The 230,686-nt window shown below is 66.1% G+C and carries 202 protein-coding genes, 1 tRNA gene and 4 pseudogenes (1 of these 207 cut by a window edge); 123 read left to right on the top strand and 84 right to left on the bottom strand.

Going from position 1 to position 230,686, the window contains the following annotated elements; translation table 11 throughout:
• The first annotated feature begins 60 nt into the window (after positions 1-60).
• The 7 genes from ispG to VHC04_RS06090 all read left to right on the top strand — a co-directional run bounded on the left by ispG (position 61) and on the right by VHC04_RS06090 (position 8,511).
• Complete coding sequence (gene ispG, locus VHC04_RS06060; RefSeq protein WP_325679071.1) at positions 61-1,203, top strand: flavodoxin-dependent (E)-4-hydroxy-3-methylbut-2-enyl-diphosphate synthase; 1,143 nt, start codon at positions 61-63, stop codon at positions 1,201-1,203.
• A gap of 697 nt (positions 1,204-1,900) precedes the next feature.
• Positions 1,901-3,208, top strand: coding sequence for an MFS transporter (locus tag VHC04_RS06065; RefSeq protein WP_325679073.1), 1,308 nt, complete (start codon positions 1,901-1,903; stop codon positions 3,206-3,208).
• A 157-nt stretch (positions 3,209-3,365) separates the two neighbouring features.
• Positions 3,366-4,532 carry a M20 aminoacylase family protein gene (locus tag VHC04_RS06070; RefSeq protein WP_325679075.1) on the top strand — a complete coding sequence of 389 codons (1,167 nt, stop codon included), beginning with the start codon at positions 3,366-3,368 and terminating at the stop codon, positions 4,530-4,532.
• Positions 4,533-4,684: 152 nt separating this feature from the next.
• On the top strand, positions 4,685-5,920 hold the full coding sequence (gene hisS, locus VHC04_RS06075; RefSeq protein ID WP_325679077.1) for a histidine--tRNA ligase: 1,236 nt from the start codon (positions 4,685-4,687) through the stop codon (positions 5,918-5,920).
• Positions 5,917-6,972, top strand: a complete 1,056-nt coding sequence (gene prfA, locus VHC04_RS06080) for a peptide chain release factor 1 (RefSeq protein ID WP_325679079.1) — start codon at positions 5,917-5,919, stop codon at positions 6,970-6,972. The genes hisS and prfA overlap by 4 nt, the downstream gene beginning before the upstream one ends.
• On the top strand, positions 6,969-7,826 hold the full coding sequence (prmC, locus tag VHC04_RS06085) for a peptide chain release factor N(5)-glutamine methyltransferase (protein WP_325679081.1): 858 nt from the start codon (positions 6,969-6,971) through the stop codon (positions 7,824-7,826). Before prfA ends, prmC begins: the two co-directional genes overlap by 4 nt.
• Positions 7,827-8,055: 229 nt before the next feature.
• Entirely contained in the window at positions 8,056-8,511 is a 456-nt protein-coding gene (locus tag VHC04_RS06090) for a DUF4167 domain-containing protein (protein WP_325679626.1), read from the top strand.
• Positions 8,512-8,679: 168 nt separating this feature from the next.
• Here the strand turns inward: VHC04_RS06090 and VHC04_RS06095 are convergent, their stop codons facing one another.
• Positions 8,680-9,498 (bottom strand): class I SAM-dependent methyltransferase, encoded by an 819-nt coding sequence (locus VHC04_RS06095; protein ID WP_325679083.1) that lies wholly within the window; start codon positions 9,496-9,498, stop codon positions 8,680-8,682.
• A 188-nt stretch (positions 9,499-9,686) separates the two neighbouring features.
• Between VHC04_RS06095 and VHC04_RS06100 the strand changes: the two genes are divergently transcribed.
• Positions 9,687-10,385 carry a winged helix-turn-helix transcriptional regulator gene (locus tag VHC04_RS06100; protein ID WP_325679085.1) on the top strand — a complete coding sequence of 233 codons (699 nt, stop codon included), beginning with the start codon at positions 9,687-9,689 and terminating at the stop codon, positions 10,383-10,385.
• Positions 10,386-10,581: 196 nt separating this feature from the next.
• Here VHC04_RS06100 and VHC04_RS06105 read toward each other — a convergent pair whose 3' ends face one another.
• The 5 genes from VHC04_RS06105 to VHC04_RS06125 all read right to left on the bottom strand — a co-directional run bounded on the left by VHC04_RS06105 (position 10,582) and on the right by VHC04_RS06125 (position 16,596).
• A complete protein-coding gene (locus VHC04_RS06105; RefSeq protein WP_325679087.1) occupies positions 10,582-11,646 on the bottom strand; it encodes an ABC transporter ATP-binding protein in 1,065 nt (354 codons plus the stop codon).
• A gap of 257 nt (positions 11,647-11,903) precedes the next feature.
• Complete coding sequence (locus VHC04_RS06110) at positions 11,904-12,815, bottom strand: carbohydrate ABC transporter permease (RefSeq protein ID WP_325679089.1); 912 nt, start codon at positions 12,813-12,815, stop codon at positions 11,904-11,906.
• Positions 12,808-13,770, bottom strand: coding sequence for a carbohydrate ABC transporter permease (locus VHC04_RS06115; protein ID WP_325679091.1), 963 nt, complete (start codon positions 13,768-13,770; stop codon positions 12,808-12,810). Before VHC04_RS06115 ends, VHC04_RS06110 begins: the two co-directional genes overlap by 8 nt.
• An 18-nt stretch (positions 13,771-13,788) precedes the next feature.
• Positions 13,789-15,195, bottom strand: coding sequence for an ABC transporter substrate-binding protein (locus tag VHC04_RS06120; protein WP_325679093.1), 1,407 nt, complete (start codon positions 15,193-15,195; stop codon positions 13,789-13,791).
• A gap of 57 nt (positions 15,196-15,252) precedes the next feature.
• Positions 15,253-16,596 (bottom strand): ABC transporter substrate-binding protein, encoded by a 1,344-nt coding sequence (locus tag VHC04_RS06125; RefSeq protein WP_325679096.1) that lies wholly within the window; start codon positions 16,594-16,596, stop codon positions 15,253-15,255.
• Between the two features lie 688 nt (positions 16,597-17,284).
• Here VHC04_RS06125 and VHC04_RS06130 point away from each other — a divergent pair.
• Positions 17,285-17,563, top strand: coding sequence for an AraC family ligand binding domain-containing protein (locus VHC04_RS06130; RefSeq protein WP_325679097.1), 279 nt, complete (start codon positions 17,285-17,287; stop codon positions 17,561-17,563).
• A gap of 97 nt (positions 17,564-17,660) precedes the next feature.
• On the opposite strand, the gene VHC04_RS06135 is transcribed toward VHC04_RS06130, so the two are convergent.
• From VHC04_RS06135 to VHC04_RS06200, 14 genes are all read right to left on the bottom strand, one after another.
• Complete coding sequence (locus VHC04_RS06135; protein WP_325679099.1) at positions 17,661-18,380, bottom strand: ABC transporter ATP-binding protein; 720 nt, start codon at positions 18,378-18,380, stop codon at positions 17,661-17,663.
• Complete coding sequence (locus VHC04_RS06140; RefSeq protein WP_325679101.1) at positions 18,377-19,135, bottom strand: ABC transporter ATP-binding protein; 759 nt, start codon at positions 19,133-19,135, stop codon at positions 18,377-18,379. Before VHC04_RS06140 ends, VHC04_RS06135 begins: the two co-directional genes overlap by 4 nt.
• Positions 19,136-19,176: 41 nt before the next feature.
• Positions 19,177-20,178: a branched-chain amino acid ABC transporter permease gene (locus tag VHC04_RS06145; RefSeq protein ID WP_325679103.1), complete on the bottom strand. Its 1,002-nt coding sequence runs from the start codon at positions 20,176-20,178 to the stop codon at positions 19,177-19,179.
• Positions 20,175-21,032: a branched-chain amino acid ABC transporter permease gene (locus tag VHC04_RS06150; RefSeq protein ID WP_325679105.1), complete on the bottom strand. Its 858-nt coding sequence runs from the start codon at positions 21,030-21,032 to the stop codon at positions 20,175-20,177. The genes VHC04_RS06145 and VHC04_RS06150 overlap by 4 nt, the downstream gene beginning before the upstream one ends.
• A 115-nt stretch (positions 21,033-21,147) precedes the next feature.
• On the bottom strand, positions 21,148-22,362 hold the full coding sequence (locus tag VHC04_RS06155) for an ABC transporter substrate-binding protein (RefSeq protein WP_325679107.1): 1,215 nt from the start codon (positions 22,360-22,362) through the stop codon (positions 21,148-21,150).
• 126 nt (positions 22,363-22,488) lie between these two features.
• Entirely contained in the window at positions 22,489-23,694 is a 1,206-nt protein-coding gene (locus VHC04_RS06160) for an ABC transporter substrate-binding protein (RefSeq protein WP_325679109.1), read from the bottom strand.
• 172 nt (positions 23,695-23,866) lie between these two features.
• Positions 23,867-24,628, bottom strand: a complete 762-nt coding sequence (locus tag VHC04_RS06165) for a TIGR04290 family methyltransferase (protein ID WP_325679110.1) — start codon at positions 24,626-24,628, stop codon at positions 23,867-23,869.
• Between the two features lie 126 nt (positions 24,629-24,754).
• Entirely contained in the window at positions 24,755-25,861 is a 1,107-nt protein-coding gene (locus VHC04_RS06170; RefSeq protein ID WP_325679112.1) for a CgeB family protein, read from the bottom strand.
• Positions 25,862-25,863: 2 nt separating this feature from the next.
• Positions 25,864-26,958: a CgeB family protein gene (locus VHC04_RS06175; protein WP_325679114.1), complete on the bottom strand. Its 1,095-nt coding sequence runs from the start codon at positions 26,956-26,958 to the stop codon at positions 25,864-25,866.
• Positions 26,955-28,079, bottom strand: a complete 1,125-nt coding sequence (locus VHC04_RS06180; RefSeq protein WP_325679116.1) for a CgeB family protein — start codon at positions 28,077-28,079, stop codon at positions 26,955-26,957. The genes VHC04_RS06175 and VHC04_RS06180 overlap by 4 nt, the downstream gene beginning before the upstream one ends.
• A 2-nt stretch (positions 28,080-28,081) precedes the next feature.
• Complete coding sequence (locus VHC04_RS06185) at positions 28,082-29,164, bottom strand: glycosyltransferase family 4 protein (RefSeq protein WP_325679117.1); 1,083 nt, start codon at positions 29,162-29,164, stop codon at positions 28,082-28,084.
• A gap of 11 nt (positions 29,165-29,175) precedes the next feature.
• Positions 29,176-30,468, bottom strand: coding sequence for a TIGR04295 family B12-binding domain-containing radical SAM protein (locus VHC04_RS06190; protein WP_325679119.1), 1,293 nt, complete (start codon positions 30,466-30,468; stop codon positions 29,176-29,178).
• A complete protein-coding gene (locus VHC04_RS06195) occupies positions 30,465-32,492 on the bottom strand; it encodes an NAD-dependent epimerase/dehydratase family protein (RefSeq protein ID WP_325679121.1) in 2,028 nt (675 codons plus the stop codon). The genes VHC04_RS06190 and VHC04_RS06195 overlap by 4 nt, the downstream gene beginning before the upstream one ends.
• Entirely contained in the window at positions 32,489-33,592 is a 1,104-nt protein-coding gene (locus VHC04_RS06200) for an NAD-dependent epimerase/dehydratase family protein (RefSeq protein WP_325679123.1), read from the bottom strand. Before VHC04_RS06200 ends, VHC04_RS06195 begins: the two co-directional genes overlap by 4 nt.
• 325 nt (positions 33,593-33,917) lie before the next feature.
• On the opposite strand from VHC04_RS06200, the gene VHC04_RS06205 reads away from it, so the two are divergent.
• The 4 genes and pseudogenes from VHC04_RS06205 (at position 33,918) to VHC04_RS06220 (ending at position 37,730) form a co-directional block, all read left to right on the top strand.
• A complete protein-coding gene (locus VHC04_RS06205) occupies positions 33,918-35,087 on the top strand; it encodes a zinc-dependent alcohol dehydrogenase (protein WP_325679125.1) in 1,170 nt (389 codons plus the stop codon).
• A 23-nt stretch (positions 35,088-35,110) separates the two neighbouring features.
• Positions 35,111-35,889, top strand: a pseudogene (locus VHC04_RS06210) (SDR family NAD(P)-dependent oxidoreductase).
• 32 nt (positions 35,890-35,921) lie between these two features.
• A complete protein-coding gene (locus tag VHC04_RS06215; protein ID WP_325679127.1) occupies positions 35,922-36,776 on the top strand; it encodes an SDR family oxidoreductase in 855 nt (284 codons plus the stop codon).
• Positions 36,777-36,797: 21 nt separating this feature from the next.
• A complete protein-coding gene (locus tag VHC04_RS06220) occupies positions 36,798-37,730 on the top strand; it encodes a c-type cytochrome (protein ID WP_325679129.1) in 933 nt (310 codons plus the stop codon).
• A 6-nt stretch (positions 37,731-37,736) separates the two neighbouring features.
• Here VHC04_RS06220 and VHC04_RS06225 read toward each other — a convergent pair whose 3' ends face one another.
• The 8 genes from VHC04_RS06225 to VHC04_RS06260 are packed head-to-tail and all read right to left on the bottom strand — an operon-like array spanning position 37,737 to position 45,027.
• Positions 37,737-38,162: a c-type cytochrome gene (locus VHC04_RS06225; RefSeq protein ID WP_325679131.1), complete on the bottom strand. Its 426-nt coding sequence runs from the start codon at positions 38,160-38,162 to the stop codon at positions 37,737-37,739.
• Positions 38,155-39,054 (bottom strand): cytochrome c oxidase assembly protein, encoded by a 900-nt coding sequence (locus VHC04_RS06230; protein ID WP_325679133.1) that lies wholly within the window; start codon positions 39,052-39,054, stop codon positions 38,155-38,157. The genes VHC04_RS06225 and VHC04_RS06230 overlap by 8 nt, the downstream gene beginning before the upstream one ends.
• 5 nt (positions 39,055-39,059) lie before the next feature.
• Entirely contained in the window at positions 39,060-39,383 is a 324-nt protein-coding gene (locus VHC04_RS06235; RefSeq protein ID WP_325679135.1) for a hypothetical protein, read from the bottom strand.
• A complete protein-coding gene (locus VHC04_RS06240; RefSeq protein ID WP_325679137.1) occupies positions 39,380-39,988 on the bottom strand; it encodes a cytochrome C oxidase subunit III in 609 nt (202 codons plus the stop codon). Before VHC04_RS06240 ends, VHC04_RS06235 begins: the two co-directional genes overlap by 4 nt.
• On the bottom strand, positions 39,985-41,895 hold the full coding sequence (ctaD, locus tag VHC04_RS06245; RefSeq protein ID WP_325679139.1) for a cytochrome c oxidase subunit I: 1,911 nt from the start codon (positions 41,893-41,895) through the stop codon (positions 39,985-39,987). Before ctaD ends, VHC04_RS06240 begins: the two co-directional genes overlap by 4 nt.
• On the bottom strand, positions 41,892-42,896 hold the full coding sequence (gene coxB / locus VHC04_RS06250; RefSeq protein WP_325679142.1) for a cytochrome c oxidase subunit II: 1,005 nt from the start codon (positions 42,894-42,896) through the stop codon (positions 41,892-41,894). Before coxB ends, ctaD begins: the two co-directional genes overlap by 4 nt.
• A complete protein-coding gene (locus VHC04_RS06255) occupies positions 42,893-43,444 on the bottom strand; it encodes a c-type cytochrome (RefSeq protein ID WP_325679144.1) in 552 nt (183 codons plus the stop codon). The genes coxB and VHC04_RS06255 overlap by 4 nt, the downstream gene beginning before the upstream one ends.
• The gene (locus VHC04_RS06260) at positions 43,441-45,027 is read right to left on the bottom strand and encodes a PQQ-binding-like beta-propeller repeat protein (RefSeq protein ID WP_325679146.1); all 1,587 of its coding nucleotides are present in this window, start codon (positions 45,025-45,027) and stop codon (positions 43,441-43,443) included. Before VHC04_RS06260 ends, VHC04_RS06255 begins: the two co-directional genes overlap by 4 nt.
• An 804-nt stretch (positions 45,028-45,831) precedes the next feature.
• On the opposite strand from VHC04_RS06260, the gene VHC04_RS06265 reads away from it, so the two are divergent.
• A complete protein-coding gene (locus VHC04_RS06265; protein ID WP_325679148.1) occupies positions 45,832-47,799 on the top strand; it encodes an APC family permease in 1,968 nt (655 codons plus the stop codon).
• A gap of 111 nt (positions 47,800-47,910) precedes the next feature.
• A complete protein-coding gene (locus VHC04_RS06270; protein ID WP_325679150.1) occupies positions 47,911-49,464 on the top strand; it encodes an FAD-dependent oxidoreductase in 1,554 nt (517 codons plus the stop codon).
• 506 nt (positions 49,465-49,970) lie between these two features.
• Here the strand turns inward: VHC04_RS06270 and VHC04_RS06275 are convergent.
• From VHC04_RS06275 to VHC04_RS06290, 4 genes are read right to left on the bottom strand one after another with little or no spacing between them, the layout of a single operon-like run.
• Positions 49,971-50,180 carry a KGG domain-containing protein gene (locus VHC04_RS06275; RefSeq protein ID WP_325679152.1) on the bottom strand — a complete coding sequence of 70 codons (210 nt, stop codon included), beginning with the start codon at positions 50,178-50,180 and terminating at the stop codon, positions 49,971-49,973.
• A gap of 58 nt (positions 50,181-50,238) precedes the next feature.
• Entirely contained in the window at positions 50,239-52,524 is a 2,286-nt protein-coding gene (locus VHC04_RS06280; RefSeq protein ID WP_325679154.1) for a xanthine dehydrogenase family protein molybdopterin-binding subunit, read from the bottom strand.
• The gene (locus tag VHC04_RS06285; RefSeq protein WP_325679156.1) at positions 52,524-53,624 is read right to left on the bottom strand and encodes an FAD binding domain-containing protein; all 1,101 of its coding nucleotides are present in this window, start codon (positions 53,622-53,624) and stop codon (positions 52,524-52,526) included. Before VHC04_RS06285 ends, VHC04_RS06280 begins: the two co-directional genes overlap by 1 nt.
• Positions 53,540-54,019 carry a (2Fe-2S)-binding protein gene (locus VHC04_RS06290; RefSeq protein ID WP_325679158.1) on the bottom strand — a complete coding sequence of 160 codons (480 nt, stop codon included), beginning with the start codon at positions 54,017-54,019 and terminating at the stop codon, positions 53,540-53,542. Before VHC04_RS06290 ends, VHC04_RS06285 begins: the two co-directional genes overlap by 85 nt.
• 289 nt (positions 54,020-54,308) lie before the next feature.
• On the opposite strand from VHC04_RS06290, the gene VHC04_RS06295 reads away from it, so the two are divergent.
• The 8 genes from VHC04_RS06295 to VHC04_RS06330 all read left to right on the top strand — a co-directional run bounded on the left by VHC04_RS06295 (position 54,309) and on the right by VHC04_RS06330 (position 62,350).
• The gene (locus tag VHC04_RS06295) at positions 54,309-54,515 is read left to right on the top strand and encodes a hypothetical protein (RefSeq protein ID WP_325679160.1); all 207 of its coding nucleotides are present in this window, start codon (positions 54,309-54,311) and stop codon (positions 54,513-54,515) included.
• A gap of 98 nt (positions 54,516-54,613) precedes the next feature.
• The gene (fdh, locus tag VHC04_RS06300; protein WP_325679162.1) at positions 54,614-57,811 is read left to right on the top strand and encodes a formate dehydrogenase; all 3,198 of its coding nucleotides are present in this window, start codon (positions 54,614-54,616) and stop codon (positions 57,809-57,811) included.
• On the top strand, positions 57,804-58,127 hold the full coding sequence (locus VHC04_RS06305; RefSeq protein WP_325679164.1) for a hypothetical protein: 324 nt from the start codon (positions 57,804-57,806) through the stop codon (positions 58,125-58,127). Before fdh ends, VHC04_RS06305 begins: the two co-directional genes overlap by 8 nt.
• A gap of 17 nt (positions 58,128-58,144) precedes the next feature.
• Positions 58,145-58,363 carry a hypothetical protein gene (locus VHC04_RS06310; protein ID WP_325679166.1) on the top strand — a complete coding sequence of 73 codons (219 nt, stop codon included), beginning with the start codon at positions 58,145-58,147 and terminating at the stop codon, positions 58,361-58,363.
• Positions 58,360-59,259, top strand: a complete 900-nt coding sequence (locus VHC04_RS06315; protein WP_325679168.1) for a 4Fe-4S dicluster domain-containing protein — start codon at positions 58,360-58,362, stop codon at positions 59,257-59,259. The genes VHC04_RS06310 and VHC04_RS06315 overlap by 4 nt, the downstream gene beginning before the upstream one ends.
• Before the next feature lie 12 nt (positions 59,260-59,271).
• Complete coding sequence (gene nrfD, locus VHC04_RS06320; RefSeq protein ID WP_325679170.1) at positions 59,272-60,246, top strand: NrfD/PsrC family molybdoenzyme membrane anchor subunit; 975 nt, start codon at positions 59,272-59,274, stop codon at positions 60,244-60,246.
• Between the two features lie 277 nt (positions 60,247-60,523).
• Positions 60,524-61,762 carry an ABC transporter substrate-binding protein gene (locus VHC04_RS06325; RefSeq protein WP_325679172.1) on the top strand — a complete coding sequence of 413 codons (1,239 nt, stop codon included), beginning with the start codon at positions 60,524-60,526 and terminating at the stop codon, positions 61,760-61,762.
• A 141-nt stretch (positions 61,763-61,903) separates the two neighbouring features.
• Complete coding sequence (locus tag VHC04_RS06330; protein WP_325679174.1) at positions 61,904-62,350, top strand: MFS transporter; 447 nt, start codon at positions 61,904-61,906, stop codon at positions 62,348-62,350.
• A gap of 120 nt (positions 62,351-62,470) precedes the next feature.
• Here VHC04_RS06330 and VHC04_RS06335 read toward each other — a convergent pair whose 3' ends face one another.
• Positions 62,471-64,279, bottom strand: coding sequence for a chloride channel protein (locus tag VHC04_RS06335; RefSeq protein ID WP_325679177.1), 1,809 nt, complete (start codon positions 64,277-64,279; stop codon positions 62,471-62,473).
• Positions 64,280-64,461: 182 nt separating this feature from the next.
• Here VHC04_RS06335 and VHC04_RS06340 point away from each other — a divergent pair, with 182 nt between their 5' ends.
• From VHC04_RS06340 to VHC04_RS06350, 3 genes are all read left to right on the top strand, one after another.
• Positions 64,462-64,587, top strand: coding sequence for a hypothetical protein (locus VHC04_RS06340; protein WP_325679179.1), 126 nt, complete (start codon positions 64,462-64,464; stop codon positions 64,585-64,587).
• Between the two features lie 366 nt (positions 64,588-64,953).
• Positions 64,954-65,217, top strand: a complete 264-nt coding sequence (locus VHC04_RS06345) for a hypothetical protein (protein WP_325679181.1) — start codon at positions 64,954-64,956, stop codon at positions 65,215-65,217.
• A gap of 452 nt (positions 65,218-65,669) precedes the next feature.
• Positions 65,670-65,900, top strand: coding sequence for a hypothetical protein (locus VHC04_RS06350; RefSeq protein ID WP_325679183.1), 231 nt, complete (start codon positions 65,670-65,672; stop codon positions 65,898-65,900).
• A 266-nt stretch (positions 65,901-66,166) separates the two neighbouring features.
• Here the strand turns inward: VHC04_RS06350 and VHC04_RS06355 are convergent, their stop codons facing one another.
• Together VHC04_RS06355 and VHC04_RS06360 are read right to left on the bottom strand one after the other, a co-directional pair.
• Complete coding sequence (locus VHC04_RS06355; RefSeq protein ID WP_325679185.1) at positions 66,167-66,943, bottom strand: ABC transporter ATP-binding protein; 777 nt, start codon at positions 66,941-66,943, stop codon at positions 66,167-66,169.
• 10 nt (positions 66,944-66,953) lie between these two features.
• Positions 66,954-67,829, bottom strand: a complete 876-nt coding sequence (locus VHC04_RS06360; protein WP_325679187.1) for an ABC transporter permease — start codon at positions 67,827-67,829, stop codon at positions 66,954-66,956.
• A gap of 251 nt (positions 67,830-68,080) precedes the next feature.
• On the opposite strand from VHC04_RS06360, the gene VHC04_RS06365 reads away from it, so the two are divergent.
• The gene (locus tag VHC04_RS06365; RefSeq protein WP_325679189.1) at positions 68,081-69,235 is read left to right on the top strand and encodes a lytic transglycosylase domain-containing protein; all 1,155 of its coding nucleotides are present in this window, start codon (positions 68,081-68,083) and stop codon (positions 69,233-69,235) included.
• 164 nt (positions 69,236-69,399) lie between these two features.
• Here the strand turns inward: VHC04_RS06365 and VHC04_RS06370 are convergent, their stop codons facing one another.
• Positions 69,400-69,963 carry a carboxymuconolactone decarboxylase family protein gene (locus VHC04_RS06370; RefSeq protein ID WP_325679191.1) on the bottom strand — a complete coding sequence of 188 codons (564 nt, stop codon included), beginning with the start codon at positions 69,961-69,963 and terminating at the stop codon, positions 69,400-69,402.
• Positions 69,964-70,947: 984 nt separating this feature from the next.
• Between VHC04_RS06370 and VHC04_RS06375 the strand changes: the two genes are divergently transcribed.
• On the top strand, positions 70,948-72,261 hold the full coding sequence (locus tag VHC04_RS06375; RefSeq protein WP_325679193.1) for an MFS transporter: 1,314 nt from the start codon (positions 70,948-70,950) through the stop codon (positions 72,259-72,261).
• A gap of 137 nt (positions 72,262-72,398) precedes the next feature.
• Here VHC04_RS06375 and VHC04_RS06380 read toward each other — a convergent pair whose 3' ends face one another.
• From VHC04_RS06380 to VHC04_RS06395, 4 genes are all read right to left on the bottom strand, one after another.
• Entirely contained in the window at positions 72,399-74,192 is a 1,794-nt protein-coding gene (locus VHC04_RS06380; RefSeq protein WP_325679195.1) for a flavin-containing monooxygenase, read from the bottom strand.
• A gap of 96 nt (positions 74,193-74,288) precedes the next feature.
• Positions 74,289-75,143 (bottom strand): carbohydrate ABC transporter permease, encoded by an 855-nt coding sequence (locus VHC04_RS06385; protein WP_325679198.1) that lies wholly within the window; start codon positions 75,141-75,143, stop codon positions 74,289-74,291.
• Between the two features lie 14 nt (positions 75,144-75,157).
• Positions 75,158-76,093 carry a carbohydrate ABC transporter permease gene (locus tag VHC04_RS06390; protein WP_325679200.1) on the bottom strand — a complete coding sequence of 312 codons (936 nt, stop codon included), beginning with the start codon at positions 76,091-76,093 and terminating at the stop codon, positions 75,158-75,160.
• A gap of 13 nt (positions 76,094-76,106) precedes the next feature.
• On the bottom strand, positions 76,107-77,513 hold the full coding sequence (locus tag VHC04_RS06395) for an ABC transporter substrate-binding protein (RefSeq protein ID WP_325679202.1): 1,407 nt from the start codon (positions 77,511-77,513) through the stop codon (positions 76,107-76,109).
• 172 nt (positions 77,514-77,685) lie between these two features.
• Here VHC04_RS06395 and VHC04_RS06400 point away from each other — a divergent pair, with 172 nt between their 5' ends.
• Positions 77,686-78,291: a hypothetical protein gene (locus tag VHC04_RS06400; protein WP_325679206.1), complete on the top strand. Its 606-nt coding sequence runs from the start codon at positions 77,686-77,688 to the stop codon at positions 78,289-78,291.
• Positions 78,292-78,314: 23 nt separating this feature from the next.
• Here the strand turns inward: VHC04_RS06400 and VHC04_RS06405 are convergent, their stop codons facing one another.
• The 4 genes and pseudogenes from VHC04_RS06405 to VHC04_RS06420 form a co-directional block, all read right to left on the bottom strand.
• Entirely contained in the window at positions 78,315-79,163 is an 849-nt protein-coding gene (locus VHC04_RS06405; protein WP_325679208.1) for a dienelactone hydrolase family protein, read from the bottom strand.
• A 19-nt stretch (positions 79,164-79,182) separates the two neighbouring features.
• A complete protein-coding gene (locus VHC04_RS06410; RefSeq protein ID WP_325679210.1) occupies positions 79,183-80,193 on the bottom strand; it encodes an NADPH:quinone oxidoreductase family protein in 1,011 nt (336 codons plus the stop codon).
• 283 nt (positions 80,194-80,476) lie between these two features.
• A pseudogene (locus tag VHC04_RS06415) lies at positions 80,477-80,674 on the bottom strand (transcriptional regulator); the annotation flags it as partial.
• A gap of 650 nt (positions 80,675-81,324) precedes the next feature.
• Positions 81,325-81,401: transfer RNA gene (locus tag VHC04_RS06420), tRNA-Ile, on the bottom strand.
• A gap of 139 nt (positions 81,402-81,540) precedes the next feature.
• Here VHC04_RS06420 and zwf point away from each other — a divergent pair.
• A complete protein-coding gene (gene zwf, locus VHC04_RS06425) occupies positions 81,541-83,016 on the top strand; it encodes a glucose-6-phosphate dehydrogenase (protein WP_325679212.1) in 1,476 nt (491 codons plus the stop codon).
• 46 nt (positions 83,017-83,062) lie between these two features.
• Here zwf and VHC04_RS06430 read toward each other — a convergent pair whose 3' ends face one another.
• Positions 83,063-83,944 (bottom strand): TauD/TfdA dioxygenase family protein, encoded by an 882-nt coding sequence (locus VHC04_RS06430; RefSeq protein WP_325679214.1) that lies wholly within the window; start codon positions 83,942-83,944, stop codon positions 83,063-83,065.
• Positions 83,945-84,172: 228 nt separating this feature from the next.
• On the opposite strand from VHC04_RS06430, the gene VHC04_RS06435 reads away from it, so the two are divergent.
• From VHC04_RS06435 to VHC04_RS06455, 5 genes are all read left to right on the top strand, one after another.
• Positions 84,173-84,595, top strand: a complete 423-nt coding sequence (locus VHC04_RS06435; protein ID WP_325679216.1) for a cupin domain-containing protein — start codon at positions 84,173-84,175, stop codon at positions 84,593-84,595.
• A gap of 261 nt (positions 84,596-84,856) precedes the next feature.
• A complete protein-coding gene (locus VHC04_RS06440) occupies positions 84,857-87,658 on the top strand; it encodes a phosphoenolpyruvate carboxylase (RefSeq protein WP_325679218.1) in 2,802 nt (933 codons plus the stop codon).
• Positions 87,659-87,860: 202 nt separating this feature from the next.
• Positions 87,861-89,324 (top strand): carboxylesterase/lipase family protein, encoded by a 1,464-nt coding sequence (locus VHC04_RS06445; protein ID WP_325679220.1) that lies wholly within the window; start codon positions 87,861-87,863, stop codon positions 89,322-89,324.
• Positions 89,325-89,478: 154 nt separating this feature from the next.
• Positions 89,479-90,480, top strand: coding sequence for a phosphotriesterase family protein (locus VHC04_RS06450; RefSeq protein WP_325679222.1), 1,002 nt, complete (start codon positions 89,479-89,481; stop codon positions 90,478-90,480).
• 7 nt (positions 90,481-90,487) lie between these two features.
• Positions 90,488-92,089, top strand: a complete 1,602-nt coding sequence (locus tag VHC04_RS06455) for a GMC family oxidoreductase (RefSeq protein WP_325679224.1) — start codon at positions 90,488-90,490, stop codon at positions 92,087-92,089.
• 216 nt (positions 92,090-92,305) lie between these two features.
• Here the strand turns inward: VHC04_RS06455 and VHC04_RS06460 are convergent, their stop codons facing one another.
• From VHC04_RS06460 to VHC04_RS06470, 3 genes are all read right to left on the bottom strand, one after another.
• Entirely contained in the window at positions 92,306-93,655 is a 1,350-nt protein-coding gene (locus tag VHC04_RS06460; protein ID WP_325679226.1) for a tetratricopeptide repeat protein, read from the bottom strand.
• A gap of 193 nt (positions 93,656-93,848) precedes the next feature.
• The gene (locus VHC04_RS06465) at positions 93,849-94,133 is read right to left on the bottom strand and encodes a septal ring lytic transglycosylase RlpA family protein (protein WP_325679228.1); all 285 of its coding nucleotides are present in this window, start codon (positions 94,131-94,133) and stop codon (positions 93,849-93,851) included.
• 155 nt (positions 94,134-94,288) lie between these two features.
• Positions 94,289-94,495 (bottom strand): hypothetical protein, encoded by a 207-nt coding sequence (locus VHC04_RS06470; protein WP_325679230.1) that lies wholly within the window; start codon positions 94,493-94,495, stop codon positions 94,289-94,291.
• A 78-nt stretch (positions 94,496-94,573) separates the two neighbouring features.
• Between VHC04_RS06470 and VHC04_RS06475 the strand changes: the two genes are divergently transcribed.
• The gene (locus VHC04_RS06475; RefSeq protein WP_325679628.1) at positions 94,574-95,293 is read left to right on the top strand and encodes a sulfite exporter TauE/SafE family protein; all 720 of its coding nucleotides are present in this window, start codon (positions 94,574-94,576) and stop codon (positions 95,291-95,293) included.
• A 140-nt stretch (positions 95,294-95,433) separates the two neighbouring features.
• Here VHC04_RS06475 and VHC04_RS06480 read toward each other — a convergent pair whose 3' ends face one another.
• Positions 95,434-96,771, bottom strand: a complete 1,338-nt coding sequence (locus VHC04_RS06480) for an ABC transporter substrate-binding protein (RefSeq protein ID WP_325679232.1) — start codon at positions 96,769-96,771, stop codon at positions 95,434-95,436.
• Between the two features lie 171 nt (positions 96,772-96,942).
• On the opposite strand from VHC04_RS06480, the gene arfB reads away from it, so the two are divergent.
• The 10 genes from arfB (at position 96,943) to VHC04_RS06530 (ending at position 109,693) form a co-directional block, all read left to right on the top strand.
• A complete protein-coding gene (gene arfB / locus VHC04_RS06485; protein WP_325679234.1) occupies positions 96,943-97,356 on the top strand; it encodes an alternative ribosome rescue aminoacyl-tRNA hydrolase ArfB in 414 nt (137 codons plus the stop codon).
• Between the two features lie 182 nt (positions 97,357-97,538).
• A complete protein-coding gene (locus VHC04_RS06490) occupies positions 97,539-98,012 on the top strand; it encodes a YbaK/EbsC family protein (protein ID WP_325679236.1) in 474 nt (157 codons plus the stop codon).
• Between the two features lie 312 nt (positions 98,013-98,324).
• Positions 98,325-98,741 carry a class I SAM-dependent methyltransferase gene (locus tag VHC04_RS06495; protein WP_325679238.1) on the top strand — a complete coding sequence of 139 codons (417 nt, stop codon included), beginning with the start codon at positions 98,325-98,327 and terminating at the stop codon, positions 98,739-98,741.
• Positions 98,741-98,908, top strand: coding sequence for a hypothetical protein (locus tag VHC04_RS06500; protein ID WP_325679240.1), 168 nt, complete (start codon positions 98,741-98,743; stop codon positions 98,906-98,908). The genes VHC04_RS06495 and VHC04_RS06500 overlap by 1 nt, the downstream gene beginning before the upstream one ends.
• 42 nt (positions 98,909-98,950) lie before the next feature.
• Positions 98,951-100,201, top strand: coding sequence for a hypothetical protein (locus tag VHC04_RS06505; RefSeq protein WP_325679242.1), 1,251 nt, complete (start codon positions 98,951-98,953; stop codon positions 100,199-100,201).
• Positions 100,202-100,739: 538 nt separating this feature from the next.
• The gene (locus tag VHC04_RS06510) at positions 100,740-103,958 is read left to right on the top strand and encodes an efflux RND transporter permease subunit (RefSeq protein ID WP_325679244.1); all 3,219 of its coding nucleotides are present in this window, start codon (positions 100,740-100,742) and stop codon (positions 103,956-103,958) included.
• Positions 103,933-105,051, top strand: coding sequence for an efflux RND transporter periplasmic adaptor subunit (locus tag VHC04_RS06515; RefSeq protein ID WP_325679246.1), 1,119 nt, complete (start codon positions 103,933-103,935; stop codon positions 105,049-105,051). The genes VHC04_RS06510 and VHC04_RS06515 overlap by 26 nt, the downstream gene beginning before the upstream one ends.
• A gap of 28 nt (positions 105,052-105,079) precedes the next feature.
• The gene (locus VHC04_RS06520) at positions 105,080-105,388 is read left to right on the top strand and encodes a hypothetical protein (RefSeq protein ID WP_325679248.1); all 309 of its coding nucleotides are present in this window, start codon (positions 105,080-105,082) and stop codon (positions 105,386-105,388) included.
• A 242-nt stretch (positions 105,389-105,630) separates the two neighbouring features.
• Positions 105,631-108,147 carry a magnesium-translocating P-type ATPase gene (mgtA, locus tag VHC04_RS06525; protein ID WP_325679250.1) on the top strand — a complete coding sequence of 839 codons (2,517 nt, stop codon included), beginning with the start codon at positions 105,631-105,633 and terminating at the stop codon, positions 108,145-108,147.
• 991 nt (positions 108,148-109,138) lie between these two features.
• Entirely contained in the window at positions 109,139-109,693 is a 555-nt protein-coding gene (locus VHC04_RS06530; protein ID WP_325679252.1) for a hypothetical protein, read from the top strand.
• Between the two features lie 392 nt (positions 109,694-110,085).
• Here the strand turns inward: VHC04_RS06530 and rlmN are convergent.
• The 4 genes and pseudogenes from rlmN to VHC04_RS06550 all read right to left on the bottom strand — a co-directional run.
• Positions 110,086-111,231, bottom strand: a pseudogene (rlmN, locus tag VHC04_RS06535) (23S rRNA (adenine(2503)-C(2))-methyltransferase RlmN); the annotation flags it as partial.
• Positions 111,232-111,308: 77 nt separating this feature from the next.
• Entirely contained in the window at positions 111,309-111,845 is a 537-nt protein-coding gene (locus VHC04_RS06540) for an invasion associated locus B family protein (protein ID WP_325679254.1), read from the bottom strand.
• 186 nt (positions 111,846-112,031) lie between these two features.
• Entirely contained in the window at positions 112,032-112,688 is a 657-nt protein-coding gene (locus VHC04_RS06545; RefSeq protein WP_325679256.1) for an RNA methyltransferase, read from the bottom strand.
• Positions 112,689-112,806: 118 nt separating this feature from the next.
• A complete protein-coding gene (locus VHC04_RS06550; RefSeq protein ID WP_325679258.1) occupies positions 112,807-112,953 on the bottom strand; it encodes a hypothetical protein in 147 nt (48 codons plus the stop codon).
• Positions 112,954-113,154: 201 nt separating this feature from the next.
• Here VHC04_RS06550 and thrS point away from each other — a divergent pair, with 201 nt between their 5' ends.
• From thrS to VHC04_RS06565, 3 genes are all read left to right on the top strand, one after another.
• On the top strand, positions 113,155-115,083 hold the full coding sequence (gene thrS / locus VHC04_RS06555; RefSeq protein WP_325679260.1) for a threonine--tRNA ligase: 1,929 nt from the start codon (positions 113,155-113,157) through the stop codon (positions 115,081-115,083).
• A gap of 406 nt (positions 115,084-115,489) precedes the next feature.
• Complete coding sequence (infC, locus tag VHC04_RS06560) at positions 115,490-116,011, top strand: translation initiation factor IF-3 (RefSeq protein ID WP_325679262.1); 522 nt, start codon at positions 115,490-115,492, stop codon at positions 116,009-116,011.
• A gap of 68 nt (positions 116,012-116,079) precedes the next feature.
• Positions 116,080-117,150, top strand: coding sequence for a malate/lactate/ureidoglycolate dehydrogenase (locus tag VHC04_RS06565; protein ID WP_325679264.1), 1,071 nt, complete (start codon positions 116,080-116,082; stop codon positions 117,148-117,150).
• A gap of 172 nt (positions 117,151-117,322) precedes the next feature.
• Here the strand turns inward: VHC04_RS06565 and VHC04_RS06570 are convergent, their stop codons facing one another.
• A complete protein-coding gene (locus tag VHC04_RS06570) occupies positions 117,323-118,447 on the bottom strand; it encodes a hypothetical protein (protein ID WP_325679266.1) in 1,125 nt (374 codons plus the stop codon).
• A gap of 249 nt (positions 118,448-118,696) precedes the next feature.
• Positions 118,697-120,121, bottom strand: a complete 1,425-nt coding sequence (locus tag VHC04_RS06575; RefSeq protein ID WP_325679268.1) for an MBOAT family O-acyltransferase — start codon at positions 120,119-120,121, stop codon at positions 118,697-118,699.
• A 411-nt stretch (positions 120,122-120,532) separates the two neighbouring features.
• On the opposite strand from VHC04_RS06575, the gene VHC04_RS06580 reads away from it, so the two are divergent.
• On the top strand, positions 120,533-121,216 hold the full coding sequence (locus tag VHC04_RS06580) for a hypothetical protein (protein ID WP_325679270.1): 684 nt from the start codon (positions 120,533-120,535) through the stop codon (positions 121,214-121,216).
• A gap of 588 nt (positions 121,217-121,804) precedes the next feature.
• On the opposite strand, the gene VHC04_RS06585 is transcribed toward VHC04_RS06580, so the two are convergent.
• Positions 121,805-122,416, bottom strand: a complete 612-nt coding sequence (locus VHC04_RS06585; protein WP_325679272.1) for a YqgE/AlgH family protein — start codon at positions 122,414-122,416, stop codon at positions 121,805-121,807.
• A 146-nt stretch (positions 122,417-122,562) separates the two neighbouring features.
• Between VHC04_RS06585 and VHC04_RS06590 the strand changes: the two genes are divergently transcribed.
• Together VHC04_RS06590 and VHC04_RS06595 are read left to right on the top strand one after the other, a co-directional pair.
• Positions 122,563-122,961, top strand: coding sequence for a Zn-ribbon domain-containing OB-fold protein (locus tag VHC04_RS06590; RefSeq protein WP_325679274.1), 399 nt, complete (start codon positions 122,563-122,565; stop codon positions 122,959-122,961).
• Positions 122,958-124,127, top strand: a complete 1,170-nt coding sequence (locus VHC04_RS06595; protein ID WP_325679275.1) for an acetyl-CoA acetyltransferase — start codon at positions 122,958-122,960, stop codon at positions 124,125-124,127. The genes VHC04_RS06590 and VHC04_RS06595 overlap by 4 nt, the downstream gene beginning before the upstream one ends.
• Positions 124,128-124,129: 2 nt before the next feature.
• On the opposite strand, the gene VHC04_RS06600 is transcribed toward VHC04_RS06595, so the two are convergent.
• The gene (locus VHC04_RS06600) at positions 124,130-125,602 is read right to left on the bottom strand and encodes an MFS transporter (RefSeq protein WP_325679277.1); all 1,473 of its coding nucleotides are present in this window, start codon (positions 125,600-125,602) and stop codon (positions 124,130-124,132) included.
• 112 nt (positions 125,603-125,714) lie between these two features.
• On the opposite strand from VHC04_RS06600, the gene VHC04_RS06605 reads away from it, so the two are divergent.
• A complete protein-coding gene (locus VHC04_RS06605) occupies positions 125,715-126,533 on the top strand; it encodes a helix-turn-helix domain-containing protein (protein WP_325679279.1) in 819 nt (272 codons plus the stop codon).
• Positions 126,534-126,539: 6 nt separating this feature from the next.
• Here the strand turns inward: VHC04_RS06605 and VHC04_RS06610 are convergent, their stop codons facing one another.
• Positions 126,540-127,592, bottom strand: coding sequence for a hypothetical protein (locus VHC04_RS06610; protein WP_325679281.1), 1,053 nt, complete (start codon positions 127,590-127,592; stop codon positions 126,540-126,542).
• Positions 127,593-127,705: 113 nt separating this feature from the next.
• The gene (locus tag VHC04_RS06615) at positions 127,706-128,596 is read right to left on the bottom strand and encodes a LysR substrate-binding domain-containing protein (RefSeq protein WP_325679283.1); all 891 of its coding nucleotides are present in this window, start codon (positions 128,594-128,596) and stop codon (positions 127,706-127,708) included.
• A gap of 150 nt (positions 128,597-128,746) precedes the next feature.
• Between VHC04_RS06615 and VHC04_RS06620 the strand changes: the two genes are divergently transcribed.
• The 3 genes from VHC04_RS06620 (at position 128,747) to VHC04_RS06630 (ending at position 132,087) form a co-directional block, all read left to right on the top strand.
• On the top strand, positions 128,747-129,493 hold the full coding sequence (locus VHC04_RS06620; RefSeq protein WP_325679284.1) for an SDR family NAD(P)-dependent oxidoreductase: 747 nt from the start codon (positions 128,747-128,749) through the stop codon (positions 129,491-129,493).
• 109 nt (positions 129,494-129,602) lie between these two features.
• Positions 129,603-130,760 carry an MFS transporter gene (locus tag VHC04_RS06625; protein ID WP_325679286.1) on the top strand — a complete coding sequence of 386 codons (1,158 nt, stop codon included), beginning with the start codon at positions 129,603-129,605 and terminating at the stop codon, positions 130,758-130,760.
• Positions 130,761-131,070: 310 nt separating this feature from the next.
• Positions 131,071-132,087 (top strand): phytanoyl-CoA dioxygenase family protein, encoded by a 1,017-nt coding sequence (locus VHC04_RS06630; RefSeq protein ID WP_325679288.1) that lies wholly within the window; start codon positions 131,071-131,073, stop codon positions 132,085-132,087.
• A gap of 195 nt (positions 132,088-132,282) precedes the next feature.
• Here the strand turns inward: VHC04_RS06630 and VHC04_RS06635 are convergent, their stop codons facing one another.
• The 4 genes from VHC04_RS06635 to VHC04_RS06650 all read right to left on the bottom strand — a co-directional run bounded on the left by VHC04_RS06635 (position 132,283) and on the right by VHC04_RS06650 (position 135,444).
• A complete protein-coding gene (locus VHC04_RS06635) occupies positions 132,283-132,864 on the bottom strand; it encodes a nucleoside 2-deoxyribosyltransferase (protein ID WP_325679290.1) in 582 nt (193 codons plus the stop codon).
• Between the two features lie 93 nt (positions 132,865-132,957).
• Entirely contained in the window at positions 132,958-133,656 is a 699-nt protein-coding gene (gene msrA, locus VHC04_RS06640) for a peptide-methionine (S)-S-oxide reductase MsrA (protein WP_325679292.1), read from the bottom strand.
• Positions 133,657-133,748: 92 nt separating this feature from the next.
• The gene (locus tag VHC04_RS06645; RefSeq protein ID WP_325679294.1) at positions 133,749-134,285 is read right to left on the bottom strand and encodes a UGSC family (seleno)protein; all 537 of its coding nucleotides are present in this window, start codon (positions 134,283-134,285) and stop codon (positions 133,749-133,751) included.
• A 10-nt stretch (positions 134,286-134,295) separates the two neighbouring features.
• Complete coding sequence (locus VHC04_RS06650) at positions 134,296-135,444, bottom strand: hypothetical protein (protein ID WP_325679296.1); 1,149 nt, start codon at positions 135,442-135,444, stop codon at positions 134,296-134,298.
• A gap of 217 nt (positions 135,445-135,661) precedes the next feature.
• Here VHC04_RS06650 and VHC04_RS06655 point away from each other — a divergent pair, with 217 nt between their 5' ends.
• The 4 genes from VHC04_RS06655 to VHC04_RS06670 all read left to right on the top strand — a co-directional run bounded on the left by VHC04_RS06655 (position 135,662) and on the right by VHC04_RS06670 (position 141,079).
• Positions 135,662-137,077, top strand: coding sequence for an MFS transporter (locus VHC04_RS06655; RefSeq protein ID WP_325679298.1), 1,416 nt, complete (start codon positions 135,662-135,664; stop codon positions 137,075-137,077).
• Between the two features lie 172 nt (positions 137,078-137,249).
• Positions 137,250-139,043 (top strand): IlvD/Edd family dehydratase, encoded by a 1,794-nt coding sequence (locus tag VHC04_RS06660; protein ID WP_325679300.1) that lies wholly within the window; start codon positions 137,250-137,252, stop codon positions 139,041-139,043.
• 178 nt (positions 139,044-139,221) lie between these two features.
• Positions 139,222-140,214 (top strand): Tim44 domain-containing protein, encoded by a 993-nt coding sequence (locus VHC04_RS06665; RefSeq protein WP_325679302.1) that lies wholly within the window; start codon positions 139,222-139,224, stop codon positions 140,212-140,214.
• 148 nt (positions 140,215-140,362) lie between these two features.
• Positions 140,363-141,079 carry a biotin--[acetyl-CoA-carboxylase] ligase gene (locus VHC04_RS06670; RefSeq protein WP_325679304.1) on the top strand — a complete coding sequence of 239 codons (717 nt, stop codon included), beginning with the start codon at positions 140,363-140,365 and terminating at the stop codon, positions 141,077-141,079.
• Between the two features lie 108 nt (positions 141,080-141,187).
• On the opposite strand, the gene VHC04_RS06675 is transcribed toward VHC04_RS06670, so the two are convergent.
• From VHC04_RS06675 to VHC04_RS06685, 3 genes are read right to left on the bottom strand one after another with little or no spacing between them, the layout of a single operon-like run.
• A complete protein-coding gene (locus VHC04_RS06675; protein WP_325679306.1) occupies positions 141,188-141,523 on the bottom strand; it encodes an EthD family reductase in 336 nt (111 codons plus the stop codon).
• A gap of 33 nt (positions 141,524-141,556) precedes the next feature.
• Positions 141,557-143,644 (bottom strand): alpha/beta hydrolase domain-containing protein, encoded by a 2,088-nt coding sequence (locus VHC04_RS06680; protein WP_325679308.1) that lies wholly within the window; start codon positions 143,642-143,644, stop codon positions 141,557-141,559.
• Entirely contained in the window at positions 143,641-144,615 is a 975-nt protein-coding gene (locus tag VHC04_RS06685; protein WP_325679310.1) for a D-2-hydroxyacid dehydrogenase family protein, read from the bottom strand. Before VHC04_RS06685 ends, VHC04_RS06680 begins: the two co-directional genes overlap by 4 nt.
• 140 nt (positions 144,616-144,755) lie before the next feature.
• Here VHC04_RS06685 and VHC04_RS06690 point away from each other — a divergent pair, with 140 nt between their 5' ends.
• Positions 144,756-146,039: an MFS transporter gene (locus VHC04_RS06690; RefSeq protein WP_325679312.1), complete on the top strand. Its 1,284-nt coding sequence runs from the start codon at positions 144,756-144,758 to the stop codon at positions 146,037-146,039.
• Between the two features lie 6 nt (positions 146,040-146,045).
• On the opposite strand, the gene VHC04_RS06695 is transcribed toward VHC04_RS06690, so the two are convergent.
• Positions 146,046-147,104 carry a helix-turn-helix transcriptional regulator gene (locus VHC04_RS06695; RefSeq protein WP_325679314.1) on the bottom strand — a complete coding sequence of 353 codons (1,059 nt, stop codon included), beginning with the start codon at positions 147,102-147,104 and terminating at the stop codon, positions 146,046-146,048.
• 5 nt (positions 147,105-147,109) lie between these two features.
• On the opposite strand from VHC04_RS06695, the gene VHC04_RS06700 reads away from it, so the two are divergent.
• Positions 147,110-147,952, top strand: coding sequence for a hypothetical protein (locus tag VHC04_RS06700; protein WP_325679316.1), 843 nt, complete (start codon positions 147,110-147,112; stop codon positions 147,950-147,952).
• An 82-nt stretch (positions 147,953-148,034) separates the two neighbouring features.
• On the opposite strand, the gene VHC04_RS06705 is transcribed toward VHC04_RS06700, so the two are convergent.
• Positions 148,035-148,838 (bottom strand): metallophosphoesterase, encoded by an 804-nt coding sequence (locus VHC04_RS06705; protein WP_325679318.1) that lies wholly within the window; start codon positions 148,836-148,838, stop codon positions 148,035-148,037.
• Between the two features lie 108 nt (positions 148,839-148,946).
• On the opposite strand from VHC04_RS06705, the gene VHC04_RS06710 reads away from it, so the two are divergent.
• The 3 genes from VHC04_RS06710 to VHC04_RS06720 all read left to right on the top strand — a co-directional run bounded on the left by VHC04_RS06710 (position 148,947) and on the right by VHC04_RS06720 (position 151,393).
• The gene (locus VHC04_RS06710; RefSeq protein ID WP_325679320.1) at positions 148,947-149,429 is read left to right on the top strand and encodes an FAS1-like dehydratase domain-containing protein; all 483 of its coding nucleotides are present in this window, start codon (positions 148,947-148,949) and stop codon (positions 149,427-149,429) included.
• A 14-nt stretch (positions 149,430-149,443) separates the two neighbouring features.
• Entirely contained in the window at positions 149,444-149,866 is a 423-nt protein-coding gene (locus VHC04_RS06715; RefSeq protein ID WP_325679322.1) for a MaoC/PaaZ C-terminal domain-containing protein, read from the top strand.
• A gap of 267 nt (positions 149,867-150,133) precedes the next feature.
• Positions 150,134-151,393, top strand: a complete 1,260-nt coding sequence (locus VHC04_RS06720; RefSeq protein ID WP_325679324.1) for an NAD(P)/FAD-dependent oxidoreductase — start codon at positions 150,134-150,136, stop codon at positions 151,391-151,393.
• Positions 151,394-151,444: 51 nt separating this feature from the next.
• On the opposite strand, the gene VHC04_RS06725 is transcribed toward VHC04_RS06720, so the two are convergent.
• A complete protein-coding gene (locus tag VHC04_RS06725) occupies positions 151,445-151,801 on the bottom strand; it encodes a hypothetical protein (protein ID WP_325679637.1) in 357 nt (118 codons plus the stop codon).
• 58 nt (positions 151,802-151,859) lie between these two features.
• Positions 151,860-152,210: pseudogene (locus tag VHC04_RS06730) on the bottom strand (pyridoxamine 5'-phosphate oxidase family protein); the annotation flags it as partial.
• 57 nt (positions 152,211-152,267) lie between these two features.
• Between VHC04_RS06730 and VHC04_RS06735 the strand changes: the two are divergent.
• Entirely contained in the window at positions 152,268-153,155 is an 888-nt protein-coding gene (locus VHC04_RS06735; RefSeq protein WP_325679326.1) for a LysR substrate-binding domain-containing protein, read from the top strand.
• On the opposite strand, the gene VHC04_RS06740 is transcribed toward VHC04_RS06735, so the two are convergent.
• The 5 genes from VHC04_RS06740 to VHC04_RS06760 all read right to left on the bottom strand — a co-directional run bounded on the left by VHC04_RS06740 (position 153,134) and on the right by VHC04_RS06760 (position 157,382).
• The gene (locus VHC04_RS06740) at positions 153,134-153,580 is read right to left on the bottom strand and encodes a DNA methyltransferase (protein ID WP_325679328.1); all 447 of its coding nucleotides are present in this window, start codon (positions 153,578-153,580) and stop codon (positions 153,134-153,136) included. The two genes, VHC04_RS06735 and VHC04_RS06740, sit on opposite strands and share 22 nt — an antisense overlap.
• Positions 153,581-153,872: 292 nt before the next feature.
• Positions 153,873-154,541: an MBL fold metallo-hydrolase gene (locus VHC04_RS06745; protein WP_325679329.1), complete on the bottom strand. Its 669-nt coding sequence runs from the start codon at positions 154,539-154,541 to the stop codon at positions 153,873-153,875.
• Between the two features lie 51 nt (positions 154,542-154,592).
• Positions 154,593-155,567, bottom strand: a complete 975-nt coding sequence (locus VHC04_RS06750) for a S1C family serine protease (RefSeq protein ID WP_325679331.1) — start codon at positions 155,565-155,567, stop codon at positions 154,593-154,595.
• 115 nt (positions 155,568-155,682) lie between these two features.
• Complete coding sequence (locus tag VHC04_RS06755; protein WP_325679333.1) at positions 155,683-156,282, bottom strand: hypothetical protein; 600 nt, start codon at positions 156,280-156,282, stop codon at positions 155,683-155,685.
• 23 nt (positions 156,283-156,305) lie between these two features.
• Positions 156,306-157,382: an NADH:flavin oxidoreductase/NADH oxidase gene (locus tag VHC04_RS06760; protein WP_325679335.1), complete on the bottom strand. Its 1,077-nt coding sequence runs from the start codon at positions 157,380-157,382 to the stop codon at positions 156,306-156,308.
• Between the two features lie 266 nt (positions 157,383-157,648).
• Between VHC04_RS06760 and pdxY the strand changes: the two genes are divergently transcribed.
• Entirely contained in the window at positions 157,649-158,512 is an 864-nt protein-coding gene (gene pdxY / locus VHC04_RS06765) for a pyridoxal kinase PdxY (protein WP_413789065.1), read from the top strand.
• On the opposite strand, the gene VHC04_RS06770 is transcribed toward pdxY, so the two are convergent.
• Positions 158,477-160,438 (bottom strand): EAL domain-containing protein, encoded by a 1,962-nt coding sequence (locus tag VHC04_RS06770; RefSeq protein WP_325679337.1) that lies wholly within the window; start codon positions 160,436-160,438, stop codon positions 158,477-158,479. The genes pdxY and VHC04_RS06770 overlap by 36 nt on opposite strands.
• A gap of 395 nt (positions 160,439-160,833) precedes the next feature.
• On the opposite strand from VHC04_RS06770, the gene VHC04_RS06775 reads away from it, so the two are divergent.
• From VHC04_RS06775 to rho, 6 genes are all read left to right on the top strand, one after another.
• The gene (locus VHC04_RS06775) at positions 160,834-161,391 is read left to right on the top strand and encodes a GcrA family cell cycle regulator (RefSeq protein WP_325679339.1); all 558 of its coding nucleotides are present in this window, start codon (positions 160,834-160,836) and stop codon (positions 161,389-161,391) included.
• Between the two features lie 386 nt (positions 161,392-161,777).
• Positions 161,778-162,482 carry a protein-L-isoaspartate O-methyltransferase family protein gene (locus tag VHC04_RS06780; protein ID WP_325679341.1) on the top strand — a complete coding sequence of 235 codons (705 nt, stop codon included), beginning with the start codon at positions 161,778-161,780 and terminating at the stop codon, positions 162,480-162,482.
• Between the two features lie 290 nt (positions 162,483-162,772).
• Positions 162,773-164,263, top strand: coding sequence for a TolC family outer membrane protein (locus VHC04_RS06785; protein ID WP_325679343.1), 1,491 nt, complete (start codon positions 162,773-162,775; stop codon positions 164,261-164,263).
• A gap of 19 nt (positions 164,264-164,282) precedes the next feature.
• The gene (locus tag VHC04_RS06790; RefSeq protein ID WP_325679345.1) at positions 164,283-164,861 is read left to right on the top strand and encodes a DUF2497 domain-containing protein; all 579 of its coding nucleotides are present in this window, start codon (positions 164,283-164,285) and stop codon (positions 164,859-164,861) included.
• Positions 164,862-164,931: 70 nt separating this feature from the next.
• Positions 164,932-167,631, top strand: a complete 2,700-nt coding sequence (locus VHC04_RS06795; RefSeq protein WP_325679347.1) for a valine--tRNA ligase — start codon at positions 164,932-164,934, stop codon at positions 167,629-167,631.
• Between the two features lie 310 nt (positions 167,632-167,941).
• Positions 167,942-169,216: a transcription termination factor Rho gene (rho, locus tag VHC04_RS06800; protein WP_325679349.1), complete on the top strand. Its 1,275-nt coding sequence runs from the start codon at positions 167,942-167,944 to the stop codon at positions 169,214-169,216.
• A gap of 57 nt (positions 169,217-169,273) precedes the next feature.
• Here rho and VHC04_RS06805 read toward each other — a convergent pair whose 3' ends face one another.
• The gene (locus VHC04_RS06805) at positions 169,274-170,893 is read right to left on the bottom strand and encodes an acyl-CoA synthetase (RefSeq protein WP_325679351.1); all 1,620 of its coding nucleotides are present in this window, start codon (positions 170,891-170,893) and stop codon (positions 169,274-169,276) included.
• 134 nt (positions 170,894-171,027) lie between these two features.
• On the opposite strand from VHC04_RS06805, the gene VHC04_RS06810 reads away from it, so the two are divergent.
• The 4 genes from VHC04_RS06810 (at position 171,028) to VHC04_RS06825 (ending at position 174,135) form a co-directional block, all read left to right on the top strand.
• Positions 171,028-171,795 (top strand): enoyl-CoA hydratase/isomerase family protein, encoded by a 768-nt coding sequence (locus tag VHC04_RS06810; RefSeq protein ID WP_325679353.1) that lies wholly within the window; start codon positions 171,028-171,030, stop codon positions 171,793-171,795.
• A gap of 271 nt (positions 171,796-172,066) precedes the next feature.
• Positions 172,067-173,434 carry a glutathione-disulfide reductase gene (gene gorA, locus VHC04_RS06815; protein WP_325679355.1) on the top strand — a complete coding sequence of 456 codons (1,368 nt, stop codon included), beginning with the start codon at positions 172,067-172,069 and terminating at the stop codon, positions 173,432-173,434.
• A gap of 10 nt (positions 173,435-173,444) precedes the next feature.
• A complete protein-coding gene (locus VHC04_RS06820; protein ID WP_325679357.1) occupies positions 173,445-173,912 on the top strand; it encodes an ATP-binding protein in 468 nt (155 codons plus the stop codon).
• Between the two features lie 55 nt (positions 173,913-173,967).
• Positions 173,968-174,135: a hypothetical protein gene (locus VHC04_RS06825; protein ID WP_325679359.1), complete on the top strand. Its 168-nt coding sequence runs from the start codon at positions 173,968-173,970 to the stop codon at positions 174,133-174,135.
• Positions 174,136-174,142: 7 nt separating this feature from the next.
• On the opposite strand, the gene VHC04_RS06830 is transcribed toward VHC04_RS06825, so the two are convergent.
• Entirely contained in the window at positions 174,143-176,959 is a 2,817-nt protein-coding gene (locus VHC04_RS06830) for a patatin-like phospholipase family protein (RefSeq protein WP_325679361.1), read from the bottom strand.
• 184 nt (positions 176,960-177,143) lie between these two features.
• Between VHC04_RS06830 and VHC04_RS06835 the strand changes: the two genes are divergently transcribed.
• From VHC04_RS06835 to VHC04_RS06865, 7 genes are all read left to right on the top strand, one after another.
• Positions 177,144-178,715 carry an ABC transporter substrate-binding protein gene (locus tag VHC04_RS06835; protein ID WP_325679363.1) on the top strand — a complete coding sequence of 524 codons (1,572 nt, stop codon included), beginning with the start codon at positions 177,144-177,146 and terminating at the stop codon, positions 178,713-178,715.
• A gap of 301 nt (positions 178,716-179,016) precedes the next feature.
• Positions 179,017-181,221 (top strand): TonB-dependent receptor, encoded by a 2,205-nt coding sequence (locus VHC04_RS06840; protein WP_325679365.1) that lies wholly within the window; start codon positions 179,017-179,019, stop codon positions 181,219-181,221.
• Positions 181,222-181,227: 6 nt separating this feature from the next.
• Positions 181,228-181,908, top strand: a complete 681-nt coding sequence (locus tag VHC04_RS06845) for a Fe2+-dependent dioxygenase (protein WP_325679367.1) — start codon at positions 181,228-181,230, stop codon at positions 181,906-181,908.
• A 3-nt stretch (positions 181,909-181,911) separates the two neighbouring features.
• The gene (locus VHC04_RS06850) at positions 181,912-183,006 is read left to right on the top strand and encodes a PepSY-associated TM helix domain-containing protein (protein WP_325679369.1); all 1,095 of its coding nucleotides are present in this window, start codon (positions 181,912-181,914) and stop codon (positions 183,004-183,006) included.
• 212 nt (positions 183,007-183,218) lie between these two features.
• Positions 183,219-183,968: a tonB-system energizer ExbB gene (exbB, locus tag VHC04_RS06855; RefSeq protein WP_325679371.1), complete on the top strand. Its 750-nt coding sequence runs from the start codon at positions 183,219-183,221 to the stop codon at positions 183,966-183,968.
• A 4-nt stretch (positions 183,969-183,972) separates the two neighbouring features.
• Positions 183,973-184,395: a TonB system transport protein ExbD gene (exbD, locus tag VHC04_RS06860; protein ID WP_325679373.1), complete on the top strand. Its 423-nt coding sequence runs from the start codon at positions 183,973-183,975 to the stop codon at positions 184,393-184,395.
• Positions 184,392-185,339, top strand: coding sequence for an energy transducer TonB (locus tag VHC04_RS06865; protein WP_325679375.1), 948 nt, complete (start codon positions 184,392-184,394; stop codon positions 185,337-185,339). The genes exbD and VHC04_RS06865 overlap by 4 nt, the downstream gene beginning before the upstream one ends.
• Before the next feature lie 288 nt (positions 185,340-185,627).
• Here VHC04_RS06865 and VHC04_RS06870 read toward each other — a convergent pair whose 3' ends face one another.
• Complete coding sequence (locus tag VHC04_RS06870) at positions 185,628-187,724, bottom strand: hybrid sensor histidine kinase/response regulator (RefSeq protein WP_325679378.1); 2,097 nt, start codon at positions 187,722-187,724, stop codon at positions 185,628-185,630.
• A gap of 248 nt (positions 187,725-187,972) precedes the next feature.
• On the opposite strand from VHC04_RS06870, the gene VHC04_RS06875 reads away from it, so the two are divergent.
• The 6 genes from VHC04_RS06875 to purQ all read left to right on the top strand — a co-directional run bounded on the left by VHC04_RS06875 (position 187,973) and on the right by purQ (position 191,739).
• Positions 187,973-188,695, top strand: coding sequence for an NRDE family protein (locus tag VHC04_RS06875; RefSeq protein WP_325679380.1), 723 nt, complete (start codon positions 187,973-187,975; stop codon positions 188,693-188,695).
• 392 nt (positions 188,696-189,087) lie between these two features.
• The gene (gene purC / locus VHC04_RS06880) at positions 189,088-189,852 is read left to right on the top strand and encodes a phosphoribosylaminoimidazolesuccinocarboxamide synthase (RefSeq protein WP_325679382.1); all 765 of its coding nucleotides are present in this window, start codon (positions 189,088-189,090) and stop codon (positions 189,850-189,852) included.
• On the top strand, positions 189,849-190,091 hold the full coding sequence (gene purS / locus VHC04_RS06885) for a phosphoribosylformylglycinamidine synthase subunit PurS (protein ID WP_325679384.1): 243 nt from the start codon (positions 189,849-189,851) through the stop codon (positions 190,089-190,091). Before purC ends, purS begins: the two co-directional genes overlap by 4 nt.
• A gap of 59 nt (positions 190,092-190,150) precedes the next feature.
• A complete protein-coding gene (locus VHC04_RS06890; protein ID WP_325679386.1) occupies positions 190,151-190,585 on the top strand; it encodes a hypothetical protein in 435 nt (144 codons plus the stop codon).
• On the top strand, positions 190,582-191,016 hold the full coding sequence (locus VHC04_RS06895) for a cytochrome c (RefSeq protein WP_325679388.1): 435 nt from the start codon (positions 190,582-190,584) through the stop codon (positions 191,014-191,016). Before VHC04_RS06890 ends, VHC04_RS06895 begins: the two co-directional genes overlap by 4 nt.
• Before the next feature lie 39 nt (positions 191,017-191,055).
• A complete protein-coding gene (purQ, locus tag VHC04_RS06900; protein WP_325679390.1) occupies positions 191,056-191,739 on the top strand; it encodes a phosphoribosylformylglycinamidine synthase subunit PurQ in 684 nt (227 codons plus the stop codon).
• 262 nt (positions 191,740-192,001) lie between these two features.
• On the opposite strand, the gene VHC04_RS06905 is transcribed toward purQ, so the two are convergent.
• Positions 192,002-193,390: an MFS transporter gene (locus VHC04_RS06905; protein ID WP_325679392.1), complete on the bottom strand. Its 1,389-nt coding sequence runs from the start codon at positions 193,388-193,390 to the stop codon at positions 192,002-192,004.
• Positions 193,391-193,711: 321 nt separating this feature from the next.
• Here VHC04_RS06905 and purL point away from each other — a divergent pair, with 321 nt between their 5' ends.
• The 4 genes from purL (at position 193,712) to VHC04_RS06925 (ending at position 197,704) form a co-directional block, all read left to right on the top strand.
• Entirely contained in the window at positions 193,712-195,901 is a 2,190-nt protein-coding gene (gene purL, locus VHC04_RS06910) for a phosphoribosylformylglycinamidine synthase subunit PurL (RefSeq protein ID WP_325679395.1), read from the top strand.
• A 30-nt stretch (positions 195,902-195,931) separates the two neighbouring features.
• A complete protein-coding gene (locus VHC04_RS06915) occupies positions 195,932-196,165 on the top strand; it encodes a BolA family protein (protein WP_325679397.1) in 234 nt (77 codons plus the stop codon).
• 23 nt (positions 196,166-196,188) lie between these two features.
• On the top strand, positions 196,189-196,518 hold the full coding sequence (gene grxD / locus VHC04_RS06920; RefSeq protein WP_325679399.1) for a Grx4 family monothiol glutaredoxin: 330 nt from the start codon (positions 196,189-196,191) through the stop codon (positions 196,516-196,518).
• 223 nt (positions 196,519-196,741) lie between these two features.
• Positions 196,742-197,704, top strand: a complete 963-nt coding sequence (locus VHC04_RS06925; protein WP_325679401.1) for a glycosyltransferase family 2 protein — start codon at positions 196,742-196,744, stop codon at positions 197,702-197,704.
• Here the strand turns inward: VHC04_RS06925 and VHC04_RS06930 are convergent.
• Positions 197,644-198,351: a class I SAM-dependent methyltransferase gene (locus VHC04_RS06930; protein ID WP_325679403.1), complete on the bottom strand. Its 708-nt coding sequence runs from the start codon at positions 198,349-198,351 to the stop codon at positions 197,644-197,646. The two genes, VHC04_RS06925 and VHC04_RS06930, sit on opposite strands and share 61 nt — an antisense overlap.
• Before the next feature lie 61 nt (positions 198,352-198,412).
• Between VHC04_RS06930 and gloB the strand changes: the two genes are divergently transcribed.
• The 14 genes from gloB to VHC04_RS07000 all read left to right on the top strand — a co-directional run bounded on the left by gloB (position 198,413) and on the right by VHC04_RS07000 (position 213,055).
• On the top strand, positions 198,413-199,138 hold the full coding sequence (gloB, locus tag VHC04_RS06935; RefSeq protein WP_325679405.1) for a hydroxyacylglutathione hydrolase: 726 nt from the start codon (positions 198,413-198,415) through the stop codon (positions 199,136-199,138).
• A 113-nt stretch (positions 199,139-199,251) separates the two neighbouring features.
• Entirely contained in the window at positions 199,252-199,848 is a 597-nt protein-coding gene (locus tag VHC04_RS06940; RefSeq protein ID WP_325679407.1) for a glutathione S-transferase N-terminal domain-containing protein, read from the top strand.
• Between the two features lie 459 nt (positions 199,849-200,307).
• On the top strand, positions 200,308-201,042 hold the full coding sequence (gene rph / locus VHC04_RS06945; protein ID WP_325679409.1) for a ribonuclease PH: 735 nt from the start codon (positions 200,308-200,310) through the stop codon (positions 201,040-201,042).
• Positions 201,042-201,641, top strand: a complete 600-nt coding sequence (rdgB, locus tag VHC04_RS06950; RefSeq protein ID WP_325679411.1) for an RdgB/HAM1 family non-canonical purine NTP pyrophosphatase — start codon at positions 201,042-201,044, stop codon at positions 201,639-201,641. Before rph ends, rdgB begins: the two co-directional genes overlap by 1 nt.
• A 190-nt stretch (positions 201,642-201,831) precedes the next feature.
• On the top strand, positions 201,832-202,356 hold the full coding sequence (locus VHC04_RS06955) for a phosphonopyruvate decarboxylase (RefSeq protein ID WP_325679413.1): 525 nt from the start codon (positions 201,832-201,834) through the stop codon (positions 202,354-202,356).
• A gap of 11 nt (positions 202,357-202,367) precedes the next feature.
• Positions 202,368-202,982 carry a thiamine pyrophosphate-dependent enzyme gene (locus tag VHC04_RS06960; protein ID WP_325679415.1) on the top strand — a complete coding sequence of 205 codons (615 nt, stop codon included), beginning with the start codon at positions 202,368-202,370 and terminating at the stop codon, positions 202,980-202,982.
• A complete protein-coding gene (locus VHC04_RS06965) occupies positions 202,975-203,856 on the top strand; it encodes a uracil-DNA glycosylase (protein ID WP_325679417.1) in 882 nt (293 codons plus the stop codon). Before VHC04_RS06960 ends, VHC04_RS06965 begins: the two co-directional genes overlap by 8 nt.
• 407 nt (positions 203,857-204,263) lie before the next feature.
• Positions 204,264-205,820 carry a lytic transglycosylase domain-containing protein gene (locus VHC04_RS06970; protein ID WP_325679419.1) on the top strand — a complete coding sequence of 519 codons (1,557 nt, stop codon included), beginning with the start codon at positions 204,264-204,266 and terminating at the stop codon, positions 205,818-205,820.
• A gap of 60 nt (positions 205,821-205,880) precedes the next feature.
• The gene (gene moaB, locus VHC04_RS06975; RefSeq protein ID WP_325679421.1) at positions 205,881-206,429 is read left to right on the top strand and encodes a molybdenum cofactor biosynthesis protein B; all 549 of its coding nucleotides are present in this window, start codon (positions 205,881-205,883) and stop codon (positions 206,427-206,429) included.
• A 343-nt stretch (positions 206,430-206,772) separates the two neighbouring features.
• Complete coding sequence (locus tag VHC04_RS06980) at positions 206,773-207,249, top strand: formate dehydrogenase subunit gamma (protein WP_325679423.1); 477 nt, start codon at positions 206,773-206,775, stop codon at positions 207,247-207,249.
• Positions 207,246-208,754 (top strand): formate dehydrogenase beta subunit, encoded by a 1,509-nt coding sequence (locus VHC04_RS06985; protein WP_325679425.1) that lies wholly within the window; start codon positions 207,246-207,248, stop codon positions 208,752-208,754. The genes VHC04_RS06980 and VHC04_RS06985 overlap by 4 nt, the downstream gene beginning before the upstream one ends.
• Before the next feature lie 10 nt (positions 208,755-208,764).
• A complete protein-coding gene (gene fdhF / locus VHC04_RS06990; RefSeq protein ID WP_325679427.1) occupies positions 208,765-211,620 on the top strand; it encodes a formate dehydrogenase subunit alpha in 2,856 nt (951 codons plus the stop codon).
• Positions 211,621-211,785: 165 nt separating this feature from the next.
• Positions 211,786-212,841, top strand: coding sequence for a formate dehydrogenase accessory sulfurtransferase FdhD (fdhD, locus tag VHC04_RS06995; protein WP_325679429.1), 1,056 nt, complete (start codon positions 211,786-211,788; stop codon positions 212,839-212,841).
• On the top strand, positions 212,834-213,055 hold the full coding sequence (locus tag VHC04_RS07000) for a formate dehydrogenase subunit delta (RefSeq protein WP_325679431.1): 222 nt from the start codon (positions 212,834-212,836) through the stop codon (positions 213,053-213,055). Before fdhD ends, VHC04_RS07000 begins: the two co-directional genes overlap by 8 nt.
• A gap of 26 nt (positions 213,056-213,081) precedes the next feature.
• On the opposite strand, the gene tsaA is transcribed toward VHC04_RS07000, so the two are convergent.
• The gene (gene tsaA / locus VHC04_RS07005) at positions 213,082-213,618 is read right to left on the bottom strand and encodes a tRNA (N6-threonylcarbamoyladenosine(37)-N6)-methyltransferase TrmO (RefSeq protein WP_325679433.1); all 537 of its coding nucleotides are present in this window, start codon (positions 213,616-213,618) and stop codon (positions 213,082-213,084) included.
• Positions 213,615-214,343: a class II aldolase/adducin family protein gene (locus tag VHC04_RS07010; protein ID WP_325679435.1), complete on the bottom strand. Its 729-nt coding sequence runs from the start codon at positions 214,341-214,343 to the stop codon at positions 213,615-213,617. The genes tsaA and VHC04_RS07010 overlap by 4 nt, the downstream gene beginning before the upstream one ends.
• 568 nt (positions 214,344-214,911) lie before the next feature.
• Here VHC04_RS07010 and VHC04_RS07015 point away from each other — a divergent pair.
• The 13 genes from VHC04_RS07015 to VHC04_RS07075 all read left to right on the top strand — a co-directional run bounded on the left by VHC04_RS07015 (position 214,912) and on the right by VHC04_RS07075 (position 226,656).
• On the top strand, positions 214,912-215,769 hold the full coding sequence (locus VHC04_RS07015) for a sulfite oxidase heme-binding subunit YedZ (RefSeq protein ID WP_325679436.1): 858 nt from the start codon (positions 214,912-214,914) through the stop codon (positions 215,767-215,769).
• A gap of 134 nt (positions 215,770-215,903) precedes the next feature.
• Positions 215,904-216,338 carry an acyl-CoA thioesterase gene (locus VHC04_RS07020; RefSeq protein WP_325679438.1) on the top strand — a complete coding sequence of 145 codons (435 nt, stop codon included), beginning with the start codon at positions 215,904-215,906 and terminating at the stop codon, positions 216,336-216,338.
• 27 nt (positions 216,339-216,365) lie between these two features.
• Positions 216,366-217,025 (top strand): DedA family protein, encoded by a 660-nt coding sequence (locus VHC04_RS07025; protein ID WP_325679440.1) that lies wholly within the window; start codon positions 216,366-216,368, stop codon positions 217,023-217,025.
• A gap of 193 nt (positions 217,026-217,218) precedes the next feature.
• Positions 217,219-217,902: a 3-oxoacid CoA-transferase subunit A gene (locus VHC04_RS07030; RefSeq protein WP_325679442.1), complete on the top strand. Its 684-nt coding sequence runs from the start codon at positions 217,219-217,221 to the stop codon at positions 217,900-217,902.
• Between the two features lie 16 nt (positions 217,903-217,918).
• Complete coding sequence (locus VHC04_RS07035; protein WP_325679444.1) at positions 217,919-218,578, top strand: 3-oxoacid CoA-transferase subunit B; 660 nt, start codon at positions 217,919-217,921, stop codon at positions 218,576-218,578.
• Positions 218,579-218,822: 244 nt separating this feature from the next.
• Positions 218,823-218,957, top strand: coding sequence for a 50S ribosomal protein L34 (gene rpmH / locus VHC04_RS07040; protein ID WP_325679446.1), 135 nt, complete (start codon positions 218,823-218,825; stop codon positions 218,955-218,957).
• A 30-nt stretch (positions 218,958-218,987) separates the two neighbouring features.
• Complete coding sequence (gene rnpA, locus VHC04_RS07045; RefSeq protein WP_408903781.1) at positions 218,988-219,431, top strand: ribonuclease P protein component; 444 nt, start codon at positions 218,988-218,990, stop codon at positions 219,429-219,431.
• Positions 219,428-219,730, top strand: coding sequence for a membrane protein insertion efficiency factor YidD (yidD, locus tag VHC04_RS07050; RefSeq protein WP_325679450.1), 303 nt, complete (start codon positions 219,428-219,430; stop codon positions 219,728-219,730). The genes rnpA and yidD overlap by 4 nt, the downstream gene beginning before the upstream one ends.
• Complete coding sequence (gene yidC / locus VHC04_RS07055) at positions 219,730-221,478, top strand: membrane protein insertase YidC (protein WP_325679452.1); 1,749 nt, start codon at positions 219,730-219,732, stop codon at positions 221,476-221,478. The genes yidD and yidC overlap by 1 nt, the downstream gene beginning before the upstream one ends.
• Positions 221,479-221,494: 16 nt before the next feature.
• The gene (gene yihA, locus VHC04_RS07060) at positions 221,495-222,199 is read left to right on the top strand and encodes a ribosome biogenesis GTP-binding protein YihA/YsxC (RefSeq protein WP_325679454.1); all 705 of its coding nucleotides are present in this window, start codon (positions 221,495-221,497) and stop codon (positions 222,197-222,199) included.
• On the top strand, positions 222,165-224,354 hold the full coding sequence (locus tag VHC04_RS07065) for a hypothetical protein (protein WP_325679456.1): 2,190 nt from the start codon (positions 222,165-222,167) through the stop codon (positions 224,352-224,354). The genes yihA and VHC04_RS07065 overlap by 35 nt, the downstream gene beginning before the upstream one ends.
• Before the next feature lie 150 nt (positions 224,355-224,504).
• On the top strand, positions 224,505-225,956 hold the full coding sequence (gene hpaB / locus VHC04_RS07070; RefSeq protein WP_325679458.1) for a 4-hydroxyphenylacetate 3-monooxygenase, oxygenase component: 1,452 nt from the start codon (positions 224,505-224,507) through the stop codon (positions 225,954-225,956).
• A gap of 295 nt (positions 225,957-226,251) precedes the next feature.
• Complete coding sequence (locus VHC04_RS07075; RefSeq protein WP_325679460.1) at positions 226,252-226,656, top strand: response regulator; 405 nt, start codon at positions 226,252-226,254, stop codon at positions 226,654-226,656.
• A 150-nt stretch (positions 226,657-226,806) separates the two neighbouring features.
• On the opposite strand, the gene VHC04_RS07080 is transcribed toward VHC04_RS07075, so the two are convergent.
• Positions 226,807-227,460: an HAD-IA family hydrolase gene (locus VHC04_RS07080; RefSeq protein WP_325679462.1), complete on the bottom strand. Its 654-nt coding sequence runs from the start codon at positions 227,458-227,460 to the stop codon at positions 226,807-226,809.
• Positions 227,461-227,588: 128 nt separating this feature from the next.
• Here VHC04_RS07080 and glmU point away from each other — a divergent pair, with 128 nt between their 5' ends.
• Together glmU and glmS are read left to right on the top strand one after the other, a co-directional pair.
• The gene (glmU, locus tag VHC04_RS07085) at positions 227,589-228,905 is read left to right on the top strand and encodes a bifunctional UDP-N-acetylglucosamine diphosphorylase/glucosamine-1-phosphate N-acetyltransferase GlmU (protein WP_325679464.1); all 1,317 of its coding nucleotides are present in this window, start codon (positions 227,589-227,591) and stop codon (positions 228,903-228,905) included.
• Between the two features lies 1 nt (position 228,906).
• Positions 228,907-230,686 carry the 5' portion of a glutamine--fructose-6-phosphate transaminase (isomerizing) gene (glmS, locus tag VHC04_RS07090; protein ID WP_325679466.1) on the top strand. 44 nt of this gene lie beyond the right edge of the window, so the window shows 1,780 of its 1,824 coding nt (coding positions 1-1,780); its start codon is at positions 228,907-228,909; its stop codon lies beyond the right edge, outside the window.

Raw genomic sequence — 230,686 nt, forward strand, 5'->3', positions numbered from 1 at the left:
CTAAAATTCTCGCTGCGGGGCTTGGGCGATCCGGCGCAATAGCCTACCTTCGGAGACGTCATGACCGCTCAAGACCACACCCATGTGCGCCCGTGGCGACACATCGAGCGCCGCAAGTGCCGCAAGATCCGCGTCGGCGACGTGGAGGTGGGCGGCGACGCGCCGATCACCGTCCAGTCGATGACCAACACCCTGACCGCCGACGCCAACGCGACGATCAATCAGATTCGTCAGCTGGAAGAGGCCGGCGCGGACATCGTGCGGGTGTCCTGCCCCGACGAGGAGTCGACGGCGGCGATGCCCGCCATCGTCAAGGCGGCCAAGGTCCCGATCGTGGCCGACATCCACTTCTACTACAAACGCGGCATCGAGGCGGCCAAGGCGGGCGCGGCCTGCCTGCGCATCAACCCCGGCAACATCGGCTCGCCGGCTCGGGTGCGCGAGGTGATCAACGCGGCCCGCGACCACGGCTGTTCCATGCGCATCGGCGTCAACGCCGGCTCGCTGGAGAAGCACCTGCTGGAGAAATACGGCGAGCCGAACCCGGAAGCGCTGGTCGAAAGCGCGCTGTACCATGCCGACATCCTGCAGCAGCACGATTTCCACGACTTCAAGATCAGCGTAAAGGCATCGGACGTCTTCCTGGCGGTGGCAGCCTATCAGCAACTCGCCGAGGCGTGCGATCACCCCCTGCATATCGGGATCACCGAAGCGGGCGGGCGGCGCATGGGCACGGTGAAATCGTCGATCGGGCTGGGCAGCCTGCTATGGGCCGGCATCGGCGACACATTGCGGGTATCCTTGTCCGATGAGCCCGAGGAAGAGGTTCGCGTCGGCTGGGATATCCTGAAGTCCCTGGGACTGCGGCATCGCGGGGTGAAGATCATCTCCTGCCCGTCCTGCGCGCGTCAGGGCTACAACGTCATCAAAACGGTGGAGACGCTGGAACAGCGGCTGAGCCATATCGAGACACCGATTACCCTTTCGATCATCGGCTGTGTGGTGAACGGCCCGGGCGAGGCACTGATGACCGATATCGGCGTCACCGGCGGCGGCAACGGACGGCACATGGTGTACGCGGCTGGCAAGACCGATCACACCATCGACGGCGACAAGATGATCGATCACATCGTGGGACTGGTCGAAAAGAAGGCCGAGGCGATCCGCGCCGAAAAAGCAGCGGAGAAGCTGGCGGCGGAGTGACCGCCGGCGGGACCGTTGCGCCGCTCGATTTGCTCGCCAAGGTCGACGTTCGGTTTCCGCGCCGTCGTGCGGCACCCGCACACGCTGATCGAACCCGGTCTGCTGCTGCCACTCTGAGCGGAGATTGTCACACTCGGTTCGGGGGCCGGCGTCCAGCAGCCCGAAGGGTCGACCGGACGGCGGCGATGGACCGGGTGTCGCAAGCGGACACGCATTCTTCCTTCCGCGCTGCGTCGAAATGCGCATGCCCCTTCTGTCATTGGTCTGAAAGCTTCATCGTACCCCAGCATGAGACGATCGACTGACGCCATCGGCAGAAGGCGGTTGTCCCTAGTGTTCAGAGTGTCTGGTCCGTTGCGGCGCTGAGCCTGGGAGTTTTCGAGTGCGGTTGATCCCTCGGCGCCGCATTGGCCATCAGGCCGCCGCGATGTGGCATGAATACGCGTCCCACCTGCCGGACGGGCTGTCCAGGGGAGCTGTCCATGTGACTCGTGGCGCGGGAACCGCACTCCAGTTGTGGAATACGTCAGGGTGCAAGCCGACCGTTGCATAAACAGACGATTGCGGTTACCGCTCAACTTCTCACGATGAAGTTGCAGGCGAGAGCAAGGCCAGTAGAGCCCGGACGCGCCCTCCGGCGTTGCGGGCCGGCTGGGTCTTGATGGGCCACTGCTGCGCCATCACCGTGGAGACCTTGATGTCCGTCACTGGCACCACCGGCCCTTCCGGTGCCGCATCCCTCAGAGCGCACAGCCACGTTCGGCTGATCGCAGCCTGCACTATTGGCAATGCGCTGGAATTCTACGATTTCGTTGTCTTCAGCTTCTTCGCGCGCACCATTGGCGCATTGTTCTTCCCCGCCCAGGATCCCACGGCGCAACTGCTGCTGGCCTTCGCGACATACGGTGTCGGTTTCTTCCTGCGCCCGCTGGGTGGGCTCGTGCTGGGAGCCTACGCCGACCGCAAGGGCCGCAAGACTGCCACACTGCTGACGCTGGCGCTGATGGCGCTGGGCACCTGCATGATCGGACTCGCCCCTGCCCATGCCACATCGGGGCTGACCGGTGCATCCATTGTTCTGCTGGGCCGCCTGCTGCAAGGTTTCTCCGCGGGTGGTGAAGTCGGCGCTTCAACCACCCTGCTGGCGGAGCACGCGCCTTCCCATCGGCGCGGCTTCTTCGGCTCCTGGCAACTGGCCAGCCAGGGTCTGGGCGTGACTGCCGCCGCCGTCGTGGCATTCGCGATTACCACGATGCTGCCACCCGCCGACGTCACCGCATGGGGTTGGCGTCTCGCCTTCCTGCTGGGCGCGCTGATCGTGCCGGTGGGGCTGTGGCTGCGCGTGGCGCTGGAGGAGAGCCACGCCAACGAAGCAGATATGCGCACACGCTCGGTATCCTCGTTGCGCATCGCGGTGAAGCAGTTTCCGGGCCGCATTCTGGCCGGTGTCGGGCTGGTGGTCGGCGGCACGGCTGCGAACGCGATCATTGTGCTCTACATGGCCACCTATGCGGTGACACAGCTCCATCTGCCGCCCCAGGCCGGGCTGCTGGCAGGGATCGCCGGCGGACTTGCCAATGTGATCGTCGCCCCGCTCGGCGGCGCCCTGTCGGACAGGGTCGGCCGCAAGCCTGTCATTCTCATATCCTATCTGCTCCTTGTGGTGGCAATCCATCCCGCCTTCCTGGCTCTGAACGCCAGCCCCTCGGTGAACACCCTGCTGTGGATCATTGGCGGGCTGTCGGCCTTGAATACACTCGGCGCGGCGACGGTGATCCTGACCCTGCCCGAAATATTCCCTGTCGAGGCACGAGCCACCGGCATGTCGTTGGTCTACGCTCTGGGTGTGGCGATTTTCGGCGGCTTTGGGCAATTCATCGTCACCTGGCTGATCCAGACCACCGGTAACCCGCTGGCCGCCGCCTGGTACGTGATGGCCTGTGCCGCCGCGACCGTCATTGCCTTGGCCGCCATACCCGAGATGCGCGGGCACAAATTGGTATGATTCCTCTCAGCTTGGTCCGATTCCTGCCATCGCGCCAAAACACACATGGCTGTGTTTGGCATACCGGCTTCTGGCAACAATCGGTTGCAGACCAGTTTTGGGTCCGGTCGCCTTTATCATGCTCTAATGCGGCGAAATCGACAGGAGACCCTGCTTCATGGACCTGATCCCGCAGATCCGCGACGAACAGGCGGCGCTGGCCGCTATCCGCCAGGACATCCACGCCCATCCGGAAATCGGGTTCCAAGAAACCCGCACCGCGGCCCTGGTCGCGGATTGCCTGCGCCGCTGGGGCGTGGATCAGGTGGAGACCGGCATCGGCAAGACCGGCGTCGTCGGCGTGATCGAGGGGCGTGGTCCCGGCCGCACCGTCGGCCTGCGCGCCGACATGGACGCGCTGCCGATGGAGGAGGATACAGGGCTGCCCTTTACCTCTCGCAATCCGGGTGCGTTCCATGGCTGCGGCCATGACGGGCACACCACGATGCTGCTCGGCGCGGCGCAATACCTGGCGGCCAGCCGCTCCTTCCCTGGTCGCGTGATCCTGATTTTCCAGCCGGCGGAGGAACGGTTGACCGGTGCCGATGCGATGATCGCCGACGGGCTGTTCGACCGGTTTCCCTGCGACGAGGTTTACGGGCTTCACAACTGGCCGGGCAAGCCGGCCGGCTGGATCGGCTGCACGCCGGGCGTATCGATGGCCGCATCAAACAGTTTCGATATCGCCATCACCGGCCGCGGCTCCCACGGCGCAATGCCGAACCAGTCGGTCGATCCGGTGATCGTGGCCGTCAGCCTGGCTCAGGCGCTGCAAACGGTGGTCAGCCGCAACGTGCCGCCGCGGCAGATGGCGGTGCTGTCGGTCACCAGTGTCCACGCCGGATCCGCCTATAACGTGGTGCCGGAAGCCGCCTCCCTCTGCGGCACGATCCGTAGTTATGACAAGGCGGTGCACACGCTGATTATCCGCCGGATACAGGAGATCACCGCGGGTATCGCCGCCACCTTCGGCGCCACCGCCACCGTCACGATCAATCCCGGCTGTACCCCGCTGGCCAATGATCCGGCGCTGGCGGACATCGCCTGCCGTATCGCATCAGAATTGGTGGGCGCCGAGAATGTCGACCCGGCGGCGGAGCCGGTCAGCGGCAGCGAGGATTTCGCCGCCATGCTGGAGAAGGTGCCGGGCGCTTATCTGTGGGTTGGCGCGGGCGACGGTAAGAACCTGCACAACCCCGGCTACCGGTTCAATGACGACATCCTGCCGATCGGTGCCAGCCTGCTGGCGCGGATCGCAGAGCGGCGGCTGGCGGGGAACCAGTAGCCAGTGCGGACCATGATTCGTGAGGGCAACAGCCGGTAAGGGGCCGGGAGACATCCCCTCGGCACGCGTCTCTGATTTGCCGTGCCCCGTAGCCTCTGCCGAAACGTGCCCCTATATAAGCCGCCTTATCCAAGGATCCGTCGAGGACCGTTTTGACCGACCTCCAGCCCGCCCGCGGCACCCACGACCTGATCGGCGAGGAACAGCGCCGCTTTGCCCATGTCGCCGACACCGCCCGCCGCATCGCCGCCACCTATGGCTTCGACGAATGGCAGACGCCGATTTTTGAGGATACGCGCGTCTTCTCCCGCACGCTGGGCGAAACCTCCGACGTCGTGACGAAAGAGATGTACAGCTTCACCGACCGGGGCGGCGATTCCGTCACGCTCCGCCCGGAGGGAACGGCGGGCGTTTGCCGAGCACTGGTGACGAACGGGCTGACTCAGTCGTTGCCGCAGAAGGTATTCTATGCCGGCCCGATGTTCCGGTACGAGCGGCCACAGAAAGGCCGGTACCGCCAGTTCCACCAGATCGGCGTGGAACTGATCGGTCCTGGCGAACCGTTGGCGGATGCCGAAGTGATCGCTTGCGGCTGGGATATCCTGCAGGCGCTGGATGTGGCGGACGACGTCGTGCTGGAGCTGAACACGCTGGGCGACAGGGACAGCCGCCTGGCATATCGCGACGCGCTGGTCGCCTATCTCACCGACCATAGGGGATCGTTGTCGCAGGACAGCCTGCATCGGCTGGACCGCAACCCGATGCGTATATTGGACAGCAAGGATGAGAGCGACCGCATCATCGTTGCCAACGCGCCGACCATCGACCGCTACCTGACCGACGCCGCACGCGCCTTCTTCGACGGGTTGCAGACGCATCTGGCGCATTTCAACGTGCCGTTCATCCGCAACCCTCGTATCGTCCGCGGCCTGGATTATTACGGCCACACGGCCTTCGAGTTCGTTACCCAGGCCCTCGGCGCCCAGGGTACGGTGATGGCGGGCGGTCGCTATGACGGGTTGGTCGCGGAAATGGGCGGTCCGCAAACCCCCGCCGTCGGCTGGGCTTCGGGAATCGAGCGCCTTTCGATGCTGCTTGACCAGCCGCCCCCTGCCCCGACCGCGATCGCATTGGTGCCAATCGGAGAGCAGGCCGAGGCGGCCGCCATCCCCATCCTGCAGGCCCTCCGTGCGGCGGGGCTTCGGGCGGAGATGGCGTATCGAGGCAATCTCAAGCGACGGATGGAACGTGCCAACAAGGCCGGCGCCCGCGCCGCGGTCATCCTGGGCGCCGACGACCTGACGGCCGGTGTGGCACAGGTGAAGGACTTGGCATCCGGCACGCAGGAAGCCGTGCCGCTCGATCAGATCGTTGCTTTATTATCATGAAACTGGACGAGAAGCTGGATCGGATCGCCGCCCGCGCGGATGAACTGAGGGCAATGCTGTCCGAGGGCCTCTCCGGCGAGGCTTTCGTCAAGGCGTCGCGCGAGCTGGCCGATATCGAACCCATCGTCGCCCGCGTCGACGACTTGCGTGCGGCGGAACGCGCGCGAGAAGACGCGGAGTCCCTGCTCGCCGATCCAGAGATGAAGGATCTGGCGGAGCAGGAGCTATACGGCCTGAAAGACCGCATCCCGGCGCTGGAACACGAAATCCGTCTGGCGCTGCTGCCCAAGGATGAGGCCGATGAACGCTCCGCCATTCTGGAAATCCGTCCGGCCGCCGGCGGCGATGAGGCTGGTCTGTTCGCCGCCGAGCTGTTCGCCATGTATCAGAAATATGCGGAGAGTAAGGGCTGGAAGTTCGAGGTCCTGGACTACAGCGACACCGGCCTGGGCGGCATCAAGGAGGCCAGCGCCGAAATCACCGGCCGCAACGTCTTCGCCCGGCTGAAATACGAATCCGGCGTGCATCGCGTGCAGCGCGTGCCGGCAACGGAAAGCCAGGGACGCATCCATACCTCCACCGTCACCGTGGCTGTGCTGCCGGAGGCCGAGGAGGTCGATGTCCACATCGACGACGCGGATCTGCGCATCGACATCTACCGTGCCTCCGGCGCCGGCGGGCAGCACGTCAACAAGACCGACAGCGCGGTACGCCTGACCCATATCCCCACGGGCATCGTCGTGGCGATGCAGGAGGAGCGGAGCCAGCACAAGAACCGCGCCAAGGCCATGAAAGTGCTGCGCGCCAGGCTGTATGAGCAGCAGCGCGCCTCGCTCCACGCGGCCCGGTCGGCCGATCGCAAGGCGCAGGTGGGTACCGGCGATCGCAGTGAGCGCATCCGTACCTATAACTTCCCGCAAGGCCGTGTGTCGGATCACCGCATCAACCTGACGTTGTACAAGATCGACCGCGTCATGCAGGGCGAACTGGACGAGTTCATCGACGCCCTGACCGCAGAGGACCAGGCTGCCCGGCTGGCCGCCGAGGAGTGATCGCCGGCACGACACCCATCACCATCAGCCAGGCGGTACGAGAGGGAGCGGAGCGGCTGGCGACGGTCGCTGACAATCCACGCCTCGACTCCCGCCTGCTCCTGGCTCATGCGCTGGGATGCGATCGCAGCGACCTGATCCGCGACCCGCAGCGCCTGATCGATCCCACCGTGTTTCGGCATCTGCTGGCGCGCCGGGAGCGAGCCGAACCGATCGCCCATATTGTCGGCCGGCGTGAGTTCTGGAGCCTGTCCTTCGAGGTCTCGCCGGCTACGCTGGTCCCCCGTCCGGACACCGAAACCCTGGTCGAGGACGCGCTGGCCGCCTTTGCCCGGCGTCCAGCGCCGACGCGGATTCTGGACCTGGGAACCGGCACCGGTTGTCTGCTGCTGGCCCTGCTGCATGAGTTTCCCGATGCGTGGGGTGTCGGCGTGGACCTGGAACCGAGGGCCTCCGCGCTGGCGCAGCGCAATTCCGCCCGGCTGGGGCTGGCCGCGCGGGCCGCGTTCATCACCGGGGATTGGACTGCGCCGCTGGCCGGGCGGTTCGACCTCATCGTGTCCAACCCGCCTTATATTCCCACCCCCGACATGGCGGCGCTGATGCCCGATGTCGTCCAGTACGAACCGCGCCGCGCCCTGGCGGCCGGCCCAGACGGTGGAGATGCCTATCGGCGGGTCATCCCGGCGCTACGCGAGTCGCTTGCACCGAATGGCGTTGCGATCCTTGAACTCGGTGCCGGCCAAGCCAACATGGTCGCGGAGATCGCACGGCCTGATGGCTTTTGCATCACTTTCCGCCAAGATTTGGCGGGAATTCCGCGTGTGATCAGGCTTTCCGCGGCTCTGGACTAAAAAACTGTTTGGCAGCAAGGGGCCCGGAGGCTAATTTGCCCTGGATGGTAAGGACGCCGCGATGCGGTTGTTCCTGGGTGTAATGGCGTATCGCTGACATGGCCGTTACCAACCATCGTCAAACGCCGATGATCGGTGGCCGACCTCGCGGATAGCGCACGGGATCACCATACTCGCGCCCGCTCGCCCCCCTGGTCCGCCCGCAATGGGAAAGCGCGACGGCATAAGCATGAACATGAAACGTATGCGTGGCCGCAACCACCGTTCCGGTGGTGGCGGAGGTGGCGGCGGCGGAATGCGCCACGCGAGCGGCGGTGTTCCGCTAAACCGCAACCACGTCTTCGACAGCAATGGCCCGGATGTCCGGATCCGCGGCACCGCCCAACAATTGTTCGAGAAATATCTGCAACTTGGCCGTGATGCGACCAGTTCCGGCGACCGCGTGCAGGCTGAAGGGTTCTTTCAGCATGCGGAGCACTATTTCCGCATCCTGAATGCTATGAACCAAGCCGCCCAGCAACAACAGCAGCAGCAGGGTCGGCGCCATTACCAGGGCGAAGCCGCTGCCAATGGCGAGGAAAGCGCCCCGCCGGCCGATGCGAATGATATCGAACATCCCGCCGGCTTTGGCGAGCAGCCAGAGGCTCGGGAAATCCCGATCGCCGCAGCGCCGCCCGAGGGCTGAGTTCGATCAGTCGGCTTTGGGTGGGCTCCCGGCCTCGACGCGGCGCCGGGAGGAGGCGGACGTTGGCCTGGACGTAACGCGGAACGTGGCACCCTAGAAAACGTGGCACCCTAGAAAGCGACGGTCAGCGCATAGCCCGCTTATTTGGCCAACGTCGGAATACGTTCGTCAAGCCGACGGCCTGATGATGACGGCTTCAAGATAGGCAGCAGGGACGATCAGCGTGCCACTGCCGTTGTTGTGCTGTTGCAGCAGGCGCAGGATGTCGACTTCGAGTGCCGCCGCGCTTTTGCCATCGAGTGCCGCGAAGGCCCGATTGACCGGTCCATAGAAGCTCCTGAAGGTTTGGAGCCAATGCCCTGGTGTTTCGTAGCGGAAGGTGAAGCTCTGCTCGGAAGCCTGAATCTCATATCCAGCGAACAGTTCCAGCAGACGTCCCATCGTACCCCAGAGCGTCGGCGGCTTGATGCCGGCCGGACGCGGCACATACCTGCTGACGATCTTCAGCAGTTCGCCGATAAACCCGTCGGGCGTCCAGTTGGCCAGACCAATGCGGCCGCCCTTGCGCACCACGCGAGTGAGTTCTGAGGCCGCCTTCTCCTGGTCAGGGGCGAACATGACGCCGAAGGTGGAGAGCGCCGTGTCGAAGCTGCCATCGGCAAAGGGAAGCGCTTCGACATCGGCTTCTTGGAACGCGACCGAAAAACCCTCGGCCTCAGCCCGTTTCTTGCCGTGCTCGAGCAGCGCACCGACGTAATCGGTCGATGTGACACGCGCGAAGCGCCGAGCGGCGGCCAACGTCGCGTTGCCGTTGCCAGCGGCGACATCGAGTACCCGGCTTCCGGCACGCATATCCACCGCCTCGCACAAGCGTTCGCCGACGATCTGCAGCGTCGTACCGATGATCGCGTAGTCGCCGGACGACCAGACGGTCTTCTGGCGCTGCTTGATCGCCGTGTAATCGGGGGCAGTGGATACAACCGACATCGAGAACCTCCATTTGCTTGCCGCAGCGCGGTTTATTGTTGGCCAGGAGGTTTTCACGACGGCGTTGCCGGATTCCAGTTCACCATCTGAATCCGCCCGATACAGAAACTGAACTGGCGAAGGTCCAAGGAAGAGGCGTAACCAGCCTTGCCATGGCCATCCGAAACCACTGCCGGAGAAGGCCCACCATGTCAGACAGCGGTTACAATCAGTTCTGCCCCATCGCCATGGCTGCGGAGATCGTCTGTTCCCGCTGGACGCTGCTCGTCCTGCGCGAACTCCTCATGGGATCGACTCGCTTCAACGAGCTGCGGCGTGGCCTGCCAGGCATGTCTCCGGCCTTGCTTTCCAGGCGTCTGAAGGATCTGGAGGCGGCCGGGATCGTCACGCGGACCGCCACGGTGCGCGGATTCTCTGTGCATGAATACCGCTTGACCGAGGCCGGAGGCGAACTGCGCCCGATCATTGAAGCGGTTGGCGTGTGGGGCCAACGATGGGTCACAACCGAGGCAACGTTAAGCAACCTCGACGCCAATCTGCTGATGTGGGACATCAAGCGGAACATCGATACCGACCCTATGCCGCGCCGGCGCAACACCATCCAGTTCATTTTTGACGAGCAGCCTGTATCGGAACGCAACTATTGGCTCATCGTCGAACCGGACGCGGAAGTGGATTTGTGCACCGTCGATCCTGGTTTCGACGTCGATCTCTACGTATCGACCAGTTTGCGGACGATGACCGAAATCTGGCTGGGCTATTGCACGATCGGTCGGGCGACCGAGGAAGGCCGGCTTGTCCTGACGGGCAGCGGCGCGCTCGCCAATGATCTGCGCGCCTGGCTGAAGCTCAGCGCGTTCGCGAATATCGGGAAGAGAGTGGCTTAGTTTCAGATCGTCCGTCAGCCGGGCCGTACGCCATCAAAAGCTACATCATTCCGCCGAAGCACGGGTTGTGGAATACATCTTCGGCTGGCTTGGCCGCGAAAGGCAGTTGCACAGGTCTTCGAGACGCTGTTCCAGAGTGCGTAGCATGGCTCTTGCTTCGCAAGCTTCAGCCCGATGCTTGATTGCGAGACAGGTTCTATACGGCTTCCATCCGCTGGCCCGTCCGAGCATCGAACAGATGCACCATCGCCGGATCGGGCGTGATGTGGATCATCTCCCCCGGCTTGGCGGCCACCCGCTCGCGGAACGCGGCGATGATCGGGGCGCCGGCGAAGTCCGCCATCACTTGCGTTTCCGACCCCGTCGGCTCGATTACGTTGACTCTGGCCGGGGTACCGCCACCGTTACTCAAACAGAAATGCTCCGGACGAATGCCGTAGATGATCGGGCTGCCGTCGACCACTCCCCGAGTAGACGGCAGCGGCAGCGCTGTCCCCTCCTCCGACCTGAACGCCCCACCATCTACCTTACCCTTCAAAAAATTCATCGCAGGGGAGCCGATAAACCCGGCAACAAATAAATTTGCCGGATAATCGTACAATTCCAACGGAGTGCCGATCTGCTCCACGTTGCCGGCGTTCATCACGACGATCTTGTCAGCCATGGTCATCGCCTCGATCTGGTCGTGCGTGACATACACTGTCGTCGTGGTCAGCCGCTGGTGCAGTTCCTTGATCTCCGCTCGCATGGCGACGCGCAGCTTCGCGTCGAGATTGGACAGAGGTTCATCGAATAGGAACACCTGTGGGTCGCGCACGATTGCCCGTCCCATCGCCACACGCTGCCGCTGCCCACCTGACAATTGCCTCGGATATCGATTCAGATACGGCGCCAGGCTCAAGATCTCCGCCGCTCGGTTTACTTTCTGGTCGATCACCGCCTTCGGTGCGTTCGCCAGGCTCAGCGCGAACGCCATGTTGTCGCGTACCGTCATGTGCGGGTACAGAGCGTAGTTCTGGAACACCATTGCGATGTCCCGTTCCTTCGGCGCGACGTTGTTGACCACTCGCCCGCCGATGGCGATCTCGCCGCCAGTGATATTCTCCAGCCCGGCGATCATCCGCAGCAGTGTCGATTTCCCACAGCCGGACGGGCCGACCAGGATGACGAATTCCCCATCCTCGATCTCGACACTGACGCCGTGCAGCACTTCGTTGGATCCGTAGCGCTTACGGACATCGCGGATGGACACATTGGCCATGCTTGTCTTTCCTCCAAGTAGCGACCGCGCATTCGACGGCGGTTCTCCTGTCCGCTTCCTGGCATGCGCCGCGCCGGCGCGCAAAATCCCCAGGTGACGGACGATGCTCCTGCTGGGCCCAGTGAGTTTGGCCGCAGCCTGGAAATCAAGTCCGTCCGCATTTCAAGATCAGCCCTCACCCTCCCATCCCGAGACGACACAAGGCCACGGCGGGCAACGTGGGAATCTCGGGTTCAGGGTGTCAATCTGCATCGCGGCTACTCCTTCACCGCTCCAGTCATCGAGGACACGTAGTACTCCACGAAGAATGAGTAGATGATTGCCACCGGGACCGAACCCAGCAGCGATCCTGCCATCAAAGACCCCCATTGATAGACGTCACCGGTGACCAGTTCGGTCAGGATTGCCACCGGAACCGTCTTCCTTTCGGTGCTCTGGATGAACGCCAGCGCGTAGATGAACTCGTTCCACGACAGGGTGAATGCGAAAATACCGGCCGAGATCAATCCTGGTACCGCCAGCGGCAGCGTGATTCGCCGCAGGATCTGCAGGCGGGAAGCACCATCGATCAGTGCACATTCCTCCAGCTCATACGGGATCGATTTGAAGTAGCCGATCAGCAGCCACGTGCAAAACGGGATCAGGAACGTCGGATAGGTCAGCACCAGCGCCAACGGGCTATCGAACAGGCCGAACTGGAAGATCAGCGTGGCCAACGGAATGAACAGGATGGTCGGCGGCACCAGATAGGCCAGATAGATCGCCAGGCCGATATGCTGAGCGTGCTGGAACCGTAGCCGCTCGATCGCATAAGCCGCGAGCACGCTGGCACCCACCGAAATGAAGGTCGCTGCCGTGGCGACCCCCATCGTAATCATCAGCCAGCGGGGATATTCTGTATCGAACAGCAGTTTCCTGATGTTCGCCAGTGTCGGCGAGTGCACCCAGAATGGGTTGAACTGCTTGTAGTTGTACATCTCGTAGTCGGGTTTAATCGACGTAATCGCCATCCAGTAGAACGGGAACAACAAGACGATGATGAAGATGGCGAGCGGGATGTACACCGTGATGACGCGCCGCGCCCGCGAATCCCAGCTCAGCAGTTCCGGTGCGTCTTTCAGGGACGCCGCGACTTGAACCTCCTGGTTGGCCGCCAGCGCCTCAGTCATTGTCGCTTCCTTGTTGCCATTTGCGGCGCCCGACGCCGAAGAAACAAACCAGCGTCGCCACTAGCAGGAACGGGATCATGGACACCGCGATCGCCGCCCCCTCGCCCAGTTGCGACCCGGGGATGGCCCGCTGGAACGCCAGCGTCGCCATCAGGTGGGTGGAGTTGAACGGGCCGCCACGGGTAATCGCATAGACCAGCTGGAAGTCGGAAAAGGTGAACAGCACCGACAGTGTCAGTGCCACCGACAGGATCGGCATCAGCAGCGGCACGGTGATGCGGCGGAATTTTTGCCAGCTGCTGGCGCCATCCAGCAGCGCCGCTTCATACAGCGACGGCGAGATGGTTTGCAGCCCGGCCAGCAGCGTGATTGCCACGAATGGAATACCGCGCCAGATATTGGCGACAATCAGCGACCACCGGGCGGACCAGGGCGAACCGAGGAAGTCGATGTAATGGCTCCGCCAGTGCAGCACGTCCACCAAAACGAACGACACGATGGAGAATTGCGGATCGTAGATCCACCACCAGGCGATCGCGGACAGCACTGTCGGCACGATCCACGGCAGCAGCACGATGGCGCGTATGAATGCCTTGAAGGGGATATGGTGGTTCAGCAGCAGCGCCAGCCACAATCCCAGCAGGAATTTCCCGACTGTCGCCACCGCCGTGTAGAAGATCGTATACCACACGGCGCCCCAGAACACCGGGTCGCTGAACAGTGAGGTGAAGTTGTCCAGCCCGATATACTCGCCAGGCTGGCCGATGGTGGTGTCGGTCAGCGACAGCCACAGGCCCAGTCCCAGCGGGTAGGTCAGGAAGATCAGCAGCAATCCCGCCGTGGGCAGCATGCAGAGCGCAACCAGGAACGGCTTCCAGTCGAACAATCGGCTGATACGGGAATGGCGTCGTCGCGGCTTCCATTCCAAGATCAGTTCGCCGGTCGTCGCGTCCATGGTCGCGTCTTCCTTTTGCTATCCCTTGAGGTAACGAGCCGCCTGCCTCGCCGCGGTCTTGACCGCCGCTTCCGGCGTGGCGTTGCCAGTCGCGACCGAGGCGAACATATCCACCAGCGTATAATTGGCCGCGACGGCGGATGACGCCGCCGATATGGGCCCCTTGTAGCTGTCGTAGTACGGCGTATCCATACTGTCGATATACGGCTTCAGCTTCGGGTCCGCGTCCCAGAATGCCATCTTGCCGTAGGCTTTCAGCGAGTTGGACCAGTATCCCAGACAGCCCGCCAACCACGGCGCGTATTGCGGTGCCTCCATCATGAAGCGCAGGTATTCCTTGCAGGCATTGGGATATTTCGTGTGCCTGAAGGCCATCGCGTTGACCACCAGCGACGACGACGGCGATTTCTTGGCCATGCCAAGCGGCGGCACCTGATGGTTGGTGTCCGCCGCGATCGCCTGCAATTTCGGATCGGACGAGTTCTTTGCGACGTAGTAGATCGAGACTCCGTTGAACGTCAGGCTGATGTCACCTGCCGCGAACGCCTTGTTGTTGCTCGGGTCACCCCAGGACAAGGTACCCTCGATCATCTGCGGATACAGCTCTCTGGCATAGTTCAATGCGGCGATTGTCTCTTTCGAATCCAATGAGACCTTCCCTTTTTCGTCGGTCAGCGACGCGCCGAACGACCACAGCAGCCAATTGGCGAAACCATTGCCGTCGCCTACCGCGTGACCCAGCGCGAAGCCGATCGGGTGGTTGTTCTTCTTCAATTTCGTCGCCATTTCCAGGAAACCGGCATGGTCGTTTGGAATGCTGTCGTAGCCGGCTTCTTTCAGCCAGGACACGCGATAAACGGACGCGCCGCCGCTGCCGCCCATCGGAATCGCTAACCAGTCCTGGGTGCCCCAGCGGCAGGAATAGATCTGCGCAAGCTGGTGCCAGCCGCCGTATTTCGCCCCGAGGTATTCGGCGAGGTCATTCATCTGGATCAGTTTGTTGGCATAGATCTGCGGCGCGGAACCGAAACCGATGATGATATCCGGACCGGCACCGGTATTTGCGGCCACCGCCGTCTGGGGCTGCACATCCTCCCACCCGACGAAATCGACGCGAACGGGAATGCCCGTCTGATCACTGAACTTTTTCGTGTTTGCCCTGAACAGCACCTCATCGGGATCGACGAACTTCGCAGGGCGCAGCACACGCAGTGTCGCGCCGGATTCCGCCTTGAAGTCCGGGGACTTCACGTCCGCCGTGGGCACATCCAGATCGGCCGCATGGGCGCCAATCAGCGGCAAGGTGGCCGCGCCGATCAGCGCGGCGGTGCCGGACAAGAGCGTGTCGCGGCGAGTCAAGCCAGCCATTCGATTTCCTTCCCTAAGACCGGACGGAACCTCATCGTGCCGCCGGCTCGCGTCCATGCGTAATGCCGGGGACCGGCGGCAACAAGCGCTGCCCCCTGATCCCGGCACGACGCTTCAACTCTTGTAGTAACGCTGCGCCTGTTGCGCCCCTCGCTTGGCCGCCGCTTCCGGCGTGGCATTGCCGGTGACGACCGAGGCAAACATGTCCACCACGGTATAGTTCGCCGTCACCGCCGAGGACGCCGGCGTCACAGGCCCCTTGTACCCGTCGTAATATGGCGTATCCATGCCGGAGGCATACGGCGCCAGCTTCGGGTCCTCTGTCCAGAATTTCATCTTGGAGTAGGCCTTCAGCGAGTTGGACCAATAGCCGATGCAGTTGGACAGCCAGGGGCCGTATTGATCAGCCTCCATCATGAACCGCAGGTAGTCCTTGGCGGCGTTTGGATACTTGGTATGCTTGAACACCATCGCATTCATCGGCGTCGCCGACATCGGCGAACGGGACGCGACGCCTTTCGGCAGCAATTGATGCTGAGTATCCACCGCCATTTGCTGCAGCTTCGGATCAGGCGAGGTCTTCAGGAAATAATAGATCGACACGCCGTTGAACGTCATGCCGATATCGCCCGCGGCATAGGCTTTGTTATTACCGGAATCGTTCCACGACAAATTACCGGATACCTGCACCTTCTGCAGCTCGGTGGCGTATCTCAGTGCTGCCACCGTCTCCTTGGAATCGAGCGCGATCTTGCCGTTTTCATCCACCAGCATCGCGTTATGCGACCAGAGCAGCCAACTGGCAAAGCCGTTCGCGTCGCCCAGCGCATGACCGAGTGACATACCGAACGGGTGGCCGGCCGCATGCAGCTTCTGGCACAACGCCAAAAATCCCTGATGGTCGTCCGGGATCTTGTCGTAACCCGCTTGCTTCACCCAGGACTGGCGATACACGACCGGCCCGGCACCGCCGCCGATCGGGATCGAGATCCAGTCTTTGGTTTTCCACTTGGTGCCATACAACACAGACAATTCCTGCCAGCCGCCGTATTTCGCCCCCAGATAGTCGGCGAGGTCTGTCATATCGGCGATCTTCGACGCATAGATCTGCGGGTCGGAGCTGAAGCCGACCACGATGTCCGGCCCGGCGCCGGTATTGGCGACAACGGCGGTCTGTGGCCGAATATCCTCCCAGCTGATGAAATCGACGCGCACCGGTATTCCTGTTGCGTCGGTGTACTTCTTGGTGTTCTCCCGCCAATACACCTCATCCGGGTCGATGAACTTCGCCGGCCGTAGTACCCGTAGCTCCGCGCCTTTTTCCAGCTTGTACTCCAGTGGCTTCACATTGGCGGTGGGCACATCGGTCACGGCAGCTCGGGCACGCAAGGTGGGAATGGTCGCCGCCGCGATCGACGCGGAGGCGAGCGTGAGAGATTCACGCCGGGTGATGGTCATGCTATTTGGCTCCCTACCCGGTCTTTGGCTTTCGGAGCCCTTGGCGACCGGAGACCTGCGGCCCCTTGCGGGCGATTATTCCGCGCCGGCGGCGGAAAGGTAAAGGGCAGAAGACTGGACCGCGGGATTCCAGGTTGTCGATTCTCTGCGACGAATGATCCCCGGCAAATTCATGCGCTTCCGGCGCGGAACCCTGCTTGTCCACAATATCGAAATGCGCGACATCGGGGCTGCGGATCGCATTCCCTCTAGCGCGGAGCGGCTTTGCCTTTCCAGGGGCAACCACGAGTAGAAGGCCATCCGCCGTGGCAATATCCCAACCTTTCGCACTTGCTCAGCCAGACTTGCGGGTCAGCAAGCTGAGCTGGATGATTGCGCCAGGCCATGACTTCACCGCACCCATACGGTAAAAGCGGCATCTATCTGGTATTCCAGCTGCGTTTTTAATGGCTCGACCGCGGTCGCGAGCTTTTACTCGTCTGCTTAATGCCGTCCTCGCCATTGCGGCCATGTCCATATGAAGCCGATGCTGGAAAGTGTCTTGCCGGGCACGCCCGCATCCAACCAGACCCCGACCAGCGGCGACGCCGCTTTTCACATCAGGCCGGGCACAATTATGCCCGCCGCAGCGGCCTTTTGACAGCTCGGCGGGTCATATAGACTATTCAGACAAGCTTGGAAGCTCGTCATGACTTGGGAAACCATTGCACCACCGCCAGGACTGGCCCCGCCCAGGCCGATCACGGTGCGCGCGCAATCCATCCCCCCACGCCACTACTTCCCAGAGCACGCCCACGATTGGAACCAAGTCGTCTACGCCATTTCAGGTGTGCTGACAGTCGCCGTCGAAGGACGTTCATTCGTCATCTCCCCCGAACAGGCCGTATGGCTGCCGACCGGCATACAGCACCGGGTGGGCACGCTGCCCGGCGCGGAGTTCTGCATGCGCGCACGCCGGTGCCCATAGCGTCGTTATCCGAATTAACCGTAATCGGTCCGTTCAAGTCGGTCTCACCGTTCATTTATAGCCATGCAGCTACTTGCGATACGAATGATGACGGCGATTACACGGCTCCACTACCGAGATAGGCGCTGTGCAAGATGTCGCTGCCGGCCAGTTCCTTTGCCAACCCCTCATGTACGATGCGCCCCGTTGCCATCAGGTAGCAGCGGTCGGCATGAGCCAGCGCCTTCTCCACCAGTTGTTCCACCAGCAGGATGGCGACGCCGTCGCGCGACAGCGCTCGAGCGACATCCAGGATGCGGTCGATTACCAACGGCGCCAGGCCGCCCGACGGTTCATCCAGGATCAGTAGTTTGGGTTCCGCAATGATTCCCTGCGCCACCGCCAGGATCTGTTGTTGTCCGCCCGACAGGCGGGAGGCTGGCTGGTGCCGTCGCTCCGCCATTTCCGGAAACAGGTCATAGATCGCCGGCAGCTTCGATCGGTCGCCGCGTTTCGATTTGGCGTAAGTGCCGATCAGCAGGTTGTCCTCCACTGTCAGCGGATGGAAGACGCGATGACCCTCCAGAACCTGCACCAGCCCGGCCCTGACGATGTCGCGCGGCGTGGCGCCGGTGATGTCCTGGCCCGCGAACCGCACCGCACCGGATTGCTTCGGGATCAGGCCGGATATGGCATGCAGAATCGTACTCTTGCCGGCGCCGTTGCGGCCCAGCAAGGTGACGAACTCTCCCTCGCCCACGGTCAGGCTGGTGCCGTGCACGACCTCGGCTTTGCCATAGGCGACATGCAGGTCCGCGATCTCCAGCAGCGTATTCATGCGCCCAGATAGACCCTGATGACGTCCGGATCGTTGCGAACCTGTCGCGGCGAGCCATGGGCGATCACGCGGCCCAGATTTAGCGCGGTCACGCGGTCGCAGACGCGGAACACGAAATCGGTATGGTGCTCCACCAGCAGCACGCCAATGCCGGCGTCGCGCATGACGCCGATGATACCGCCCAGGTGCTCGATCTCCGCCACCGTCAGGCCGCCGGCCGGCTCATCCAGCAGCACGAATTTCGGCCGCGCGGTCAGCGCCCGCGCGATCTCCAGAAAGCGCTGCGCCGTGTGTTCCAGCAGCGCCGCACGCAGGTCCATCACCTCGCCCAGGCCGACGCCGTGCAGCATGGCGGCGGCGCGCCCGCGCAGCGCCGCCTCCTCCCGCCGCGGGCGCGGCGCGGCCAGGGCAGTCTCCAGGAAGCTGGCGCGCACATCCGGCCAGCCACCCAGCATGGCATTGTCCAGCACCGGCAGCGCCGCCACCAGCTTGGGTGTCTGGAAAGTACGCGCCAGTCCGGCCCGAGCGCGGGCGCGCACCGGCAGATTGGTCATGTCGGTATCACCCAGGCGGATGCGGCCGGCGTCGATCGTATAGTAGCCGGAGATCAGGTTCAGCATCGTGGTCTTTCCCGATCCGTTTGGCCCGATCAGCCCGTGTACCTCGCCAGGGCGCAGTTCCAGGGACACGGCATCGACCGCTACCAGTCCGCCAAAGCGCTTCATGACCCCAGCGGCTTCCAGCGTCTCGTCCACTCGCGATCGGTTCAATAGACCCCCATTCGCGTGAGCGCCGTTCACGCGCGCGGCCCGATCGCGGAACGAAGCCGGTCCAGGTCGGGCTCGATCCGCGTGGCCTGTCGCGGTGCCGGCCGGAGTTTCTCCGCCAGCCGGTCGATCAGTTCACCGAAGCCGCCGGGGATCACCAGCACCACGACCAGCAGGATGAACCCATAGAAAAAGCTACCATATTTTGCCAGCGGACCAACCAGCTCGGGGATCGCGGCCAGCACGGCGGCGCCGATGAACGGTCCGATGATGACGCCGCGGCCGCCGATGACGATGGCGACGAAAAAGTAGATACCCAGGTTGACGATGAAGGCATCGGGCGTGATGTAGCTCTGCGACGTGGCGTACAACCCACCGGCGACCCCGGCGGTGAAGCCGCTGAAGACGAAGACCAGCAGCTTGGTCAGGTAGATCGGCACCGCAACCGACGAAGCCGCAACAGTGCTGTCACGCAGCGCCACCATCGCTCGGCCCCACATGAAGCGCGCGAGGTTCCAGGTCATCCAGGTGACAAAGGCGGCGATGCCCAGCACCAGCCAATAGAAGCCCCAGGGCGTGTCGAATGGCGCCGGGAAGCTGGGCGCGGCCATGCCGACGCTGCCATTGGTCAGCCATTGCTCCGCCAGCGCCAGTTCGCTGACGATCAGGCCGAACGCCAGCGTGGCCATGGCGAAGTAGAAACCCGGCAGGCGCAGCGACGGCAAGCCGAGCAGCAGGCCGATCACAGCACAGATGGCGCCGCCGGCCAGCAGCGCCAGGAACGGGTTCCAACCCTGCGGCCCGGCCAGCAGGCAGAAGGCGTAGGCGCCGATCGCCAGCAGCCCGACATGGCCGACGGAAAGCTGGCCGGTGAAGCCCACCAGCAGGTTCAGCGTGGCGATCAGCACCCAGTAGACGCCGATGATGGTGGCGACGTGCAGGTAGTAGATGTTGCCGGTGATATAGGGCAGCAGCGCGGCGAACACGGCGAACACCGCAACGATGGCGGGTCGGAGATAGGATTGGCTCATACCTGCCGCACCTGCGTCGCACCGAACAGGCCCTGTGGCCGGACCACCAGCAGCAGGATCAGCAGGCCGATGGCGATGGTCTTTTGATACTGCGCACCAAAGTAATAGGTGGTCAGCGCGGTCAGCGTGCCCAGGATTGCTCCGCCCACCAGCGCGCCAATGGAGCTGCCGATGCCGCCCACCGCCAGCGCGATGAATCCCGACAGGCCCAGCGCGGTGCCCAGCGCGAAATCGGCGAAGGTGAGCTGCCCGGCGGCGAAACCGGACAGCGCGCCGAGGACGCCGGCCAGGACGAAGCTTTCCGCGCGCATGCGGTCGGTGGAGACGCCGCGTGCCCTTGCCGCGAACGTGTCCTCGGACATGGCGATGAACAGCTTGCCAGTCATGGAATGGCGGTAGAATTGTTGCAGCCCCACCGCCATGGCGACCGACAGCAGCAGCGGCAGCCAGAATTTCTGGTCCATCACACCGGCGAACTCCTGCGGGAGTACGCGCGGGAATGGTGTGGGATCGGTGCCCCAGACCAGCGACATCGCCTCCTGCACCATCGTCGCCAGCGCCAGCGTGCTGAGGACCCATAAATGCTCGTCCGACACGGCGACGATGCGGCGCACAGCGATCAGCTCGCTGAGCCAGCCGAAGACGGCGCCGGCCAGCAGGCAGGCAATCAGCCCCACCCAGACCGGCCAGTGCAGATCCAGCACGACCCAGGCGGCGCAGATGCCGCCAACCATCGCGAACTGCCCGGTGCCGAAGCTCAGCACTTTCGAGGTCGAATACATGACGTTGTAGACCAGCGCCGTCATGCCATACAGGCCGCCCAGCGCCAGCCCGCTGATGATCACCAGCAGCACGGGGCCGCCCTCCGCTGAACCGGTCTCATGCCGGCCGCCGCGTTTGAGTCATCACCAGCGCCCTCATCATGGGGGGAAGGAACGGCCGAACGGTCAGCATCAACGCTGCTTGGTCTCAGACGATCTTTACCGGCGGGTAGCCGCCATTCGGAAGTTGCGCATTGGCATTGACCAGGACGATGCCCTCATCCTGGAAGCCGGTGTGATCCTTCGCCGTATAGATGAACGGCCCGTACGGCGCGTTGATCATCGGGATCGATTCCAGCGCCGCTGCCACCTTGAACGAATCGGTGTCGCCGGCCTTGCGCACGCCCTCGGCATAGATCGTCACGGCGGCGTTGCCTTGCAGGAAGGCCGGCAAGCCGGCGGCCATATAGGGACCAATCGAGTCTTTGTGCTTGTCCATGAAGGACTGCACGTTTTCGGGCAGCCGGCCCTGGGCGTCGACGACCTCATGCCGGTAGCCGACGCCATAGACATTGTCCCAATAGGCCCGCTTACCCAGCAGCTTCGCGACCTGTTCCTGCAGGATGGTGGGATGGCCAACGATCGGCACGTTCCAGTTCTGCTCGCCACGGGCGTTCACCAGGCGAGCGACGAAGCCGGTGGCATTCGACCATTCGGTAACGACGTCCGCGCCGGCGTCCTTGGCCTTCAACAGCTCATCCGTCACGTCCGGCTTGTTGGGATCGACGGTGGCCGTATAGACCGGCTTCATGCCGCGCGCCGTCAGGAACTCCGTCACCTTGTCGCGCGACAGCACGCCATAGCCGGTGTTGTCGTTGATGATGGCGATACGGTTCTTCTTCAGGTCCTCGACCATGAACTTCACCGCCACCTTGATCCACTGGCCGTTGGCGTTCAGATTGCGGAATCCCAACGGGTATTTCACCGGGTTGATCAGTTCCTCGACCGATCCACCGATCAGGTGCAGCTTCTTCGCACCGGACACGATCCCCAACGTGGGCAGCGCCTCGCCAGAGTTGATCGGGCCGCACAATACATCGATGTTTTCGTTGTAAACGAGTTCCTTGGCGTAGCTGACCGCCTTCGACGGGTCGGCGGCACTGTCGCGCATGACGATCTCCACCGGGCGGCCCAACAGGCCACCCTTCTCATTGATATCCTGCACCGTCATGCGAAAACCCCAGTCCTGCGCCTGGGCGTTGGAGGCGAACATGCCGGTAACGGCAGCAATCCAGCCCATGCGGATGGGTTTGTTCTGCGCGATGGCCGGCATCGCGAGGCCGGAGACAAGGCCGGCGGTTGCCGCGCCCAGCATCGCCTGCCGGCGTCCGATTCCGGTAGGGCGGATCTTGATCCCTGACATGCGTTTCCTCCAAGACGTTTTTTCCGGCATCTGCTGCCGCGTGTTGTCAGCGATGGTGCCGCGAAGCGCCGTTCCCGGCAATCCCCCTGACGGCGCCTTGCCGCGCAAGCCGGTACCCGGACAGGCTTACAAAGGAATCGCTTTCAGGCTGCCATCCGGCTGGCGCGAATTGGCGATGCAGATCGCCATGCCGTCATCGCCGAAGCCGTTATGATCGGTGGGGGTGTATGAGAATCTCCCGTACGGCGTCTCGATCACCGGGATCGATTCCAGCGCCGCCTTGGTGGCGAACGCCTCGGTGGTGCCGGCCTTCTTCCATCCGGTGACCGGAATCAGCGCGGCGGTCGCCCCCTGCATGATCGCGAAGACGGCCGTCTTGACATAGGGCGCGGCGCCCTCTCGATGCTTGTCCAGGAAGGCTTGCGTTGCAGGAGGCAGCTTGCCGTTGGCATCGGTAACGCTGTTGGCGTAGCCCGCCGCGAAAGCGTTCTCCCAATAAGCCGGCTTGCTCAGCAGCGCGCCAACCTGGTCCTGGTACATGCTGGGATTGCCGACGATCGGCACGTCCCAACCCTGTTCGCCGCGCGCGTTCAGTACCCGCGCCATGAACCCGGTGGCGTTCGTCCAGGTCTGGATGACATCGGCGCCCGACGCGCGTGCCTTGAGGATTTCATCCGTCACGTCGACCTTATTCGGATCGACGGTGACGGTGAAGGCTGGTTTCAACCCTTGCGCGGCCAGCATCTTGACTAGCCCCTGCATGGCCAGCACACCGTAGCCGGTGTTGTCGTCGATGATGGCAATCTTCTTACGGTTCAGCTTCTCCAGGCAGAACCGCGTCGCCACCTTGATATATTGCGTATTGGTGTTCAGGTTGCGAAACGCCAGCGGGTATTTCACCGGGTCGATCAGCTCATCGATGACGCCACCCACCATCTGGATCGTCTTGGCGCCAGAAACCACGCCCAGGGTTGGCAGGACCTCTCCGCTGTTGATCGGACCGCAGACCACGTCGACCTTTTCATTATAAACCAGCTCCTTGGCGAAACTGACGGCTTTCGACGGATCACCGGCCGAGTCGCGCATCACGATCTCCAGCTTGCGGCCGTTGACCCCGCCGGCGTCGTTCAAGTCCTGCACCATGGTGCGGAAACCCCAGTCCTGCGCCTGGGCGTTGCTGGCGAAGACGCCGGTGACGGCGGCGATCCAGCCCATGCGGATCGGCCTGTCCTGCGCGATGGCTGGCATGGCCAGCGAGGCGGCAACGCCCGCCGTGCCCGCGATGAACGGTCGGCGGCCGAGATGGGCGCCACGGGATGCGACCTTGTGCATGCATATCCCTCCCAACGAGCGTCGTTACGCCGGCTCGCATATTATGCGCCATCATTCTTGCAGTGATGCCGCCAGCCGGGCAATAGCCAGCCCGGCTGGCGGCATCACTGCACAACCGTTGCGGACCCACTCATGTCTTAGTGCACAATTCGTTCGGCGCCGATGCAGCCGATCAGGCGGCGCGGCGGCAGATATAGATATCCTCGTCCGGCTTCTGCTCTATGTTAAATCCCGCGCTCCGCAACATCGCGGCGACGCATGCGGCATTTGGAATCCACCAATTGGTCGGATCATCCGCAAAACTGTGCTCGATGAACTGCATTCGGGGCGCGGCTGCCTGACGGAACAGCGTGGTTTCATGAAACGGGTAATTTTTGGCGGCTTCGAATGGCCCGCTTTCACCACGCTGCAGGCACTGGCAGACGAGAATGTCACGGACCGCATGTTCGGATATCAGGTCGAGCGCGAGAAGCGGATGGCGCAGGTGGTACAGCACACCCATGAACAGGACCAGGTCAAAACTCTCACCGAGCTGACCCACATCGTAGACTGACATTTCGCGCAGTTCGACCTGCAACCCCGTTATCTCCGCGGCCAACGCGGCCTGACGCAGGTAACGTGGATCGGAATCGATGCCCAGCACGCGCTCGGCACCACGCCGCTTCATTTCCAGGCTGTAAAAGCCTGCGTTGCAGCCGATATCCAACACGGTCCGGCCACTGAAGTCGGCCGGCAGTGCGCCGGCGAGCCGCTGCCATTTGAATGCGGGATAGTCCCCGAGAAAGTGGTCCGGCGCCGTCTCCACACCACCTAGCCACATGTTATGAAACCAAGGATCCAGTGCGCGAATCCGCGCCTCAAGGCTTGAAGAGCCGTCCGCCATTGTGTTCACCTCCTTCCCTGCCCACATCACGGTCAGGACGAGATTCAGCATTCAACCATCCGCGAGATGCGCTGGCATGCACAGTAACCGCAGGAAACTGAGTGCCAGCGGTAAATGGTAGCATCCAGAACCCGCAGCAGGCCGTACGCCGTCTGGACTCAGCATCAACCGGTGTCCTCACCGGACGGAAGAAACCGGCATGAGGGGTACGGAAGCACTTGCCAACGCGTCCAACAACCGTAGCAACACCCGCGCACGTGCCTGGCCTGTATGCGCCTTCAGCACGATTGACCGTGCCTCCGCGGCCATGCGCCGCCGTGCCGTATCGGAAACATGTCGCAAGATGTGCGTCACAGCATCGCTGTCCTCGGCGATAAGGATCGCCGTGGGTGCTGGCAGAAGATCGGTCAAGCCGGGCCAGTCATCGCTGATGATGGGCGTGGCGCAGGCGGCCGCCTCGAACAGGCGGACACTTGGAGACCATCCCGCCGCGATCATGTCCGCGCGGGTTATGTTCAAGGTGAAGCGTTGCGCAGCATAAAAGGCCGGGTGCTCGGCCGGCGCGACATGGGCGATCCGCGTCACGTTCGCCGGCCAGGCGATGTCATCAGGATATTGCGGCCCGGCAACCACGAATCGGCATTGCGGCAAACGCCGGGCCGGTTCCAGCAGCAGCCGCTCCAATGCCGGCTGGCGGTCAGCGCTAAAGGTGCCGAGATAGCCAAGATCCCATCGCGGCGGAACCGCCACGGGCTGGTAGCGCTCGGCATCGACCGCGCAATGGAACGCGACGGGTCGGCGGGCCTCATAACGATCAGACAGCAGCCCCAGCATCGGTCCTCCGGTGAAGGACAGGTAAAAATCGAAGGCGCGGATCTGTCGGGCTGCCAGGTAGTCGCAATCTTTTCGTGCCAAGGCGGCAACGGTCACCGGGGTATCGATGTCGTAGAAGCCGCAGGGACCGCGTACGAGGGCCAGGATGTCGTCAATGACCGCGATGCCTTCAGGCAGGTAGGAGCCACATAGTACCGCCCTGGCCTCGGCGATGCGGCTGCCATAGCGGCTATATAATTCGGCACGCGAACCATAGAGGCCGAGCTCACAAAAATCCGGCACCGGGAGGTCCCGATTAGCAGCATACCAAGGCTGGTCTCGTTCTAGGAACAGCACTTTCTGGCCCAGTTCCGCTAGGCCACGGATGAGTGCGCGCCAAGTCGTCGCGTGCCCATTGCCCCAGGACGAGCTGAGCGACAGGCCCAGCACGACGATATCGTCGCAACGCATTGTCATGCCGCACACACCGCCCGTCGCCGCGCCATGGCCTGCAGCAGCAACGCATGAAGCTGCGCCGCACGCCGCTTATAGCTGTGCTCCGCGCGCAGACGCCGCAGCGCGGCGGCTCCGATCGCGGCCGCGCGTTCCGGTGTCAGCTCGCCCAGAAGCTCGGCCAGATCGGCCGCGCCGTGTACCACGAGAACCTCCTCGCCCGGCTTCAGGAACAGCTCGATGCCTTCCCAGGCATCGGTGATGAGACAAGCGCCCGCGCCCGCCGCCTCGAACACCCGGGTGGCTGGGCTGAAGCCGGTACGCGCCATGCTGTCGCGGCTGATATTCAGGACCGCGCGGGCACTCACATTCAGCGCGTTGTGTGCCGCCGTCGGCACGTGGCCCAGCTTTACCACGTTGGGCGGAACCGGCTTGTCGTTCCAGCCCGCGCCGCCAAGCAGGAAGCGCTGCGTTGGCAGCAACCGCGCCGCCATCAGGAACAACGCGTCTACGCGGGCCTCGCGATCCGGCAGCCGGTTGCCGAGGAAAGTCAGATCAGCGCGGTAACGCGGATCCAATGGCACCGGATGGTGGGTCATGGGATCCAGCGCGTTATAGATTGGTACGCACCGCGCAGCACCTTGGGTCCGATAAGCCGCCGCCACTGGTTCGGCGCCGCCATAGGTCAAAACCAGATCCAGATGCGGCAGGGCGGCGCGAAGCGGATGAGATTCGTCCTGGACCAGGGTGGCCAGCGTGGCCGGGGCATCGACATCCCAGAAGATGCGCAGCGCGTCGGATCGCGCATGGCCCAGAATACCGGTCAACAATACGTCATCGAAAACACCAACGCCGCTGGCTTTGATGACGACGTCCGCCCTGGCTGCCTGTGACAAGACCTGGCGCACCCCATCCTCCGTGGCCTCATAGACCACCACCGCGCACCAATCCGGTGGCGCGATATCGCGATGGCGCTGGCGATCGAAGGCATCGGGTTCATAGAAAACGGTCGCATGTCCATACGCCGCCAGCTCGCGCAACAGGCCTCGATAATAGGTGGCGGCTCCGTTCCAATAAGAGGACAGCAGACTCGATCCGTAGAAGGCGATGTTCATGCCGTTGCCTCCATCGCATCGCGCGACCCTGGCACCGGCCGGTCAAGCCGGTCCAGGATCGCGAGCAATTCGTCGACCCGATGGGCGCAGCTGTGCCGCGATCGAATACGCGTGAGTCCGTTGCGGCGCAGCGCCCGGGCGAGATCGTCATCCGCGCGCAACGCCGCCAGATGACGGGTCATCTCCGCGCCGTCACGAGCGAACAGAAAATCCTCGCCGGGGATGAAGAGTCCCTCCGCATCGTTCCATGGCGCGCTGATCAAGGGGATTCCACAAGCCAGCGCTTCGAAAATGCGGATGGTCGGAATGCCGGGCAGGGCGTGCACATAAGGCCGGCGCGGTATATGGACTGTCATACGAAACTGGGCGAATGCCTCCGGCACATCTGCGTTGGCAATCCAACCGGCGTAACGCAAGCGGGTCTCATTCAGCTGATCCAGCGCTGTCACCGGGTAGCGCACCCCATGCACACGTCCGACAAGGCCAAGACTCCGAGCCGGAGCAATAAGAAATGTATCCAGCTCCTCCGCGCGCTCGCCATCGCCCCAGTTGCCGATCCAGATCAACCCGTCAGGCGCGACATCCTGCCTCCGTGGCCAGAAGACGCGAGTATCGGCCGCCTCATGCCACGTAAAGACACGTCGGCCCCACCCCTGGTGTTCATAGCGTTGCCGCAACGTATCACCGAAAGCCAACACCCCGTCATAGTCTTCGAGCGGTAATGTGGCGAGTGTTTCGCTGGCAGAGACGGCACGGTGGTGCGTGTCATGGAACAGCAAGGTGAAATGCCCCCGGCGTCGCAGCACACCCAGCCACGCCACCAGCTCCGGCGCGGTCCATTCATGCACGATTACCAGGTCTGCGCCGTCCAACGCCCTCTCGTGGTCGAATGCCGTCCCATAGGTCTGAATGCGCAGGTCCGGGAACCGCGCGGCAAAGCGCTCGATCGCCGCATCGCCTTGCGCGGCGCGCAGATTGGTACGGCTCCAGCCGTCCGCCGGCTCCAGCGCCAATGTCGTATGGCCTCGGGCCTGCAACTCGGTCAGCACGCCGCGCAGGAAATGCGCGTTGCCGTGGTTCCAGTCCGAGACGAGGGAATGCGTGTAGAGAACGACGTGCATGATCAGGCCGGCTCCGCGGCTGCGCCCAGGCATGCCGCCTCATAGGCCGCCAGCAGTCCTTTGATCTGACGCGCCGGCGTAAAGTGCCGCGCGCGGCGGTAAGCCCTGTCGGCCCACATCGCCAGCCGCGTCGGGTCCGTGGCGAGGCTGTTGCAGGTTGCCGCCCAGTTCATTGCATCGCCAGGATCAACGAATAAAGCGGCCTCGCCCCAGAGCTCGCGAAAACCGGGAATATCGGCCAAGACCAACGCAGCCCCGCGCAGCGCCGCTTCCAGCACCGCGAGACCGAACGGCTCATAGCGTGAGGGCGCGGCGAAAATGGCGGCCTGGTCCATGAGCGCCAGCAGTTCGATCCGCGGTAGCGCACCTAGCGTGTGGACATGGTCGAGGCCGACGCGACTGCCATCGGGGCCAGCGAGTGGCCCGGCGAGCAGCACTGGCCAGGCCATGTCTGGTGCCGCCGCATCGAGCACGGCCGCGTTCTTCGCTTCATCCCACCACCGGCCCGCGGCCAGGACCACAGGCATCCGGGGCCCAGCCCGAGGCGACGCCGGCTGGGTGGCATTGGGCACTACGCGCAGCCCCGCGACTGATCCATATACCGCGCACAGTGCCGCGCCGTGACTCGCGCTGGGCACCATGATCGCATCCGCGCGCCGCAAACCCTGCTGATTGCGCTGCCAATGCCACTGCCAGTCCAAAGGCAGGGGTGTGCCGTACATAGCCCGCCACCAACTGGGCAGGCAGGAATGACTGGTGACGACCACGGGCCATCCGAGCGGGACGCACGCGGCCTGCGAGGGCAGATTGAGGTGCAGCAGTTCGGCCTGCCAGTCACGTGCCAGTGACAGCAGTGCGGCATCGGCCTCGTGCAACGCATCCTCGCCATCCGCCAGCCAGTCGAGCGGTAGATGGGTCCAGGCAAGATCGATGGCTGCCAGGTTTTCGCAGGCGGCACGCTGGACGGCATCGGGTGGAGGGCCGAACCCGACCAACAGGCAACTTCCTCCCCGTTGACTGAGCGCCGCGGCGACATCCAGCGCGTAATGCCAGATGCCACCCACCGCATCGAGCGTGAGCAGCACGCGCCGTGGCGCTAGACCTCGGCCTGACATGCCGCCTCCAGTTGCGCGAGAGGCAGCGGCCGATCCGTCTGGATATCGCTGAAAGCATCAAAGGCAGCGAGGTAGTGCGCATGCGCGCGTTCCCACGCCAGGTCGTCCGGCTCACCCCAGCGCGCACGATAACTGGGTGAGCTGGGATAGGGGTAAAGCGGCACCGGCTCGTTCGACCAGACACCCGCCTCGTTCATTTGCTCCCGCCATCGCGCGACCATCCGCGGATCGTCCTGTTCCATGCCGATCAGGTTGGCCTGCACAAAGGGCACGTGGCGTCGTGCCTCCACCAACAAGGCGGCGAGCTGATCGGTGCTCAGCCGGCAGTTTTTTGCGAGCTCGTCACGACCGGCCTCGGTCAGGCTCTCCACCCCGGCCTCGATCGAGACACAGCCCGCGGCCCCCAGCAATCGCAACAGGTCCGGCTTCCAAAGATCGATGCGTGTCTGAATACCGAACTGCAGCCGGCGGGCCTCCAGGGCCTTGAGCAACGGCACCTGTGGCAGGAAGATCTCGTCAATGAAGTACAGATAGGTCACGCCTTGCGCCGCCAGCGTGTCGATCTCCTGAAGCAATGTATCGAGGTCGCGCCGGCGATAGCGGTCGCGAAAGTCGATCTTGGCGCAAAAGCTGCACGCGAAAGGGCAGCCGCGGGATGCCTCGACCTCGGCGCCCGGACCATGCTGAGGTGAATCAAAGCGATGATGATGGTGATGGTGTGCCTGGATCCAGCCATCCGGCCAATGCAGCGCCGGCAAATCGGTGAAGCGTCCGGCGGCGGGACCGCCGGTGATGCAAATGTCGTTACCGCGGCGCAGTCCAAGGGACGTCACGTTTCGCCAATCGGTCCCGGCAAGGGCGACCAGGACTTCCTCACATTCGCCGCGCACCACCGCGTCCACGCGCAGCTTGCGCAGGGTTGCGGCGGGGGTGACGGAACCATGAGGCCCGATGGCTACGGTGCGTCCCCCCCGCCCGTCCAGGGTGCGCAGAAAATCGGAGGGGACGCGCAGTTCCGGCGGCGCGCAGCGCCAGAACAGATAGCTGGGGGCGGTTGTGACCACGGTGATATCCGGGGTGAAGCCTGCCACTTCCTCACAGAGCGCTGCCATGCCCTGGCCGGTTAGATGCGCGTCGCACAACAAGGTCTCGTGCCCGGCCTGCCGTAGCAGCGCCTGCGCGTAGCCGAGCTCCAGCGGTAGATGCGGTTCGCGGCATCCGAAATAGATGCTGCCTTCGAAATTCCAGGGCGGATTGATCAGCGCCAGCCTCATGCCCGCAACCTCCTCTCGTTTCGCGCCGGTACGCCGACGGGCAAGCCAAGATCCGCGCTGAGCCAGGCCGCCAGGTCCGTCATGCCTTCGCGCCACCCGATGGTGGCGCGCCAATCGCTTGCCGCGCGCAGCCGAGCCGTGTTCGCAACAAACCAGGGCTGGTCGCCCATGCGCCAAGGCGCTTCCTCGATCACGACCTCGCGACCCAGCATCGCCGCGATGCGCGCCAGCACCATGCGCAGGCTGACTGCGTTCGCCGGGCCACCGCCGAGGTTGAATGCCTGGCCGGCGAGTGTGTCGATCTGATCCAGCACAGCGCGATAGGCTGCGACGGCGTCGTGAACATGGAGAATGTCGCGCACCTGCCGCCCATCTCCGTAGATGGTTATTGACTGGCCGCGCAGGGCACGGATGAGGAAATGCGCGACCCAGCCTTGATCCTCGGTGCCGAACTGGCGCGGTCCGTAGATGCAGCTCATGCGCAGGACGGCGGTGCGCAGGCCAAAACTATGAGCATAATCCAGAACGTATTGCTCGGCCGCACCTTTGGAGCAGCCATAGGGGGTGCAGAAATCGAGCGGCGCGGTCTCATCGATGCCGTTCTCCTGCAACCAGGTCGATTCCGGCACGTGGCAACCCGCTTGCGCTATCGTTCGCACCGCTCGCAACGTGCCGTAGACCTTGTTCGTGCTGGCATACAGCATTGGCACGGCCGGTGCGCGCCGCCGGATCGCCTCCAGCACCGTCAAGGTACCCTGAGTATTCACCGCGAAATCCTCCCGCGGATCCTCAAGGCTGGACGTCACCGCGACCTGGGCGGCGAAGTGGAACACGCCGCTGGCGTCAGCGACGAGTTCATCCATCGCCTCGGCATCGCGCACATCGCCGTTCGCGACATGCAGCCGCCCACCATGCGCGCCACGCAGCCAGGCCAGGTTCCGCTCCACCCCGGCGCGGCTGAGATTGTCGAGGATGATCACCTCTTCCCCCGCGTGCAGCAGCCGGTCAGCGAGGTTGGCGCCAATGAAACCGGCCCCGCCGAGGATTAGCGACGGGGCGCTTTTGCGCTTCACGGCGGGGGCGGCCAGCGGGCTGGGACCAATGAGCTTCGACACGCCGTTGCCGCGCAGGAGCCGTCGCAGCAATTTCGGCCGGCCCACCGCGTCCGTTACCCCAAGGTGATAATGCCGCGGATCGAAATAGCGTCCCTCCTGCACCGCCACACTGCGTGGGATGTCCTGCCAGCAGTACCAGTAAAGGCGCTGGGCCGGCGCCGTGAGAGCCTCGCGAAAGCGCTCGACCTGCTCTGCCTCATCATGTCGCCAGGTAGAATAGCCTGCTTCCGTAACCCAAACCTCTGCCTCCGGCTGGTGGCGGTCCAGTACGGCGCGCAGTTCTGCCAGATGATGGTCATATCCCATCCAGCTACCAGCCTCGCTATCCCAGGTACCTGGAAAACCATGAAAGCCCACGGCCGAGACCGTGCTCAGCACGCCGTTGCGACCCATCAACTCCAGCCAGTGCGGATCGAACGGCGAGAGACCGCCAAGTACAGCCTTCCACCCCCGTCTTTCCACCCAATACGTGGCGTTACCGATCATTTCGCTGAACAGTCGCCAGTCGGGATCGGCGCGCCAGTCCCAATCGAGCAGGTTATTGGGTTCGTTCCACAGTTCGACATATTGGAAGTGCCGCCCATAACGGGTGAGCACGTGGTCCACGAAATCGGCGTAATCCTTGAGACGTCGGGGAGCACCGGAGGACCGGCCTGTCCGCGAAAGCGAAGGCGGTGTGTAGTGGATGCAGGGCAGCAGATCGAACCGTTCACCCAAAATCGGAAGCAACCAGTCGTACCACGCCTCGCCGCCAGGGGCGTGATACTCTGCCCAGGAAAGATGCGTGCGCAGGTAGACGGCGCCAGCTTCGCTCATGCCATCCATCGCCGCCTGCACGCGAAGCTGTTCGCCGGGCCGAAACCACTCGACGAAGCCGAAATCCGTGCGAGGGTGTGCCGGCGCCGTCATGCCACCAGTCCTCGCAATTCCAGTTGCCGTCGTGCGTCCTCGCCGCGATCTTCCGCCTCGGAGGCGACGATCCAGTCGACCAGCTCATCCAGCGAATCCTCAAGCAGGAAGCGCGGCGCAAACCCGAGATGGGAGCGGGCACGGGCGATGTCGGCGAAGCAATGGCGGATATCCCCGGCGCGGGCCTTGCCCAGTATTTCCGGCTGTCTGTCCGGCATGCCCATGGCGCGGGCGAGCATCGTGGCGACATCGGCGATGGCGTAGGCATGGCCGCTGCCGATATTGATCACTTCCTCTCCGAGAGAGGCGCTTTCCATGGTTAGACGAAAGGCGCGGGCAACATCACGGACATGCACGAAATCGCGCTTCTGACGGCCGTCCTCGAAGACCAGTGGGCGGGCGCCGTTGAGCAGCCGCGCACCGAAATTCGCCAACACACCCGTATAAGGGTTACCCAGCGCCTGACCGGGACCGAAGACGTTGAACAGACGCAGGGTCGCGACTTGCATCCCATAAGCGCGTCCGACGATCAGGCAGCCGCGCTCCTGATTGTATTTCGTTAGCGCATAGATCGAAGCCAGATCAACAGGCTTTCGTTCGTCGACCGGAACCGGCGTGAGCTCTTCGTCATCCGGCCCCAGCGGCTCCCACCCGTTGTCACCCCGGATCGTCTTCCGCCTCGGCTGAACCAATGCTCCTTTGGAGTCGCGGTAAGCGCCTTCACCATAGACGCTCATGGAGGACGCGACGATGAGACGTTCAACCGGCTTCCGCGCCAGTTGCTCCAAAAGCACCGCGGTGCCGAGGTCGTTGACCTCGGTATAGCGCGCGATCTCATACATGCTCTGACCGACGCCGACCTCCGCTGCTAGATGAAACACTCCGTCGGCGCCTTCCAAGGCACGCGCGACGGCCCGCGGGTCGCGTATATCGCCGCGCACGAAGCCCACATCGTTGGGAAGAGGGACTCCATTGGTCCCGTGGACTTGCGGCAGCATGCTGTCGAGGACGCGCACGCGATGACCCTGGTCTAGCAGTTCTCGCACGAGATGCCGGCCGATGAACCCGGCGCCGCCGGTCACAAGATAAGTGCGCGCCATCGGGGCCTCTCATCGTTTGGGACAAGCAACCCAACGCGCGTCAATAAGGAGGGTTCCCATTGATGAAGACAAAGATTTAGAAGATGAAGAGGAAGAAGATGCCGGCGGGTTCCGGTCAGGCGAATCTCCGCATGCCGGGCCGACCGCGGTGGTCGATGCCCCTCTATCGGCTCCGCCTGGAGGCAGCGGCGGTAAAACCGTGCCCCCGCCAATCCCTCAATAGCACGATCCCTCAATAGAATGTGCGCGTCGTGGTTTCTAGTCCGGAAGGAACATGAGTTGGCTCGCCGCGTTCTGGTCGAGGAAATCCGCGGGAGCCACAAACGTGAAAGCACTCACCTGGCACGGTAAGAACGATATACGATGTGACCAGGTTGCGGATCCGAGCATCAAGCATCCTCGCGACGCGATCATCAAAGTCACGGCTTGTGCCATTTGTGGCAGTGACCTGCACATCTATGACGGTCTGATACCGAGCATGGAACGCGGTGACATACTCGGTCACGAGACAATGGGCGAAGTGGTCGAGGTAGGGTCGGAGAACAAGAAGTTGAAAAAGGGCGACCGCGTCGTTGTTCCCTTCACCATCAGTTGTGGCGAATGCTTCTTCTGTCAGCGTGGCTTTTTTTCCGGCTGCGAACGCTCCAATCCGAATGCCGAAAAGGCGATGAAGCTGTGGGCTCATTCTCCCGCCGGGCTGTTCGGATACTCACATCTGCTCGGCGGCTATCCAGGCGGCCAGGCGGAATACCTGCGTGTTCCGTTTGCCGATATCGGACCCATCAAGGTGCCGGACGGGCTCACCGACGAGCAGGTGCTGTTCCTCTCCGACATCTTTCCGACCGGCTACATGGGCGCGGAGTTCTGCAATATAAAAGGCGGTGAGACCATCGCTGTATTCGGCTGCGGTCCGGTGGCGCAATTCTCCATCCGAAGCGCCTTCCTTCTCGGCGCTGAACGCGTCATCGCGATCGATACCGTATCCGAACGCCTCCGGATGGCCCAGGAAGCGGGTGCCATCACGATCGACTTCATGAAAGAGGATGTCTATGAGCGCATCCAGGAGCTGACACACGGACGCGGGGCCGACGCTTGCATCGACGCGGTGGGAACCGAACCTCATACGTCAGCCAGCTTTGATTCCATGATCGACCGCGCGAAGGTCGCGGTGTTCGCGGGAACCGATCGGCCGCACGTGCTGCGGCAGGCGATCAACAACACGCGGAATTTCGGCGTCGTCTCGATCATCGGCGTCTATGGCGGCTTCCTCGACAAGATCCCGATGGGCAGTGCGATCAATCGCGGGCTGACCTTCCGGATGGCGCAGACACCGGTGCAGCATTACTTGCCAAAGCTGCTGAAACTGATCGAGGATGGCAGGATCGATCCGTCCTTCGTCATCACGCACAAAGTCGCGTTGAGCGACGGTCCCGATATGTACAAGGCATTCCGCGACAAGCAGGATGGCTGCATCAAGGTGATGATGCGGCCGTAACGGCATCGAAGGAGACCACGATAATGACCGATTGTGCCCGCCCCCTGGCGGTGATAACCGGCGCGTCGACCGGGATCGGCTATGAGCTTGCGCGGGAATCTCTCGAACATGGCCACGATATCATCATAGCCGCCGATGAGCCGGACATCGAGGCCGCGGCTGAGCGCTTGCGACCGCATGGTGGGTCGGTGGAGCCCGTGATGGCCGATCTCTCCGGCGAGGCTGGCGTCGACAAGCTATGCAGCATGCTGCGGGGTCGCCCGGTCGCCGCGCTGCTCGCCAATGCTGGTCGCGGTCTCGGCCGGGGATTTCTCGACCAGGAGCCCTCCGACTGGAAGCGGGCGTGGAGACGAACATCACCGGCACGCTCCTGCTGATCCAGAAGATCGGCCGTGACATGCGCGCGCAGGGTAGCGGACGCATCCTCATCACCGGCTCGATCGCGGGCTTTCTTCCGGGCACATACCAGGCCGTCTACAACGGCACCAAGGCGTTTCTCGACAACTTTTCGTTCGCGCTGCGCCACGAGCTTTCCGGCAGCGGCGTCACCGTAACCTGCCTCATGCCCGGCGCGACCGAGACGGCGTTCTTCGAGCGCGCGGACATGATGGATACGAAGGTGGGACAACAGAAGAAGGACGATCCGGCGATGGTCGCGCATCAGGGTTTCGCCGCGATGATGAACGGCGAGGGTGACGTCGTGACCGGCTGGCAAAACAAACTGCAAGCAGCCATCGCGCATGTCACACCGTCGGACATGCTGGCCGAAGCGCACCGCCGCATGGCGGAGCCGAGCAGATAGCGCCGGCATCGAGATCGGAAAGGAAGCAAGCCGTGAGCGAGAAAAAGCAAACCATGCCGGCGCAGCAGCAGCCGCAACCCGGCCACACGGCGGCCATGATGCCGGCTCCCGATCACGGTGAAACAAGTTACAAGGGCTCCGGCCGCCTTGCCGGCCGCCGCGCGATCATCACCGGCGCGGATTCCGGCATCGGCCGCGCCGTCGCCATTGCTTTCGCCCGCGAGGGCGCGGATGTACTGATCGCCTACCTCAATGAACACGATGACGCGAAGGAGACCGCGCGTTGGGTCGAGGAAGCGGGTCGCCGCGCGATCCTCGTATCGGGCGACATCAAAAGCGAGGTCCACTGCCACGACATCATAGAGCGGGCGGTGCGCGAACTTGGCGGCCTCGACATCCTTGTAAACAACGCCGCGCATCAGGCGAGCTTCGAATCAATCGAGGATATCAGCGCGGAGGAGTGGGATCTCACGTTCCGCACCAACATTTACGCCATGTTTTATTTGTGCAAGGCGGCGGTACCGCACATGCGGCCCGGCGCCGCCATTATCAATACCAGTTCGATCAACGCGACCTCACCTTCGCCGCATCTGCTTGCCTACGCGACAACCAAAGGGGCGATCGCCAACTTCACGGCCGGGCTGGGGCAGCTACTTGCGAAAAAAGGCATCCGGGTCAATGCGGTCGCGCCAGGGCCAATCTGGACGCCGCTCATCCCGTCGACGATGCCACCGGAAGCCGTCAAGACATTCGGCCGAAACACGCCGATGGGCCGTCCTGGGCAACCCGCCGAACTAGCCGGCGCTTATGTACTGCTCGCCTCCAACGAAGCGAGCTACATGACCTCGGCACTGATCCCGGTCACCGGCGGGCGACCCATGCTCTGAAGCCGGCCGGGGCTGGGCGACGTGCGCCGGGTGACCATCATTCTCGGAGCAGCGGCGGCCGTGCTCGCCGCGACGGCAGGCGCCGGAGCGTGGATATTGACGATGCCGCGTCCGGCTTTCGCCGGGAACGCACCGAAGCTGGCCGGGCCGGGTGATCCGGTGCGCGGCAAACTGGTATTCGACGCCGGACAATGCGCCTCCTGCCACGCTTCGCCCGGCCAGCCGGACCGGCTTCGCCTCGGCGGCGGCATGGCGCTCGAGTCACCGTTTGGTGTGTTCCACCCGCCAAACATTTCTCCAGACCCGCGCGACGGGATCGGCAACTGGCGTACCGTCGACCTCGCCAATGCGCTGATGAGTGGCGTCAGGCCAGACGGCAGTCACCTGTATCCCGCGCTACCCTATACCAGCTACGCCCATATGCGGCCGGAGGACGTGCGCGACCTGATGGCCTATCTGCGCACGCTGCCTCCCGTTGCCGGGAAGCCGCCGCCGCACGACCTGCCCTTCCCGCTCACCATCCGCCGCTTTGTTGGACTTTGGAAACTGTTCTACCTCGACCGGAGCCTCGTCAAGGACGAGCCTGGTCGGAATAGTGCGTGGAACCGCGGCCACTACCTTGTCACCGCCCTCGCCCACTGCGCGGAGTGCCATTCCGCGCGCAACATGCTCGGCGCGATCAATGAGAGCAGCCGCTTCGCCGGCGGTCAGGAGCAAGGTGGCGTGGGCTATGCGCCAAACATCACGCAGGCGGGCCTGCGCGGGTGGTCGGCGGACGACCTGCTTCAGGTGCTGACCGATGGCCATACACCCGGCCTGCGCCGCGTCGGTTCATCGATGGCGGATGTCGTCACGAACATGGCGGCCCTGCCAGAGCAGGATCGCATCGCCATTGCCGCCTATGTACTTTCTTTGCCGCCGCGCCGCTCGTCCGACGCCGCCAGCGGGTGGTGAAGGTCCTCACCGGGCATACAGCCACGCCGCCACATCGCGCGCTTCGTCTGCGGAAATGCCGGTCACCGGCATCGCGGAACGCGGGCGGAAGCGCTGCGGATCGACAAGGAAAGCGACCAAATTGGGCGCCGTGTTTGGCAGGCTACCAGCGATATATACGCGCTGGCGGAGTGTGCGCAGGACCGGTCCCACCTGGCCATCCGCGCCAGCCATGCCCGGGATCGTGTGGCAGCCGCCGCAGCCATAGCGGTTGAGCAGCGCCGGCGCTCGGGCGGGATCACCGCCGGTCAACGCCCGCGCCACGGCCATCCCCTCCTGGGCGGAGAGCCACGCGCGCGTCGCCAACAGCCCGATGGTCCCGGCGGCAAGAAGCGCGAGCGCACCCAGCAAGATCGCCGGCGACGGCGCCAGACGGGCGGTCGGCTCAACCAAGTGGCACCGCGCCGACGGCCCGCGCCCTTTCGCCGGAACGGCGGATCCATAGCGTCGCGAAGGCGAGAGCCGCGCCCGCATAGACGGTTCCGGCAGGCACCCACATCACCAGCCCGGCGAGTTGCTGATCCTCCAGCGGTGTCAGGCCGCAAATCGCCGCCCCGGCCGTCTGGCGCAGATAGAGCGGATGCGGCGCGAGCGCGATGAGCGCGCCCAACATGGTCATGTGTGCCATCGTGGCAAACAGGTGCAGCACCGCCGCACCGGGTACGGTCCGCCGGACCATCGCCCACCAGAACAGCAGGGCCGTCACGAGGAAGCTCAGATGCTGTAGCCGGTGCAGCGTGACGTCGGCGACGGCGGCATCGAACAGCGAAGGCACATGCCAGACCCAGATAGCCACGCCGTGCGCAACGGTCGCCGCCATCGGAGCGGTCAAAGCACGCCATGTCCGCCGTGACATCGGCCGGCAACAAGCGCGCGCAACGCCATGGCGCAGAGCCTGCGGCAGCGCCCAGAGGAACGCACCAAGCGGCCGCGCCAGCACGAGCAGTGGCGCGGCCGCCGCCATCACCAGCTCGTGCTCCACCATGTGTGCCGTGAAGAGGTGCTCGCCGAGTTCGTGCAGCGGCGAGATCAGCGCGGCCGCCAGGATCATCCAGCCAGCCACGTAGAGACCGCACTGCCGCGGCGAGATGCCGCGTCCCCACCCCGCCCGTCCCCATAGCGTCTTTACACCCAGCGCGTACAGCCCGGCGGAGAGCACGAGCGGCACGATGACCCAGGGGTCGAGCGTCCATCTCAGGTCCCGTTCGGCACCCGCGGCCACGCCATGCGCCAGCGCCGCCGAGGGCCCGCCGAATGGAAGCAGCAGGGTCGCGAGAAGGGCCATGCGCCTCATTGTTCACATCCGATCAGGACGAGACCGGCGAGACCCTGCAATATCATCGTGAAGGTGAAGATCAGGCCGACCAGCGTTCCGAGCCACGCCACGAAGGCGCCCGGCGCCACAAGGACGACCTCGCGCCACGAAACATAAGCCGCCGCAAGTGACAGCGTAACGAGGAAACCGACCGCGATGGCGGACAGCGGCAGCTGATCAGCGCATTGCGGGTAGGTCAGGATGAGGCCGAGTTGCGTGCTCGCCGCCCAGAGCAACGGTCCGGCGATCAGCCCGGCGCAGGCGAACCAGAGACGCCGCGTTTGCCCAGCGTCGCTCATGTCAGACGCGGCACGCCATACAGAACGGCGTAGATCGGCAGCCATGTGAACACCACGAAATTCCAGTAGAGCGCGTTGTCCTGAACATCGCCGAACCGCCGGCGGTTTTCGCCGTGCCGAGTGAACATCACGGCGACCAGCACGAAGGTTTCGGCGAGATCCGTCACGAAATGCGTCGAATGCAGGCCAAGCAGGAACCATGTCACGGAGCCGTAGGCGTTGCTGTCCCACAGCACGTTCAGCGAGCGGAATTCCAACACGCGCAGCGGGATGGGCGCGGTGCCGAATGCCGCCATCACGATCAGCAGTACCCGCACCCGGCGGATATCCTGGCGCTCCGCCGCGCGCGCGATCATCACATTCGGCACCAGGCTCAAAAGCAGCACAAGCGTCGTGGCGGTGCCCGCCCGCCAGTCCGGCGGCGGCGCGCCGATCGGCCAGCGCGGCGCGACCGCCACGAGGTAGAGATAGACAGCAATCGTCAGCAGAAATCCCGTCCCTTCGATCAGCATGAAGGCGAGCGTACCCCACCAGGTAAGGCTGGCGGTCTCAAAGCCATGCAGCGGTAGCTTCGAAAGGTCGGCGACGACGCGCGGCTGTCTCATGCCAGATCCTCCGGCGTCGCCTTCGGCCAAAACCAGCCGATCAACGCGATACCGATCGGGACGCTGCCCCACACCACGGCCCATGGAGAGAAAATCGACCATATCAACACGACGCTGGTCGCGATCGCGGTCCAGAACGGCCAAACCGAGTTCCGTGGTGAGGATTCACGCGCCTCTGGCCGCGCCTCCGTAACGGAACTGACGATGAGCTCGCGCCGATCGACGCGCAGCCCGGTCGCGACGTTTACGCCGGTCGCGTCATCCCAGAGTGGATACAGACCGTTGACCACCGGGATATACGCGAAGTTATAGCTGGGGGGTGGCGAGGGGGTGGCCCATTCCAGTGTTGGCGCGCCCCACGGATCGGACCCGGCTACTGCGCCGCCGCGCATGCTGCGCAGCGCGTCGACGAAAAACAGCAGGAAACCCAGCGCAAGCACAACGGCGCTCATGCTGACGAACAGATTGAGCCCGCCCCAGCTCAGCGACGCGGGATAGGTGTAGACACGGCGTGGCATGCCGATGAGTCCGAGGATGTGCATCGGAAAGAACGTCAGATTGAAGCCGGCAAACAGCAAGCCAGCTACCCAGCGGCCGACATATTCGCTCATCATCCGGCCGGTGATCTTCGGAAACCAGTAGTAGACGGCACCGATGAGCGGAAAGACCGAGCCGCCTATCAACACGTAATGGAAATGCGCGACGACGAAATAAGTATCGTGCACCTGTGTATCGAGTGGCACCGACGCCACCATCACGCCGGTCATGCCGCCGATGATGAAGGTGAAGAAGAAGGCGAGCACGAACAGCATCGGCACGCGCAACACCGGCCGCCCGAGCGCCAGCGTCGCCAGCCAGCAGAAGATCTGTACACCGTTTGGAATGGCGATCGCCATGCTCGACGCGGTAAAGAAGCTTTCACCCAGACGCGGCAGCCCGGTGGCGAACATATGGTGCACCCAAAGCCCGAAGGCGAGGACGCCGGTCGAGATGGCGGAAAGGACAAGGGCCAGGTAGCCGAAGACCGGCCGGCGCGCGAAGGTGGTGATGATGGTTGAGACCATGCCGACCGCGGGCAGGAAGATGATGTAGACCTCTGGATGTCCGAAGAACCAGAACAGATGCTGCCAGAGCAACACGTCACCGCCCTCGCTTGGATTGTAGAAATGCGTACCGACCAGGCGGTCGAGGATCAGCGAGGTGCTGGCAACCATGATCGCCGGCAACGCACCGATCACCGCGAACGCCGTCACCAGCATCGACCAGACGAACAGCGGGATGCGGTCGAGCGACATACCCGGCGCCCGCTGCTTCAGCACCGTCACCACGATTTCGACCGCCACGGCGAGGGCAGCGAGTTCGGTGAACGTAATCATCTGCGCCCAGATGTCGGCACGCTTGCCCGAACCGTAGTTCGGTCCGGAAAGTGGCACATAGGCGAACCATCCGACGTCCGGCCCCATGTCGATGGCGAATGCCGCCCACAACAGGATGCCACCGGCGAGATAGATCCAATAGGAGAAGGCGTTGAGCCGCGGAAAGGCGATGTTGCGCGTGCCCACCATCAGGGGCACCAGGTAAACCGCCATCGCCTCCATCACAGGAACGGCGAACAGGAACATCATCGTTGCGCCGTGCATCGTGAAGATCTGGTTGTAACGGTCCGGTCCGATCAACCGCGCCTCTGGTCGTGCGAGCTGCAGCCGCATCGCGAGGGCAAGCACGCCGCCAAGGGCAAGGAAAACGAACGCGGTGGCTATGTAGCGATGCGCGATGCGCTTGTGATCAACTGTGCCGATGAAACCCAGCAGCCCTGGCGGCGTGCGCCACACACGCGCCAGTTCGCATGCGAGCCTCTCCGGGGGCAATGCCGTATCGCGCGTGTCCTGTTCAAGCGCGCCACTCATCTCAACGCCGCCAGATAGGCGGAGACCGCGCGCAGATCGTCGGGCGAGAGGGGAACGAGCGGCATGTTGTTGCCCGGCTTCAGAGTCTGCGGATCGGCAACCCACGCGGCGAGCGAGCCACGCGTAACCGGCAACAATCCAGCAGCGAGGAAGGCGCGACCGCCAATGTGGGTCAGATCCGGCCCCAACCGGCCGGATGCCATCGTTCCCCGCACGGTATGACAGGCCGCGCACTGGCGCGAGACCAGGACCTCGCGCCCGCGCATCTGCTCGGTGTCGCTTGGAGTCACCGCCTGGGTACGCTGTACGTCCTCCCACCGCGCAAATCCCCTCGGATCCTGCACGACCAGCAGCAGTGCCATGTGAGCGTGCTGCAGGCCGCAGAACTCCGCGCACTGACCACGGTAAACGCCGATGTGCCGGGCGGTGAAAGTGAGCGTGTTGGTCCGGCCGGGGATCGTATCCAGCTTGCCGGCAATGCCTGGCACCCAGAATGAGTGGATTACGTCGGCCGCCTCCAACTCGACCCGCACCGGTCGGCCGACCGGAACGTGGATCTCATTCGCCGTGATGAAGCCGTGCGAGGCTATGGTGTCGGGATACTCGACCTCCCACCACCATTGGCTGGCGCGCACGCGGATGGTCAGCGGCTCCTCGGCCCCCGCCTCGGCCATTCGCCGCGTGGCGGCGTAACTCACTACGGTCAGGGCGGCTATGACGGCGACCGTGGCCATGACGCACGTCCCAACAACCATCGTCGCGCGCCGCTCCTGCGGCGATCCGGCCAGCGCTGCCGGTCCGCGGCGCCATATCGCCAGGATCAGCGACAGCATCACCAGCAGCCAGATGACGCCGCAGACGATCGTCATGAGCCAGAACAGCGAGCGCAACGCCTGCGACTGCGGACTGCCAGGCGTGAAAGCGGACTGCGCGCCGGAACAGGCGGCCAGCAGCAATGGCGTTACGATAGCATACGGAAAACGGTGACGGGCCGAGCTCATCGGCTTGGGGCCATGCGGGGAGGCATCGCGGCCGGCGTGCGGTTCTCGGAGGGGCGAGCCTGCATCTCGTCGTTCCGGCTGGGCGCCCCGGACGGTGGGAGAAACGCACCCATGCTCCTGATATAGCCGGTGAGCTGCCAAAGCTGATCCGTCGTGAGCCTGCCGCCGAAGGCCGGCATGCCGTGCGGCCGTCCGTCCCGCAGCGTTACGAATATCGACACCCGATCCGGCCCGTAACGCCACCACCCGTCCGTCAGCGCCGGCCCTGTCACGCCACCGCCCTGTGCGTGACAACCCTCGCAGTTGAAGCCGCCATAGAGCCGCTTGCCCTCGCCGAGTTGATACGCGTTCCCGTCAAACGGATAACCGAGCACGGAGAGCACCGGAGGCAACGCGCCGCCAATCCCGCCCCCGAAACCGCCGGGCAGGACCGCCACGTCATTCAGCGCCGCCGCCACCGGAGGGTCCGTTCGCAAATCACGCTGCTCACGCTTGCAGCCGCCCGTCGTCAACGCTATCGCCAGCAGGATGGCAAGCGCGCGGGTCATGGCAGGACAAACACGGTGACGCGCCCGCTGGGATCAGCCGGCGGCTTCAGCTCGCTCAGCACATTTGCGTAGCCATGCCCCGCCGTGGCGTCCCGCATGTCGCGTTTGCCGGCGAGGATACTCGCGACCGGCCCGCTCGTGCCGGACGCGACCGCCACGGCGTGGCGCCCATCGGGCAATACAAACAGCAACGGGCGGCCCGGGACCGGCGCGCCTACATCCACGCTCCACCGCAACCGGCCGCTATCAGGGCCGATCGCTCGGAGCCAGCCGTCGAGCGTGCCATAAATCACGCCCGCCTCTGGCGACACCACGATGCCGCCGATGAGAGGATAGGCTTCATCCACCGCCCATGCTTGCCTGCCCGCCACGAGATCCCACGCGACCACCCGACCTGACGCACCGCGCACCGGCGGTGTGATGCGCATATTCGCGCCGATGAAGGGCGTGCCGGCGATGAAGCCCGCCTGGCGCGGCTCGAAGTCCATGCACATGCGATTTACCGCGATCAACAGCAACGTCGTGCCGGATAACAATGCGGCCCCCTCTGCGCCGACCGCGCCCGGCCAGGCTGGGCAGATGCCACGCGTGGTGGTGTTCGTCGCAAGCGCCATGGCGGGGTTGCGATCCGGTCGCGCCGTTGTCTGGTCGACGTGCCGCAGCGCGGTCTGCGCGACGAACGGACGCGCAGAGAGCATGCGACCAGACGCGGCATCGAGCGTGTAGAGGAAGCCATTCGCGTCGGGATGCAGCAGGACGCGGTTTCCCTGCTCCGTCGCCAGGATCAGGGGACCCGCCGCGCCCAACGCATAGAGATCGTGTGGCGCGAGCCCAAGAAACCAGCGCACTGCGCCGGTCGCTGGATCGCGGGCGAATAGGCCGGACGTCCAACGGTTATCGCCGGGGCGCAGCGCCGGGTTCCAGGGTGCGGGATGGCCCGTTCCGTAAAACAAAAGATCGAGCATGGGATCGAACACCAGCGGGCCAGCCAGGCCGCCACCGCCATGCATCCAGCCATCTCCAGACCAACTCGTCATGCCTGTGTCCCCGCCGCCGGCGCCGATGCCCACATCGGCGTCCGGCCCGGTGGTGTAGCGGCGCCAAAGAAGATGTCCGTCACTCAGGTCCAGCGCCGCGACGGAGCCTCGTACGCCGAAATCATCGTTGCCCGTGCCCACAAAGACCTTTCCCCTCGCCAGCAGCGGTGCGCCGAGCAGCAGCTCCGCCTCGTCGATGCGCGCAAGCGGCCGATCCCAGACCTGGGCACCCGTGCGCGCGTCGAGCGCGCGGACATGCCCATCCGGTCCGTTGACGAAAAGGCGGCTTTCAGCCGGAGCGGGTGAACCTGGTGGCGCACAGCAGCTCAGCCCCTCCGCCGAGGTCTCCTCCCCGAGGGATGCGCGCCACGCGACCGGATGGTCCGGCACGGCCAGATCCAACGCGGTGACGGTCGACGGAAAAGCCGTCTGCACAAACAGCATCCGCCCATCGGCACTAACGGCGATGGAAGGAAGCCCGCGCTGGCCGGCCCGCCAACTCAGCAGGACATGCGGCGGGTCGCGCGGTGCGGCGGTCAAAAGCATCTGAGGAAACAGGCATGCCGATAGGACGGCCAGCCAAAAGGAAGCGCACCACCGCTCCAGCTTGAATAGGCTGTCGCCGCCCCGGCGACTACGCCTGTCCGACATCGTTCACTCCGTCATCGACGGAGGAATTGCAGTCTTCCAAAATTGTCGTGGAATTCGGCGAAACGCGATCAGGCGCCCGTTTTTCGATCTTGCAGGCCGCATCGATGGACGCTCCGATTTCCGCCGTTAACGACATCGAAAAACATATCAGGCATGGACGTGGTTCCATGCCCCAACCGAACCACGCACACGCCCGGCTGGTGCCATCGCGGTGACAGGCCAGTGCATAACCGGCAATAGCTACGCTTGAGGAAAATTCAGCCGCAATTCAATTTTCAGTGGTAGTGACTCGCGCCATTAGCCCAAAGCCACGACGTTCGCCCGCATTGCGCCGTCACGTTCCAACCCCAGTCCGACCCACTTTGCTCGCAAAGGGTTTGCCGCGGTCTCTTTACTCATCTCAGCGACGACCTCACGATGTATTTCCAATGTCGGCATGGCCTGCTCCGTAAAGTCAACAAAGGTGGCAAGCCTTCAAAATTAAAGCCGATTTTGATCATCATCAGGCGAGTATATTTACATTCGGCCCAGTATTATCGCCGCATTGCTTGCTTGCTGAGCAAGCCAACGGCCGCTCTACCGAGATAAATTTTTGGTGAAGCCTTACCCGGAGGAGTTTGGCTTCCGGCCAGATGGCCGAAACTAGTCTTATCCTACCGACCTTCTCTACGGCAAAGCCTATCCGTCGTGGAGAAGTCGGTGGATCTTCTTAAATTCCTGTTCGGCCGTCGCCTGGCGAATCGCGAACATGGCGAGCGCAGGATCGGTGTCTTCGAGGGCATACCAGCGATGGGGTTGGACGGATTAGGTTCTGCCTCCTACGGGCCCGAAGCGGCACTCAGCGTCATGATTCCGCTTGGCGGGGCAAGTCTCGCCTACATCAGCTGGGTGATGGCACCGATCGTGGGCCTGCTCCTCGTCCTGTTTGTTTCGTACTGGCAAACGATTAAGGCTTATCCCAATAATGGCGGGGCTTACATCGTCGCTCGGGAAAATCTCGGCATATCCGCCTCGCTGCTCGCGGCCGCGGCATTGATGATCGACTATGTCCTCAATGTTGCTGTTGGCATATCCGCCGGCGTCGGAGCCCTGGTCTCGGCGGTGCCCTCGCTGCACCCCTATATCCTTCCCCTTTGCCTCGGCATCCTGGTGCTGATCACGATGGTGAACCTGCGAGGCACTTTGGACATGGGCCGGCTCTTCGCGCTGCCGACCTACACCTTTGTCGCAAGCTTCATCGCTATTCTTGCGATCGGAGCCGGCAGAACGGTGCTGTCGGATGGTCATCCTCAGCCGATCGTGGCGCCGCCCGTCCTTCCTGGGGCGACGGAAGCCGTTGGCCTATGGTTGCTCCTACGCGCCTTCGCGAGTGGATGCACCGCCATGACCGGTGTCGAAGCGGTCAGCAACGGCATGAGCGCCTTCCGAGAGCCAACGGTTCGCCACGGACACCGTACATTGGCGGGCATCGTCACCATACTCGGCACCCTGCTTATAGGAATCGCCTATCTCGCAACGGCTTTTCGCATTGGCGCGATGGATCAGACCCAGACTGGCTATCGTAGCGTACTTTCCCAGCTCGCCGCCGCCATTGTCGGGAACGGCACCTTCTATTATATCGCCATGGCCTCCGCGCTGGCCGTTCTCGCGCTTTCAGCCAACACGAGCTTCGTCGATTTCCCGCGCATGTGCCGAATGGTGGCGGAAGATGGCTTCCTGCCTAAACCGTTTGCCATCGCCGGGCGGCGACTCGTTCTGTCCGTCGGCATCCTCTATCTCGCTGTCGCCGCCAGCGCGCTCCTCGTGCTGTTCGGGGGCATTACCGACAGCTTGATTCCCCTTTTCGCGATTGGGGCCTTTCTGACATTCACGTTGTCGCAAGCGGGCATGGTCATCCATTGGCGGCGTCAAGCCAGAGAGGCACCACCCGGCCACAAACGACGCAGGCATTGCCTGCATCTCTCGATCAGTCTCATCGGCGCAATAACAACCGGATCAGCCTTGGGCGTTATCGCTGTCGCAAAGTTCGTTGAAGGCGCCTGGATCACAATTCTGGTGATTCCGATGGTGATCGTCCTGCTCAGGACGGTCCGGCGGTATTACGACCGCCTCGCCGCCACGCTGGATGGACCAGCCGTGCTGGCGTTGACAGCCGTGGCGCCCCCGATCGTGCTGGTCGCGATCGAGCATTGGAACCAGCTCTCGGCAAAAGCAGTAGAATTCGCTCTCACATTGTCGTCCGATGTAATCGCAGTCCACCTGACGCGGCTATCAGGTCCCGAAACCAAGGAGGAGGACCGTAACCTTCACGCCCAATGGCGCGACCATGTCGAGAAGCCAGCTATGGCCGCAGGGCTCCAGCCGCCGCGCTTAATGGTCACGCAGGCGCGATACCGGACGATTCACGAACCGTTCCTGAGGCTTGCGTCCGATCTCGAGCGGACATTCGGCCAGAGAAAGATTGCTGTTCTTATTCCCGAGATCGTGAAGCCGCACTGGTATCAGTACTTACTTCATGCCCATCGTGCCCGGAATTTGCGCTCCCGGCTGCTGCGATATGGGGGGTCACGTCTCATCGTGATCAGTACGCCCTGGCGCCTGGAGGAAATCGGTCGCGCCAAGGAACAGAATTCGCAGGAAACCGGCGCCGTCGGATCCTCAAGATGAACCTCGCCGCGACGTGTCCTGGATGGTGTCTATTTTCGGGTGAACAGCCACCCATCTGACCGTGGAGTAACACACCCTGGCTTCAGGTAACCGGGAATGTGGAAGGCAGCCATGGTTGCAACCGAACAGATCGTCTGCGCCAGTACGGCGATACAGGAAGGCGAACTCCGCGGCTTCTCCCTGCATGGCCGTGAGATCATGCTGGGCCGGGTTGACGGGAGATGCCACGCTGTCGGTGCCAAATGCCCACACGCGGGCGGTCCCCTCGCCGAAGGCGTCTTGCACGGCACCACCGTCATCTGTCCTTGGCACAAAGCCGCGTTCGATCTGGTTTCCGGTCATCGACGAGAGCCACCGGCCATGGACGACCTGCCATATTACCCGGTCCGCGAGGCGGAAGGTGTGATCCGGGTGGAGCTGACGCCGAAGCAAACGCGCCCGCCGCTCCCGAACCTGAGCAGCGGGCGTAATCGTCGGTGCTTTCTGATCCTGGGCGCGGGAGCGGCTGGTGTGTCGGCTGCTCAATGCCTGCGCGAGGAGGGGTTTACCGGGCGCATCGTAATGATCAGCAAGGAAGCGCGGTTGCCGTACGATCGCACGCGCCTCAGCAAATACGATCTCTCTGGTCGGGAAGGCAGCGAAAAAACGCCTCTGCTGGACGCGGACTTTTATGAGCGCCAACGGATAGAACGTCGCCAGGGACTGGTGACAGGGATCGATTTGCGCGCAAAGCGTGTGAACCTCGCGGGCGGCACAGAACTATCGTATGACGCGGCTCTCATTGCACTGGGCTCCGAACCGCGTCCACTTCCGTTTCCGGGTTCCGAGCTTCCCGGTGTTTTTGTGTTGCGCCGGCCTGAGGACACGGAAGCCATTGTCGCCGCCGCACGGCACGCGCGACGGGTTGTGGTCATCGGGGCAGGCTTCATTGCGATGGAGGCCGCGGCCAGCCTGCGTGAGCGCGGGCTTGAGGTCACGATTGCTGCACCCGATAAGGCACCGCTGGCGAGTCGCCTTGGTGCAGAGATCGGGCACGCCTTCCAAGAATTGCATGAGCGCAAGGGCGTCACCTTCCGGCTCGGTATGAGGGTGGCGGCGATTGAGGGTGACGGATGGGTCCGTCAGGTGGCCTTGCAGGATGGCTCCGTCTTGCCGGCTGATCTGGTCGTCGCCGGCCTGGGCGTGACACCGATGACCGCGCCGGTGCGGACCATCACCTTGCTGGATGATGGCGGTATCCCTGTGGACGCCCACCTGCGTGTATCGGACGATCTGTACGCGGCCGGCGATCTGGCAGCGTTTCCGCTCACCAGCGGCGAAGGTCTCGTGCGCGTGGAGCACTGGCGTGTCGCGCAGCAGCATGGCCGGGTAGCGGCTTTGAATATGCTCGGTCGCCGGCAGGCCTATGAGGCTGTCCCGGTCTTTTGGACGATCCTTTATCACCAACGCCTGGACTATCTTGGACACGCCGCTGATTGGGATGAGATCGTAATAGACGGAAATCCGGAGGAGCTCGATTTCCTGGCCATGTACGTCCGCCAGGGGCAGGTTGCCGCGATCGCCGGCTGGAACCGCGATCGCCAGATCGCTGAAGCACTGGCTCTATTGACCGAACGACGCATGTGGGCGCCGAACGTCCTGCAACAGCAGCTATCGCGAATCTGAGAAGTTTGCGACCGGTCGGTTCTTGGTAAGGCCTAGCGACCAGCCTTCGCGACGGCGATACCGGCGGCGGTTCTGAACCCCATTCTTTCCCTAGCGTTCTTGTCGAGTGACTGTCTTTGGAGGGAATTCAAGGATGAATCGCAAGGAGCAACCAGAAGGAAGGATCAGGCAGTCTGATCCGACGGGACGGCTGGCCAGACACCCGCACAGCACGGAGCGTGCTTATGTGGGAGACAGCGCAGCCTTGCCTGAAGGAAGCTTGTCAAAGCCCTATCTTGGTCCCCAAGGCGACGAAAACCGAGATCCACCGCGAAACGCCCCTGGACCGATCCCCTCGACGCGGACGGTGAAGGATACCGATTTGCGCCGGCGAAAGATTCGTCCTTAAAGGCGAGTCATGCGCGCTACTTGGAACGCGGGCAAGGTCAGCTGACCGCCCGGTGAACACTGAAACGGCCGGAGGACGAATCCGACCGGCCGCTCGTTCAGTTCGAAGCCAATTCGGTTCAGCCGTTCTTATGGCTCTCGTGGCCTCCCTTGCGTCCTGCGGCCGCAGCGCGCTCCGGATCGTTGGCGAAGTTGTTGGGATCGTGCGCCTTTCCGCTACCGACCTGCTGTTGCGATACGCCCCTCTGACCCGCCGCGCTCTTGTTGCGCTCGGCGCCATGCGAGGAATGTTGCCCGGAGTCGGAACCGTGCTCGTTCTTCGTCGCCACTCTGTATCCTCCTGTTTTGCGGATAGCCGATAAGAGAACGACTGAAATCCTTTCCGGTTCATTGGGCTCGATCAGGACACAACAAATTCTCAATCCGGATCGGCAACTCCCGCACGCGCCGGCCGGTGGCGTGGAACACGGCATTGGCGATCGCGCCATTGACACCGACAATGCCGATCTCGCCGATACCCTTGATGCCGAGCGGATTAACGTCTCTGTCATGTTCTGGAAGCATGATCGCCTCAGCCTTGCAAATATCGGCGCTCACAGGGATGTAATATTCAGCGATATTATCATTGACGTAACGCGCAAATCGCTCATCTATCTCCGTCTTCTCCAGCAACGCGGCGCCAAGTCCCCAGATCATGCCGCCAATATACTGGCTGTGCGCGGTGAGCGGGTTGACGATCGTGCCAGATGCAAACGTGCCAAGCATGCGGGGGACACGGATTTCGCAAGTTCGCCTGTGCACTCGGACCTCCACGAATTGCGCGCCGAAAGCATAGGCCGTGACATCTTCACGCCCGATGCCGCGGGAGATCGGCAGCTGCCCTTGATATAGCTTGCCGACCGTATCCTGGTTCAGGCCCTTCGGGATGTTCTCGGCATAGGCTTCCAGCGCTCCGCCGGTCAGGCGCTTGACCGCATCCGCCACCGTCTCATGTGCGCCGTCGCGAGAGAGAAGTTGCCCATTCCCTAGGTTTATGCTGTCAGCCGCGCGGCCGGCGAGCGGGCCATCGTTGCTGGTGATCGCCGCCTGGATCAGTCGACCCCTCAACTCATCGCAAGCTTTGACGATGGCATGGGCGATACTCGCGGTATGGCTTGATCCGGCGGCGAGCGACGCCGGCGGCAGATCCGTATCGCCCATATGGACCATAATCTTTTCGACCGGCAGGCCCAGCCGCTCCGCCGCCGCCATCGCTGCCACCGTATAGGCGCCGGTGCCGATATCGTGTCCCGCTATCTCCACTCGGGCATGGCCTTCGCCGTGCAGGACGACGCGGGCGGTGCAGGTCGCGATGTTGGCCGGATAGGCGGCGCTGGCGCAGCCCCAGCCAATCAACCAGTCACCATCCTTCATCGATCCAGGCACCGGGTCGCGGGCCTGCCATCCGAACCGCGCGGCGCCGACATCGAAACATTCCATCAGATGGCGACTGGAGAAGCGCCGGCCGGTTGCCGGATCGACAGGCGTGTCATTAATGCGACGTAGCTCGATCGGATCCATGCCGAGAGCCGAAGCCAGTTCATCCATCGCTGATTCGAGTGGAAACATATAGGGTGTGTCCGGCGGCGCGCGCATAAAACCCGGCGTATTGCGGTCCGCATGGACGATATTCACTTTGGTTAGAATATTGGGGCAGCCGTACATCCGGGCTGTTGTTTCGGTACCAGATACATTATAGGTACTTGGGCGGCTGGTCACTTCCCAGCCTTTATGCCGCAACGCTGTCAGCTTGCCAGCCCGCGTGGCCCCGATCTGGATATGGTGACGCGTCTCGGCCCGATAGGTAGCGACCGTGAAACCCTGGTCCCGCGTGACAACCAGCTTGATCGGCCGGTTCATGCGCCGCGACGCGATCGCGATCCAAGCCGTCCGGGCGGTCGCGCTTCCCTTCGAGCCAAATGCTCCGCCGATGAATTTCGAGATGACGCGCACCTGCTCCGGAGCGATACCAAGCTGCCTTGCGACATTGGCACGCAAGCCATAGACGAACTGGCTGGGCTCCCAAATCGTGAGCTGACCATCGTTCCAAGCGCATGTCGTCGTGAAAAGCTCGATCGGGTTGTGGTGCTGTGTGGGAGTGCCGTACCAGGCATCGATCCTGATTTCAGCCGCGGCAAACGCGGAGTCGGCGTCGCCAATGTGGAAATCTTCATGTTCGCCTGGTTCACGGATTTCTTCCGTGGTGCCCTTGCTGCCGAAGGTGGCGGCCGGCGCTTCCTTTTCATAATGCACGCGGACACGATAGGCAGCCTCACGGGCACTTTCATACGTGTCGGCCACCACCACACCTATTACCTGGCCGTCATGCCAGATCTGATTGCTTTCGAGGGTGGTCGTGGCCTTGCCACCCGCCTGCTGCACCAGCGGCTTCGCATCGCCGCCAATATTGTCGTGGGTCAGGATATCGAGAACACCGGGCAGGGTACGCGCCTCATGAAGATCGAATCGTTTGATACGACCCTTCGCGATCGCGCTTGTCAGCAGAAAAGCGTAAGCGGGGTTCGGAACTGCCTCGTCCGAGGGATAAAGGGCCTGACCCGTGACTTTGGCACGGCCATCTATGCGAAGGTGGGGGATGCCGAACACGGCAGCATTGGGCGCCAGCTCGTCCATCAACTGATCTCCATCGCTTTCGCTTCGAGCAGCGCGCGTACCAGGGTACGGCGGCCAAGTTCTGGTTTGAAACTATTTTGTCCATGGGTCACGGAGGCGGCGAAGGCTGCTTCGGCAGCCTCTTCAGCGCTGGCTTCGTCAAGGTTGCGACCCGTGAGGATCGCCTCGGCCTCATGCGAGCGCCAAGGCCTTGCCGTGAGGCCGCCGATGCCGATCCGCGCCACCTTCACCACTCCACATGGCGTCAGATCAAGCGCCACGGCGGCGGAGGCGAGAGCAAAATCATAGGAAGCTCGGTCACGTATCTTCAGATAGAGCGAACGGCGCGTCCACGGACCGGCTGGCACATGAAAGGCGGTGATAAGATCCCCGGGCGCGAGCGTCGTCTCGATATGGGGCGTGTCGGCTGGCGGCCGGTGCAGATCCTCGAAGACGAGCCACCTTCTGCTGCCGTCGGTCGCCGCGATCTCCACCTCGGCATCAAGCGCGACAAGGGCATTGGCAAAGTCACCGGGATAGTTGGCGATGCAGTGCTCGCTGACGCCGAGCACCGCGAGCCGCCGGTTCACACCGTCAAGAGCGGCGCAGCCCGAGCCAAGCCTGCGCTTGTTGCACCCGCCCCAGCTGGTGTCGCGGAAGTAGTTGCAGCGTGTCCGCTGTAGGACGTTCCCAGCCAGGCTGGCCATGCTACGGAGTTGCGGACTTGCGGCCATCCACAGCGACTCGGCAATCACCGGGTAGTCCTGCCGGATTCGCGGATGATCCGCGGCGTCCGCCATCCGGACAAGCGCGCCCAGAGTCAGTCCGTGCGAATCGGCGTTGATCTGTCCGTGATCCCGACGGAGCGCATTGATGTTGACGAGGCGCTCGGGCCGCATCACGTCCAGTTTCATAAGGTCGAGGAGTTGCGTGCCGCCGGCCAGATATTGAACACGTCCGTCGCCGGACGGAGTCATTGCCGCTAGCTGAAGCGCCGCGGCTGCATTGGGCGCGTGATCGAGAATGAAAGGACGCATCAGACGTCCTCCGCCGTTGCCTGCATTTTGGCTTTCGCCTGCAGTATCGCCTTCACGATGTTGGGATAAGCAGCGCAGCGGCATAGATTGCCGCTCATGTATTCGCGGATTTCATGCTCGCTGCCAGCATGGCCCTCCGTGACGCAAGCGATCGCGCTAAGGATCTGACCCGGTGTACAGTAGCCGCATTGGAACGCATCGCATTGGAGGAAGGCGTCTTGCATTGGATGCAGCGGCGCTCCTTCGCCGGACAGCCCCTCGATGGTGGTGACCCCACCCTCCACGGCCGCGGCCAACACCAGGCAGGACAACACGCGGCGGCCGTCGATCAGGACGGTGCATGCACCGCATTGACCTTGGTCACAGCCCTTTTTGGTACCAGTCAGTCCGAGCCTTTCCCTCAGCACATCCAGTAAGGCCATGCGAACGTCGATGGTGAGGTGGTGGACACTGCCATTCACCGTGAGGTTTACGTCCATGCCTCTTTCCTCGCAGCGCTGTTCGCAGGCTGGTGGAACCATCGGGCCCCGGGGAATCCCCCGGGGAATCCCAGTGTCGCTATGCCCTCTGATCCACCTTCTGGGGAGCATGAGGCGATCCCGGTACTTGCAGGAACTCCGCCACAGGGATGGGGGTTTCCGGCACAGGCTATGGCCGGCTCCAGGAGCAGCGATGAAGTTGTTGTGAAGGAACACCTGCACCTACCCCGCCCGTTGGACGCCAGTCGCCCAGGGTCTATGTATTGCGTATGAGTGCCAGGAGGAGGCAATGGCTGATCTGAGCGAGAACATGTATCTGGCGAAGAACCTGATTGCCGTTCACGGCCAGCGAGCGATGGCAGTCGCCAGAGAAAGACTCGAAGAAGCACGTATGAGGGGTGACTCATCGGGCATGGTGCGGTGGCAGAATGCCGAGGCCGCAATCGCTGAGTTGCGGCAATCGGATCCCATGCGCCAGATGCCTGCCAGGCACTGAAGCGCAGGTGATCGCCGAGGGTGGTTGGAAGGTGTTTCGGCACCCGCAACCATGAGTGCCGTCACGGCGTTATCACGCGGTCCTGGTCGGAGGATCCAATGAAGGAACTGCGCCGTTTACCGAGGGATCGCGCAAGCGGTTTTTTCAAGGATTGGTCGATACCCCGTCAGCTTGCCGGACAAAGCCCCTTTGCCAAGGCCGCCCAGAGCGAGCAGTCCCGTCGGCTGCGTCCGAGGCTGGAGGACGCTGACACCATAGGAACCAGCATCTGCCCATTTTGTGCTGTCGGATGCGCGCAGCTCGTCTATGCCAAGGATGGCAAACCCATTCATATCGAGGGTGATCCGCGCAGCCCGGTCAATCAGGGGACGCTGTGCCCGAAGGGCGGGGGCACCCTGGGTCTGATGACCAGTCCGCTACGCGTAAACCAGGTCAAGTACCGCGCGCCCTATAGTGATGTATGGGAGGAGAAGCCGCTCGACTGGGCGATGGATCGAATCGCACTGCTAACCAAGCAGGCTCGCGACGAGACTTTTGTCGAAGCCCTCCCGGACGGCACGGTCGCCAACCATACTCTCGGCATCGCCTCGGTCGGTGGCGCCACGATGGACAATGAGGAAAACTACCTCATCAAGAAGCTGCTGGGCGGCGGCCTCGGCGTCGTCGGGATCGAGAACCAGGCCAGAATCTGACATTCCTCGTCGGTGCCCAGTCTGGGTACCTCCTACGGACGCGGCGCTGCCACCATGCAGTTGTGGAGTCTGGCTGATGCCGATTGCATCGTCATCATGGGCTCCAACATGGCGGAGAACCACCCCGTCGGCTTCCGTTTCGTCGTTCAGGCGAAACAACGTGGCGCGACCATCATTCATGTCGACCCGCGCTTCACGCGCACCTCGGCCCTCGCCGATCTTCATGCACCTATTCGCTCCGGTAGCGACATCGCCTTCCTGGGCGGGATCATTCGTTACATCCTGGTGAATGATCTCTGGTTCAAGGAGTGGGCGATGGCGTATACAAATATTGCCGCCTTGATTTCGGAGGATTATCAGGATCCGGAACAGCTTGACGGCCTGTTCTCGGGTTTCGACGAAAAAGGGGGTTCCTACCGGATTGAGACGTGGCAGCCGGCCGGTGAGGAGGAGCCTTCGCCGCTGGCGGAACACCACGCACAGCATCATGCCTCGACGACCGAAACCCTGTTCGGCGCCCGAAGAATGCATGGCCCGCCGGCAGAGGATCGGACATTACGAGACCCTAACTGCGTCTACCAGATCCTGAAGCGCCATTATGAACGCTACACGCCGGAAATGGTGGAGCGCATCACTGGCTGTCCGCGTGAGACCTTCCTGAAGGTGTGCGAAGCACTGACAAAGAACTCGGGACCAGACAAGACCGGATCCTTTTGCTATGCCGTCGGCTGGACGCATCATGAAACAGGTGTCCAGATCATCCGGGCTGCGACGATCATTCAGAGCCTGCTTGGCAATGTCGGCCGGCCGGGCGGCGGCGTGATGGCGTTGCGCGGCCATGTCAGCATTCAGGGGAGTACGGATCTTCCGACTCTCTACAACATGCTGCCAACCTATCTGCCGCAACCCAATGCGACCAAACCTCACCACACACTGAAGGAACTGCTGAAAGCGGAGACGGTGCCGACCGGCTGGTGGCACAATTTCCCGAAATACTTCATCAGCTTGCTGAAGGCTTGGTACGGCGACGCAGCGACCATGCGAAATGACTTCGGCTATTCCTTCATTCCAAAGATGGTCGGCGATCACTCCCAACAACCTTCCACCCTCGCCGCGAGCGATGGCGTCATAAAGGGGATGTTTGTCTTCGGCCAGAACCCTACCGTCGGATCGGTAAACGCCGATCTCGTGGAGCGGAGCTTGTCGAAGCTGGACTGGCTCGTCGTACGCGACAGCTTCGAGACAGAGACTGCCAGTTTTTGGAAGAAGGGGCGTCTGGTGCAGCGCGGGGAGCTGCGGCCGGAAGACATTGGCACAGAGGTCTTCCTGCTACCCGCGTGTGCTCAGGCCGAAAAGGATGGCACCGTCACCAACACCGGCCGGCTTGTGCAATGGCACGACAAGGTCGTCGAAGCGGTGGGTGACAGCCGCTCCGACCTGTGGTTCATCGTGCATCTCGGCATTCGGCTGAAACGGCTCTATGCGGGCAGCCAGGCGAAACGGGATGGTGCGATCCAGGCGTTGACCTGGAATTACCGGCTGCACGGCCAGAAGCAAGAGCCGGATGCGCTGCAGGTACTGCAGGAGATCAATGGCCGTGACCTGACCAGCAACAAGCTGCTCTCCAGCTATCAGGAGTTGAGGGACGACGGGACCACCGCCTGCGGCGGCTGGCTCTATTGCGGTATCACGCCCGATGAAGACCACAACCAGTCCCGCTCCAGAAAACCGGACCCGCCGGATGGGCCAGGTACGCATCTGAATTGGGCGTTCACCTGGCCTTCCAACCGCCGCGAAATGTACAACCGCGCATCTGCCGACCCGGAAGGACGCCCATGGTCGGAGGCAAAGCGTCTGGTCTGGTGGGATGAACGGCAGAGCAGGTGGACCGGTCACGACGTGCCTGATTTCGAGCCCGATAAATCTCCGGATTATCGGCCGGATTGGAGTAAGGATCCGGTGGGCATGGAGGCGCTGAGCGGCATCGATCCCTTCATCATGATCCCGCATGGCAAGAGCATGCTGTTCGTGCCATCCGGATTGAAGGACGGTCCTTTGCCCACGCATTATGAACCGCTGGAAAGCCCCGTTCGCAACATTCTTTACGACCGGCAAAATAACCCGGTGACGAAGATGTGGCCCCGTCCTGGCAATGAGCTTCATGAAACGGCGGACCCGTGCTTCCCTTACGTGTTGACCACCTTCCGGCTGACCGAGCTACATTGCGGCGGGTTGTCCACTCGGGCGATGCCGCATACGGCGGAGTTGCAGCCGGAGGCTTTCGTGGAAATCCCGCCGGAGCTTGCGGCGGAGAAGGAACTGGCGCATCTCGATTGGGTCATCTTGTCCACCTTGCGTGGAGAGATCGAAGTGAAAGCGATGATTACCAATCGTTTGCGTCCGTTTACGATCGATGGGCGAGTCATCTATCAGATCGGGATGCCTTGGGTATTTGGCTACGAAGGTTACGCCCACGGCGACACCGCAAATGTCCTGCTGGCGATCTTCGGTGACGCCAATACCAGTATTCACAGCACCAAGGCGCTGACCTGCAATCTGCGCAAAGGCCGCCTTGCCGGACCTGGAGGTCGGCGCGATGCCTGAGGAGCAGCCCCCTTCCGCGGAGATGGTGCTGCGGCACATCGACGGGTTGCTGCGCCGGAGGCCTGATCGCGAAACACGCGATTTCTCCGCCGCGACACGTTGCTTCACCGCTTATCGGGACCACGTGACCGGCCGGATTCGTGATAAGGGCAGTCCCCCGCTTTCTCTGGAGCGTCTTGCAAAACTCAACGCGGTGCTGAGCGCGCTTTATGCCGTGCATTACCCGATCGGTTCACCGCCGTGGGTGCTGCTGGAGAAAGCGCGCGATAGTTTCGCGGCGTTAGCCGCCGAATTCAGCATGGCGGGCGAAGCATGACAGAGGGGCGGAAAACCATGGAAGGGACCGTCCTGCTGGTGCAGGAAGGGCGCTTCATGCTGGTGACAGAGCACGGTGACTCTCGCCTTTTCATCCTGTCATGGCGCGCTGCCAGTGAGCCGCAGCAACTGTCCGAGATCAATCGCAGGAAAGTGCGCGTGACCTATACGAAGGCGCACGACATCATCGGCCACGTCGCCCATTCGGTGCAGGTGCTCGAGGAGGCCGAAACATGAGCAAGGGGCTGCCACTCAGCAAGCGTGTGCTCGAATATCCCGACTCCCGCCTGCCGCACATGATGCCCGATGAAGCGGAGCTGACGGCGGGAATCCGCGTGGTTTCCGGCAAGTCGTATGGGTTCTTCACCGATACGACCGTGTGCATCGGTTGCAAGGCCTGCGAGGTTGCTTGTAAGGAATGGAACAACCTGCCGGCGGATCATCTTGGCCTGACCGGCAACAGCTATGATAATACCGGTGCGCTCTCAGCCAATACCTGGCGGCATGTAGCCTTCATCGAAAATCTTGCCGATCGGCCGACCGGAATGCCGGCGTTTCAAAGCAACTGGCTGATGATGAGTGATGTCTGCAAGCACTGCCACAATCCCCCGTGCATGGAGGCCTGCCCGACCGGTGCCCTGTTCAAGACCGAGTTCGATACGGTGGTGGTGCAGCAGGATATCTGCAACGGATGCGGCTACTGCGTGCCAGCCTGCCCGTTCGGTGTGGTGGATGTCAGCAAGCTGGACGGCAAGGCCCATAAATGCACCCTGTGTTATGATCGCCTGAAGGGTGGCCTGGAACCCGCCTGCGCCAAGTCCTGTCCGACCGATTCGATCCAGTTTGGCGAAGTTGCCGACTTGCAGGAACGGGCCAGGCGGCGCGTCGAGGAATTGCATGGCCTTGGCGTGACCTCAGCCTATCTTTATGGCACGCCGGGTGGCCCAGGCGCGACCGGTGGTCTCGCCTATCTGAATGCTTTTTTCCTGCTCACGGAAACGCCGGAGACATACAACCTGCCGGAAGCGCCAACCCGGCCGGCCAACCGGGTCGCGGCGAGCCTTGTATCGGGACTTGCGGCAGTGGCCGGGCTGGCGCTCGCGGCATTGGCCCTGTTCGTCCATCCCGATTGAGCGGAGATTCCGTTGACCGCAACACAGCCGCCTTCCGCCACGCCTATTGGTCGAGGGCCGGAGGAGGACCGGACCTATTACGGCCGTCCCGCGCTGAAAGCAGCGCCATTCGAGAAGTGGGTGGTCGGAGGCTATATTTTCCTGGCCGGCCTATCCGGCGCTGCGCAGTTGCTGTCGACAGTGGCCGACCTGGTCGGACGGAAGAAGGACGAAGCGGTCGTTTCGTACGGACGGTGGTTATCGGCCCTGGCCCCCACGGTCGGTTCGGCGCTGCTGATCTACGATCTCAACACGCCTAAGCGCTTCTATAACATGCTGCGGATCCTGAAGCGCACGTCGCCGATGTCGATCGGTACCTGGCTGCTGATGGCGTTCTCTGCGTTCGGCGGCATGACGCTGAGCTGCACTCTATTGGCGGGCCGGCTGCCACGGCTGCGCCGCGTGGCCCGCGTCACGCAAATTCCAGCTGCGGTCGCGGGCGCGGGTTTGAGCACATATACGGCGTCATTGCTCTCCGCGACCAGCACGCCGCTCTGGGCCGCCGCACCGAAGGCGCTTGCCATTCGTTTCGGCAGTTCCTCCGTGGCGGCCGGAGCGGCGGCTCTCTCGCTCGGCGCGCGGCATAGGGGCCGTCATCGCGCTGCGCGCGACCTCGATACGTTGATGGTGGTGGCACTTATGGTGGAAGCGCTGGCGACCGTCGCCTCCGAGAACACGTGCCACAAGAAAAGAATCTCGGTGGGAACGGAGGGCAACGGCTTACAGGCAGCCGCCACCGTCGGGATGTTGCTTCCAGTCGGTCTGCACGCGATTTCGATCGCCACGAGGCGGCGCGACACCCGGCTGCAGCACTGGGCCTCGTGGATAGCGCTGGCCGGCAGCCTGTGTCTCCGTGTCAGCGTTCTGGAAGCCGGCATCGAATCGGCTAATCGTCCACGCGACTATTTCCGCTTCGCCCGGCCGGAGAATCTGCCGCCAGGGACATAATTCAGTGTCGTCGTCGGTGCGGCCGCGTGTTTCAGGGCGATGCCGTACAGAAGGCGGTTGCACGCGACCTCGTGGATAGCCGTCCTCTGGAGAAATTGGGCAACCCGTTCATGCTGGCCTCCGGCATTGCAGGCAGGCGCAGATCAAATCACCGGTGCGGTGTCAGATCCGACCACACAATCGAGGCGCTATTTCTGCCGCCCTGATCCGACACCGGAGACATAGCCTGCCGGCGAGGCCGATGCTATGCACCTGGCCCCATCAGGAGAAACGGTCCATGAGATTATCGCGCCGCGTTTTGCTCGGAGGAGGGACGCTTGCCCTTACGTCCCCTGCCATGCGGCACGCCCGCTCCGCCACCCCCGCGTCCATTCGTATCGGTGTGCTTGATGACCAGTCAGGTCCCTATCGCGATCTCACTGGCCCGACCGGAACCGCCTGCGCGCGGCTCGCGGTCAAAGAATTCACCGATGCCAACCCGTCGATCCCGGTGGATTTGATCGTCGGTGACCACCAACAGAAGCCGGATGTCGCTGCGAGCCTCGTGCGGCAATGGTTCGATCAGGACGGGGTCGATGTGGTGGTGGGCGTCGGCAGCTCTGCTGTCGCCATTGCCTGTAACACCGTTGTTACCGCCAAGGACAAGGTGCATCTCAATACCGGCGCGGCAACCTCCGCGCTCACGGGTCAATATTGCAGCCCCAACCTGGTGCATTGGACGATGGATACCTGGTGCGCCGCTCACACCATGACGATTCCGATTTTGGAACAGGGCGGCGACAGCTGGTTCTTCATCACCGCCGACTACACCTTCGGTAAGACGCTGCAGAACGACGCAACCCGGTTCATCACCGGGGCGGGCGGCAAGGTAGTTGGAAACGCGCTGTTTCCGTTTCCGGGTACCACTGATTTCTCCTCTTACCTGCTGCAGGCGCAGGCAAGCGGCGCCAAGGTGATCGCCTTCGCCAACTCGGGGACCGATTTTCTGAATGCCTATAAGCAAGCGAACGAATTCGGCTTGAACCGCGGCAGCACGATTTTGCTCGCACTAGCCGCCTTTACCACCGATGTGCAAGCGCTCGGCCTGCAAGTGGCGCAGGGCATGACGCTCTACGAAACCTTCTACTGGAATCTCAACGACCGCACCCGCAGCTTCAACCAACGCATGCGCCCCTATCTCCCGTCCAATGTCTTCCCGAATATGGACAACGCCGGGAACTATGGCTCGATCACCCACTATCTCAAGGTGGTGAAGGCAATCGGCGTCGAGCGCGCAAAAGCATCCGGCAGGGACGTCGTTGCCGCCATGAAAGCAATGCCAACGGATGATGATTGCTTCGGCCCTGGGGTCATCCGCGCCGACGGCAGGAAGGTCCACCCTTCCTACCTGCTGCGAGCAAAGAAGCCGGATGAGAGCCACGAACCGGGGGACGTGGTCAACGTGGTCGCCACCGTGCCGGCTGAAAAAGCCTTCCGGCCCATGAGCGAGGGCGACTGTCCGATGATCAAGAGCTAAGGCCGCCGGTCGCCGCCGGTCGATCCATCGGACCGATCCCGGCGGCGTCTCGCCGTTGATCATGAAGGATGGCAAGAACCGGAGTGTTTTGCGGCGCCTTACGAACCTAGAGGTGCCGCCCAGCAGCGCTTCGAGGGCTTTGTGCCGAATACATCCGCCGCCGCCGGCCACGTGGAGACGCCAGAGGCCTGGCTGACCGTTGCCGCAACGTTTGTCGTTGGCTTCGTGGTTTTCGGGATCTCCTATAGCTTCGGCGCTTTCTTCGATCCGATGATGGCCAGTCTCGATGTCAGCCGGGCGTCCGTGTCCACGCTGTCGTCTGTTTGCGGCCTGCTCTTCTATCTCGCAGGGCCGGTCGCCGGTCATCTGGGCGATCGCTTCGGGCCGAGACCGTTGATTGCAGTTGGGGGTTCGACAGGACTGATCAGTGACATCAGAGTTGGCTATCTGACATATGGCACAGGCGTCGCTGGAGGCCTGGCCTGTGCCTATGCACCCAGCCTGGCAAGGTTCACCGCCATCATCCTCCTTTGCGTCGCCCTCGGCTGCGCGGGATCTGCCGTGTTGCTACCGCTCCGTCCAACCTGAAGCCAACGCCTCGGTCGGACGGCCCGGCACCATCTGGCAGCCTGGTTGCCTCCGTTCCATGGCCGCTTTCGGGGCCAGGGAGGCGTCAGAGTGGCGGGACCGGCTTCCCCCGCCACTCCATCACCGCACGCGGTAGAACACGACGCGCTGCTTTTCCTCAGCCTGCAATTTGTTCCTGACTCGAAGCAGATCCTTCCAGCCGATGTATCCCTCAAGACGGGAATCAACCCGTGAGATGACCGGAATCTGCGCGACGTTCATAGCCATCATCCGATCAACAATGGTCTCCAGATATTCATCCGGATAGGCTGTCACGATCTTCCGGTCCGTCAGCAGATCCTTCAAAAGAGACTGGCGGTGCCTGCCGGCACGCCGCCAGCTCAGCACGGTGGGTGGGTTGACGATCCCCAGAACATGGCGATCGCTGTCGACCACGGGGAAACTGGGGTGCGTTGTCGTGGGACTGGCGAGGTAGGCGGCAACCTGATGCAGCGTCATGGTGTCTGGCAGCGTCTGCACCTCCCTTACCATCACTTCTTCGACGCGGGTCAGGGTGAACGGGTCCACCCGATATTCCCGCGCCAGATGATGGCCGCGCCGCGCGACCTTTTCGGTCAGGATGGAGCGTTTCATCAACAGCACCGTCATAAGATGCGCGGTGACGCAAGCAGCGATCAGTGGTAGCAGGACATGGGTATTGCCAGTCAACTCCACGGCGAAGAACGTCGCCGTCAGCGGTGAGCGCATGGTTCCGCCCATGGTCGCGCACATGGCCATCAGGGCCCAGAACCCGGGGCTCGCGGCAGGAAGGACGTGGGCCGCCGCCGCGCCCATGGCGCCACCCATGATGAGCAACGGAGCCAGCACACCGCCGGAGGTTCCGGAACCAAGTGCCACCGCCCAGATGACGGCCTTCACAACCAGCAAAAGAACGGCCGACGGGGGCAGCACATTGCCATGAAGCAGGTTGGCGATGTTGATGTAACCGACGCCGAGCGCACGCGGATCGACAAGGCCGCCGATGCCGACCACCGCGCCGCCGAGCATTGGCCACCACATCCAATGGATGGGCAGCTTCAGGAATCCGTCTTCGCAGGCATAGACAAGGCGGGTCAGCAGGCCGGACAGAAGACCGGCGGCTATCCCGACCAGGATCCAGCAACCCAGCGCCAGAAATGACGTGTCCATACCCCCTTGAAACTCGAACAGGGGGGAGGGCATGTGCAGTGCCGTCCGCTCTACGTCCGCGACAATTGCGGCCACCGCGACCGGAACGAAACTGCGGGGTGTCCACTCGAACAAGAGGAGTTCCACGGCGAGCATAATCGCAGCGATCGGCGTCCCGAAGACCGTCGTCATGCCGGCCGCTGCGCCAGCCACGAGCAACGTCTTTCTTTCGCTGTCGCTCACCGGCAGCAACTGCGCGATCAACGAGCCGATGGCGCCGCCTGTCATGATGATCGGCCCTTCCGCGCCGAACGGTCCACCGGTGCCGATGGCGATGGCTGACGAAAGGGGCTTCAGGATAGCAACCTTCCAATCCAGGCGGCTGCGGCCGAGCAGGATGGCCTCAATGGCTTCGGGGATGCCGTGGCCGCGAATCTTTTCACTGCCGTAGCGGGCGATCAGTCCAACGATGAGACCGCCAATGACCGGCACAACGACTGCGAGCAAGCCAAGCGGTGAGTCACCCAGCTTCAGGCTCTTTAGCGTAAATTCGCCAAAATAGGCCAAGTTGGTGCACAGCGTGATCAGCTTGAGCAGAATAATGCCGCCGATCACCCCGCCTGTCGCAACGACAACGGCAATGGCCGAGATCACGAGGACACGCGGATTGGTTGTGAAGTCACCAAGATGGCGGATGCGATCAGCGAGTGCGTGGCCCGGCGCGGCAGCCGAGCGGGTGAGCGACTTCGTCGTTTGGGTCACGTGCGTCTCGTGTTTGGGTGCGGAGGGTGTATATGTCGTATCACGACATATATTCGCGGGACAAGCGTGTATGCCCCATCTTACGGACGTGGCAGACATTCCGATCGTGGAGCCGCGGGCACGCCCTGATCGGCAGGATGATCGGACGCTCTCCGAGTTTCGGTACCCTGATCCGCTGCTTCTTGGAATTCAGCAGAGTGGCGGCCAACCGTATCGGGTTGCTGTTCCGTCAGCATCAGGCGTTGCTTGCGATCAAGGGGTTCCTGGTCGACCGCAGTCCGACCTTGGGAGGCTGGCCGAGCGTCTGAAGATCCGGCACCACAGCGCTGTGGAATTGGCGGACGGTTTGGCCGAGGCCGGGCTGATCGAGCGACGCCACGATCCAGAGGCTCTGGCGCCGTGTACTATTGCTCCGCAATGGTCACCAGACGCGGCTGCCAGTCCTCTTTCATACGGTAGGTTAGAATGGTGCAACAACATGGCCTCCTGCGTGCCTCTGGGCCGTTTTAATACTTCCCTGGCCGCCGCAGTATTGTTGCTTGTATGCTATCTCCAAAAGGGCAGTCATGGGCAGAGCATAGGTGGTGATCCTATTGTCAGACCAACGGACTATAATCCACCCACGAAGCCGCGACACCATAATCCAAAGGCTGCAGTGCCATCAGCGCGGACGCATGGTGAAAACATATGCCGAACTGCGCTACGAGGAGTTTTCTATGAAGGCGCAGAAGTTGAAGGATAAAAAGCCCTCAAGAAGAACATCGTTGGGAGACACCATGGCGAGGATCTTTCTGACGGAAATGGAGGCTGCCGAGGCCTATTATGTGCTGCATCCATCGCAGCACATCCGATCAACCAATAGTGCCCAGATCAGCACGGATATAACGGTGCCCAAGGCTAGTCTCTGTATCCTCAATATTCTTCAGTCCGTTGGCTGATCAGATAAGAACTAGTCATTTCTGAAGACCGATCCAAGTCCATGAGGTCGCCCAGGCTCCGGCCGATGACATCGATCGTATGCTCACGTTCTTGCCGCAGACGGGTATCATCGATGCGGATGCCTGTGATCCCGTCACCAGATTCTGTCAGATCCTCCGGCGGAGTCTCCTCGCCGAAGAGCAGATCTACGCAGCAGTGGAGCAGGATAGACCGGTTATATCCATCCCCCACGATGACGTGCCGACCTGGGTGATCCCGGTTGCGACCCAGCCAGTTGTCATATCTATATCGTAACTTTCAGCAAGATCGACGGTTGTGGTGGGTGTGGTGGAATCCCACCACGCCTACCCGTTCTTTTTGCATAGAGACCGACCAAGTTTCGGATATATATCACTCTAGCAGCCTGTCGGATTGAGGTACCCCAATCCATGCTGATTGGATGGAATCGGGCATGTCGAACTTCGTGCCGTTCAACCGTGACCAGTGTTTTCCGCTGCCGCCCGATCTCAAGGATTGGCTGCCGGCGGACGATGTCGCGCACTTCATCGTCGCTGCGGTGATCAGGCGCATCGACCCACTGGTGGCGATCGGGCGCACTCAACCGCACAGACCTTACGACGTTCACCCCCACCACCGGTCAGGCCGTTACGATCGATTATCGAACCCTGGCGGATCGCAGTGAAAGCCAGGCTGGAGACCGAAGATGGCCGCAAGCGGTACACAAAGCGAAAATAGAGTGTCGAGCCGGTGTTCGGGATCATCAAAAGCGCCATCGGCTTCACCCGCTTCCACCTGCCCGGCCTCGCCAATGTCGCGCACGGGTGAACCCTGATCACCCCCGCTTATAGCTGCAGCCGGCTCAATCGCCCGCAGGCCACCTGACTTCGTTCACAAAGCCACACTTCCACCCGTCGTCGCCAACACCGATCCGACAGCCTGCTGGGGTTGTCACGACACCGGCAACGGCTCCCGCTCCGGCAGCGGGTGACCGAGATATTCAGGCAGCACCTCGTCCGGTGAGCCGTCGGCTCGGACGCGTCCCTGCTCCATCCACAGCACGCGGGTACACCAGTCGCGGATGATGGCGTCCTGGTGGCTGGACAGCACGAGGATGTCGGCGCCACGCACCATTTCCTCCAGGCGCGTCCTGGCCTTTTCCATGAAGTCTGCATCGCCCGCCAGGAACCATTCGTCCATCAGCAGGATCTGCGGCCGCACCGCGGTGGCCAGCGCAAACCCCAGCCGCAGCACCATGCCCGAGGAGTAGATCCGCATCGGCAGGTCCATGAAATCGGCCAGGCCGGCGAAGTCGGCGACATCCTCTTCCAACCGGGCGATTTCGGGCTTTGTGAGGCCGTTATACAGGCCGCGCAGCAGAATGTTCTCCCGCCCCGTCAGCTCCATGTTCATCCCCAGGCTGGGGTCCAGCAGCGCGTTGAGGCTGCCGGAGATGCGCACGCGGCCGGCGACCGGCTCATAGATGCCGGCCAGCACGCGCAGCAGCGTGGTCTTGCCGGCGCCGTTGCGTCCGACCAGGCCCAACCGGTCGCCGCTGGCAATGGAAACCGTCACATCCTGCAGGGCGCGCACGACGACGCGCTTCTGCTGGTCCTGCCCCAGCCGGCCGGACGCGGCGGCGAACATGGTCTTTTTCAGGCTGCGCGCGCTGCCATGGTACAATGGGAACCAGACCGAGATATTCTCGACGTCGATGCGGCCTGACACGCTCCGCCCCCTAGATCCAGAAGCTGACACGGCTGCGCGCGCGCACGAAGAAGGCCCAGGAGATGACGCACAGCACCAGGCTGTAGACGATCGTCGCGGCCCAGACCCGTAGCGCGATCGGCTGGCCCAGCAGCGGCGCGCGGACGATTTCCAGCAGGCAGTAGAACGGGTTCAGGAACAGCTTCGCCGCGCCCGCGCCCAGCTGCTCCGGCTTCCAGATCACCGGGGAGACGAAGAAGGCGATCTGCATGATGCTGTTGACGATCGGCTGGATGTCGCGGAAACGGGCGCAGAAGGCGCCCAGCAGCAGGGTCAGCGCCAAAGCGTCGATCACCCAAACCGCCAGGCCGGGCAGCGCCAGCAGCGCATCCGCGCCTGGCCAGATCAGAAAATAGGCGAACACCAGCACGATGACGACGATGTTGTGCGCCAGGGTGATCAGATTGCGGATCAGCGTGCGGATGGAAAACACGAAGAGCGGCATGCGCACGGAGCGAATCACCGTCTCGGCCTCGGTGAACGTGGTGCAGGCTTCCGAGACCAGTGCGGCCAGAAACCCCCACAATACCTGCGACAGAGCCAGGAACGGCAGGTAGCTTTCCAGGTCCATCTTGAACAGCTTGGAATAAAGCACCCCCAGCGCGCCAACCATCACGCCGGTGGAGATGGTCAGCCAGAACGGCCCCAGGGCAGAACCGCGATAACGCAGGCGCACATCCAGCCAACCCAAGGTCAGGGCCAGGCGCCAGAGCGCGAGCCCCTTGCGGATGTCGTCGACCGCGTGGCGGTTGCGTGACCGCAGCGTCATCTCGGCCGTCAGGTCGAGCGCGGCGTCAGCCTGAACCCGCGGGATATCCGGCGGCGTGGCGGTGGCGGCGATGGTCATGGCGCGGTGCCGATACTCGATTCGCCAGGGCCAGACAACACAGACGGACGACAAGCCGGCGGCCCGACGCCGGCCATCCCGCGCGCGCCAGCGCGCACGCGCCGGGATGGTCGAAATTAGGCCGACATGACTTGATTGAAAGATGGATGTGCTGTAGGGGCTTATCCGAGGTTCTTGAGTCCCTGCTTTAACGTCGGCCCCGCGGTCGCCGTAACAGGACTTTTGTTTCGCGACGCGGAGAAATACCAAGCATGAGTGGGTCCCATCGCGCTACCCTCGGCCGTCAGTTTTGTGTCGCCGGAGCGCTTGCAGTCCTCGCCTTTCTCTCCGCCTGTAGCGATCCGGCAACACAGAGTGCTGTGAAGGAGGCGCAGTTCTATGCCTCCCACGCCAAGGGCAATTATACGCCGCCCGGCCCGCCGGAAGACCCGTGGGGACCGTATATCCGCGAGGCCTCGGCCAAATACGACGTGCCGGAAGTCTGGATTCGCTCCCTGATGCGGCAGGAATCGGGCGGCAAGCTGTATGTGAATGGCGGCCTCGTCACCTCGCCGGTCGGCGCGATGGGCCTGATGCAGGTGATGCCGGCGACCTATGACGGGCTGCGCGAGCGCTACGCCCTGGGCGACGATCCTTACGACCCGCACGACAATATCATGGCCGGCACCGCGTACATGCGGGAGATGTACGACATCTACGGCACGCCCGGCTTCCTGGCCGCCTACAATGCCGGTCCGGCCCGGCTGGACGACTACCTGAATAATGTGCGCGGCCTGCCGAATGAGACGCGGCGCTATGTCGCCTCGATCGCGCCGAACATCCAGGGCATCTATCCGAACAACCGTTCCGCGGCGGACGAGCTGGCGCTGTATGACGTGCCGACCGATATTCCTGCCGGGCTGCGCTACGGCCGGACGTCGGTGTTCGCCAGCAACTCCAACCGCGGCAAGACACCGAAGCGGATGCCGGTGGAGGTCGCGGCGATGCCGGAACCGCCGCGCTATGGCCGCGGCAAGGCGCAAAGCTACGCGATGGTGGTGCCGCCGCCGTCCGCCCCGCCGCCGCCGGGTGTCTCCAAGGCCGGCTTCCACTTCATCGCGCCGGCCAATGCCGCAGATGCGGCGCCGTCCCGCCGCGGGGGTTCGGCCAAAGGCGAATGGGCGATCCAGGTGGGCGCCTATGGCAGCCAGGCGATGGCGCATAGCGCGCTGAGCACCGCGCGGGAGCATGCCCATGGAGAACTGTCCGCGGCCCACGCCTATGTCGGCAATGTCAAGCAAGGCAAGGCTACGCTGTATCGCGCTCGGATGACAGGCATGTCGCGTGAGAGCGCAGTGCAGGCCTGCGAGAAGATCCAACGCGGCAAGGGAAGCTGCATCGTGTTATCACCCGAGGCACAGTCGTAACGCCGACTCCGCCTCGAACGACATGGCGCCCGACCGCCCGGCACCGCCGGTCAGAAGGTATCGAACAGCGATTTCAAGTCAAAAAGGCCGCTGAGGCATGGCAGGGTCAGGTTGGCCCTGCCACCCTTCAAGGGCGGCCTTGCGGCATCGCCCTTTTCCGTGGATCAGAGTGGCGGCAGCGGCGGCGTCTCCCCTTCAGGGAGCTGCACCTGGGCGACGTTCAGCACCATCGACACCAGGCTGTAGTAGCCGACGGCGCCGACCAGATCCATCACGCCGCGTTCCCCGAACCGGTCCAGCAGGGGCCGGTATTTCTCATCCGGCACCTGTCCGGTGGACAGCAACTCGGTGACGAATTCATAGATCAGGGTTTCATCCCCGCTCATGTCAGCAGGCCGGCGACCGACGGCGATTGCATCAAGGATGGCCGGGTTCAGCCCGGCTTCGATGCCCAGGCGGCGATGGGCGTAGAATTCATACTGCGCACCCCATTTGCGGCCGGCCATGCAGATCGCCAGCTCATTCAACGGGGCGGGGATCGAAGAGCCGAAACGGACATAGGCTCCGACCCGCTGCACAAGATCACACAGCTGCGGGCTGCGCAGCAGGGCGTTGAACGGACCGCGCAGCCCGGCTCCGCGCGGGCCGGACTGAATGGCCTCGGCGACGGCGCGCTGCTCCTCATTCATGGTGTCGGGGGTCAGCGTGGGAAAGCGTGTCTCGGACATGCGCGTGCGTTTCCTTCTGGCGGCAAGGCGGATACCGGGTTGTTCCGCTCCGCGCGGATGATAGCGGGGCGGGCGCGCGGCGTCATGGGTTGGCCGGCGGGCCGAGCGAGGAGGCGGGACGGAGACCACGACCGATGGGCGCGCGCGATTCCGCTTTCGTACCAATTTCCGCCCATTGATGGCGCCGCGATCTTCCGGGCGATTAACATGCAGCTGCGATGGCCAGTCGCGGTGACGCGACAGCCAGGCCCGGGCGATGCTGTCCGCACGACATCGTGGCGGATCTGCCTGACAGGCTGGTGCCGCTTTGGTGTGACACGTACGCGGAAACCAATCCTTCGGCGGAACTGGTGGAAGTTCCGCTGACGCAGCCGGGGGGCCGACCTTCAGCTATCTTTTTGATTTGACACTAGGTCGTAATGTTGTCGCCTGGGACGTGCCTGCCTATGTGACGCACAAGCGCGACACGGCTCGCATGAGTGGTCACCCGCCAGGAGGCGACGGCCGCTATCATCGTGGTCATCTGATGTCGCACGCCACCGGTGGCGGCACCGATATCAACCTCGTGCCGCAGCTCGGAAGCCTCAACATCGGAAATTTCCGCAAGTTGGACGGCTGGTTCGCAGCCTGGCGCAACAGAACAGACGCTGCCTCTACCTTACGCGGACCCTCTATGCGGATGCCAGCCAGATGACCAGCCAGATCGAGCAATGCGTCATCCAGCCGTCCAAGGCACTGAGCTACGTCCTGCACGAAAATTTTTGACGGATGGCCTTGGCAGCAGATCTGCTGCGAGATGTCTTTCCGTGTAAGTTCCGTTCTGCATAAGGAACATCAAGGCCACGCCATTGCCGACCGGCATAGACTGGCATCCGCCATGCGGATGCCGTACCGGCGGGCCATGGCCCCTGTCCTGGGTAAACGTTGACGCCTCTCGGCAACTGGTGCCTCATGACAGCACTACAGACGTCCACGGAAAAGCCTATGCAGAACACCAAACTCTCCGCGACCACGCGAACGATGCAGATTCTGGCATTGACGATGCTGATCGGCAGTGCTGTTATCAACTACCTCGACAGAGCGGCGCTTTCGATCGCGAATGTCGAAGTCCGTGAGGAGATGGGCCTCAACGCGACGCAGATGGGCGTGCTGCTGTCGGCCTTTCTGTTGAGCTACGCCTTTGCCCAGCTTCCCGCGGGCGTGTCGGTTGACCGCATCGGTCCGCGCATCCTGTTGGGAGTTGGCCTCGGCATCTGGTCGCTGGCGCAGTTGCTGGCGGGATTCGTCACCAGCTTCACCCAATTCTATTGGGCCCGTATCGCACTCGGCCTGGGCGAGTCGCCGCAATTCCCCACCGCGGCACGCGTCGTCGGCAACTGGTTTCATATCAGTCGGCGCGGCGTGCCAATGGCCGCCGCCACCTCGGTGGGGCCCAGCCTGGGAACCGCGCTGGCGCCACCCATCCTGACGGCGCTGATGTTGGCTTTCGGCTGGCGCATGATGTTCATCACCATGGGCGTCATCGGCCTTGTTGGCGCCCTGGTCTGGTTTCTGTTCTACCGCGACCCCGAACAACACGCACCTCCGCAGGACGTGGCCTATATCCGCTCCGGCGATACAGCCAGCACATCGAAGGTCACCCTGGCGCAATGGGGGCGGCTGTTCCGGTGCCGGACGACCTGGGCGATGCTTCTCGGCAACTTCGGGTCCGGCTATCTGTTCTGGGTCTACTATGCCTGGCTGCCGGGATTTCTTGAGATGCAGCACCATGTCAGCGTCGCCAAAACCGGCATCTACGCCTCCATCCCGCCATTATGCGGTATCGTCGGCGCGCTGGCGGGCGGCTGGGTGTCGGACCGTCTGGCGGCGATGGGCGTTACGCCCGTCAACAGCCGCAAGATCCCGATCATTGTCGGTCTGGCGGGCACCGCGGCCCTGACAGTCTGCGCCGCCTACGCCAACTCCGCAGCGCTGGCGATCACCCTGGTGTCGATCGCGGTCCTGTTCAGCAACTGCGCCAGCGCAACGATTTGGGGCCTCGTCACCGTCGCCGCGCCACCGAATTATGTCGCCTCCCTCGGCAGCATCCAGAATTGCGGCGGTTATCTGGGTGGTGCCGCGTCACCGGTGGTGACGGGCATGGTCGTGGACATGACCGGCTCTTTCGAAGGCGCGCTGTTCATCGGGGCCGCCGTTGCCGCGCTGGGCGCGTTGATCTACCTGTTCGGTGTCGTCAACCCGATCAGCGGCTCCGAGCTGGAATATGATGGCGATGGGCTGAAGCGGGAGGCCGTATAGCGACGGCCTCTGCCGTCTGGTCGCGGTATGAGGCCGTCCGGCGCTGCGACCGGACGAGACCGATTGACCAGGAGGGCCGCCAAGCCGCTCCCCGGCCTGGCGGCTCTCATCGAGTGTTCGGGTGACGCGCCGGCGCGTCACCCGAACACGAAATGCTTCCCCATTTCCTTCCGCACATCCTCCATGTGCAGAAAATACTGGTGGAAGCCGCCATTATAGTTCCCGTCCTGCCGGCGGTTCGATTCACCTTCGAAGTTATAATAACCCGGCGTGCATTCCTTGTTGCGGTTGGTCTTGCCGCGGTGCTTGATCACCTCATCCACCCACCATTGTTCCGCGTCCGGCGTGGCGTCGATCGTCGTGAACCCGTGCTTGCGCGTATAATCGATGCAGTCCGCGATGTGATCGCCCTGGGTGCGCAGGATGAAGGTCAGGTTGAACTGGAACGACGCCTGGTACCCACCCATGATGAACAGGTTCGGATACCCGCTTGAGTGGATGCCGAACACCGTCCGCATGCCATCGGCGTATTTCTCGTTCAGCTCACGCCCGTCTTCACCCAAGATCCGGTTGTAGATACCGGTGACCTGCACCTCGAACCCGGTGGCGTAGATCAGCAGGTCCAGCGGATATTCCTGACCGTCGAAGACCGGGCCGTTGTCGGTAATTTCGGTAATGCCCCGGCCGTTGGTGTCCACCAGATGAACGTTGGGCAGGTTGAAGGTCGGCAGATACTCATCGTCATAGGTCGGCCGCTTACAGCGGTGCATGTACCAGGGCTTCAGCGCCTCGGCGGTCTTCTTGTCCTTTACGATCTCATCGACACGGGCGTGGATCCGCATCTGGTGGTCGATATTCTGGTTCTCCTGCCGGCGGATCTTCTCCTCGCGCGGCAGCGCGGCGAGCTCGGCCTTCTGTTCCTCGGTCAGGACCGGGCCGCGCATGTGCTTGGCCAGACGTTCCGCCTGCCAGCCGGGCTTCAGCGAGGCCGCCCATTGCGGATCGGTCGGGATATCATCGCGGATATCGATCGCCGAGGGCGTACGCTGGAACACGTACAGCGCCTTCGCGGCCTTGGCGAGCTTGGGGATGATCTGCACGGCCGAGGCGCCGGTGCCGATGACGCCAACCACCTTATCCTTCAGCTTCGACAGATCCTGCCCGCAATACCCGTAGTCGAAGCGGGAGGAGTGGAAGGAATGGCCCTTGAACCGCTCCATCCCATCGATCCGCGACAGTTTCGGCTTCGACAGGGTCCCGTTGGCACAGATGACGAAGCGGGCGGTCATCCGGTCGCCGCGGTCGGTGCCGATGCGCCACAGCTTCGCCTGCTTGTCCCACACGGTGGAGGTCACCGTCGTCTGGAACACCGCCAGCTCATACAGATCGTAACGCCGCGCGATCGCCTGGCAATGCGCGAAGATTTCCGGTCCCTTGGCAAAATAGCTGGGCGGAATGTATCCCATCTCATCCAGCAGCGGCAGGTAGTCATAGGCAGAGACATCGCAGGCCGCTCCGGGATAGCGGTTCCAGTACCAGGTGCCGCCGACATCACTGCCGCGTTCGACGATGCGGATGCTCTCGACGCCTTTTTCCCGCAGCCGAGCGGCCGTCAGCAGCGCCGAAAAGCCGCCGCCGATGAACAGACATTCCACATGGTCGGTGATCGGGTCGCGCTCCTTGACCTCCTCCGCCCATGGGTCGACCTCATACCGCGCCAGCTCACCAGTCAGGTCGGACGTGTATTGCTCACGTCCCTCGGGCCGGAAGCCCAGGCGCAGATCGCGCGCCTCGGCAAATTTCTGCTTGATCGCATCGTAGAAATCCTGCGGCTTGTCGGTCGGGCGCAGCGGGTCGAACTGCACGCGCACCGCCGGCGCGTTCGGATCCTGCTTACGGCCGGCGCGCGGCTGCGACTGAGTCTCGGACATTTACGGTTCCCTGATACTGCTTGAGGGAAGTGGACCATGGACGGGGCGGGATGACAATCATGCGGCCGGCCGATACGGCAAGTGCGGCCGCCGCGCCTACCGCACTGCTCCCATCGTCAGTCCGCGCACGATGTATTTCTGTACCATCAGGCTCAGCGCCAGTTGCGGCAGCGCCGCGACGATCGTGGCCGCCGCCATCTGGCCCCATAATATTTGCTCGTATGAAATGAACTGGATGGCCCCCACCGTCACCGGAAAAGTCTGCCGTCCGGCCAGCATCAGCGGATAGTTGAACGCGTTCCAGCAGAACATGAACCCGAGGATGACAGTCACCGCGATGCCCGGCAGGCTCAGTGGCAGGATCACCCGCGTCAGCACACCAAGCCAGGAGCAGCCGTCGATCGTCGCCGCCTCCTGCACTTCCTGCGGGATTTCCAAGAAGAAGCTGCGCAGCATCCACACGGTGAAGGGCAGGGTAATCAGCTGATACGCCAGGATGAGCCCCAGATGCGTATTGTATAGTCCGACCTTCTGGTACAGCAGGTACAGTGGAATGACGAAAGCCAGGAACGGCACGAAGCGGAAGCCCATGAACAGGAAGGCCAATCCTTCCTTCAGCGGAAAGCGGAACCGCGCCAGCGCGTAGGCCGCTGGGACCCCCGCTATCATCGAAAGCAGGACGGCGCCAATCGAGATGATCAGGCTGTTCAGGAAGAACAGCGGAAAATCGGGGCGGGAGGACGCGTATTGTCCGCGCTGCTCCCCCAGCACCAGCGCGGCGTAATTGTCGAATGTCGGCGTAAACATGAATTTCGGGGGCACCGAGATGATGTCGCCCGGGTTCTTCAACGATGTCAGGATGATCCAGACGAAGGGGAACACCGTCCAGATCAGCAGCAGGGCGGCCGCCGCAGCCAGCAGCACCCGCTGCACCGCCTGCTGGCGAGTCATGGCACGCGCCGCCGTCACGCGGTGCTCGCGGCGGCGCGGTTCCACAGCCGCATCAGACCGTAACTGACGATCACCACCAGGATCAGCAGCACGATGGACTGCGCCATGCCCTTGCCCATCTGATACCACTGGAACGAGTACTGATACGCCATGATCAGCAGATTCGTCGTCGCATCGTTCGGGCCGCCCTGGGTGGTGGCGTAGATCACGTCGAAAATGCGCAGTGAGTCCATGGTGCGGAACATCACCGCCAGCACGATGAAGGGACCCAGCAGCGGCAGGGTGATGTAGCGCAGGACGCCCCATGGGCCGGCGCCGTCGACCAGCGCCGCCTCATAGGGTTCGGTGGGGAGCGCCTGCAACGCGCCCAGCAGGATCAGGGAAACGAAGGGCAGGTTGCCCCAGGTATCGATGATCAGGATCGAAACGATGGCGCTGTTCGGCTCGCCGAACCAGTTCACCGGCCCCAGGCCGACGAAGGACAGCATGTAGTTCAGGATGCCGGCATTCGTCGACGCCATCATGATCTTCCACATCAATGCGGTGATTACCGGCGGCATCATCAGCGGCAACAGCATCAGCGCCCGGATAACGTTGCGGCCCGGAATGCGCGCGTGCAGGAACAGCGCCACGGCCAGCCCCAGCCCGACCTGCACGACCACCGCCACCACCGTAAAGCCCAGGGTGAACAGCAGCGCTCGGCCGAACAGCGGCTCATCCAGCAGGCCGATATAGTTGTCGAACCAGATGAACCGGAACCGCTTCGGATATTGCAGCCAGTAGCTGGTGAAGCTGTAATACACGCCCAGGCCGAACGGGTATGCCATCCCCGCCAGCAGCACCAGGGCGGGCGCCAGCAGCAGATAGGGCAGCGCCGCCCCGCGCCGCCCGCGCGCCTGCCTCGCGCGGGTCGGGATCACACGGGCCTGGATCACGGGGACTCCGGTCATCGCCGTCGCGTCGTTACGGTTTGATATCCGCTTCCTTCAGCACCCGGTCGACCTCGGCATCGGCCTTGCGCAGGGCATCCTCGGTGGACATGCGCTGGAAATAGATGTCGTGCAGCGCCCGCGCCCAGATATCGCCCAGCCGCGCGCGCTCCGGCTGCGGCACCCAGGCGACGCGGGCGGTCTTCAGGTTTTCAGCCACCGTCCTCAGATAGCTGCCATCGCCCCAGGCGCCCATCCTCGCCGTCACGCGCGGATCTTCGGTCACCGAGGCCCGGGCCGGATTGTAATTGTTGTAGCCGACCGTGGCGTTCAGCAGGCTGCGCTGCGATGTTGCCCAGGCGATGAACAGCCAGGCCGCCTCCTTGTTCTTCGTCGCCCGGTTGATGCCCAGCGCCCAGGTCCACAGGCCGGAATAGGGCTTCCCGCCGGGACCGGCCGGGATCAGCGCATAGCCGACCTTGCCGGCCACCTTGGACTTCTTCGGATCCTCATAGGTCGCGGCAAAGAAGTCGGCATCGATGATCATGCCCGCCTGGCCGGCGGCGAACATCTCCATCGCATCGTACCATTGCAGATTGGCCCAGTTCGGCGGTCCGCTCTCCCGCACCATCTTCACCCAGGCATCGGTGAATTTCACCGAGGCTGGATCGTGGAAATTGGCCCTCAGCTTGGTGTCCAGCTCTGCCCAGTTGCCGTCCGAGAAGGATTTCAGGCCGCTGATGAAACCGGTCGACATCGTGGCGACGCTGGGCGTGCCGCGCGCGACGATGCCAGGAATGCCGGCATTCTGCTTCACCAGCCGCGCGGCCTCGACCAGCTCCGCCATCGTGGTGGGCACCTTGATGTGGTACTGATCGAAAATATCCTTCCGGTAGGCCAGGATATAGCTCTCTTCCAGCACCGGTATCGAATACAGCGGACCCTTGCCTACGCCGCTGCCGGTGGTGCCATCCCAGCGATTGGCCGATATCAACGCGGGATAGAAATCGCTCAGCTTGTACCAGGCCTGATCGGTCAGCTTCGGGTTGTTCAGGAAATCGTCCAGCGGCAGGATCCAGTCCGGCGGTATGTATTGCCAGTTCCGCATCGGACCCGTCATGATCACGGAAAATTCACCGCGCTGCTGCGACAGATCGGCGGTCAGCTTGGTAATATATTCCGCTTCCGGCAGGATCAGGTAATCGACCTCGATCCCGGTCAGATTCCGGAACTCCGGAATCAGCGGCAGCAGGGATTCGGTGAAGGGATGCTTGTTCAGGCCGATGGTCAGGGATTGGCCCTTGGCCTGCTGCCAGTCGACCTTCGCCTGCTTAAAATAGGTTTCGCTCGTATCATCCTGCGCCACAGCACCGCGTACCAGGCCGGCCGGTGCCAACGCGCCGAACATGAGCCGGCCCAGGGAGCGACGGTGTATCCGCATCGGTTTCCTCCATTGTCACCCCGTGCCGTCCGGAGTGTTGTTCTGCATTGAAAGACTAAGCAGCGTTGCGCGGGGGCATCAAGGCCCGCACCGCCATTGGCGGGCCGCGGAAAATCCGCCATCGTCGGCGCGCCATCGGGACACATCAACGCCGCCGCTGCAGGACACCGCCATGCCAACCAGCCGCCGCTTCATCCTTGCCGCCGCCATGGCCGTCCTTCCCCTGGGCGCCATGGCACAGGCCCCGGCGACGACCCGTATCCGCGGAACCATCGTCTCGGTCGACGGCGCCACCATGACCGTCGCCACACGCACCGGCCAGACCGTCGCGATCGCGCTTGCCGATAACCTGACGGTGTCCAGCGTGAAGAAGCTCGATCTGTCGGCGCTGACCGACAAGGCCTATGTGGGGATGACGACCCGCACCGGCCCCGATGGCAAGACGACCGCCATCGAGGTGCATGTGTTCCCGGAATCCGCCCGCGGCGCCGGAGAGGGCAGCCGTCCCTGGGACCTGGAACCCAACACCACCATGACCAACGGCACGATCACCGGTGCCATCACCGCCACGGCGGGGCGTGAACTGACCGTCACCTACAAGGACGGCACCAAAACGGTCTTCGTTCCGCCGCAAGTGCCCATTGTGACCTTCGTCCCCGCCCAGCGTGCGGACTTGAAACCGGGCGCAGCGGTTTTCCTGATCGCGACGGATGATGGCGGAAAACTCTCGGCGTCGCGCGTCACCGTCGGCAAGGACGGCGTCGAGCCGCCGATGTAGGCCTTGGCACCGCCCGTCGCCGGCTACCGGGCATCTCCCAGCCGCGCCGTCAGAAACGCGCGCAAGGCACCGGCCGCCTGCGCGCGGGCGACGGCGTTGTATTCCAACATATGTCCCATGTAGCGGCGCCCGGGCTGGAACGTCGGATCGTCGAACTTGTGGTACGCGCCGGGCAATGCGACCAGCGCCAGCGGTGCGCTTGGGCCCGGGTGGCGGGTGATCCCGATATCGTTCTCCTGCCGGACCATTCTGCGGCAGGCGTCGATCCGGGACCAATCATCCAGCGTGCCATTCAGGACCAGCGTCGGCACCGTCACCGTCCCGCTCTCCGCGCAGAGCGGGTAGAATGCGGCCGCCGCCGCGAAGTCCGCTCCGAACAGAGGCGGATGCTGTTCCGCGTCCACTTGCAGCAGGGCGAGGACTCCCCCTTCCGAAAAGCCGATCAAGGCAATGCGCGACGGATCGACGAAGCCCTGCGTGGCCAGGAACCGATAGGCACTGTCGGCGTCCAGAACACGGCCCGGCGGCGGGCCCGTCCGGCATGAGTTGGTGATTCCGCGCGGCCCGAAGCTGTCCACTGTCAGGATCACATATCCCCAGGACTGAATGAGAGCGCCCCAGTTACGGTCGAGCCCTTGCGCGTCGCCACCGCACCCGTGCAGCAGCACGGCGGCCGGGAAACGGCCGGCGCCGGCGGGGCGACGCAGGATTCCAGCCAGCTCGTGCGGCCCGGTCGTGGCGGGCACCGCGGGGAAATGCACGGCGACCCCGGCGGTCTCGCTGTCCGCCGGCGCGGGGCCTGATGACAGCACATGGATCAGCAGGCCGGCGGCCAGCGCACGCGCCGCAACCGGATGCCCGACCCGGATCACGCTGCCGGGGCCATGACGGCTACGCGTCCGCCGCCGGCATGCGCAGCACCACCTTGCCGATGCCCTGACGAGACTTCACGGCGTCCATGGCGGCGACATAGTCGGTCAGCGGGAACTGGTGCGACGTGGTGGGACGCAGCTTGCCCTCCTCGATCCAGCGGAACATCGTTGCGAGGGCGGCGCGCACGGCGGGCTCGTGCCGGTGGCGTTCATCCACCAGGCCCCAGCCGATATAGCGGCCGTAGTTGAACCCCATCGCGGACACGTTCTTGACCAGCAATATATTCGCTGGGATCTGCTGGATGTGCCCGGCTGCAAAGCCGATGATCAGGATGCGTCCTCCCTGCGCCACCGCCTTCAGCGACAGGTCGAAGGCATCGCCGCCGACCGGATCGAACACCACGTCGGCGCCGTTCGGGGCAGCGGCCTTGATGGCCTCCAGCGCCGTGTCGGACGGGAACAGCACCGCCGCGTCCGCACCATGCGCGCGCGCTGCAGCCAGTTTCTCCGCCGTCGAGGCGGTGGCGATCACCCGCGCCCCCATCGCCTTGCCTAGTTCCACCGCCGCCAGCCCCACCGCCCCGGCGGCGCCGTGCACCAACAGGGTTTCGCCGGGTTGCAGCCGCGCCCGCCAGTCCAGCGCGGTGAACGCGGTGCCGTAGGAGGTCGGCAGTTGTGGGGCCACCGCCAGCGGCACCGAATCCGGCAGCTTGAAGACCGTGGCGGGGTCGGTCACCACCTCCTCGGCGTGGCCGCCCCAGTCGATCACCGCGCAGACGCGGTCGCCTACCGCGACCTGCGTCACGCCCGGCGCCACCTCGGTCACCACGCCGGCGACTTCCGTCCCCGGGCTGAACGGGCGAGGCGGACGGCGCTGATACCGGCCGGTGGTGACCAACATGGTGGCGAATGACACGCCGGCGTAATGCACCGCGATCCGCACCTGGCCGGCACCCAACGGCGGCGAGGGCACCTCCTCCAGCTTCAAATCCTGATACGGCATCCATTCGTGGCAGCGCACGGCGCGCATGGCATTTCCTCCGGAGTCCCGAGATCGCGGATCTTGACATGCCAAGGCCGCGCCGGACGAGGCCCACGGCCGCCAGGTCGAGCGAGGGCCCGAGGCTTTCCGACGGAGATACGTACGTTCAAACGGTACTGTCGGCGATCTCCGCATTGAGCCACCGTGACCCTCTTGTCGCGGCAACTCAGTCATCCAGCTCGCGCTTCGGCCGCTCGATCGCTTCCGGCCCGCTTCTGACCTCGTCTTCCGGCCCGACCTCGCGCAGTTCGTGCTTGGCGGTCTGACCTCGCTTCGCGAGGCGCACGCCGGGTCCGCCGCCGTTCGCCGCGATGAACTCGACGCCAGCACGCTCGAGGGCTGAGCGGATAGACCGCAAGGTGCGCTCATAGAGCGTCTCGCCACGCTCCAAGCGGGTGATTGTGTTCGTGGAAACACCCGCGGCTGTAGCCAGTCCGCGCACCCCAAGCGACAGTGCAGCCCGTGCCATGCGGCATTGCTCAGCGGTGATTTCGCTATGATGTAGCGATTTTGACTTTTCTTCGCTGGCATCCATCGCTACACTGTAGTGATGTTGCGCAGACTTAGCAACGTCAAAGCGGGCCAATCGATCTGGAAGAAGCTTCAGTCTCCGACGGCGATAACGCAGCAGACGATGGAAGCACACTGCGATGATCTGGAAGATCCATTGGTCTCCCAAACCGACAATTGCGTGAATAACCTTGTGAACGAGACTATGATTAAACCTGTATATGAATTCGTCATGCAGCGATTCTTATTCCGAGGGACTTCAGATCAGAGGGAACGCCGTCGGGAAGGCACCGTTTAGGCACCATATCGCATTATGCATCGCCGCGCCTGAACCGAGCAAGTCGACGTGGCGGATATAAAGCGTCCCTCCAAGATCTGTCCGTTCTGTCTGAAGTATGGTGCGGCCCGACCTCGGTCATCAAGCGTTCGCAGTCGCCGCGGTCTTTGGACCGACTGTACCCTGGACCGACTGTGCCCTCTCGCCTTGCTCCCGTCTTCCAATCGCAGGAAGACTGCCGTTAAGGTGGCGCGAATTGTTGCCCCGGACGTTGTCCCAACCGGATCAGCCCGGAATTCATTTCAAATTCCGTCCATAATGGATCGATTCCATGGTGCGCCCGGCAGGACTCGAACCTGCAACCGAGCGGTTATGAGCCGCCAGCTCTAACCAATTGAGCTACAGGCGCACGCGGGCCATTCCATGCACCGTCCTGCCCCACCGCGTCAACGATGCCGCTTCGGAGACGTCACATGACCCCGCTTGACAGCCTCCCCTCCCCCGCCAGCTATCCTGGGCCGCACCATCGCTCGGAAGGCCGCGTTCGCATGCAGAGAATCCACCCCGTCGCCGTATTCGACTGTGTCGTCTTCGGCGCGACCGGCGACCTGACCCTCCGGAAACTGCTCCCGGCGCTCTACTACCGTTTCCGTGACGGCCAGGTGCCGGACGAATCGCGGATCATCGGCGCCGCCCGCTCCCCCCTGTCCGACGAGGATTTCCGCCGGCGCGCCGCCCACGCCCTGATGGAGCACGTGGATGCCAAGGACCTGGACGCCAAAACCAGGGACCGCTTCCTCGACCGACTGTTCTACCTGCCGATCGATGCCGCGGCCAAGGACGCCGACTGGAGCCGGTTCCAGGCGATGCTGGACCCTGACCGGGTCCGTGTCTTCTATTTCGCCACCTCCCCCAGCCTCTACGGCCCCATCACCCAGGCCCTCGGCGGCGCCGGCCTGGTGACGGAAAAGTCCCGCGTCGTGCTGGAAAAGCCGATCGGCCATGATTTGCCGTCGGCGCTGAGGATCATCGACAGCGTCGGTGCGGTGTTCCGGGAAGACCAGACCTTCCGCATCGACCACTATCTGGGGAAGGAGACGGTGCAGAACCTGCTGGCGCTGCGCTTCGCCAACACGATTTTTGAGCGTCTGTGGTCATCGGATGTGATCGATCATGTTCAGATCACCGTCGCCGAAACAGTCGGGCTGGAGGGGCGGGCCGGCTACTACGACCATTCCGGTGCCCTGCGCGACATGCTGCAGAACCACATGCTGCAATTGCTGTGCCTGATCGCGATGGAGCCGCCGGTGTCGCTGGACGCCGACCGGGTGCGTGACGAGAAGCTGAAGGTGCTGCGGGCGCTGAAGCCGATGGACCCGCACGACGTGCCCACGCTGACGGTGCGCGGCCAATACACCCAGGGCGCCATCGATGGGCAACCGGTGCCGGGCTACCTGACCGACCTGGGCTCCGACAAGCCGTCGCGCACCGAGTCCTTTGTCGCGCTGAAGGCGGAAATCTGCAGCTGGCGGTGGGCCAACGTGCCGTTCTACCTGCGTACCGGCAAGCGCCTGCCACAGAAAGTATCCGAAATCGTCATACAATTCAAGGCGTTACCATTCTCGATCTTCCCCGCCGAGGCAGCCGAATGGCAGCCGAACCGGCTCATCATCCGCCTGCAACCCGAAGAGGGCATGCGCCTGGGCATGATGACCAAGGACCCGGGGCCGGGCGGCATGCGCCTATCGCCGACGGCGCTGGACATCCGGTTCGAGAAGACCTTCGGCCACCGCTTCCCCGATGCCTATGAGCGGCTGCTGATGGACACGGTGCGCGGCGATCCCACCCTGTTCATGCGCCGTGACGAGGTGGAGGCGGCGTGGACGTGGGTCGAGCCGATCCTGGAGGCCTGGGCCGGCCGCCCCGACCACCCGCGTCCCTACCCGGCTGGAAGCTGGGGTCCCACCTCCTCCATAGCGCTGATCGAGCGGGACGGCCGCACCTGGCATGAGGGGGCGGACTAGCCGGACGCCACGCCTCCGCCGCCATCCTCCGCTCCGCGGCCGGTTGCTACGCGGCCTGGTCCAGCACCGTCGGCACGCCATCGGACACCGTGGTCCGGTGCATGTCCCGCGCCTCGGTCTCATCGTATTCGCGGGCGCGGTGCATGGTGCAGCGGTTGTCCCACATCACCAGGTCGCCGACCTGCCACTGATGCGTGTAGACGAATTGCGGCTGGGTTGCGAACTCGTTCAGATCCATCAGCAGCATGCGCGCCTCCGGTTCCTCCATGCCGCGGATACGCCCGGCATGCGACGACAGGAACAGCGATTTGCGCCCCGATCCCGGATGAGTACGCACCAGCACCTGCGGCACCGGCGCCATCTTCGCCAGCTCCTCCTCCGACCAGTCGGTGAAGCCGATCCGGCCGCGTGAGAACAGCTGGGTATGTTCGCAGATCAGGCCTTCCAGCCGCGCCTTCATCCGGTCTGGCAGCGCATCCCAGGCGGCGCGCATGTCGGCGAACTGCGTCTCGCCGCCCCAGGACGGAATGACACGGGCCGATAGCAGCGAGAAACGGGCCGGCACGCGTTTGAAACTGCTGTCCGAGTGCCATAGCCGGTTGCCCAGCGCGTTCAGGCGGCGGCGATCGTTCTTCGGCAGAATCTTGTTGTTCTCATCCAGGTTGGAGATATCGGCCATATGCAGGTCGAGCCGCGGGATAAAATCGCTCCGATACGCCCTGACGGTGGTTTCAAGGTCGCCGAAATTGCGGCTGAACGCCTGCTGCTGGGCGTCGTCGATCGCCTGGCCATGAAACACCAGGACGGCATGTTGGTTGATCGCGGCGGTCAGCGCCTCGACTTCGGATGCGGTCATCGGCTGGCGCAGGTCGACACCGCTGACTTCGCCGACGAAGACCGGGTGCATCGGACGAACTGCAATGGTCATGGTTCCGAAATCCTCTTTTTTGCGTCGCTTGGGATTGTTCTTGTTGTCCGTTTGTGGCACCCGCCCGCCGGACATGCAATGCGAGACGCTCCCGTGTTGCGCTCCTCTTGGCGTTGGCGCGCCCGGTTGCCGTCGCCGGCGGATGGGTATTAGCTGCATCAGGATCGCAGCCAGCAGGGTCCGCGAGGTCAGAAGCCGTCAAGAGACGCTAGACATGGGAGAACGATCATGAACGACGCCGTGACGGATACCGGAAACGCCAATGGCACACTGGCTTATTCCGACGCGAGCAACCCCGTCTACAAGGAAGGTCGCCGCTCCTTCTTCAAGTACCGGGAGTTGGGCGTGACCGACGCCACCAACGGACGGATGCGCGCCCAGGTGACGTCCTGCACCCAGGGCCTCGGCAAGCCCACCGGCTGGCATTACCACGTTTGCGAGCACCAGTTGGTTTTCATGCTGAAGGGCTGGGTCGACCTGGAGTTTGAGGATGGCACAAAAGTCCGCCTCAAGGCCGGCGACTCGCTGATGATTCCCGGCGGCATGCGCCACAATGAAACCGCCACGGCGGACGAACTGGAACTGCTGGAAGTCTCCGTGCCGGCCGAGATGAAGACCGTGGTCTGCGACCCGCCCCCCGGCCGCACCTGAAATTCCCATCGCAGGCCGCGGTCCCGCTGGCCGGGGTTGCGGCCTGGCTTCACCGGCCACCGCCCGGGACTGGCCGCGTCCTGCTTCACGCCATAAGTGTGACCAATGCTGCTCGTTTCGATGCTCCATCCACCAGATCGCAAAAATTTTCTGCCTATTCATTAATCCAATCGAAACTTTGGCCTAATTCATAGGCAAAAATTATCAAAACCTGACCGCGATAGACTTGCTGCGGCGCACAAGATTCGTCACAGTGCCGCAATGCCAGACGTTCCCGTGCCCGCATCCTCCGCCTCACTCGCCCAGGAACTCATGGACCTCACCGCGCGTCTCGGCGCCCGGGCCGATGAAGACCCGTTCGGCAATCCGGTCCTGCTGGTCTCGCTGGCGATCACCCGCCGGCTCGACACCGGCTCCCTCACCGAGGACGACATCAACGGCCTTATCCGGTACCTGCGCGATGAAGCGTTCGCCGATCGGGCGAAACGGGTGTCGGCCTATCTTGGCGGCATCGATATCACCGCCAATGAGGCAATCCTGGCAGGCCTGGCACAGCATCTGCTGCGGCCGGACCCGAATGACAGCCCTGTCCGCTGGGCGGAATACCAGGCGCTGACGGAGCGCACGCGCTTCGCTGCGGTGTTCACCGCCCACCCGACTTTCGCCCTGCCGCGCGACGTCAACCAAATCCTGGTGGAGACCGCCAGCGGCCGGCCGGCGGACATCCACTTCGATTCGCATCGCCCGCCACCGATCACCTTGCGCGCCGAGTTCGAACAATCGGTCCATGCGATCCAGCATGGCCGCGACGCCATCGACCGGTTCAACGCGGCGCTGCTGTCGGTGGCGCGCAGCGCCTGGCCGGATCGCTGGATGCAGCTGAATCCGGCACCGGTCATCCTGTCCACCTGGGTGGGCTACGACACCGACGGACGCACCGATATCGGCTGGTGGGACACGCTGCGCCTGCGGCTGGAAAACAAGCGGCTGCAACTGGACCGGCTGCTGGCGCAAATCGCCTCCCTGCCCACCGCCAGGGGGCTGGCCGATCGGATCGCCGCCGCGCGCGACGTGGTGGATCGCCAGATCGGCCTGGCGCCGGACGCGCCGGAACCCAGCAAGGTCGCCGCCTTCGCCCAGGTGCTGATCCATGGGAAGGATACAGCGTTGGGCTCGCCGGACCCGCTGCTGCCCCTGTTCGATGACGCGATGGCGCACGCCGCCGAACCGGACCGACTGGCGCTTGCCGTTGCGCGGGCGGGGGTCGTGTCGCACGGCCTGGCTATGGCACACATGCATGTGCGGCTGAACTCGCAGCAGGTCCACAACGTGGTCCGCCAGCGGCTGGGCATCTCCGACGCGCCCGAGGACCCGTCCCGCCGCCGGGCGCTGTTTGCCGCGATCAACCATGCGCTGGATACGGTCACGCCGGAACCGATCGATTTCGGCGCGCTGATCTCAGAGCAGGCGTCCGCCGCCCGGCTGATGATGGTCGTGGCACAGATCGTCAAGCACGTGGACAGTTCCAAGCCTGTCCGCTTCCTGATCGCCGAGACGGAAACCGGCTACACGCTGCTCGCCGCGTTGTGGCTCGCCCGGCTCTGCGGGATCGAGAAAAGCGTGGAGATCTCGCCGCTGTTCGAGACCGCGGACGCACTGGACCAGGGCGCGCATGTGCTGGAGGAAGCGCTGCGCAGCCCGCATTACCGCGACTACCTGAAGCGCACCGGCAAGCTGGCGCTGCAGTTCGGCTATTCCGATTCCGGCCGCTATATCGGCCAGCTCGCCGCCAGCTATCTGATCGAGCGGCTGCGCATGAAGATCGCCCAGGTGCTGGAAAAGAGCGGCGTCTCCGGCGTCGAAGTCATCCTGTTCGACACCCATGGCGAAAGCATCGGCCGCGGCTCGCATCCCGGATCCTTGACCGATCGGCTGAAATACCTGTCACCCACCGCGTCGCGCCATTCAATGCATGCGGCCGGGCTGCAGGTGCGGGAGGAGGCGGCGTTCCAGGGTGGCGACGGCTATATGCTGTTCGGCACGCCGGAATTGGCGCTGGCAACGATCACCCGCATCGCCGAGCAAACCTACCAGCCACGCGCCGGTGTGATCGAGGACCCGGTCTACGCTGATCCCGACTTCGCGGCGGATTTCTTCGCCACCATCCGCAACGGCATGGAGGAACTGGTCGAGGATGCCGGCTATGGCGCATTGCTGGGCGCCTTCGGTCCCTCCCTGCTGGACAAGACCGGCTCCCGTCCCTCTGCTCGGCAGGCCGACGGCGTGGTCGGCGGGGCTCGCATCCGCCATCCGCGGGAGCTGCGGGCGATCCCGAACAACGCAATTCTCCAGCAGCTGGGCTGGTGCGCGAACACGCTGCAGGGCATTGGCACCGCCGCCGCCCGCCATCCCGAAACCTTCACCGAGATGCGGGAGAAGAGCCGGCGGTTCAGGCGCGCCATGGACCTCGCGACGCACGCATTGGCGCATTCCGACATCGACGTGCTGCGGGCGGTGATCGCCTCGCTGGATCCCGGCACCTGGCTGGACCGCGCGGCGCATACCCAGCGGCCGGGCCGGCGGGAAGCGCTGGTATCGGTGGCACGGGCATTGGAGCGACTGGGCATCTGGGCCAACGCGCAGTCGATGTTCCGGCGCATCACCGCCGACCATCTGGCGTTGCGCGCCGCGTGGAAGGATGTGCCGCATATGAAGACGCGCGAGGTGCTGCTGCATGCGCTGCGCCTCGCGCTGATTCACCGCATCTGGCTGCTGGCGTCGGAAATTCCCGATTTCTCGCCGCGGCACTCCGTCACCCGGCAGGGGCTGGAGGCCGCGATCCTGCAGCTGGACATCGATGCGTCTCTGAAATTGCTGGGAGAGATCTTCCCGATCGCCGGCGATCCCGCCGCCGGCTGCGACTATGCCGAACCGGCGCCGAAACGCCGCACAACGGCGTACGCGAAGGAGCATGAGGAGATCTTCAAGCCGATCGCCCGCTATTTTGGAATGGTACGGGAAATCGCCACCGCGATCACCCATGAGATCGGCGCCTTCGGCTGACCGGACGGGCGAGCCCGCGCGGCCGGATCGTTGATCCATGCCTTTCCTCCGAATAGACGTCGCGCATGGCTGACATGTCCGGCCGTGTGGACTCGCCAGTGGCGGGACTTGCGCCATTCCAGGCAGGCCTCACGAACCGGCCCGATCCGCGCTATGGAGGACTCGCAGGGCGTCGACAGGCGCGTGGTGCGGGAGGCGATCCATGGGTCCGACAGCGGAAACGACATCCGGAAAGGTCCTCGGCCTGATCGAGGAAGGGGTTCAGGCCTTCCGCACCATCCCCTATGCCGTTGCCGACCGCTTCCGCCCGCCCCGCGCCCCGACCGCCTGGAGCGGGACCCGCGACTGCCGCGCGTTCACCGGCAAGGCGCCGCAGACCGGCCTGCTGCCGGCACCGCGGCGGGAGATGGCGACATTCTCCGGTGAGCCGGATTCCTCGCCGGAAACCGAGGACTGCCTGACCGTCAATGTCTGGACGCCCGCAGTCCGGATATCAGATCCCGATCCTGCCGCGAAACGGCCGGTGATGGTCTGGTTCCACGGCGGCGCCTTCTCCTACGGCAATGCCAATGCGGCGCGGCTGCGCGGATCGCGGCTGGCGAAGCAGAACGACGTGGTGGTGGTGAACGTCAACCAGCGGCTGAACATCTTCGGCCATCTGGACCTGTCGGCCGTCGGCGACGAAACGTTCCGCCATTCCGGCAACGCCGGCACCTTGGATATGATCGCGGCGCTGGAATGGGTGCGCGACAACATCGCCGCGTTCGGCGGCGATCCGGGCAACATCACCGTGTTCGGCGAATCCGGCGGCGGCGGCAAGGTCAGCACCTTGCTGGCGATGCCGCGCGCCGCCGGCCTGTTCCACCGCGCGATCATCCAAAGCGGCGCCGCCGTGCGGCTGCGGACGCAGGAGAGGGCGCACGCGCTGACCGCGTGCGTGCTGCGCCATCTGGGGCTGACTTCGGCCGAGGCGCTGCTGGACGTTCCGGCATCCGATCTTCTGGCCGCGGTCAATCCCGCGCAGCAGGCGCTGGGCCCCTCGCCCATGCCGCTGCTGGACCGGTATCCGTTCGGCCCGGTGGTCGATGGCGATATCCTGCCGGCACAGCCCTTCGATCCGGCGGCACCCGACATCTCGGCCGACATTCCGCTGATGATCGGCGACATGAAGGATGAGACGGCATATTTCCTCGCCGCCGATGACCGGTTCTGGAACCGCACCTTGACCGAGGCGGAGCTGCGCGACCGCGTCGCCGCCCTCGCCGGCGGGCGGACCGATGATGTGCTGGATGTGTATGGCAGGCTGTATGGCCACCTGAACCCGGCGGAACGCCTGCTGGCGATCGCGACCGACGCCAATTTCCGCATCCGCTCCCTGGTGCTGGCGCAGCGGCGCGCCGCGAAGAACCGCGGCCCCGTCTGGATGTATTCGTTCGAGTGGGAAACGCCGGTGCTGGACGGCCGCCTGAAAGCGCCGCATGTGCTGGACGTGCCGTTCGTATTCAACACGTTGGACCTGACCAACGCCACGGATGGCGGCGCGGCGGCGCATGCGCTGGCCGATACGGTATCCGGCGTCTGGGCCGCCTTCGCCCGCAACGGACGGCCCGACCATCGGGGATTCCGACCTGGCCGACCTATGACACGCGGGACCGGGCGACCTTGATGATCGACACACCGTGCCGGATCGAAAACGATCCGCGCGCCGAGGGGCGTCGGTTGTGGCAGGAGATCACGGGGACCGCCTGACGCCGCCCCATGGCGCACCGCCTCTGCCGTGCTACAACCCCTGCAACGGACAGACCAGGGGGAACGCCATCATGCAGATCCAGACCGTCACCGGCCCGATCGGCCTCGACCAGCTCGGCCGCACCCTGATGCACGAGCATCTGTTCATCGCCTTTCCCGGCGCCGAGTTCGATCCCACCGCCGTGTTCGACCGCGCCGCCTTCGTCGCCGAGGCGGTGAAGCGTCTGCGTCAGTTGCGGGAAGACCACGGCGTCCGCAGCTTCGTCGATCCCTGCCCGATCGAGCTGGGCCGCGACGCCGCTCTGATGAAGGAAATTTCCGAAAAATCGGAAATGCAGGTGATCTGCACCACCGGCTTCTATTTCGAGGAAATGGGCCTGCCAGTCTACTGGCGCGCGCGGACGGAGCAGGAGATCGCCGACCTTTATGTCCGCGAGATCCTGCACGGCATCGGCAACACCGGCGTCAAGGCCGGCGCCATCAAGGTCGCCACCGGCAAGCCGATCACCGCGCTGGACACGAAATTCCTCAACGCCGCCTGCCTGGCGCAGAAGGCCACCGGCGTGCCGATCATCACCCATACCCAGGACGGCCACGGCGCGCCGGAGCAGCAGGAGCTGTTCGCCGCGGGCGGTGTGCCGGCGCATCGCTGCCTGATCGGCCATTGCTGCGGCAACGCCGACCCCGCCTATCACCGCCGCGTCGTCGATGGCGGCTCCTATATCGGGTTCGACCGCATCGGCCTGCTGCGCTTCCAGCCGGATGAGGTGCGCGCCGATAACCTGGTGCGGCTGGTCCGCAGCGGCCACCGCGCGCAGATCATGATGAGCCAGGACCGCCATTGCGGCTGGCTGGGCAAGTTCGCCCGCCAGGTCTCCCCGCAGGAACAGGCGCATATCGACGCTCTGCGCGCCGAAGGCAGGTGGCCACCACCCTATACCTACCTGTTCACCGATTTCGTTCCGATGCTGAAAGAGCGTGGCCTGACCCAGCAGGAGATCGATTCCATCCTGCACGACAACCCGCGCCGCTTTTTCGCCGGGGAAGCCTTGCCTCTTCCCAACCACGCCTGAGGATTTGATGGAGGCAGACTACATCGTCGTCGGCGCCGGCTCCGCCGGCTGCGTCGTCGCCGCTCGGCTTTCCGAAACCGGGGCCAAGGTCATCCTGCTGGAGGCCGGTCCCAAGGACTCGCTGCTGTGGATTCACATCCCCGCCGGCATGCTGAAGTTGCTGCACCATCCGATAGTGAACTGGAATTATAACGCGGAGGCGACGGAAGGCAGCGGCGGACGCAAGATCTACTGGCCGCGCGGCAAGACGCTGGGCGGGTCCAGCTCGGTCAACGGCATGCTGTACGTGCGCGGCAATCCGGCCGATTTCGACGGCTGGGCGCAGATGGGCTGCCGCGGCTGGAGTTTTGACGATGTGCTGCCGTATTTCCGGAAATCCGAGGACTACAAGCAAGGCAACGATCTGGATTACCGTGGCAAGGGGGGACCTCTCAAGGTCGAGGACTACCGCACCATCCTTCCTCTGACGCACCATTTCATCGAGGCGGCGCAACAGGCCGGCTACCCGTTCAGCAAGGATCTGAACGGAAGACAGGCGGAAGGCGTCGGCTATTCGCAGATGACCCGCAAGGGGAAGTGGCGCGGTTCCACGGCGCAGACATTCTTGAAGGAGGCGCAAGGCCGCCCAAACCTGCAGGTCGAAACCGAGGCACTGGCCGGCAGGCTGCTGTTCGAGGGCAAGCGTTGCGTCGGGGTCCGCTTCCGCCAGCATGGCAGGGAGATCGAGGCAAAGGCGCGGCGGGAAGTGATCGTGTCCGGCGGCGCCATCAACTCCCCGCACCTGCTGCAGATATCCGGCGTCGGCCCGGCGGAACACCTGCAATCGATCGGCGTGCCGGTAGTGCACCACCTGCCGGGCGTCGGCACCAACCTGCAGGACCATTATGTCGCCCGTATCGCGCACCGGGTGAAGGGCGAGGTCTCGATCAATCGCCTGGCCCGCGGCGTGCACCTGGCCTGGCAGGTCGCGCGGTTCCTCGTGGAAGGCCGCGGCGCACTGACCTTCGGCGTGACGACGGCCCAGGTGTTCACCCGCTCATCACCGGAAAAGGCCAGTCCGGACCTGCAACTTCTGTTCACACCCGCAAGCTACGACAACATGAGGTTCGGCGAGCTGGAACGCGAGGATGGCATGACCGTCGCCGTGTGCCCGGTACGGCCGGACAGCCGCGGCACGATCATGGCCGGCAGCGCGGATCCGACGAAGCCGGCGATCATCACACCGAACTATCTGTCCGACCCCGCCGATGCGCGGGTGCTGATCGCCGGGATGCGCTTCACCCGCAACATCTTCGCCTCCCCCGCCATCGCGAAGTACAGCAAGGTGGAAACATTGCCGGGCCCGAACGTCACCAGCGATGACGAACTGCTGAGCTATGCCAAGCAATGGGGCACCACGATCTATCACCCGGTCGGCACCTGCCGCATGGGCGACGGCCCGTCCGCCGTGGTCGATTGGCGGCTGCGCGTGCACGGGATCGAGGGGCTGCGGGTCATCGATGCCTCGGTAATGCCGACATTGACGACGGGAAACACCAACGCGCCGACGATCATGATCGGCGAAAAGGGCGCCGACATGATCAAAGAGGATCAGAAGGTAGCGGCTTGAACGCCGTCGGCCGGGGACAAACCAAGGGCTCGAAAAAGCATGCCAGGGTCAGGGTGACCTATCACGCTTTAGCAACTCCTTGATCCAGGGGCGCGATTCACGCCCTCCGACCGTCGGCTTCAGGTGATCGCGTTCTAGCCTATCCCCTCCGTCCTGACGCGAAGCAACGGCGGAACGGTCGGCACTAGCGCCGCTTGCATCAGGTGCCCCCCCGACTCAGGCCGCCAGCCGCGTCACCGCCATCGCGTAGCCCCGCCGCCGGGACGGCGGCACCGGGTGGCGACCGGCCGCGCGCTCCAGCATCAGCCGGACGTCGTCATCGGCACCGGCCTTCAACGCGGAATCCAGGTACATCTGCTCCAGCACGTCCTGCTGTGCGTGGCTGCCGCCGGTGCGGTACATCTCGCCCACCACCGGCCGCATCAGCGCCACCGCGTCCGCGTGGCGGCCCTGCCCGTTCGCCAGCACCGCCTCGGTCACAGGTAGCCCGATCGTGCGCACCAGCGCCGGAATTTCCCCCTCGGTGGCGGCGACGTCCCGCATCGCGGCCAGCATGCGCCGGGCCGCCGCGTCACGGCCGGTCGCGGCCAGGGCCATCATCCAGTGCGGCAGGGTAAAGACGGACTGGCAGTCGCCGATTCGCGCCTCGGCCTTGTCGGCCAGTTCGCCCCAGCGATCGCCGACATCCACGCCGTGCCGGCCCAGCCGGAACAGCATCGACGCCGCGTTCTGCACATCGATATACAGATCCGGCGCCGCGCGGGTCAGCGGCGAGGCCATGTCACGGAAGCCGGCGTCGTATAGCGCCAATACCTTGTCCATCTCGCCCAGTTCCAGATGGTACATCGCCTGGTGCCACCACAGATGGTGCTTCAGGTTATTGCCGCCATCCCAACGGCCCTGCAGCCCGACGACCCAGTCGATGCCTTCCCGCCGACGGCCGGTCATCTCCAGCACATGCGCCACGCCATGCGCCGCCCACAGATCGGTCGGATCGCGCCGGATCGCCTCCCGCCCCGCATGTTCCGCCTCGGTGTAGTAGCCGCATTCCTCGTGGGCGAAGCAGCGGCAGCCCAGGATCGCGACATAGCCCGGCAAGTCCGCATTCCAGCCTCTTTCCACCGACAGGACCGAGGTCAGCATCGCTTCGGGGCGACCGAGCCAGAAATTCACGAAGTGGGCGACACGGAAGGCAAGGATGTCGCGCGGATCGTCGGCCAGGATCTGGTTCCACACGGCGATGGCGCGGTCGGCCGACCCCTCGGCCCAATGGGTCAGCGCAGCGGCATGCGCCTGCTCCCGCTCGGTGGCGGCCGCGGTGCCCCGGCGCGCGGCGGCCGCGGCAGTCCGGGCGGCGGGGAGCAGGTCGGAGCGGTAGCCGGCCAGCATCATGTAGCCCTTGAAGACATGGGCCATGCCGAAATCGGGATCGGCGGCCAGCAGCGCGTCGATCCGTTCCATCAGGTCGGCGCGGTATTCCAGGTATCCGTCGACCGCTCGGTCGAAGGCAGCGACGACGGCGTCCGACGCGGTGGTCAACGGCAGGTCGCGGCGGTCTTTCAGCATGGATGGTCCCTCCCTGGCGGTCAGGCTACAGCATGACCGGGGATGGCCCAATCGGCGGCGCAAGTTTTGAGGGTCGGCTCAGAGGGAGGTCTGACCGGCGCAGGCCGGATTTAGAAAGCGGCGACCTCGGCAGGCCGGTCTTTCAGGAGATCGGCGACTTTAGAAGGCGGATGTCCTCAAGAGGCGGCTGCTCTCAGGAGACGGGCGCCAGGGAGACCATGGCGATACCGCGACGGATTATCCCCAGTTCCCGCGCGGCGGCGGCGGACAGATCGACGATCCGGCGGTGTGACGGCAACCGGTCGGTGACGGTGACGATGACGGACCGGCCGGTGTCCAGCAGCGTGACACGGACGCGGGTGCCAAAAGGCAAATAGGGATGCGCCGCGGTCATCTCATGCGGGCGATAGATGCTGCCATCGGCGGTGCGCCGGCCGTTCTGACGTGGCCCGTAATACGACGCGATGCCCTGCTGCATGCCCGCCTCCGACGCCTCGGTATCGCCGGCCCTTGCCTTGGCGGGGTGAAAACCCATAGCCGAAAGCGCAATAAATCCAAGAACAAAATATTTTCGCATCATGTCCCGCCGCTTATACAGTCGATCGGTTAACAAAGACTGAACGACCGTTTCGTTCACGGTTGAAAGGACAATAGTCCCCCATCAACGCGATCGTAATGATCGACGTTGTGCTGTGTGCTTTCGCCAATGTGGCGAAATTGCGGCGCTTTTTCAGGCCGCAAGAGGTTGCCCCCCGCTGCATGCGCGGTAAGATGCTTGCGTTCTTCCGGCATGGCAACCCGCAGCGGCGATTTTTTCGGCACCAATGTGCATTTTTCCACCAGACGCCGCCTGTCCAGGCATCGCCTAAAAACAATAAAAATAAAGCAATTATAATGTCTTACAGCCTCCTTTTCACGATGGCCGGAATCCTGGCCGCGTCCGTGCTTCGCGGCTTTACGGGCTTTGGATTTGGCCTTGCGGCGGTGCCTCTGCTCAGTCTGGTACTGCCACCGGCCGAGGTCGTGCCCCTGGTGGTGGCGCTGCAGATCGTCGTCGGGATCGGCGGACTGCGGGACGCGATGCATCTCTGCGACTGGCGATCGGTGCGGCAATTGGTGCCGGGGCTGATCGTGGGGGTGCCGACCGGGATCGCGATCCTGACGGTGCTGGCGCCCAATCCGGTGCGGCTGCTGATCGGGGCGATGATCGTGGTGTCGGTGGTGCTGCTGCACCGTGGCGCGCGGCTGCCACCGGAGCCGTCACGGGTCTTGACCGCCGCCGTCGGGCTGCTGGCGGGGGTGATAAGCGGGTTTTCCTCGATGGGCGGACCGCCGATCATCGTTTACCTGATGGCGCGCGGGCATAATCCGCACCGTATCCGCGCGACGGCCATCGTCTATTTCATGATCGCCGGATGTGCCACCGGCCTGCCAATGGTGGTGCGCGGCCTGATCACCCGCCACACGCTGATCTGGGCCGCCGCGTGTCTGCCGGTCCTGTTCCTGGGCACGTGGCTGGGTACGCTGGCCTTCCACCGGGCAAAGCCGCGCCATCACCGGCTGACGGCGCTGATCACCCTGACGATGCTGGCGACGCTGCTGATCGGACGGACCCTGATCAGCATGTGGGGGGCCTGATCGCCGACACCCCGCCCGACTGTCCCCCGGGCAACTTCCATTGGCAACTTCACCTGGCAATTCGCCTTGGCGAACCACCTTGGCTGGTGACACCGGCCGCGCCTATGCGACCGGTGCAACCCATTGCCGGCGTCACCGGATCAGCGGCGGAACCCTTCCAGTTCGTCCTTCGCCCAGTCGGTAGCCTGCTTGATGGTCTGGCCGGCGACCAGCTTCGACACCATGGTGGGAATCAGCCCGCGGTTCCAGGCCAGCACGCCGATTTCCGGCGGGCCGGACCAGCCGGTCACATAATACTCGGCGTCGTGCCAGGGACGGATCGGGTAATTGTAGACGACGCCCTTCGGCGGCTCCACCTCCTCCCAGATCTTGAAGTCCGACATCGAAAGGTAAGGCGGAATGTCGTATCCGGAGACGGCAGTCGTCAATGCTTCCATCTGCTCGCGCGAACCCAGATAGGCCAGCAGCTCCTTCGCAGCGCTCTGGTTCTGCGCGAAAGACCAGATGCCGAAGAAATACGGCCGCATCGGCACCATGCGCCCCTTCGGGCCGCGCGGGTTGGGGAAGGTCCAGCAATCCTCGGCGATCTGCGGCGCGTCTCGCTTGGCCACCGCCCAGGCCGAAGGTGGGTTGTAGATCATCGCCGACTTGCCGGAGATCAGCGCGCGGTTATTCGACGCGTCGTCATAGCTGACCGTGTCGTTCGGCAGGAACGGCACCATCCGCTGGGCGTATTCCATCGCTTCCTTCACGTTGTCGGAGTCGACGGTGATGTTGCCGGCCTCATCCACAAGGTCGGCACCGAAGCCCCCGAACATCGAGCCCCAGGTCTGGTTGCTGTCGGTCGTCTGCCCACAGCCGAAGCCGAACGGATAGCCGGCCTTGGCGCAGGCCTCGGCGATCTTCAGCTGCGTATCGTAGGTCCAGTCCTTGGATGCTTCCGGGGTCGACGGGTGGGCAGGAAACCATGCCTGCAGATCAACGTTCGCATACTTCTTGAACATGCTCATCCGCGCGCACGGCGTCAGCGGCGCCGACCCCCAGGCGACCGGGATGGCCTTCCACGACCCGTTGGCCTTGCCAAGGTATTCATACGCTCGGCCGATCTTGCCGTATTTGCTGATGAACGTCTTCATCAGGTCGTCCACGGAGACCAGCGAATCGGCGAATTCATGCACTGTCCACATATCGAATGCGTAGATGTCGTGCCCGGTCTTGGCCTGCGCTTCGGCGGCCATGGTGATGTTGATCTTGTTGCCGATGGCGGTCAGAAAATCGACTTGTACATCGACCTTGTTCTTGTCCGCCCAGGCCGCGACCACCTTGCGCATCGCGTCGTTGCCGCCGGGTACCCAATGATCCCACAGTGCGCAGGTCAGCTTGCCCGCGGCCCCCGCGGTCCGAATATGCACCAGTGGCAGTGCCGCTGCGGCGGCTCCTACGCGCAACGCCTTCCGGCGAGTGATCTTCGCTTGCATGATATGGTCTCCGACGTAAGCAACCCTGAATTGAACAGACGCAGGCCTGTCTCATTTTGTTGGCAATCACTATCACGCAGAAAGAGATCGCAAACAAGCCCGTTCCGTGGCAAGCGACTGGATCCGTGGCATTATGATGATTGTTATTTTTATGATGACGGTGCGAGGCCGATGATCCCGATCACCCGCATCCTGTCGCTGGACCCGGCGGCGCTGGAGGAGACCTTTCTGCGTGCCTCCGGCCCCGGCGGGCAGAATGTCAATAAGGTGTCAACGGCAGTGCAGCTCCGCCTGGACCTGGATCGAGCCGGGTTGCCCGCACCAGTCCGGGCTCGGCTGGAGAAGCTGGCCGGCCGGCGCCTGACGCGGGAAGGCCATCTACTGGTCACCAGCCAGCAGCACCGGTCGCAGGACCGCAACCGCGCCGCCGCGTTGACCGAAATGATCCGCCTGATCCGGCAGGCCAGCGTCGCGCCGGTGCGTCGGGTCGCAACCAAGCCCACCGCGTCCTCCCGCCAGCGCCGGCTGGACGCCAAGGCCCATCGTGCCGCCGTCAAACATGGCCGCCGCGCGCCGCCCGAATAGGACAGCCGACCCCACCCCAGCAAGGCGACGCGGCGTTCGTGGCGCGGCACGGTTTTCATGCGGGAATAGGAACGGCGCGGCGCGGATGGCGGCCCTGTTTGCCGCGCGGCATGGCTTTGGCTACGACGGACGGCGCCGCCGGAGCATCGCGCCGCGGTGACGTCATGGCATATGGGGATACGATGAAGCCTGCCGCCAGTGAGGGCGCCTTGCGCGTCCAGGCCACCCTGGGCGAGTCCTTCCGGGTGCTGGAATTCGAACAGAGCACCCATTCCTCGGCCGACGCCGCCGCCGCAATTGGCTGCGACGTCGCGCAGATCGCCAAGTCGATGGTGTTCAAGGCGGCCGACGGGCAGCCCGTTCTGGTCGTGGCCTCGGGTGTCAACCGGGTCGATGAGAAGAAGGTCGCTGCCCTGCTGGGTCAGAAGATCGGGCGCGCTGATCCCGCCTTCGTGCTGCACCACACCGGTTTCGCGGTGGGCGGCGTGGCGCCGGTCGGTCACGGCACGCCGCCGCTCACCTTGCTGGACCGGGACCTTGCCGCCTTTCCGCGGATCTGGGCGGCGGCGGGCTCTCCAAACGCGGTATTCGAGCTGACGCCAGCCGATCTGGAGCGACTGACCGGTGCCACCTTCGCGGATGTGGCGAAGCGATAGGCCCGCTTGGCGGTTGGTATCCGTCCGCCGTCCCCTTGCCGGCGTGTCCCGTCCCCGAGACCGACACGAAATGACCCGCCATAGCCTGGTGCGGGCGGTCGGACTCGAACCGACATTCTGTTGTCAGAGGCGGATTTTTGTGGCGCGGCTGGCTCGGACAACCGCAGGCGGGTTGCGATCTGAAATGGCTTCAGGAAGGACCATGGAGGGCGACCTGGTCGCGCTGGGGGCTGGGGCGGGCATGTTTATTGAGGGCCTCCCTCCCGGTCCTGGTGCGAAGCGCACGACCTGAAGCCTGCGGTCGTCGACGGCATGCTGGTGCTTGAGAAAGGCACCATATGGGATCTCCTGGATATATGCGGCCGAAATCTGGCACACCGCCATTCTCGTCACGACTCCTGGTTAGCGAGAATATTCCGGAAGCTGGCCAGGCAATTTCTGAAGGCCAACTCAAGAAAGGCAGCCAAGCGCAACGTTGCCCATCATTATGATCTGTCGGAGACATTGTTCCGCGCGTTTCTTGATCGGGACATGCAGTATTCCTGTGCCTATTTTCAGGAGCCTGGCATGTCCATCGACGAGGCGCAGTTTTGCGCACGGCAGCGACCATTCTTCGAGAGACGCGGCCAGAGATTCCGTCACCATTCGGCGATCTCTACGCTCGACCGGCCGAGGATCGGTTTAACTTGGTCGTGGTGGGAAGGTTTAGTCGGGGAAAATCATCCCTGATGAATGCGATGCTGCACACCGAGAGCCTTCCTACCGGCATCGTTCCGCTTACGTCGGTAATCACGACAGTCAGCTATGGCAGCACCGAGCGGGCTTATATCGAGCGTGAGGGGTGGGGTATTCCCGAGGAAATCCGTCTTGATGCACTCCCCAATTACGTCACCTAGCAAGGCAATCCGGCGAACCAAAAGCGGGTTGCCGTCGCCCGCGTGGAACTACCGGCTGAGCTGTTGCGGCGTGGCTTTCATTTTGTGGATACGCCGGGCTTGGGCTCGGCCATCATCGAAAATACGCGAACGACCGGACGCTTCCTGCCGCAAGCGGATGCATTCATGCTGGTCACAAGCTTCGACAGCCAGCTGTCGGAAGAAGAACTCAAGATACTGCAGGGCGTCGCGGGTTCCGCAACCCATGTGTTTCTGGTCATCAACAAGAGAGATACCGTGTCCGCCGAAGAGCAGTCGCAGGCTATACGGCATCTGGAGGATCTGACTACATCAGTCTTTCACGGCAAAATGCCACGCATTTTCTCGATCTCGGCGCGCTATGGCATTGAAGCAACCCAGATGCAAAATCCACAACTCTGGGCCGAAAGCGGGATCCCTGAGCTTGTCAATGCGCTCACAACGTTTCTCTTGACCGAGAAGCAGGAGCGATTTCTGCTCCGGATGTGTGAGCGTGTCGCGGAAGCTCTGCGCGATGTCCCGAATTCACAGGATTTGTTCAGCCGGCTTCGTGCTCTTCGAGAACGTCTGGAACGCAGGCGGCCGCAAGGTACGTCGGCGGTTGTCGAGTCTGTCAGCGAAGATCGGTCGATCTTCACGGAATGCCCGATCTGCAGTCGTATAGAGCGTGAGATATACGATTATCTATGTCATTATCAATATGATATTGCTACCTGCAGCGAGACCCAGAAGAAGCTGGCCGAGCGATCTGGGTTATGCGCGTTTCACACCTGGCAGTACGACACAATAGCAAGTCCTCAAGGGACCTGCCTTGGTTTCTCACCGCTCCTCGAGCGGGTCTCATCACGCATGCGGGAGGCGGCGGGCGCGTCAGACAAGGAACGGATCGTGGCGGAGCTGGATACGCTACAAGCGACATCCGCTGGATGTGAGCTGTGCAATGCGCATCGCGATATCGAGCGCGCTGGCGTGACCGGGTTCGCGTCCACGGTCACCGCCGCCGATAACAGTACGTCACGGCGGTTTTCAGGATTGTGTTTGCGGCATCTTGAGCTTGTCGTCCGGTCGATTGATTCCATCGAGTCAATCCGTGCTGTCCTTTTGCAGGAGGCACGATTGCTGCAACTGGTGTCGGATGACATGCGTCGGTATGCGCTGAAGCGTGATGGGGTACGCCGCTATATGGCGAGCGATGAGGAACTGGCCGCGGCCCGGCGTGGCTTGACGATCGTTGCGGGTCATCGAAACATAGGCGGCTTGTGGCGATCGCGCTGAGGAGCCGACACCAGCGGGGACCTTAGCGTGACCAACCCGCCCATAGGAAGGGCTCGGTGGGGGGCTGACCTCCGCCCGGCTGAGAACGCTCCGGGCCAGGCCCGGCACCGCGAGACCGACCTCGGCCTTGATCTGGATTACCGTTCAACACTGCCGAGGCCACCTATCTTCGTGGCGGCATTGGCAGGGTGATAGCGATTGGACAACGGCTGACGGCCCTCTACTCTCGCGAGCAGGTTGCCCCCGTCTTGGCGAGAACAAACTGGAAATCGGGTGTTTGCGCGATCTTGGGACGGAAGATCAGAGGGTGTGTCGCGAATACCTGAGGCGGCGACCGTCAATGCTCGCGGAGGACCTCCAGTTGCTCCGCAAGTAGACAAAGGCTGCCAAAGACGTCAAAGCTGCAAGGTCGGCCACTTCCCTTGATGTTGACCACCCACCCACGGTTGCTCACCTGGCACCCCGGGTTGCTTGGCGCCCATCCGGGAGGCGAAGATAATGGCCATGGAACACGCGCCGGTTCCGAAGGGGAGGACATATGCTCGGTTTGGTGCGGCTCAGTTTACGGCGGCCTTATACGTCGGCAATCGCGGCAATGCTGATCATCCTGCTCGGCGCTCTTTCATTGACGCGCATGATCGTCGACATCTTCCCCATCATAGACATCCCGGTGGTGCTTGTCGTCTGGAACTATCCCGGGCTGACCACCGAGGATATGGAACGCCGGGTCGTCTTTATCTCGGAACGCGCCTATTCGACGACCGTTAATGGCATTTCCCGCATCGAATCCCAGTCAATTCCAGGCGTCGGTCTTCTGAAAGTCTACTTTCAACCCGGCACTGATATCGGCGGCGCCATTGCACAGATCTCATCGGTGAACAACAGCATTCTCCGTAGCGCGCCCCCCGGGATGCAGCCGCCGGCGGTGATTCAATTCAACGCCTCGAATGTACCTGTCGTGCAGATGACGCTGTCATCGCAGACGCTTTCGGAACAACAGATCTACGACTACAGCCTGAATTTCATTCGGGTTCGGCTCTTCACCATCCCCGGCCTGTCGACACCTGGCCCGTTTGGCGGCAAGCAACGTCAGATAGACGTCGACGTGGATCCGGCGCTGCTGGCGGCCAAGGGCCTGTCCCTCACGGACGTGGTCAATGCGCTGCAGGCGTCGAACGTCATCGTGCCGGCCGGCACGGCCCGCCTGGGGGACCGCACCTATAACGTCCAGCTCAATTCCAGCCCGACTGCGGTCGACCGGTTCAATGCACTGCCGATCGGTGTTTTCCAAGGCGTGCCCATTACGATTGGCGATATCGGCCACGTTAGTGACAGCTTCGCGACCCAGTCCAATATTGTCCATGTCAATGGTAAGCGCGCGGTGTACCTGGCGATCCTGAAGCATGCCGATGCTTCGACGCTGGCTGTGGTGGACGCGACCCGCGCCGCGTTGCCAGAAATCCAGGCCGCCGCGCCGAATGGCCTGGATCTCAAGCTTGATTTCGATCAGTCGGTGTTTGTCCGCGCCGCCGTTCAGAACGTGGTACGCGAGGCGATCATCTCATCGATCCTCGTTTCTGCGCTGATCCTCATCTTCCTCGGAAGCTGGCGGAACACGGTGATCGTCTCCGCCTCCATCCCGCTCTCATTGTTTGCCGGCATTATCGGTCTGTTCCTGACCGGGAATAGCATCAACCTGATGACGCTGGGCGGATTGGCTCTCGCCATTGGTCTGCTGGTCGACAATGCCACGGTGACGATCGAGAACATTCACCGCAATCTGACACTGGGCAAGCCGCTCACCGTCGCCATCCTCGATGGCACCGGTGAGGTCATTCAGCCACTGACGGTGGCAACATTGGCGATCTGCATCGTGTTCTTTCCGGTCGTCATGCTGTTCGGTGTGGCCCGGTTCCTCTTCATTCCGCTTGCCATCACTGTCGTGTTCTGCATGCTCGCCTCCTATGTGCTGAGCTTCACGGTGGTACCCAGTTTCGCGCGCCTTCTATTGGCATCTGCCGATCACCATGCCGAGCCCAAGGGCTTGTTCGGCCTGTTTGATCGTGGCTTCAACCGATTCCGTTCCGGATATGGCCGACTGCTGGAAGCCGGCTTGCGTAACCGCGGCTTTGTTCTGCTTTGCTTCGGCGGGCTACTTCTGGTCACCGGCGGCGCCGCGGCAACGATCGGGCTGGACTTCTTTCCAACCGCCGATGTGGGTCTGATCAAGCTTCACTACCGAGCGCCCCCGGGCACCCGTATCGAGGACACGGAGCGGCAGGTGCTGCAGGTGGAGGAGGCGATCCGCAAGATCATCCCCCCCGGCGAACTCGATACGATCAATGACACCGTGGGTGTCCCCTCCTCCTTCAATCTTGCCTTCGTGCCGAGCGACAACGTAGGGGAGATGGACGCGGAGATCCTGATTTCCCTGAAATCGGATCATCACCCGACACTTGGCTACATGCGGACCATCCGCGAGCGGCTACCGGCGGCCTTTCCCGGCAGCACGTTCTACTTCCAGACGGCCGATATCGTCAGCCAGGTGCTGAACTTCGGCCTGCCCGCACCGATCGACGTGCAGATCCAGGATGTGAACTTCGACCGCTCCTACGGTCTCGCGCAACAGTTGCTGCAGCGGATGCGGATGATCCCCGGCGTGGCGGACGCGCATCTGGCGCAGGTGCTGAACTACCCGGCCTTGCAGATTGATGTCGACCGCCTGCGCGCGGCGAAACTGCATGTGTCGCAACGCGATGTTGCCAGCAACATGCTGACGTCCCTGTCATCGTCGGTGCTGGTCGCGCCGAACTTTTTCCTGAACCCGCAGAACAACGTGAATTATTCGGTGGCGGTGCAGACGCCGATCACGCGAATCAACTCGGCCACTGATCTGATGAACACACCGGTCAGCGGCGCCCCCCCGCCACCGGCGATCGCGCCGGCGGCGCAACCGGCCTCTCCGGTGATGCGGCTCGCCGACCTCGCCACGATCTATCCGCGCTCCAGCCTGGAATCGGTCAACCATTACACCGTGCAGCGCGAACTGGATATCGCCGCCAACGTGGACGGCCGTGATCTGGGGTCGACCGCCGCCGACATTCAGACCGCCATTAATGAGATAAGCCGGGGGTTGCCCATCACCACGCATATCGACATCCGCGGCCAGAACGAGATCATGCAGGCATCGTTCCGCAGCCTTGGGCTCGGCATGATCCTGGCGATCGTACTGGTCTACGCGCTGCTGGTGGTCCTGTTCCAATCCTGGGTCGATCCGTTCATCATCATGATGGCAATCCCTGGCGGCCTGGTCGGCATCATCTGGATGCTGGCCGTCACCGGGACGACCGTGAACGTCGAATCTCTGATGGGCTCCATTATGACGATCGGCATTTCGGTCTCGAATTCCATCCTCGTCGTGAGTTTCGCGAACGACCTGCGGGCGCGCGACCCTGGCCTGTCGGCGTTCGACGCGGTGGTCCAGTCCGCCACCATTCGCCTCCGCCCTGTGCTGATGACAGCGCTCGCGATGATCATCGGCATGGTGCCCATGGCCCTTGGTCTCGGCGAGGCGGGGGAGCAGAACGCGCCGCTGGGCCGCGCGGTCATCGGCGGCCTCGTGCTCGCCACCGTCGCGACACTGTTCATCGTTCCCGCCTTCTATACGCTGCTGCGGCGGCAGCTACCTACCTTGCACGTACTCGACTCGCGCTTCGAAACGGAAGCCGCCGGTGCCGGAGACCATTCGCATGGTTAGACGTATCTTGTTGTACTGTGTCGGCCTGCTGCTGATCGGCGGGGCCGCCCTCGGCGTGCTGCGCATGTGGCAGACCAAGAACGACTCGCTGTCCGCCTCGCGGGAGGCGTTCGCCGACGTCGTGAAGCGCGGACCGGTGGTGCAGATCGCCACGGTGACCCAGGGCCCCAAGGAACGGCTGATCCAACTTCTGGGCGATACGCGACCGTACCAGACGGCGACGCTGTACAGCAAGGTCAGTGGCTATGTCGGCCGCATAGACGTCGACCGCGGCGACCGCGTCAAGGCCGGCGATGTATTGGCCACGGTTTCCTCGGTGGAGACCGACCAGCAGTACGAAAGCGCGGTGCGCGACCTGCAGAATAAAAAGCGCAACTGGGACCGCGCCAAGGACCTCGTGGGCAAGGGGTGGACCTCGCAACAGGCTGCCGACCAGGCGCAGACGGACTTCGCCATGGCAACCGCGAACGTCGCTCAGCTCGCCACGTTGAAATCCTATGAGCAGATCCGCGCGCCGTTCGACGGCGTGATCACCGCGCGCTTCGTGGATGTCGGGTCGCTCGTGCAGAACTCCACGACCAACATGACGAGTAATCAGCCAGTGTTGACGGTCGCGGACGAAAGCAGACTACGCGTCGATGTCTATGTGGAACAGCGGGACGTCCCATATGTGCATGTCGGCGATGTTGCGGACGTGGCGGACGGCGCCAATTCCAGCCGCACGGTTCAGGGCCGGATCGCACGCACCTCCCATGAGCTCGACCCGCGGACCAGGACATTGTTCGTGGAGTTGGAGATCGATAACAAGGACGGGTTCCTGCTGCCAGGCAGTTTCGCCTACGTGACCTTGCATGTGCCCACGATCAGCTATCCGGAGGTGCCGGTTGCCGGGCTGATCATCCACGGTACACACACCTCGATCGCGCAGTTAGGCACGGATGATACGATTCATTTGCTGCCCGTGAAAGTGGCGAACACGGACGGGGTAACAGCCAACCTGGCCGAGGGCGCCGTCGTGGGGCAGACCATTGCCGTAAACTTGCCGGATGATGTCAGCGACGGAGGGCGAGTACAGCCAGTCCGGCCGAGGTAGAGATAGAGCATAAAGGATGACATGATCCATGTCCTACGTCGTTTGCCCCAATGGCGCCAAGGTTCCGGCCCTGATATGCGGACGCCCGGTTTGGGTGAGCGAAAGCGGCAGCGACATCTATGAGGTTTGGGTGCACGCCGCCCCCGGGTCCGAGGCGGTGGCCCATGTCACTGACAACGCGCTGGTGGACGGCACGCCGGAGGCCAACCTGGCGTATCTTGAGGAGCTTGTCGCCGACGTCGTTAACGCCTTGCCCCCTGCCAGTCCCGAAATTGTCTCCCTTTGGAGTGCACATATGAAGGGCCGGAATGGAATGCGAGGCCATCCCGAATCCTGATCAGCCATGTTCGGCGCCGTCGACCGGATCGGAGTCCCGCGAAGTCAAGCCAGCTTGCGGCACGACCCTCAAGCTGCTCGTCCGGTTCTGAGCGGTCGCAGCAGGCAACGACGTCCATCAGTGGGAACGCCGAGGCTGGAGCTTCCATGGGAGGTGGGGTACCCTCAATGGGAGGTAGAGTACACGGAAGTCGCCAAACAGACAGCTCGTAAGCAGAGAGGGCACATGGGTAACTGGCGGCCTTGAAGACGACAAATGCGCGCGATCCGTTCTGGACACATCCGCCCGAAGTCGTCCTTGCCCAACTCCAGGCCAGCGCCCAGGGCCTGACGGGACGCGAGGCAGCGGATCGTCTCAGGATTTATGGCCTGAACGTTGACGCACCCGCCCGTAAGGTCTCGGCATTTGGCGCAATCGCCCGCCGCTTTCTGGAGCCGCTGATTCTGCTACTCTTGTTTGCGGCCAGCGTCTCGGCAGCGACAGGAGACGCGACCAGCGCCAGTATCATTGCCGCTATCATCATAATTTCCATCGCATTAGATGCGTTTCAGGAGGGCCGCGCGGCCAAGGCCGCCGATGCGCTCAAGCAATCGGTCGCATTGAAGGCCGAAGTCAGGCGTGATGGCCGGTTTGTTAGCGTGCCCACCGACAACGTCGTCCCCGGGGATGTCTTCCGTGTGCGGATCGGCGATGTCATTCCGGCCGACGCCCTTGTTCTGGAAGTTTCGAGCTTCACCGCCAATGAGGCAGCTCTAACCGGTGAACCCTACCCCGTGGAAAAGCGACCCGGAGCCGCCGCCGCCAGCTCACCGGCTGACGCAACGAATGCACTGTTCCGCGGGTCAATCGCGCAAACCGGGGAAGCGATAGCTCTGGCGGTGGCCACAGGCCGCCGAACCATCTTCGGCGGCGTCGTCTCGGCCCTCGCCCAGGATACCACCCCGTCTCCATTTCAGCGGGACCTGCGCGCTCTGGGCTTCGTGGTGGCACGCGCCGCCGGTATCCTCTCGGTGGCCGTCCTCGCAATCAACCTGCTATTTGGACGCCATCTCATAGAGTCGCTGATGTTTGCCGTCGCCCTGGCCGTGGGACTGACGCCGGAACTTCTGCCGATGATTACCACGGTGACCCTGGCGCGCGGGGCCGTGCGGATGGCAAGGCGGAAGGTGATCGTCAAGCGGTTGGCCTCAATACATGATCTCGGCGCCATGACGGTCCTATGCACCGACAAGACGGGCACCTTGACATCGGCCGAGATCGTGCTCGCCGGTAGCCTCAATGCGCAAGGCGAGGACGATCCTCACATCGCGGCCCTCGCTGGCCTCTGCGCCGAGCTTGCAGGTGATCGTGGGGCCATGGATGGAGCACTGGCAGCCGCTGCGCCGGCGGCCGAGGAGGGTTGGACAGCGCAAGGTCGGATCGGATTCAGCTATGAGCGGCGACGCGGGTCCGTGCTGGCGGAACGAGCCGCGGAGCGTCTGCTCATCTGCAAAGGCGCGCCTGAAGCGATCCTCGCGGTATGCAACCGGCAAATGAAGGGTCAGGCGTGCACCGAGCTTGATGACGAAGCCCGAGATGCGATCTTGGCGAAGCTCAACACGCTTGCAGCGCAGGGCCTTCGCGCCATCGCGGTCGCTACCAAACCCTGCGCCGTCGCCGGCGACGCGCTCGCGCCGGACGACGAGACGGACCTGATCTTTCAAGGCTTCTGCACCTTCGCCGATCCCCCGAAGCAAACAGCCGGCGAGGCTCTGAAACGGCTGGCGGCAGCCGGCGTACGCGTGAAAGTGCTCTCGGGCGACGATCCGCTCGTCGTGGCGCGGATCGCCGGATTGGTCGGGTTGAACACCGCCTCCGTATTGGCCGGGCCGGCGTTGGCGATGCTGAGTGACGAGGCATTGGCCGCGCGGGTTCAGAGCGTTGATCTTTACGGTCGTCTCACACCCGACCAGAAGGTTCGCGTGGTACGCGCCCTGCAGGCGAGAGGCGAGACAGTGGGTTTTCTGGGAGACGGTGTGAATGATGCACCGGGAATCCGCATGGCCGATGTCGGACTTTCTGTCGACGGCGCGACCGGTGTCGCTCGTGCGGCCGCCGATATGATCCTGCTGGCGCCAGACCTCAATGTCGTGGCCGGCGGGGTTGAGGAAGGCCGTCGGACGTTCGCAAACATCCTGAAATACGTCCGTATGGGTTCCAGCTCCAACTTCGGTAATATGCTTTCGATGGCCGCGGCATCCCTGTTCTTGCCGTTTCTGCCGCTACTGGCGACGCAGATTCTTCTGAACAACCTCCTTTACGACCTTTCGGAGGTCGGCATTCCCTTTGATACCGTCGGCTCGTCGGATCTGAGCCGCCCCCAGCGCTGGAACATGCATGGAATTGTCCGCTATGCCGGGATCATGGGACCGCTTTCCTCAGCCTTCGATGGCATCACCTTCCTCGTGCTTCTGATTGGCTTTCAGGTCGCGGCTCCGGAGTTCAGGACCGCCTGGTTCCTGGAGTCGATTGCAACGCAGATACTCGTCGTCTTCCTCATCCGAACACCTGGCCTGCCCTGGCGAACGCCTCCCGACCCACGACTTCTGATCTCGGCCCTTTGCGCCTTGGTCGCAGCGCTGGCTATTCCGTTCACGGCCTTGGGTGGGTGGTTTGATTTTGCCACGCCGAGCGCTGCTGTTTTGTTCGCGGTGGGTATCATCACGGTCGCCTATCTCATGAGCGCCCAGCTGCTGAAGCGATTTGCTTCCGGTAGCTGAGCGGTGTCGCTTCGGCTTCCATGTGGTTTATTATGGCACTGCCTGGAAAAGAATATGCGGGGTACATGCGCGGCGGCATTTGCCGGGGTTGGTCCGGTAAACCTTGAGATCGGCGTAGAAGCCCTAAATCAGCCTGCGAATGTTTTGCTGAGCCGTTCGATGCAAGTCGGTGAAGCTGTCCAGCTCATGCACCAACCGTTCCGCGTGGACCCGGCACAGGCCATGCCGGCCGATGTCGAACTGATCCCGCGGGCGCCGCGGCGGTCAGCACACGATCCCCGATCAGCAAGGGGGGGGCGAACCTTGCCGCGTCGCGGGTGCTTCCGCCAACCGGGCTCGATCGGTCCGGTGGCCTTGCCCATGCCTCTGGGCTTGATGTCGGGCGGCCCCTTCAAACCCTTCAGCCGGTCAATCTCCTCACGCTGTTCACTCACCATCTGCCCGAGAGCAGCGACGTCGCCAAACAGCTTGACCAGCAAGGCGTCAAGCTCGGCCCGGCTCAGCTCGGAAAGGGACGGGGTCTGCGGCACAGTCACAAGGACTCGCACCGAGTCGGGCCGGAGTAAGAAAATCATGCGCTCCTGTCCGGAGTTTTGCCCCCTTTACCGAAAAAGCCTCCAACCTGTTCCCCGGCTTCGAGAACGAGGTTCAGGGCATCCATCTCGAGCCGCAGGCGGATGGATCGATCCGGATGTCCACCTACGTCACCGGACTCCCTGACCGTGACGCCGACACGAAGGCACCCCAGGACAGGCACCGCGGGAGCGGCCGAGGCGCGGTCGGTCCGCGCCGCCAGAGCGCGATCGCCTGAAGCCGGCGGTGAGAAGGCGTGAATCGCGCTCTCAAATCAAAAAAGCATGCCAGGGTCAGCCTGACCTTGGCATGCCTCAATGGCCATTGCCCGATCCGATGTTATAACGCCGCCGTGACCCTTCGTTTCAGCCTTCGATCCACATGTGCCGCCGCGATGCTGCTATGCGCGGCGCCGGCGATGGCCCATGCCCAAGGCGTCTGTCCGGGCGTCTATTCCGCGACGCTGCTGAAGCCGCTGCCCACTCCCACCGTCGTCGCGTTGAACGTGGCCAGCAGCAGCTCGGCATCCTCGGAATCCGTGCAGGCGTTCATGAGCGGCCTGCGGGCCGCCGGCGTGACCACCACGGGCACGCCCACGGCCCTGCTGCGGGTGACCTACCAGGTGGCCGGCGAGGGCGGATCGACGCCGGGCGGCCCGGCGATGAGCCAGGCCGGCAATCCGCAGACCGGCTGGTCCAGCTGGTCGAACGGCGCGCAGTCGGCGCTGCAGGGCGGCATCTCGCTCGCCCTGCCGGATATTCCCAGCGCCAGCATGTTCAACCCGCGGACCAAGGCGCAGTCCGGCCTGCTGATGCTGCGCGCCGAAATCCGCAACAGCCCGTCCGAACCGGCGTCCTGGATCGCCGTCGTGCAATGCACCGTGCGGACGCCCGACACCAACCGGTTGGCGCGCCAGTTGGGCTATGTACTGGGTGGAGCATTGGGCAAGCGGGTGGACAAGGCACGGATGTAGAAACGGCCGTTTCTCCTTCCACTGGCCGCCTGCCGCCGGGCGCATTTGTTTGCCCACGCCGCCCCCCAACGGCAGAGGCTTCCGTTGCCGGCTCGGACCAGCCGGAACAAGGGGGAAGCCGGCGCGTGATGACGATCCTGGCCGCGGCGAGAATCCCGCTGCAACTGTGGCTTTTCGGCAAAGGGGTGGATGGCGTCGGCAAAGGAGTAGAGGGCGGGCCGGCGCCCGCCATCACGGAAAGCGGTGGTGTGACCTGCTCAGCCAGCCGCCGCGTCTGCCGGTGCGGACTCCGTGCGCTCCGCCCCGACTCGTTCAACCCCGACTCGTTCAGCCCCGCTCCGTTCCGCCCCGCGTCGTTCCGACATGGCTCGTCCTGGCGCTGCTCGTTCCCCTGCCGCCCGCTCCCGCCGGGTTTCCGTCCGCAACTGCCCGCACGCGGCCAGAATGTCCTGTCCACGCGGTGTCCGCACCGGCGATGCGAAGCCTGCGTCATTCACGATCCGGGCGAACCGGTCCAGCGCGCTTCTGCTGCTGGGCTCGTATTTCGAGCCGGGCCAGGGATTGAACGGGATCAGGTTCACCTTCGCCGGCAGCCCGGCGATCAGCCGCACCAGCTCGCGGGCTTCCGCTTCCGAATCGTTCACGCCCTTCAGCATGATGTATTCGAAGGTGATCCGCCGCGCATTCGATGCGCCAGGATAACGGCGGCAGGCGGCGATCACCTCGCGGATCGGGTATTTGCGGTTCAGCGGCACCAGCTCATCGCGCAACGCGTCCGTCACGGCGTGCAGCGACACCGCCAGGTTCACGCCCAGCTCCGCCCCGCAGCGGTCCATCATCGGCACGACGCCCGAGGTCGACAGCGTGATCCGCCGCCGCGACAAGCCGATGCCCTCATTGTCCATGACGATGCGCATCGCCTTGGCGACGTTGGCGTAGTTGTACAGGGGCTCACCCATGCCCATCAGAACGATGGTGGACAGCAGGCGCGGCGTCTCGCCCTTCGGCGACGGCCATTCGCCATAGGAATCCCTTGCCGCCATGAACTGGCCGACGATTTCCGGCGCGCCCAGGTTGCGCACCAAGGTCTGCGTGCCGGTATGGCAGAACCGGCAGGACAGGGTGCAGCCGACCTGGGAGGAGATGCAGACCGCGCCGCGATCCTCCTGCTTGTCGGGGATATAGACCGTCTCCGCCTCCTGCCCGTCGCGGAAGCGGAACAGCCATTTACGGGTCTCGTCCTGGCTGGTCTGCACTGTCGCAACGGCGGGACGGCCGATCACGAACCGCGCCGCCAGTTTCTCCTGCAACGGACGCGCGATCGAGGACATCCGGGAAAAGTCGGTGACGCCCTGGTGGTAGATCCAGTGCCACAGCTGCTTGACGCGGAACGGCGCCTCATGGATCGCGGCGATCTCGGCGGCCAGCTCCTCGCGGTTCAGCCCGACGAGGTCACGGCGGCCGTCCGGCAGCGCCGCGTCCGGCGGATCGAACATCGCCGACTTGGCCAGGATCCGCTCACGCTCCGCCGCCGTCAGCGCCGCGACGCCGCCGCCCGCCGCGCCTGCCGCATGGGCGCCCGCGCTGCCGGCCGCGTGGCTGACTGCCCCCACGCTCATTTCGGCGGGCAGGCCTTCACGATGGCGGCGTAGGCGGCGCTGAAGCCGCGCAGGCTGAACGTGTCGGTCACCGTCGCTTCCTTCGGCCCCGGCGAGCGGGCGATCGCCCGGCTTCCCTTGGCGAACGCCGTCACCGCCGCCTTGCCGTCGCGGGCAAAGGCGTTGCGCTTGTCGGTGTAGAATTCCAGCCCGGTCTGATCGACCTGCACCGTGACATTGGCATTCGGCTGGAAGGTGAAGCCCGCCTCCATTGCCACCGAGTCGCGACCGGTCGGCCGCTCCGTCACCGTCAGCACCACCGGGCCGCGCCCCGGCAGGCTGGGCGCCGAGCTCTGGGCGCGGGTGAAGGCGTAGCAGACATTGGCGCCGGCCTCCTGGTGGGTGGCGGCGGTCCAGTCATCGAACCTGCCGATGGCCTTGGGCCCGGCGGCTGCGGCCGACGCCTTCTCCTTCTCGGCATGTGCCGGCTTTTTCGGGGCGGCAAGGGCCGGCGTCACGGCCAGTGCCACGCCGAGTGCGGCCAGGACAAGCACAGCTGGAGCAAACAGAGCTGGGGCAAGCAGAGCGAGACGAGTCTTCATGGGCGGCAGTGAATACGGCCGACGCCTGCGGCAAACAAGATTTGTCGGCACGCATGGCCGCATGGCTGCCCCCGCCGCGACCGATCGGCGGGGCCTCGATTCCGCCCTCACGGCACCGCACCCGCCGCCCCGGGGCGGTTACGCTTTGTCACCCCATTCACGCAAACGTGTTTCCGGCTGACACATATCCTCCGCCGCTTCCCCGGCCGCCGCCGGTTGCCGGTCCGCCAGCCAGTCGGGGATGGTGCGGCGGAAACGGGGCGCGCCGTGGCCGGTGGGCGGCAGCGGCGCCTGCGCCGCCCGGCTGCCGACCGGCCGCTCGGCGAACCGCCCGTGTTGCAGCAGCCGATCATACAGCACCAGCGCGCCGGCCACGGCCAGGTTCAGCGCGAAGCGGGTGGGGATGCGCACCACGTGGTCGCAGCGCGCCAGCAATGCCGGCGACAGCCCCGCCCGCTCCGGCCCCAGCACATAGGCGGCATTCAGCGGATGGCGGAAGGACGGCAGGTCCACGGCATCCGGCAGCAGCTCGATCCCGACCAGGGCGCACCCGCGCGGCAGTGACAGCGCCTCGACGGCGGGGAAGCGCCACATCGGCACGTGACGCTGCGTGTGGGAGGTGTCGGCGGTGCGGGCGGCCCGGGAATCCCAGCCGGCGCCGATGGTGAAGCAGAACACCGCCCCGAATGCGTGGCCGGTGCGCAGCAGCGCCCCGACATTGGCGGACTTGGAAACGCCCTCGACGCCGAGGCCGAAATAGCCGCGTGCCCGGACGCCGGACTGGGTGCCGGTCATGGAGCCGAGGGCCGGGCTTGCGCCGACGGCATTGGGGTCGGCGGGACCGGGACCGACGAGAATTGGGCCGCCGGGATCGCGGCCGAGCGGCGCGGCGTCCGGAACAGCGTCGGCTGGATCAGCGGCGGCGGTGCCGGGTGGCGCGGACGCGAACCGGGTGGCGCCGCGGGGCGGCGCGCTGCGCCGCGACGACGCTGAGGGCCACCGCGCCGGCAAGAGCGGCCAGGGGAATCAATTGCGACATCACTTGAGCCAGGGCGTTCATCGAATCAGACCCCTTTCGGGCTTTCTCGACCGCACTCCATAGCACGGCGGCCTTCCCTAACGAAAGCGGCTGATGCTCGGTTCCAACCTGCAATGGCGCGATGACAGGACAGGGCAGCCATCCCGATCCGGAATGGGGTTGCGGCGCCGGCCCGGCATTGCCATAGACAGCCCCTCCGAAATCAACAGGACGACCGCCCTCATGCCCGCCATTACCCTGCCCGACGGCTCCGAACGCCAGTTCGATGCGCCGGTCACCGGCACGGACGTGGCCGCCGCGATCGGCCCCGGCCTGGCGCGCGCCGCCCTGGCCATGAAGCTGGACGGCAAGCTGGTCGACCTGGCCACGCCGATCGAGCGCGACGCATCCGTGGTGTTCGTCACCCGCCGCGATCCCGAGGCGCTGGAGATGATCCGCCACGACTGCGCCCATGTGCTGGCCGAGGCGGTGCAGGCGCTGTTCCCCGGCACCCAGGTCACCATCGGCCCGTCGATCGAGAACGGGTTCTATTACGACTTCGCCCGCAACGAACCCTTCACCCCCGAGGACTTCCCGGTCATCGAGGCGAAGATGCGCGACATCATCGGCCGCGGTGCCCGGTTCGTGCGGACGGAGGTCGATCGTGAGGAGGCGATCGCCTTCTTCCAGGCCAAGGGCGAGAAGTACAAGGCGCAGCTGATCCAGGATTTGCCGGTCAGCGAAACCATCAGCCTGTACAGCCAGGGCGACTGGGTCGACCTGTGCCGTGGCCCGCATATGCGGACGACCGCCGATGTCGGCCCCGCCTTCAAGCTGATGAAGGTCGCCGGCGCCTATTGGCGCGGCGACCACCGCAACGCCATGCTGTCGCGCATCTACGGCACCGCCTGGCGCGACCAGAAGGAGCTGGACGCCTATCTGCACCAGCTCGAGGAGGCGGAACGCCGCGACCACCGCCGCATCGGCAAGGAAATGGACCTGTTCCATATCCAGGAAGAGGCGGTGGGCTCCATCTTCTGGCATCCGAAGGGCTGGCGGCTGTACCGCACCGTCGAATCCTATATGCGCCGCCGCCTGGATGCCACCGGCTACCAGGAGGTGAAGACGCCGCAACTGGTGGATCGCAGCCTGTGGGAGAAGTCGGGCCACTGGGAGAACTACCGGCAGAACATGTTCGTCGCGCAGGTCGAGGAGGAGGACAAATTCCTCGCCCTGAAGCCGATGAACTGCCCCTGCCATGTGCAGATCTTCCGCCAGGGCATTCGTTCCTACCGCGAATTGCCGCTGCGCATGGCCGAGTTCGGCTCCTGCCACCGCTATGAGCCGTCCGGCGCACTGCATGGCATCATGCGGGTGCGCGCCTTCACCCAGGACGACGCGCATATCTTTTGCACGCCAGAACAGATCGCCCCCGAGACGGCGCGGTTCATGGAACTGCTGTCCTCGATCTACACGGATTTCGGCTTTCCGGAATTCCGCATCAAATTCTCCGACCGGCCGGAAGCCCGCATCGGCAGCGACGCCTTGTGGGACCAGACCGAGGACGCGCTGCGCGAGGCCTGCCGCATGGTTGGCGTCGACTACGAGCTGAACCCCGGCGAGGGCGCATTCTACGGCCCGAAGCTGGAGTTCGTGCTGCGCGACGCGATCGGCCGGGACTGGCAGTGCGGGACCTTGCAGGTGGACCCGAACATGCCGGAGCGGCTGGATGCCGAATATGTGGGCGAAGACGGCGCCCGCCACCGCCCGATCATGCTGCATCGCGCGATCCTGGGCAGTTTCGAGCGGTTCCTGGGCATCCTGATCGAGCAATATGCCGGCCGCTTCCCGTTGTGGCTGGCGCCGGTGCAGGTGGTCGTGGCCACCATCGTCTCCGACGCCGACGACTATGCGCGGGAGGCCGCCGCCGCCTTCGCCCGGGCCGGACTGTATGTGGAGACGGATGTCTCCAACCAGAAGATCAACGCCAAGGTGCGGGAGCATAGCCTGGCGCATGTGCCGGTGCTGGCGGTGGTCGGCCGCAAGGAGGCCGAGACCGGCACCGTCGCGCTGCGCCGCCTGGGCGTGCAGGCACAGGAGGTGCTGCCGCTGGACGACGCCGTGCGGCTGCTGGCGGCGGAGGCGACGCCGCCGGATCTGCGGCGCGGATGAGGATGCACTGACGGCATGGCGGGATCAGGCGCGATCCGGCGCAGTGTCGTGTCGGCGGCGGGCTGGTCGGCGGCGCGTTGGTTGTTGACGGGCTGGTCGTTGAAGGGCTGGCGCGCGGCGTGATGGCTTTGCGGATGCCCGATGGCGTCGGCGCCCGGCTAGACGGCCATGCGGCGCCGATGCGGACGATCGGAGCCTGCGTCCTGGTTGGGGCGGCTGGAACGAGCCCGCGCCGCTGTCGCGGAACCGGCCGCCGCGCCAAAGCGCGCCGGCGGGCATTGCCACCTGACTTGATTTTGGGCCCGGTTTCCGACCACAATGCCCGTTGATCGGACAGTGGTGACACTGCACCCCGGCGCACACCCTATCGCAACAGAGACAGGAGCGACACATAGCCAGAGGACCCATGCCTGCCCCGCCGACCCGCGAGGGCCCTCGCGTCAATGAGGAAATCCGCATTCCCCAGGTTCGACTGATCGACCAGGAGGGGGAAATGCTGGGGGTCATGAGTTCCCGGGAGGCGCAGCAGCGCGCCTATGCCGTGGGGCTCGACCTGGTGGAGATCAGCCCGAACGCGGAACCGCCGGTCTGCAAGATCCTCGACTTCGGCAAGTTCAAATACGAACAGCAGAAGAAGAAGAACGAGGCCAAGAAAAAGCAGAAGGTGATCGAGATCAAGGAGATCAAGGTCCGCCCGAACATCGATGAAAACGACTATCAGGTGAAGATGCGCGCCATGAAGTCGTTCATCGAGGAGGGCGACAAGGTCAAGGTCACGCTGCGCTTCCGCGGCCGTGAAATGGCGCACCAGGATATCGGTGTGCGCGTGCTGGAGCGTATCAGAGCGGAAATGGACGCCACGTCCAAGGTCGAGCAGATGCCCCGCATGGAAAACCGCCAGATGGTGATGGTCCTCTCGCCACGCTGACCGGACCGGCGGGGTCTTCCGGACCCCGCCTTCACCCTGTTTTTCTCCCGAACCAGCCAAGGCCCATCATGCCCACCCTGCCCCCGCACGCGCTGCGCGCCGTGACCCATCTGATCGCCCGCCGCATGGGCAGCGAGGACTCCGAGGCCGCGCAGGTCGCCGACCATCTGGTGCGGGCGAACCTGGCCGGGCATGACAGCCATGGCGTGGGCATGCTGCCGGCCTATGTGCGGCTGCTGCATGCCGGGCTGCTGGTGCCGAACCAGACCGCCGAGACGGTGCTGGATGCCGGCGCGCTGCTGGTGATCGACGCCCGCCGTGGCTATGGCCAGCGCATGGCGGCCGACGCCGTCCGCCGCGCGATCGGGCGGGCGAAGGAGCTGGGGGCGTGCGTGCTGGCGTTCCGGAACTCGGCGCATATCGGCCGCATCGGCACCTATGCGGAGCTGGCGGCGTCCCAGGGCTGCGCGTTCACCGCCTTCGTCAACGTCGCCGACCATCACGACGTGCAGGCGACCTGGCAGGCGGCGGAGCCCAGGCTGGGCACCAACCCGTTCTGCGTCGGCGTGCCCGGACCGGACGGCCCCGCCCTGCTGCTGGACATGGCGACCACCACGATCGCCGCCGGCAAGGCGCGCGTCGCCTATAACAAGGGTGTGCCGGTCCCGGATGGCTGCCTGATCGACGCCGAGGGCAGCCCGACCAGCGATCCCACCGGCTTCATCCGCGACCACGCCGGCGCGTTGCGCTCCTTCGGCGCGCATAAGGGATCCGGCCTGGCGGTGATGTGCGAGATCATGGCCTCGGCCATCGCCGGCGGCCAGGGTGCCTTCGCCACGCCGCAGGGCGGCATCCTGAATTCGATGCTGGCGACGGTGATCGACGTGTCCCGCATCGGCGACCCGGCGAAAGTGGCGGCGGACATCCAGGCGGTGAAGGCGCATGTGAAGTCCGCCCGCCCCGCCCCGGGTTACACCGACGTGCTGACACCCGGTGAGCCGGAACGGCGGTATGCCGAAAAGCGGGCGCGCGAGGGGATCGAGGTGGATGACACCACCTGGCGCGACATCAAGGCGGCCGCCGAGTCGATCGGCATCACCGCGGCCGAGTTCGACCAGGCGGCGCGGGCGAACGGATAGCGGGCGGCACCGCCCCAGGCCGCGCCCCCCCGCCGGCACCGTGGTCCGGCACCGTGGTCCGGCACCGTGGTCCGGCCGGCATGCGGTGCGATCCGATCCGGAATCGTACCTTATATACGTCAGTACCGCGGAACGATCCGCCTGTGTGCCCGCTCGGTCACGCGGCCGCGGCCTATGACCCGTGCGTCGCGGAGGGCGGGATGCCCTTCCCGGCATCGCCACCGCCTGGGCCGGTGTCGCCGGACCATCCGCTCAACGCCTCCTGCCGCACGCCGGCCGGCTCCCGCAGCCGCCGCGCCAACAAGGCGCTGAACGTTTCCGCCCCGTCCGGGTTCAGATGGCAGAACTGGTCGCCGAAGAAACGGTCCGGCCAGTGCTCCGGCAGGCCGGTGGCGACGCGGAACGTGTCGTACCGGCCGGCATAGCCGGCGAGATAGGTCTTGAAGGCCGACCGGACCGCGGGATCGGTGCTGGCCCAGGTCTCCTGGTTCACCGGCATGATCAGGAAGCGGACCTGGATCCGTTGCGCCTGCAGTCGGGACAGCAGGCGGTCGAAGTAAAGGTCCAGCACGGGCAGCGGACGGAACGCGGCCAGATGGCCCTCGACCGCCACGGCGGCGGAGCCCGGTTCGGTGCCGAACGCGTATTGTCCTCGGGCGGCAAGGGTTTTCCGAAACGTCCGTTCGTTTCTGGACCAGCGCAGGACGCCCAGGCTGTGGGTCAGCGCGGCGAAATGGAAGCTGGGGAAGCGCGCCGCCTCCAGCACGTCGCGCAGGCGCAACGGCAGGACGGCGGTGCCGTGGCCGGCATAGACAGACAGATCGCCGGTGCGCAGCGAGTCCGCGCGCAGGGTGGCGATGTCGGCGCCGTCCAGGAAGCCGAAGCGGACGCTGCGTTCCCAGAACAGGTCCGGGCGGGCGAAGTGGCCTGGGTCGAAGGATAGGATGACCTGTTTCGGCGGCGTCTTGCAGGCCAGGGCTCTTGTCAGCGCGGCATAGGCCTCGATCGGTTCGCCGCCGCCGACCGCGAGGTTGGTCGCCTTCACGGGCAGCCGGGTGGGCAGGATGTTCGCGGCGGCGCGGGAATCGCCGAGGATCAGGATGTCACCCAGGTCGCACCTGTCGAGCAGCGCCTGCTTGGCGCGCCAGGACGGGTATTCCGGGTCCATATAGGCCATCGGCGCCAGCAGGACCCAGAGCCAGACGGCGGCGAAAGTGGCCGCGGCGGTGAGGACCAGGGTGCGCAGGTAGCGGCCGAAATGTGCGGAGGCCGGCTTTGCGTCTCCCCCTCCCGTCATGGCGGGCGGGGGCCCGCCATCCGCGGCTTTTTCGCGATGGCACCGATCGGGGGCGGGTTGTTCCAACGCCAGGCGCGGATGCCGGGCCGGCGCCCGCCATGACGGGCAGGGACCGTGACGGGACGACGACGAGAGTGGCGACGACAGGGGCAATGATGACGGAGGCAATGATGACGGGGGCGGCGCCGGAGGCGGCGGCGATGGGGCCGGCGCGGCGGGATCGGGTTCAGCCTGCATCGATCATCCGGATCAAAAGCGGAAATAGACGAACTCGCCCGTCCCGCCGGCGGCCAGCAGGCCGAGGGTGAGGGCGCAGCCCATCGCGGCGGCCCAGCGGGGCGTGGGCGCCCAGCGGAGCCAGGATCGCGGGTCCGCCTGCATGATCTGCCGCGTGGTCGGGGCGCCCCAGACGATCGCATACAGCCCGGCCAGCCACAGCGCGTTCAGGATGGCGCGCGGGTCCGGCGCGGCGGAGACCCCGTGGGCGCCGAGCATGCCGGCCAGGAGGTGGACGGCCTGGGTGGGGGTCTCGGCGCGGAACAGCACGGCGCCGACCAGCACCGCCAGGTAGGTCAGGCCGATGGACAGCAGCGGCGGCAGCGTCGGGCCTTTCCACAGGCGCCAGGCGTGGTTGACCAGCAGGAAGCCGGCGTGCAGCAGGCCGAACAGGACATAGGTCCAGCGCGGGCCGTGCCAGACGCCGATCAGCAGCATGGTGGTGACGATCGGGCCGACCATCATCGTCAGGAACCCGGTCGGCGTGCGGCGGGCCGCGTCGTCGATCCGGTGCCCGCGCCGGCGGCGGCGGCGCAGCACCGCCATGGTGAGCGGCGCGTGGACGTTGGTCATCAGGAACCGGGTCAGCGACATGTGCCAGCGCTGCCAGTAGTCGATGACGCAGCGCGCCTTGTACGGCTGGTCGAAATTGTCCGGCAGGCGGACGCCGAGGATCCAGCCCAGGCCGATCGCCATGTCGGTGTAGCCGGAGAAATCGAAATAGAGCTGCATCGACCAGGCACCGGCGGTCCACCACGCGGATTGCAGGGTCAGCGCGGGCGCATGGGCAAAATTCTGGGCGACGAGGCTGCCGAGCGGATCGGCGAGCAGTGATTTCTTGAGCAGACCGATGAGGAAAAAGCCGGCGCCGACGGCAAGATTTTGGGTGGTGAGGCGCCACTGATCGGTTCGGGAGAATTGCGGCAGCGTTTCGGTGGGATTGAGGATCGGTCCGGATGTGACAGTCGGAAAGAAGGTGACGAACAGCGCCTGGGTCGTCGGGCTCGGCGCGGGCTGGTCCGAGACGGATTGGGCGAGCAGCAGGCCGATCTGCACGAAGGTGAAGAAGCTGATGCCGAGGGGGAGGGTTTCGGAGAGGCCGAGGAGGGGGGCGGCATATTTGAACCAGGCCAGAAGGGCGAGGTTGGCGGTGACGCCGAGGATGGTGATGCGGGTTCTGTGGGTTGTCGCGGCGGCGATGGCGCGGGTCAGGAGGATGTTGGCCGTTACGGAGAGCAGGAGGATGGGGAGGGAGGCCGGGGCGTTCCAGGCGTAGAGGGCGAGGGAGGCGGCGAGGAGGAAGGCTTTGGTCGCGCGGGGGCCGGCGCGCCCGGTGAGGGCGGTGCCGAGGAGGATGGTGGGGAGGGTTAAGAGGAGGAAGGGGAGGGTGTTGGGCATGGGTGGTCGGGGGAGGATAGGCGGGGATTGGTTACTGGAGAGTTAATGTGGTTGGGGTGAGGTGGTGGCAGATTTTTAATTTTCGGGTAGAAAATGACGTTCCGTTATAGCAAAATCTAGCTAGGAACGTAATGATTTTGGCGTAATAAAGGGCGTTGTCAGCAGTCAGTTTAGCGGCGAGTGCGGGACATACTGGATCAAACTTGTTCGTCGGCATGGGCGTCGTTTGAACAACTCCACGTCGAAGGAGTGAAAAGGTGAAGGTTCGCGTTTGGCTTGCCGCAGCGCCTATCGCAGCCTCAGGGTGCGGCATTACTACATTGGACACCCCCAAAATTCCCCCCCAACCCTCCTATTCCTCCTGGCTATATATCGAACGATATAATTAAGCCCGAAGAGAATCGTTACTCCATGGCCTTGATATGCGGGCATTTGGTGGAGAGAGGTGCTGACGGTCTTTACACTCCTCTAGGAATTGCAGCTTATGAGGTTGGTAAGGCACCAAATATCGTAGCGGCATCTGATAAAGTTCCCAACGATTATTACTCTCTAATAGATTCTGGAGGACAGGCGGCGCTTCAGGGTGCATACGGCGCGGGAAGCGGGAATTTAACCGTTCAGGGGGAAGACCGCTTAGAAGTTACTGTGAGACCCATCGCTAATTGTGTTGCTCCAAATCCGGGCAAGGCAGTTATAAAAAAGGCGGTGGATGAACTGTCCTCCTATGTGGTTAATCGGTCAAATATATACTATGCAACCAGTGCGGCTCAGGAGGAAATGAGTGTCAACTACCTTGTCTCCATTTCGAAGAATGCAAGTGGGGCTGCAACTCCTATTGTCAATATAGGTGGCAGCGTATTCTTCAAGCAAGATCAAAAGGGAAGAAGAGATTATATCAGCATAAACCCGGTCAAAGTCGATACGACTCTTGCCGCACCGGTCGGATCCGAAGTCACTTCACCTGAGCCAATCACCACGTCTCCGCTGGCAAAAACAGTTCTAGCTGCCCCTACCCCGCCAAGTACGCCTCCTCTGACGCTCCCGACTAGACTCAAATGCAAAGGAACCTGTGGTCACCACGGCCGGGCCGACTGAGTTCCTGCAAAATCGCCGGGATATATTGTCAAACCCGGCGGCGCAGGTCACAAAATAAAACCCAGATAATCGTTTGCAGCGGGCCACTGACCGTGCAGCATGATCTGGTCGCGCGGGTCGCGGAAAAGAGATGCAGGATGAGATGGCGGTTCTGGCGGCGTGTCATGCCGTGAAAGGATTCTGGCACGCAATGCGGGTGATGGTCCCGCAGCGGAGACCGTCTATAGCCACACATTCGTATCCAGAAACAACTAGAGGTCCGCCATCCTCCGCTTCCGCAACGGTCATCGAGTCATATCGTCCGCGAAGGTGACGAGGTTTTTAGAGGTGTCCAAAATAGGCGCGTGTCGGTCACCAACGTGCGGCCCCGTAAAAGATTCGGGGTGCCGCATAAGGCGCTGATATGACAGGCGGCTCCCGACGGCCGCTCGTAGCCTTTCAACAACTTGTCATAAACAGCTTTATGTAACTTCGCCGCCCTCATCAAAGCCTGCCCGCAATCCGCAAGGCAACGATCGGATAAAGCAACCCCCCTGATCCACTAAAAGTTCCCTATATGTTCCCTCCATCAACGCCCGAAACCACCCCCTACGCATGCCCCGCGACATCCGACAGCAGCAACGGATCGATCCGCAGCTTCCCCAGCGCCCGGCGCCACTTCGTATCGTGGTCCGGATCGAACAGCAGCGTCTCATCCGCCGGCACGGACAGCCACGCATTCTCCTGAATCTCCCGATCCAGCTGCCCCGGCCCCCAGCCCGCATACCCCAGCGCCAGGATGCAGGACCGCGGCCCGCCGCCCTCGGCGATCACCTTCAGCACGTCCAGGCTCGCGGTCAGCGCCATTCTGTCATCCACGCGCAGGCTCCCCTCCCCCGTCCAGTCCGTCGTGTGCAGCACGAACCCGCGCGCATTCGCCACCGGCCCGCCGGCGCACAGCCGGATCTGCCGCGCGGGGGGCGAGGGCTCCACGTTCAGCTGCTTCAGCAGCTCATCGAAGGTCGGCTTGACGATCGGCCGGTTCAGCACCAGCCCCATCGCCCCCTCCTGCGTATGCGCGCACAGATAGACCACCGTCTGCGCGAAACGCGGGTCCGCCATTGCCGGCATGGCGATCAGCAACTGCCCGGTCAGATAAGGATCGGCCACGCCCTGCGGCTTGGCCACACCGTCGTCGGCGCCGGAAAAGGATTTTGCCATGCGGCGAAATCTGGCGCCGGACGCGCCCGATCGCAAGCATGACATACCCGCCATCCCCGCACCCCGCGTCCCCCCGCCATTTGGCGTCCCGCCGGCGCGGCGCTATCAGCATCCCCGTCCGCATCCGCGAAGGGAATCCGCCCCGCATGAACACGCTCACCGTCTCGCCCCTGGCCACCTACCTGGACCACCTCAAACGCGGCCAGCTCGGCTACCAATACAGCCCGTCCCTGGGGAAAGCCGTGTTCTACCCGCGCGTGATCGCGCCGGTGACGGGCGAGGCGGACCTGGAATGGCGGGTCAGCCAGGGCCTGGGCACGGTCCACGCCACCACCGTCGTCCACCCGCGCGAGGGCCAGGCCTTCAACGTCTGCCTGGTCGACCTCGATGAGGGCTTCCGCATGATGAGCCGGGTGGAGGACATCCCGCCCCGCGACGTCAAGATCGGCATGCGGGTGAAGTTCCGCGTCCACCGTCCGGCCGGGGACGAAGACCCCTACCCCGTCTTCACCCCCGCCGAAACCGGTGCGGAGGGCGGCCAATGACCACCCCCATGGGACACACGGTCACCCGCGGCAGCGTCGCCATCGTCGGCGCCGCCGAATCCGACCTGGGCGCCGTCGCCGACCGCATGAGCCCGATCGACCTGATGGCCCAGGGCGTCCACGCCGCCCTCGCCGATGCCGGCCTGGCGCTGAAGGACGTGGACGGCGTGTTCTGCGCCACCACCCAGTCCCGCTTCTCGGCCATGGCGCTGACGGAGTATCTCGGCCTGCCGAACGCCTTCACCGACAATACCATCGTCGGCGGCTCCTCGTTCGAGATCCATTTGGCCCACGCCCACGCCGCGCTGGAGCTCGGCCTGTGCAACGTCGCCGTCGTCGCCTATGGCAGCACCCAGCGCACCGTCGGCCGCCGCGCCGCCAGCCAGCGCGAATACAACCCGTATGAGACGCCGTTCCAGCCCTTCCTCCCCGCCAGCGCCTACGCCATGGCCGCCAGCCGGCACATGCACGAATACGGCACGACGCGGGAGCAACTGGCCGAGGTCGCCGTCGCCGCCCGCCAATGGGCGCTGATGAACCCCGTGGCGTGGGAGAAGAAGCCGCTCACGATCCAGGACGTGCTGAACGCCCGCCCGATCAGTGAGCCGTTCACGGTGCGCGACATCTGCCTCGTCACCGATGGCGGCGGCGCCCTGGTCATGACGCGCGCGGACCGGGCGAAGGCGCTGAAGCAGACGCCGGTGTATCTGCTGGGCAGCGGGCAGTCGATCACCCATGCCAATATCAGCTCGATGCCGGACCTGACGCATACCGGCGCCATCGAGTCCGGCCGCCAGGCCTATGCGGCGGCGGGGGTGAAGCCGGCGGATATCGACGTGCTGGCGCTGTATGACGCGTTCACCCTCAACACGATCCTGTTCCTGGAGGATCTCGGCTTCTGCAAGAAAGGTGAGGGCGGGCCGTTCGTGCAGGGCGGCCGGATCGCGCCGGGCGGGTCGTTGCCGGTGAACACCAATGGCGGCGGCCTGTCCTATTGCCATCCGGGGATGTACGGGCTGTTCATCCTGATCGAGGCGGTGCGCCAGCTCCGCGGCCAGTGCGGCCAGCGCCAGGTGAACGGGGCCAAGCTGGCGCTGGTGCACGGCAATGGCGGCGTGCTGTCCGCCCAGGCCACGACGATCCTGGGCGGCCCGTCGACCGTGTGACATCACGCCCTTCCACCCGCGCCCCCCTGGGATGCGCCCCCTCGGGATGCGTTCCCTTGGGGTGCGTTCCCTTGGGGTGCGTTCCCTTGGGGCGCCCTGGCCGTCCAGGTCAGCAGCGTTCCGGTGGCCAGCACCGACCCGCCCAGCAGGACCAGCGCGGCCGGGGTGCCGCCCAGCGCATACACCGCGCCGACCACGGCGATCCCCACCGCGTTGGCTCCCTGCTGGGTCGTGTTCAGCATGCCGGCGGCGGAGCCGGCCTGCCCCGCCTGCACCCGTCCCAGCACGAACCCCGCCAGCGGCGCCATCACCAGCCCCTGCCCGAACCCGAACACCGGCAGCACCAGGACCAGCGCCGCCATGCCGGGCGGCGGCGTCGTCATGGACAGGTCCAGCAGCGCCGCCACACCCAGCAGCTGGATCAGGCAGCCGATCAGCAGCACGCGCAGTCCATACGTCCCGACCCAGCCGCCCGCCTTGTGGGACGCCCAGGTGAACGCCACCGCCAGGGGCACCACGGCCAGGCCGCTCCGAGCCGGGGAGAAGCCCAGGCCGTTCTGCATGAAGAACGTCATCAGCAGGTAGAACGACACGTTTCCGAAGTGGAACCCGAAGGCGGTGGACAGGCCACGGACGAAGCCGCGGTTACCCAGCAGGGCCAGGTCGATCAGCGGCAGGCCACCATGGCGCTGCACCCGGCGCTCCAGCCGCAGGAACGCCCATAGCAGCACCGCGCCATCGGCCAGGATCAGCCACAGCCACCACGGCCAGCCCAGCTCGTGCCCGGCCAGCAGCGGGCCGATCAGGCACAGCAGCGCCAGGAACAGCAGCGCGGCGCCGCCGATATCGAGGCGCATCCCCGGCCGGGTCTCCCCGACCGGCATCAGCCGCCAGGCCGCCGCCGCCACCGCCAGCCCGACCGGCAGGTTCACCAGGAAGATCGCCCGCCAGCCCAACCCCCCCAGATCCAGCGTCACCAGCCAGCCGCCGGCGGCGAACCCCACCGCGCCGCCCAGGCCCAGCGCGATCCCGAACACCGCGAAGGCCCTGCCCCGCCCGGCGTCGGGAAACAGCGCATGGATCGTCGCCAGCACCTGTGGCACCATCAGCGCCGCCGCCGCGCCCTGCGCCACCCGGGCGACCACCAGCTCCGTCCCCGATCCGGCCAGGCCGCACCAGACCGAGGTCGCGGTGAACGCCAGCACCCCCGCCACGAACACACGCCGCCGGCCGTGGATGTCGCCCAGCCGGCTGCCGGTGATCACGCAGGCGGCATAGGCGACCTGGTACAGCGCCAGCACCGCCTCCATCTCCCCGGCCGAGGCGCCCAGGTCGCGGCGGATCGTCGGGATCGCGACGTTCACCACGAAGGCGTCGACCACGAACATGAACTGCGCCGCCACCACCACCGCCAGCGCCCACCAGCGGCGCTCCGCCGGCGGTCCCCAGGCGGCGGGAAGGATCGTCGTGGACATCGGTTCGTCTCCTTCTGCTCCGAAACGAGCCGATGCTGACGGACCCGGCGGCACCCGGTCGATTACGCGCCAGGTCATCGCGCCACCGCCGTCGCGCGCCTAGGATGGCGCCATGGCGAACGTCCTTCCCTTCCCCCGCCCCATTGGCGACCACCTTCGGTTGTGGCGGCAGCGGCGCCGACGCAGCCAGCTCGACCTCGCGCTGGACGCCGAGATCTCCCAGCGGCACCTCAGCTTCATCGAAAGCGGCCGCGCCCAGCCGAGCCGGGAGATGGTGCTGCGGCTGGCCGAGACGCTGGAGGTGCCGCTGCGCGACCGCAACGCCCTGCTGCTGGCCGCCGGATATGCGCCGGTCTACCCCGAACGGGCGCTGGACGATCCCGGCCTGGCCGCCGCGCGCGCCATCGTCGACACGATGCTGCGCGCGCATGAGCCGAACCCGGCGCTGGCCGTCGACCGGCATTGGACCCTGGTCACCGCCAATGCCGCGCTGGCGCCGCTGCTGACCGGCATCACCGACCCGGCCTTGCTGCGGCCGCCGGTGAATGTACTGCGGCTCAGCCTGCATCCCGGCGGCATCGCGCCGCGCATCGCCAACCTGCCGGAGTGGCGCCACCATATCCTGGAGCGGCTGCGGCGCCAGGCAGCCGCCTCGGCCGACCCGGCGCTGGAAACGCTGCTGGTGGAGCTGACCGCGCTGGGCGGCGGCGACGGGCCCGGTGGCGAGGCCGCCGATGCCGGCGTCGCGCTGCCGCTGCTGCTGGACACGCCGGCCGGCCGCCTCTCCTTCATCTCGACGACGACGATCTTCGGCACACCCACCGAGGTCACGCTGTCGGAGCTGGTGATCGAGGCGTTCTACCCGGCCGACGCGGCGACCGCCGAACGCCTGCGCCGCCTCACCGCGCCCGCCACCGCCGCGCGGGCCTGACGCGGATCAGGCCGGCCCGACGTTCGGCCGTGGCGGCATGGAGCCGGGCGGAAGGACACCGGGAGGAAGGGCACCGGGCGGCGTCGGTGGCGTCATCAGCGCCAGGGGTGAGACAGAGCCGCGCGCGGCGCCGGCAATCGTTTTTCCGGCGAGAAGATTATCGGTGGCGGCGCGCAACGCCTCGATGCGGGCAAGCTGCGCCTTCCGCGCCGATGCCGGGATACGGGGCATGTCCCGCACCATCTCCGACAGCACCGTGTTGATGCTGGTCGCCCAGGCCAGTTGGTCTCCCGCGCGTTGATCTCCCGCAAGCTGACCGCCCTGCCGCGGATGAGCGCCGGCGGAGGGCGCGACGGCCAACGGGTGGTGCGCCGCCGTGGCGGTCACCGGCTCCGGACACAGGCGCACGACAAGGTCGGGGTCTGCTGGGATTTCATCCTCTGAGGCGGTCGGCGCGGCCGCCGTGGCCTCCGGGATGACGTCCCGGTTGCTAGTGGCGGCCGGCAGGTCCTCCACACCGGCCTTCTGCCCATCCGACGCGTCCGCTGCGGCGCGGGTTGGGTCGAGCTGCCGCTGCAGGTCGGCGGCGGCCAGAGCGGGGGCGGCCAGAGCGGGGGCGGCGAGAGCGCGGGCGGCCAGAGCGGGGGCGGCGAGAGCGGGGGCCTGCGGCGCGGCCTGGGCCGGCGGTTCGGCGGCCGATTGGCCCCGGCCGGCCCGGCCGCTCCCGGCGGGGGCCCTGGCCAGTCGGTCTTCCATCCGGGTGGCCGTGCGGTGCAGCGCGCCGGCCACCGACCAGCACCGCAACGCCAGCACAGCCGGCAGGTCGTCCCGCAACGACATCTCCGTCGACGCCATCGCGGCCATGCCCAGGCTGACGACGCGCGCGGCGGCAAACAGCTCCCAGGCGGAGCGGTCGCTGAAATCCTGCACCAGCTCCGCGGCCTGCGCCCGCGCGAGGCCAGGATCGGCGTTGCCGGTGGGCCCGCCGAGGAAAAGCGGCGTAAGGAACGCGACCATCGTGGCGATCAGAGTGTCGGACGGACGCTTGCGGGAGGACATCGGGCTCGGCCTGGACGGGAGGGGAAAGGAAGGCCCGACTTCTATCATAGGTTGCAGCCTCGATCAAGCAATAATTCCTACATCGATGCCCATAGCCGCGTCCCCGGACGCGGTCAGTCGGATGCCGCCAGCTCGTTCAGCTTGCCCAGGAACCGAGCCAGCACCGTCGACTCATTCCCGGCACGGTAGCCCAACGCCAGCGGGATCGTCGGCGCCACCCCCGCCAACGGCCGCGCGACGACGGAGGCGGGCAGCAACGGCCGCATATAGGCCGGCAGCAGCGTCACCGCATCATTGGACAACACGAGGGACACCACCATCGGCAGGGTCTCCGCGCCCTCCACCGGAATGATCTCGATATGGTTCGCCTCAAGATACGAGTCGATGGTCCGCCGCAGCACCGGCGAGTAGCTGGTGGAAAACGCGATGAACCGCTCGCCGTGCAACGCCTCGGACGGCACGGTCTTGCGCCGCGCCAGCCTATGCCCGGCGGGCAGCAGCACGAACAGCGCCTCCTCCACCAGCGTCACGAAGGCGATGGCGGAGTCCGCCTCCGAGGGGCGCAGGAAGGCGATGTCCATCTCCTCCCGCAGCAAGGCCCGCAGCAGCTCCGGAGAGGACGCGCTGTGCACGACCAGCTCGATCCGGTCCAAGTCGTCGCCCAGCGCGCGCGCCACCCGGGGCAGCCAGCCGATCTCGTGTCCGGTCAGGAAGCCGACGGTGAAGCGCGTCCTCGCCGGGCGGTCGGCACGCCGCGCGGCATCGATCGCGGCATCAACCCGGGCCAGGATGGCGCGGGCGTGGTCCAGGAACACCGTGCCGGCCGGAGTCAGCGTCATGCCGCGTGGGCCGCGATCGATCAGGCGGACCTTCAGCGCCTCCTCCAGGTCCCGGATCTGCCGGCTGAGCGAAGGTTGCGCGGTGTGCAGCCGCGTCTCGGCGGCCCGCGTGAAGCTGCCTTCCTCGGCGACGGCGACGAAGTAGCGCAAGTGGCGCAGTTCCATGGCGGCGATGCCTGACAGGTATGGGGCGATCCATACAAAGTCTTTCCACTCCCCGGCAAGGGCTCCTACTTCCCTCCCGTCACCACCGCCGGTCATGCCCATCACGGCTGGGAACCGGCTTGCTCAAGGACCCGCTCAAGGAGAGGAACCATGACCGTACCCGTCGTTCTGATCACTGGCGCGCTGACCGGCATCGGCCGCGCCACCGCCCTGGCCTTCGCGCGGGAAGGCGCGCACATCGTCGTCTCCGGCCGGCATGAGGAAGCCGGCCAAGAGCTGGCGGCGGCGCTGAGGGACCTGGGCGCCGAGGCGCTGTTCGTCCGCGCCGATGTCCGGCGGGAGGAAGAAGTCGAAACGCTGGTGGCGCGTGCGGTCGCCGCCTTCGGGCGCCTGGATGCCGCGGTCAACAACGCCGGCACCGAGGGCTCGCCCGGCCCGGTCACCGACCAGGACGGTGACCGCTACGCCGTCACCTTCGACACCAACGTGCTGGGCACGGTGCTGAGCCTGAAGCATGAGATGCGGGTGATGCTGAGCCAGGGTCATGGCAGCATCGTCAACCTGTCCTCCACGATGGGGCACAAGGGCGTGCCCGGTGCCTCGATCTACACCGCCAGCAAGCACGCGGTGGAGGGGCTCACCAAGGCCGCGGCGCTGGAGGGCGCGCCGGCCGGCGTGCGCGTCAACGCGGTGGCGCCTGGCCCGGTGGACACCGCAATGCTGGATCGTTTCACCGGCGGCGCGGACCGCAAGGCCGGCCTGGTGGCCGGCGTGCCGATGAAGCGGGCCGGCAGGCCGGAGGAGATCGCGCAGGCGATCCTGTTCCTGGCCTCGGACAAGGCGAGCTTCATCACCGGGCAGATCCTGTCCGTGGATGGCGGCAAGTCCGCGACCTGACCATCCGGCGGGGAGACGGTGTGATGACCCATGCCCGGACCATTGCCGCCCATGCCGATGCCGGTGCCGACGTCGGCCCCGTGTGTCGGCGCCGGCGATGACCGGCGGGATGCTGTCGCGCGCGGACATCCATGTGCTGGCCGCCGCCTGCGGGCTGGCGGTCGCCAACGCGAACTACGCGCAGCCGCTGCTGGTCGATATCGGCGCCTCCCTGGGCCTGGGAGGGGCCACCCTGGGATTGCTGCCGGCGCTGACCCAGCTTGGCGTGGCGGCCGGCATCGCCGTCCTGCTGCCGCTGGGCGACGTGATGCCGACGCGGCGGCTGCTGACCGCCTCGATCCTGGCGCAGGCGGCGGCGCTGACCGGCGTGGCGCTGGCGCCGGACGGCGCGGTGCTGCTGGGCATGAGCCTGCTGGTCGGCTTCTTCGGCATCGTGCCCTATGTGCTGCCGCCCTACGCGACGCTACGCTCGGCGGCGGCACGGCGCGGCCGGGTGACCGCCCTGCTGGGCCAGGGGGTGATCGTCGGCATGCTGCTCGCACGCGGTGTCAGCGGCGTCATCGGGCTGCATGCCGGCTGGCGTGCCGTCTATGCGCTGGCCGCCGTGGCCATGCTGCTGGTGCTGCTGGCGCTCCGCCGCACCGTGCCCGCGGAACCCGCCGCGACCCGGGCGGGCTACGCCGCGCTGATGCGGAGCGTCCTGGACGTGGTCCGGACCGTTCCGGTGGCGCGATGGTCGGCGCTGTGCCAGGGCTTGGCCACCGGCTCCTTCACCACGCTATGGGTCGGCATCTCGCTGTACATGCAAAGCAGCGCGTTCGGCTGGCGCAGTGACGGCGTCGGCGGCCTGGCCCTGATCGGCGCGGCGGCGGCGGTCTTGGCGCCCTGTGTCGGCGGCTTCGCCGACCGGCGGGGGCCACGGCAGTCGCTGTTGGCGGCGCTGGCGGCGGTGCTGGCCTCCTGGACGGTGCTGGCGGGTCTTGGCGGCGGCCTGGCGGGGATCATCGCCGGCATGATCCTGCTGGACATGGGGGCGACGGCGGCCGACATCTCCAACCGGACGGTGATTTTCAGCCTGCGGCCGGAGATTCGCACGCGGCTGGCGACGGTCTACATGATCGGCAAGTTCGGCGGCGGCGGGATCGCGGCGTGGCTGACCGGTGAAGCCTGGGCCCGGGGCGGCTGGCCGGCGGTGTGCGCGTTGGGGGCGGCAACGGCGGGGCTGGCGCTGGTCACGGCCTGGCTGCGGGTGCGGGTGGACGGCTGAGCCGCGCGGCCGGACCGGGAGCCAAACCGGTCCGGCACCGCCATGTCTCTCCGTCGAACGTCATCCCGTCAAACGCATCCCCGTGGGGCGTCATGCCGTCGAACGCATCCCGTCGGGCGTCATGCCGAACCGGTGGCCGAACCGATGGCCGAACCGGTGCGACGATCAAGGCCCGGAATCGGGACACCGCCGGTCTCCCGCCCGAAGCGGGTGGGCGGATTTGCGCCGGCCCGGGCGGTCCCGCATAGTTCGCGCCAACCGGCGGATGGGGCGTGGCGGAGGCCCCCCGCGCAATGGCAGGGACGGAGACATGACGGATTATCCCGACTTCCTGGATTCCACCGCGCTGTTGGCGGATGGTCCCGCGCTGCGGCGGCGGCTGGACCGTGACGGCTATCTGTTCCTGCGCGGCCTGCTGCCGGCCGAGGCGATCCGAGCGGTCCGCGCGCGGCTGCTGAAGAAGGCGGCGGCGGGGGGCTGGCTGAACCCGGCCGCGCCGATCGGGGCCGGCATCGCCAACCAGGCGGCCGCCTGCAAGGACCCCGAGGATCGTTACATGCGCGTCTTCCGGACCCTGTGGCGGGACGAGGAACTGCACCGGCTGCGCACGCTGCCGGTGGTGCTGGACCTGTTCAGCCGCATTTTCGGAGAGCCCGCGCTGGCGCATCCGATGTTCGTTCAGCGCAACATTTTTCCGCAGGCCGGCGACTTCGATTTCACCACCGGCATCCACCAGGACCGCGTGCATATCGGCGGCGCCACCAGCTACGCGATGTGGGTACCGATCGGCGACTGCCCGCGGGAGAAGGGCGCGCTGGCGGTTGCGGCGGGGTCGCACAGGGATGGCGTGTTGGACACCAAGGTGGGCACCGGCGCTGGCGGGATGGATATCGCGGTGCCGATCCCCGGCACCTGGGTCACCGGGTCGTTCAACGCGGGCGACGTGCTGATCTTCTCGGATGTGACGGTGCACAAGGCGCTGCCGAACCGGACGCGGGAGATCCGCATGTCGTTCGACGCGCGCTACCAGCCGGCCAGCCAGCCGATCGCCGATGTGAACATGGTCCCGTATGCCGGCTGCGGCACCTGGGACGAGGTCTATGCGACATGGGAACGGCCGGATGGCCAGTATTACTGGCAGACTCTCGCGCTGGACGTGGTGCCGCTGGACCGCAGCTATTACGACCGTCGTGACGCGATGGCGTTTGAGATGGCGGAGCGCGGGGACCGCCAGGCGCGCGACGCGATCCTGCGGATCATCCAGCGCGACAAGGACGCGGCGAAGCGGCAACGGGCGGAACGGCTGCTGGAACGGCTGGACGGCTGAGCCGGCCTGACGGTCGCGTCATCTCGGTCGGGATGGCGTTCGACCCGTCGCACGCCTTCCCGTCAGGGTGCCGGCGGACCGTTCTGTTCCCGCCGGCGCCAGGGCCGCCCGAGCAGAGGCGCCGGTCGGTGTCGGTAGCGACCGGTCCATTCCGATCCGGTCCGTTCCGGTGAAGAATGGACCGTTTTTGCCGCCCTACCCGGCCACCCCGACCAGCATCTCCGCCGCCATCCGCACGCATCGTTCGAACACGCCCAGGTTGTACCAGCGGCTGTCCGCGTCCTCGCGCAGCAGCATGCCGCCCGATCCATGGATGCCGCCCTCGATCATCAGATTGTCGAACAGGCCGAACTGCTCGATCTGCAGCCCGTCCGGATCCCGCCAGGACCCGTCCTCGGCCTGCGCGGCCGCGCCGTCCAGATGGGCGATGGTACGGTCCAGGAACGGTGCCGCCACCGTGGCGTAGCCGAACAGCTTCAGCCCCAGCGCGCGGGCGAAGCCGACCTCATAGATCGTGCCGGCATCGGCGCTGGGGCCGCGGAACGGGGTCAGGTTCGCCAGCAGGGCGTCGCAGCCGCGGATATGCGCCTCATTGCACAAGGCGATGCGCCGCCACGCGGGCAGCGACGTCCAGCGCGCCGGCTCCCCCGCCAGCGCGTCCAGCGGCGAGACGCCGGTCAGGCCATGGCCGGCGCAGATCGCCTTCTTGCGGTCCAGCCAGACCGCCGGCTCCGGCAGGAAGACGTCCGGGCCGGCCAGGTAGACGCGAATCGACATGCGGCCTCCGCGGTGAAGCGCGTCCTGTATAGCCGATCTCTGGCGCCGGTTGTGAAACCTTATAGGAACACCCGAAGATGCGTACTCCGCCGGTCAGGGCTTCGCCGCCGCCACCAGCACCGGATCGGACCGGTACAGCGTCGGAAATTCCTTCTTCAGCGCCGCGATCTTCGGCAGGTCGTTGTAGACGATATAGGGCTGGTCCGGGTGCAGGGTCAGGTAGTCCTGGTGGTAGTCCTCGGCCGGGTAGAAGGTCTTGCCCGGCTCGATCGTCGTCACGACCGGCGCGTCGAAGGCGTGCGCCTTGTCGAGCTGGGCGATATATGCCTTCGCCACCTGGGCCTGCTGGTCCGACAGCGGGAAAATGGCGGAGCGGTACTGGGTGCCGACATCCGGCCCCTGGCGGTTCAACTGCGTCGGGTCGTGCGCGACCGAGAAGAACACCCGCAGCAAGGTGCCGTAGCTGACCTGGTTCGGATCGAAGGTCACCTGGACCGACTCCGCGTGGCCGGTCGAATCGGTGCCGACGATCCGGTAATGCGCCGTGTCCCTGGCGCCGCCGGTGTAGCCCGAGACGGCCTTGCTGACACCCTTCACGTGCTGGAACACGCCCTGCACGCCCCAGAAGCAGCCGCCGGCGAACACCGCGACCTCCCGCGGGGCGGTACCCGGCGGCTCATCCATGGCCGGCGCCGGCAGGGCGGTGTCGGCGGCGGAGGCGAGGGTCGCCGGTGTGGACACGCAGGCACCAAGCGCGGCGAGCAGAAACGGGCGGCGGGGAAAACCGGGCATGGGGGACCATCCTTTCGACGGGCGCCGGACGCGGCGTCCGCAAGACAGACCCGGCTGGCACGCGATCCGTTACACGGCGATCGCCGATCCTGTCATGCCGGCACCAGCAGTCCCCGCGCCTGCTCGATCGTCGCCTCGGCCATGGCGCGCAGCGCGTCGTCCGTCGCGCTGCTGACCGGGTGCGCGATCACCGCGAACCGATAGCCCGGCATGCCCAGCACCCGGCTCATGAGTTCCGCCGCGCTGACGAAGCGGGTCGTCATCACCGCGACCGCGGGGACGCCCTGCCGTTCCGCCATGATGGCGTCGTGCAGACTGCACGACGAGCAGCTGCCTCAGTCGCCGATGCCGGTGACGACCATGTCCCAGTTGGCGACCTCCCCGGCGATGGGGCCATCGGCGGGGGCGCTGTAGTTGGACTTGGTGCGCGACACCACCTGGGCGACGCCGCATTCCTCCCGCAGCAGGCGGTCCAGATGGGTGAAGAACCCCTTGGTGCCTTCCTTGCCGTTGGAGATGAAGCCGACGGTCTTGCCGCGCAGCGACAGCAGGCCCCCGGCCGGGCGCGGCGCCAGCCGGCCCACCGGCGGCGCCCGTTCGTTGGTAGGGTCCAGCACCTGGAAACGCATGGCGGCAGCTTCACCCTTTCGGCGGCTCGCAGTCAACACAGGCGCCGATGGCCATGGTCACGGCCTGGCTTTTGTGACCGAGCCAGGGGGGGATGATGGCGCCGAAGCCGCCGGCCGGGCCGCCGGCGGCGATCACCAGCAGGTGGTCCGCCGATTCCAGCGCCGGATAGATCGTGTCGCCACGGTCGCGCACCACCGCGCCCTTGCCGACATCGGCCCATTCGCGGCGCGGGATGCGGGCGCGTTCGTGGATGAAGGCGGCGATGTCGGCCTTGCTCCAGCCCGCCGCCTGGATGTGCTCACGCAGCTGCTTCGGGATCACGATGGCATAGTTTCCGGCATGTAACGAGTAGTGCCGCAGGTTGGCGCGCATCTCGGCGGCGAAGGTCTCCAGGATCTCGCGCGGATCGGTGGTCCACTCGTTCATGATCTGGCGGGGTGCGCCGGCCGCCATCACCGTCACCGAGGACACGCCCGGCGGCATGCCGCGCAGCTGAGCCAGCGGCGCCCAGGCGGTGTCCTCCTCGTCCTCGGCGATGCAATAGGTGAACTTGCCCGGATGGCCGAGGGTGGAACGGTCGATGCCGCCCGGCCGCACGTCGAGGATGTTGATCAGCGCCAGGCGGATGGCGCGGCCGATCACCGCGGTGGCGCGGTCGGAGTTGCCCAGCGCGTTGAACCCGCCCGAGGCGCCGATCTCCAGCCGGATCGGGCCGTTGAGGATCACCAGCACCGCACAGCCGCCGGTGCTGGCGGTGGCGCCGTGCAGCAGGAAGGGTTCGGCCAGCATCGCGGTCATGGCGGTGACGACGACGGGGAAGTGCATCGGCAGGCAGCCGGCCATCACCGCGTTGATCGCCAGCTTCTCGGCGGTGACCGGCATCGCCCGGACCGGTTCGATGCCGATCAGCTGATCCGGCGGCAGCATCGCCCAGTCCAGGCAGGCGGCGACGGCGTCCGTGGTCGGCGGCACGATCGGCAGCCCGTCGGTCCAGCCATTGGCATGGTACAGTTCCTGGACCGCACCGATATCGGCGGCCTGGTGGATTTTCGATGTCAGGCTCATCGCCGTGTGCGGCGTCTGGTTCGTCGCCGTGCGCGGCGCCTGGTTCGTCGCCGTGTGCGGCGTCTGGTTCATCATGGTCGTGGTCGAGCCCATCGTCCGCTCCCGCCGGCTGGATTGCGGCCGGCAGCGCAGCACGCGCCGGTGCCGGTGTCACCGTGGTTCCCCGCCGGGGTCCCGCCGGGGTCCCGCCAGCTTCACCGTGGTTCGGCATCTCCGAACCGGGCAGATTGTTTCGGCTTGAAATTTGACAAGCCTGCGCCTGTCGCCCACCATCGCCGCAAATCAAAAATGCTGACAGGGAGATAACGACATGGAGGTTCGCGCCCTTCCCTCCGCCGCGGCGGAGGTTACGGCCCGCCTCGACCGGTTGCCGATGACCCGCACCATCTGGACGCTGGTGCTGCTGATATCGCTGGGCGGGTGGTTCGACACCTACGCGATCTTCCTGACCGGATCGATCGCCCCCGGCATGTTCGCCGACAAGATCTTCACTCCCACGACCGTGTCATTATTCGGCTTCACCGGCCTGGCCTCGTTCATCGCCGCGCTGTTCGCCGGTCTGTTCATCGGCACGATGTTCTTCACGCAGATGGCGGATCGTTTCGGACGGCGCACGGTATTCACCGTGTCGCTGGTCTGGTACTGCATCGCCACGCTGATCATGGCATTCCAGACCACACCGAACGCGATCAATTTCTGGCGCTTCGTCGCCGGTGTCGGCATCGGCGTCGAGCTTGTTACGGTCGACACCTACATCTCCGAGCTCGTCCCCAAGCGCGCTCGGGGCCGCACCTTCGCGATCCAGCAGTCGATCGGCTTCCTGCCGGTGCCGCTGGTGGCCTTCCTGGCCTGGGTGCTGAACCCGACCGCGCCGCTGGGCCTGTCCGGCTGGCGCTGGGTGGTCATCATCGGCTCCGTCGGCGCGCTGCTGGTGTGGATCGTGCGCCTGCGCCTGCCGGAATCGCCGCGCTGGCTGGCCCAGCAGGGACGGGTGGACGAGGCCGACCGGCTGATGTGCGCCATCGAGGACAAGGTGGCGGCGGAATCAGGCCGCCCGCTGCCGGCGCCGGAACCGCCGGTGATCGAGGACCCGCGCAAGGGCAGGCTGGCGGAGATCTTCAGCCCCGCCTATCGCAGCCGCACGATCATGCTGTCGGTGGCGAACTTCTTCCAGACCATCGGCTTCTACGGCTTCGCCAACTGGGTGCCGACCCTGCTGATCAGCAAGGGCATCCATGTGTCGCAGACATTGGAATACGCCTTCATCATCGCCTTCGCCTATCCGATCTTCCCGCTGCTGAGCACGCTGTTCGCCGACCGGATCGAACGCAAGTGGCAGGTCTGCCTGTCCTGCCTGGGCATCGCCGTGTTCGGCGTGCTGTTCGCCTTCCAGACACAGCCCGGGCCGCTGATCGTCATCGGCACCTTGCAGACGATGATGAATGCCTGGCTGTCGTTCTCGGCACATAACTACCAGACGGAACTGTTTCCCACCCGTATCAGGGCAACGGCGGTGGGATTCGTGTATTCCTGGAGCCGGTTCAGCACGATCTTCACCGGCTTCTTCATCGCCGCGATCCTGCAAGGTTTCGGGGTGCCGGGCGTGTTCCTGTTCATCGCCAGCGCCATGGCGGTGGTGATCCTGTCGGTGGGCATCTGGGGCCCGCGCACCAATCACCGCTCGTTGGAGGAGATCTCGCACACGCCGCTGCTGCAGACGCAGTAGCGGCGTCCCGCCCGGCCTTGTTCCGCCGGCACGCCGAAGGATCCGGCGGACCGGCGGCGGCGATAACCGCTTGACCACGCCCGGCTTGACCACACCTGGCTTGACCACGCCCGGCCCAAATCCCACTGTCCGACCGATGCAAAGCCGGGTTTGAAGACGGGAGCGACGCGCCATGGTCCATGACGACAGCAACCGGGGAAAGCGCCTCCGCTCCCGCCGCTGGTTCGACGATCCGGCCGATCCCGCGATGACCGCGCTCTATCTCGAGCGCTACATGAACTACGGCATCACGCCGGAGGAGCTGCGCGGCGGCAAGCCCATCATCGGCATCGCGCAGACCGGGTCCGACCTCTCGCCCTGCAACCGCCACCATCTGGACCTGGCGAAGCGGGTGCGCGACGGCATCATCGCCGCCGGCGGGGTGCCGCTGGAGTTCCCGGTGCACCCGATCCAGGAGACCGGCAAGCGCCCGACCGCCGCGCTGGACCGCAACCTGGCCTATCTGGGACTGGTGGAGGTGCTGCACGGCTACCCGCTGGACGGCGTCGTGCTCACCACCGGCTGCGACAAGACGACGCCGGCCTGCCTGATGGCCGCCGCCACGGTGAACATCCCGGCCATCGTCCTGTCCGGCGGCCCGATGCTGGACGGCTGGTGGCAGGGCCGCCTGTCCGGCTCCGGCACCATCGTCTGGGAAGGCCGGAAACTCTACGCCGAAGGCAAGATCGGCTACGACCGGTTCATGGACATGGTGTCGTCCTCGGCCCCGTCGGTCGGGCACTGCAACACCATGGGCACCGCGACCTCGATGAACTCGTTGGCCGAGGCGCTGGGCATGTCGCTGCCCGGCTGCGCCGCCATCCCGGGGCCGTACCGCGAACGCGGCTGGATGGCGTATGAGACGGGCCGGCGCATCGTCGGGATGGTGCACGAAAACCTGCGCCCGTCCGACATCATGACGAAGCCGGCGTTCGAGAACGCGGTGGTCGCCGCCGCCGCGCTGGGGGCGTCATCCAACTGCCCGATCCACATGATCGCCATCGCCCGCCATATGGGCGTCGCGCATGACCTGGAGGACTGGCAGCGCCTGGGGCCGGAGATTCCGCTGCTGGTCGACCTGCAGCCGGCCGGCCGGTTCCTGGGCGAGAAATTCCACCGCGCCGGCGGCGTGCCGGCGGTGATGAAGGAGCTGCTGGCCGCCGGCAAGCTGCATGGCGACGCGATGACCGTGACGGGCAAAACCGTGGCGGAGAACCTGAAGGACGTAGCCGACGGCGACCGGGAGGTGATCAGGGCCTATGACAAGCCGCTGATGCCGGCCGCGGGCTACGTGGTGATGTCGGGCAATTTGTTCGACAGCGCGGTGATGAAGATCAGCGTCATCGACCAGGATTTCCGCAATCGCTTCCTGTCCAACCCCGAGCGCCCGAATGTGTTCGAGGGCAAGGCGATCGTGTTCGACGGGCCGGAGGACTATCACCACCGCATCGAGGACCCGGATCTGGGCGTCGAGGAGCAATCCGTCCTGGTGATCCGCAATTGCGGCCCGATCGGCTATCCCGGGAGCGCCGAAGTGGTGAACATGCAGCCGCCCGCCGCACTGCTGAAACAGGGGATCACGACCTTGCCGACCATGGGCGATGGAAGGCAGTCCGGCACCTCGGGCTCGCCGTCGATCCTCAATGTCTCGCCCGAGGCGGCGGTCGGCGGCGGACTGGCCATCCTGCGGACGGGGGACCGAATCCGCATCGACCTGAACACCCGCAAGGTCGACGTGCTGCTGCCGGAAGGCGAGCTGGAGCGCCGTAAATCGGCCTGGACCGCCCCGACGCTGGTGAACATGACTCCATGGGAACAGATCTACCGCTCCATGGTCGGCCAGCTCGGTACCGGCGCCTGCCTGGAACCGGCCACGCTGTTCCTGAACGTGATCGAGACACGCGGCGAGTCGCGCAACAATCATTAAACCGCGGAGAGCCCGGCCCTAGCAGGGCATCGCGGCGTCCAACCCCTTGGCCACCGGTGATCTCCGATGATTTCCGGCAAGGTCACCGGCTGAAAAATGATCGGCTGGCCGACAAGACTCTTTGGGCGGCGGCCGGGACGCACCATATTGCCCCGCCATGAGCGACGATTCTCAACCGATGCAACGAGCCGGACGGCTCATCGCCGCGATCGCGGCGGCCGCGCTGGTGCTGGCACCCGGCCTGGTCCTGGCGCCCGATCTGGCGATGGCGCGCGCCGGCGGCGGCGGCTCCATGGGCAGCCGCGGCAGCATGACCTATTCGGCGCCGCCGGCAACGCGCACCGCGCCCTATGGCGGCACGCCGATGCAGCGCAGCATGACGCAGCCATCCCAGCCGAACACCGGCTATAACCAGGCCAACCCGGGCTATGGCTATAATCAGCGCCCGCGGTCGGGCTTCATGTCCGGGCTGATGGGCGGCCTGATCGGCGCCGGCCTGGGCGGGCTGTTGCTGAGCCACGGCTTCCTTGGCGGCGGCCTGGGCTTCGGTGGCTTCATCGGCTTCCTGCTGCAGTTGTTCCTGATCGTCGTGCTGGCACGCTTCGTGTGGCGGCTGCTGAGCGGCAATCGCCGGGCCATGATGGCGAACGGCCCGATGGGCAATGGCCAGGCCATGTTCGGTCGCATGGCGGATGGCGGGCCCGGATACGGGACACCGAACGCGGGCATGGCGGGTGGCGGCATGGCCGGGACCGCGGCCGGCGCGTCCATCCAGGTCACGCCGGCCGACTACCAGCAGTTCGAGCAGGCGCTGTACGGCATCCAGGCCGCCTGGAGCGCGCATGACCTCAACGCGTTGCAGGCGATGGCGACGCCGGAGATGGTCAGCTACTTCGCCCAGCAACTGGCGGACCAGGTCAGCCGCGGCGTCCGCAACACCGTGTCCGATGTCCGCCTGCAGTCCGGCGATCTCGCCCAGGCCTGGTCGGAGCGTGGCGTGGATTACGCGACGGTGGCGATGCGGTTCAGCATGATCGACGTGACGCGGGACGCCGCCGGCCGCGTGGTGGACGGCAGCCCGACGGAGCACCAGACCGCGACCGAGCTGTGGACCTTTCTGCGGAGCCGTGACGGGCAGTGGATCCTGTCGGCGATCCAGCAGGCGCGCTGACCGCCGTTTTTCATCCGATCGTCTCAAGGAATCGTCCCGGGTTGGCCAGGGAGCGGGTTTTAGGGGGCAGGTTTTAGGGGGCGGGGTTTTGACCCGACGCGCCGCATGCTAGGTTTCCCCGTTCCGACGGTTCCGGCAGTGGGGGACAATGGCCGAGACGTTCGCGGTCAGACATTACGATTCGATTGGCTCGACCAACGACGAGGCCCGCCGCCTCGCGCGGGAGGGCGCGCCGCATGGCACGGTGATCCATGCCGATGAGCAGCGCAGCGGCCGCGGCCGCCTGACGCGCACCTGGTTCAGCCCGCCCGGCAACCTCTACATGTCGATCCTGCTGCGGATCGATACCCCGCCGCAGCGGACGGCGGAACTGGGCTTCGTCGCCGCCCTGGCGGTGGCCGAGACGGTGGAAACGCTGCTGCCCAAAGACAGGCGCGCGCTGCTGAAATGGCCGAACGACGTGCTGGTAGAGAATGCCAAGATTTCCGGCATCCTGCTGGAGATGGAGGACGACGCGGTGATCCTCGGCATCGGCCTGAATGTGCTGGAAGCACCCTCCGGCGGCAAATACAAGACCACGACGCTGGTTGCGAATGGCGGCATCGCCTCGGTCGACAGCGCTCGGGATATCCTGCTGGACCGGCTGGCCCGGTTCCTGAGCCAGTGGCGGACCGAAGGGTTCGCGGCGATCAAGGCCGCTTGGCTGGAACGGTCTTATCCGATCGGGGAGATGATCCGCATCAACGCCAGCGGCACGCCGCTGGAGGGCCGGTTCTCCGGCCTGGACGACGCCGGCGCGCTGCTGCTGGAAACCCCCGAGGGCATCCAGAAGATCCTCGCCGGCGACGTCGTTATCGCGGGTTGAAGGGCGGCGGTCTGAACGAGGTCCGGGTTGGGCCAGGTCCGATCGAACGTCGATCGAACCAGGGCCGGTCTGACGGGGCTGGCCGAACGGGGCTGGCGGCGATCGGCATTATTTCGGAATGATCTGCCGCTCCTCGATCACATAGCTCTTGATGCGGCCGATGAACAGCGCGCCGTCATCGGTCAACCGCTTCATCTCCGGCGTCGCGGCGGCGCGCTCGAAACCGGCCATGTCGTCGTACCACAGCTCCGCGATGCCATCGACCTCCACATCGGTGTCGGGAATGTCCGGCCGGCTGCGGCTGCCGATGATATGGGACTGCACGTAGCGACGGATGCCGGGCACCGCGTGTGCCAGCGGACCGTGGATCTCATACCAGTGCTTCACGAATTCCTCATGCGTGATCCCCTCCTTGCGGGTCAGCAGCGCGAGCATCTTGATCATGGTTTCATTTCCTCCGTTATCAATCGGTGCGGCCTAAAGGCTGGTGACGTGACGGGACCGGTTCCAGTCCGCCGCCGCCTCGACGCAGCGGGCGATATCCTCGTCCAGCATCAGCCCCCAGCCGACCAGCCGCTCCGCCGCCTGGGCGATCGCCGCCTGGTAGGCGTGCCAATCCGCGTAGCGCGCCTGGATCGGCCGGCGCGGATCGCCGGTCAGCGCGCGTTCCGCCTCGGTGTCCGGAAACGGGATGTAGCTGCCCTCGAACCGCCATTGCACGCCGTGGCCGAAGCCGCGCGCGCGCGGGTTCCAGCCTGTATAGGTGCCCAGCGGCGCCTCCACCATCGGCACCCGCACGCCGGCGACGTCGTTGCCGTCGGTGTCCACCGACGGCACCAGCACGGTATAGCGCAAACCCTGATACGCCGGCCCCTGATGCGCCGGCCCCTGATGCGCCGGCCCCTGGTGCGCCGGCCCCTGATGCGCCGGCCTGGGCGCGCCATCGGGGTCGTTGCGGCCACGCACAAGCTCCGGCGGCTCCCGCAGCAGGCCGCGCTCGGCATCCGGACCGAAGTCCAGCAGCGGCAGCGCGTTCGGCTCCGCCAGCGGCATCACCCCGGGGATCGCGGGGAACTGCCGTTTCCAGCGCGCGTACTCCACCAGCGTACCATCCGCCCGGGTGGGGATGCGGCTGGGCGGCGGCGGTGTGCCGTCGGTGGCCCAGCGGTCCATCGCGTCCAGCATCGCGCGGAACAGCATCGACGTCGCGACGCTGTTCGACAGGTTCTGGCCCACACCGCGCACCGGCGCGGCCAGCAGCGGATTGGCCGAATGCTGGGAGCTGGACCAGAAATAGACCCGCACCGTGTCCGGCTGCGGCAGGTCGTTCCCCTGCGTGTCGGTATGCACCAGGGAGCCGCGGCGGGTCCAGTATTCGCTAGCGGTCTGGGTATGGAATACCAGCGGGTCCGTCTGCGGCCGTTTCAGGATCGCATCTTCCCGCCCGGTCAGGTGATCGCGGCTCCAGGCGTAGGAGAACGGGAAGGAATCGGCGATGTTGAAATGATCCTCGTATTGCTGGCCGCCGGACACGATCGGGCTGGCGAAACGATGGTTCAGCCATTTCCGTCCGGCACCGGCGACATGCGGCATCACGCCGTCGAACACGCGCCGCCCGGCGGCGTCGGCGTTATAGCCGCGATAGACGAAGTCGCGCAGGCAGCGTCCCGTCTGCGAGCGGCCCCAGCCATAGACTTTCTGAACGCCGGCCAGCGGATTGGCGTCGCTGTCCTCATGCTTCAGGAAGCTGACGAAGTCGCGCACCGCGACATGGCCCAGCCCCATCAGCTTCGGATCGCGGGCGGTATACAGCAGCTCATAAATCCAGCCCGGCTGGAACCCGGCGGGGTAGTGGATGAACCGGTCCGAGGGCACCAGCGCGCTTTCGGTGCCGGCCGACTCGGCGCCCGAACCGGCGATGCGCTGGCCGAAGCACCACGCGGAGCGCGGCACGACCTCCTTCGGATCGTACGGGAAGCGCCGCCGGGTCAGCACCGCGTCCGAGGGGTCGGCGACCGGGTAGGACCAGGCGGCGACCCGCCCGCTCAGCGGCAGGGTCGTGGTGCCGGGGGCGTCGACGATGATCTCGGTGCGCACCCGGCCGGTGATCGGCGCGCCGTTGTCGGTGGCAACCGGGACGTCCAGCACGACGCGCCCGTCGCCGGGCATGATGTCGCCTTCCCAGGCCAGCCAGGCGACGGCGTAGCCGCGGCGCATCAGGAACCCGTTGCCGGCATGCGCGCGTGACAGCGGATCATTGCTGTGCGGCGCGTCGTTGAAGAATTGCAGCGCCCGCTTGTGGCCGCGATTGCCGTAGTCGAACAGCACCCGGCCGTTGCCGTGGGCCGGCTTGAGGATCATGAAATCGGCCTCGAAACGGACGCGGCCGTCCTCGTCGCGCGGCGCCTTGTCGATATCCACCACATCGGCCTGCGCCGGCGCATCCGGGTCGACGGCGAACAGCACCCGTCCGCTCAGCCGCTCATACGGTCCGGTGCCGCCGAAATCATGGCCATCGGCGAACGGCCGGCGGTCATCGATACGGATGGTCAAATGCCGGCTCATGACGTGTGTCCTTTCAACGCGGGGGCGAGGCGCAACGGTTCCCCGCGCGCATAGGCAACGATCTGCTCGAAGGCTTCGCGAAAGTACAGCTCGAAATTCTCCCATTCCGCCCAGCCCAGATGCGGCGTGCAGACAACGTTGGGCATCGCCAGGAAGGGATGGTCGCCGCCGACGACCGGCTCCTGCTCATAGACGTCCACGGCGGCGTAGCCGGGCCGCCCGGCGCGCAGCGCCGCCAGCAGCGCGCCGGGCTGGACCAGCTCCGCCCGCGAGGTGTTCACCAGCAGCGCGGTCGGCTTCATCAGCGCCAGCTCGTCGGGGCCGACGATGCCGCGCGTATCCGGTCGCAGGCGCACATGCAGCGACAGCACGTCGGATTGCTCGAACAGCTGTGCCTTGCCGGCGGCGACGGCATAGCCGGCCTCCGCGGCCCGGCGGGCCGAGGCCTCCTGCCCGAGCACCAGCACCTTCATGCCCATGCCGGCGCCGGCGCGCGCCACGATGGTGCCGATCTGGCCCAGGCCGAAGATGCCCAGCGTGCTGCCGGCCAGCCGGTGCGACAGGGTGCACGGCCATTCGCCGCGGCGCATCCGTTCCGATTCCAGCACGATATGGCGGCGTGCCGCCAGCATCAGCGCCAGCGTCAGTTCGGCCGGCGCGTGCGGTGAATTGCTGGCGCCGGTCGAGACCAGCACGCCGTGATCGGCGCAGGCCGCGTAGTCGATCGTCGTGGCGGCCCGCCCGACCAGGGCGATCAGGCGCAGATTCGGCAGCCGTTCGATCAGCGCGCGGGAGAAATCGACGCGTTCGCGGATCGCGACGATCACCTCGGCGGGGCGCAGCCGCTCGGCGAGAGCCGCGAAATCCGCCGCCGGCTCGCGGTAGCGGATGACATCGTGGCCGGCCAGCAGGCGGAAACAGGCCAGGCGATGCACCATGTCCTGGTAGTCGTCCGGTATCACGATCCTCATGGCGTCCGCCCTGGCCGGTAGGGCGTGAACTCGATCAAACCGCCCCTGGCCTGTCAAACGCGGCATCAGACGCGGCATCAGACGCGGCGGCCTGCGGGTGCCGGCTTTTCATCCGCCCCCGATCCGATAGCATCGGGCCGATGACCGATGACGCCGACGAGATGACAGCGCCAGCCGCGCCGCCGCGGCTGCGAACCGAGGACACGTCCTGGAAGCGCACCCTTTGGGCGATGGTGTTCATCCAGTTCATCATGACCGCGGCGATCAACTTCCTCAGCCCGATCATTCCGCTGATGCTCCCTGAACTGGGCGTGGAGACGGATGCCGGCGTGTTCTGGTGGTCGGGGATCATCACCGGCGCGACCTCCTTCGTCGCGGCCTTCGCCTCGCCGGTCTGGGGCCGGGTCGCCGACCGCTATGGCCGCAAGGTCGCGCTGCTGCGGTCCAGCTTCGCCATCGCCCTGTTCACGGCGCTGATGGGGATGTCGGCGAATGTCTGGCAGTTCTTCGGCGCCCGCTTCATCATGGGGTTGTTCGCCGGCTTCTCCTCGGCCGCCATCGCGCTGGTCGCGTCCCAGGTGCCGGAGCGGCGGCTGGGCTACGCGCTGGGCTGGCTGTCCTCCGGCCAGCTCGTCGGCTCCCTGGTCGGGCCGGTGATCGGCGGCGCGCTGGCCGACATTGCCGGCAGCTACCGCACGCCGTTCTATTTGTGCGCCGCCATCACCATCGCCGGGCTGCTGCTGGTCTGGGCGATCGTGCACGAGGATTTCACGCCCGTGCCGCCCTCGGCGCGCAAGGAACCGCTGGGCGCCGGCCTGCGGATGTTGACGGGTTCCTCGGCGCTGATGGCGCTGTTCCTGGTGCTGCTGATGGCGCAGCTGAGCACCCGCACCGTGGCGCCGGTGGTGACGCTGTTCGTGCAGGAGCTGATCGGCTCTCCGCCCCAGCTCGCGACCCTGTCGGGCATCGCGTTCTCCATCACTGGCCTGGCGAACCTGATCGCCGCGCCGTTCCTGGGCAACCGCAGCGACGTCATCGGCTATCGGAAGGTGCTGCTGATCTGCCTGGCCGGCGCCACCTTGACCAGCGCGCCGCAGATCTTCTCCGACAGCTACTGGAGCTTCCTGGCCTGGCGCTTCGCGGTCGGCCTGTTCATCGGCGGCATCCTGCCGACCGCCAACGCGCTGATCGGCCGTTCCGTGCCGCGGGAGCGGCGAGGCTCGATCTACGGCATGACCGCGTCAGCGACGTTCCTGGGCAATTCGCTGGGTCCGCTGAGCGGTGGCGGCATCGCCGCCGGGCTGGGCATCCGCTGGGTGTTCGCGATCACCACCCTGCTGCTGCTGGCGAACCTGATCTGGGTGTGGTGGAGCGTGCCGGAACTGCGAGAAGGACCGCGGGGGGAAGGACCGCGGGCGGAATAGAGGCGGCTATGTCTCCGGCGTGCCGGCGGCGCCGGGCGCCTCCGCCCGCTGCCTCGCCTCCGCGGGGTGTTCGCCGAAGCGGCGGCCATAGGCGGCGATGAAGCGGGAGGGGTTGCTGAAGCCGAACCGCCTGGCGATCACCCGGGTCGGCACATCGTCCGGCGCGCTGGCCAGGGCTCGGCGGACATGGCGCAGCCTGACCTCCTGCAGCGCGGCCAGCGGCGTGGTGTCGCGAAAGCGGCGGAACGCGGCCCGCATGGTGGACAGGCTGCATCCCGCCGCCTGGGCCACATCGGTCAGCGAGATCGGCTGGTCGGCCGATGCGTCCATGAACATCTCGGCGCGCCGCAGATGCGCGGGGATGGCGACGCCGCGGCTGCCTTGAAGCCGGTCGGAGTGATTGTGCGGCAGGCGATGAAGGATGGCTTGCAGCAACAGGTCGGTGAATGTTGCAACCGCAACCGGATCGCTGGCGAGTCCGAGCGGATCGCGCAGATCGGTGAGAAGGTGGTCGATCAGCCGCCGCACCGCTCCGGCGGGTGGCACCGTCCAGTCGATCTCGGGCATGAATGCCAGGTCGCGGCGCGGCGGTTCCCCCAGCCAGGCGGTCAATGCGCGTTCGATCCGTTCGGTTTCGATCCATAGGACGAGCCGAGCGCTATCATCGGTTGTGGTAAGACGTGTATCCGCAAGTCCACGCAGGATCATTCCGGTACCGCCATGGGCGGTCGCGGTGCCGTTCGGCCCCGCCAGCATCTGGGCCGCCCCCGACAGCATCATCACGAACCCGTACAGATGCGGCTGTCCGTCGCCGATGATCTGGATATCGGTGGCGAGGCGGTCCGCATTGTAGGCGGGCCGCAGCCGGCCGACCGGGCGCACGGCCTGGACGCTGACGACGCCGTCTCCGCCGGTCTGGTCTGTGCCGGATTTGCGCAAGCGGTACGACATGACGCCGTTGAGCACCGCGAGCTTGCGGGTAAAGCGGCCGCCGATGTCGATATCGTCCGCCCGTATCGCGGCCCGTTCGAACGATTCCAGAAGGGAGGCATCAAATCGGATCACGCGGCATGCTCCGCCCCGTTCGCCATCATCGAGTGCGCGGCAACCTTATCATGGCCGGTACAGCTTCACCAAGCGAAGTACGGATTCATCAGCAAAACGTGCCGCGCCGTTTCGTTGCGATTGCTGGCGTTTCCACCGCTCTTCATCCTGGCCGCACGGGTCGGATCGGGACTCGGCCCGCCATCCGAAACATGCGTGGGAGTACCGACATGCGCCGAACGAACACGAGTAGCCTGAAGCCGGGCTTCCCCCTGATCCCAATGCTGCTGACCGCGCTGCTGGCCGCGCGGCCGGACGCCGCTTCGGCGGTGCCGATCACCTACACGATGACGGGCACCGGGTCGGGAACGCTGGGAGCGACCCTGTTCAGCCACCAGGCCATCACGTTCACTCTGACGGGTGATACCGATGATGTGTCAGGCAGCGATGGCAACGAAATCAACAGGGCGGTCACCGGCCAGTTGACGATTGGCGGCCTGGGAACGACCCGGCTGACCAGCGTGGCGATCGCCATGACAGCAACCGATTTTGGCGGCGGGGTCATCTTGTATGAACTCACTATCGGTGACACCCTCGGCTACAATGCGATCTGGAGCGACCAGTTCTCGCCGTTTCCGTTCGATCTCCGCCAGTCGTTCGGGCCGGTCACCTATTCAAGCCGCGTCGGTTCCACATCGGACGTGTTCAACTCCGATGATGGATATTTCGTCCCGTATCCCCCCCTGGGCAACATCGCCTGGTCGGCCATTTTGCCCGAGCCTGGCGGCTTGGCCGTGTTCGCAGTAGGAATTGCCGGGCTGCTGTGGACGCGGAAAACGAGATGCCGCCGGCGCGGCGGCCTCGACTGACAGGTGGTCGGACCGCGATCAATCCCGCGCGGTCAGACCGCGATCAGCCCCACGCGGTCAGACCGCGATCAGTTCCACGCGGTCAGACCGCGATCAATCCAACCACGTCATCCTCCAGCACCGCGCAGCTCAGCTTGCCGCCCATGCCGGCGCCGGTGTCCAGGCCGATCCGGTTCGGCTGGATCGCCACCGCCGGCACCGAGGAATGGCCGTGCACCACCACCGCCTCGAACGGCTGTTCCGCCGATAGAAAGGGCTGGCGAATGGTCAGCAGGTCGTCGCGGCTCTGGCGATCCAGCGCGACCCCCGGCCGAAGGCCGGCATGCACGAACAGATAGGCGCCCTCGCGATGTGACAGGGGCCGGCCACGCAGCCAGGCGATCTGGTCGGCCGGCAGGGCCGCCACCCAGTCCTCGCGCGGCAGGTCGGGGCTGAGCCCCCAGCTCTCCAGCGCCGCCCCGCCGCCGGCCCACAGCCAGTCGGTCGCGGCGGCCCGGTCGCCATCCAGCGCGTCCAGCAGCATGCGCTCATGATCACCCAGCAGGGCCACCAGCCGTGCGCCCGGCACCGGATCGCCCATCAGCGCACGGATCACCCCGGCGCTGTCCGGCCCCTGGTCGATGTAATCGCCCAGATGCACCACCGTCGCCGCCCGCACCGGACGGGCCGACAGGTCCTGGCGGATCTGCGCATGCAGCGCGTCCAGGCTGGCGCGCGCGCCGTGCACATCGCCGATCACATAGGCGCGCCGCCCGAACGGCATCCGCCCCGGCGCGACCAGCCAGCGGACCGACTCGGCGGTCGCCGCCGCCACCCGCGGCCGGAACGTCGCGATGTCGGCGGCCTCCAGCTCCGCCTTCCGCACGCGCCGCAGCGGCCGCCTCATGCCCCGTCCCCCGTGCCGTTGCGTCCGGCGGCAGCCATGCCGCGGGGACGGTTTCGCTTTTCGTCGAGCCTGCTAACCTGCCCCGGTCCGAGCAACCGGAGGAATCCCTTGGCCAAGATAACCTTCCCCGTCGAAGCGACCCATATCATGATGTTCGCGCGCGCTGTCGGCGACACCAACCCCGTGTATCACGACGCCGAGGCCGCGAAAGCCACCGAGGTTGGCGGCATCATCGCGCCCCCCACCTTCGCCCAGGCCGTGGCGCAGTTTGATCCCGACTATCACCTGCGTCCGAAGCCCGGTCAGAAATGGTTCGGTTCCGCCAAGGGCCCCAGCGGGATCGAGGGCAAGCCATCCTCCAGCGGCGGCCTGCACGCGGAGCAGCATTACGAATATCACCGCCCGCTGCGCCCCGGCGATGTGCTGACGGTGGAAACCAAGCCCGGCAAGACCTGGGAGCGGGAAAGCAAGCGCGCCGGCAAGCTGACGTTCCGGGAGCGGATCACGGAATACCGCGACCAGAAGGGCGAACTCGTCATGACGGCGCGTGGTGTGGGTGTCACGACGGAACGTCCGGTGGATCAGGGCTGAGGGGAGACAGGACAATGGCATTGAAGGCATCCGCCCTGAAGGTCGGCGACACGAAGAAGGAACGCGTCGTCGAGAACCTGTCCCGCACCCAGATCGTCCAGTACGCGGGCGTATCGGGAGACTACAACCCGCTGCACACCGACGAGGTCTACACCGTGCAGGCCGCGGGGTACCCGAGTGTCTTCGCCCATGGCATGCTGACCATGGGCCTGACCGGCAAGGCGCTGACCAACTATGTCGGCGACGGACGCCTGACCAAGTTCGGCGTGCGCTTCACCAACCAGGTCTGGCCCGGCGACACGCTGGACACCACCATCACGGTGGACGGCCTGCGCGAGGAGAACGGCCAGAAGCTGGTCGACCTGAAGCTGTCCACCACCAACCAGGACGGCAAGGAAGTCGTTTCGGGCACCGCGACCGCGCGCGTCGATCCCTGACCGGCGCCTCCGCTGGACGCCGATGATGGCCGCGGTCCCGGGACCGCGGCCATCTTCTTTTCCGGGGCCACTCTCCGTCCGGGACCTTTTCCCGCCGGGCCATTCTCCTTCCGGGGCCACTCTCCTTCTGGGGCCATCCTGCGATCCGGGACCTTTTCCCGCCGGCCGGCTGTCCGCGACGCCCGCGCCGCGTCCCGCCGATGCCAGCCACCACGCCGCCGAATCAACCGCATCCACAACCCGGCCGGATATGGTATCTGACCGGGAATGAGCCATGTCGTCGTCATCGGCGGGGGAATCGTCGGCCTCGCCAGCGTCATCGAACTGCAGCGCGACGGTCATCAGGTCACGCTGATCGAGCCCGGCGAGCCCGGCGGCGAACAATCCGCCAGCTATGGCAATGGCACGCTGCTGAACCCCAGCTCCGTCATCCCGATGTCCTCGCCCGGCATCTGGAAGAAGGTGCCCGGCTATCTGCGCGATCCGCTGGGCCCGCTGACCATCCGTTGGTCCTACCTGCCGCGCCTGCTGCCCTGGCTGCGCCGCTTCATCGCCGCCGGCGCCACCGAGGCCAAGGTCGCCGCGACCGCCAGGGCGCTGCAGCCATTGCTGGCCGATGCGCCGGCGCTGCATCTTGCCCTGGCCGAGGAAGCCGGCGTCGCCGAACTGATGGTGCGGCAGGGCGTGCTGTTCCCCTTCCCCGATCGTGCGGCGTTCGAGGCGGAGGGCCTGTCCTGGCGCATCCGCCGCCAGTGCGGGACGCGCTGGCTGGAACTGAACGAGGACGAGCTCCGCCAGCGAGAGCCGAACCTGGCGCGCCGCTACAGATTCGCCCTACTGGTCGAGGAAAACGGCCAATGCCGAGACCCCGGCGCCTATGTCGCCGCGCTCGGCCGTCTCGCCATGGCGCAGGGCGCCACTCTTCGCCAGGCACGCGCCACCGGCTTTCGCATCGATAGCGGCCGGCTGCGGGCGGTGACGCTGGACAGCGGAGAGGTCGCCTGTGACAAGGCGGTGATCGCCGCGGGGGCCTGGTCGAAGCAGCTCGCCGCCGCCGCCGGCGACCGCGTGGTGCTGGAGACGGAGCGGGGCTACCACGTGGTGATCAGCGATCCCGGGATTCAGCTGCGCTATCCGATGATGCCCAGCGACGGGAAAATGGCCTGTGTCATGACCCCGCTTGGGTTGCGCCTGGCCGGACAGGTCGAGCTGGCCGGCCTGGACGCCGCGCCGAACTGGAACCGCGCCCAGGTGCTGCTGGCATCCGCGCTGTCGATCTTCCCAGACCTGCCGAAAGACCTGCCGGCGGACCGGGTGCGGATGTGGATGGGACATCGGCCCTCCACGCCGGACGGGCTTCCGGTGCTTGGCCCGGCCTCGGGATGCGCCGATGTCATCCACGCCTTCGGCCACGGCCATGTCGGGCTGACGGCGGGGGCGAAGAGCGGCAAAATCGTCGCCGATCTGGTGGCCGGGCGTCCGCCTGGCCTGGACATGGCGCCGTACGCGGCGCGGCGCTTCGCCTGACGGCCAGCGAGCTCCCCCGCCTCTGGGCCGGCCCCTTCGCCGGCCCGGCCATCAGCCGGCCGGTGCCGGCTCTGGTGCTTCCACTGGTGCTTCCACTGGCGCTTCCACTGGCGCTTCCACTGGCGCTTCCGCTGGCACTCCCTTTGGCACGCCCCCAGGTGGCGCGGCGATCCCCGCGCGCAGCGCCGCGTTTTCCGTCTCCAGGGCCTCCAGCCGCGCCATCATCGGGGCGAGCGACGCGCTGATCTCGGCCTCGGTGAAGCGCGGCGTGATGTGCTGCGGGCAGTTCCAGTCGAATGCCTGGACGTGCAGCACGATCCCCCGCTCCGGCATACCCCGATATCCGGGCAGCGCCAGGATACCGGCCAGGGCCGGGTCGCGGGCCAGATCCCGCTCCTCGATGCGCATAGAGCTTCAGGCGACGGCGATTCGGATAATCGATCATGATCAGCGCGGCGCGATCGTTGGCGCGCACATTGCCGAGGGTGATGTACTGCCGGTTGCCGCGAAAATCGGGGAAGGCCAGCGTGGTCTCATCCAGCACCTTCACGAAACCCGGTGGCCCGCCGCGATGCTGGACATACGGCCATCCAGTCTCCGAGACGGTCGCCAGGAAGACGGTGTCGCGTGCCGCGATGAACGCCATCTCCCGCTCCTCCAAACGGGTCCAGACGCGCGTCGCGGCGCTGTGGGCGGCGACGGCGCGGCTGCCATTCTCCTGCTGCGCGGTGATCACCGCCGGGGTCGAGGCGATGTCGAGGAAGGATTGAACCATCGGGACCTCCTGCGTCACGCACCCGATGTAGGGCATTGCCATCTCCGCGATAATCACCCCTATTGGCACTTCACCCTTGCCAGAACGGACATAAACGGCATGGACCGGATGGATGCGATGCGCGCCTTCGTCGCCGTTGCCACGCGCGGCAGCTTCGCCGGCGCGGCCCGTCACCTGCGCCTGTCTCCCACGGCGGTGACACGCGGCGTCGCGCGGCTGGAGGAGGAGCTGGGTCTGATGCTGCTACGCCGCACCACCCGCAGCGTGCGGCTGACCGGTCCTGGCGCCGCCTATCTGGAGGATTGCCGCCGCATTTTGGCCGACCTGGACGATGCGGAACGCCGGCTCCGCGGCGAGGCGGCCGCCCCGCGCGGATTGCTGACTGTGGGCGCGCCGCTGATGTTCGGCCGCCTGCACGTGCTGCCGGTCGTGCGCCGCCTGCTGCGCGACCATCCGGACCTGTCCATCCGGCTGGTGCTGTCCGACCGGGTCTCGAACCTCGTCGAGGAAGGGATCGATGCCGCGGTCCGCCTGGCCGCGCTGCCGGACAGCGCTTTGGTGGCCTTGAAACTCGGTGAGGTGCGGCGTGTGACGGTCGCCAGCCCGGCCTATCTGGCCGCGCGCGGCGTGCCGGCGACGCCCGCGGAGCTGGCCGGCCATGACATCGTTGCGGCCGAGACCGTGGGATCGGCAACCGAATGGCGGTTCGGCCACGACCAGAGGATCGTCATTCGTATCGAGCCGCGGCTGATCATGAACACCGCCGACGCGGCCATCGCGGCGGTCGAGGACGGTTTCGGGATCACGCGCACCGCCTCATACCAGGCCGAGGCATCGCTGCGGAGCGGGCGTCTGCGCCTGATCCTGGAGGATCATGCCACCGCGCCCTACGCCGTCAGCGTCGTGCATCCGGCGCATCGCGTCGGATCGGCGAATGTCGCGGCGTTCGTCGCGGCCGCGCGTGCTCATTTCAGGGCCGGACCCTGATGCGGCGGGGTTGGGCGCGATCGCCTGAAGCGCAGCGTGTTCGGATGGTAAAAGGCCAGCAGGTCGGGAACGGCGGGATCGGCCATGGCGCCGGGCGGCGCGTCCAGGTCGATCCTCGCCAGCCGCGCCTGTATGGCCGTCAGTGGCGGCGGGTTCAGCCGCGGGGCGCATAGCATCGCGCTCAACGGATTGACGTCGTTGGCGGCCGGCGCGCGCGCCATCAGCGCCGCCTGCAGCGCCGTCGTGCCGCGGCCGGAGAACGGGTCGTACACCCGCTCGCCGGGCCGCGTCAGGCGATCGATGAAGAAGGCCGGAAGCTGCGGCTTAAAACAGGCGCGGTAGCTGACCTCGTGCAGGCTGTGCGCCTGGCGTTGCCCGGCGGTCCAGAATGCATTGACGAAGTAACGAAGTCCGCCCTCCCGCACCTCCTGTGTCGGCGCGCCATCCAGGGTGAAACGCCGCAGCGCGTCCGGCAGCGTGTGGTGGTCCAGGTCTGGTGGCCCAGCGCCAGGTGGGCAGGCGCCAGATGGGCCGATGGTTGATCGGCAATGGCATGAGCGACGCCAACCTGACCAACTCCAGTCCGGCCAGCTCCGATCCGGCCGGTTCCGGTCCTATTGTTCCCGATCCGATTGTCCTCGGCCTCGCTGTCCTCGGTCCGCTGTGACGAAGCCGGACAAGGAAGCGTCCGCCTGGACGGCACCAACCAGTCCCCGGTCAGCGCAGGAACGGGTTGCCCGCCCGCTCGGCGCCGATGGTGGAACCAGGACCATGTCCGCACAGAAACGAATAATCGTCATCCAGCGGCAGCAGCTTGGTCTTGATCGCGGCGATCAGGGCATCATGGTCGCCATAGGGAAAATCGGTGCGGCCGACCGAACCCTGGAACAGCACGTCGCCGACCAGGATGAAGCGCGCCGCGCGATGGACGTAGACCAGGTGGCCGGGCGTGTGGCCGGGGCAATGGAGCACCTCGAACACGTGCGGGCCCAGCGTGATCGTTTCACCCTCGGTGATCCAGCGATCGGGGGCGACGTTCTGTGCCGCGAACCCGTACTGGGCCGCCTGGTCGGCGATGCCGTCCAGCAGGAACGCGTCGCGGCGGTCCGGTCCCTCGATCGGCGGCCGGAAGCCGGTCTTCGCCACCAGCGCCGCCTGCAGGCCGGTGGCGCCGCCGGCATGGTCCAGGTGACCATGGGTCAGCAGGATACGCTGCACCGTCACGCCGGTCTGCGCGATGGCGGCCATGATGCGGTCCACGTCGCCGCCGGGATCGACGACCATGGCCTGCTTCGACGCCTCATCCCACAGGATGGCGCAATTCTGCTGGAACGGGGTCACCGGCACGATGGCGCCGCGCAGGCGGGCGGTGGGGGCGTCCGTCATCGGTGCAACTCCGACATCAATGCGGCGTGTGTCAATGCTGCGGCGTGGGTATCAGTGAAGCTTGGGCGATTTCAGGAAGCTCATGCGGTCCGCCGACCGGATGGCGATCCGCCGCGGCGACCCGTCCCGTTCGATCCGCATCCGCACCTCGGCCCCGGCGCTGCCGGACGACCAGACCCGGCGCCACAACCCGGCCAGGTCGGGGATATCCTCGTCATTCACCGTCAGAATCCTGTCCCCGGCGCGCAACCCCGCCTGTTCGGCCGGTCCGTTATCGGCCAGTCCGCCGATTACCAGCGTGTCATCGGATTCGGTGGCGTACATGCCCAGCCAGGGCCGAGCCGGGCGGTTGACTTTGCCGAAGCTCAGCAGGTCTTGCATGATGGGCGCCAGCAGGCCGATGGGCACGATCATGTTCATGTCCAGCCGGTTCCCCTTCCCGTCCCCTTGCTGCAGGATCAACGAGCCGATGCCCAGCAGCTTGCCGTCGGTGCCGATCAGGCCGCAGCCGCCCCAGAACGGGTGTGCTGGCGCGGTGAACAGCGCGTCGTCCAGCACGTATTCCCAGTAGCCGGCAAATTCCTGGCGGCCGACGATCCGCGTCTCGATCGCGTGGTGGCGCCCGCCGCCGGCGGCCATCACCGCCTGGTCGCCGACCTTCAGCCGATCCGAGTCGCCCAGTTCCAGCACCGGCAGGTCCAGCTTGCCCAGGGCCTGCACCAGGCCGAAGCCGGATTCCTGGTCAAAGGCGAGCGCGTGGCCTTGCACCGCCTTGCCGTCATTGGAGGTGATCCAGATCGTTTCAGCCTCGGTCACCAGATAGCCGATCGTCGCGATCAGGCCGGTATCGGAGATCACAACGCCGCTACCGGCCCGCTCGGTTCCCAGCGTATTCGCGGTAAACGCATCGGCCGGGATATAGGTCTTGAGGCTCACGACCGCTCTCAGCGCCCGCTCCAGGTCGAAGGAGTAGTCGCTCGGGTCGGGCTGCAGATTGGGCGGAATCTCCCAGTCTTCCTTTTTCATGCCTCGACGTCGTCCCTGATTTGGGCGTCCCTTCGGTGGCGTATCGCTCATGGCATCCGACTATATCGGCTCTTTCCGCGCGGTGGACAATGTCGAGGCCCGCCGAACGGGCGATTCATCGTGACCGCGACCGCTCATTCGCCTCGACCTGCTCGGGTGTGAGCTGGAATCCCGCGATGATGTGATAGGAGGGACCGGCGACACCATTGCCGACCGGCAGCGCCAGCTCCAGCCCCTTGCTGGTCAGCGTGACCCGATCGACATTGGGCGGGAAATCGACCCGCACCGGCAGCAACTGCTTGTCGATCACCTCGCCGCCACGCATCACCGCGACGAAGGTGGTCAGGTCCGCCTGGCGCCCCGCCATCGCGGGCCCGCGCTGGACCGAGATGGTAACGGATACCTTGGCCGCCAGCGTGTTGTCGTCCGATCCCTGGGAGCATTCCCCGTCGACCCGGGTGACATGGGCCTGCACCACCATGTCCGTCAGGTCGCGGCCGGTGCCGTTGAACTGCGTGACGTCGGCCAGGGCCGGAACCAGTTGCGCGACCGGACAGGCCGGCGCGAACTCATTACGGCTGGGGCCGCAGCCGAACAGCGGCAGCAGCAGGACCGGCAGCGCCGCGCGCAGCAGCGCCGTCCGCACCGTGGGCCGGGCCACCGTCCCCGCGGCCTTCATGCCGGCGGGCATCATCCCCACGGGCATCGTCCCCACGGGCATTATCACAACAGGCATCATCACAGTGCCGCGCGCAGATATTGCGGCAGCAGCGCCGGTTTCACGCCCAGCGCCTTGGCAGCGCGCAGCGGCCAGGCCGGATCGGCCAGCAGGCCACGCGCCAGCAGCACCACGTCGGCGCGGCCATTGGCCACGATCTCCGCCGCATGGGTCGGTTCGGTGATCAGACCGACCGCGCCGGTGGCGATGCCCGCGCGGTTGCGGATCGCGTCGGCGAACGGCACCTGGTAGCCGGGATGCAGCGACGGGATCGTCTGGTCCGGCGCCACGCCGCCCGAGGAGCAGTCGATCAGGTCCACCTTCCCGGTATCGGCGATCATCCGGGATACCGCGACGGTGTCCTCGATGGTCAGGCCGCCGGCCACCCAGTCGGAACACGACAGGCGGACCCATAGCGGCAGGTCGGACGGCCATTCGACCCGCACCGCCTCGATCACTTCCATCAGGAAGCGAACGCGGCCCTTCAGGTCGCCGCCATAGCCATCGTTGCGGTGGTTGGACACGGGCGACAGGAAGGAATGGCCCAGATAGCCGTGCGCGCCATGGATCTCGGCCAGCTTGAACCCGGCCTGCCGCGCCATGCGGGCCAAGGCGGCGAACTGGCCGACGATGCCGGCGATCTCATTCGTCGTCAGCGCGTGCGGCACGGTCGCGCCGTCCGTGGCCGGCAGGGCGCTGGGGGCGACGGGGGTCCAGCCGCCATCCGCCACCGGGATCGGCTTGCCACCTTCCCAGGGCACCTGGCAGGACGCCTTGCGGCCGGCATGCGCCAGCTGGATGCCCGGCACCGCGCCGCACAGCCCGATCACCGACGCCAGGCGGGTCAGCAGCCCCTGGTGCTCCGGTGTGTAGCCGCCCAGGCAGCCATGGGTGATGCGGCCGATGGCGGACACGGCGGTCGCCTCGGCGATCACGATGCCGGCGCCACCGGCGGCCCGAGCACCCAGATGCTGGACATGCCAGTCGGTGCCGAGTCCTTCGACGGCGCTGTATTGGCACATCGGCGCCACCACGATGCGGTTGCGGGCGGTCACCGACCGGAAGCTGATCGGCTGGAAGAGCAGAGGCGTGGACATCCGGGACGTGATTCCTGGTTCGAGGAGCGATCGATGAAGCCATATACCGCGTCGCACGCCTGAAGCCACCCGGCGCCGCGCGGCCGATGCCCGCAAACCCGGCACCGGCGATCGCGCATCGGCAAACCCACACCGGCAATCCGGCATCGATAAGCGGGTGTCGGCGCCCGGCGGCGTCGGCCGATGGCGCGGCAACGCGGTATCGCGGTATCGCGGCGCGGCAAGGCGCGATACTACGGAGCGGCACAGACCGTCGGGGGTGCGCGATGGTGAACATCCTGTCCATCCAGTCCTGGGTTGCCTATGGCCATGTCGGCAATGCCAGCGCCGTCTTTCCGCTGCAGCGCCTGGGCGCCGAGGTCTGGGCGGTGAACACGGTGCAGTTTTCGAACCACACCGGCTACGGTGCCTGGCGCGGCTCCGTCCATACCGGCGACTCGGTACGGGACGTGGTGGACGGCATCGCCGATCGCGGCGTGCTGGGCGGCTGTGACGCCGTGCTCAGCGGCTATGTCGGCGGGGCGGATATCGGCGATGCGATCCTGCACGCCGTCGCCAGCGTGCGGCGGGCCAATCCGCGGGCGCTGTATTGCTGCGACCCGGTGATCGGCGATGTCGGCCGCGGCGTGTTCGTGCGGCCAGGGATCGAGGATTTCCTGCGCGACCACGCGGTGCCCGCGGCGGACATCCTGACCCCGAACCGGTTCGAGCTGGAGCGCCTGACCGGGCACGCGTGCCCGACGCTGGAGGCGGCGAAGCGCGCGGTGCTGCGCCTGCGCGCGGATATGCACGACCAGGGGCCGGCCTGCGTGCTGGTCACCAGCCTGGACACCGCAGAGACCCCGCCGGACTGCCTGGACATGCTGACCTTCGAGGCGGGCGGCTTCCACCGGCTGCGCACGCCGAGACTGGCGCTGGACATCAACGGTGCCGGCGACGCCATCGCCGCGCTGTTCCTGTTCCACCGGCTGCGCACCGGCAGCGCCGTCGCGGCGCTGGAGGCGGCCGGCTCCTCCATTTACGGCCTGCTGAAACGGACCGCCGAGGCGGGATCGCGGGAAATCCTGACCGTCGCCGCCCAGGAGGAGTTCGTGTCACCGTCCCGGCTGTTCCACGCCGAGACGTGCTGACCCGGCGGCGACGCCATCCGGCGCGTCACCGCCCGGAATCGGTCCGGGCCGTCCGAACAGGAAGCCCTGGCCGTATTGCACGCCTAGTTCCAGCATCAGCGACACATCTTCCTCGGTTTCGACCATTTCCGCGATCGTCTCGGCCTTTGATGAGGCGGCCATGTCCTGCATCGCCCGCACGAAGGACCGGCCCTGCTGCCCCTCGGAGGCGGATCGCACAAAGGCGCCATCGATCTTCAGGTAGTCCACCCGCAGGTCGCGCACATAGCGGAACGAGGCGCTTCCGGCGCCGAAATCATCCAGGCACACGGCGACCAGCGCGGCGCGCAGCCGGTCCACCTGCATCGCGGCCGCGGCCATGTCCTCGATCTCAACGGTCTCGGTGATCTCCACCAGCAGGCGGCGCGGCGGCAAGCCTACCAGTTCCGCCAGCAGCTTCTGCACGAAGGTCGGGCTGACGATGGACCGGCCGGACACGTTCACCGCGATCGAGGCACCCGTCCGCCGGATGGCCCGCACCGCTCGGCGCAGCACCGCCAGGTCCAGGTCGGGAGACAGGCCCAGGGCCTCCACCATCGTGACGAAATCCTGAGTCCCCATCGCGTCCGATGCGTCCGGCGGCAGGCGCAGCAGCGCCTCGTAATGATGGATCTGCCGGTCCCGCAACGACACCACCGGCTGATACGCCAGGGTGAACCGCGAGCCGGTGATCCGCGCGGCCAGCGCGCGCTTGCGGGTACTCACCTGCTCGATGATGCCCGACAGGCCCTTGGCGCCGCCCAGGGCCTCGACGCCGTCGATCCCGCCGCTGCCAAAGCGCGACAGCGCCAGGCGCAGCGCCTGCACCGACTGGCTGATGCTCAGCAGCCCGGCATTCAGGTCGATCGTGGTCTGCCGCACCTCGGCGGCGGTGCCGCCCAGAGAGCTGCCGACCAGGCCGCTCAGGGAGCGGGACAGCTGCGCCATGTCGATCGGGCCGGGGCCCAGGATGCCGAAACGCCCGTCGCTGATCTCCCCCAGCACCACGTGGTCGCCGCCGGTCTCCGCGGCCAGCCGGCCGATCATATGGGTCAGCGCGCCGCGGTGGGTGGCGTCGAGGCCCTTCACGTCCAGCAGGCCCATGACGCCGGCCTGCCCGGCCTTGAGCCAGTTGGCCGCCTCGATCTGAAAGTCCCGCCCGCCACGGACCCAGGGCAGCGACGACACCTTGCCGTCCGGGGGCGGCGCCAATGTCAGCAGGTAGCGCGGCGCCGGCCCGTCCACCAGCATGCCGGACAGCACGTGCCGGCTTTCGGCGGCATTGGCGACGCCGAGGAGCAACGGCGCGAGCCGGCCGCGCGAGGCGATCACGGCCAGGGCCCGCGCCAGTGCCTCCCTGTCACGCGGCGCGATCAGGCTGCAGAGCTGGCGCCCGACCGCGTCCCGCGACGGCATGTCGAACACGGTGCTGACAGCGCCGCCGGCCCAGCGGATCGTGCCGTCCGGGTCCAGATCGATCAGCACGTCCGCCGAGGCGAAGGCGAAGGCGATCATGTCGTTCAGCCGGGTGAGATCGCGCACGACGGCCAGGTGCAGCCCGGGCCGCAGGCGGCTGACGCTCAGCGACAGCGTCACGGCGTGGGCGCCAGCGACGGCGCGCAGCTGGCGCTGATCGAGGATGGTGCCGCTGGGCGCGGTGAAGCCCGCGACCTTCTCCATCAGGTCCGGGCAGATGGCGGCCAGGCCGGTGAAGACATTCTCCAGCGGCGTGTCGGGCAGCAGCGGATACAGCAATGCGCGCGCCGACGGGTTGATCATGAGCACCATGCCCGCGGTATCGAAGCTGAGGAGTCCGATCGGGGCGCGCCGGACGATCTCGGCGAGGTCGTCGGCATCGGCGGACTGTCCGTCATGCCGAGACCCCTCTGGCGAAGGCCCTTCTGGCACGGGCCCCTCTGGCAAGGGCCCCTCTGGCAAGGGCCCCTCTGGTTCGTCCGGCGAAAGCCCTTCCGGCGAATGTCCCTTTGGCGAATGTCCCTTTGGCAAAAATTTCGTTGGCCGGGAGCCCGTTGGCGGGGTTCCCTCAGGGCGTTCATCCAGGCGATTCACCGCAACCTCCGCGTCCCGGGCCCGGACTAGCAGGGGATGCTTAAGCCTTGGTTAACCGGCTGACCCGGCGCGGGTCGCCACAACCCACGGTTACCCACAGGGCGGCGGCGCCGGTGGGCGGGACATTGATAGTTGTCCACAGCTTTCTGATGCCCGGCGGCATTCCGCCCTTGCCGCGTCGGACGCCTGCCTATACCGTATCTAGTAGTTAGAACCTCTCAAGGGACCATGATATGGTATGGAGCGAGGAAACGATCCAGCGCTTGAGGGAATTGTGGGATCAGGGTCTTTCCACGGCCGAAATCGGCCGGCGGCTTGGCGTATCGAAGAACGCCATCGTCGGCAAGGCCCATCGGCTCGACCTGACCGCGCGGCCCTCCCCCATCCGCCGAGAGGCTTCCCCACGGACGGAGCGTCCTGCCCCGACCGTGCGTCCCGCCGGTCCGACCTTGCCGCCGCTGCCCAGCGCCGCCGCGCCCGTGCACGCCTCCGGCGGCATGTCCCATGCCGTATCCCCGGCGGTCTCCGTTGCCGCCCCGCCGGCCCAGGCGCTGCGGCCGGTGACGCCGCTGCCGCGGCCGGTCGCGCCGCCTCCGCCGCCCGTGCGGCCGGTCGCCGCGCCGTCCCCGTCGCGCCGCAGCGCCCCCGCGTGCTGCTGGCCGATCGGAGAGCCGGGCAAGAAGGATTTCCGCTTCTGTGACGGGGCGTCGGTCCCCGGCAAGCCATATTGCGAGGAACACGCCAGGCTCGCCTATGTCCGCATCCGCGACCGGAAGGAGGACGCGGCCTGAGGCGGACCGGCCGTGGCCGGCCCGGACCGTGGAATCCCCGGACCGTGGATCTAGCCGTGGATCTAGCCGTGGATCTCTGGGGCGACGGCTCCCCGGGCGGCGGATATCCGGACCGTGGAATCCCCGGGGTGATGGGTGAACAGCGTGAAGCGAGGCAGCCGGCGTGTCCGGATGACGGGCCGCCACCTCCGGCGAGTCGGGCCCGGGTCGCCGGCGGTGGCGCCGGCACCCGGGTTGGGGCGCCCGGGCAAGGCGCTCTGGCAAGACGCTCTGGCAAGGCGCCCGGGTCAGGCGCCCGGGTCAGGCGATCGAGCCGGCCGGTCCCGGCTTGGCGGGCGGATGGGCCCGCCGCTATAAGGACCGCGATCCTGTAGCCGAGAGTCCCGATGACAATCGATAGCGCCACGATGAGCGCCGCTTCCCCCGCGTCCGACGACGATCTTGCCACCGTCGCGCGCATCTGCATGGTCAACAGCCAGATTCGCCCCAACCGGGTGAACGACCCGCGCATCCTGGCGGCGATGCGGCGCATCCCGCGCGAAGGCTTCGTGCCGGCGGCGCGGCGCCACATGGCCTATCTGGATGAGGACGTGCCGCTGGGCCATGACCGTTTCCTGATGGAACCGATGGTGCTCGCGCGCATGCTGAAAGCCGCGAACCCGCGGGATGGCGAACGGGCTCTGGTCGTCGCCGCGGGCGCGGGATACGGCGCCGCGGTGCTGGACGCCTGTGGCTGCAAGGTCTTCGCGCTGGAGGAAGACCCCGACCTGATCCGCCTTGCCCGCGAGGTGCTGCCGCGGGAAGCGCCGAACGTGACCCTGGTCACCGGTCCGTTGGCAGATGGCTGGGCCGCGGAGGCGCCCTTCGACCTCATCGTCATCGAGGGCGCGGTCCCCGAGGTTCCGGCGGCATTGACGGGACAGCTCGCGCCGGTCACCGGCCGGCTGCTCACGGTGCTCGACACCGGCGCCGGCATCACCCAGGCCGTCATCGGCGAGATGACGGCGGCCGGGCTGCGCACCTGTCCTCTGTTCGATTGCGGAACGCCGCTGCTGCCGTCGCTGCGCAAGGCGCCGGTCTTCGAGTTCTGACCGGCGTCCCGTCCATGCGACCGGCGGCAATTTGACCGGCGGCAATTTGACCGGCGGCAATCGGACTTGACCAACCGCCCGGCACGCGCCGCAAAAGCCACACCGGGGACGCAATATGGTCCGCTAACGCACGCGTTTTGCAGGGAATGCTAGACAGATCGCCTCGGTTCAGGGGAAATCTGCACACACATGCACCGTGGGCGCATTGCGGCAACGCGCCGTTAACCGGTTGTTCAGAAAGTCTGCCGATATTGAGGGGCGGCGCTGCCGACGCCCTTGGGAGAGTACCTATGGGTCTGCGTCTTGGTCTGCTCCTGAGCCTCAGCGTCGTGGCGGTGTCAGCCACGGCCATGGCGCAAACGGCACCCACGGCGCGCAAGCCGACGGCAGCGGCGCCGCAGCCGCGCAAACCGGCCGCCAGGTCCGCGCGCAGCGGCGATCCCGGCACCCCGCGCACGCTGGCCGAAGCGCTGGCGGCAACCTATTCGAACCAGCCGGCCCTGCAGGCGGAGCGGGCCAAGCTGCGGGCAACGGACGAAAACGTGCCCGCCGCGCTGTCCGGCTGGCGCCCCACCGTGGTGATCGCCGGCTCCACCGGCTACGGCGATGGCATGACACGCGCCTATACGTCGACGCTGAACAGGGTGGTGAACTCCCGGAACGACCGGCTGATCGGCACGGCGCAGGCGACCGTCACGCAGAACATCTATACCGGTGGACGGACACAGGCGCAGGTCAACCAGGCGAAGAACCAGGTCTACGCCGAGCGGGCGACCCTGCTGGCGCAGGAACAAAGCAGCTTCAGCGACACCGTCAGCGCCTATGTCGGCGTCATCTCCGCTCGGCAGCTCCTGGCCCTGCAGGTCAACAACGAGCAGGTGCTGGCCAAGCAGCTGCAGGCGACCAACGACCGGTTCCGGGTGGGAGAGATCACCCGCACCGACGTCGCCCAGGCCGAGGCGGCACTGGAAGGCGCCAAGGCATCCCGGGAGAAGGCCGAGGGTGACCTGCAGACGGCGCGCGCCACCTACACGAAGGTCATCGGCTATGATCCGCCCGACGACCTGATCGAGCCGCAGCCGCTGGCCCTGCCGGTGAGAACAGAGCAGGACGCGGCGCAGCTGGCCTCGACCAACAACCCGAACGTGCTGACCGCGATGTTCAACAACGCGGCCAACAAGGATGCGATCGACGTCGCCTTCTCGCAGCTGATGCCGCAGGTCAGCGTCCAGGGGCAGACCTTCCAGCAGCAGAACGCCGCTTCCCGCAGCACGTCCACCAATGGCTATGCCGTCACCGCACAGGTCAGCGTGCCGCTGTACCAGGGCGGCTCGGAATACTCCGGCGTGCGCAAGGCACGGCAGACGCAGCAGCAATCCCAGCGGGAGATCGAAAATCAGCGCCGGATCGCGGTGCAGGCGGCCGTGCAGGCCTGGGATACCCTGGTTGCCGCCAGGGCCGCGGCCGAGAGCACGCGGGCGCAGATCAGGGCCAACGAGGTCGCGCTGGAAGGCGTGGAGCGCGAGGCGATCGTCGGCAGCCGCACCACGCTGGACGTGCTGAACGCGACGCAGACCTTGCTGAACTCCCGCACCAACCTGGTCACCGCGCTGTCGCAGGTGGTCATCGCCTCCTACCAGGTGGCGTCGGCGATCGGCCGCCTGACGGCACGCGACCTGCACCTGCCGGTGCCGCTGTATGACGACACCGCCTATTACAACGCCGTGAAGGACCGCTGGGCCGGCCTGGGCGACTACGCCACCGACCAGCCGGGCCGCTGACCATGAGGTGACACAACCCATGCCGGAGCCGACCAAGGCCACCACGCAGGATGCCGCCGACCCGTCGATGGAGGAGATCCTCGCCTCGATCCGGCGCATCCTGAACGAGGACGAGACCAGCGCGGCGGCCGAACCGCCGCCGGAGCCCCAGCCGCAGGCCGAGGCGGACGACGACGTCCTGGTGCTGGATCGCTCCATGCTGGTCACACCGGCCGACGAGGCCCCGCTCCTGGCGGAGCACGCCGCGACGGACCATCCCGCCGCCGATCACCGTGCCGAGGCCGCCGAACCGGCGGCTGGCGCCGCCGCTGCCCTGCCGCCGCCCGACCTCGCCCGAACCGAGGGCGTGACCGCGCCGGCGGCGCTGCTGGCGCCGGAGGCCGCGGCGGCGGCGGCATCCTCGGTCGACGGGCTGCTGCGCACGCTGGCGGCCAGCCGGTCCACCCAGGTCCATCGCGGCGGGCCCACCCTGGAGGACCTGGTGCGGGCGGAAATGCGCCCGCTGTTGAAGGAATGGCTGGACAGCCACCTGCCCGACCTCGTGGAACGGCTGGTCAGGGCTGAAATCGAAAGGGTCGTCGGCCGGGCGGTTTCCTGATAGGAGGCCGGTTTCGCCCCGCTGGCCCCGCCGGGGGCCTGGCCCGTTTGACACAGTGATCGAGACACAGATGACCCTGGACAGCCGGTTCGCGCCCGCGGACGTGGAACCCCGCCTTTATGAAGGCTGGGAGAGAAACGGCAGCTTTGCCTGCGACCCGTCGTCCAACGCGCAGCCCTTCACCATCATGATCCCGCCGCCGAACGTCACTGGCAGCCTGCACATGGGACATGCGCTGACCTTCACGATCCAGGACACGCTGATCCGCTGGCGGCGGATGCAGGGCCGCGACGCGCTTTGGCAGCCGGGTACCGACCATGCCGGCATCGCGACGCAGATGGTGGTGGAGCGGCTGCTGGCCGCCGACGGCAAGGACCGCCGCGACATGGGCCGCGACGCCTTCGTCGAGCGGGTCTGGCAATGGAAGGCCGAATCGGGCGGCACCATCACCCGCCAGCTGCGCCGCCTGGGAGCCTCGCTGGACTGGCCGCGCGAGCGCTTCACCATGGATGCCGGCCTGTCCGAGGCGGTGCGGGAAGTGTTCGTCACCCTGTACCGCGAGGGCCTGATCTACCGCGACCGCCGGCTGGTGAACTGGGACCCGAAGCTGCAGACCGCGATCTCCGACCTGGAGGTCGAGAACCGGGATATGAAGGGTTCGCTGTGGTATCTGCGCTACCCGGTGGAGGGGGAACCCGGCCGTTTCATCATCGTCGCCACCACGCGGCCCGAGACGATGCTGGGCGACACCGCGGTGGCGGTGCATCCGGAGCATCCGGCGATGGCGGGGCTGATCGGCAAGCGGGCGATCCTGCCGCTGGTCGGCCGCTCGATCCCGATCGTCGCCGACACTTACGCCGATCCGGAAAAGGGCACCGGCGCGGTGAAGATCACCCCGGCGCATGATTTCAACGATTTCGAGGTCGGGCGGCGCCACGGCCTGCCGATGCCGTCGGTGCTGGACAAGCAGGCCGCTATCACGCTGACCGAGATCGAGGCCGATCTGCGCGCGGTGGACGGCGTCGCCGATCCCGCCTTCGTGCGTTCGCTGGCCGGGACGGACCGGTTCAAGGCGCGCGCCGCCATCATCGCGGAGCTGGAACGGCTGGAGCTGCTGGAGAAGATCGAGCCGCACACCAACACCGTCCCGCACGGCGACCGCGGCGGCGTGCCGGTGGAGCCGCTGCTGACCACGCAGTGGTACTGCAACGCCGAGGTGCTGGCAAAGCCGGCGATCGAGGCGGTGGAGACCGGCAGGACCGTGTTCGTGCCGAAGCAGTGGGAAAACACGTTCTTCGCCTGGATGCGCGACATCCAGCCGTGGTGCATCTCCCGCCAGCTCTGGTGGGGCCATCGCATCCCGGCCTGGTACGGGCCGGACGGGTCGGTGTTCGTCGCCAAGGATGCGGCGGAGGCCGCCGCCCTCGCCCGCGCCCGGTATGGCCGCGACGAGGTGCTGACGCAGGACGAGGACGTGCTGGACACCTGGTTCAGCGCCGCGCTGTGGCCGTTCTCCACCCTCGGCTGGCCGGACAGGACGCAGGAGCTGGATCGTTACTATCCCGGCGACGTGCTGGTCACCGGTTTCGACATCATCTTCTTCTGGGTCGCCCGCATGATGATGATGGGCCATCACTTCATGAAGGACGTGCCGTTCCGTACCGTCTACATCCATGGCCTGGTGCGCGACGAGAAAGGGCAGAAGATGTCCAAGTCGCGCGGCAACGTCATCGACCCGCTGGAGCTCATCGACAGCTACGGCGCGGATGCGCTGCGCTTCACCATCTGCGCGCTGACCGGCCCCGGCCGCGACGTGAAGCTGGGTGCCTCCCGCGTGCAGGATTATCGCGGCTTCATCACCAAGCTGTGGAACGCGGCGCGGTTTTCCGAAATGAACGGCATGCGGATCGATCCCGGCTTCGATCCCGCCTCGGCGAGGCTGCCGCTGTCGCGCTGGCTGCTGGATGCGTTCAACACCGCGCTGGCGGACGCGACCGCGGCGCTGGATGCCTATCGTTTCGATGAATACGCCGCCGCCTGTTATCGTTTCGTGTGGCATGATGTCTGCGACTGGTTCCTGGAGTTCGCCAAGCCGCTGCTGGCCGAGGGCGCCGATCCGGCGCATGCGGCGGAGATCCGGGCGGTCGGCGCGCATGTGCTGGGGCTGACCCTGCGGCTGCTGCATCCGGCGGTGCCCTTCGTGACCGAGGAGTTGTGGGATCGCTTCGGCTATGGCGAGCCATGCAGCCTGATCGGATCCGCATGGCCGGAGGCCCAGCCGGTCACCGAGGCCGCCGCCGCGCGCGCGGAGCTGGACTGGGTGGTGCGGCTGATCAGCCTCGTGCGGTCGGTGCGCAATGAGATGAACGTGCCGCCGTCGAAACCCTCCCCGGTGCTGCTGCAGGGCGCGCCGGCCGAGGCCCTGGCGCGGGCGGAGCGCTGGCTGGAGGCGATCCGCCGGCTGGCCCGCGCCTCCGAGGTGCGGGACCTGTCCGGCGACGTGCCGACGGGATCGGCGCAGGCGGTGCTGGATGAAACCACCGTGATCCTGCCGCTGGAGGGGCTGATCGACCTCGGCGCCGAGCGCGCCAGGCTGACCAAGGAGCGCGACAAGCTGGCCGCGGATGCGAAGAAGACGCAGCAGAAGCTGGCGAACGCCGATTTCGTCGCCCGGGCGAAGGAAGAGGTCGTGGCCGAGAACCGCGAGCGGCTGGCGGCGGCGGAGTCGGAGATCGCCCGCCTGACCGCGGCGCTGGCGCGTCTCGGGTAGCGCGGGGCGGGACGGCGCCCTTGCCCGCGACGGCCGCCCTCCTGCCTGCCGACACGTGGCCGGAATCGGCATCGCCGTCACGCAACGCATTGACGCCGCCGCGTCGCCTCCCTATTAGTAGTTGTCCCTCCTGAAAATGGGCTGGCTTGGGTTCGATCTGGTTTGAGTTCGATCCCCGCGTGCCGCCCGCTTCGACATTCACAACCGGCTTCGATCGACTGGGTTTGACCCGACCGGGCACCGACCCAACCGATATCCCGAGTCTGATCGGGCCCCCAACTCCGTACCCGTACGTCCGAGGTTCCGATTCATGCATCTCGCTGAACTCAAGAAGAAAACACCAGCCGAACTGGTGAATTTCGCCGAATCCCTGTCGGTGGAGAACGCGTCCTCCCTGCGCAAGCAGGACATCATGTTCGCCATCCTGAAGAACCTGGCGGATAGCGACCAGGTCATCCAGGGCGAAGGCACGCTGGAAATCCTGCCCGACGGATTCGGCTTCCTGCGCAGCCCGGAAGCCAATTACCTGCCGGGTCCCGACGACATCTATGTCAGCCCCAGCCAGGTCCGCCGCTTCGGCCTGCGCACCGGTGATACGGTCGATGGCCAGATCCGCGCCCCGCGGGAAGGGGAGCGGTATTTCGCCCTGGTCAAGGTCGACACGGTCAATTTCGAGCCGCCCGAGGCGGTTCGCCACCGCGTCAATTTCGACAACCTGACGCCGCTCTACCCGGAAGAGCGGCTGAAGATGGAAGTCGAGAACTTCCAGTCGGTCGCCAAGGGGCCGACCAAGGATTTCACGCCGCGTGTCATCGACCTGATCAGCCCGATCGGCAAGGGCCAGCGCGCGCTGATCGTGGCGCCGCCGCGCACCGGGAAGACGGTGATGCTGCAGAACATCGCCACCGCGATTTCCGCCAATCACCCCGAGGTCTTCCTGATCGTGCTGCTGATCGATGAGCGGCCGGAGGAAGTCACCGACATGGCCCGCAGCGTGAAGGGCGAGGTGATCGCCTCCACCTTCGATGAGCCGGCGACGCGCCATGTGCAGGTGACCGAGATGGTGCTGGAGAAAGCCAAGCGCCTGGTCGAGCACAAGCGCGACGTGGTGATCCTGCTGGACAGCATCACCCGCCTCGCCCGCGCCTACAACACCGTGGTGCCGTCATCCGGCAAGGTGCTGACCGGCGGCGTCGATGCCAACGCGCTGCAACGCCCGAAGCGTTTCTTCGGTGCCGCCCGTAACATCGAGGAAGGTGGCTCCCTGACCATCATCGCCACCGCGCTGATCGATACCGGCAGCCGCATGGACGAGGTGATCTTCGAGGAGTTCAAGGGCACCGGCAATTCGGAAATCATCCTGGACCGGAAACTGTCCGACAAGCGCGTCTTCCCGGCGATCGACATCACCAAGTCGGGCACCCGCAAGGAGGAATTGCTGGTCGAGCGCAGCACGCTGTCCAAGATGTGGGTGCTGCGGCGCATCCTGAACCCGATGGGCACCACGGACGCCATGGAGTTCCTGCTGGACAAGCTGAAATACAGCAAGACCAACAACGATTTCTTCGACGCGATGAATACCTGAGGCCGGGAATACCTGAGGCCGGAACCGGCGGGCGCGTGCCCGCCGGCGGCACCGGTCTCAGGCCGCCACGCCGCCTCGCGCCTTCTCCCGCAGGTCGAATTTCTGGATTTTTCCGGTCGACGTCTTCGGCAGCGGCCCGAACGTCACGTATCGCGGGCATTTGTAGTGCGCGAGGTGCTGGCGGCACCAGGCGATGACGTCCTCCGCCGACACCGCGGGCGCATCCGGCTTCAGCGTGACGAAGGCCTGCGGCGTCTCCCCCCATTTATCGTCCGGACGGGCGACGACCGCGGCCTCCATGACCGCCGGGTGCTTGTACAGCACCTCCTCGACTTCCAGGGACGAAATGTTCTCGCCCCCGGAAATGATGATATCCTTCGCCCTGTCCTTGATCTCGACATAGCCGTCAGGGTGCATCACCGCCAGGTCGCCGCTATGGAACCAGCCGCCGGCGAAGGCCTCCGCGGTGGCGGGCTGGTTCTTCAGATAGCCCTTCATCACGGTGTTGCCGCGCAGCATCAGCTCGCCCATCGAGGTGCCGTCGGCCGGCAGCGGTGTCATGGTGTCCGGGTCCATCACCGCGGCATCCTCGATCATCGGCGTGATCACGCCCTGGCGGGCCATGAACGCCGCCTTCCGGTCGATCGGCATCTCATCCAGACCGGGCTGCCACAGGCAGACGGTGGACGGGCCATAGGTCTCGGTGAGCCCGTACAGATGCGTCACCGCGAAGCCCATGGCCTCCATCTGCGCGATCACGGTGGACGGCGGGGCGGCGCCGCCGGTGGCGATCTTCACCGTCTGCGGAAAGCTGCGCCGCGCCGCGTCCGGCGCATGGATCAGCATCGACAGCACCACCGGCGCGCCGCACATATGGGTTACGCCATGATCGGCGATGGCGGCGAAGATCAGCGCCGGCTCGACCCGGCGCAGGCAGACATGCGTGCCGCCCGCCAGGGTGACCGCCCAGGTGTAGGTCCAGCCGTTGCAGTGGAACATCGGCAGCGTCCACAGATAGACGCTCTGCGGTGACAGTTGGAAGGTCAGCGCATTGGCGCAGGCATTCAGATAGGCGCCGCGATGATGCGCGACGACGCCCTTCGGGTTCCCCGTGGTGCCCGAGGTATAGTTCAGCGCGATCGCCTGCCATTCGTCGTCCGGCAGGCGTACCGGGTGCGACGGGTCGGCGGCAGCCAGAAAATCCTCATATTCGACGGTGCCGACCCGCTCCAGGCCGCCGACATCGTCGATGTCCACCACGCGTGCGTTCAACCCGTGTATGGCGGGACGCATGACGGCGGCGAATTCGGTATCGGTCAGTACGACCTTGCTCTCGGAATGGCCCAGGATGAAACCGATCGCCGCCGAATCGAGGCGGATATTGATCGAGCACAGCACCGCGCCGAGCATCGGCACGGCGTAGTGTGCCTCCAGCATCTGCGGGGTGTTCGGGGCCATGATCGCCACCGTATCCCCCTTCCCCACGCCGGCCTTGGCGAGAGCGGAGGCCAGGCGGCGGACGCGTTCCAGGAACTGGCCGTAGGTGAAGCGGCGGTCGCCGTGAATGACCGCGACCCGGTCCGGGTAGATGCGCGCGGCGCGGGTCAGGAAGGAGACAGGCGACAGCGGAACATGGTTCGCCGGCGTACGATCGAGATCCTGATCGAAGATGGACATGAGCATTTCCTCTTGGCCGCCCGGCGGGACGGGTTCGTCCGGGCGTGGTCCGCTGGACCGAGCGGTGAAGCTATGGCACAGCCGGCCGCGGATGTCGCGCCAACCTGTCGCGCGGCCAGCCGGGAGAGAATGCCATGCCGGAATTCCTGAAGATCACGGTCGAGGATCACGTCGCCACCGTGATGATGAACCGCCCGCCGGTGAACGCCCAGCACACTCCGTTCCGGGAGGAGATCATTGCCGCGTTCGACGGCTTCAGCGATCGCGACGATGTGCGGGTGGCGATCCTGACCGGCTTCGGCAGCATGTTCTCGGCCGGCGCCGACATGAAGGCACGCCCGCAGAGCGGTGAGCCGGGCGAATACTGGGCGTTCAACCGCTATGTGCGGGAAATGTTCAATGCCATCCACGAATGCGCCAAGCCGGTGATCGCCGCGGTGAACGGTCCGGCGCTGGGCGCGGGCTTTGGCCTGGTCGCCGCCTGCGACATCATTCTTGCCTCGGACAACGCCGTGTTCGGCATGCCGGAGATCGATATCGGCCTGATGGGCGGCGCCACCATGCTGCAGCGCTTCTTCGGCCCGTCCCGCGCGCGGCGGATGTTCTTCACCGGGTGGCGGGTGCCGGCGGCGGAGCTGTATCGCACCGGCGTGATCGAATGCGCGGTGCCGCTGGAGCAACTGATGCCGGAAGCCATGAAGATCGCCACCGACATCGCGTCCAAGAGTCCGCTGGCGATGCGCTATGCCAAGCAGTCGATGAACGTCACGATGCACATGCCGCCGCGCGACGCCTACCGGTTCGAGCAGGGGATGACCGTCGCGCTGTCGAAGTCCGAGGACGCGAAGGAGGCTCGGGACGCCTTCTTCGAGAAGCGCAAGCCGGTCTGGAAGGGCCGGTAGGCCCGGCCACGGCGGCTGCTCGGGCCGCGCGCGGCTGGATCTGCGACTTCGAGGATGCCGGAGACTTCGAGGATGCCGGACGGATTGTGGAAGGCGGTGTGAAGCTCCCTGCGTTTTCTTCGCCGCCCGACATCCCGCCTCGCCGTGTCGCACACCGCCAGCCCCGCGTCAAACGCAATTCTGCCATACGGCCATAGGGCGGCGCCGCGCCGTCTTGCGTCAGCCATAGGCAGACGACACATTCGTCCCACACAGTGCGGGAGCGCGCCTTATGGATTTCGACCTGTTCGTCATCGGCGGCGGCTCCGCCGGGGTGCGCTGTGCCCGTATCTCGGCCGGACACGGCGCCCGTGTCGCCGTCGCCGAGGAGCGTTTCTGGGGCGGAACCTGCGTCAATATCGGCTGTGTGCCCAAGAAGCTGCTGGTGCAGGCCGGCGAATATGGCGCCTGGGCCGATGACGCCGCCGGCTTCGGCTGGACCATCCAGAAGGGCCCGCATGACTGGGCGAAGCTGATCGCGGCCAAGGACCGGGAGATCACCCGGCTGGAGGGGATCTACCGCAAGCTGCTGAGCGGCGCGGGCGCGACGATCTTTGACGGCCGAGCGGTGCTGGAGGATGCGCACACGGTGCGCATCGGCGACAAGCGGGTCACCGCGGAGAAGATCGTCATCGCCACCGGCGGCCACCCGGTGCGGCCGGACATTCCCGGCGCGGAACTGGGCATCATCTCGGACGATGCGTTCTACTTGAAGACGCTGCCCCGCAGCGTGGCGATCGTCGGATCCGGGTTCATCGCGGTCGAGTTCGCCGGCATCTTCCGGGCGCTGGGTGCCGAGGTGCATCTGATCTATCGCCAGCCGCAGCCGCTGCGCGGCTTCGACCACGATCTGCGCAAAGGATTGGCCGACGCGCTGCAGCAGCAGGGCATCGTCCTGCACCCGAACTGCAGCCCCGAATCCGTCACCGCCGACGGCGCCTCGCGCCTCCTGACCTTCGGCGCCGGGCAGACGCTGGCCACGGAGCTGGTCTTTTTCGCCACCGGCCGTCGCCCCAGCACGCGCGGGCTGGGGCTGGAAGATGTGGGCGTCGCGCTGAACGCCAAGGATGCGATCCGCGTGGATGACGATCTGCGCAGCTCCGTTCCCAACATCTATGCCATCGGCGACGTGACGGACCGGATCAACCTGACGCCGATGGCCACCGCCGAGGGGCATGCGCTGGCCGATACGCTGTTCGGCGGCCGGCCGCGATCGGTGTCCCTGCAGAACGTTCCGTCAGCCGTGTTCAGCACCCCGCCGATCGCCACCGTCGGCCTGACCGAGGAGCAGGCCTGCACGATGCGCCCGGTGGACATCTATATGACGACGTTCACCCCCATGCGCCACAACCTGAGCGGCCGCGCGCGCAGGACGCTGATGAAGCTGGTGGTGGACAGCGAAACCCAGAAGGTCGTCGGGGCGCACATGCTGGGCGAGGACGCGCCGGAGATCATCCAGGGTATCGCCATCGCCGTGGTGATGGGAGCGACGAAGGCGGACTTCGACCGCACGATCGGCATCCACCCCACGGCAGCCGAGGAATTCGTGACGTTGCGGACGCGGACCCGGGTGACCGGGGTGGCGGAGGCGGCGGAATGATGCGGAACGCTTGCGACAAGAACCGTCTGTTCGTTATCCCGGAGCGGAGATCGGCGAGCTGATCCAGGACCAAAAGGAGGTCGATGGCCCGTTGGCGGAATTGTTTCGCAGACTTGATGAAATCATCGCCACGAACATTGAGCAACGCTCCGACCTCTCCGCATCGGTCGAGAACACCTATCCAACCTATCCGCGCGTGGCCTTGCAGGAACTGATTCGCAACGCCGTGATCCACCGGAACTATGAGGCAACAACGTCACCGGTGATGCTGAGCTGGTACGCCGACCGGGTCGAGATCACCAGCCCCGGCGGACCCTGTGGCATGGTGACGCAGGAGACCTTTGGCCAGCCAGGCTTGACCGATGCCAGAAACCCCGCGCTCGCGAGCGCGGCCAAGTCGATGAGATTCGTCCAGCGGTTCGGATCAGGCATTCCTCGCGCACAGGCGGCCTTGCGCCCCCAGCCCCCTTGCCCTTAGCCCCCTGCCCGGTGATCCGCATTGTCTCGCCCAGCTCAAGGACTACCGGTCTCTCATGCCGCTGGCCCAGGAAGCCCGAAAGCCGATGTTCCTGCTGCGCCCTGCCGACGGCGCCTTCGGTGGCCACCAGCAGGCGGTCGCCCGATGCTATGCCGATTTCAGTGCCTTGGCGCTGGCGATCGCGGGCCGCATCGCACTGGGACTGAAAGCCGCCCCCGGGTGACGGGCTGTCACGCCCCCCTCACCCGCCCGAACAGGCCGATCAGCGGATCATCGCCCGGCAGCGGCAGCGTGCCGGCCAGCAGGTGTCCCTGGAACTCACCCAGCGCGCGGTAGCTTTCGAACTGGCTTTCCGAAAAGAACTGATCCATCGTCGATTCATGCGGAAACGACGCGCTCCCGCTCGCATAGGCGGCGACGGCCGTCGGCACGGCGGCCAGCAGCGTCGGCTTCACATAGATGATCTCACCCTGACCCAGCAACGATCCGTCCGCGGCCAGGTACTGCACCGAACCGGATGCGAAGCCGCGCGGCTGCGCCACCTTTCCCGCCGCCACCGCCGCGCGGCTGCCGATCCCGGCCGTCGGCAGATCGATCCGTACCGGCAGATCGATCTCCGCCTTGCGGATCATCATGCCCAGATCGACGAAGGCGCAGTCCGGGTCCTGCGAGGCGTCCACCACCACGATCCAGCGGCAGCGCCGCTTCAGCATCTCGTACACCCCCAGATTGTCGAAATGCCCGCCATCGGACAGGTATATCGCCGCATCGTCACCGCGTGCCGCGCCGCGCAGCTCGTTCAGCAGCGCCGCGACCGAGTCCGCCGGCTTGGACAATTGCAGCGCGGCAGCGCTCGACCGGGCCGGATTGGCGTACCACGCTCCCAGCCGCACGTTGAACAGGGTCATCAGCAGCGCGACCAGCGGATTGGAGTGATAGCCCCAGGTCGGTGACGCCGCCGCGCCCGAGATCGTCATCACGCTGCCCAGGTGCATCCCCTTGTCCCGGCCATCCTGGTCGTATTCCGTCTCCATCCCGCCGAACAGGCGCGTCTCCACGAAGGCGCCGCGGCCATGGTCCAGCGCCCCGGACCCGCACCGATGCGGGGTCGCCACGAAGGAGGCACCCTGCCGCTCCGCCCAGGCGCCGCGCTCCCCCGTCGTGATGTTCAGCGTCATGTTCATCACCGGAAACAGGGGGCCGGCATGCGCCAGCGCCGCCAGGCGCGGATTGTCGTCATCATCGAAGCCGGTGAACGGATCGGGATGACGGGAAGCGGGATCGCGCGCGGTGCCCAGGAAGGCGCGCACCAGCCGGTTGCGGTAGACCGCGTGCATGGAAAAGCGGTTGACGTTCACCACCGAGCGCAGCCGCAGCAGGGCGGCGATCAGCAGCAGGCCCAGGCCGATCTGCAACAGCACCGGCACCCAGCGGCCGGACACCGGACAGGGCGGCGTTTCCACCCGCCCGCGGTCGCAGGCCTCCCCGGCCAGCAGCCAGTCGCTCGGCAGCCATCCGGCGATCGCCCCCAGCGTGTCCTGCAGCAGGGCCGACAGGAACGCGAACAAGGTGACGATGAACACCAGCGGCAGCACGACCTGCGCCGCCGGCAGCCAGCGCCGCCAGTTGCCGCTGTTCACGTCGGCGGTGATCCGCGCCGCCGCCTGCTTGCCCAGCCAGGATGACAGGAAGCCGGAAGCGATGGCGCTCAGGCCGGCCAGCGTGATGTTCAGGCCATGCGCCTCGCCATTGCTCAGCGTGAACCAGCGCGACGGCACGATGCAGGCCGCCGCGAACAGCGTCCAGGCCAGGTTGAACGCCAGCGTCGTGCCGTTCAGCCGCGCCAGCCACTCGCGGTCCAGGTCGCCGAACCGCGCCTCCCGCCGCCAGCCGATATACAAGGACCCGTGCGCCAGCAGCAGCCCGGTCAGCACCACCGGCGCGATCAGGGTCAGCACGTCGGCGCGCGCATCGACCCAGACCACCTCGTGCGCCTGGTTGACCACAGGGTGCAGCAGCATGTTGCGGACCGAGAACAACACCTGCAGCAGGAACCCGAAGCCGGTGGAGGACACCGCGGCGGCCCACAGCCAGCTTTTCCGGTTGGTGTCGAACAGCGCCCGCGGCCGCGACGAATCCAGCCCTTCCCCCCGCCGCAGCGGCGGCGTCCCGGCGCGCGCGACCTGGAACGAAATGACCAGGGTGGCGAAGAACCCGAACGGCAGCAGTACATTGCCGACCAGCATGCGAACCAGCCGGCGCAGGCCGGTCACGCCGGCAGGCGGCTCGACCCAGTCCCACCAGCCCGCGCCCAGCAGGTATTGCAGCGCGACCGGCAGTGACACGGCGAAGGCCAGCGCGCAGGCGGTCGCCCGCCACCGTGCCCGCTGCTGCGCCGCCTTCTCCGCCACCCATGTCCGCACGTGGTCCTGCCGCTGGCTCGGCACCCAGCGGGCGGCGGTCACGACACAGACGCCCATGGCGGCGAACCCGGCCAGGCCGATCAGCAGGGCCAGCCAGTCGCGCGCGCCAGCCGCCCAGACCAGCGTGCGATGCAGGATCGGCAGCAGTGCGATGACCAGGAACAGCGGCAGGAACACCGCCCAATTGACCAGGAAATTGCGGCCGTACAGGGCCACCGCCGCCCAGCTGTCCGCCGAGGCCGGCCCGGTGCGCGGCGCCAGGTAGTTGGTGAAGTCGCGTAGCCGGTCCAGCTCGGGGATCTGCCGCGCCCGCAGCCGCTGCTCCACGTCCAGCGCCCGCGCCTTGCCGTCCGCCGCGGGCGACCCGGACAGCATCTGATGCAGCCAGGCACTGATATAGCCGCCGCCCGACACGGTGGACAGGTAGTCGAACCGGTGCAGCACCCGTGCCTGCGCCAGTGCCTGCAGGAAGCCCAGGCAGAACGCCGAGCTGCGGATGCCGCCGCCCGACAGGCACAGGGCCGCGCCGCTGCCATGCGGCACGCCCAGCACCTCGGCCTCCCGCGCCAGGGCCTCATCTTCCGGGAGGAACTGCGCGGGCTCTGCCGGGTGACGCGTCGCCATGCGTTCTGTCCTCGCATCGATCCGCCGGCAGACTACGTGAACATCGACACGGACAACAAGGAAACCGCTCATCCCGGCGCGGCACCGGCCACCGCTGGCGGCGGACGGCCGGAACGAATTGCCGGCCAGGCCGCGGCACCGCTATCCTGCCGCCAACGGCCGACAGAGCCATGGGAGGGACATCATGAAACGACGCACATTGCTGGCCACCGCGGCGGCCGCCACCTTGGCACGCCCGGCGATCGCGGCGCCCGACAGGACGCTGATCTTCATTCCGCAGGCCAACCTGACCAGCCTCGATCCAGTCTGGACCACGGCCACCGTCACGCGGAACTTCGCCTGCATGGTCTATGAGATGCTGTATGCCCGCGACCAGGCTTTCGTACCGCGGCCGATGATGGTGCAAGGCCATGTGGTGGAGGATGACGGCAAGCGCTGGACCATGACCCTGCGGGAGGGCCTGACATGGCATGACGGGACGCCCGTGCTGGCACGGGACTGCGTCGCCAGCCTGCGCCGCTGGATGAAGCGCGACGCGGTGGGCGCCACCATCGGCGCGCGGCTGGAGGAGCTCGGCGCGCCGACCGACCGCAGCATTGTCTGGCGGTTCAACCGGCCGCTGCCGTTGCTGCCGCACCTCCTGTCGAAGGTGCAGCCGCAGCCGGTGATGATGCCGGAGCGCCTGGCAGCGACCGATCCGTTCAAGCAGGTCTCCGAGATTGTCGGCTGCGGACCGTTTCGTTTCGAACCATCTGATTATGTGTCGGGCAGCCGAGCGGCGTTTTCGAGGTTTGAGCGGTATGTGCCGCGGCAGGAAGCGCCGTCCTATCTGGCGGGCGGCCATGTCGTGAAGGTGGACCGGGTGGAATGGCGCATCATCCCCGATGCCGCCACCGCCGCGAACGCGCTGATCGCCGGCGAGGTCGACTGGCTGGAACTGCCGCAGCCGGACCTGATCCCGATGCTGAAGACCAGGCCGGGCGTCAGCACCGGTCTGCTGGACATCTTCGGCACCGTCGGAATCCTGCGGCCGAACCATCTGCTGGCGCCGACCAGCAATGTCGGGGTGCGCCGGGCGATGTTCGCCGCGATCGACCAGCGGGAGGTGATGGTGGCGGCGATGGGGGAGGATCCCGCGTCCTGGCACGTGCCGATGGGCTACTTCCTGCCCGGCTCGCCGGCGGCCAACGACGCGGGCATGGATTTCGTCCGCAAGCGTCACAGTGTCGATGATGTGAAGCGCATGCTGGACGCGGCGAAGTACGGCGGCGAGAAGATCGTATTCCTGCATCCCACCGACCAGCTCGTCTACAATGCGATATCGACGGTCGTGGTCGACCGGTTCCGCAAGGCGGGCCTGACGATCGATGAGCAGATGACCGACTGGGGCACCGTCGTGCAGCGCCGCCCGTCGAAGGAGGGCTTGGACAAGGGCGGCTGGTCGATGTTTCCCGCCGGCGCGCCGGGGCCCGAGTTCGTCGACCCCCTGTTGGCGAACACGCTGCGCAGCAACGGCTCCAAGGCCTGGTTCGGCTGGCCGGACGACCCGGCGCTGGAGGCCGCGTACAGCGCCTGGCTGGATGCGCCCGACGACCATGAGCGGCACCGCCAGGAGATCGCGTTCCAGACCGCCGCCTTCACCTCCGTTCCCTCCATTCCGCTCGGCCAGTACCTGCCGCATGCGGCCTGGCGCTCGAACGTGACCGGGCTGTTGAAGGGGTCCGCGCCGGTGTTCTGGAATGTCGAGAAGAGTTAGCGAAGGTTCCAAAATAGTAACCCGATCCGGCCGCCGGTGACGAAACGTTCATGTTTGATTCCTGAGGCGAATTTCGCAGCCGCACTCTAGGGATAGCGTCATCGGCGTCCACCGCGTCGCCTGAAATACCCGATTAATCAATAGATTAAATCGGCATCGGCCATGCGTGCGCAAAACTGCGCGCCGTCAAAATCAAGCGTCAGGCCGTTTTTTGAGCACTTCTGGCGGCGCATGGGATTGCAACTCACTCTCAACCGGCCGTAATTTGCGATTAAGAGTCGTTCGCATTTGGATGGAACCCTTGCTTACTCACACGCGCAGCCTCCGCTTTTCGACCACGCCTTCCCTGCGCCGCGCCGCGGGAACGACGCTGCTTGCCACCTCGCTGGCGGTGCCGGCACACACCCAGTCGGCACACGCCCAATCGGCACACGCCCAATCGGGGCAGGATGCCACCGCGGGTCCGGTGCAGATCCCCACCGTCTCGGTCGAGGGCGCGCAGGGCGGCGGCTATCAGGTGCAGACACCTGCCCTGACAAAACTGATGGAACCGCTGATCGACACACCGCAATCGATCAATGTCATCCCGCGCCAATTGATGACCGACCAGGGCGCCACCACGGTTGCCGATACGCTGCGCAACGTGCCTGGGGTCAGCCTCGGCGCCGGCGAGGCCGGGGCGCAGGGCAACAACCTGACGATCCGCGGCTTCTCCGCGCGCAACGATTTCTACCTGGACGGGATGCGCGATTTCGGCAGCTACTACCGCGATCCGTTCGACCTGGAGTCGGTCGAGGTGCTGAAAGGCCCGGCCTCCATCCTGTTCGGCCGCGGATCGACCGGCGGTGTCGTCAACCAGGTGACCAAGCGGCCGCAGCTCTCGCCGTTCACCACCTTCACCACCAGCATCGGGACAGACGGCACGTATCGCTTCACGTCGGACATCAACCGGCCGATCGAGGGGCTGAAGGGGTCCGCCGTCAGGCTGAACCTGATGGGCAACCTGAACGGCGTGGCCGGGCGTGACGATGCGGAATACCGCCGGCTGGGCATCGCGCCATCGGTCGCCTTCGGCCTCGGCACCGAGACCAGGCTGTTTGTCGATTACTATCATCTCCAGGAATACAACACGCCGGATTACGGCCTGCCCTGGCTGTATGCGTCGCCGGCCAACGTCTCGCGCAGCAACTTCTACGGCTTCCCGGACAGCGATTACCTGCGTACCAACGTCAATGTCGGCACCGTGCGGTTCGAGCATGATTTCGCCGACAACGTCACCGTCCACAACCAGTTCCGCTACGCCAGCTACGGCCGCGCCACGCGCATCACCGAACCGCAGGTAAACTATACCGGCATCACACCGATCACCCCGCTGTCGGCGCTGTCGGTCAACCGCAACATGATCCCGGTCGACAGCACCGAAACCTTCCTGCAGAATCAGGCCGATGTGACGGTGCGGTTCACCACCGGCCCGATATCACACGCCCTGGTCGCCGGCGTGGAACTCGGCCGGGAAACCTCGGACCCGACACGCCTGGCCTATTCCGGGGTCACCGGCACCAGCCTGATCGCCCCCTACGCGGTGCCGTTCATCTTCCCGTCCAGCCTCCGCCAGAATGTCAGCACGACATCGACGATGTACTCGGGCTACATCATGGATACGATCTCCCTGGGCGAGCACTGGGAGATTACCGGCGGCATCCGCTTCGACCAGTTCAACACCCATTATCAGCAGACGGTGGCACCGGCGACCTATCTCAGCCGCACCGACAACATGCCCAGCTACCGCACCGCGCTGGTCTACAAGCCGCAATCGAACGGCAGCATCTATTTCGCCTACGGCACGTCCTTCAACCCGTCCGCGGAATCGCTGTCGCTGGCCACCAACACCGCCGGTCTGGCGCCGGAGGAGAACGTGTCCTACGAGCTCGGCACCAAGTGGGACGTCCTGGATGGCCGGCTGACATTGTCCGGCTCGCTGTTCCAGATCCTGAAGCTAAACGCCCGCGTGCCGGATCCGAACAACGCCGCCTTCAACATCCTGGGCGGCAACCAGCGCGTGCGCGGATTCGAGATCGGCGCTGTCGGCCATATCACCGACCGGTGGGAAGTATTCTACGGCTTCTCCCACCTGACCAGCTCCGTCACCGCCTCCACCCTGCCAGCCACCGTCGGCCAGCCGCTGGCGAACACGCCGGAAAACACGCTGAGCCTGTGGAACACCTACACGCTGCCCTGGCGCGACGTGCAGATTGGCGGCGGCATCCAGTTCGTGTCGCAGCGCATCGCCAGCTCCACGCCCAATTCCACCACCGGACAGATCGAGGTCGCGCCGGGCTATTACACGCTGCAGGCGATGGCGCGGTACCCGGTGTCGCCCGGCTTCGACCTGCAGCTGAACATCTTCAACGTCACCAACACGCGCTATTACGACCTGCTGCATCCCAGCCACGTCGTGCCGGGCGCCGCCACGTCGGCCCTGCTGACGGCGACGTTCCGGTTGTAGGACGCGATGCTGATCGAAATCCCCTCCCTGCTGACCGAGGACCAGGCGGCCGCGATGCTCGGCCGCCTGCAGGCCGCCCGCTGGATCGACGGCCGCGTAACCGCCGGCTACCAGGCGCAGCGCGTGAAGAACAACGCCCAGCTGGCCGAGGACGATCCGCTGGGGCGGGAACTGTCGGACACCGTGCTGCGCGCGCTGGAACGGTGCGACCTGTTCATGTCGGCGGCCCTGCCGCTGAAGGTCTATCCGCCGATGTTCAACCGCTACGCCGAGGGCCAGGCGTTCGGGACACATGTCGATACGGCGGTCCGACGGTTGCCCGGCACGCCGGTCCGCGTCCGGTCCGACCTGTCGGCGACGATCTTCCTCTCGCCGCCGGATGGCTACGACGGCGGCGAGCTGGTCGTCGAGGACAGTTACGGCGCCCACGCCGTGAAGCTGCCGCCGGGCCACATGGTGCTGTATCCGGGCGGCAGCCTGCACGATGTGCGCCCGGTCACGGCCGGCGTCCGCTACGGCTGCTTCTTCTGGATTCAGAGCATGGTACGCGACGACGCGGACCGCACCATCCTTTTTGACCTCGATACGAACATCCAGTCGCTCGCGCGCGCCGCGCCCGACCGGCCGGAGATCGTCCAACTGACCGGCGTCTACCATAACCTGCTGCGGCGCTGGGCGGAGACCTGACCGATGCTGCGCTTGCTTCGCCGCCTGCACCGCTGGTTCGGCCTGGCGATCGCCCTGCCGGTGGCGGTCCAGGGCCTGACCGGCGCCCTGCTGGCCCTGCAACCCGCCCTGCCCGGCGCTGGCGGGTCCGACGCGCCGCCGCAGCCCGCCAGCCGGATCGTCGCCGCCGCCATCACCATGGCCGGCGCCGATGCCCGGGTGATCCGCTTCGCCGCGATCGAGGGACCGGGCGAACCGGTCACCGTCCAGCTCCTGCATCAGGACGGATCGCCGGAGATCATCCGCCTCGATCCGGTCACGCTGGAACCGGTGGCCGAGGGCTGGCTGGACCGGATGTGGCCGACGCTGCGCTCGCTGCACGTCGCGTTCCTGGCTCAGCCCTATGGCGGCCGCTCCATTGGCGGCTGGTTCGGCATCGGCCTCGTGGCGCTGCTGATCACCGGCGTGCCGATCTGGTGGCCGCGCGGCGGCGGCTGGAAGACGGCGCTGACCGTGGACACCAGGCTGCGCGGCTACCGTTTCCAGCGCAGCCTGCACGGCGCTGTCGGCGCCTGGTCGGTCGTGGTGCTGTTCGTGGTGGCCGCCACCGGCGTGGTCCTGGCCTTTCCCGCCACCTCACGCGGCCTGATGGGACTGCAGGGCGGCGGGCCGCCGCGCCAGCCGCCTGTCCGATGGGCCCAGCTCGACCCGGCCCCGCCGGACATCGACAAACTCCTGGCGGCCGCCGTCCAGGCGGTGCCGGGTGCGCGGGTCGGGCAGGTGATGCTGGGCGGACGGGGGCAACCCGTCCGCATCTTCCTGGCCCATGCCGGCACCGACGGCGCGGTGGGCCGCGTCGCCCTGCAGCTGGATCCCACCACGCTGCGGGCGCTGTCGATCCAGGACCCGCGCGCCGCTGCGCCGGCCGACCAGGCCTATCGCTGGATGCACGACCTGCACGAGGGCGCCGGCCTGGGGCCGGTCTGGCGGCTGCTGGTCGGCCTCAGCGGCGCCGCGCTGGTTCTGTTCGCCGTGACCGGGCCGCTGATGTGGTGGATGGCGCGGCGGCGGCGCGCCCGCGTCCGCCGGGCCGCTTCGCAATCCGCCCCGGCCACCTGAACCCCCAAGCGGCCTGAACCCCCTGAGCGACCTGAATACCAAGCGACCTGAACCCCCGAGCGACCTGAACACCAAGCGACCTGAACACCAAGCCAGATGACCCCATACGATCGGATACCGAACCATCCCATGCCCGACGACGTGATGCCCGGCGCCTCGATCCCCGACGCGATGACGACAGACCGTCCGATGCTGGCCGAAGGAGTCCTTCCATGAACGATGCCACCCCGCTGCCGGACGCCACCGCCGCACTTCCGCCCGTGCCGCTGACGCCATGGCAGATGTTCATGCACGCCGACCTCGTCGTGCAGTGCGTGATGGTCATCCTTCTGCTGGCCTCGGTGATCACCTGGACCATCCTGCTCGCCAAGGGGATCGAGATGGTCATGGCGCTGCGTGGCGTCTCGTCCGGGCTGCGCATCCTGCGCAAGGGGGGCGATGTCGCCGCCCTGCCGACCACCGGGTCGGGCGCTGTCGCGCACGAGCTGCTGTCGGCCGCCGAGGCGGAAGCCCACCAGTCCGCCGGCCTGCCCCCCGAGGGAATCAAGGACCGCATCGCCCTGCGCCTGCGCCGCATCGAGCTGGCGATGGCGCGGCGCCTGGGCCGGGGCACCGGAATCCTGGCCAGCATCGGCTCCTGCGGACCGTTCGTCGGCCTGTTCGGCACGGTGTGGGGAATCATGGACAGTTTCGTCCATATCGCGGCGACCCAGACCACCAGCCTCGCGGTCGTCGCCCCCGGCATCGCCGAGGCGCTGCTGGCCACCGCCTTCGGCCTGATGGCGGCGATCCCCGCCGTGCTGGTCTACAATCTGTTCGCCCGTCTGCTGGGCCATTACAGGGCGGCGCTGGGCGATCTGGGCGCCTTCGTGCTGGCGCACGCCGCCCGCGAACTGGATCGCGCCCACCAGCCCCCGCCGGCCAACGTGATCCCGGTGCTGCTGCGCCCGGCGGCGGAGTAGCCCGATGCAGTTCGACGCCGGCCATGACAATGACGACGACCTCGCCGAAACCTACGACATCAACGTCACGCCCTTCATCGACGTCATTCTGGTCCTGCTGATCATCTTCATGGTGGCCGCACCGCTGGCGACCGTGAACGTCGCGGTCGATCTCCCCGCCTCCTCGGCGGAGCGCGAGCCGCGCCCGAAGGAGCCGATCTACCTGACCCTCCGCAAGGACCTGACCCTGGCGCTGGGAGAGCAGGACGTGACGCGGGAGACCCTGGCCGCCGCGCTGCAGGCGGCGGCGCATGGCGACCACGACGCACGCATCTTCCTCCGCGCGGATCGCGGCGTCAGCTACGGCGACCTGATGGCGACGATGGACGACCTGCGCAATGCCGGCTTCCTGAAAGTGGCATTGGTCGGGCTGGAACGGCCGCAGTGAGCCGCCGCAGCCTTCGCCCCGGCGAGATGGCCGCTGCGCTGCCCCCCACCGATCAGACCTCGACCATGCCGGACGGATGGTCGGCCCCGGTATCCGGCGGCCCGCGCCGGTCCCTGCGGTGGGGCGTGGCGGGTGCCGCCGTCCTGATGGTGCATGCCGGCGCCCTGCTGACGCTGAGCCGCAGCCCCAGCCCCGAGGGGCCCGACCTCCAGACCCCGGTGATGACCGTCGAGCTGGAGCCGGCGCCGCCGCAGGAGGCACCGGCGGAGCCGGCCCCGCCCGCGCCGTCGGAACCGGCGAAGACCGAAACACCGCCGCCGCCGGAGCCGGTGACGCAGGAGGCGGTGAAGCCTGAAACGCCGCCGCCCGAACCCACCCCACCGGAACCACCGCCGCCAGAGCAGCCCCCGCCAGAGCAGCCCCCGCCGGACGAACCGCCCGTCCCCGAGGAGACGCCGCCGGAGCCGCTGCCGGAACCGCCACCGGCGCCGCCGGACGTGAGGCCGGCGGTGGCGCTGCCGCCGAAACCCGTGGCCCGGCCGCGCCCGCCGAAGCCGGTGACCAGGCCGCGGGTGACGGAACCCGCGCCGGTGCCGACCAGAGCCGAACCCGCCGCGCCGCCACCCGCCGCCCGCCCCGCCCCGGCCGCGCCGAGTGCGGCCGCGATCCAGTCATGGCAGATGCAGCTCGTTGCGCATCTGAACCGCTACAAGCGCTACCCGGCCGCCGCGCAGATGCAGCGGAAGGAGGGCGTGGTGACGGTCCGGTTCCGGCTGATGCCGGACGGGTCCGCGCAGGCGGTGCAGTTGATCCGCTCCAGCGGCACGGCCCTGCTGGATGAGGAGGCGCTGGCCCTGATCTCCCGCGCCGTGCCGCTGCCGCGGCCGGATTCGATGAACGGGCCGATCGACATCGCGGTTCCGGTGCAGTTCAGGCTGCGCTGATCCCGCCCCCGGCCAGGGCGGGAGACGCCCAGGCTGTCCCTGATATCATGGCAAAGGCGGAGCCTCGGCGCAGGCCCGTCGTCCATGCCTTTGCCGACAGGGTACCGGTGCAAAACCGGGGTTTCGCCGGCAAGCCATGGAGGGCGGGCCTGCGCCGCCATGACGGCGGGACTTCGGCCATGACGAGGAGATTCCGCCGTGACGGAGGGAATCTCCCGCCGCGGTGGGGCGCGCGATGCGGCAAACGACGCGCCGGCTGGCATGAGCGGGCCTGGCTGAAGGCGATCGCTATCCCGCCTGGCACGCCTGCTGGCGGTCCAGCATCGCCGCGACGCGGTCGATCAGCTCGTAGTCACGGTACGGCTTGCCCAGGATGGTATCCGGATCGATCCCGGCGAGCGCCGATACATCGGCATAGCCGGTGACGAACAGCACCGGCAGATCGGGACGCGTCGTCCGCGCCTCGCGGGCTGCCTCGACCCCATTCATGCCAGGCATCGCGAAGTCGATCACCATCAGGTCGATCGCGTCCCCAGGCTCCTCCTCCGAGGCCGTTTCGGGCCGTGCCAGCACGTCGAGCGCACCGCCGCCGCTGCCGGCGGTGACCACCTCATAGCCATATCGGCGCAGCATCGCCGCGGTGACCTGCAGCACCGCCGCGTCGTCATCGACGACCAGAATCCGGTGGCGCGCCTGCGTCCCGTCCCCGGCCGGCCGGCGATGACGGCGGCCGGGCAGGCCACCCTCCTGCGCCCCGCTTCCGGCGCGTGGCAGCAGCAGCCTGACCGTCGCGCCATGACCCGGGGTGGAGTCGATGAGCACGCCGCCATTGGACTGCTTGGTGAAGCCATAGACCTGCGACAAGCCCAGGCCGGAGCCCTTGCCCACCGGCTTGGTGGTGAAGAACGGCTCGAACGCCCGGGCCTTGACGGCATCCGTCATGCCGATCCCGGTGTCGGCGACCGACACCACGACATAGTCACCGGGCACCAGAAACGCCGGGAAGGCCGGGTCGGTCGGCGGCAGGTTGCATGTCGCGACGGTCAGGGTGCCGCCTTCCGGCATCGCGTCCCGCGCGTTGATGGCCAGGTTCAGGATCGCCAGCGCGAGCTGCGTCGGATCGGCCATCGCCGGCCACAGGCCCTCCGCCAGCTCGATATCCAGGCGGATCAGCCCGCCGACCGAGATCTGCAGCAGGTCCCGCATGCCGGAGACCGCCGCGTTGAGGTCCATCGGTTCAGGGTCCAGCTTCTGCCGGCGGGCGAAGGCGAGCAGCTGGCGGTTCAGTTCGGCCCCCTTCTCGGCCGCCTCGACGGCGCTTTGCAGCATCTCCCGCAGGGTTTCGTGCCCGCCGGCGGCCTCCAGCTCCGCGGCCACCTGATCGACATTGCCCAGGATCACCGCCAGGAGGTTGTTGAAGTCATGCGCCACGCCGGCGGTGATCTGCCCGACCGCATCCATGCGCTGCATTTGCCGCATGGTGGCCTCGACCTTTTCCCGTTCCTCGATCTTGGCCACCAGCTGGCGGTTGGCGGCCGCCAGCTCCGCCACCCGGTCCGCGATCCGGCTTTCCAGCGTCTCGTTCAGCCCGCGCAGGGCGGCTTCGGCGCTTCGCGCCTCGGTGATGTCGACGACCGCGCCGATATAGCCGACGAAGCGACCGTCGCGGTTGAACCGGGGCACGCCGGTGTCGTCCACCACCCGCCATGCCCCGCTGGCATGGCGAAGCCGGTAGTCCATGCGGAACGGCGTGTGGCGTTCATAGGCACCGCCGAACACGCGCAGGCAGCGGTCACGGTCATCCGGATGCACGCCCTCGGCCCAGCCGTCGCCCCGTTCCTGCTCCATCGTCCGCCCGGTGAATTCGAGCCAGGACCGGTTGAACCAGGTGCAGCGCCGGTTTTCATCCGACATCCAAAGCAGCACGGGGGCGCCGTCGGTGACCTCCCGGAAACGGATTTCCCCCTCATCCCCAATCGACCCGGCATCGCCGCCAAGGCCGGCATCGGCGGAACCGGGTGGCGCCGTCGGACCGCGGAGCACCACGCCGACATGGTCCGCGTCGACGGGAAACAGATGGGCCACATGGCGGCCGGTCGTTCCGGGCCAGGACAGCATGACCTCGACGGGCTTCCGCTCGCGGCCGCAATCGTGGCCGGCACGCGCCAGCGCGGCACCCGTCTGCGCCGGCAACACCTCCCGCAAGGATCGCCCCGCCGCCGACCCATGCAGGTGGAACACCTGCCGAGCCCGGCGGTTGAGGAAGCTGATGCGGCCGTCGATGGTCAGGAGAATCGCGGCATCAGGCAGGCTTTCCGCCAGCGCCGCCGCAGCCCCTCGCGCGTCATGGCCCGCGCGGGGGGCTGCGGTGAACCGTGTGGCCACGGGCCGGAGCGCCAAAACACCGATCCGTCGAAACAAGGAAGCCGCCATACGCACAGTCGTCGGGACGCTCTGGATCTGTATGTGACGGTAACACCACCGCAAGTTGCGGACAACCCGCGTCAATTTCCTGGATCAACGGGTGCAACCGATCGCCCCGGGATCGCGCGGGGCCGACTCCGCGGATCGCGTGAAGCAGGTCAGCCCTGCTCTGGCCTTCCCCCGACACTCGCGGCATCGTCGCGCCTCGCATGTGCACCGTCGTCGTCCTGGTTCAGCCGACCCACCGTTTCCCGCTGCAGCTTGTCGCGAATCGCGACGAGCGTATCGACCGGCCCTGGGACCCGCCCGGCGCGTATTGGCCGACACACCCGGATATCGTCGCCGGGCGCGACCGCTCTGCCGGCGGTACCTGGATGGGCATGAACCGGGCGGGTGTCGTGGCGACCATCCTGAACCGGGCGGGCACGCTGGGACCGGTCCTGGGCAAGCGGAGTCGCGGCGAATTGCCGCTGCTGGCGCTGCGGCACCGCTCGGCCGACGCCGCCGCCGCGGCGATCACGCATATCGACGCGGGCGCCTGGCGCGATTTCAACATGGTCATCGCCGATCGCCACGGAGCGCTGTTCGTGCGCGGCCTCGGCGCGGGCCATCCGACAGCCGAGGCGCTGCCGCCCGGCGTGTCGATGGTCACGGCCTACGACCCGAACGATCCCGCCAGCCCACGGGTAGCCCGCCACCTGCCGCGCCTGCGTGCGACGCCGCCAGATGGACCAGCGCATTGGGAAGGGTGGCGAAGCATCCTGGCGGACCGATCGGGCTCGGTCGGCGAGCAGATCAACGTCCCGCCGCGCGGCGGTTTCGGCACCGTCAGCGGCTCGTTCATCGCCATCCCGGCGGCGGGCGCACCGACCTGGCTGTTCGCGGCCGGACCGCCGGATCGCGCGCCGTTCGTGCCGGTACCGCTGGCCTGACGCCGGTGCCGATGGCTTGCCCTGTGTCGCTGACTTGCCTGTGTCGCTAATTTGCCTGTGTCGCTAACTTGCCTGTGGCGCTGGCTTGATGCCGGCTGGATCGGCTGCCGCTGGATTGCCGGCCGCGGCCTGATAGCGGGCACGGCGCCGAGGCCGTTCGCCGACGTGACGTAGACATCGGCGCCCGCCATGGACGCCGACACGGCGCGTGCCGCGCCGGCGACCGGCAGTCGGCGCTTGACATCCCGGACTTTTGCCAGGAAGGCGCGGCTGGTATATCCCCTCACACCCCGAACGGACGCGGGGGTGCATGCTCCTTCGCGATTCCGCGGCGCTGCGGGATTGCGGTTCACACGCCTCCGCCCCGCGCGGAGACCACAGAGGATTTCGGGATGGCTCGCCGCCGACAGCTCTATGAGGGCAAAGCCAAGATCCTGTTCGAGGGGCCGGAGCCCGGGACCCTGGTCCAGTACTTCAAGGACGATGCCACTGCCGGCAACGGCGCCAAGAAGGGCGTGATCACCGGCAAGGGCGTGCTGAACAACCGGATCAGCGAGTACCTGATGCTGCGGCTGCACGACATGGGCATCCCGACCCATTTCGTCCGCCGCCTGAATATGCGTGAGCAGCTGATCCGCGAGGTGGAGATCATCCCGCTGGAGGTGGTGGTGCGCAACGTCGCCGCCGGCAGCCTGTCACAGCGCCTGGGCATCGCCGAGGGCACCCGTCTGCCGCGCTCCATCATTGAGTACTATTACAAGAACGACGCGCTGAGCGACCCGATGGTGTCCGAGGAGCACATCACCTGCTTCGGCTGGGCCAACACCGCCGACCTCGACGACATCGTCGCGCTGGCGCTGCGGATCAACGATTTCCTGTCCGGCCTGCTGCTGGGCGTCGGCATCGTGCTGGTCGACTTCAAGCTGGAATTCGGCCGGCTGTGGGAAAACGATGAGATGCGGATCATCCTGGCCGATGAGATCAGCCCGGATAATTGCCGGCTGTGGGACAGCAAGACCAACGAGAAGATGGACAAGGACCGCTTCCGCCGCGACCTGGGCAAGGTCGAGGAAGGCTACCAGGAGGTCGCCCGCCGCCTGGGGATTCTACCGGAAGCCGGGACGCGCGACCTGAAGGGGCCGGAGTTGATGCAGTGAAGGCGACGGTGACCGTGATGCTGAAGAACGGCGTGCTCGATCCGCAAGGCAGGGCGATCGCCCATGCCCTCGGCACGCTGGGCTTCTCGGGCGTGCAGGATGCGCGCGCCGGCAAGGTGATCGAGCTGGACCTGAAGGAGACGGATCCGGACCGCGCCCGTGCCGCCGCCGAGGAGATGGCGCGCAAGCTGCTGGCCAATACCGTGATCGAAAGTTTCCGTGTGGTGGTAGACGGCTGACGCGTCTGGCTGTAGCCAACACCGATGCGATATGCCGCTATCCGGGGGGTTCCGGTTCCATGAGTGCGTTTGCCCGTTCCCGCGCGCTGCGGTGCGCGCCCCTGGTGCTGGGCCTGCTGGCGGGCGCGCCTGCCTCGGTCCGAGCGGCTGATCTCAGCGTGCTGCCGATCCCGACCTTTCCCGGCCTGCCGGCCGACGATCTCCACCGCATGACCGCCGCCGCGGCGCGACTGTATGAGGGCAGCTCGATCGGCACGATCGAGCGCTGGCGCAGTCCTGACACCAGGAATGCCGGCGAGGTGAAACTGGTCAACAGCTTCGAGAGCCATGGCATGCCGTGCCGCACGATCGACTACACGATCCGCTTCAACGACAACCGGGACCGGCCCAACCGCTATGTGATGACCTGGTGCAAGGTCGGCAGCGACTGGAAGATCGTCGAACTGCCGGTGCCCCGTGACGGCGGCGCGGCCAGCGGGGGATCGAAGTCGTGAACCCGCGCTACCGGCTGCCCCTACTGCTGTGTGCCTCGATGGCTGCGCTGGCGGGCTGCGGCCAGATGATCGGCGGTCCGAAATCCGCCGGCCAGCCGACCGCGCAGGCCCAGGCGATGCAGCACATGCTGGGCGACGTGAACCAGGTGCGCGCGTACACCTATGGCAGCGGCGACCGCGCCTCGGCGCAGGAAGCCGCCGATTCGCTGGTGGGCTGGTCCGGCCAGCTGGCGGCATTGTTTCCGCCTGACCAGGCCGCGGCCGATTATGTGGACATGAGTCCGGAACGGGCGAAGAACGCGCCCGCGGCGATGACCCGCACGACGATTGCCCTGCAGGAAGCCGTCCGTCTGGGCGACCGCGCGCAGATCGGCAGGCGCCTGTCCCAGGTGGAAACCGATGGTTGCGGCTTCTGCCACCGGTCGCACTGAGATGCCAGCCGTCCCGCCTCCCCAGCCCCCGACCCGCCCATGAAAGCCGGCATCATCCTGTTTCCCGGCATCAACCGGGAGCGTGACATGGTCATCGCGCTGGAAAGCGCGTTCGGCGCCCCGCCGAAGATGCTGTGGCACAAGGACACCGATCTCGGCGGCGTCGATCTGGTGGTCATTCCCGGCGGGTTCAGCTTCGGGGACTACCTGCGTTGCGGCGCGATGGCCGCGCAGTCGCCGATCATGCGCGCGGTGCATGATCACGCGGTGCGCGGCGGCTATGTCCTGGGCGTGTGCAACGGGTTCCAGATCCTGACCGAGGCCGGCCTGCTGCCGGGGGCCCTGCTGCGCAATGCCGGCCTGCGCTTCTTGTCGATGGACTGCCATCTGCGGGTCGAGCGCGCCGACACCGTCTTCACCAACCGTTTCCAGAAGGGCCAGACCTTCCGGTCCGTCATGGCGCATGGCGACGGCAACTTCTTTGCCGATGACGCGACATTGGACCGGCTGGAGGGGGAGAACCTGGTGGCGCTCCGTTACGCCACCCGTTCGGGCGAGGTCACGCCGGACGCCAATCTGAACGGCAGCGCCCGCTCGATCGCCGGTATTCTCAGCCCGAACCTGCGAATCCTGGGCCTGATGCCGCACCCCGAGGACCTGGTCGACCCGCTGATGGGGGGCACCGACGGCAAGCCGCTGTTCGACGCGCTGGCGGCGGCCTAAAGCACGACAGGGTCAACCTGACCCCCGTCATGCTTTATCGACGCTTTGATTCAAGTCTTTGAGTCAACTCTTTGATTCAAGAGCGCGATTCGCGCCCTCCAATCGCCGGCTTCAGGCGATCACGCTCCAAGCGCCGGCGGCGGCGCGGCAGCGGGCCAGGTTGCCGCTGACGATGCCGCCGCGACGGGCGCGTGCCGCGTCCCGGCTTCGCGCGGTTCCGGCCTCGCCGGGCGATGCTGCCACAATCGCCCATGCCGGCCGGTCAGGTGGAAATCTGCTCCAGGATCGCGCCCCGCTGGTTGATCCCCCACCATCCGATCAACGCGGCCGGCAGCAAGGCGCCGGGGATCGTCACGTAGAGATACCATCCGGGATGGCCCAGGTAGGCGGTGCTGGTAAACAGCCAGCCCGCGACCAGCGGCCCGAAGATCGAGCCCAGGTGGCCCAACCCGTCCGTCAATCCCACGCCGGTGGCGCGCAGCCGGGTGGGATAGGCCGCCGCAGTGTAGTTGTACATGTTGAACAGCCATACCGTCATGGTGCCCCATGCCACCGCCGACAGGACGTAGGCCGCCAGGACGGTGTGATCGAAATACAGCACGCCCATCGCGATGGTGAACAATATGGCCGATGCGACAATGGAGGTGCGCCGCTCCACCGCCTCACCGATCAGCGCGCAGATCGTCAGCCCGATGCAGCCGCCGGCGACCGCCGCAACCAGCAGCGCCCCGAACGTCGTCCCCGCCGACAGGCCGAAGCTGCGCAGCAGCACCGGGAGAAAGCCGGTGAAACCATACACGAGGCCGGCATAGCCGATGATCCAGGCCACCAGCAGCAGGACCGTCCGCTCACCATACTCACCGCTGAACAATTCGCGCACCGGCACGTGCCGGGTCACCGGCACGGCATAGCGGGCGAAATCCGGTTCGGGCAGCTGCGACACGCCGCTGCGGCGCAGGCACTCGGCCTCCATCGCCGCCATGACCCGTTCGGCTTCCTCGTGCCGGCCATGCGCTTCCAGCCAGCGCGGCGATTCCGGCATCCACAGCGCCAGCGGCACCAGCACCACGATGGGCACCGCGGTGAACAGGTAGATGAACCATTGATAGTGCGCCGGTACCCACAATATCCCCGGCACGTTGCCCAGCAGCCCGAACACCAGCACCGCCAGCACCTGGGAGGCCAGCATGACGCGCCCGCGCTCCGCCGGCGGCACGATCTCTCCCATATAGACGACGTTGGTCGACAGCACCCCGCCCATGCCGATCGACGACAGACCGAAGAACAGCAGCAGCAGGCCGAAATGATCGGTCAGCGCGGTCGGCCACAGCGGCAGCGCGACCGCCAGCGACGACAGCAGCAGCGCCATCCGCCGCCCCCAGCGATCGGCGACGATGCCGATCAGGTATTCGCCGACCAGGATGCCGACGCCGAACTGCATGGCGAGCAGGACGGAGAATGCCACCGACCCGAAACTGTGCTTCGGTCCCCAGACGAAGGGATAGAGCTTTGCCGGGATGCCATCGGCGGCGATGATGACGCCCCAGAAGATCTGTGTGACCAGCGCCAGCCGCCATTGCACCCAGGTCAATGGCAGACGGTCGATGCGTGCCGCGATACGGCCGACGCCGGCTACGGAATCATCAGCCATCGGACCATCCTCTTCTTTGCTGCCCTCTTCTTTGCTGCGAGCGGGATCGTCTGGTGGCAGCGCCCAATCTCCCGTCAGCGGAGAAGATCGTCCTCCCGGCGGGATGAGGCGTCAATCTGATGGACAGGCCGCGAGCGGGAGATGAAGCAATCTTCATCACCGCCACACTATTCGTCCATCAGAACAAGCCGAGCGCGGAACATGACCGCCGCGGTGCGCCGTGGCGGGAAGGCCCGTCCCGCGCTCACGACCGACGCCGTGCCACTGCCTGGTTTCCCGTTCTGGTTTCCCGTTTCGGAATCATCCTCTAAATCACCCCGCATGACGCAGATCGACGAGACCCTCGCCCGCAGCTTCGGCCTCACCGCAGAGGAGTACGGCCGCGTGCTGACGATCATGGGCCGCACGCCAACCCTGACGGAGCTGGGCATCTTCTCCGTGATGTGGTCGGAGCATTGCTCCTATAAATCCTCCCGCGTCTGGCTGAAGCAGCTTCCCACCAAGCGTCCCTGGGTGATCCACGGTCCCGGCGAGAACGCGGGCGTCGTCGATATCGGCGACGGGCTGGCCGCCATCTTCAAGATGGAAAGCCACAACCATCCCAGCTTCATCGAGCCCTACCAGGGCGCGGCCACCGGCGTCGGCGGCATTCTGCGGGACGTGTTCACCATGGGCGCGCGGCCGGTCGCCAACCTGAACGCGCTGCGTTTCGGCGACCCCAAGCACCCGAAGACCCGGCGCATCATCGACGGCGTGGTGCGCGGCATCGGCGGCTACGGCAATTGCGTGGGCGTGCCCACGGTGGGCGGCGAGATCAACTTCCACCCGTCCTACAACGGCAACCCGCTGGTCAACGCCATGACCGTCGGCATCGCGCCGAGGGACCGCATCTTCCTGTCAGCCGCCGCCGGCGTCGGCAATCCGGTGGTCTATGTCGGTTCCAAGACCGGCCGCGACGGCATCCATGGCGCCACCATGGCCTCGGCCGAGTTCGCCGCCGACAGCGAGGAAAAGCGCCCCACGGTCCAGGTCGGCGACCCGTTCACGGAAAAGCTGCTGATCGAGGCCTGCCTGGAGCTGATGGCCACCGACGCCATCGTCGCCATCCAGGACATGGGAGCCGCCGGCCTGACCAGCAGCTCCGTGGAGATGGCCGGCAAGGGCGGCGTGGGAATCGACATCGACATCGACGCCGTGCCGGCGCGCGAGCCCGGCATGACCGCGTACGAGTTCATGCTGTCGGAAAGCCAGGAGCGCATGTTGATGGTGCTGCGCCCCGACCGGCAGGACCTGGCCCGCTCGATCTTCGAGAAATGGGATCTGGACTTCGCCGTCATCGGCCACCTGACCGATACCGGCCGCATCGTCGTGCGCCATCACGGCCAGGTCGAGGCGGATATCCCGCTGGCACCGCTCAGCGACCAGGCGCCGCTCTACACCCGCCCCACCGCCGACACTCCCAAGCGCGAAAAGCTCAACCCCGCTCGAATCGAGGACCGGTTCGGCCTGACCCGCGGGCTGGAGCGGCTGATCGGCTGCCCCGACATCGCCTCGCGCGCCTGGGTGTGGGACCAGTACGACAGCACGGTCGGCGGTCAGACGGTCAAGCGCCCGGGCGCGGCCGATGCCGCCGTGGTGAAGCTGGAGGGGCTGCGGCGTGGCCTGGCGGTCACCACCGACTGCACGCCACGCTACTGCCAGGCCGACCCGGAGACCGGCGGTGCCCAGGCGGTGGCCGAGGCGTGGCGCAACCTGACCGCCGTCGGCGCCCGGCCGCTGGCGCTGACCGACAACATGAATTTCGGCAACCCGGAGAAGCCGGAAATCATGGGCCAGTTCGCCGCCGCCATCCGCGGCATGGCCGCCGCCTGCGAGGCGCTGGACTTCCCCGTCGTGTCCGGCAACGTCTCTCTTTATAACGAGACCGAAGGCCAGGCGATCCTGCCCACGCCGGCGATCGGCGGCCTGGGCGTGCTGGATGATGTCGCCAAGGCGGTCGGGATCGCCCTGCCCCCCTGGTTGGACCTCGTCCTGATCGGCAATACCACCGGCTGGCTTGGCCAATCCCTCTGGCTGCGGGAGATCGCCGGACGCGAAGACGGCGCACCGCCACCGGTCGATCTGGCCGCGGAACGCGCCAATGGGGATTTTGTGCGCACGCATATCCTGAACGGGACCATCCGAGCATGCCATGATGTGTCGGATGGGGGCCTGCTGGTGGCGGTGGCTGAAATGGCGATGGCCAGCGGGGTCGGCGTCCGCCTCGTCGGGCATCCGCGCGACATTCCCGGCCATGCGTTCTGGTTCGGCGAGGACCAGGCCCGCTACATCGTCGCCGTGCCGGACCATGCGGGCTTCATCCGTCTCGCCGAGGCGGCCGGCGTGCCGGCGATGCGGCTGGGCACCACCGGCGGACAGAATTTGACTCTACCGGATGGCGGCACAATATCGGTGTCTGCCTTGCGCGTGGCGCATGAAGGCTTCTTTCCGGCCCTGATGGACCCTGCCTGATGGACCCTGTTTGACTCGGGAGTGTGCGCGATGGCGATGGCGGCGAGCGAGATCGAGTCCCTGATCAAGGCGGCGATGCCCGACGCGCGGGTGAAGGTGGAGGATCTGGCCGGCGATGGCGACCACTATGCCGCCACCGTCGTCAGCGAACAGTTTCGCGGCCTGCCCCGTGTCCGGCAGCACCAGCTGGTCTACGCCGCGCTGCGCGGCCGCATGGGCGGCGAATTGCACGCGCTTGCCTTGCAAACATCGGCGCCTGAATAATATCGGGACAAAGGAGTTCCCCCATGTCCGACATCAACACGCGTATCCAGGGTGAGATCGAAGCCAATCCGGTGATGCTCTATATGAAGGGCACGCCGATGTTCCCGCAGTGCGGCTTCTCGGCCCGCGTGGTGCAGATCCTGACCCATATGGGCGTGCCGTTCCAATCGGCGAATGTGCTGGAAGACATGGAGCTGCGCGAGGGCATCAAGCAGTTTTCCCAGTGGCCGACCATTCCGCAGCTCTATGTGAAGGGCGAGTTCGTCGGCGGCTGCGACATCGTCAGCGAGATGTACCAGTCCGGTGAACTGGAGACGCTGTTCAAGGATAGCGGGGTTCCCGTCAAGGCCTGATCCGGCCGGCTTCAGCGGCTGAGCCCGATCACGCCGCAGGCCCGCGGCGGGGACGTCGTCGCCCCTGTACTGCGGGCGTCCCTGTACTGCGGGCGCCCCTGTCCCCTGGACGCACCCCCGATATGGCCGGCCTCGTGCCGGCCATCGTCTTTTTGCGCCGCGCGTTAACAATCCCTTTACGCCCGTGGACGACACTCCCGCCACCTGGCCGGGAGACGGATCGTTGCGCATCGGCGTCATCATGCCTGCCTTCAACGTGGCCCCCTGGATCGGACAGGCGATCGCCTCGGTCGTGGCCCAGTGCCATACGGACTGGTCGCTGATCGTCGTCGATGACGGTTCCACCGACGCCACACCGGATGTCGCGCTGCGCCAATGCGATTCGCGGATCACCGTGCTGCGGCAGATGAACCGCGGCGTCTCGGCGGCCCGCAACCGGGGCATGGCGGCGATCGACCCGGCGGCCGACGCGCTGCTGTTCCTGGACGCGGATGACTGGCTGGAGCCGGAGGCACTCGCCGTTCTGGCCGGCACGCTGCGCGCCGCCCCGGCGGCGGTCGCCGCCGCCGGCTGCTACGCGCGCATCGGCACCGATGGCGCGCGCCGGCCGGTTCGCGTCAGGGCCACGGGCGACGTCCTGCGCCGGCTGATGGTGCGCAACCTGTTCGCCAATGGCGGCCATCTGCTGATCCGCCGCCACGCCATCCAGGCGGCCGGCTCGTTTGATCCGTCCCTGTCCTATGGCGAGGACTGGCACTACTGGATCCGCATTGCCGCCTCCGGCCCGTTCGTGGCGGCGCGCGACACCGGACCGCTGCTGAACGTGCGCGAGCGCCCCGGCAGCGCCTGTCACGCGATGGCCCATCAGCCGGACCGGTTCCGCCTGTGCCTCGACGCGATCCATCGCGACGGGCTGGTCCAGGCCCGCCTGGCCCCGGCCGAACGCGTCGAGCTGCGCCGTCGGGCGGAGGCGGAAAATGCGTGGGTGATCGGGCGCGAGTTGATCCGCCACGGTGAACCGTCGGCCGGCCGGAAATGGCTGCTGCGGTCGCTGCGCGAAGCACCTGGCGCGAAGCGGCTGGGGCTGCTGGCACTATCCTGGACGCAGGCCGGGCCGTTCCGGCCCTATGCCGCGTCGGCCAGCACCAGGCGCCGCGGCACCGCCTGTACCGGCATCGCGGCATAGACATCCTTCACCGCCTCGGTCAGCGTCACCCCGGCCAGGCCGGGCATCAGCCGGCGCCCCGCCCGCTCGATCAAGGGCGCGCTGCGCAGCACCAGGCGCGAGCGCAGCGGCGGCATCCACAGGCAGGCGTCCCGCCGCTCCACGCGGAACAGGCCGCCGGCCAGCAGGCGGCTGACCTGCCCGGTGGAATAAGGCTGGCCGAACCCGAACGGCGTGCTGTCCCAATACGCCCACATGCCGCTGCGGTTCGGCACGACGATGATCAGCCGGCCGTCATCCTTCAGCACCCGCCACACCTCGCGCAGCAGGCGGCGCGCATTCTCGGCGGTTTCCAGGCCGTGGACCAGCAGCACGCGGTCAAAGGACAGGTCGGCGAAGGGCAGTTCATCCTCATCCGCCGTGCAGGACAGGTTCGGCGCACCGGCCGGCCAGCGCGCCGCGCCCAGGTGGCCGGGCACCAGGGCGATGCAGCGGGCCGACTCCTCCCGCCAAAGGCGCAGATAGGGGGCGGCATAGCCGATGCCCAGCACCGCCTGCCGCGCCGCCGACGGCCAGAACGCCTGCAACCGGTCACGCAACAGGCGCGCGGTCACCGCGCCGCGGGCGCTGCCGTAGAACTGCGAGACGAAATGGGCGTCTGCGGTCATGCCGCCTGTATAGCACGGCCACCAGCTTGCGGGCGCATGAACCAGTGCTAAGCTGCCCGCCATGACCGTTACAGCATCGCCCGTTCCGATCCTGAAGGACAATTACGCCTGGCTGCTGCGCGACAGTGCCACCGGCGCCACGGCGATCGTCGATCCCGCCGATCCGCAACCGATCACCGAGGCGGTGGAGAAGGCCGGCGGCCGGCTGGACATGATCCTGCTGACGCATCATCACGCCGACCATGTCGCCGGCACGGATGAGGTGCGGGCGCGGTTCAACTGTCCGGTGCTGGGTGCGGCGGCGGACCGCAACCGGTTGCCGAAGCTGGACAAGGCGCTGGTGGAGGGCGACACGGTCACCCTGGGCAGCGCCAGCGGACAGGTGATCGATACGCCCGGCCACACCCGCGGCCAGATCAATTTCTTCTTCCCCGACGGCGCGGTGCTGCTGTCCGGCGATACGCTGTTCAGCCTGGGCTGCGGCCGCCTGATCGAGGGCACGCCGGAGGAGATGTTCGCCAGCCTGGCGAAGCTGAAGGCGCTGCCGCCGGACACGCTGGTCTGCTGCGGCCACGAATATACCGAAAGCAATGGCCGGTTCGCCCTGGCGATCGACCCCGACAACAAGGACCTGCACACCTTCATGGGCCGGGTCGAGCAATTGCGCGCTGCCGGCCAGCCCAGCGTGCCGTCGCGCCTGGGGGATGAGCTGAAGGCCAACCCGTTCCTGCTGGCGCCGGACGTCGCGACCTTCGCCACGGCGCGCGCCAAGAAGGACCGCTTCTGACCGCCTCCCGCGCGTCAGCCCGCAACGCAAAACCGCCCCGCAACGCAAAACCGCGCGGCTTGCAGCCGGGGCTATCCGTTCCCGGCCGGCCGCGCTGATGGAGGATGACCCGGATGAAACTATACTACTCGCCCACCAGCCCCTATGTCCGCAAGGTGATGGCCTGCGCCATCATCCGGGGCCTGGACGGGCGCATCGACAAGGTGCCGACCAACCCGCATGAGTCACCCGCCGTGCTGCTGGCGGACAACCCGCTGTCCAAGGTGCCGACGCTGGTGACGGATGACCGCGTCTCCCTGTTCGGCAGCCAGCTGATCTGCGAGTACCTCGACAGCCTGGGCGATGCGCCGGCTTTATTCCCCCCTGGCGGCGCCGCGCGCTGGCGGGCGCTGAAGTTCCAGTCACTCGGCGACGGCATCCTGGATGCCGCCGTGCCGTGCCGCGGTGAGCAGGGCAAGCCCCAGGAGGCCGCCCGCGACGCACAGATCGCCCGCTACAAGTCGGTGATCGCGCGCGCCGTCGCTGCGCTGGAATCGGACCCGCCGCACAAGCATGTCGATATCGGCTCGATCACCGTCGCCTGCGCGCTGGGCTACCTGGATTTCCGTTTTGCTTCCGATCCATGGCGGCCGGACCACCCGAAGCTGGCGGCATGGTATGAACCGTTCAGCAGGAACAAGGGCATTGCCGAGACAGCGCCGCAGGGATGAAACATGACAGGGTCGGATTGACCCTGTCATGCTCTATCAACTGTTTGATTCAACGGCGCGATTCACGCCTTCCAACCGCCGGCTTCAGGCGATCGCACCCTGGCACGGCACATCACGCGGGAGGCATGCCGCCCCCGCGTGCGTCCCCCGGACCCGGGGACCGCGCCTCCGCCCTTGGGCGGCCAGAGGCAGGGCGGTGGTGACCCATATGGCCATCACGCCGGAATGGCGCATTGTCCTGGCGACTCTGTCTTGGCCATACGAGCATGGGCAAGAGCAGGACGAGCCGCCTGTCGCCGGGTGCGCGCGTGCGGGGATCATTCCCGGTACAGCAATGTTCCATCCCGTGAACCGGCCAGGCTTCGAGCAGCTTCGTCCCGGTCCATCCTCGGCGCGCGGTTGCGGCCCCGGCGGGAGCCTGTATGGTCCGCGCCGTACTGACCAGGGGAGGTCCAGACCATGCGCCCATCCGGCCGCGCCGCCGACGCGCTGCGCGACGTATCCATCACCACCGGCTTCGCGCGCCACGCCGAGGGATCGGTCCTGATCCGCATGGGCAACACCGAGGTGCTGTGCGCCGCCAGCGTCGAGCAGCGGGTGCCGCCCTTCCTGCGCAACACCGGCCTGGGCTGGGTCACCGCCGAGTACGGCATGCTGCCGCGCGCCACGCACACGCGCGGCGACCGTGAGGCCGCGCGCGGCAAGCAATCCGGCCGCACGCAGGAAATCCAGCGCCTGATCGGCCGCTCCCTGCGCGCGGTCGTGGACCGCGGGGGAATGGGCGAGATGCAGATCACGCTCGACTGCGACGTGCTGAACGCCGATGGCGGCACGCGCTGCGCCGCCATCACCGGGTCCTGGGTCGCGCTGTCGCTCGCCTTCCGCCACCTGGTGAAGATGAACGTGCTGAAGACGATCCCGCTGACCGGCCAGGTCGCCGCGGTGTCCTGCGGCATCTTCAACGGCTCACCGGTGCTGGACCTGGATTATGACGAGGACTCCGCGGCCGATGCCGACGCCAATTTCGTGCTGACCGGCAGCGGCGGCATCGTCGAGATCCAGGGCACCGCCGAGAAGGCGCCGTTCTCCGAGGCGCAGTTCCATGAACTGATGGCGCTCGCCCGCCAGGGGACGGAGCAGTTGTTCGAGATCCAGCGCCAGGCGCTGGAAAGCTGCCGGGCGCTGGAAGGCTGATGGCGCGCAGGCTGCGGCGCGGCGAGACCCTTGTCCTCGCCAGCCACAATCCCGGCAAGCTGCGGGAGATCGAGGCGCTGCTGCGGCCGCACGGCATCGGGGTGGTGTCGGCCGGTGCGCTGGGCCTGCCCGAACCCGAGGAGAACGCCCCCGATTTCACCGGCAATGCGCGGATCAAGGCGCTGGCGGCGGCGACCGCCAGCGGCAAGGCTGCGTTGTCGGACGATTCCGGCTTCTGCGTCGCCGCGCTGGGCGGTGCGCCCGGCGTGCTGTCGGCGCGCTGGGCCGGTCCGTCGAAGGATTTCGCCGCCGCGATGCGGCTGGTGCATGAGCGGGTCGGCGACAACCCCGACCGCCGCGCGTGGTTCATCGCCGCGCTGTGCCTCGCCTGGCCGGATGGTCATACGGAAACCTTCGTCGGGCGGATCGACGGCACGCTGGCCTGGCCGCCGCGCGGCGACAAGGGCTTCGGCTACGACCCGATCTTCGTGCCGGCACAGGCGGCGGAGACGTTCGGCGAGATGGAGCCCGACACCAAACACGCGGTCAGCCACCGAGCCAGGGCGTTCGCCCAGCTCATCGCCGCGTGCTTCGCGTGATCGGCTTCCGGCTGCCGGCTCCATCCGATAGCCTGGGCGGCGATGCGGGCCGCGTGCTTTTCCGCGGCCCGAACGCCGCATCGGCGCCGCTGCCGGCCCCCGCCGGCGGCGCAACAAGCGACCGTGGCGGCGAATCGGCCGGCCCGGCGACAGGGTGGCCGCAAGCTGGCCTCAGAACAGGAGGAATTTGATGTCGTCACCTCAACCGTCTCCCGCGTGGCCGGAGGCGCTGTATGATCTGTTGCGTGCCAACAACGTCACCCAGTTCGCCTATGTGCCGGATGCCGGTCACAAGGTGCTGATCGACCGCTCGCTGGCGGACGACGAGGTGCACTCGGTCCCGCTGACGACGGAAGAGGAAGGCGTCGCCATGTGCGCCGGCGCCGATCTGGGCGGGTCGCGGGCGGTGCTGCTGATGCAGTCCTCCGGCGTCGGCAACGTCATCAACATGCTGTCGCTGACCGCGGGGGGGAAGTTCCCGCTGCTGACGCTGGTGTCCATGCGTGGGGAGTTCGGCGAGGGCAATCCCTGGCAGTTCCCGATGGGCCAGGCGGTGGAGCCGGTGCTGAAGGCGATGGGCGTGATCGTGCTGCGCGCCGAACGGCCGGACGACGTCGTCCCGACCGTCACGGCGGCCATGACCATGGCCTATCAGTGCGGCAACCAGGTCGCCGTGCTGCTGACCCAGCGCCTGATCGGCGCCAAGAAGTTTTAAGGGGACGCGCGATGGCCAAGCTGAACAAGCTGCAGACCGCGACGCTGCCCGACGCGGTGCTGGATCGCCGGCAGGCCGTGCCGGCGCTGATCGAAAACCCGGGGGACTTCCTGATGGTCGCCGGCCTGGCCGGCACTGCGTGGGAGCTGTCCGCCCTGACGCAGGAATCCCCCAGCCTGTTCGGGCTGGGCGGCGCCATGGGCGCGGCGCCGATGATGGGCCTCGGCCTGGCGCTGGCACAGCCGAAGCGGCGGGTCCTGGTCGCCACCGGCGACGGTGAGCTGCTGATGAATGTCGGCGCGCTGGCGACGATCGCGCTGCAGAATCCGCCGAACCTGACGATCATCTGCGTCGATAACGGTCACTATGGGGAGACCGGCAACCAGGACAGCCATACCGGCCTGGGCGTCAGGCTGGACGTGATCGCCGCCGGGTCGGGCTTCCCGATCGTGCACGTGATCAACACCGAGGCCGACATGGCCGAGGGCCGCCGGCTGCTGCGTGAGGGCAATGGGCTGGCCTTCATCCTGCTGCGGGTCAAGGAAGGACCGGCGACCCATACCGGCAAGAAGAACCTGGTGCCGCATATCGAGCGGGACCGGTTCCGGAAGCACCTGCTTGGATGATCCGTTCGCCTTGCTGCGCCTCCAGATCGAGTGGGGCGCGGATGAGGCTCTGGACACCGATCCGCTGGACCGGCTGCGGGCGGTGGACCCGTCGCCCGCGTCCCCGCGTTCCGCCCCGTCTTCCGCTCTGCCGCCCGCTGGGCCGCCCGCTGGGGCGCCAGGTGGAGCGCCAGATGGAGCGCCAGGCGGGGGTGGGCCGCGGACCGTCCCGCCTGCCGCCGATCGGCCGGCGCCGACAGGCACGGCGGCGACAGGCACGGCGGCGACAGGCACGGCGGCCGAACGCGCGCTGGCGGCGGCGAGCCAGGCCGACACGCCGGAAGCCCTGCGTGCCGCGATCGCCGCCTTCGACGGGTGCGCGCTGCGGGACACCGCCAGCCACCTGGTGTGGTCCGAGGGTCCGGCCGACAGCGCGGTCCTGATCGTGGGCGAGGCGCCGGGCCGCGAGGAGGACCGCACCGGCCACCCGTTCGCCGGCGCCGACGGGGCGCTGCTGGACCAGATGCTGGGCAGCATCGGCCTGGACCGGACGCAGGTGATGCTGACGCCGATGCTGCCCTGGCGCCCACCCGGGGAGCGTCCCCCCAGCGCGGCGGAGCTGGCGATCTGCCTGCCCTTCCTGCAGCGTTTGATCGCGCTGCAGCAACCCCGGCATCTGGTCCTGTTCGGCACGGCACCGGCCAAGGCCCTGCTGACGGCGGTGCCGCGGCGCCGTGCGGCGTCTGCCTGGACTGAATATCACATGGCAGAATTGCAAAAAACGATACCCACTTTGCTCCTTCCCGGGCTTGCGGAGCAGCGGAAGAGCCCGGCAGTCGGCCGATTCGCCTGGGCCGGGCTACGTTTGCTGCGTCGCGCCCTGGACGCGGCCTGACATTTTTGTGATCGGCGCTTTGCCACGAAATCCGGCGGATTGATCTGTTTTTTGGACAAGTCTCATGTACAAGGGTTGCGTCTCATGGTCGTGGAGGCTAGCGAGGCGGCATGCGAGGGATCGGTCACACGTTCTCCCGCCTTCCTCAGGTCCGGGCTCTGGTGGCCGGGGCCGCGATCATCGCCGGCTCGTTCGTATCGGCCGCGCACGGACAGACGTCCGGATCGGGAAGCGGAACAGGGACACAGGGTACGGATGGCGGTCGCGGTGAGGAAACCGCGATGGTCATGCCGCACTTTTCGCGCACCGGCTCTGCCGTTGCATTACCAAAACCATTATCGCCAAGCGACGCAGTCGCGGTTCGGCGCATCTTCTCATTGCAGCACAGCAATCATATACCGGATGCCGTGCGCGCGACCGATGCGCTGTCGAATCCGCTTTTGAAGGGATCGATCCTGGCCGACCGCTTTCTGGGTCGTTACTATCGATCCACGGTTTCGGATTTGACCGACTGGCTGTCAACGTATTCCGACCTCGCGGATGCGCCCCAGATCCACGCCTTGTTGCTTTCGAAACTACCAAGGGGTTCGGCGGCACCCCCGGCACCCGAGGTCGTATCGCTGTCGCCGCTGGTGAGGCCCGCCCCCGCCGACGATCCGGATACGGATCAAACAGACCCGCTGGCGGGCGTGACGCTCAGCCGTTCCGTTACCGATCTGGCCTGCCAGGGACGCACCGCGCAGGCGATGCGGCGTGTCCAGACGAAAGGCCTGGCGCCCGCCACGGCGGCAAAGATGCAGGCGCAACTGGCGCAGGTGCTGTTCACCTGCAACGATGACGCGGCGGCGCTGAATGTCGCGCAGAATGCCCTGATGGCGACGCCGGACGCCGATCAGAACGGCCTGCTGTGGTATATGGGCGGCCTGGCCGCCTGGCGGCTGAACATGCGCGACGTGGCGCTGATCATGTTCCAGGGCGGCGCCGAGGCATCGATCAACACGCCCTATCTGCGCGCCGCCAACGCCTTCTGGGCGTCCCGCGCCTGGCGTGCCCGCGGCGATGCCAGGCAGACCTTGTACTGGCTGCAACACGCCGCGGAGGAACGCTCGACATTCCATGGCCTGATCGCCCGCCGCGTGCTGCGCATGGATATCGGCCTGGTGCCCGGCGGCGACCTGCTGACCCAGGGCGATATCGACGCGGTCGGCGCCACCCCGGCCGGACAACGCGCCTTCGCACTGCTCCAGGTCGACGAGGACGACAAGGCCGAGGCGGAGCTGCGCACGCTATGGCCGGACATCCAGCGAAATCCGGTGTTCGGACGGTCGGTCCTGCTGGTCGCCTCCGCGGGCGGGCTGACCGACTTCGCGGCCCAGCTCGCCAGCCTGCTGCAAGGCTCGGACGGGCGTTTGGACACGCTGCGGTATCCGTTGCCGCGGCTGCAGCCGACCGGCGGCTTCCGCGTCGACAAGGCGCTGGTCTACGCGCTGGCGCGCGCGGAATCGAACTTCGACCCCGCCGCCGTCTCTCCGGCCGGCGCGCGCGGGCTGATGCAGATCATGCCGGCCACCGCCAGCTACCTGGCCGGGGGCGCCGCCCACCGGCTACACGAGCCCGGGGTGAACCTGGATATCGGCCAGCGCTATGTCCGCTACCTGGCCGGCCTGGGCGGCATCGGCAACGACCTGATCCGCGTGCTGGCCAGCTACAACAGCGGTCCGGGCACGTTCCAGCGCTGGGCGGCCACGGTGCGCGACAAGGGCGATCCTTTGCTGTTCATCGAGGCGATCCCGATCACGGAAACCCGCAATTTCGTTCCCGAGGTGCTGGCCGCGACCTGGATCTACGCCGCCCGGATGCATGAGCCGATCCCCAGCCTGGACAGCCTGGCCGAGGACGAATTCCCGGCGTTCAACACGCCGCCGCGCGGAGACCTGATGTCGGCCTCGGCCACGGTCCATTAACGGCCGGGGCGGAAGCAGGTAGACTGTGCGCCAGCTGATCCCGCAGTCGGAGAGTGTTCGATGGCCCGTCTGGACGAAAGCCGCCCCTTCATCCCGGTGAACATCGCCGTGCTGACCGTCTCGGACACGCGCACCGCCGCCAATGACACGTCGGGGGATGCGCTGGCGGAGCGGATCGTGAAGGCCGGCCACCATGTCGCCGACCGGATGATCGAAAAGGACGATGCCGGCGCCATCGAAACAGTGCTGCGCAAATGGATCGCCGATCCGCAGATCGACGTCGTGATCACCACCGGCGGCACCGGCATCACCGGCCGCGATGTGACTCCCGAGGCGTTCGACCGGGTGATGGAGAAGCGGATCGAAGGTTTCGGTGAGCTGTTCCGCATGCTGAGCTTTCAGAAGATCGGCACCTCCACGATGCAGTCGCGTGCCATTGGCGGCGTGGCGGGCGGCACCTACCTGTTCGCGCTGCCCGGCAGCACGGGCGCGGTGAAGGACGGGTGGGACGACATCCTGGTCTGGCAGCTGGACAACCGCCACCGGCCCTGCAACCTGGTGGAGCTGATGCCGCGGCTGCAGGAGCACCTGACGAAGGCGGCGGAGTAGCGGCGCCGACAGGCCCCACCGCGGCTTCCTTCGGCCGGGCTCCGGCTTCGGTCACGATCGATCAACGGCTGGCGATCACGCGGCTGGCGATCACGCGTCTGGCGATCACGCGTCTGGCGATCACGCGTCTAGGGCGACCAGGCGCGCCATCCTGACGCTCGCGCGCCGGCATCCGCCGTCCGTGCATGACGACAGCCAGCCGATACCGACGCGGCGGGGGATGGCTCTTCCGCCGGCCCCCTCGACAGGGACCCAAGGGCCGCGGCGCCACCCGCCTTGCATAACGCCGACCCGCCTCTAAACTTATCCTCAAGCCCAGGAACCAGCCGGGTCGGGAGGATGCATGGCCGGACACGCGCCATGGGATCAGCAGCAGGCAGCGACGATCATCGCCGATCATGCGGGGATGGACGGTGCCACGCTGCCCATCCTGCACGCCCTGCAGGACCGGTTCGGCTACATCCATGAGGAGGCGGTCCCGCTGATCGCTGCGGCGCTGAACCTCAGCCGAGCGGAGGTGCATGGGGTCGTCTCCTTCTATCATGAGTTCCGCCGCACCCCGCCGGGCCGGCATGTCCTGAAGCTCTGCCGCGCCGAGGCCTGCCAGTCGGTCGGTGGCGCCGCCGTCGCCGACGCGGCACGCCAGTGCCTCGGCGTCGACTGGCACGGCACCACGGCGGATGGCGAGGTGACGCTGGAACCCGTGTTCTGCCTGGGCCTCTGCGCCAGCGGCCCGGCCGCGCTGCTGGATGGCGACCCTGTCGTGCGCCTGACGCCGGAACGCGTCGCCGACCTGGTCGCTCCGGGGGTGTCCGCATGAGCCGGATCTTCATTCCGCGTGATGCGGTCGCGATCGCCCTGGGTGCGGACCGCGTCGCTGCCCTGCTGTCGCAGTTCGACACCGTCATCCGCACCGGTTCGCGCGGCCTGTTCTGGCTGGAACCGATGATCGAGGTGGAAACGCCCGCGGGCCGCATCGCCTATGGCCCGGTGCGGCCGGAGGACGTCGCGAACCTGATCGCCGACGGCCTTCTGGACGGCACCGCCCGGCACCTGCGCCTTGGCCGGCCGGAGGACATCCCGTTCCTGGCGCGCCAGCAGCGCCTGACCTTCGGTCGGTGCGGCGTCGTCGATCCGTTCTCGCTGGACGATTTCCGCCGCCACGGCGGCCTCGCGGGGTTGGAGACGGCGCGGCGGATCGGGCCGGCGGCAACGGCTCGGGCGGTGCTCGAGTCCGGCTTGCGCGGACGCGGCGGCGCCGGCTTTCCCACCGGCATCAAGTGGCAGACCGTGGCGGCTGCCCGGGCCGACCGCAAGTACATCGTCTGCAATGGCGATGAGGGCGATTCCGGCACCTTCGCCGACCGCATGCTGATGGAAGGCGATCCGTTCAGCCTGATCGAGGGCATGGCGATCGCCGGCTTCGCCGTCGGCGCGTCGAAGGGCTATGTCTACACGCGGTCCGAATACCCGCACGCGATCGCCGCCTTCGACAAGGCGCTGGCCGTCGCGCGCGACGCCGGCATCCTGGGCGGGGATTTCGACATCGAGCAGCGGGTCGGCGCCGGCGCCTATATCTGCGGCGAGGAGACCTCCATGCTGGAAAGCCTGGAGGGCAAGCGCGGCCAGGTGCGGGCGAAACCGCCGCTGCCGGCGCATCAGGGGCTGTTCGGCCGGCCGACGGTCATCAACAACCTGCTGACCCTGGCCACGGTGCCGGTGATCCTGCGGGACGGCGCCGAGGCCTATCGTCACTACGGCATGGGCCGGTCGCGCGGCACGATGCCGATCCAGCTCGCCGGCAACATCCGCCATGGCGGACTGTTCGAGACGGCATTCGGCATCACCCTGAATGAGCTGGTCAATGAGATCGGCGGCGGCACCCTGTCGGGCCGGCCGGTGCGCGCGGTGCAGGTCGGCGGCCCGCTGGGCGCCTATTTCCCCCCTGCCCTGTTCGACACGCCGATGGACTACGAGGCCTTCGCCCAGCGCGACGGGCTGCTGGGCCATGGCGGCATCGTGGTGTTCGACGACACCGTGGACCTCGCCCATCAGGCGCGCTTCGCGATGGAGTTCTGTGCCGCCGAGTCCTGCGGCAAGTGCACCCCGTGCCGCATCGGATCCGTGCGGGGGATGGAGGTGGTGGACCGCATCCTGTCCGGCATCCAGGTGGACGCGAACCTGGAGCTGCTGCGCGACCTTTGCCACACGATGAAGTTCGGCTCGCTCTGCGCCCTGGGCGGGTTCATCCCCTATCCCGTGCTCAGCGCGCTGACCCACTTCCCGGAAGATTTCCGCCCGTCCCGCCGCCTGGCGGCCGAATAGGAGGCGTTCGATGACCCTGTCAGCGGAACTCGACTACGGCACGCCGCCGGTCTCCGTCAGAACGGGCGCCGCCGAGACGATGGTGACGCTGACGATCGACGGGCACGCCGTGACGGTGCCGGAAGGCACCTCCATCATGCGCGCGGCGGCCGAGGCCGGGATCAAGGTGCCGCGCCTGTGCGCCACCGACATGTTGAACAGCTTCGGCAGTTGCCGCCTGTGTCTGGTGGAGATCGAGGGACGCGGCGGCACACCCGCCTCCTGCACCACGCCGGTCGCGGCGGACATGAAGGTCCACACCGTGTCGGACAATCTGCGCCGGCTGCGGCTTGGGGTGATGGAGCTGTACATCTCCGACCATCCGCTGGACTGCCTGACCTGCGCCGCCAACGGCAATTGCGAGTTGCAGGATGCGGCCGGCGAGGTGGGGCTGCGGCAGGTGCGCTACGGCTATGACGGAGCGAACCACCTGGCCGACCCGATCGACACGTCCAACCCGTATTTCCAGTACGACCCGGCGAAATGCATCGTCTGCTCCCGCTGCGTGCGCGCCTGTGAGGAGGTACAGGGCACCTTCGCGCTGACGGTGGACGGACGCGGCTTCGCCTCCCGCATCGCCGCCGGCATGAACGAGGATTTCCTGGGCAGCGAATGCGTCTCCTGCGGCGCCTGCGTCCAGGCCTGCCCGACCGCGACCTTGATCGAGAAATCCGTCGTTGCGCTGGGCCAGGCCGAGCACAGCGTCGTCACCACCTGCGCCTATTGCGGCGTCGGCTGCAACTTCAAGGCAGAGATGCGCGGCGACACCGTGGTGCGCATGGTGCCGTGGAAGGAGGGCAAGGCCAATCACGGCCATTCCTGCGTCAAGGGACGCTTCGCCTGGGGCTATGCCACCCACCCCGACCGCATCCTGACACCGATGCTGCGCGAGAGGATCACCGATCCCTGGCGCGAGGTGACGTGGGACGAGGCGATCGCCCATGTCGCCACCGGCTTCCGCCGCATCCAGCAACAGGCCGGGAAGGACGCAATCGGCGTCATCACCTCCTCCCGCTGCACCAACGAGGAAACCTATCTGGTGCAGAAGCTGGCCCGCGCGGTGTTCGGCAACAACAACACCGACACCTGCGCGCGGGTCTGCCACTCGCCCACCGGTTACGGGCTGAAGACCACCTTCGGCACCTCGGCCGGGACGCAGGATTTCGACAGTGTCGAGCAGGCCGATGTCGTGCTGGTGATCGGCGCCAATCCGACCGACGGGCACCCGGTGTTCGCGTCGCGGCTGAAGAAGCGGCTGCGCCAGGGGGCGAAACTGATCGTCATCGATCCGCGCCGGATCGACCTGGTGCGCACGCCGCACGTTCAGGCGGCCTATCACCTGCCGCTGCGACCCGGCACCAACGTGGCGATGCTGACCGCGCTGGCGCATGTGATCGTCACCGAGGGGCTGGTGGATCGCGCCTTCGTGGAAGCGCGCTGCGATCTGGATGCCTTCGACGCCTGGGCGGACTTCGTCGCCGCCGACCGCCACAGCCCGGAAGCGACGGAGGCCGTCACCGGCGTCCCCGCCGCCGATGTCAGGGCCGCCGCTCGGCTTTACGCCACCGGCGGGAACGGGGCGATCTATTACGGGCTGGGTGTCACCGAACACAGCCAGGGCAGCACGGCGGTGATGGCCATCGCCAACCTGGCGATGGCCACCGGCAATGTCGGCCGGCCCGGCGTCGGGGTGAACCCGCTGCGCGGACAGAACAACGTGCAAGGAAGCTGCGACATGGGCAGCTTCCCGCACGAGCTGCCGGGCTATCGCCATATCGCCGAAGACAAGGTGCGCGCGATCTATGAAACGGAATGGGGTGTGACGCTGGATCCGGAACCCGGCCTGCGCATCCCGAACATGGTCGACGCCGCGCTGGATGGCAGCTTCCGCGGCATCTACATCCAGGGCGAGGACATCGCGCAGTCCGACCCTGATACAAGGCACATCATCGCCGGGTTGAAGGCGATGGAGCTGGTGGTCGTGCAGGACCTGTTCCTGAACGAAACGGCCAACTACGCGCATGTGCTGCTGCCGGGCTCGACCTTCCTGGAAAAGGACGGCACCTTCATCAACGCCGAACGCCGCATCAACCTGGTGCGCAAGGTGATGGCACCGCGCGCGGGGATGGCCGACTGGGAAGTGACCCAGGCGATCGCCAACGCCATGGGCTATCCGATGCACTATACCCATCCGTCGGAAATCATGGCGGAGATCGCCCGCACCACGCCCAGCTTCGCCGGCGTCACCTACGACAAGCTGGAACGCGAAGCCGTGCAATGGCCATGCAATGACGCCGCGCCGGACGGCACGCCGATCATGCACGCCAATGGCTTCGTCCGCGGCAAGGGCAAGTTCATCATCACCGAATACGTGCCGACCGACGAAAAGGTGGGCCCGCGCTACCCGCTGCTGCTGACCACCGGGCGCATCCTGTCGCAATACAATGTCGGCGCGCAGACACGCCGCACCGGCAATGTCGCCTGGCACCCCGAGGACGTGCTGGAAATCCACCCGCACGACGCCGAGGAACGCGGCATCGGTGAAGGCGACACCGTGCGCCTGCGCTCGCGCACCGGGGAGACGACGCTGCATGCCCATATCACTGACCGCGTGGCACCGGGCGTCGTCTACACGACGTTCCACCATCCGGGGACGCAGGCGAACGTGGTGACCTCGGATTATTCCGACTGGGCCACAAACTGTCCGGAATACAAGGTCACCGCCGTGCAGGTGTCGCCGACCAATGGTCCGTCGGAGTGGCAGGTCGCCTACCGGGCGGAGGCCGCGGCCAGCCGCCGGATCGAGCCGGTGGAGCCGGCCGAATGACCACGGCCGCCTCAGCCGGGGCACGCAGCGGGGCCGGCGCACCCGGAAGCGGCCGACGTGCCTGATCGCTCCCAACCTGGTCGCCCCACACCTGATCGCCTCGTGCCCAATGGCGATATACCCAATGGCGATATACCTGGTCGCGCCGCCGTCCCGGCCGCTCGCGTGGCATGGCGTGGCGATCACCCGTCCGCGGGGGAACGGCTGGTCGCGGCGGAAACACCGATCGCGCTGACCTATGGCCGGGCCACCCACGCCGTCATGCTGGCGACCCCCGCCGATCTGGAGGACTTCGCCGTCGGCTTCAGCCTGGCCGAGGGGATCATTGCGCGCCCGCATGACATCGCGACGCTGGACATCGTCGCCTTGCCGGATGGCATCGAGTGCCGGATGGACCTGGGCGCTGCCCGGCTGGATGCGCTGACGCGGCGGCACCGCCACATGGCGGGCCCCAGCGGTTGCGGGCTGTGCGGGCTGGACAGCCTGGTCGCCGCGATGCGCCCGCCGCCGCCGGTGCCGATGGGCCGCCGGTTCACGCCGGCGATGATCCGCGATGCGATGCAGGCGATGCAGCGGGCGCAAGGCCTCAATGATGCCACCCGCGCCGTTCATGCGGCGGCTTTCTGGACCCCCGAGTCCGGCCTGGTGGCGGTGCGGGAGGATGTCGGCCGGCACAACGCGCTGGACAAGTTGTGCGGCGCGTTGGCCAGGGCCGCCATCGACGGTGCGGCGGGGATGGTGCTGCTGTCCAGCCGGGTGTCGGTAGAAATGGTGCAGAAGACCGCCATCGCCGGCGTTCCAGTGCTGGCGGCGATCTCCGCTCCCACCTCGCTTGCGATCCGCACCGCCGATGCCGCCGGCATCACCCTTGCCGGGATCGCCCGGTCGGATGGCTGCGAGGTTTTCTCGCATCCGGATCGCATCGCGGTTTCCTCGGCGGCGAGCCGTCCATGCGCCGGCGCCACGGCCCGGCCGTTTCATTCCACCGGCGACGACGGGCTGGCCCCGGCGGCCCCAGCCCCGACAGCCCCAGCCCCGACAGCCCCAGCCTCGGCGGCCCCAGCCTCGGCGGCCCCTGTCCCGACGGCCCCTGCCCCAACAGGTCCTGCGCCGGCAACCGCCGGCACCGGCAGGGACGGACCAGGATCGGCGGCCAGCGCCGCGGCCGCCTCCACCCCGTCCGCCACAGTCCTTGCACGACGAGCCCGGCACCATGTCTGACGACAAACTCGCCTATATGGCAAACCAGATCGGCCGCTTCTTCATCACCCAGGACCCTGACACGGCGGCCGACGCCGTTCATGACCATCTGCTGAAATTCTGGGACCCGCGGATGCGGCGCGGCATCGTGACTCAGCTTCAGGCCGGGCAGGCTCATCTGGATCCGCCGGTGCGGCGCGCGGTGGAGCGGCTGGCCCAGGAACAGTCTGTCTGACCATCCGGCCTTGATCCGCGTCCGAATCATCCCGAACCGGTATTGCGGTTCCGTGTCGCATGCGGATCGAGCCAGCCCATCGCGGCATCCGGTTCGCTGTCCGTCGTGGCCAGATAAGGCTTGATGTCCAGCAGCGGCGTGCCGTCGACACAATCCAGGTAGCGGACGAAAAGCTCATTCACGCCGTCGAACCCGTCGAGCACGACCACCGACAGCCCGATCGGATTCGGGCGAAACGGCGCGCGGGTCGAAAACACGCCCCGGGGTTCGGTATCGAAGGGAGGCGTGAAGACAAGCCTTGGCGGCGTCCCGGTGCCCAGCCAGTACAGCAGGATCAGGTGCGAGAACCCCTCCAGGCCGCGCAGGCCGTTCGTGAATTCGGGCAGAACCCTGGCGGTGCAGGTCGGCGCGGGATCGGGCTGGCGGCCATTGCGGGGGCAGTCGGCGATCGTCCGCCAGGGCGTGTGCAGCGTTCCGATCGGACGCAGAACGAAATCCGACGCGGCCGGCCCGGCCTGATCCGGCGCGACGGGCCTGCCGTCGCGCCCGGACGTTCCGGTCATCGGCGGAAATCGGCGCCCTTCCGTTCCACCGTGCGGACCATGCCCTGCCATTCGGCCAGGCCGTACTCCTGGGTCGGGCGTATCTTCTTCATCCGCTCGGCCGCCTTTTTCTGCACATAGTCGTCGATGACCACCGGCGGCTCATCCATCTGGCGGGCAATCAGCTCCAGCTCGCAGGCACGCTCTAGCATATAAAGACGCATGACGGCGCCATGGATGGTCTCACCCAGCGTCAGCAGGCCATGGTTCATCAGCACGACGCAGCTTCCGGTCACGCAGCTTCTGCCCAGCGCGTCGCATTCCTCGACCGTCGCGGGAACGCCGTACTCGTGGTAGACGACGTCGTCGATCACATGCAGCGCATCCTGGCTGATCGGACGGATACCGTTCCGGATCAGCGACACGCCAGCACCGGCGCGCGTATGGGTGTGCAGCACGCAGTTGGCATCGAGGCGCGCCTTGTAGATACCGCTGTGGATGATGAAGCCGGCATTGTTGAACTTGCCGCCGGGCGTCAGGATATTTCCCTCCAGGTCCATCTTGACCAATGAGGAGGCGGTGATCTCGTCGAACGTCTCACCATAGTTGTTGATCAGGAAGTGGTTCGGCTCGCCGGGCACGCGGGCGGACATGTGCGTGTTGATCAGGTCGGTCCAACCCAGATCCATGCAGACATGGTAGACCGCGGCGAGTTCGCAGCGCGTGTGCCATTCGGCTTCCGACATGCCGGACGCTAGTTGCCCAGATGCTAGTTGCCCAGGCGCTCGTTGCAAGGCAGCAGACATCGTCTCGTTCCCCTTCTCGATCCTGGCAGCGAGCCGGTATCGTGGCGCGAATGCGCGGTGGGGGCAAGCCGGGCGCGGCGGCCGCGGACCGGGCCGAGCCCCGCACGGCTTCTGGACGGCACCTGCGTGGACGCGCGATATGGGCGCGGCGCATCGCCCGATCCACGGAACGTTTCGGAAGCAGCCCCGCCAGGTGACACGCGGTGGGATCGCGTCACGAAGAGACGCTCGGCGGGGCCCGCCGCCGCGGGCCGGTCTCGAACCACTAGCCGAACGAACCCGACGACCGCCAACTGGACGACAGCCAGTGGCCAACTGGACGACAGCAGTGGAACGACAGCCAGTGGGACGACGGCCAGCCGGATGCCAGCCGACCGCACCCGCGGCGGCGCCGTGACGCCCGATCTGCGGTGGCGCCTGCCGGGGATCAGTCGATCCCCACGCCGTCCGGTGTAACATCGGCGCCGCCGCGGCGTCTCTGGACGGGATGACGATGATGGAGACGCGGATGCAACACCTCTGGCGAGACCGACGTGGCCGCATGCTCTGGCTGAAGGCCGCGGTGCTGCCCACGCTGTTCGTTCCCGGGCTGCTCACCGCTTTCTGGCTGGCGACCGACCAGCTTGGCGGCCGGCCGGTCATGGCGGCGATCCATGGCACCGGGCTGTGGGCGATCCGATTGGTGCTGATCTCGCTGGCGATCACCCCCTTCGCCAGGGCGTTGGACTGGCCCAACCTGCTGCTGGTGCGCCGGATGGTGGGCGTTGCCGCGGCCTGCTACGCCGGCGCCCACCTGGCGCTTTATGTCGTCGATCAGAACTTCCGGCTGACCACCGTAGCATCCGAGATCGCGGTGCGCTTCTACCTGACGATCGGCTTCGTCGCGCTGCTGGGGCTGATCGCGCTGGCGGCGACCTCCACGGACGCCGCGATGCGCCGGATGCGCCGCAACTGGAAGCGGCTGCACCGGCTGGCCTATCCGATCGGTGCCATCGCGCTGCTGCACTATTTCATCCAGTCGAAGCTGAACGTGTCGGAGCCGGTCTTCGTGGCGGGCCTGTTCCTGTGGCTGATGCTGTGGCGATTGCTCCCCGAGACATGGACGCGCACCCGGTCCATCGCCGCGCTGACGGCGGTGTATGCGGGGCTGGCGATGACCGCCGGGGTGATGACGGCGGCGGTGGAGATCGCTTGGTACGGGCTGGCCACCCGCATCGATCCCTGGCGCGTCGTGACGGCGAACGAAACCCTGGCGCACGGCGTGCGCCCCGCCCATTGGGTGCTGCTGTGCGGCCTGGGGGGGCTTGCCATCGTGACGCTGCGGCACATCCTGCCGCTGCCGCGGCGGCAGAACGTGATCGCGTAGACGCCGGAGACGCTGGCGCCGCCGCGATGGCCGCCGTGGTGATCGCGCTTCCCTGTCGTGCACCCCGGCTGTCCAACGGCGGTCGCCTCGGCTATGGGAACCGGCGTCACAGCCGCACAGGACAGACCCGCCCGATGAGCCGCCAACCGCCCGGCACGCGCGCCGATTACCGCTGGTTCCACCCCATCACGACGCGCTGGATGGACAATGACGTGTTCCAGCACGTCAACAACGTCAACTACTTCTCCTTCTTCGACACGGCGGTGACCTATTTCGAGATGACGGAGAAGGTGGTCGGCCTGCTGGACGGTCCGGTGCACTGCGTGGTGGCCGAGGTCGCGTGCCGCTACCATGCCTCGATCGCCTTCCCCGACCGCGTCACTGTCGGCGTCCGCGTCGCGCGCATCGGCGGATCCTCGGTCCGCTATGAGCTGGCGATCTTCCGCAATGATGAGGATACCGCGTCGGCCGAGGGCCATTTCATCCATGTCTTCGTCCAGCGCGGCCTGCAGAAGCCGGTTCCCATTCCCGACGACGCGCGGGAGAAGCTGGCGCGGATCGCGGCATAGCGCGGATACGAGCGTCGGCGGCGCGCGGTGGCGCTTTCCTGGCTCGGCCTGCCCGTCCACCTGCCGGACCTGGTTCATCACGGCGGCTACGCCGGCGTCTTTCTGATCCTGATGCTGGAAAGCATGGGCCTGCCACTGCCGGGCGAAAGCCTGATGATCGCCGCCGCGCTGTACGCGGCAACGACCGGTCAGCTGGACATCCTTGTGCTGGTGCCGGTCGCCGCGGCAGGGGCGATCCTGGGCGATCAGATCGGCTTCGGGATCGGGCGCTGGATCGGGTTTCCGGCCCTGGCCCGCTGGGGCCGCAAGATCGGGCTGGGACAGGACCGCCTGGATCTGGGCTGGTATCTGTTCCGCCGCTATGGCGGCCCGGTCGTCTTTCTGGGCCGTTTCGTGGCCATCCTGCGCACGCTGGCCGCCCTGCTGGCCGGTGCCAACCGCATGAAATGGCACAGCTTCCTGCTATGGAACGGGCTCGGCGGGTTCTGCTGGGCCGCCGCCTATGGCTTCGGTGCCTATCTGCTGGGCGACACGGCGAGGCACCTGCACGGGCCGATCGGCATCGGCCTGGGGGCGGCGGGCGCGACCGGCCTCGCCACGGCATTCTGGCTGGTGAAGCGGAATGAGCAGCGGCTGCTGGCGGAGGCGCGGCAGGCCATGGCGGCGAATCCGGACCTGGCTGCCTGACCCGGTCGACGGGCCTGGCTGCCCCTCCGCCTGCCCGGTTGGCCTACCGGCTTGACCGGCGCGTTGGCTGGCATGCGCTGGCCGGCACGCATCGGCCGACAGATGGTGGCCGATTGGGGGCGCCGCGCTTGGCACCTGGGGGCGGACGGGCTAAACGCGGTCGATCCGAACGGGTTATGAGAGAGGAACGTCGATGATCAACAAGATCGTCCAGACGATGGTCGCGGCGATGGATGGTATCAAGGACGGCTCCACCGTCCTGCTGGGCGGTTTCGGCGCCGTGGGCCAGCCGAACGCGCTGATCGACGGGCTGATCGAGCAAGGCGCCAAGGATCTCACCGTCGCCTGCAACAACGCCGGCGTCGGCCGCATCGGCCTCGCTCGGCTGATGGACCTGGGGCGGGTGCGCAAGATCATCTGCAGCTTCCCGCGTTCCTCGGACCCGGTGGTGTTCGAGACGCTGTACCGGCAGGGCAAGATCGAGCTGGAAATCGTGCCGCAGGGCACGCTGGCGGAGCGGATGCGCGCGGCGGGTGCCGGTGTGCCGGCCTTCTTCACCGCCACCGGCGTCGGCACCAAGATGGCCGTCGGCAAGGAACACCGGGAAATCGACGGCCGTACTTATATCCTGGAGAAGGCGCTGAAGGGCGATGTCGCGCTGGTCGAGGCGTGGGAAGCCGACCGCTGGGGCAATCTGACCTTCAAGCAGGCCGGCCGGAACTTCAATCCGGTGATGGCGATGGCCTCGAACCTCACCATCGTGCAGACCCAGCATGTCGTCGAGCTGGGGCAGCTGAATCCCGACCACGTGGTGACGCCCGGCATCTTTGTGGACCGGGTACTGCACGTGCCCTACGGTGACCCATCCGGCTTCTGATCAGGAGACGTTGACCATGTCCGCCACTCTCGCCGACTTCAAGCCGTTCACCCGCCAGCAGATGGCGCAGAACGCCGCCGCCGACATTCCGGAAGGCTGGTACGTCAATCTGGGCATCGGCATCCCGACGCTGATCGCCGACTATGTGCCGATGGACCGGGAAGTGATCTTCCACTCCGAGAACGGCGTGCTGGGCATGGGTCCGGCGCCCGAGAAGGACAAGATCGAGCCCTGGCTGATCAATGCCGGCAAGCAATACGTGACGCTGCGTCCAGGCGGCAGCTTCTGCCACCATGCCGACAGCTTCGCGATGATCCGCGGCCACCATCTGGACCTGTGCGTGCTGGGCGCGTTCCAGGTGGCGGACAACGGCGACATTGCCAACTGGGCGACCAGTGAGAACGACACCGCTCCGGCGGTGGGCGGCGCGATGGACCTTGCGGCGGGCGCCAAGCGTCTGTGGGTGCTGATGGAGCACACCACGAAGGATGGCCAGCCGAAGCTGGTCAACACGTGCACCTATCCGCTGACGGCACCCGGCGCGGTGAAACGCGTCTACACCAACCTGGCCACGATCGATGTCACCGATCGCGGCTTCGTCGTCCGTGCCATGGCACCCGGCCTGTCGTTCGAGGATCTGCAGGCACGGACGGAGGCGAAGCTGCACCAGGGCTGATCCGCCGGGCGCGTCCGAGCGGCCGGCGTTCGCGTCGCTCAGGCCGCGTGGTTTGGGTCATGCGATTGGGGGCCGCGTGCTGCCGGCGCGAATCGGTCGGCGGATGACCGAACTGGTTGACGCCCATCGGCCGCGCCCGTATAAGCCGCCCCTCTCAGCCGGGCGCCCGCGGGCGCGCCGGCTGGCTGTACATGCTATACCCCGCCGGCTTCCCCCCGGCTCGCAGGTTTCCGGAGTTCTTGCTGTGAAGCGCACCTATCAGCCGTCCAAACTCGTCCGCAAGCGCCGGCACGGGTTCCGCGCCCGCATGGCGACCGTTGGCGGCCGCAAGGTTCTGTCCGCCCGCCGCGCCAAGGGCCGCAAGCGCCTGTCCGCCTGACGGCGGGTCGGGGCCGCTGGTATGCGGACCATGCCAGCAGGGACGCCGGCACCTTTCAAGTCAATCGAGCCGGCCCCGTCATTCGAACCGGCCGCGCCGAGTGAGCGGCCCGAGCCTCTTCGGACGGCGCGTGCCGTGCGAAAGCGCAACCGATTGACACAGCGCGCGGAATTCCTGCGCGCCGCCAGCGCCGGCCGGAAGGCGGCGGTCGGCGGCGTCGTGCTGCAGGCGCTGGGCCGTGATGACACGGGGCCACTCCGGCTGGGTTTCACCGTGACCAGGAAGGTCGGCAACGCGGTGGTACGCAACCGCACGCGCCGGCGGTTGAAGGAGGCGGCCCGTCTCGTTCTGCGCGATCTGCCGCTGCGCGGCTTCGATCTGGTGCTGATCGGCCGTGACAGCACGCGGCGGCGGGATTTCACGGCTCTCCAAAATGACATCAAACGGGCGCTGGACAGGACCGGAGTGATATGACACCTGCTGCCGCCGTCGGCATCGGGGCGGTACGTGTCTATCAATGGACCGTCCGACCCATTATCGGCCCGCATTGCCGCTTCTGGCCAAGCTGCAGCGAGTACGCGGTCGAGGCGCTTCAGCGTCACGGCGCGGTCAAGGGATCGGCGATGGCGGCGAGGCGGATATTGCGCTGCAACCCCTGGCATGAGGGCGGATATGACCCCGTGCCGGGAACCGACACATTGCCTCTGGTCGATGCTCCAGCGGACGATCGTGTGAGGGACGGCGGGCTGCAGGACGGGCAAACGGGGCACTGATGGATCAGAAGCGGTTGTTTACGGCGATCGTGGTTTCGCTCGCCATTCTGATGGGGTTCCAGTACCTGGTGGCCCCGCATCTGCCCAAGCCGCCTCCGCCGGCGCCGGCGCAAGTCGCGGCCAACGACGCCGCCAGGCCGAGCGACGCCGCGAGCACGTCCGGCGCGCATGCCGGGCCGGCGGAGCAGGCCACGCAGGCCGCGCCGGCGAATGTTCCGCGGGTAAAGATCAACGCCCCGCGCGTCGCCGGCTCGATCAGCCTGCTGGGCGCCCGCATCGATGACGTGACGCTGACCCAGTATCGCGAGACCCTGGCGCCCGATTCGCCGGATGTCCGCCTGTTGAGCCCGCTCTCCACCGACACGCCATACTTCGTGCAATACGGCTGGACGCCGCCGCCCGGCGAGACGGTCAAGGTGCCGGACAACAACACGCTGTGGACCGCGTCGGCCGACACGCTTGGACCCGGCAAGCCGGTGACCTTGTCCTGGGACAACGGTGCCGGCCTGACCTTCCTGATCACGCTGAGCATCGACGAAGAATACATGTTCAACGTGCGGCAATCCGTGAAGAACGCCACCGACAAGCCGGTGTCCCTGTACCCCTGGGCGCGCATCCGCCGCGACTACAAGCCCGAGGTCGCCGGCTACTACGTGCTGTTCGAAGGATTGCTGGGGGTCGCCAACAACCGGTTGGAGCAACTCACCTACGACCACACGAAGACCGAGGCCGAGAAGCGCAATGGCGTCGCGTTCGAGGCGACCTCCACCGGTGGCTGGGCCGGCATCACCGACAAATACTGGCTGACCGCCCTGGTGCCGGATGAGCAGCAACCGGCCAAGGTATTCTTCCGCCACATCGACAATCACGGTGACCATTATCAGGTCGACTACGTGACCTCGGACCCGAAGGTGGTTCCGGCCGGCGGTGAGGCGGAGCACGTGACGCACGTGTTCACCGGCGCCAAGGTCGTGTCCATCCTGTCGGCCTATGAGCGGAACCTGAACATTCCGATGTTCGATTACGCCGTCGATTGGGGATGGTTCTGGTTCCTGACGCGCCCGATCTTCCTGGCGTTGGACTACCTGAACAAGATGTTCGGCAATTTCGGCGTGGCGATCCTGGTATTCACCGTCTTCGTAAAGGCCCTGTTCTTCCCGCTGGCCAACTACTCCTACCGCTCCATGAGCAAGATGAAGCTGCTGGCGCCGAAGATGCAGGCGTTGCGGGAGCGGTTCAAGGACGAGCCGCAACGGATGCAGCAGGAGATCATGGGCCTGTACCGCGCCGAGAAGGTCAATCCCGCCTCCGGCTGCCTGCCGCTGATCGTGCAGATCCCGGTGTTCTTCTCTCTGTACAAGGTGATCTTCGTCACCATCGAGATGCGGCACGCGCCGTTCTTCGGCTGGATTCGTGACCTGTCGGCCCCGGATCCCACGAACCTGTTCAACCTGTTCGGCCTGATCCCGTTCAACCCGGCGCATTACATCCCGCTGCTGGCGCTCGGCGCCTGGCCGCTGATCATGGGCGTGACCATGTTCGTGCAGCAGAAGATGAACCCGCCCCCGCCGGACCCGGTGCAGGCCAGGATGTTCCAGTTCATGCCGGTGATCTTCACCTTCATGATGGCGCATTTCCCGGCCGGGCTGATCATCTACTGGAGCTGGAACAACACCCTGTCGGTGGCGCAACAATGGCTGATCCAGCGCAAGACCAGGCTGGCGAAGCCCTCGCTGGCGCGCACCTGACGACGATGGCCGGGCGATGACCGGCATCGACGGCCAGTCGCCCGTCCCTCCCCCGACCGAGGCGGAGCTGGAGGCGGGCCGCCTGCTGTTCGCCCGCCCCTGCCAGTTCGTCCACGGGGCGCAGACGCTGGCGCAACTGCCGCCCGTCGCGGGGCCGGAGATCGCCTTCGCCGGCCGGTCCAATGTCGGCAAATCCTCGCTGCTGAACGCGCTGACCGGCCATAAGGGCCTGGCCCGGGCATCATCGGAACCAGGGCGGACCCGGCAGCTCAATTTCTTCGACCTGGGGGGAACCGTCACCCTGGTCGACATGCCGGGTTACGGGTATGCGCGCGCGTCGAAGGACATCAAGGCCGACTGGCAGGGCATGATGTTCGACTACCTGCGCGGCCGCCCGTCCCTGCAACGCGTTTTCCTGCTGCTGGACAGCCGGATCGAACTGAAACAATCCGACCGCGACGTGATGGACCTGCTGGACCGGGCCGCGGTCACCTTCCAGATCGTCCTCACCAAGTCGGACGGGTTGAAGCCCCCCGCGCGGGCGCGCAAAATAGAAGAAGTCGAACGTCTGGTCCGCTCGCATCCCGCGGCATTCCCGTGTGTGCGGGCCACCAGCAGCGAGACCGGCGACGGCATTCCCGCGCTGCGAGCGGATATCGCGAGGCTTCTTGGATTGGGTGGCGGCGATGGCGAAACGGACGACGCCCAAAGGCGCAACTAGAGCAGGCTCGGCCAATACAGGCTCGGCCAAGACAGGCTCGGCCGATGACGGGGAGATCGACGGGCTTCTGGTCCAGCTGAGCACCGCTCTGCTTGGCGACTATTTCTCCGAACCGGACAATCAATCGGAGTACAAGCGGCGCTACCCCGCCCGGACGTCGCCGGTGCTCCAGGATCCGGGCCTCCTGCGCGACGATCCGCCGATCGCCGAGGAGAAGGTGCGGGCCATTCGCTGGCGGCTGGATGCGCTAACCAGCCGGAACGGCGTGCGGGTAACATTGAAGCACCGCCATTTCTCCGCCGCCGTCGAGGGTATCTGGCAGTTTCAGCAGGAGATCCTTCGCGGGCCGCGCGTCATCGCGCGCACCGGCGCCCCCGCCACCATCCGAAAGGCGGTGGAGGCGGCGCTGGACGACCTTCTGCCGCCCTTCCTGGGGATGTCGGGGGACCTGGAGGCACTGCTGACGGTACTCGACGACATCGATGCCGACGATCCGCTGGCGGCGAATCCGGAGGAGGAGCCGCCTCCCGCCAACGTCGCGGACCGGCAGCAGGTGAAGGAGATCGTCGATCGCCGGGCCCGGCGGCCGAAGGCCGAACTGCCGGCGGCCGACCGGGCCTGGCTGGAAATGACGCCGCAAGTGCTGCCCGTGCTGACCGAAATGACGGTGCGCGCGATGACGGAACCGTCGCCGCATGCCAACCGCATTGCCGCCTGCCTGGACCTGCTGACACGGCAGCTGGAATTCGTCCGCTACCGGCAGGATCGCGGCTGGGGATGGGCCGACCGGATGCTGCTGGACTATCAGCATCGCCTGATCGAGCTGGGACAGGAGGAATTGCTGGACCAGCAGGATTGGTTCGCCATGGCCGCGGCCCTGACGGATGCGCGTGTGCCGGTCTCCGACAACGTGCAGCAGGCATTGGCCGAGGCGGGCATGGCGATTGCCGAACCCGCCCCGCCCGAGGAGTTGCTGGCATCCTTGCGGGCTGTTTCGGCCGAGATGGCCACCCTGGTGGACTCCCCGTTCGAGGTGCTGGAGGCCATGAGCAGCGCCGCGGCGGTCATGCCGGCCGCGCTGCGCTGCTTCATGGCGACCGAATTGTCGCTGTCCCCGCACGCGATGCTGCGCGAGGCCGTGCCAATGATGCTCCTGGACGCCAACACGGCGGTGCGGCGGGCGGCCGGCGCCGCGATGGAGCAGATCGCCGGGGCCGACACCGTGTCGCCGGACTGGCTGCGTCGCGCGATCACCCTGCGGAACTGGATACCGTCGGCCGACCGCTCCAGTGTCGACCGCGCGATTCACAAGGCCCGCCTGGCCGGTGTGCCGATCGGCCTCTGGCCCGGCACGCAGCCCGGCAGCGCCCTGCCGGCGCGGGAGGATATTTCGTTCCATGCCTCCATGGTCGATGGTTCCGGGGCGCAAAGTATCCTGGCCGTCACCCGGACCGGACGCCTGGGCATGGTCGCCGGCGTGCTGTTGAAACATGGCACCGGCATCGCCGACGCCTGGATCGACGTCGAGGCACCGCGCCGAGTCATCAACGGCATGATCAAGGAAATGAAGTCGGCCGTCGTCGGCGATGAGGTGGATCGCGCCTATGTCGACGCCGCGGTCCAGCACGCGATCAGCGCCGGCCTGGCTCGGGGGGAGGTGCCGAACCAGAAGCTGCTGGAAATCGCGGAACACACTGTCAGTCCGGACTGGCGGGACCGTGGGCTGGACGTCGTTCCCGAATGCCAGGCCCTGATGGACGGCCTGGACGCGGCGGACCGGGCTCCGCAGGCACGCGAGGCCGCGTTTCAGCGCCTGACGGCCTGGATGGCGGCGCATGATGTGTCGCGTTCGTGGTTCGAGGATCATCACGATGTGCACCGGGTGCTCGCCGCCATCCCGAAACGTCAGCGGAAGGAAGCGGTGCGCGTCGTTCTGGAAGACGTGCTTCCCGGCCAGCGTCTGGCCTGGGCGGAACGTTTCCTGCTGATCGCGCTTTGGTGCCGGGCGGCGATGTCGGTGGTGCACCGAAGCTGGCTGCGTGACTTCGCCATCCTGGCCCACAGCTTGGCCAGCGGCCAACCGATCGGAGACAACCCGGTGATGCAACGGATCGCCGAACAGACCGTTTTCGCCGCCCGCAGCGGCGGCTGGTAGCGCAACGCGGCGCCGCGGCGGTTCCGGGCGGCCGCGGAAATCCGGGCCGCGGAAATCCGGGCCTTGGCCCGCACGCGGCGGCGCGCGATCATCCGCCGAGCGCGATTGCCATCCAGGACGATAGCCACCCAAGTTGACAGGGAGAATCCGATGCCCGCTCGGACAGGTGCCGACTACCTCGCCGGACTGCGGCAACGGGACGTGGAGGTGTGGTTCCGCGGCAAGCGGGTGGATGACGTGACCGCCGAACCGGGTCTGGCGCGGGGCGCCGGGGCCATCGCGTCGCTTTACGACCTGCAAAGCGATCCGGCCCGCCGTGACGCAATGACCTTCCCCGCGCCCGACACCGGAGAGCGGCTTGGCCTGTCGTTCATCATTCCCCGCACACAGGAGGACCTCGTCCGGCGGCGCGACATGATGCTCGCCTGGGCGCGCACCACCTGCGGCATGATGGGCCGGTCACCCGACTTCATGAATGTCACCTTCGCCTGCTGGGCCGGCGCGGCCGACTATTTCGGCGGCGCGTCCGGGCACGATTTTGCCGCCAACATGCGTAACTATTATCAGTACATTGCGCGCAACGACCTGGTGCTGACCCATGCGCTGATCAACCTGCAGCGCAGCCGGTCCGCCGACGGCATGTTCAATCTCCAGGAAGGCACCGCGCTGCAGGTCGTTCGCGAGTCCTCGGCGGGACTGACGGTGCGCGGCGCCCGCATCCTGGCCACGCTGGGACCGCTGGCTGATGAGATCGCGGTCTATTCACCCCGTCTCGCCCAGCACCGGGATCAGTACAGCCCGTTCGCGCTGAACTTTGCCATCCCGTGCGACACGCCGGGCCTGCGCTTCCTGTGCCGCGACAGTTTTGACGAGGGCAAAAGCCATCACGACCACCCGTTGGGTTCGCGATTCGAGGAGATGGACAGCATCGTCTTTTTCGACGACGTGCTGGTGCCGTGGGAGCGTGTGTTCCTTCATGGCGATGTCGGCAGGCTGAACAACACGGCGGCTGCGACGCACTCCTCCTCCCACAGCGCGCACCAGGGTTGCGCGAAGAACCTGGCGAAGTGCGAGCTGGTTCTGGGCGTCGCCTTGCTGATGACCGACGCGCTGGGCAACGGCCGCCTGCCGCAGGTCGAGGAGCGGATCGGCGAGTTGGTGATGTACACCGAGCTGATGCGGGCCTGCATGCGCGCGGCCGAGGCGGATGCGATGGTGGATGAGTGGGGCATGATGTGCCCGGCGCCGCTGCCGGCCGAGACGACCCGCAACCTGTTCATGACAGCCTATCCGCGCATGGTGGAGATCCTGCAGCTGCTGGGCTCGTCCAGCCTGATGATCCTTCCAACCGAGGCCGACATGAACGGTCCGCTGGCCTCCCACATCGAGCAGTACCTCGCGACCGACGGCAGCTCCGCGGGCGACCGCGTGCGGCTGTTCCATCTGGCCTGGGACATCGCCTGCAGCTCGTTCGGCAGCCGTCAGGTACTGTATGAGCGATTCTTCGCCAGTGACCCGCTGACCAGGGCGCGGGTCCTGGCTGGCATGTTCCCCCGGAACGCGGTGACCGACCGCGTTCTGGCGTTCCTCCGGCAGTCCTGATCCGCGCCCGCGACATGCCCCGCCGCTACAACCGGCGTCCGTTCCCGCACAACCATGCGTGAGCGAAACACGTCCTGCATGGCTTCAACAATCGCAAGACCTGCGTGTCCGGCGCATTTCGCCCGGAAAGCGGAAGCCACAAGCGGCGGCGACGATAACGGGGTCGTGATCCCCCCTGCAAAGCGGGTCCGATATCCTACTGTTTCTAGTGCATCTGTTTCTGGTGCATCCGTTTCTGGTGCATCCGGTATGCCGTCATGGCGTTTCGAGGCGTGTCTGCTAAGGAGTTGGAAGTGTGGCTGCCGAGATGATGGCCTCACGCGCGACAGCATCCGCCGAGACAGGCCAGCCCGTCATCCTCGTGGTGGAGGATGAGGAGCTGGTGCGTCTGTCCGCGGTGGAGTTTCTGCGCTTCAGTGACTACCAGGTACTTGAGGCGCCTGATGCCGATACCGCTGTCGACATGCTGAACACCGGCCTCGAGGTCGACCTGGTGTTTTCCGATGTGCGGATGCCCGGGCGGCTGGATGGCTTCGGCCTGGCCGACTGGGTGCATACCCACCGCCCGTCCGTGCCGGTGCTATTGACGTCCGGCTATGTGGGAACCGCGCGCAGCATCGGGCGGGCGCCCCCGATCCTGTCCAAGCCTTACAGCTTCCAGAGGCTTCTGCAGAAGATCGACGAATTGCTGCGCGAATGAATGCTGCTGCGCGAATGCATGACCGCCACTGATCCGCGGCCGGTCCCATCACGCCAACTGACGGTGATGCGTCCGCGGTCTTTTGCCGTCATGGCGAGGCTTGCGATGGATCGGTCCCCGCGATGGATTGGTCAACCGTCCGGCCGGTAATCAGGCCGGCAGCAACCGCTCGGCCGCGGCGGCGGCTTCCGGCATCGTGTGCGCCACGGCCAACGCCCCTGCGGCCTGTTCGGGCGCACCGTAGCCCCACAGGGCAAAAATGCAGCCGATCCCGGCACCCCGAGCGGAGGCGACATCGTTGTGATGGTCACCCAGCATCAGCGCACGCCGTGGCTCGCCGCCGGCGAGGGCGAGCGTCTCCAGCAAGTGGCGCGGATCCGGCTTGCGGACGGTGAAGGAGTCACCGCCGCCGACGGCTTGCAGCAGCGGCAGCAGGCCCATTGCCTGCAGCAGCATCCTGGCGGCCCGCTCCGGCTTGTTCGTGCAGACCGCCAGCCGCCAGCCAGTGTGGACCATGGCCGATAGGGTGTCCGTCACGGCGGGATACAGGCGGCTCGCGACCGCGACGTGGCTGTCGTAGTCCGCCAGGAAATCAGCCACCGCCTGGTCGTCGGGCGGCCGCGCGCGCGCGGCGAAGGCACGCTGGATCAGCACCGGCACCCCATCGCCGACCATCCTGGTGACCTGCTCCACCGCGAACGCGGGCAACCCCCGCGATGCCATCAGCCGGTTCAGCGCCGCGGTGAGATCGGGCACCGTATCCACCAAGGTTCCGTCCAGGTCGAGCAGCAGGGTCCGCCGCACCTTGTCGCACTCCGCAATCTGAATTGAAGCCGGGCTGGTATCGGAACTCTTTGACATTGATTTGGCTGGGAAGCTACGCCCGACTCCTGTTACCCAGGCAGGGCCCGTTACCCAAGCAGGGAGAGAGAATGCACGCAACCGCCATCATCCTGGCCGCCGGTCTCGGCACGCGGATGAAATCAGCCCTGCCCAAGACGCTGCACCGCCTGGCCGGCCAGACGATGCTGCGGCACCTGCTGGCGAGTTGCGAACAGGTTTTCGATCGGATCGTCGTGGTCTTGGGGCCGGACATGGACGCGGTGCGGCGGGAAGCCGCGCCCCATGTCTGCGTCGTCCAGCAGGAGCGTCTGGGCACCGCGCATGCCGCGCTGCAGGCAGTCGAGGCGTTCGGCACCGGCCAGGTTGCCGTGCTGTATGCCGACAACCCGCTGATCCGACCGCGGACGCTGCAGCGGCTGCTCGACGCGGCCTCCGGCGCGGGCTTGGCGCTGCTTGCATTCCGCCCGGCCGACCCGGCGCGATATGGGCGGGTGCTGACCGGCGGCGACGGCCTGGTGGAGCGCGTCGTGGAATATGCCGACGCCACGCCAGCGCAACGGGCCATTACCCTGTGCAACGCCGGCGTCCTCTGTGCCACGGCAGACCGTATGCGGCGCTGGCTGCAAGCGGTACGCAATGACAACGCCAAGGGCGAATATTACCTGACCGATGCGGTCGAACTGGCCCGCGCGGACGGGCAGGCCGTCGTCGCCGTCGAGGCGTCACCGGACGAGCTGGCCGGTATCAACTCCCGCGCCGAGCTGGCACAGGCGGAAGCGGTGGTGCAGGGCTGGCTGCGGCAGGCGGCAATGGACAGCGGGGTAACCATGATCGATCCGGCCTCGGTCTTCCTGTGTGCCGACACGGAATTCGCACCGGACGTGACGATCGAGCCGAACGTGGTGTTCGGCCCGGGTGTCCGGGTCGCATCCGGCGCCCTGATCCGCGCCTTCAGCCATATCGAGGGGGCATCGATCGGCCCCGGCGCCATCGTCGGCCCGTTCGCCCGCCTGCGGCCTGGCTCGGTGCTGGAGCAGGATGTGCATGTCGGCAATTTCGTCGAGGTCAAGGCATCGACGCTTGCCGCCGGGGTGAAGGCCAACCACCTGAGCTATATCGGTGACGCATCGGTCGGCGCGCGCACCAATGTGGGGGCCGGGACGATTACCTGCAACTACGATGGCGTCAACAAGCACCGCACGACGATCGGCGCTGACGTGTTCGTCGGCTCCGACGTGGCGCTGGTGGCGCCGGTGACCGTTGGCGATGGCGCGATCCTGGCGGCAGGAAGCGTGATCACCGATCCGGTGGCGCCGGATGCGCTGGCCCTGGCGCGCGGGCGGCAGGTGCAGAAGCCGGACCGGGCCAGGGCGATGCGGGCGGCCGCGAAGAAGGAGAAGCTCTGACATGTGTGGCATCGTCGGTGTCATCGGCGCGCGTCCCGCCGCGCCCCTGTTGCTGGATGCGCTGCGGCGCCTGGAATATCGCGGCTATGACAGCGCCGGCATCGCCACGCTGGTGAACGGCCACATCGATCGCCGGCGCGCCGAAGGCAAGCTGTCCCGCCTCGCGGATGCCCTGAGCAGCAACGCGCTGGGCGGCACCACCGGCATCGGCCACACGCGCTGGGCCACGCACGGGGCGCCAACGGAAAGCAATGCACATCCACACGGCACGTCCAGGGTCTCCCTGGTCCATAACGGCATCATCGAAAACCACGCGGAGCTGCGAGCGGAACTGGAGGCGGAGGGCCAGGAGTTCTCCACCGAAACCGATACCGAAACGGTCGCGCAGCTGGTGGACCTGAACCTGAAGCGCGGCATGCAACCGATCGAGGCGGCCGGCGCGGCATTGCAGCGGCTGGAAGGCGCCTACGCGCTGGCCATGATCTTCGCCGGCCATCCGGAGCTGATCGTCGCCGCCCAGCATGGCGCGCCGCTGGCCGTCGGCTTCGGCGAGGAAGAGATGTTCGTCGGCTCCGACGCGCTGGCGCTGGCACCGCTGACCCGGCGGATCGCATATCTGGAAGATGGCGACTGGACGGTGGTGAACCGGCGCGGCGCCGCGTTCTTCGACAGCAACGGCAACCGGGTCGAGCGTGACGTGAAACTGACACGGCTGACCGGTGCGGCGATCGGCAAGGGCAATTTTCGCCACTTCATGGAGAAGGAGCTCCACGAGCACCCGGCGGTGATCGGTGACACGCTGCACCAGATGATCAGCCCAGGTAACCAGGCGGTCGCCATGCCGGATCTCGGGATCGATTTCGCCCAGGTGCCGCGGATCACCATGAGCGCCTGCGGCAGCGCCTATTACGCCGGCATGGTCGGCCGCTGGTGGTTCGAGGCGGTGTCCCGCATCCCTGCCGACGGCGACGTCGCCAGCGAGTTCCGCTACCGCACGCCGCCGATGACGAAGGGTGGGCTGGGCCTGCTGGTTTCGCAATCCGGTGAGACGGCCGATACGCTGGCGGCGCTGCGCTACATGCGGGAGCAGGGGCAGACGATCCTGTCGGTCCTCAACGTGCCCGAAAGCAGCATGGCGCGGGAGAGCGATGCCGTGCTGGAGACGGTCGCCGGGCCGGAGATCGGTGTCGCGTCGACCAAGGCGTTCACCGCGCAGTTATCGGTGCTGGCCTGCCTGGCTGTGGCCGCCGGCCGCGCGACGGGCGCGATCGACGCCGCGCGGGAGGCGGCGATGACGGCGGCGCTGCTGGAAGTGCCGAGCCGCGCGGCCGAGGTGCTGGCGGACGACCGGGCGATCCAGGCATTGGCCGCTCGCGTGGCGCAGGCGCGCGATGTGCTGTTCCTGGGTCGCGGCAACTGTTTTCCGATCGCCCTGGAAGGCGCGCTGAAGCTGAAGGAGATCAGCTATATCCACGCCGAAGGCTATGCAGCCGGTGAGATGAAGCATGGTCCGATCGCGTTGATCGATCCCGCGGTGCCGGTGATCGCCATCGCCCCGTCCGGCCCGCTGTTCGAAAAGACCGCCTCCAACCTTCAGGAAGCGGCGGCGCGTGGCGGCCAGGTGATCGTGTTCAGCGACGAGGCGGGCGCGGCGAAGCTGCAAGGCATCGCGGCGGAAACCGTGGTGCTGCCGGCAGTCGATCCTTTCGTGGCGCCGATCCTGTATGCGATCCCGGTGCAGATGCTGGCCTATCACGTGGCGATACTGAAGGGCACCGATG

The sequence above is a fragment of the Rhodopila sp. genome (genome assembly GCF_035548095.1).
Taxonomy (GTDB): domain Bacteria; phylum Pseudomonadota; class Alphaproteobacteria; order Acetobacterales; family Acetobacteraceae; genus Rhodopila.

Coding starts and splice junctions, on each gene's coding strand:
- VHC04_RS06500 (WP_325679240.1), top strand. CDS start 98,741: ATGAATGCGATGCTGCACACCGAGAGCCTTCCTACCGGCATCGTTCCG.
- VHC04_RS06490 (WP_325679236.1), top strand. CDS start 97,539: ATGAAGCCTGCCGCCAGTGAGGGCGCCTTGCGCGTCCAGGCCACCCTG.
- VHC04_RS06580 (WP_325679270.1), top strand. CDS start 120,533: ATGGCCTTGATATGCGGGCATTTGGTGGAGAGAGGTGCTGACGGTCTT.
- VHC04_RS06125 (WP_325679096.1), bottom strand. CDS start 16,596: ATGACCATCACCCGGCGTGAATCTCTCACGCTCGCCTCCGCGTCGATC.
- VHC04_RS06370 (WP_325679191.1), bottom strand. CDS start 69,963: ATGTCCGAGACACGCTTTCCCACGCTGACCCCCGACACCATGAATGAG.
- VHC04_RS06115 (WP_325679091.1), bottom strand. CDS start 13,770: ATGGACGCGACGACCGGCGAACTGATCTTGGAATGGAAGCCGCGACGA.
- VHC04_RS06545 (WP_325679256.1), bottom strand. CDS start 112,688: ATGACCGGCACCCAGTCCGGCGTCCGGGCACGCGGCTATTTCGGCCTC.
- gorA (WP_325679355.1), top strand. CDS start 172,067: ATGGATTTCGACCTGTTCGTCATCGGCGGCGGCTCCGCCGGGGTGCGC.
- VHC04_RS06390 (WP_325679200.1), bottom strand. CDS start 76,093: ATGACCGGAGTCCCCGTGATCCAGGCCCGTGTGATCCCGACCCGCGCG.
- grxD (WP_325679399.1), top strand. CDS start 196,189: ATGTCCGACATCAACACGCGTATCCAGGGTGAGATCGAAGCCAATCCG.
- moaB (WP_325679421.1), top strand. CDS start 205,881: ATGGCCCGTCTGGACGAAAGCCGCCCCTTCATCCCGGTGAACATCGCC.
- VHC04_RS06240 (WP_325679137.1), bottom strand. CDS start 39,988: ATGAGACAGCCGCGCGTCGTCGCCGACCTTTCGAAGCTACCGCTGCAT.
- VHC04_RS06655 (WP_325679298.1), top strand. CDS start 135,662: ATGGAGGTTCGCGCCCTTCCCTCCGCCGCGGCGGAGGTTACGGCCCGC.
- VHC04_RS06530 (WP_325679252.1), top strand. CDS start 109,139: ATGGCCCATGCCCAAGGCGTCTGTCCGGGCGTCTATTCCGCGACGCTG.
- VHC04_RS06325 (WP_325679172.1), top strand. CDS start 60,524: ATGAGATTATCGCGCCGCGTTTTGCTCGGAGGAGGGACGCTTGCCCTT.
- VHC04_RS06875 (WP_325679380.1), top strand. CDS start 187,973: ATGTGCACCGTCGTCGTCCTGGTTCAGCCGACCCACCGTTTCCCGCTG.
- VHC04_RS06195 (WP_325679121.1), bottom strand. CDS start 32,492: ATGACGGCGCCGGCACACCCTCGCACGGATTTCGGCTTCGTCGAGTGG.
- VHC04_RS06135 (WP_325679099.1), bottom strand. CDS start 18,380: ATGAATACGCTGCTGGAGATCGCGGACCTGCATGTCGCCTATGGCAAA.
- VHC04_RS06380 (WP_325679195.1), bottom strand. CDS start 74,192: ATGTCCGAGACTCAGTCGCAGCCGCGCGCCGGCCGTAAGCAGGATCCG.
- VHC04_RS06590 (WP_325679274.1), top strand. CDS start 122,563: ATGAACACGCTCACCGTCTCGCCCCTGGCCACCTACCTGGACCACCTC.
- yidD (WP_325679450.1), top strand. CDS start 219,428: ATGACACCTGCTGCCGCCGTCGGCATCGGGGCGGTACGTGTCTATCAA.
- VHC04_RS06780 (WP_325679341.1), top strand. CDS start 161,778: ATGACAATCGATAGCGCCACGATGAGCGCCGCTTCCCCCGCGTCCGAC.
- purC (WP_325679382.1), top strand. CDS start 189,088: ATGGCTCGCCGCCGACAGCTCTATGAGGGCAAAGCCAAGATCCTGTTC.
- VHC04_RS06605 (WP_325679279.1), top strand. CDS start 125,715: ATGGCGAACGTCCTTCCCTTCCCCCGCCCCATTGGCGACCACCTTCGG.
- VHC04_RS06360 (WP_325679187.1), bottom strand. CDS start 67,829: ATGACCATCGCCGCCACCGCCACGCCGCCGGATATCCCGCGGGTTCAG.
- VHC04_RS06595 (WP_325679275.1), top strand. CDS start 122,958: ATGACCACCCCCATGGGACACACGGTCACCCGCGGCAGCGTCGCCATC.
- VHC04_RS07035 (WP_325679444.1), top strand. CDS start 217,919: ATGTCCGCCACTCTCGCCGACTTCAAGCCGTTCACCCGCCAGCAGATG.
- VHC04_RS06170 (WP_325679112.1), bottom strand. CDS start 25,861: ATGCGTTGCGACGATATCGTCGTGCTGGGCCTGTCGCTCAGCTCGTCC.
- VHC04_RS06190 (WP_325679119.1), bottom strand. CDS start 30,468: ATGAGGCTGGCGCTGATCAATCCGCCCTGGAATTTCGAAGGCAGCATC.
- VHC04_RS06260 (WP_325679146.1), bottom strand. CDS start 45,027: ATGCTTTTGACCGCCGCACCGCGCGACCCGCCGCATGTCCTGCTGAGT.
- VHC04_RS06635 (WP_325679290.1), bottom strand. CDS start 132,864: ATGTCGATTCGCGTCTACCTGGCCGGCCCGGACGTCTTCCTGCCGGAG.
- VHC04_RS06720 (WP_325679324.1), top strand. CDS start 150,134: ATGAGCCATGTCGTCGTCATCGGCGGGGGAATCGTCGGCCTCGCCAGC.
- exbB (WP_325679371.1), top strand. CDS start 183,219: ATGAACGATGCCACCCCGCTGCCGGACGCCACCGCCGCACTTCCGCCC.
- VHC04_RS07065 (WP_325679456.1), top strand. CDS start 222,165: ATGGCGAAACGGACGACGCCCAAAGGCGCAACTAGAGCAGGCTCGGCC.
- VHC04_RS06715 (WP_325679322.1), top strand. CDS start 149,444: ATGGCATTGAAGGCATCCGCCCTGAAGGTCGGCGACACGAAGAAGGAA.
- VHC04_RS07000 (WP_325679431.1), top strand. CDS start 212,834: ATGTCTGACGACAAACTCGCCTATATGGCAAACCAGATCGGCCGCTTC.
- VHC04_RS06660 (WP_325679300.1), top strand. CDS start 137,250: ATGGTCCATGACGACAGCAACCGGGGAAAGCGCCTCCGCTCCCGCCGC.
- purL (WP_325679395.1), top strand. CDS start 193,712: ATGACGCAGATCGACGAGACCCTCGCCCGCAGCTTCGGCCTCACCGCA.
- exbD (WP_325679373.1), top strand. CDS start 183,973: ATGCAGTTCGACGCCGGCCATGACAATGACGACGACCTCGCCGAAACC.
- infC (WP_325679262.1), top strand. CDS start 115,490: ATGCCTGCCCCGCCGACCCGCGAGGGCCCTCGCGTCAATGAGGAAATC.
- VHC04_RS06955 (WP_325679413.1), top strand. CDS start 201,832: ATGTCGTCACCTCAACCGTCTCCCGCGTGGCCGGAGGCGCTGTATGAT.
- VHC04_RS06435 (WP_325679216.1), top strand. CDS start 84,173: ATGAACGACGCCGTGACGGATACCGGAAACGCCAATGGCACACTGGCT.
- VHC04_RS06450 (WP_325679222.1), top strand. CDS start 89,479: ATGCAGATCCAGACCGTCACCGGCCCGATCGGCCTCGACCAGCTCGGC.
- VHC04_RS06255 (WP_325679144.1), bottom strand. CDS start 43,444: ATGACCCGCGCGCTTGCCATCCTGCTGGCGATAGCGTTGACGACGGGC.
- VHC04_RS06090 (WP_325679626.1), top strand. CDS start 8,056: ATGAACATGAAACGTATGCGTGGCCGCAACCACCGTTCCGGTGGTGGC.
- gloB (WP_325679405.1), top strand. CDS start 198,413: ATGACCGTTACAGCATCGCCCGTTCCGATCCTGAAGGACAATTACGCC.
- VHC04_RS06565 (WP_325679264.1), top strand. CDS start 116,080: ATGCCCACCCTGCCCCCGCACGCGCTGCGCGCCGTGACCCATCTGATC.
- VHC04_RS06685 (WP_325679310.1), bottom strand. CDS start 144,615: ATGAGGATCGTGATACCGGACGACTACCAGGACATGGTGCATCGCCTG.
- zwf (WP_325679212.1), top strand. CDS start 81,541: ATGCAGAGAATCCACCCCGTCGCCGTATTCGACTGTGTCGTCTTCGGC.
- VHC04_RS06155 (WP_325679107.1), bottom strand. CDS start 22,362: ATGTCAGGGATCAAGATCCGCCCTACCGGAATCGGACGCCGGCAGGCG.
- VHC04_RS06095 (WP_325679083.1), bottom strand. CDS start 9,498: ATGTCGGTTGTATCCACTGCCCCCGATTACACGGCGATCAAGCAGCGC.
- VHC04_RS07030 (WP_325679442.1), top strand. CDS start 217,219: ATGATCAACAAGATCGTCCAGACGATGGTCGCGGCGATGGATGGTATC.
- VHC04_RS06280 (WP_325679154.1), bottom strand. CDS start 52,524: ATGGACGAGCTGGCGCCCAATGCTGCCGTGTTCGGCATCCCCCACCTT.
- msrA (WP_325679292.1), bottom strand. CDS start 133,656: ATGCCCGGTTTTCCCCGCCGCCCGTTTCTGCTCGCCGCGCTTGGTGCC.
- thrS (WP_325679260.1), top strand. CDS start 113,155: ATGCCCGCCATTACCCTGCCCGACGGCTCCGAACGCCAGTTCGATGCG.
- VHC04_RS06465 (WP_325679228.1), bottom strand. CDS start 94,133: ATGCAGCAGGGCATCGCGTCGTATTACGGGCCACGTCAGAACGGCCGG.
- VHC04_RS06310 (WP_325679166.1), top strand. CDS start 58,145: ATGGAAGGGACCGTCCTGCTGGTGCAGGAAGGGCGCTTCATGCTGGTG.
- VHC04_RS06315 (WP_325679168.1), top strand. CDS start 58,360: ATGAGCAAGGGGCTGCCACTCAGCAAGCGTGTGCTCGAATATCCCGAC.
- VHC04_RS06760 (WP_325679335.1), bottom strand. CDS start 157,382: ATGTCCACGCCTCTGCTCTTCCAGCCGATCAGCTTCCGGTCGGTGACC.
- VHC04_RS06270 (WP_325679150.1), top strand. CDS start 47,911: ATGGTTGCAACCGAACAGATCGTCTGCGCCAGTACGGCGATACAGGAA.
- pdxY (WP_413789065.1), top strand. CDS start 157,649: ATGGTGAACATCCTGTCCATCCAGTCCTGGGTTGCCTATGGCCATGTC.
- VHC04_RS06290 (WP_325679158.1), bottom strand. CDS start 54,019: ATGGACGTAAACCTCACGGTGAATGGCAGTGTCCACCACCTCACCATC.
- VHC04_RS06145 (WP_325679103.1), bottom strand. CDS start 20,178: ATGAGCCAATCCTATCTCCGACCCGCCATCGTTGCGGTGTTCGCCGTG.
- VHC04_RS06905 (WP_325679392.1), bottom strand. CDS start 193,390: ATGGCTGATGATTCCGTAGCCGGCGTCGGCCGTATCGCGGCACGCATC.
- VHC04_RS07010 (WP_325679435.1), bottom strand. CDS start 214,343: ATGTCGGAAGCCGAATGGCACACGCGCTGCGAACTCGCCGCGGTCTAC.
- tsaA (WP_325679433.1), bottom strand. CDS start 213,618: ATGACCGGAACGTCCGGGCGCGACGGCAGGCCCGTCGCGCCGGATCAG.
- VHC04_RS06345 (WP_325679181.1), top strand. CDS start 64,954: ATGGTGAAAACATATGCCGAACTGCGCTACGAGGAGTTTTCTATGAAG.
- VHC04_RS06395 (WP_325679202.1), bottom strand. CDS start 77,513: ATGCGGATACACCGTCGCTCCCTGGGCCGGCTCATGTTCGGCGCGTTG.
- VHC04_RS06830 (WP_325679361.1), bottom strand. CDS start 176,959: ATGGCGACGCGTCACCCGGCAGAGCCCGCGCAGTTCCTCCCGGAAGAT.
- VHC04_RS06650 (WP_325679296.1), bottom strand. CDS start 135,444: ATGGGCTCGACCACGACCATGATGAACCAGACGCCGCACACGGCGACG.
- VHC04_RS06795 (WP_325679347.1), top strand. CDS start 164,932: ATGACCCTGGACAGCCGGTTCGCGCCCGCGGACGTGGAACCCCGCCTT.
- VHC04_RS06980 (WP_325679423.1), top strand. CDS start 206,773: ATGGCCGGACACGCGCCATGGGATCAGCAGCAGGCAGCGACGATCATC.
- VHC04_RS06675 (WP_325679306.1), bottom strand. CDS start 141,523: ATGATCAAGATGCTCGCGCTGCTGACCCGCAAGGAGGGGATCACGCAT.
- VHC04_RS06550 (WP_325679258.1), bottom strand. CDS start 112,953: ATGAACGCCCTGGCTCAAGTGATGTCGCAATTGATTCCCCTGGCCGCT.
- rph (WP_325679409.1), top strand. CDS start 200,308: ATGCGCCCATCCGGCCGCGCCGCCGACGCGCTGCGCGACGTATCCATC.
- VHC04_RS06600 (WP_325679277.1), bottom strand. CDS start 125,602: ATGTCCACGACGATCCTTCCCGCCGCCTGGGGACCGCCGGCGGAGCGC.
- VHC04_RS06985 (WP_325679425.1), top strand. CDS start 207,246: ATGAGCCGGATCTTCATTCCGCGTGATGCGGTCGCGATCGCCCTGGGT.
- VHC04_RS06585 (WP_325679272.1), bottom strand. CDS start 122,416: ATGGCAAAATCCTTTTCCGGCGCCGACGACGGTGTGGCCAAGCCGCAG.
- VHC04_RS06575 (WP_325679268.1), bottom strand. CDS start 120,121: ATGCCCAACACCCTCCCCTTCCTCCTCTTAACCCTCCCCACCATCCTC.
- VHC04_RS06625 (WP_325679286.1), top strand. CDS start 129,603: ATGCTGTCGCGCGCGGACATCCATGTGCTGGCCGCCGCCTGCGGGCTG.
- VHC04_RS07015 (WP_325679436.1), top strand. CDS start 214,912: ATGCAACACCTCTGGCGAGACCGACGTGGCCGCATGCTCTGGCTGAAG.
- VHC04_RS06745 (WP_325679329.1), bottom strand. CDS start 154,541: ATGACGGACGCCCCCACCGCCCGCCTGCGCGGCGCCATCGTGCCGGTG.
- VHC04_RS06180 (WP_325679116.1), bottom strand. CDS start 28,079: ATGCACGTCGTTCTCTACACGCATTCCCTCGTCTCGGACTGGAACCAC.
- VHC04_RS06665 (WP_325679302.1), top strand. CDS start 139,222: ATGCAACGAGCCGGACGGCTCATCGCCGCGATCGCGGCGGCCGCGCTG.
- VHC04_RS06350 (WP_325679183.1), top strand. CDS start 65,670: ATGTCGAACTTCGTGCCGTTCAACCGTGACCAGTGTTTTCCGCTGCCG.
- VHC04_RS06845 (WP_325679367.1), top strand. CDS start 181,228: ATGCTGATCGAAATCCCCTCCCTGCTGACCGAGGACCAGGCGGCCGCG.
- VHC04_RS06930 (WP_325679403.1), bottom strand. CDS start 198,351: ATGACCGCAGACGCCCATTTCGTCTCGCAGTTCTACGGCAGCGCCCGC.
- VHC04_RS06375 (WP_325679193.1), top strand. CDS start 70,948: ATGCAGAACACCAAACTCTCCGCGACCACGCGAACGATGCAGATTCTG.
- rnpA (WP_408903781.1), top strand. CDS start 218,988: ATGCCAGCAGGGACGCCGGCACCTTTCAAGTCAATCGAGCCGGCCCCG.
- hpaB (WP_325679458.1), top strand. CDS start 224,505: ATGCCCGCTCGGACAGGTGCCGACTACCTCGCCGGACTGCGGCAACGG.
- VHC04_RS06915 (WP_325679397.1), top strand. CDS start 195,932: ATGGCGATGGCGGCGAGCGAGATCGAGTCCCTGATCAAGGCGGCGATG.
- VHC04_RS06615 (WP_325679283.1), bottom strand. CDS start 128,596: ATGGAACTGCGCCACTTGCGCTACTTCGTCGCCGTCGCCGAGGAAGGC.
- VHC04_RS06825 (WP_325679359.1), top strand. CDS start 173,968: ATGCCGCTGGCCCAGGAAGCCCGAAAGCCGATGTTCCTGCTGCGCCCT.
- rho (WP_325679349.1), top strand. CDS start 167,942: ATGCATCTCGCTGAACTCAAGAAGAAAACACCAGCCGAACTGGTGAAT.
- VHC04_RS06100 (WP_325679085.1), top strand. CDS start 9,687: ATGTCAGACAGCGGTTACAATCAGTTCTGCCCCATCGCCATGGCTGCG.
- VHC04_RS06810 (WP_325679353.1), top strand. CDS start 171,028: ATGCCGGAATTCCTGAAGATCACGGTCGAGGATCACGTCGCCACCGTG.
- arfB (WP_325679234.1), top strand. CDS start 96,943: ATGATCCCGATCACCCGCATCCTGTCGCTGGACCCGGCGGCGCTGGAG.
- coxB (WP_325679142.1), bottom strand. CDS start 42,896: ATGAGCTCGGCCCGTCACCGTTTTCCGTATGCTATCGTAACGCCATTG.
- VHC04_RS06670 (WP_325679304.1), top strand. CDS start 140,363: ATGGCCGAGACGTTCGCGGTCAGACATTACGATTCGATTGGCTCGACC.
- VHC04_RS06735 (WP_325679326.1), top strand. CDS start 152,268: ATGGACCGGATGGATGCGATGCGCGCCTTCGTCGCCGTTGCCACGCGC.
- VHC04_RS06455 (WP_325679224.1), top strand. CDS start 90,488: ATGGAGGCAGACTACATCGTCGTCGGCGCCGGCTCCGCCGGCTGCGTC.
- VHC04_RS06430 (WP_325679214.1), bottom strand. CDS start 83,944: ATGACCATTGCAGTTCGTCCGATGCACCCGGTCTTCGTCGGCGAAGTC.
- VHC04_RS06495 (WP_325679238.1), top strand. CDS start 98,325: ATGCTGGTGCTTGAGAAAGGCACCATATGGGATCTCCTGGATATATGC.
- VHC04_RS06400 (WP_325679206.1), top strand. CDS start 77,686: ATGCCAACCAGCCGCCGCTTCATCCTTGCCGCCGCCATGGCCGTCCTT.
- VHC04_RS06620 (WP_325679284.1), top strand. CDS start 128,747: ATGACCGTACCCGTCGTTCTGATCACTGGCGCGCTGACCGGCATCGGC.
- VHC04_RS06165 (WP_325679110.1), bottom strand. CDS start 24,628: ATGCTGAATCTCGTCCTGACCGTGATGTGGGCAGGGAAGGAGGTGAAC.
- VHC04_RS06750 (WP_325679331.1), bottom strand. CDS start 155,567: ATGAAAAAGGAAGACTGGGAGATTCCGCCCAATCTGCAGCCCGACCCG.
- VHC04_RS06940 (WP_325679407.1), top strand. CDS start 199,252: ATGAAACTATACTACTCGCCCACCAGCCCCTATGTCCGCAAGGTGATG.
- VHC04_RS06835 (WP_325679363.1), top strand. CDS start 177,144: ATGAAACGACGCACATTGCTGGCCACCGCGGCGGCCGCCACCTTGGCA.
- ctaD (WP_325679139.1), bottom strand. CDS start 41,895: ATGAGTGGCGCGCTTGAACAGGACACGCGCGATACGGCATTGCCCCCG.
- VHC04_RS06440 (WP_325679218.1), top strand. CDS start 84,857: ATGCCAGACGTTCCCGTGCCCGCATCCTCCGCCTCACTCGCCCAGGAA.
- VHC04_RS06285 (WP_325679156.1), bottom strand. CDS start 53,624: ATGCCGCTGCGCTGCTTATCCCAACATCGTGAAGGCGATACTGCAGGC.
- VHC04_RS06175 (WP_325679114.1), bottom strand. CDS start 26,958: ATGAACATCGCCTTCTACGGATCGAGTCTGCTGTCCTCTTATTGGAAC.
- VHC04_RS06200 (WP_325679123.1), bottom strand. CDS start 33,592: ATGGCGCGCACTTATCTTGTGACCGGCGGCGCCGGGTTCATCGGCCGG.
- VHC04_RS06130 (WP_325679097.1), top strand. CDS start 17,285: ATGACTTGGGAAACCATTGCACCACCGCCAGGACTGGCCCCGCCCAGG.
- VHC04_RS06070 (WP_325679075.1), top strand. CDS start 3,366: ATGGACCTGATCCCGCAGATCCGCGACGAACAGGCGGCGCTGGCCGCT.
- VHC04_RS06475 (WP_325679628.1), top strand. CDS start 94,574: ATGGCCGGAATCCTGGCCGCGTCCGTGCTTCGCGGCTTTACGGGCTTT.
- VHC04_RS06480 (WP_325679232.1), bottom strand. CDS start 96,771: ATGCAAGCGAAGATCACTCGCCGGAAGGCGTTGCGCGTAGGAGCCGCC.
- VHC04_RS06160 (WP_325679109.1), bottom strand. CDS start 23,694: ATGCACAAGGTCGCATCCCGTGGCGCCCATCTCGGCCGCCGACCGTTC.
- VHC04_RS06460 (WP_325679226.1), bottom strand. CDS start 93,655: ATGCTGAAAGACCGCCGCGACCTGCCGTTGACCACCGCGTCGGACGCC.
- VHC04_RS06775 (WP_325679339.1), top strand. CDS start 160,834: ATGGTATGGAGCGAGGAAACGATCCAGCGCTTGAGGGAATTGTGGGAT.
- VHC04_RS06105 (WP_325679087.1), bottom strand. CDS start 11,646: ATGGCCAATGTGTCCATCCGCGATGTCCGTAAGCGCTACGGATCCAAC.
- yihA (WP_325679454.1), top strand. CDS start 221,495: ATGACCGGCATCGACGGCCAGTCGCCCGTCCCTCCCCCGACCGAGGCG.
- VHC04_RS06295 (WP_325679160.1), top strand. CDS start 54,309: ATGGCTGATCTGAGCGAGAACATGTATCTGGCGAAGAACCTGATTGCC.
- VHC04_RS06510 (WP_325679244.1), top strand. CDS start 100,740: ATGCTCGGTTTGGTGCGGCTCAGTTTACGGCGGCCTTATACGTCGGCA.
- VHC04_RS06725 (WP_325679637.1), bottom strand. CDS start 151,801: ATGCGCATCGAGGAGCGGGATCTGGCCCGCGACCCGGCCCTGGCCGGT.
- VHC04_RS06790 (WP_325679345.1), top strand. CDS start 164,283: ATGCCGGAGCCGACCAAGGCCACCACGCAGGATGCCGCCGACCCGTCG.
- VHC04_RS06700 (WP_325679316.1), top strand. CDS start 147,110: ATGCTCCGCCCCGTTCGCCATCATCGAGTGCGCGGCAACCTTATCATG.
- VHC04_RS06805 (WP_325679351.1), bottom strand. CDS start 170,893: ATGTCCATCTTCGATCAGGATCTCGATCGTACGCCGGCGAACCATGTT.
- fdhF (WP_325679427.1), top strand. CDS start 208,765: ATGACCCTGTCAGCGGAACTCGACTACGGCACGCCGCCGGTCTCCGTC.
- VHC04_RS06445 (WP_325679220.1), top strand. CDS start 87,861: ATGGGTCCGACAGCGGAAACGACATCCGGAAAGGTCCTCGGCCTGATC.
- VHC04_RS06705 (WP_325679318.1), bottom strand. CDS start 148,838: ATGAGGCGGCCGCTGCGGCGCGTGCGGAAGGCGGAGCTGGAGGCCGCC.
- VHC04_RS06570 (WP_325679266.1), bottom strand. CDS start 118,447: ATGACGGGAGGGGGAGACGCAAAGCCGGCCTCCGCACATTTCGGCCGC.
- VHC04_RS06785 (WP_325679343.1), top strand. CDS start 162,773: ATGGGTCTGCGTCTTGGTCTGCTCCTGAGCCTCAGCGTCGTGGCGGTG.
- purQ (WP_325679390.1), top strand. CDS start 191,056: ATGAAAGCCGGCATCATCCTGTTTCCCGGCATCAACCGGGAGCGTGAC.
- VHC04_RS06520 (WP_325679248.1), top strand. CDS start 105,080: ATGTCCTACGTCGTTTGCCCCAATGGCGCCAAGGTTCCGGCCCTGATA.
- VHC04_RS06120 (WP_325679093.1), bottom strand. CDS start 15,195: ATGGACGCGAGCCGGCGGCACGATGAGGTTCCGTCCGGTCTTAGGGAA.
- VHC04_RS06065 (WP_325679073.1), top strand. CDS start 1,901: ATGTCCGTCACTGGCACCACCGGCCCTTCCGGTGCCGCATCCCTCAGA.
- VHC04_RS06690 (WP_325679312.1), top strand. CDS start 144,756: ATGACCGATGACGCCGACGAGATGACAGCGCCAGCCGCGCCGCCGCGG.
- yidC (WP_325679452.1), top strand. CDS start 219,730: ATGGATCAGAAGCGGTTGTTTACGGCGATCGTGGTTTCGCTCGCCATT.
- VHC04_RS06410 (WP_325679210.1), bottom strand. CDS start 80,193: ATGCGCGCCGTGCGCTGCCACGAATGGATGCCGTATCAGGATTTGAAG.
- VHC04_RS06385 (WP_325679198.1), bottom strand. CDS start 75,143: ATGACTCGCCAGCAGGCGGTGCAGCGGGTGCTGCTGGCTGCGGCGGCC.
- VHC04_RS06890 (WP_325679386.1), top strand. CDS start 190,151: ATGAGTGCGTTTGCCCGTTCCCGCGCGCTGCGGTGCGCGCCCCTGGTG.
- VHC04_RS06305 (WP_325679164.1), top strand. CDS start 57,804: ATGCCTGAGGAGCAGCCCCCTTCCGCGGAGATGGTGCTGCGGCACATC.
- VHC04_RS06610 (WP_325679281.1), bottom strand. CDS start 127,592: ATGTCCTCCCGCAAGCGTCCGTCCGACACTCTGATCGCCACGATGGTC.
- VHC04_RS06630 (WP_325679288.1), top strand. CDS start 131,071: ATGACGGATTATCCCGACTTCCTGGATTCCACCGCGCTGTTGGCGGAT.
- VHC04_RS06235 (WP_325679135.1), bottom strand. CDS start 39,383: ATGAGCGACGCTGGGCAAACGCGGCGTCTCTGGTTCGCCTGCGCCGGG.
- VHC04_RS07020 (WP_325679438.1), top strand. CDS start 215,904: ATGAGCCGCCAACCGCCCGGCACGCGCGCCGATTACCGCTGGTTCCAC.
- VHC04_RS06680 (WP_325679308.1), bottom strand. CDS start 143,644: ATGAGCCGGCATTTGACCATCCGTATCGATGACCGCCGGCCGTTCGCC.
- rdgB (WP_325679411.1), top strand. CDS start 201,042: ATGGCGCGCAGGCTGCGGCGCGGCGAGACCCTTGTCCTCGCCAGCCAC.
- glmU (WP_325679464.1), top strand. CDS start 227,589: ATGCACGCAACCGCCATCATCCTGGCCGCCGGTCTCGGCACGCGGATG.
- ispG (WP_325679071.1), top strand. CDS start 61: ATGACCGCTCAAGACCACACCCATGTGCGCCCGTGGCGACACATCGAG.
- VHC04_RS06230 (WP_325679133.1), bottom strand. CDS start 39,054: ATGGCCCTTCTCGCGACCCTGCTGCTTCCATTCGGCGGGCCCTCGGCG.
- VHC04_RS06850 (WP_325679369.1), top strand. CDS start 181,912: ATGCTGCGCTTGCTTCGCCGCCTGCACCGCTGGTTCGGCCTGGCGATC.
- VHC04_RS06365 (WP_325679189.1), top strand. CDS start 68,081: ATGAGTGGGTCCCATCGCGCTACCCTCGGCCGTCAGTTTTGTGTCGCC.
- VHC04_RS06960 (WP_325679415.1), top strand. CDS start 202,368: ATGGCCAAGCTGAACAAGCTGCAGACCGCGACGCTGCCCGACGCGGTG.
- prfA (WP_325679079.1), top strand. CDS start 5,917: ATGAAACTGGACGAGAAGCTGGATCGGATCGCCGCCCGCGCGGATGAA.
- VHC04_RS06110 (WP_325679089.1), bottom strand. CDS start 12,815: ATGACTGAGGCGCTGGCGGCCAACCAGGAGGTTCAAGTCGCGGCGTCC.